Below are 224964 nucleotides of genomic sequence, written 5' to 3'. Positions count from 1 at the left end.
TGAGGTCGACGCGCGCGGTGCGGGCTTCCTCGTCGACCTTGCCCGCCTTGGCGAGGATCTGGAGGTCGGCGCCGGTCTCGGGGTCGACGACGACCGGTCGAGTGAACCGCACCTGGTATTCGAGCACCCGTCCGGGGTCGCCGATCCAGTCGACGACCGGCTGGGCCGCGATCCCCATCGTCAGCATGCCGTGGGCGAGCACGCCCGGCAGCCCGACGGACGCGGCGACGTCGTCGCGGTAGTGGATGGGGTTGAAGTCTCCGGAGGCTCCGGCGTACCGCACGAGGGCGTCGCGCGTCAGGTGGACGGTCCGCTCCGCGACGACGTCTCCGACGGCCGGCATGGTCGGGGTCTGCTGCACGTCGCTCATCCTTCGTCTCCTCGCACCACGAGCGTCGAGGTCGCGGTGACCACGGGCTCGCCGGCGGCATCGGTCATGACCGAGTCGCACGTCACCATCGAGTGTCCGCCCAGGGACTTCACCGCGGTGACGGTGAGCTGCGCGGTGAGCTCGTCACCGGCGACGATCGGTCGGTGGTGCACGAAGCGCTGGTCGCCGTGGACCACCCGGCTGAAGTCGATACCCGCGTCGGGTGCGGCGAGCAGTTGCTGGAGCGTGTGCTCCTGGACGACGACGGGGAAGGTGGGCGGCGCCACGACGTCGGCGTATCCTGCGGCGCGGGCCGCCTCCGGGTCGAGGTTGATCGGGTTCGTCGCGAAGACGGCCCGCGAGAATTCGCGGATCTTCTCGCGTCCGACCAGGTACGGGGCGACGGGCGGGAAGACCCGACCGGCGAGCTCTGGGTTCACTGACACGCCCTCCAGCCTACCCGCTGCCCCGGCCGGGAGGCCGGGCACGGACGGACCGGCAGCCGGTCAGGAGCGTTTGAGCGCCTGGAACACCATGCGGATGGCGATGACCACGAGGAACGCCGCGAAGAGCAGGTTGCCGACGAACGGCGGGACGACCGACGCGACGATGGCGCCGAGGGCGGTGGTCGTGCACGCGGCGATGCCGATGATGGCTGCGGCCGTGAGGTCGACGTTGCCTCGCCGGACGTTGCCGATGGTGCCGGAGATCGCGGTCGGCACCATCATGAGCAGCGAGGTGCCCTTGGCGATGAGGTCGCTCGCGCCGAACAGGAGGATGAGCATCGGCACGACGACGACCCCGCCGCCGATGCCGAGCAGCCCCGACAGGACGCCGGTCAGGAAGCCGAGCACGATGAGGCCGATGATCGATCCGACGTGCAGATCGATCTCGGCCGTGCGGGACGGGACGATCAGGAACAGCGAGACCACCACGACGAGCAGGAAGCCGATGAAGCCCCACTGCAGCGCCCTCTTGGGGAGCTTGGAGAGGAGGTAGCTGCCGAGTTGCGCCCCGCCGATCGCACCGATCGCCAGGAGGATCGCCGCCACCCAGTCGACGGTCCCGTTCACCGCGTACGACACGACGCCCACGAGCGAGGTCGGGACGATCGCCGCGAGTGAGGTCCCCGCCGCGAGCCGCTGGCCGAAGCCGAGCAGGAAGACGACGGCGGGGACGATGAGGATGCCGCCGCCGACCCCGAACAGCCCGGAGAGGAACCCGGCGGTCAGTCCGATGCCGATGAGCCAGGCGATGCCCGACGGGGAGCGGACCGGACGGCCGGTCGAGTCGTTCCCGCTCACTGCGCGCTGGAGCCGGACAGCGCCGTCTCGAGCGAGGGCGTCGTGCGAGCGGTACCGGCGTCCAGGAGTGACCAACCGGTGTCGGTCGCCTCGATGACCGACACGGAGCAGTTCTCCAGCGGTGGGACCGTCGTGCCGGAGAGGTGGCTGAGGGTGAGTCGGATGAGCGTGCCGTGGCTCACGACGAGGACGTTCTGCCCGGGGAAGTCGCGTGCGATGGCGTCGATGCCGCGGAGTCCGCGCTCGATGACCGACTCCTCGGTCTCGAGGTTCGGGTACTGGTGGTCGGGCCAGTTCTCGAGGACCATCTGGGCCGTCGCGCCCTCGGCGTCGCCGTAGTGGCGCTCGACCACGTCCGGGTAGGTGGGGCCGAGCTCGAGACCCAGTGCGTCCGCGACGATCTGCGCGGTCTCGCGTGCGCGCCCCAGAGGGGAGCTGACGACGACGTCCCAGGTGCCGGTGAGCCGAGGGGCGACCGTGGCCGCCTGCTCCCGCCCGGTGTCGTTCAGGGGGATGTCCGTCGTGCCCTGCAGCCGTCGTTCGAAGTTCCAGGCGGTCTGTCCGTGACGGATGAGGGCGATGGTCATGTCTCCAGCCTAACCGGCGTCGGACCGAGCTCCTCCGGTCTCAGGACGACAGGGAGCGCACTCCTCGGCGTCGGCGTCCTCGGCCCATCGGATCCGGATGGGGCCGCGGACCGTCGCGCGGTCGACCGCCTCGTCACCCTGCGTGATCCGCACCCGGCCCTCGTCGACCAAGCGCCAGGCGACCCGGCGGGTGTCGTCCATCAGCGCTCGCCAGTCGTCCCCGCCGACGGCTCGGGCCACGTCGGACGGACATATGGACGACGTCGCGGCCCGCTTCCCCAGCAGGTCGAGCATCGTCGACTCCAGGACGTCGTCGTCCACGGCCGCCGCAGACTGCGGGTCCGGTGCGGCTTCGTCGGTCATGGTCCCAGTATGCGCGCGCCGCTACGCGAGATCTGCGTGCTGGGACAGATCCGCGTGCTGCGCGACGAATGCCCGCGCCAAGCGCTTCGTGACGCCGAGTTCCGCGACGAGATGCTCGAGGTCCGGAGCCCAACGCGCGATGGCCCGGAACTCGTCGAGGTCGATGAGGTTCGACGCGGCGAAGCGGTCGGCCTGCACCTCGTGCTTCGGTCGGTCGTCCTCGTGGCCGAGCACGCAGTGCGCGATGCCGTGGGCGAGCGCGTTCCGCCGGTGGACGGACCGGAGCGACTCCTGGATGACGATCGTGTGCGCGGACGGCAGCCAGCGCTCGTGGGACACCCGCAGCGGCCGGAAGATCACGGCGAGACCGAGCTCCTCCGCATGCGCATACGGGTCGTAGGCGCGCCCACGCTCACGGGGCTTCCGGCTCGGGTTGCTCCAGTTCTCCATCGGTGATTGCCGCCCCACGTTCCCCCTCCAACTGCTCCGTCGTCCACGACGCAGCTTCCCGCTGCCGGCGTCTGCGATCCAGCTCGTCATTCGTAGCAGTGGTGTCCGACACCGGAGCCACGCGCTCGTCGTCGCTCGCCTGCAGTTCGGCCTCGATCCGACTCATCCCCCCGACCGCTTGCAGCGCGTCCGCCAGGAGGCGCACCGGATCGGCGCCGGTCGCCGCGCAGAGCGTGACGAAGGTCGGGCCACTGATCTCGCTGCGACCGGCGAGGACACGTTGCAGCGTCGTCGGACTCATCCCCGTCGCCTCAGCCAGGGCGCGCTGATTCATGCGTCGCCGCTTGTAGGCGGCGACGAGTTCGTCCGCCAACGCCTGATTGACCATCGCCTCTGCTGCGTTCACGCTTCGATCGTAGCCAGAAACCCTGTCGTGAGCGGCAGAAAACCTGTCCTATGCACTCTATAGTGTCACCTCCGACCTGAATGATGCCAGATGAGACAACTTCTGGAAGCCATCCAGGTTGTCCATCACCACCCACGACGCCTGAGGAGGCACCATGACCGAACGCCGGACCACTCCGGACCAACCACCCACATCACCGACTCCACCACCCGTCCCGTTTCCGGCACAGCGGATCATCCGCACGGTGATCCAGACGACCGCGGCCGTGATCTTGAGCTCGGTGGCCTGCATCACCACCGCGAGCATCATCGCGCCACAGCTCCTGGAGGCGATCCGGGAACTCCTCCCGGACGACGTCTACGCCTGGGCGGCGGCAGCAGTGGCCACGACGGCCGCGATCGCCGCAGCACTGGCCCGGATCATGGCGATCCCCGGCGTGAACGGCTTCCTGACGAGACTGAGAGCGGGAACCACACCGCGCCATGCGCGACTCGATTCAGGCGTCAAATCTGCCACTGAAGAAAGAATTTCATGATAAATCGGCAAAATAAACTGGACAAGACGACGAGATGGCCATAGAGTCTCTCTCGAACACACGTTCGAATGTCGGAGGACACTTCCTCCACGAAACAACAGATTGGAGGCAGAGTGGCGCTCAACAACTACGTGCTGAACGGCCCGTCCACGGTGATCGCGGACGACAACCGCGATCCCTACGTGTCCTGGCAGCACCACCTCGACCGGAGCGGCCGCGGTGGGGTCGACCTCGTCGCCGCTGTGGGCACCCCGGTGCTCGCACCGACGCCAGGAACGATGAACTGGGTTCCGAACGACGGATCAGCAGGCAACTCGTGCCGCTTCAACCACGACCAGAACCCCGGATGGGCCGATGTGTTCTCGCACCTCGACCGGTACGTCGGGAGCAACGGTCAGCATTTCAACCAGGGCGACATCATCGCCTACTCGGGCGACACCGGACCGGTGGATCAGCACCTCCACCGTCACCTGCTCGACCCCTCTGGCAGCCGCCAGAACCCGTGGAGCTACTTCGGCTCCGCGAACCCATCCACAAACACAGGAGAACAACTCGTGAAGATCATCCGTCAGGGACAGTCCGGCTACGTCTGGCAGGGCAAGCAGACCTTCGGCGCCATCGCGCTCGTCGGCCCCGGCTACGTCCGCTACATCGCAGCACCCGTCGTCTACGACGCGTTGGTGCCGACCTACGGGCCGTACGTGAACCTCACGGGCGACCAGTTCTACACCACCATCCGGGAGCTCACGTCGAACCAGGCGTAGCGCACCGGTGACCGCGAGTCACCACTGACCGGCAACGGAGAACGGCCTCCGAGCAGACCGTAACTGCTCGGGGGCCCACCCTCCGCGCCACGAAAGGAGCCACATGGTCCTCCGCTATCAACACCCGTTCCCGCAGATGGATCTGGCCGACGGCTGGGGATCGATGGCCGGCGGGCGGACCCAACCGCACCGCGGGCTGGACTACCAACCGGGCGCCGGGGCCGCGATCCCGGCGGTCGCAGCCGGCATCGTCTCCGCCAACCGCTGGAGCGACGCGCTCGGCAACGTCCTCGTCATCGCCCACCCCGACGGCATGTACTCGGGCTACTCGCACCTGGCGGGCGCCTCACCTCATCAGGTCGGCATGGCGATCGCCCGCGGTGAACCCGTCGGTGTCGTCGGGAACACCGGATCCGCTTCACGCGGAGCCCATCTGCATCTCACCATCACCTTCACCGCGGACGGCACGTGGAACAACGCCGACCTCGGCGTCACCACGGATCCGTATCCGTTCATCAACGCTCGCCTGGACGGCGACGACCCGGGACACCCGCTCAAGGAGTCAGACATGCCCAAGATCATCAGCGTGCCGGCCGGCACCATCGCGCTCGTCACCGAGACGTTCGGAACGATGTACACCTCACCCGGCGGCTCGCAGGGGTTCTCCATCGCCGCCAACACGAAGGCCTACGGCCAGGTCACCGGCCTGACCGAAGACCAGGTGAAGACCCTCGTTGCCGAGGCGAACGCCCGAGGCCAGCGCATCGCCGACCTCGTCGCCGCCGCGCGGTAGTCCACGCCGGCACGAGGAAGCCCCCGAGCAGACCGTAACTGTTCGGGGGCTTCCTCCATTCTGCACCGTCCACGCCCGGAGTACGGCGTGCGGCCTCGATGCTCAGGCGAACTGCGCGTAGAACGCGTCCGGGCCGTGAGCGAGCGAGGCCTTGACCATGGCACTCCACTCATCGACGACGACCTCGGAAGCGCCGGACGTGACGCCGTCGAGGCTGGCCCGTGCGACGTCCGCCGGGTCGACCATCGGGCCGTCGTAGCCGGCCATGATGTCAGTGTCGGCGGCCCCGAGGTGGAGCCCCTGCACCGTGACACCCTTCGGCGCGAGCTCCAGACGGACCGCGTTCGTCATGTTCCACTCCGCCGCCTTGGCCGCGGCGTATCCGCCGGAGCCGGGGTGGGCGAACCAGCTCAGGGCGGAGAGCACGTTGACGATCGTCCCTCCACCGTTCGCCTCGATCACCGGCGCGAACGCACGCACCATGGCGAGGTTGCCCCAGTAGTGCGTGTCCATCTCCCGCCGGGCGTCCGCGAGGTCGCCGGTCAGCATCGAGCCCTGCGTCGCGATCCCGGCGTTGTTGACGAGCAACGTGACGTCGGTCGCGATCTCGGCCGCCGCAGCGACGGACGCCTGATCGATGATGTCGAGCTGCAGCACCTCCACGCCCGGGATGTCGACGAGTTCCGGGCGCCGCGCGGTCGCGTACACCTTCGAGGCCCCGCGCTCGAGCAACTGCACGACGAACCTGCGTCCGATGCCCCGGTTCGAGCCGGTGACGAGTGCGACGGATCCTGCGATGTCCATGATTCCCTTCCGCGTGCGGGGCGATCCCGCAGCAGCCTGGTTAGGCTAAGACCTCACATCAATGTCAGGTGCAAGCCAGGAACGGAAGCTCGATGCGCATCGGAGATCTCGCGGCTCGGATCGGGGTGAGCGTCCGCTCGCTCCGCTACTACGAGGAGCAGGGGCTGCTCACCGCCACCCGCACGACGAGTGGCCAGCGGACCTATGAACAAGCGGCGGTGGAACGCGTCGAGCTCGTGCAGCAGCTCTTCGCCGCCGGGCTGCCGAGCCGCACGATCGTCCAGCTGCTCCCCTGCGTCGATGCGGGCGTCGCGACGGCTGAGTCGCTCGCGCTGCTCCAGACCGAACGCGACCGCATCACCGCGCAGATGGCCGACCTCGAAGCAGCGCGCGCCCGCTTGGAAACGGTCATCGACATCACCCTCCACCCGACGCCGGAGCACTGCCCCGCGCTGCGCGAGGCACGCCCGGCCGAGCTGGACGCCGCCTGACCGGCATCGGAGAGCGATGGGGAGCACTGCCCATACGACGATGATCGCGTACTCTCGCCGCGTTGCCATACTGAGTCCGTGAGCGGAACCGACGAGGCACCCACGGTCGCGCGCTGATGACGGCAGGCAAGCGCGCGACGGGCGACACACGAGGCTTCCTCCACAGCCGCGTGTTCCAGACGGTGGCGATCGTCCTGATGCTGTTGGCTGGCCCGGCGACCGTGGTCGTCGGTTCCTTCATGGTGGCAGCCGACAGTGACCTGGTGCGGAACGGGGAGCGGACGAGTGGGACGGTCACCGAGGTGGACGACGGAAGGAGGGCGTCGGACCACCGGTTCAGCATCGACTATCTGGCACCCGACGGTTCGCCACAGCGAGTCTGGGCGGACTGGCCCCTCGACGGCAAACCCGCCGTCGGCGACGTCGTCACGGTGATCTATCGAGCGGACGACCCCGGCACGGCGGTGCTCGAGGGCTACGACGGTCCGGGGACCTCGGTCGTCGGTGTCGGTGTGGTGCTGACCGGCGCGAGTCTCCTGATCGGCACCGCGATGCTCGTCGGCGTCCTGCTCCGTGCGGGCCGGGGGCCCGAGCCCAAGGGCGCCTGACACGGGTGAAGGCGCTGTGCCCGGCAGTGCGAAGGAACACAATCGCCCGGAAACGCAACAGGCCCGGTCTCCCGGGCCTTGCTGTAGCAGGAGAGAGATTCGAACTCTCGACCTCACGATTATGAGTCGTGCGCTCTCACCAACTGAGCTACCCTGCCACGTCTCTCCGTATGCCGGCGAGAGCAGTGACGGAGAGAACGAGCCCCGAGCGGGACTTGAACCCGCGACCTCTTCCTTACCAAGGAAGTGCTCTACCACTGAGCTATCGGAGCGCGAACCAAACCGCTCACGCGGAAATGGCACCAGTAGAGACTAGCATCCCGCGAGGGGTGCTTCGTACACCGGATCGGGATCAGTTCGCGGCGAAGGTGTCCGCGGCGTGGACGACCTTCTGCAGGTACGACGCGGCCCCGTTGTACGAGCCGATCGCCGCGACCCAGTCGGCCTCGATGCGGAGGTCCCGGCCGCCGTGACACAGGTAGTGCGCTGCGGCGAGCGCCGCGTCGTCGATCTGCTGTGGGTCCGCGACACCGTCGCCATTCCCGTCCGCTCCCCACCGCTGCCAGGTGGACGGGATGAACTGCATCGGGCCCACCGCGCGGTCCCATCTGACGTCACCGTCGAAGGCGCCGCGGTCCGTGTCGGTGACGGCGTCGAACTCGGTGCCGGTGAGCGCCGGGCCGACGATGGGCGGGACTGCCCGACCGGCGTCGTCGAGCGCACCGCCGAAGATCATGCCGTGGCCGGACTCGACACTGCCGAGCGCGGCCAGCGTGTTCCAGGCGATCCCGCAGCCCGGCTGCGTCTCCGCGACGGCGAGCGCCGCACCGGCGTAGGCGACCATCGCCCGCTCGGGGATGCCGAGGCGGAGCGCCGTGGCCGCCGACCAAGCACGGTCCACCCGGTCGGTGACGGCCGTCGGCGCTGTTCCGGCCGAGCCCGCTGCCGGGATGCCGGGGCCCTCGACGGCCGCGTGGGGCGCGGTTCCGAGGATCGAGTCCCGCGCTTCAGCTCGATTGACGAGTTCCGGCCCCCAGACGACGACGGCGATCACGACGGCGAGGCCGACGATCGCTCCCGCCCCGCCGGCGACGAGCCATCCCACGCGGACGCCCGATCGACGGTTCCGGCGTGCGGCTGCGGTCGGTCGCCGGGAGCCGCTGCGTGCACCGGCCGGTCGGGGGCGCGGCTTTTGGGTCGAGCGAGCTGCGCCGGCCGTGCGTCGTCCTGGCACGGCCGTCTTCCGTCGTGCGGGCCGGCGGGCACCACTCCCCTTCGCCGATGTTCCCACCGGTCCACCGTAGCCGGGCACTGGTCCCGGCGCGGTTCGCCCACGCGAGCCGGGTCAGCGGCACGCCGCAGGTTCAGTGCTCCCGGGCAGCCTTCGCAGCCTTCTTGGCCTGGCGCTTCGCCCGAAGGTCCTTCGCGACGGCGACGCCCTTCTTGGCGGCGGCGTTCGCCTTCGTGCTGGCCTGCTTCGCTCCCTCGAACTCCGACGCGAGGACGGCGAGCCCGCCGACGGCGATGAGAGCACCCGGTCCGGGGAGCGGGATCAGGGCCACGCCGAGCGCCACGGTGCCACCACCGACGACTCCGACACCCGCCCGGTACACCCGGTTCGCGGTCGGATTCCGACGGATGATGCCACGCGTCGTCCGGGCCGCTGATCCGGCGATGCCTCCCGCCTGCGCGGCGACGCGCTTCGCCGTGCTGCGGGCCGAGCCGTCCGATTCCGTCGTCATGTCCCCACTCTAAGCAGGGCGGGCGGGTCGATGGCCGGGAATCCGGTCCGAATCGACCGTCGCACACCCGCCGTGGCGACACCGCGCCGGCCAGTCCACGAGCGGCGACAGGCTCCGCAAATGGCCTAGGGTAGCGACATGGACTCCGCCCTCCCGACCACGTCGGCGACCGCAGCTCAGCATGCCTCCCCCGCAGGAGGCTCCACCCCCGGTTCGGAGTGGTGGCGCTCCGCCGTCATCTACCAGATCTACCCGCGATCCTTCGCGGACGCGAACGGCGACGGCCTCGGCGACCTGCCCGGGATCACCTCCCGCCTCGGCGCGCTGCAGGAGCTCGGCGTCGACGCCATCTGGCTGTCCCCCTTCATGACGAGCCCGCAGAAGGACGCCGGCTACGACGTCGCCGACTACTGCGACGTCGACCCCATCTTCGGGACGCTCGCCGACTTCGACGCGATGACCGCCGCTGCGCACGCCGCCGGCATCCGCGTCATCGTCGACCTCGTCCCCAACCACTCCTCGAGCGCCCACCGCTGGTTCCAGGAGGCCCTCGCGGCCGGACCCGGCTCGGCGGAGCGCGCCCGGTACATGTTCCGCGACGGCAAGGGCGAGCACGGCGAGATCGCCCCCAACAACTGGGAGTCCGTCTTCGGCGGCCCGGCCTGGACGCGCGTCACCGAGGCCGACGGCACGCCTGGCCAGTGGTACCTCCACATCTTCGACTCCTCGCAGCCTGACTTCGACTGGACGAACCCGTGGGTCCGCGAGCAGTTCCGCGACATCCTCCGGTTCTGGCTCGACCGCGGCGTCGACGGGTTCCGCGTCGACGTGGCGCACGGCATGATCAAGGCCGACGGCCTGCCCGACTACACCCCGCCCGCTGAGGGCGGCAGCATGGGTGGCGCCTCGGCGGGCGTCGCACTCGAACCCGGCATCAGCACGGGGCCCGCCTCGTGGCCGGAGACCGCGCCGTACTGGGGCCAGGACGGCGTGCACGAGATCTACCGCGACTGGCACGAGCTCCTCGCGACGTACGACGGCGACCGTGTGCTCTGCGCCGAGGCCTGGGTCGACCCGCTCGACAAGATGGCCCTCTGGGTGCGCCCCGACGAGATGCAACAGGCGTTCAACTTCCCGTACCTCGAGACCCCGTGGAACGCCGCGGACCTCAAGGCGGTCATCGGTGAGTCGCTGCGGGCGTTCGCGCAGGTCGGCGCTCCGAGCACGTGGGTGCTGTCCAACCACGACGTCGTCCGGCACGCGTCACGTCTCGCGCTCACGGAGGAGAACCCCCAGGGCTACGGCGTCGGTCCGAACACCCCCGGCCAGCCGGATCGGGCACTCGGGCTGCAGCGGGCCAGGGCGGCGACCGCCCTCATGCTGAGCCTGCCCGGCGGAGCGTACCTCTACCAGGGCGAGGAGCTCGGGCTCCCCGAGGTCATCGACCTGCCGGATGACGCCCGACAAGACCCGACGTGGTTCCGCACGAACCACGAGCGGTACGGTCGCGACGGTTGCCGCGTGCCGATCCCGTGGGAGGCCGGGCACCCCGCATACGGCTTCAACACCACCGGAGCGTCCTGGCTGCCGCAGCCCGACGACTGGAACGACTACTCGCGCGACGCACAGGCCGGCATCCCCGGTTCGACACTGGAGCTGTACCGTACGCTGCTCCGCCTGCGCCGGGAGCACACGCTGGGACTCGGCTCGATCGCCTGGATCGAAGGGGCACCCGACACCATCCTCGCGCTGACCAACGGCGCGGTGACGGTCGTCGCCAACACGGGCGCCGACGACATCGCCGTCCCCTCGTCGCTCGCGGACTCGGCCGTGCTCGTCGCGAGCGGGCCTTTCGACGGCAGGACCATCCACGGCGACACCACGGTCTGGTTCACGACGCCCTCGACCCTGCCGGTCGCCTGAGACCCTCTGTCGGCCAAGATGTCAGCGCGGTGCGCCGACGTGACCGCGGGCGTTTCGGCGTCGGCGCGGTGCGCTGACGTGAGCGCGCCGGAATCGGCCCCGCCGCGGGGCGTGCGCGTGAGCGCGCCCCTCCGGAGGGGCGCGCTCACGCCGTAGACCCGCGCTCGCGTCAGCGCACCGCGCTGGCCCAAGGGCAGGGCAGCAGGTCAGAGGTGGAGGATCGCGACCGCGTGGGGACCGAGCCGGAGTGATCCGTCCGTCGTGACGACCTCACCGAAGCTGTCGAGGAGTTCGCCGACCCGCAGTGCGAGCTCGACCGGCTCCGTCCCGAAGTTGACCGCCAGGGTCGCCGAGCCACGACGCAGCACGAACGAGCCGGTCGCCTCGTCGGCGTTCGCCGTCGTGTCGGCGAACGCCGGATCGGTGAACGCCGGGACCGTCCGTCGCAGCTCGATCACCCGTCGGTACCAGGTCAGCAGCGTCGCGTGCCGTCCACCGGAGCGCTCCGACCAGTCGAGCACCGATCGACGGTAGGTCTCGGGATCCTGCGGATCCGGCACGTCGGCCTCGTTCCACCCCATCCGGGCGAATTCGGCGATCCGGCCCTTCGCGGTCGCCTCACCGAGCTCGGGTTCCGGGTGCGAGGTGAAGAACTGCCAGGGCGTCGAGGCAGCCCACTCCTCCCCCATGAACAGCATCGGGGTGAACGGTCCGAGCAGCGTGACGGCGGCGGCGATGGCGAGCTGGCCGTCGTCGAGGGTGGCGGCCAGCCGGTCGCCGGTCGCCCGGTTCCCGATCTGGTCGTGGTTCTGGTCGGAGACGACGAGCCGCCAGCTCGGCGTCCGTTCGAGGTCGATGCGGCGGCCGTGGTGGCGCTTGCGGAAGCTCGACCAGGTGCCGTTGTGGAAGAACCCCTCCTCCATGACCTTCCCGAGTGCACCGAGCGGCGCGAAGTCGGCGTAGTAGCCGGTCACCTCGCCGGTGAGCGCGACATGGAGCGCGTGGTGGAAGTCGTCGCTCCACTGAGCGTCGAGACCGTACCCGCCGGCACCGCCGGGGCCCCGGGGCGTGATGAGCTTCGGGTCGTTCAGATCCGACTCGGCGATCAGCGTGAACGGCCGGTCGAGGTCGGCGCTGAGCGCATCCACCGCGGCGTCGAGTTCCTCGAGGAGATGGATGGCCCGGGTGTCGTGCAGGGCGTGCACGGCGTCGAGGCGCAGGCCGTCGACGCCGTACTCCTCGAACCACAGCAGCGCGCTGTCGATGATGTACCGACGCACCTCGTCCGAGTCCGGCCCGTCGAGGTTGAGGCCGTCGCCCCAGGTGTTCCCGGCGCCGTCCGCGAGGTAGGGGCCGAAGCGCGGCAGAACGTTCCCGGAGGGACCGAGGTGGTTGTACACGACGTCCTGGATGACGGCGAGCCCGCGCTCGTGACACGCGGCGACGAAGCGACGGTAGCCGTCCGGTCCGCCGTAGGCCTCGTGGACCGCCGACCAGAAGACGCCGTCGTAGCCCCAGTTCCAGACGCCGTTGAACGCGTTGACCGGCAGGACCTCGACGGCGTCGACGCCCAGCTCAACCAGGTCGTCGAGGCGTTCGATCGCCCCGTCGAAGGTGGCCGCCTCGGTGAAGGTGCCGATGTGGAGCTCGTAGAGCACGGCACCGATGAGCGAGCGACCCCGCCAGCCGGTCCCGTCGCACGGCACGGGGTCGGACGCGACGACGCGTGACGGCCCGTGGACGCCCTCCGGCTGCCGACGCGAGCGGGGATCCGCGAACGGGCCCTCGCCGTCGACGAGGTAACGGTAGTCACTGTCGACGACCGCCGCACGTGGCTCGGCACCGTCGAGCGCGATCCACCACCCGTCGGAGACGTCGCGGTCCATCGGGTGCTGCTCGCCGTCCAGGACGAGGTCGACGCGCTGGGCCTCGGGTGCCCAGACGCGGAACCCGTCAGCCGGACTCGTGGTGCTGGTCGTCATCGTGCTCATTCCTCGCTCGCGGCCTCGGCCGCATCGTCGGGCCGCGTGAGGACGGCGACGGGATACTGCTCCAGCAGTGCTGCGAGACGGATTTCGCCGCCCTGCAACTCACGGCCGGTGAGGACGTCGACGAGCCGGCCTTCCGGCAGCGTGACCGTGGTCGACGTCCAGCCACCGCGCTCAGCGAGCCGGAGCGAGAGCCGGGTCGCCACCGTGGTCACGCCACCACGAGAGAACGCGACGACGTGGTCGGCGGCCGGTCCGTCCGCCCCGATGGGGGTGTACTCGGTGAACCGGGACGGGTGTTCCCGTCGTAGGCGGAGGAGCCGGCTGGTCACGAGGAGCTTCGCCGCTCCGTCCGCGTCGACCGGCGGCAACCAACCCTCGTCGAGACGGGCGAGCACCGCGCGACGCTCGGCGTAGTCGACCGGTCGACGGTTGTCGGGGTCCACGAGCGATCGGTCCCAGAGCTCGCTGCCCTGGTACACGTCCGGCACGCCCGGCATCGTCAGCTGGATCGCCTTGGCGACCAGACTGTTCGACCATCCGGCCGCCTCGACGTCCGCGACGGCGTCGAGCAGCGCGGCGTTCGGACGACGGCTGTCGTACAGTCCGTCGACCGCCGCATGCAGGGCGGCCTCGAACGTCTCGTCCGGTGCGGTCCAGGTGGTCGAGTCGCCGGCCTCACGGGCGGCCTTCTCGACGTAGGCGTGCAGTCGCTCGCGCTCGATCGGCCACGCACCGACGGCCGCCTGCCAGACCAGCTGCTCGAGCTGCCGGTCAGGGAAGCCGTTCGAGGTGTGGAGGGCGACGGCGTGCTCCGCCCACCGGTCCGCGACCTCACTCAGCGCGTCGATGCGGGCACGGACGTCCTCGCTGCGCTTCGTGTCGTGCGTGCTGAGTGTCGTCATCGAGGACGGCCACTCCGCCTGCCGCCGCGCCTGTCGGTGGTGGAACTCGGCGACGCTGATGTCGGTCTCGGCGGGGTCTCCGCCGACCTCGGTCAGCGAGGTGAGCGCCGTGTAGCGGTAGAACGCGGTGTCCTCGACGCCCTTCGCCATCACCATGCCCGAGGTCTGCTGGAACCGCGCGGCGAGCGGATCGGTCGCGCTGCGGAGGCGGGGCGCCAGCGCAGCGAAGGCGTCGGCGAGCTCCGGGCGGCGGGTCTCCGCCTCGTCGAGGGCGGCGTCAAGGTACTCGTCACCGAGCGGCAGGTAGGAACGGTAGACGGGGAACGCGGTCAGGATCTCGGCGAGCGCGTCGACGGCGTCCGGTACCTCGGGGACGAGCCTCGCGAGGCGGCGGACCTCGGACCCGAGGATCCCGTCGGCGATGCCCCGCTTGGTGGTGTGCAAGAGGTCGTCCCAGGCGTCGCGCGTCAGCTCGACCCCCGCGAGCTGACCGAGCGTCGGCAGACCGGTCGGGTCGACGAGCACCCGATCGACGTCGCCCAGGGCGTCGTAGCCGGTGGTGCCGAGCGTGGCCCACTCGGCCGGGAGGTCCTCTTCGCCCTCGAGGATCTTCTCCACCCAGACGGGTGCGCCGCCGATGCGCTCGGACAGTCGCTCGAGGTAGGCACCGGGGTCGAGGAGCCCGTCCGGGTGGTCCACGCGGATCCCGTCGGCGAGGCCGTCGTCGAACCAGCGGCCGATCTCGACGTGCGAGCCGTCGAAGACCGCCGGGTCCTCGACCCGGATGGCGGCGAGCGTGTTGACGGCGAAGAACCGTCGGTAGTTCAGCTCGCTGTCGGCGCGACGCCAGTTCACCAGTTCGTAGTGCTGCCGGTCGTGCACCTCGCGCGGGCTCGCGTCGTCGTCGGCCGTCCCGGGGGCGATGGGCAGTCGGTGGTCGAAGTAGCGCAGCTCACCCCCCTCGAGGCGGAGGTCGTCGAGCGCACTGCGGCCGTCCTCGTCGTCGCCGAGGATCGGCACCCGGATGCGACCGTCGCCGGCCTCCCAGTCGACGTCGAACGCGGCCGCGTGCTCTGCCTCCCGACCATGCTGGAGCAGGTCCCACCACCAGGCGTTCTCCACCGGCGTCGCGACGCCCATGTGGTTGGGGACGGTGTCGATGAGGACGCCGAGGCCCGCAGCATGGGCCGCTTCGGCGAGTGCCTTGAGCCCGTCGGCACCCCCGCGTTCCGGGTCGACCTCGGTGTGGTCGACGACGTCGTAGCCGTGGGTGGATCCGGGTTCCGCGCGGAGGATCGGCGACAGGTAGACCCAGTCGGCGCCGAGGGCCTGGAGGTAGTCGACGAGCGCCGCGGCGTCCTGCAGCCGGAAGTCGGCGGTCAGCTGGAGGCGGTAGGTCGAGACGGGCACGGCGGAACGCTGTGGCCCGTCGCCGGACACGTCGGTCATGATGCGACCCCCGATCGCAGGAGGGTGAAGGAGGTCCCCTGCACGATCACCGTCGTCGACCCCTCGGCGAGCATCTGCTCCGGGTCACTCGACTCGACGAGCGTCCACGGCAGGCCGGGAGCCTTCGGCAGGTTGAACTCCACGCCGTTCTCGGCCGCGTTGAGCAGGAGAGCGAACGAGGCCGATCCGGCGTGACGGAACACGAAGGTGATCGAGCGGGCGTCGGGGTTGTCCCAGTCCTCGTCGGCGAAGGGCTCGTCGTCGGACCGGGTGATGAAGACCCGGTCGTCGGACTTGGAGCCCGGCCCCTGGCGGAACCAGTCGGGTCGCAGGGCCGGCTCGGCGAGGCGCAGGGCGATCAGGCGCTTCGTGAACCCCAGGAGGTCGTGGTCGGCGTGCTCCCAGTCGAACCACGACACCTCGTTGTCCTGGCAGTACGCGTTGTTGTTGCCGCCCTGGGTACGGGCGATCTCGTCGCCGCCGAGGATCATCGGGACACCGGCCGACAGCAGGACCGTCGCGAGGAAGTTGCGCCGCTGGCGGTCGCGGCGCGCGTTCACGGCGGGGTCGTCCGTCGGGCCCTCCGCGCCGTTGTTGCTGGAGCGGTTGTCGCTCTCGCCGTCGTTGTTGTCCTCGCCGTTCGCCGCGTTGTGCTTCCTCGAGTACGCCGTGAGGTCGGCCAGGGTGAAGCCGTCGTGCGCGGTGACGAAGTTGACGCTGGACAGCGGCGAGCGGCGGGACGCCTCGTAGACGTCTGGGCTGCCGAGGACGCGCTGCGACATGGTGCCGAGCACGCTGTCGGCGCCGTTCCAGAAGTCGCGGACGTCGTCGCGGAACTTCCCGTTCCACTCCGACCAGCTCGCGGGGAAGCCACCGACCTGGTAGCCGGCGGTGTCCCACGGCTCCGCGATCATCTTGATGGGTGCGAGCACCGGGTCCTGCTCGATGAGCGAGAGGAACGCGCTGTGGATCTCGGCGGAGCCGTCCTGGCGGGTGAGCGTCGTCGCGAGGTCGAAGCGGAAGCCGTCGACGTGCATCTCGGTCACCCAGTAGCGCAGGGAGTCCATGATGAGCCCGAGCGCCGCGGGGTGGCCGACGTTGACGCTGTTGCCGGTGCCCGTGGTGTCGAAGTAGTGCTCGCGGTCCTCGTCGACGAGGCGGTAGTAGGCCGCGTTGTCGATGCCCTTGAACGACAGGGTCGGGCCCATGTGGTTGCCCTCGGCCGTGTGGTTGTAGACGACGTCGAGGATGACCTCGAGGCCGGCCGCGTGCATCGCCTTGACCATGGCCTTGAACTCGTCGACCTGCCCACCGGCGTCTCCCGCGGCCGCGTACTCGCCGTGCGGGGCGAAGAAGCCGATGGAGTTGTAGCCCCAGTAGTTGCGGAGGCCCTTCTCCTCGAGGTGGCTGTCCTGCACGAACTGGTGCACGGGGAGGAGTTCGACCGCCGTCACACCGAGGTCGGTGAGGTGGCGGATGGCCGCCGGGTGGGCGAGGCCGGCGTAGGTGCCGCGGATCTCCTCGGGCACCTCGGCGAGCTGCTTGGTGAAGCCCTTCACATGGACCTCGTACACGATCGTCTCGGCGAGCGGGATGCGCGGAGCGACGTCCTGGCCGTCGGCGTCCCAGTCGAACGAGGACGGGTCGGTGACGACGCCGAGCGCGACATGGCCGGCGGAGTCGCTGTCGTCCATCGACTCCGGCGCGTCGAGCCGGTGGCTGAACTGTGCCTGGCCGAGGTCGTAGCGCCCGGTGATCGCCGTCGCGTGCGGATCGAGGAGCACCTTGGCCGGGTTGTGGCGGAGCCCGTTCGCCGGGTCCCATGGGCCGTCGACACGGATGCCGTACCGGGTCCCGGGGACGAGACCATCGACCAGTCCGTGGAACACGTGGCCGGTTCGCTGTTCGAGGCGCGTCTGCTGCTCCTCCCCGCCCTCGGGGAAGATGCACACGGTGACGGCGTCGGCGGTCTCCGAGTAGATGGCGACGTTCGCACCATCGCCCCGAAGGGTGACGCCGAGCGGATAGGGGGTCGAGAGCGTCATGGCGCCCTTTCACTCGAAGGGATCGATCGTTGTTGAGACGGTACACCGGCCGGGTGACTTCCCCGGATCCGGACGAAACGTGGTAATGGGCCGATCAGAACGCGAAGATGCCGATGGCCACGCCGATCGCGAGGCCCGCGGCGGCCGTGGCGGCGGCGAGGAGCATGGCGATCCGCGGGTCGACGCCCTGGTCGACGACGAGTCCGAGCCGGGCACGCACCCGACGGACGCGGCGGACGCGCGATTCCGACCAGATCTCGCGCAGGCTGGATGCGACCTCGTGGGCGGCCGGGCGGTCCTCCGGCTTGCGAGCGGTCATCGACCGGAGCAGCGGGTGCCAGGCGGCGGGCAGCTCAGGCGGGATCACCGGGTCGCGGTGCAGTCGGGCCACCGCGGCTTCGACGACCCCGCCGTCGAACTCCCGACGCCCCGTGATGGCTTCGAGCAGGACCAGCCCGAGCGAGTAGATGTCCGTCTCGGTGCTGACCGTCTCGCCGAGCGCCTGCTCGGGCGACAGGTAGGACGCGGTACCCGAGATGGCCTCGGTGTTCGTCAGCCGGGACCCGCCGACGAAGTGGGCGATGCCGAAGTCGGAGAGCTTGACGAGGTTCGCGTGCCCGAAGGCGGCGATGTCACTGAAGAGCATGTTGTCGGGCTTGATGTCGCGGTGCACGATCGACCGGTTGTGGATGAAGGACAGCGCGTCGGCGACCTGCGCGCCGAGCGCGGCGACGTCACGAGGGAGCATCGGGCCGGCCTGCAGCTTGTCCGTGAGCGTGGCACCCGGGATGTACTCCATGACGAGGAACCGGTGCTCGACCCCGCGGTGGACGACGGAGCCGGAGTCGTAGAGCTCGACGAGGCCCGGGTGACGGAGTTCGCCGAGGAGGCGGATCTCCCGCTCCTGGCGCAGCCGGTCGTTCGCAGTCGCGGCCTCGTCGCGGAAGAGTTTGACGGCGACGGGACGGGAGAGCAGTTCGTCGCGTGCCCGGTAGACGTTGGCGGACCCGCCGGAGCCGAGCTGCTCGCCGATGCTGTACCGCCCGTTCGACAGGCTGACACCGGTGACGACCGTCTCGGTGTGCTCGGTGAACATCACCGATGGATCGGTGATCGACCCGGCGTGTGCCGGGGGTCGGTGCAGGGAGTCGCTCACGGCCGCCCCCTTCACGGTGCAGTCGATGTTGGCCGCGCCACCGCGTTCTCGGCAGGCTGTTCCAGCGACCACGTTACAAGGCGTTCGTCGTTCAGCCGGATTCGTGTCGGAGTGTTGAGAACGGCTAGCGCACCTGGTAGGCGTCTGCAAGACCACGATGCTCCCTTGCGGGCCCCGAACCGCGACGAGGACCATGGAAGGGGCCGGGGAACCCGGGCCGAGTCGTCTGCTGCGAGGAGCACCCATGTCCACTGTCGCTGAAACCGTCGTCGCAACCCTCCAGGCCAGCGGTGTGCAACGCGTCTACGGCCTCCCGGGCGACTCCCTGAACGGCTTCACCGACGCCCTCCGCTCCTCGGGCGGCATCGACTGGGTGCACGTGCGCCACGAGGAGGCCGCCGCCTTCGCCGCAGCTGCGGAGGCGGAGCTGACCGGCGAGCTGGCGGTCGTCGCGGCGAGCTGCGGCCCCGGGAACCTCCACCTCATCAACGGCCTCTTCGACGCGAACCGCTCACGGGTGCCGGTGCTCGCGATCGCCGCGCACATCCCGAGCTCGGAGATCGGCAGCACCTACTTCCAGGAGACCCACCCCCAGGAACTGTTCCGCGAGTGCAGCGTCTACGTCGAGCTCGTGTCCGTCCCGGAGCAGCTGCCGCGGGTGCTCGAGATCGCGATGCGCACCGCCGTGGAGCGCCGCGGCGTGGCCGTCGTGGTCGTGCCGGGCGATGTCATGCTCCAACGGGCCGTGAGCGAGCACGTCTCCGCCATCCTTGCCACGCAGCCTCGGATCCTGCCGTCGGAGCACGAGCTCGACGAGGCCGCACGCCTCCTCAACGCCGGCAAGCGCGTCACGATCCTCGCCGGTGCGGGTGTCGCGGGGGCTCACGCTCAGCTCATCGACACGGCCGACGCCCTCGCCGCGCCGATCGTGCACGCCCTCCGCGGCAAGGAGCACGTCGAATACGACAACCCCTTCGACGTCGGCATGACCGGCCTCCTCGGATTCGCGAGCGGCTACCACGCGATGCTGTCGTGCGACGTCCTCCTCATGCTCGGCACCGACTTCCCCTACCCGCAGTTCTTCCCCGAGGACGCGACCGTCATCCAGGTCGACATCCGGGGTGAACAGATCGGCCGGCGGCACCCGGTGGACCTCCCACTCGTCGGCACTGTCCGCGACACCCTCGACGCGCTGCTGCCGAAGCTCGAGCGCAAGACCCATCGCAAGCACCTCGAGGAGTCGCTCAAGCACTACCGCAGTTCGCGGAAGGGGCTCGACGATCTGGCGACGGCCGACCACGACGGTCAGGCGATCCACCCGCAGTACCTCGCGAAGGTCGTCGACGAGCTGGCGACGGACGACGCCGTGTTCATCCCCGACGTCGGCTCCCCCGTCGTCTGGGCCTCGCGCTACCTCACCATGAACGGGCGGCGTCGACTCATCGGATCGTTCAGCCACGGCAGCATGGCGAACGCCGTTTCGCACGGGCTCGGGGCGCAAGCGTCCCACCCGGGTCGTCAGGTCGTCGCACTCGCGGGCGACGGTGGACTCACCATGCTGCTCGGCGAGCTCATCTCACTCACCCAGAACAAGCTGCCCGTGAAGATCATCGTGATCAACAACTCCTCGCTCAACTTCGTCGAGCTGGAGATGAAGGCGGCCGGGTTCGTCAACTACGGCACCGACCTCGAGAACCCCGACTTCGCCCGCGTGGCCGAGGGCATGGGTATCCACGGCGAACGCGTCGAGCGGGCGAGCGAGCTGGAGGGTGCCATCCGTCGGGCCTTCGACCACGACGGTCCGGCGCTCGTCGACGTCGTGACCGCCAGGCAGGAGCTGTCGATCCCGCCGACGATCACCGCCGAGCAGATGAAGGGGTTCACCCTGTACGCGCTCCGGACGGTCATGTCGGGCAGGGGCGACGAACTGCTCGACCTCGCGAACACGAACCTGCTGCGCCGCATCCTGCCCGGTCACTGAACGACAGCCGGATTCCCCCGCGGTATCCGGAGACCGCCGGGTAGACTCGTCTACCGTGTCCAGACTTCTCGTTACCGGCGGCGCCGGATTCATCGGCTCGAACTTCGTCCACTACGTCCTGAACAACACCGATCACTCGGTGACCGTCCTCGACAAGATGACCTATGCGGGCAACCGCGCCTCACTCGACGGCCTCCCGGCCGATCGTTTCGAGCTGGTCGTGGGCGACATCCAGGACGCGACGCTCGTCGACGAGCTCTTCGCCCGTCACGACGCCGTCGTGCACTACGCGGCGGAGTCGCACAACGACAACTCCCTGCACGACCCGCGCCCGTTCCTCGACACGAACATCATCGGCACGTACACGCTGCTCGAGGCGGCTCGCAAGCACGGCACGCGGTTCCACCACATCTCGACCGACGAGGTCTACGGCGACCTCGAACTCGACGACCCGGAGCGCTTCACCGAGCAGACGCCGTACAACCCGTCGAGCCCGTACTCCTCGACGAAGGCCGGCAGCGACCTCCTCGTCCGCGCGTGGGTGCGTTCCTTCGGCGTCAAGGCGACCATCTCGAACTGCTCCAACAACTACGGTCCGTACCAGCACGTGGAGAAGTTCATCCCGCGCCAGATCACGAACGTGCTCGGCGGTGAGCGCCCGAAGCTGTACGGCACGGGCGAGAACGTCCGCGACTGGATTCACGCGAACGACCACTCGTCCGCCGTCCTCACGATCCTCGACAAGGGGGTCATCGGCGAGACGTACCTCATCGGTGCCGACGGTGAGAAGAACAACAAGGACGTCGTCGAGCTCATCCTCACCCAGCTCGGTCAGCCGGCGGACGCCTACGACCACGTGAACGACCGTCCCGGCCACGACCTCCGTTACGCGATCGACTCGTCGAAGCTGCGCACGGAGCTCGGCTGGACCCCGGCGTTCAGTGACTTCGAGGCCGGCCTTGCCGACACGATCGCCTGGTACCGCGACAACGAGTCGTGGTGGAAGCCGCAGAAGGCAGCCACCGAAGCGAAGTACCAGGAGCAGGGTCAGTAGCCCTCCAGCATCTCAGTGAAGGCCCGTCCGGTGTCAGCCGGGCGGGCCTTTGTCGTTCCGTACCCGGTCCCTGCGCTTGAAGGCCCGGTCCCGGAGACCGGGCAGCGGTACCTGGGCCCCGACCCCGCTCCCTCAGCCCCAACACCGGTCCCTGAGCCTGTCGAAGGGCGACGCACCCCGTGGGCACGTCGACAAGCTCAGTGACCGGAGGAAGTCCCCGGGGCGAAACACGACTGCCCCGCCCGGAGTCGGGCGAGGCAGTCGAAGCGTCAGGTTCCGCGGCGTCAGTTGACGTTCGCGTAGAGCCATTCGAGCGGATCGACCCAGGTGACGCCGTCGAGTCGGATCTCGAAGTGGAGGTGCGGGCCGGTTGACATACCGGTGCTACCGGTGAGTCCGAGGATCGTGCCGACCTTGATCGCCTGACCTTCGGTCACTCGGACCGAACCATGCTGCATGTGCGCGTAGACGCTCGAGACGAGGCGGCCGTTGATGGTGTGGTCGACGATGACGTTGACGCCGAGCGAGCCTTCGCCGTCTTCGACGTGGCGGACGACACCGTCGGCGATGACCTGGATGGGTGCGCCGTTGCCGGGGTTGAAGTCCTGGCCGTGGTGGTCGCTGGAGCACCCGGCGCAGTCGCGGGCACCGAAGCGGTCACCGATGGTGACACCGACCGCGAACGGCCATTGGATGGTCCCGTTCGGGTTGTTCGTGAAGGTGTTCGCCGGGCGGATGCCCATGGCGGCGGCGGCTTCCTCGACGGTGCTCGTCGTGTAGTCGTCGCGGGTGAAGGTCAGCTCGGCCGAACCCTCGCTGTCGAGCGACTGCGACGCCTGGTTGCTCAGCCCGTTGCCGTCGCCGAGCTCTGCCTGCGAGGCCTCGGCCACCGAGGTCGCGACGTCTTCAGCGGTGAGCAGCGCGTTGGCGGGCACGGAGGTGGCCACGGCCATGAGGGCGACGAAGCCCATCGCGGCACCCGCGAAGATCTTGGTGGTGATGCGGCGCTTGCGCGCGATGCTCGTCGGGCGGGGCGACGCCGGTGCGGCGGCCTGGCGGGACGATGCGCGGGGCTTCGGGGCCGGCTTCGATACAGCTGCGCGGCGCACACGGGGGGCGTCGACCGTGGAGGCGTCGACCGTCACCGTGATGGACTCGGTGGCCGGGGTGGAGTCTGAAGCCACGGCCGGTTCGGTGATGAGCGGTTCTGCCTCGACCGGCGCGATGTCGGCGACGTCGGTGGTGTGCACGGCGTCGATCGCCTCGGCGATCATCTGGTCGACCGGGTCGACAGCCGCGGCCGTCTCCTCCTGGTCGGCGCTGGCCTCGTGCGTCGGGTCCTGCAGCACGGACTCCTGGTGCTCCAGGGCCGCCGCCGCCTGACGCTCACGTTCGCGGAGTTCACGGCGGCTGAGCGGCGGCGTCTGCACGGGTGCAGCGTCGTTCTCGACAGACGTGTTCTGCGGGTCCTGAGGGTCGGGAAGCACAGGGGTGTCCTCAGGGCTGGCATGGCGTGACAAGGGGGCGGGGGCCTTTCAATGGGCTTGCAGGAAGGTCTCGACGTCCATCCGCGCGGGGGAACGCGAAGGTAACGAATGCATAAATGCTAGCAACGGGAGGCTGAAAAAGCCATGGCAGTGCTCGGTTTTATCCGAAAAAGACCTGATCAGAGGCCATATGAGAGTTCTCTTATGAACGAGTCGCCACCGGAGCGCCACCGAGAGCGGCGGCGGCGGGCATGGGGCGTCACCCGATCGGCGTCGCGAAGCCCTGCTCGACGAGGAGCCGTTCGAGGACCGCGAGCAGCGGCGCATCGGCGGCCATGATGAGCTGCGTGGTGGCCGGAGCTCCGTCGAAGCCGGAGACCGTCGCGCCCGCCTCGGATGCGATGAGCGCGCCCGCGACCTGGTCCCACGGCTTCAGCCCGCTCTCGTAGTAGGCGTCGAGGCGGCCGGAAGCGACACTGCAGAGGTCGAGTGCGGCGGAACCGATACGACGGACGTCGCGGAAGGTCCCGAGGAGGGCGCCGAGCACGGCCGCCTGCTCCATGCGCCGCGAGGCGGTGTACGAGAAGCCGGTGCCGAGCAGCGCCACGTTCGGTGCCACGCCTCGGTTGACCTCGAGGGTGCGGCCGTTCAGTCGTGCGCCACCGCCGCGGGAGGCGGTGTAGTGCTCACCCAGGACCGGGTTCACCACGGCTCCGGCGAGGGCGGTCCAGGTGGCCGGGTCTGGTTCGCCCTCGACGACACCGATGCTGACGGCGTACGCAGGGATGTCGTAGAGGTAGTTGACGGTGCCGTCGATGGGGTCGACGACCCAGGTCAGGCCGGAGGTTCCCGTCGCTCCGCCCTCCGTGCCGGTCTCCTCGCCGAGGAATCCGTCGTCCGGTCGTGCTGCGAGGAGGCGGTCGCGGATGAATTGCTCGGACTCGCGGTCGGCTCGGGTCACGACGTCCTCGACCGACGACTTGCTCGCGGCGATCTCGACGCCCTCGCGGCGTCGGCGCAGGATCAGCTCGCCGGCCTCTGCGGCGATGTCGGTGGCGATCTGGAGGAGTTCTTCGTGTCCGGTCACCCCACCACCCTATGGCGGCACGACCTGAGTGCCCTTCGACAGGCTCAGGGACCGAACCGGTTCGGGCACGCCTCTCCCGGTCACTGAGCTTGTCGAAGTGCCCACGAAGGAGCCTTCGTCGGCGGGGTCAGAACGGGGCGGGGTCTGGTTCCGTCCGGTGGTGCTTGCCGTCGGGTGTCGTCCACTCGAGGACTCCGCCGGGGCCGTGGTCGAGATTCCATCCGGGGAGGTGTTTCATGCGGTGATGATGTCGACAGAGACACGCGAGGTTTCCGACATCCGTGGTGCCGCCGTCTTCCCAGGCGACCGAGTGGTCGAGGTCACACGCTCTGGCGCGTCTGCCGCAGCCAGGTGCCCGACACGTGCCGTCCCGGAGACGCACCGCGCGCTGCAGATCGGCCGGAACCCGGTACTGATTCCGGCCGACGGAGAGGACCGCACCGGTTTCCGGCTGAACGAGGATCCGGGTGAAGCTCGGTGCGTTCACCGCGATGCGCGCGGCGGTCTCCGGGTCGATGGGACCGTACCCGTCGAGCGTGGCCGGGGCATCGCTCACGCCGGCCATGCTGAGCGCAGGGACGGTGATCTGGACGGTGGGGACGATGTGTTCCTGCACTTCGATCGGGTGTGGCAGGACCGGGCTCGACATGACATCCTCCGGCGTCACACCGGTCAGGGCGAGCGCTACGAGGGCGTCGGCCTGCAGCTGTGCGCAGGTGCGGGTGTCACCGGCATTGCGCGATTCGGCGGCGGCTGTCTCGATCCGTTCGACGATGCCCTGCGCGATCGGTGCCGTGGTGAACAGATGCACCCACGCCATCCCGTCCGCTGCGGGTTCGAACTCGACCCGGCGGTCGGCCTCGGAGCGGACCGCGCGGGCGGTGATGGACTCGGGGTGCAGGCGCTCGCGCAAGACGCGGGCGCGGTTTTTGAGTCCTGCTGCGGTCATGCGCTCCGCTTCGGGCAGGACCTGGTCCAGAAACGCCGCCCGCCCAGCGGCCGGGACGTCGCAGAGCTGGTCCGTGATCACCTGCGCATGCCTCGCCGAGATACGCCCTACCTCGAGTGACTCGAGCACGGCCGGCGCTTCGTTCACGAGGCGCTCGGCGTCGTTGGTCGCACGCTGCACAGTCCGCTCCGGTATCCGGGTCGCCATCGCAAGAGCCGCACAGGTCGAACGACGGGACAGTGCCTGGCGCTCGGCCGGCGGGAAGATCGCCGGGACCGTGGCGTCCGCGAAGGCGTCCGCGTAGGCGGCGGAACTGGCGAGGAGGCGCGCCTTTCGTGCGTCCAGGACGGCCTGCTGTCGGTGGAGATCCGCCCACTCCTCCGAGAACTCCGCGAGCCGCGCGGCGTACTCGTCGCCGACGCGGGTCGCGGTGAGGGTGGTCTCGATCATGGGACAAGTCCACCATGGACCACTGACATTCCAGATGACGAGTCGGTCGGTTGTGGACGTCTCCTCGGGTGCCCTTCGACAGGCTCAGGGACCGGAGGAAGGGCACCGGATTCGCGAGGTTCTCCGCGTGCCCTTCGACAGGCTCAGGGACCGGCGGGGGTTCCCCCGGCTCGCCAGCACCACGAAAAATCGCCCCATCCGGAGGATGAGGCGATTTGTCCGTGGCGAGTGAGGGATTCGAACCCCCGAAGGCTGAGCCGTCTGATTTACAGTCAGATCCCTTTGGCCGCTAGGGTAACTCGCCAAGCGCGCCCGACCGACTTTCGAACAGCCAACCGAAAGCGCTTGACCAATATAGCCGTCAGACCGCCGGACGCGAAATCAGCATCGGCATCCGTCACCGAGCCGCTCAGCGCTCGTCGGACGGCGCCGCTTCGGCGTACTCGTTCGCCGCGGCGGCGACCCGCCGAAGGTACTCGGGTGACGAGTTGTACGCCCGGATCCCACTCAGCCAGCCGTCCTCCGTCCGCATGTCGTAGTCGCTCGCCCGGCAGAGGTAGTTCCCGGCCGCCATCGCCGCGTCGTCGAGGTTCTGCGGGTCGAGCACGCCGTCACCGCTCGCATCGGTCCCCCAGTTCTCCCACGACTGCGGGATGAACTGGAACGGGCCGACGGCACGGTCGTGGACCGGGTCGCCGTCGATGACCCCCTGGTCGGTGTCGGTGATCTCCTCGGTCTCACCACCCGTGAGCGGCACACCGAAGATCGGCGGCGTCACGACGCCGTCCTCGCCGAGCTTCGAGCCGTCGTGGCGTCCGTGGTCGCTCTCGGCGAACCCGACGGCCGCGATCGTCGTCCAACCGATGCCGCACTCCGGCGTCAGCTCGGCCTTGCGGATGGCGGCACCGGCATAGGACCGCAGGGCGCGCTCGGGGATGCCACTCGCCTCGGCGACCTCGGTGATCCACCGGGGATCGGCGAGGTCGACGTTCGCGACACCGCCGTCGGGAGCGTCGCTCTTCGGCGGGAGCTCGACGGGAACCGCATACGGGACGGGGGCCGGCTCGGGAGCACAACTGCTCAAGACGAGCACACCGATCACCAGGGTCGCTCCGGCGAGCGCCCCTCGTCGTCCGACGATGGTCCGCTGGTCCTGCTTCACCGGGCTGCGCATCGCACCCACCCAACCACACCTGCCTGAGCGACACCGGCGCTACCATGGTCCACATGGCAGATTCATCGTTTGACGTCGTGAGCAAGGTCGACAAGATGGAGGCGGACAACGCCCTCAACCAGGCGCACAAGGAGGTCGAGCAGCGGTACGACTTCAAGAACGTCGGTGCCTCGATCGCCTGGAGCGGCGAGAAGATCCTCATGAAGGCCAACACCGAGGAGCGCGTGAAGGCGATCCTCGACGTCTTCGAGTCGAAGCTCATCAAGCGCGGCATCTCGCTCAAGAGCCTCGAGGTCGGCGACCCGTTCGCGAGCGGCAAGGAGTACCGGATCGAGGCGACCCTCAAGGAGGGCATCAGCCAGGAGATCGCGAAGAAGGCCAACAAGCTCATCCGCGACGAGGGCCCGAAGTCGGTCAAGTCGCAGATCCAGGGCGACGAGCTCCGTGTCTCGTCGAAGAGCCGTGACGATCTCCAGGCCACCATGGCGCTGCTGAAGGGCGCCGACCTCGACATCGACCTCCAGTTCGTCAACTACCGCTAGCGGGTCGGACGCGGTCGATCACCTCGATCGCGTCATGATCGACCTCGGCACCACTCTCTTCACCGGAGCACCCGATCCGGCGGGCTCCCGTCCGGCACGGTGCCGGACGAACCGTACCCGTGCGAGCGGGCTCGATGGTTGGAGTGGAGCAGTGGATCACCAGAGACCCGCGGACGGGTCGCATCTCGAACTCTTCCGGACCTCGCGCGCCGGCCAGGAGGTCGGTGTCCCGTGCTGGTGCGCGATCGGCGCGAACCACAGCTACGCCGACTGGCTCGCCGCCGGGCGACCGGATCCTCGGCGTCCGATGGGCTCGCGGCGGCACCTGCCGCCCGCTGAACGCTAGCGATCGGCTGTCGGCGGCTTCGTGAGGTAGCCGCGTCCCCACGCGACGATCTGCTCGAACGCGCGCTGTCGGACGGGCTCCTCGGACAGGAAGACGTCGTGCAAGGCGCCGTCGAGCCGCACGATCGTGACGGTCTCGCCAAGGTCGAGCGCGCGTTCCGCGACCGCGTCGACGTCGAGCGCCGTGTCACTCCGCATCATCGCGTCGTTCCACCGCGGCAACAGGACACTCCGTGCCGACAGCAGCGTGAGCGCCGGCACGCGCAGCTGCAGGCCCGCGTCGACGAGCCGATGCCCTCGCAGGATCGCGTTCAACCACCCGGGATGCAGCGGGAACCCGTGGAGCGGCCGCCAGGCGAGGTCGTAGTCCCAGGCCCCGTCCATCGTGCTCGACACGGAGCGGGTGTAGAACCCGAGGTCGACGACGGGGAGCTGGGCACGCGGATCGATCCGCGATCCGGCTTGGACGAGCGGGGCGATCGCGAGCCGCCCGAGCTGCCTCGCCTGGAATTCGAGCCACGGACTGTTCAGGACGAGACCGGCGACGCGATCCTGGTTCCGGGCCGTCCAGAGGCTCAGGGTGAGCCCGCCGGTCGAGTGGCCGAGGAGGACGAGTCGGCGCCGGGTCCGCCGCCCGGCGGCGTGCTCGTCGGAGCCGTGCCCCATCACCGAGAGCGCTGCCTCGATGTCCTCGTCGTAGGTGCGGAGGTCGTCGACGTATCCCGGCGTCTGGTGCGGGCGGAGGCTCCGGCCGTACTTGCGCAGGTCGAGTGCGTAGAACCGCGCTCCGAGCCTGGCCCAGAATCGCGCGAGGTGGCGTTGGAAGAAGTAATCGGACCAGCCGTGGACGTACAGGACGTCGATGCCGTCCGCGACGTCGGGCAGCAGGAACTCGCCGAGCTGCTCGAGGGGCGGCATCCGGTAGCGGACGAGGGTCGCGACGACGTCACCTTCATCGTCCGGTTCGAGGGTCAGCGTGCGCTGCTGGAAGCCCTCGCCGAGGATGTCGGCGGTCCACCCGCGAGATCCGGCCATACCGCCACGTTACCGCGCCCCGTGATCGGTGGTCGGATGGTCGGGCTCGACCGCCGACCATCCGACGTTCCGACTACTGCTGGTACGGGTTGTGCTGCTGCGGGGCCTGCGGCTGCTGTCCGTAGGGCTGCTGCGCCTGACCGTGCTGCTGCGAGCCGTGGTCGTGCTGACCCTGCTGGTGCTGGCCCTGCTGCTCGTGCTGACCCTGCAGGAACTGCTGACCGTGCTGCTGACCATTGTGCTGCTCGTGCGGAGCGTCGGCGAGGCCCTCGGGTGCGACCAACCGCGTCGCGAGCACGGCACCGATCGTGAGGAAGCCCGCGAGGGTGACCCCGTAGAGGATCGGCGACAGGAAGCCCTGGTTGACGAAGAACGCCGGGGTGCCGTACTGCTCGACGACACCGCGCACGATGGTGACGATGAGCACCACGAGCAGCAGGACGCCGGTGCCGACGGCCGCGGCGATGCCCACCGACTGGATCAGGTCGCGGGCGGTCCGGACCCGTGTGAGCGGACGGACCATGATGAGGATGAGTGCCGCCCCTGCGCCCCAGAGGGCGATGTTGACGAGGTTCGCGCCGAAGCCCAGCAGGACGTCACCGACGGGGAAGTACTCCGAGATGCTGAAGAAGGACCCGATGATGCCCACCAGTGCGACGGCCGCAGCGATACCCGCTGCGATGCCGACCGACACGAGCGCGAGACGCGTCTCGCGTGCACGAGGGTTCGGCGCCTTCTGCGGAGCCTGCACGTACTGCTGCGGCTGACCGTACTGACCCTGCTGCGGCTGACCGTACTGACCCTGGGGGGCTCCGTACTGACCGGTCTGCTGCGGCTGGCCGTACTGCCCCGTGTCCTGACCGTACTGGCCGGTGTGCTGCGGCTGGCCCGGGTGCTGCGGCTGGCCGTACTGGCCCTGCTGCGGCTGACCCCACTGGCCCGCTTGCTCACCGGTCTGCGGCTGGCCCCACTGGCCACCCTGCTGCGGAGCCGGAGTCTGCTGGCCGGTCTGGTCCCACTGCTGCTGCACGGGATCCGGGTGCATCTCGCCGTACCGCGGCTGCTGCTGGTGCTGCTGCCGGCCGTCGGCGACGAATGCCGGCGGCTCGGACGGCGGTACGGACGTCGGCTGCTCCGACGGGACGTTCTGGGGCGCGTTGGGGTCGGTCATCCGTCCAGCATAGTGACCGACACCCGTCGGAACCGGGTTCCGTCGAGCGGCTTGACGCGGGGCGATCGGCGGGATCGCGGGCGGCTCAGGCGGACGGTGTCCCGATGCCCGACGGCTGCGCACGCGAGATCGCCACCATCTCCTCACGCGGCACCACCTTGATGCGGGCGCGACCCTGCGGTTCACCGAGCGCGATCTCATGCTGGTCGAGGAGGTGCCAGCCCTCGAGGTCCGTGTAGGCCACGCCGCGCGACTCGAGCAGCGCGACGACGGCCTTCTCCTCGGGTTCGGCCGGCGCCCACCAGTCCGCCTGATCGTTGATGACGTGGCTGATGGTCTCCATCGCGTCCGACTTCGTGTGGCCGATGAGGCCGACCGGACCACGTTTGATCCACCCGGTCGCGTAGACGCCCGGGACGCGCTCGTTGCTCTCGGGGTGGAGGACCTTGCCCTCGTGGTTGGGGATGACGCCGTGCCGAGAGTCGAAGGGCACGCCGGGCAGCGGGCTTCCGAAGTACCCCACCGCGCGGTAGAGCGCCTGGATCGGCACCTCGCGGATCTCACCCGTGCCCTCGACCCCGCCCTGACCGTCTGGTCTCGTCCGCTCGTACCGGAAGGCGGCGACCTTGCCGGAACCGTCGTCGACGACTTCGACCGGCTTCGCGTAGAAGTGCAGGTGCAGTCGGCGCGAGGCCTGACCGGTCTCCCGCTTGCGCCACTGCTGCAGGACGCGGTCGATGACCATGACCTGCTTGTTGCTCGCCACCGCCGCCTTCGACGCGTCGTCGTAGTCGAAGTCCTCGTCGGCGAGGATCATGTCGACGTCGTTGAGTTCCCCGAGTTCGCGGAGCTCCAGCGGCGTGAACTTCACCTGTGCGGGCCCGCGACGCCCGAAGACGTGCACGTCGGTCACGGGCGACTGCTGCAGCCCCTCGTGGACGTTGGCCGGGATCTCGGTCGGGAGCAGATCCTCCGGGTGCTTCGCGAGCATGCGAGCGACGTCGAGCGCGACGTTCCCGTTGCCGATCACGGCGATCGACTCCGCTTCGAGCGGCCAGGTGCGTGGGACGTCGGGGTGTCCGTCGAACCAGCTCACGAACTCGGCGGCACCGTACGACCCGTCGAGGTCGATCCCCGGGATGTCGAGCGGGGCGTCCTCGACGGCACCCGTGGAGAAGATCACGGCGTTGTAGTGGTGCTTGAGGTCGTCCAGCGTGATGTCGACGCCGAAGCGGACGTTGCCGAAGATCCGGATGTCGCCTCGGTCGAGGACGTCGCGGAGCGCGTTGATGATCCCCTTGATACGCGGGTGGTCGGGCGCGACACCGTAGCGGACCAGGCCGTACGGGGCCGGAAGCTGCTCGAAGAGGTCGATGGAGACGTCGAACTTCCGTTCCGCCTTGAGGAGGATGTCTGCCGCGTAGATGCCTGCGGGTCCTGCGCCGACGATGGCCAGCCTGAGCTTGGTCACGGTGGTTCCTTTCGTGTCCCCGTGCGGGGTTCCGGGTGCAGCCGGTGGAGCGCTCCGGCCGTCATGCATGCGCATCTGGGATGCCGTGCCGCCCCGGTGGAGCGGCGCCGCCATCAACTCCTTCGGTCGACGATCGCCTTCGCGAAGTGCACGAGCGCCTTCTTGACCGAGCCGTCGGGCAGTGGAGCGAGTGCAGCGATCGCCTCGTCGGCCCACTGCCGGGCCTCGGTGAAGGTCCGCGCGGTCACGGCGTGGTCGCGCAGGGTGGCCACGAGCGCGGCGAACCGGACGGGGTCGTGGTCCGTCTCCGTGACCTCGGCGTCGAGACGGGCGACGAGCGCTGCCGCCTCGGGGTCGGCGACGGCCTCGCGGCGCAGGTAGAGCATGGGGAGGGTGACGACGCCGGCCCGGAGGTCGGTGCCGGGGACCTTGCCGGTCTCCTCCGGTTGCGGCGACAGGTCGATGACGTCGTCGATGAGCTGGAAGGCGATGCCGACCTTCTCGCCGAACTCGACGACCGCACTCTCGTACGCCTCGGGGGCGTTGGAGAAGATGACGCCGCTCCGGGCCGCGGCGGCGATGAGCGACCCTGTCTTGTCGGCGAGGACCTGGATGTAGTGCTCGACCTCGTCCTGGCCCTCGCGAGGACCGGTGGTCTCGTGCAACTGCCCCAGCACGAGGCGCTCGAACGTGGCGGCCTGGATCCGGATCGCCCGCTCACCGAGGTCGGCCATGATCTGGCTGGCACGGGCGAACAAGAGGTCGCCGGTGAGGATGGCGGTGTTGTTGCCGAACACCTGGTGGGCGCTGGGCACGCCTCGACGCTTGTCGGCGTCGTCCATGACGTCGTCGTGGTAGAGCGACCCGAGGTGGGTGATCTCGATCGCCTCGGCCGCCCGCAGGACGTTGTCGGTGATGCCGTCGCCGAGCTGGGCGATGAGCATGGTGAGCAGGGGGCGAACCCGCTTGCCGCCGGCCTCGAGCAGATAGCGCGCGGTGACGTCCACGAGGTCGTCGGTGAACCCGAGCTGCTCCTCCAGACCGATCTCGAGGCGGGCCACGCCGTCGTCGATGGTCTTGGCGAGCTTGCGGTCTGCACCGGTCGCGAACATGCGTTCGGCAAGCCCGGCCTGGCTGGCCAGGTTGCTGACACGGCGGGTCGCGCTGGGATTCACAGCTCTAGCCTAGCCGGGGCAGCCCGTCACCGGTGCCGGAGGACCGGAATCCACGGGCGCGGTCAGGCGATTGGCAGCTGTGGTCGGACCACACGGCGCGATTCAGCGGAGCTGCACACCCTCGGCGTCGTAGAACGCCAGGTGCGGGAACTCGTGCGCGAGGTCGAGCAGCATCGAGTACCCGTCGGTGTTGAGGGGCGGCCACGTCCAGGCGTCGACGCCCTGAGCGGTCGGCAGTGCGGCGCGGAAGAGGCCGGCCTCGACGCCGGTCCCGAGGTGTTTCGGCGGCACGACGACGAGGGCGATCCTGGCCGACGGTCCCGACGCCACGAACTGGAGCCGCGCACCGGTCGCGTCGTCTCGCACGATGAACTCTCGGGTGCCCGGGGTGTCCGGCGGGATCTCCGTGGTGTCGTAGCGCTCGTACGGCTTCGCGAACGCGGACTTCGCCCGCCTGGCGTTCATGAGGATGACGACGAGCACGAGACCGACGATCGCGATGCCCCAGATCCACGGGCCGCCTGGCAGGGTGTCCAACATCCCTCCAGTATGCCCGGCCCGCCTGGACGACCCCGGGAGATGCCCTTCGACAAGCTCAGGGACCGGAGGAAGGCTCAGGGACCGGAGGTCAGGTGAGACCACCGTCGACGGAGCGGCCGTACTCGATCGGCTCGTCCGGCACGAGGACCTCGGTGTCGCGGTTGAGGCTCTCCCCGCGGAAGAAGGGCCGCGAGGCCTTGCGGCCGTACCAGAGCAGCATGAGCACGAACCCGAAGGCCAGCGAACCGACCCCGATGACGAACGTGCCGCCGACACCGAACAGGACCGTGTAGCCGTAGTCCACGTCGAACATGTCGATGCAGCTCTGCACGAAGGCGTAGGTGAGCATCAGCGCACCCAGCAGCGGGAACAGCCCCTTGAAGAAGAAGTCCTGTGCGGAACGGAAGAGCACCTTGCGGAAGTACCAGACGCACGCGTACCCGGTGATGCCGTAGTAGAAGGCGATCGCGAGTCCGAGCGACAGGATCGAGTCGGCGAGGATGTTCTCGCTCACGAGCGTCATGCCGACGTAGTAGACGATCGCCACGATGCCCATGACGAGTGTGGAGAACGACGGGGTCTTGAACGTCGGGTGGACGGTCGCGAACCGCTTCGGGAGCGCCTTGTAGGCGGCCATCGAGAGCGTTCCACGAGCTGTCGGCAGGATCGTCGTCTGCGTCGAGGACACGGCCGAGATCAGGACGGCCACGACGAGGATCCAGGCCCAGGGGCCGAGCACGAGGTCCTTGAGTGCGAGGAAGATGTCGTTCGCGTTGTCCTCGTTACCGAGCCCGGTGCCCGTGTCGCCGAGCCCGGCGTAGGCCATGGCGGCGACCGTCACCGTGACGTAGGTGACGAGGAGGACGACGGTCGAGATGAGCGCTGCGCGACCCGGGATCTTCTGCGGGTCCTTCGTCTCCTCGTTCAGGGCCAGGCAGGTGTCCCACCCCCAGTAGATGAACAACGCGAGCAGCACGGCCTCGATGAACCCGTGATAGTCGCCGAAGGCGAACGGATTGAACCAGTCAAGCGAGACCGGCGTGGCGTTCGGAGCCGTGCCGTTCGCGACGCCGATGAAGGCGAACACGGCGAACAGCACGAGCGCGAGGTACTGGATCGCGAGGAGGATGTTCTGGATCCGCTCCCCCAGCTCGATGCCGCGGTACGAGACCCACGTCATGAGGGCGATGAACACGACACCGGTGGCGGTGACGAGTGGGACGTTCGAGGCGAGGGAACCGTCGCCGATGAGCAGCCACAGGTACTGCCCCGCGATCTGTGCGAGGTTCGCGAGCACCACGATGCCGGCGAGCGCGACGCCCCACCCGCCGATCCAGCCGGTGACCGGGCCGAAGGCCTTCGTCGCCCAGGTGAAGGTGGTGCCGCAGTCCGGCACGTCGCGGTTCAGCTCGCGATAGGCGAACGCGATGAACAGCATCGGGATGAAGGCGACGATGAAGGCGATCGGCGCCTGGGCGCCCACGGCGAGCACGACGAACCCGAGCGTCGCGACGAGCGAGTACACCGGCGCGGTCGACGCCAGGCCGATGATCACGGAGCCGAAGAGGCCGAGGGTGCCGGTGGCGAGACCCTTGCCGCCGGTGGGTGATGCCGGCTGCGGCCCGCGGGCCGTGTCCTGTGCTGTCATGACGGAACGGTAGGGCCGGGTGCACCCGTGTGTCAATGCTCCCGTTCGGGACCGGGCTACGGAATCAGTCGCGCCGCCTCATCGGAAGTGACGGGATCAACCGGTTCCACCCCTCGAGAATGCCGAGACGAACCCCGATGGTGACGCGACTCAGGCCGGCTTGAGTCCCCGGTGCAGGGCGACGATCCCGCCGGTGAGGTTGCGGTACGCGACGTGCTCGTAGCCCGCTTCGCGCAGCCAGGCGGCCAGCTCCGGCTGGCTCGGCCAGGCGCGGATCGAGTCGTTCAGGTAGGTGTACGCCTCGGCGTTCGACGACGCGACGCCCGCGACGAGCGGCATGACCCGCTCGAGGTAGAGGTTGTACGCGGCGCGCATGGGCCCGAACGTCGGCGTGGAGAACTCGCAGATGACGATCCGGCCGCCGGGCTTCGTGACCCGGAGCATCTCGGCGAGGGCGTCCTTCGGACGGACGACGTTGCGGAGACCGAAGGAGATCGTCGTGGCGTCGAACTCCTCGTCGGCGAAGGGGAGGTCGGTCGCGTCGGCCTCGACGAACTGGATGTCGGAGCGGTCGGCGTACTTGTCGCGACCCACGGCGATCATGCCGGGCGAGAAGTCGGCGGCCACGACCTGCGCCCCGTTGCGGGCCAGCGCCGCGGAGGACGTTCCCGTGCCGGCGGCGAGGTCGAGGATGCGCTCACCGGCGGCCAGACCGACCGCACGAGTGGTCGCGATGCGCCACAGGGCGTCGTTCCCGACGGAGAGGACCGCGTTCATGCGGTCGTACTTCGTCGAGACGTCGTCGAACATGGCCGAGACCTGCTCGGGCTGCTTGGAGAGGTCGGCGCGGTTCACCCCTCCATCCTACGTCCGCGCCGCTGGGAGCCGGCCGTCCGAGCACGGCTCCCAGGCTCACGCTCAGTAGTCGATGCGTCCGTGCCGGTTGTGAAACTCGCCGGTGGGACCGTCCGGACCGAGCAGGGCGAGCGCGACGGTCGCGTCCGTCCCCTCGGTCACCGTCTGGTGGCCGCCGTGCCCGTTGAAGTCGGTCGCCGTGTAGCCCGGGTCGCTCACGTTCACCCGGAACCCGGGCAGGTTCTTCGCGTACTGCACGGTGAGCGCGATGACGGCCGCCTTCGACGCGGCGTACGGGATCGTCGGCACCGCGAACTCGTCGGCCCCCTCGGTGGTGAGGAAGCGCGGCCACCCGACCCCGGAGGCGACGTTCACGATGACGGGTCGGGACGAACGACGCAGGAGGGGCAACGCCGCCTGGGTGACGCGGACGAGACCCACGACGTTCGTGTCGAGGACGTCCTGCATCGACTCCGGCGCGAGGTCGTTGACGCCGAAGGACGTGCCGAGCACGCCGGCGTTGTTGACGAGCACGTCGAGCTCCGGGAGCGCCGCGAGGGCCGCATCGACGCTCGCCTGGTCGGTGACGTCGAGCTGGACGGGGTGGGCGCCGAGTGCGGCGACGGCATCGCCACGGCCCAGGTCGCGCATGCCGGCGTAGACGGTGTGGCCGGCGTCGATCAGTCGGCGTGCGGTTTCGAGTCCGAGGCTCTTGTTGGCCCCGGTGATGAGTGTGGTGGTCATGGGTCCATGCTCCGCCCGGCAGGGTCGGCCCGCCAGGCCCCGGTCGACAGGAGGACCGGCAGTACCAGGGTGCGGACCGCCGCCGGGGGCACAATGGCCGGATGGACGAATTCGCCGGTGTGCTCCGGGCCTGGCGCGAACGGGTCTCCCCTGCCGAAGTCGGTCTCCCCGCCGGCCCAGGACGACGGACTGCCGGCCTGCGCCGCGAGGAGCTCTCCGCCCTCGCCGGCATCAGCGTGGACTACATCGTCAGGCTCGAGCAGGGTCGCGCCAAGAACCCTTCGCCGCAACTCCTCCGGGCGCTTGCGGTCGCCCTCCGACTGACGGATCAGGAGCGCGACCACCTCTACCGGGTCGCCGGAGCCGCTCCACCACCGCCCGGGGTCGTCCCCCGGCACATCGGTCCTGGCGTCCAGCGCATCGTCGACCGGCTCGGCGACGTGCCGCTGGCGGTCTTCTCCGCCGCCCACGACATCCTGCTCTGGAACCCGCTGTGGGCCGCGGTGAACGGCGATCCGTCCGCCCTCGTCGGCGACGATCGCAACCTGGTGTGGCGGCACTTCACCGCGGGGCACGAGAGCACCGACTTCGACGAGCAGCACGAGGAGGAGTTCGCGAGCGACCTCGCCGCAGACCTCCGGGCCGCGGTCGGGCGCTACCCGCGGGACGACGAGCTCGCACGACTCGTGGCCCGGCTGCGATCGGTGTCGCCCGAGTTCGAGCGACGCTGGGCGGAAGCCAGGGTCGCGGAGCACCGGGCGAGCCGGAAGACGGTCACGCGGACGCCGGTCGGACCGATCACCGTCGACTGCGACGTCCTGTCCACGCCGGGCGGCGACCTGCGCATCGTCGTCTACACGGCGGCACCGGGCACCGAGGACGCGGCGAAACTCGCACTGCTCGGGGTCACCGGGTTGCAGACGATCGGCACGCCCGGCCGGTGAACGCCCCGCCGACCAGGCCGTGAGCACCCCGCCACCGGTCGGGCTGCGGCGGGGAGTGACCCCTCCTGCGCGGGCGTAGGGTTGAACGGTGACCATTCCCCTGACCTCGTCACTGGTCGCCCAGACCGTCGCCATCGACGACCCGCGCCAGCTCCTCCCGTTCGCCGACCAGACCTCGCCGCTCCTCTGGGTGCGGAAGGGTCACGGGCTGGTCGGACTGGGTGAGGCGCTCCGCCTGGAGTTCTCTGGCCCCGACCGGTTCACGCGTGCCGCGGCGGCCTGGCGGGACGTCTGCGCCGCAGCCGTGGTGACGGACGAGGTGCGACGCCCCGGGACCGGCCTGGTCGCGTTCGGCACGTTCGCCTTCGACGACGAGTCCTCCGCGACGAGCGTCCTCATCGTGCCGCGCACGATCATCGGCCGGTACCCCGACGCGAGCTTCATCACGCGGGTCTCCCTCGGCGACGGCGCCGAGGACGTCGATCCCGTGACCACGGCGTACGGGCCGGAGTACCGCATCCAGCTGACCCCCGGTGTGCAGAGCCGCGAGGGCTACCTCGAATCGGCCGAGCGCGCCATCGCCCGCATCAAGGCCGGCGGCCTCAGCAAGGTCGTGCTCGCTCGCGACCTGACCGGGCACCTCCCCGAGGAAGCGGACCGCCGCCGGGTGCTCCACGACCTCGCCCTCGCCTACCCCGACTGCTGGACCTACGCGGTCGACGGCTTCATCGGCTCGAGCCCGGAGACGCTCGTCCGAGTGGATCGGGGTGCCGTCTCGGCGCGCGTCCTCGCCGGCACGATCTCGCGTGGTCCCGACGCCGAGAGCGACCACGACCAGGCCGTCGCACTCATGACGAGCGCGAAGGACCAGGGTGAACACCAGTTCGCCGTGCAGTCCGTGCTGACCGCTCTGCAATCTCACAGTCCGCAGTTGCGCCGCAGCGAGGTCCCGTTCACCCTCAAGCTGCCGAACCTCTGGCACCTCGCGACCGACATCGAGGGACGACTCTCGGACGGCTCGTCCTCGCTCGACCTCATGGACGGCCTGCACCCGACGGCCGCCGTCGCCGGAACCCCGACCCGCGACGCCGTCACCCTCATCCGCGAGTTGGAACCGTTCGACCGCGGTCGCTACGCCGGTCCGGTCGGGTGGGTGGACGCCTCGGGCGACGGCGAGTGGGCGGTGGCCCTCCGCTGTGCGCAGATCGCACCCGACGGCGACATCACGGCCTACGCCGGCTGCGGCATCGTGGCCGACTCGGATGCCGCGACGGAGCTCGTCGAGACGAAGATGAAGTTCCGTCCGATCGTGGAGGCCTTCGGCTGAGCCGAGGCCCCACCGGTTCAGCTCGCCGCGAGTCGCGCCTGCTCGACGGCGATGTCGTAGTCAGCCGGCGGCCACTGCGGATCGATGTCCTCGAGGGCGTCGAGCAGCAGACGTTGGACCGCGATGCGCGCGTACCACTTGCGGTCCGCCGGCACGACGAACCACGGGGCTGCCTCGGTGCTCGTGCGCTCGAACGCCACCTGGTACGCGTCCTGATACGCCGGCCACAGCTCCCGTTCGTCCACATCGCCGGGGTTGTACTTCCAATGCTTGTCCGGACGCGCGAGCCGATCGGCGAGCCGTTCCTTCTGCTCGTCGGCGCTGATCTGCAGCATCACCTTGACGATGCGGGTCCCGCTCGCGACGATCCCCGCCTCGAAGTCGTTGATCGCTCCGTACCGACGCTCGATCTCGTCCGGCTCCGCGAGCCGACGCACCCGGCCGATGAGGACGTCCTCGTAGTGCGAACGGTCGAAGACGCCGATCTGACCGGGCTTCGGCAGGTGCGGCTCCACCCGCCAGAGGAAGTCGTGGGAGCGCTCCTCCTCCGTGGGCTTCTTGAAGGCGTAGTGGTGCACGCCCTGCGGGTCGACGGAGCCGACGACGTGCTTGACGATGCCGCCCTTGCCCGCCGTGTCCATCGCCTGCAGGACGAGGAGCACCGCTTCCGGGGCTCCCTGCGTGCTCGCCGCGAAGAGTCGCTCCTGCAGTTCGGACAGGGCGGGCACCCCCGCGTCGAGCTCGAGCCTGCCCTGCTGCTTGTCGCCGTCGAAGCCCGGCGTCGACCGGGGATCGACGTCGGCGAGGCTGAACCCCTCACCCACGCGCAGGGTGTCTCGAGGAGGCGCGGTCCAGGTCGATGCGTGCTTCGATGCCGTCATCCGCCCATTGTGGCCGGATCCCGGGTCGGAAGTCGACCCCGGGAGGACCCACGGATCAGGCGCGCGGCAGCGGGACCTCGATGAGGACGGGACCGGTCACCGGGGCGGTGAACGCCTGGTCGAGTTCCGTGCGGGTGCGGGCCGAGCGGTACTCCCAGCCGTAGGCCGTCGCGAGCGACTCGAGCCGGACGTGCTGCGGCGTGTACTGGACGCGGTCGAAGAGCGCTCCGGGTGCACTCTGGGCGACCTCGAGCGCGTCGAAGATGGTGCCACCGCCGTCGTTGCCGACGATCACCTGGAGACGCGGCGCGACGCCGTCGTCCAGGAGGAGCGCGCCGACGTCGTGGAGGAAGGCCAGGTCGCCGAGGAGCACCCGCGTCACTCCGGGACCGCCGTCGGCCTGGCTCGCCAGCGCGATCCCCGTGGCGGTGGCGATGGTGCCGTCGATGCCCGCGAGTCCGCGGTTGGCGTGCACGCTGATCTTGCGGCCGGGGACGAGGCCGTCGGCCACGCGGATGAGCCTCGACGCGCCGACGACGAGACGGTCGTGCGGCCAGGTGGCACGCCAGACCGCGTCGACGAGGACCTCGCGGGTGACCGGGAGCCGGACGGCCTCGAGCTCGGCCCGGACGGAGGCCAGTCGCTCGGCGGGTGTCGTCGAGTGCAGCCCGTCGAGATCGGGGGCTGCGGGCGAGGGGTCGATCACCCGTTCGCGGGATCCGACGACCCAGGCGCCGAGCCAGGCGCGATCCGCGGGGCCCGCCTCGACGGCGACCGAGGACACGATCTGGTCGGCCCGTCGTCCGGGGTTGTAGACCTCGGCTCCGGCCGGGGCCACGACGATCGTCTCGACCTGCGGCTGCTGGAGCAGGAGCGGGACCTCGCGGCTGAGTGTCGGGTGGCCGAACACGACGACGCGCTCGACGGCCTCGCGGTAGTCGACCTCGCGCAGCAGCTCCCGGTAGGCGGCGATGACGTTCCGCCCGAACCGCGATCCGCTCGACACCTCCGCGATGAGCGGCCACCCGCCGTCCGCCGCGAGCTGCTCGGCGGCCGGGCCGGAGTCGTGCCCGGCGACGACGAGGGTCCTGGGTCCACGCTCGAGCACGAGATGCGGTCGCCCCGGGTAAAGCGGTGCCTCCGTGACGGCGTCCGTCGCGACCGGGACATCGGGGGCCGTCTCGGTCACCTCCGGCTCGAAGCTGCCCGAGAGCGGCTCCCGGAACGCGAGGTTCAGGTGCACCGGGCCCGGGTCGAGGACGTCCGTCGCGGCTCGGTACGCCCGCCGGGCGAGATCGCGGGCGGCGTCCTGCTCACCCGATTCACCGGTCGGGGCCTCGACGACCACGGCGAGGCGCGCGGCGAACCCGTAGAGGTCGTCCTGCTTCGTCGTCTGGTTCGCCCGGATGCCGTGCGCCTCGGCCGGCCGGTCGGCCGTGAGGACGATGACCGGCACGCGCGAGTGATGCGCCTCGAGGACCGCCGGATGCAGGTTCGCGGTCGCCGTCCCCGAGGTCGTGATCACGACGGCCGGACGGTCGGTCTCGACGCCGAGGCCCAGGGCGAGGAAGCCGGCGACCCGCTCGTCGATGCGCACGTGCAGGGTGATCCGTCCGGAGGCCGCGAGCTCGGCGGCGGCGAGCGCGAGCGCCTGGGACCGGGAGCCGGGACAGACGACGACGTCGGAGACACCCGCGGCGACGAGCGCGTCGAGGAGCGACCATGCCGACGCGCTGGCCGGGCTCGACGAGGGAGCCGAGCCGACGGGCTCGGGAGCGGCGGACGGGTTCACGAGGCGCTCGGGGCGCCAGGCGGTCTGCGGCCGGAGCCGTCGTCGGGCGTGTCTGATCCTGGCGCGGGGTCGTCGTGCGTCGTCGCATCCGGGCTCTCACCCGACTCGTCGTCGAAGCGGTTGAGCTCGTCCTCGAGGTCGCGGATGCGCTTCGTCTGCGCGCGGTCGGCGTCGAGCTTCTTGAGGAAGTCCGGGTCGTCGTCCGGGGCTGAGCCGCGGGGCACGGCCTTCGGAGCGCGGACCCGGCCGATGATCCACCAGAGGACTCCGCCGATGACCGGCAGGAGGAGGATGGCGATGATCCACGAGGTCTTGCTGATCCCTCTGACCCGGTCGCGCGGCATCGTGGCACAGTCGACCACCGAGTACACGATGAAGACGACTGCCGCGACGGCGAGGCCGATCCAGAGACGAACCATGTCTCCATCGTAAACGCCAGGTGACGTGATTACCTGGGGTTGCCTTCAGGCGGGACGCCTAGACTTATGTGGTGAAACGCGTTCCCGCCGCCGTCCGGTACACCATCCTCCGCCTCCTGGCGTTCGTGGTGCCGCTCCTGCTCCTCGTCTTCCTCACGGGTCTGCAGCCCTGGGTCGCCGCGATCATCGCCGCGATCATCGGGCTCTGCGTGTCCTACATCTTCCTGCGCACTCCGCGGGAGACCGTCGCGCAGGAGCTGTACGCCCGTCGACACGGCGACAAGCCGACGCCGCACGACGACGAGGACTCCGAGGACGCGGCGCTCGATGCGAGCGCGGCGACGCCGGAAGCGTCGTCAGCCGGCGATGCCGGGCGTGTAGAAGAACGCCAGACCGAGGATCACCCCGAACGCTAGCTGCACGAGCCCCGTCAGCTTGAGCGCCAGGATCTGCTCTTTGGCCGTCGTGGAGAACAGCACGATCACGCACGCCGGGATGGCGGCGAGCAGCGCGAACATCGTGAACCAGGCGATCGGGTAGAACAGCGCGAGGAACGCGGCGATGCCGAACGGCACGAGCAGCAGGACGCAGTAGAGCACCTTCGACGCGATCCGGCCGATGAAGGTCGACAGGGTGCGCTTCCCGACCGCCTTGTCCTGTTCGAGGTCGCGGAGGTTGTTGACGACGAGCGCGGCACAGGCGATGAGGCCCGCGCCGATCGCACCGAACCATGCCTCCTGGTTCACGGTCCCGACCTGGACGAAGGTGGTGCCGAGTGTGGCGACGAGGCCGAAGAACACGAAGACGAAGACCTCGCCGAGCGCGAAGTACCCGTAGGGACGCTTCCCGCCCGTGTAGAACCAGGCGGCGACGATCGCGACCGCCCCGACGAGGAGCAGCCACCAGAACTGGGTGAGGATCGTGAGGACGATGCCGGCCACGGCCGCGATCCCGAAGAACACCAGCGCGACGGTGAGGACCGTCTTGGGCTTCGCCGCGCCGGAACCGGTCAATCGGCTCGGGCCGACCCGCAGGTCGTCCGTTCCGCGGATGCCGTCGGAGTAGTCGTTGGCGTAGTTGACGCCGATCTGCAGCGCGAGCGCGACGACGAGGCAGAGCAGTGCACGGACCGGGTGGTAGACCCCGGGGCCCGCGATGATCGTCGCGGCGCCGGTGCCGATGAGCACGGGGGCGACGGCCATCGGCAGCGTGCGGATCCGGGCCGCACCGACCCAGTCGCCGAAGGTCGCCGGCTTCGCGAGGGGGACCTTGCGACCGCCACCGCGTGCGGGGTTGCCCGATCGTCCACCGTTCGCGCCACGACCCGCCGTGGGGCGCTGTGCGGACGTCTTCTGCTGTTTCGGCGCTGCCGGCCGTGCTCCATGTGCCACGACGGCGAGTCTACCCGCGGAGCCTCGGGGCGGACGGCGTCACAGGGCCCCGGCGGCGTGGAGCGTCTGGAGGATCGCTGGAGCGATGTGCTCGGCGAACGCCGGGGTGAGGTGCACGCTGTCGTACTTCGTCGGCGTGGTCCCGGCGAAGGCCGGGCAGACGCCGTCGACACAGCTGAACGGGAGCGACGAGACGAACCGCTCCCCGGCGGCCGTCGCGGCCGACTCGGTCGCCGCGGCGAAGTCGTTCCAGGCCGCGTCGACGCCGACGGCGCAGTCCTGCGGACTGGACACCCTCGAGTAGCAGGACCCGAGATCCGCGCCGAGGGGCGGCGGCGCGAGGAACACGACGCGGCCGGGGACCTGATAGCCCGCAGTCTCGGCGAGCGCCGACTCGACCATCGACGTCGTGTCGAGCGATCGGCCGTCGGTGGTGCGACCTGCGGCGAACGCGTTCGAGACGATCACGAGGTCGGGCTGGTCCGCGGCGATGCGTTCGGCGATGTCGTGCTTCCGGGTCGGGCAGTCGTCCATCACCCCCGCGCCGCTGTTCTGGATGAGATCCTGCGTGAAGCGGCACCCGTACAGACCGATGGTGGTGATCCGTACGGCCCCGCCGCTCTGATCGGCGATGGCCCGGAACGCCGGCGCGTAGGCGAGCGCGGTCGAGTCGCCGACGAGGTAGACGTGCTTCGGCGCGGACGCATCGCCCCAGGTGCACGAGCCGTCGTCGGGCGTCGAACCCAGGTCGAAACAGGCCCGGGCGGGGTTGGTGCTCGAGGTCGCGCGGATCGCGTCGTCGAGGCTCGGCGAGAGGTTGTCGGGCCATGCGGAGGCCTGGCTCGCGAGTTGCAGCTCGGCGGCGATGCCCTGGAGCGGGTCTCCCGCCGGTGCCGCGACGGCCGCCGGTCCTCCGGTGGCCACCGGCATGCGGAGCGCGGGGCCGATGGCGATCACCGCGAGCCCGGCGACGATCACGAGCCCGACCACCGAGTAGAGGAACTGGGAGGCGAACCGCTCGCGCCAGGCGGCCCAGGCGGCGTCCCTGGCGTCACGGTCGCCGTGGAAGGAACCCACGTGCGGCGTGCGGTGCAACGGCTGTTCGATGAGCAGGAAGGAGAGCACCGAGACCCCGAGGATGAGCCCGAGCATCCCCGGGACCGTGCTGAGGGCGGTGTCGGGGACGAGCATCGGTACGAACACGAGGATCGGAAGGTGCCAGAGGTAGAGCGAGTAGGAGATCGCTCCGACGCCACGGCTCAGCGGGTTCGTGAGCGGGAACATCCAGCGCGGGTACGCGGGACCGGCTCCGGTCCCGGCGGCGATGACCAGCATCGCGGCGGCGACGGGGGCGACCGCCCAGGGACCGGGGAACCCGATCGACCCGGTGATGAGCAGTGCGGATGCGACGATGCCGACGAGCCCCGCCCATCCGGCGACCACCCGGAGCGCCAGCGGTACCCGGGCGAGGAGCGGAGCGAACACGGCCAGGAGTGCGCCGGCCCCCAGCTCCCAGACCCGCGCGCCGGTCGCGAAGTATGCGGCCTGCGGAGCCGCCCCGGACTGCCACACGGCGACGGCGAACGAGGCCGCGATCAGGACGACGAGGACGCCACCGACGACGAGGCGCGAGCGCAGCACGGGTCGGGCTCCGCGGGCCGCGACGGCGAGGAGGACGAGGAGCAGCACCGGCCACACGAGGTAGAACTGCTCCTCGATCGAGAGGGACCAGAAGTGCTGCAGCGGTGATGCGGCGTCCGTCGCGTGGAAGTAGTCGGTGCCCGACGCCTCGAAGCGCCAGTTCGAGACGAGCAGCGCGGCCGACACCGCGTCCCACCAGGTCGCGAGCGCCCGCGGCGCGTTGAAGAGCCACGACGCCAGCGCGACGGTCGCGGCCAGGACGACGATCGACGCGGGCAGGATCCGCTTGATCCGCCGACCGAAGAAGGCCGGCAGGGAGATGCGCCCGGAACGCTCGTGTTCGCGCAGGAGCAACCCGGTGATGAGGAAGCCGGAGATCACGAAGAACACGTCCACGCCCACGAAGCCGCCGGCCGGCCGGCCGGTCGCGTGGGCGAGGATCACCGCGGTCACGGCGAGCGCCCGCATCCCCTGGATGTCGGCGCGGAACGCCGTGGTCGGCCTCGTGGGCGCAGCGCCCGTGTCGGTCCCCGTTGTCACCTGTCGTCGTCCCCCGGCTGCGGTCGCTCGTCGACACGCATGGGAGAGCATGCCCTATGCGACAACCGCCTGCAAACCGGCCCTCGGTGGCACGCTGAGGGCGGGGTCAGCCCAGTCGTGAGCGGAGTGCGACGAGGTCGGGTTTGCCGCTCGCGAGCAGCGGCAGCTCGGCCAGACGGACCAGTCGGGCGGGGCGGGCCGGGCGGCCGAGCGCCTCCGCGACCGTGTCCCGCGCGGCCTGGAGCAGTGCGTCGTCCGCCAGATGATCGGCGGGGGTCGCGGCGTCCGTCACGATCGCAGACGCCTGACCGAACCGCTCGTCGGGCACGGCGACGACGACGGCCTCGGCCAGCCCCGGCACCGAGCGGACGACCGCCTGCACGCGGTCGAGGGAGATGTTCACCCCGCCGCTGATGATCACGTTGTCGGCCCGCCCGGTCACGCGGACGACGCCGTCGACGAGCTCGGCGGTGTCGCCGGTGCGGTACCACCGGCGGCCGCCGTCGTCCGGGAAGGCGGTCGCCGTGCGGTCCGGTTCGCCGAGGTAGCCTTCGGCGAGCACCGGCCCGGCGATGAGGAGCTCCCCGTCCACCAGCCGGGGTTCGACACCGGGGAACGGCACGCCGTCGTACAGACAACCGCCGGAGGTCTCGCTCGAGCCGTAACTCCGCACCACGCGGATGCCGAGCGCTGCGGACCGCTCGAGCAGCGGAGCGGGGGTGGCCTGTCCCCCGACGAGCAGCCCGGCGAGTCCGGCGAGCGCGTCGCGCACGGAGGTGCTCGTCTCGGCGGCGTCGACGAGCAGGCGCAGCTGCGCCGGCACGAGGGCGGCGAAGCCGGCATCGGCGTCGAGCCGCTCGACGAGTCCGCAGAACACCCGGGCGTCGAACGACCCTGTCGGCGCCTCGATCGGCCTGGTCCCGGTGACGATCGACCGGAGCAGCACGTTGACGCCGGCGATGTAGTGCGTCGGGAGCGCCAGGATCCACTGCGAGGAACGGCGGTGGGCCTCAGGGCCGCCCAGGGCCACCGCAGAACCCGCCGCACTCGCGAGGAGGGCGTCAGCCGCGAGGGCGACCCGCTTCGGCACGCCCGTCGAGCCGGACGTCTCGATCACGAGGGCCACCCGGTCATCGACCACGGCCGGTGCCGCTGACGATCCGGGTTGCATCGGGAGGACCGCGGGTCCAGAGCCGTCGAGCGCCGTCTCCAGGGCTGCGAGCATCGCCGAGGCGGACGCGTCGACGGGGAGCAGCTGACGGGTCATGGATTCAGCGTACGCCGGGTGCGTCGGTGCTCCGCCGACCCCTCGAGGTCACGGAGCTCAGAACTGCCAGGGGAACGGGGCCCAGTCCGGCTTGCGCTTCTCCAGGAAGGCGTCGCGCCCCTCCACGGCCTCGTCGGTGCCGTACGCGAGACGGGTGGCCTCGCCCGCGAAGACCTGCTGGCCGACGAGACCGTCATCGACGGCGTTGAAGGCGAACTTCAGCATGCGGATGGCGGTCGGCGACTTGCCGAGGATGGTGCGGGCCCAGGCGACCCCCGTCTGCTCGAGCTCGGCGTGCGGGACGACCGCGTTGATCGCGCCCGCCTGCAGCGCGCGCTCCGCGTCGTACTCCTGGGCGAGGAAGAACACCTCGCGGGCGAACTTCTGGCCCACCTGCTTGGCGAAGTACGCGCTCCCGTACCCCGCGTCGAAGGAACCGACGTCGGCATCGGTCTGTTTGAACCGCGCGTGTTCCCGACTCGCGATCGACAGGTCGCACACCACACCGAGGGAGTGCCCACCGCCCGCGGACCACCCGGGAACGAGGTTGATGACGACCTTCGGCATGAAGCGGATGAGGCGCTGGACCTCGAGGATGTGCAGGCGACCGTTGCGCGCGGCGTCGATGCCGCTCGCCGTCTCGTCGTCTGCGGCGTCGTCGCTCGCGTACCGGTAGCCGTCGCGACCACGGATGCGCTGGTCGCCGCCCGAGCAGAACGCCCAGCCGCCGTCCTTCGCGCTCGGACCGTTCCCGGTGAGGAGCACCACCCCGACCGTCGGGCTCTGGCGCGCGTGGTCGAGCGCGCGGTACAGCTCGTCGACGGTGTGCGGACGGAAGGCGTTGCGCACCTCGGGGCGGTCGAACGCGATGCGCACGAAGCCGCCCTCGCGCGCGACGTGGTACGTCAGATCGGTGAGGTCCTCGAACCCCGGTACGACGTCCCAGATCTCCGGGTCGAACAGTTCGGACACTCGATCGCTCATGCGTCCAGCCTAGGCACTACTTCGGCTTGTCGAGGTCCGCGTAGGGTTTGAGCGCCTCGAGGTAGTCGGCGCGGTCCGCCTCCTTGAGGAGCGCGTAGGAGTCGAGGTGCAGCTCGACACCCTCCGCCGCCATGTCGGAGTAGTCGACGTCGAACTCGCGGTCCTTCGCGACCGTGCCGGCCGAGTCGAGCGTGAGATCGACGATGCTCGTCCGGAAGTCCCCGGCCCCCGTGATGGCGTTGTAGGTGTGCAGGTCCCACAGCGCCTGGGTGTCGAGGGTCTCGCCGCCGTACCGCTCGGTGAGCTCGCCCGGCTCGCGCCAGGAGGACGGTGCGTTCTGCATGTCGAGGTTCGCGATGCCGTAGCGGAGCAGCACCTGCCGGATGAGCTCGACCACCCGCGACTTCTCCTCGAAGGTGCGCACGGTCGTCGTCGTCTGCCACACCGGTGCCGTGTACTCGAAGAGCATGGAGTCCCCGCCGTACCCGTTCTGATCGGCCTCCGTCTCGGCGGGCTGTCGCTCCACCCAGTCGAACCCGAACTCGGCGGTCAACGCCGTCCGGATCTCCGCGAGCATCTCGTCGGACGTCCCGACGAAGTCCTCGTAGCTCGGCCCGTCGAGGGTCTCCTTCGCGTCGACGTAGGCGGACCCCGGGTAGGTGTCCCAGATCGGGTCGTGCTCCTCGTCGCCGCCGCCACCGGCGGAGGCACCATTCCCGGCCCGATCCGTGGCGAGACCTCCGAACGCCATCGCCGTGACGGGGTTGACGACGAGGATGAGCACCAGCGCCAGCACGCCCCAGCGGCGCCGCACCTTCCGGCGGATGACGACGACACTCCCGATGAGCAGCACGATCTGCACCACGACGACGAGGGCGAACGCCACGAGGATGGCCCATGCCCCCTCGCCGGGCCGGTAGCTCACGGCCAGCAGGACGGTGAAGAGGGTGACGGCCACGACCGCGCCGAGCAGGGCGAGCGGGGAGAAGGAGGCGACGACACCCCGACTCCGCGCGCCGAGTTCGTCCCGACCCGTCGGGGATGCACCGGCGGCAGGCGGGTGGGCCGCCGGACTCCGCTCGCCGTCGTCGGCCGGGATCGCCGCAGATTTGGGTTGCGAGGCAGCCGCGCGCTCCGCCGCCTTCCGTTGACGACGCGACGACGGCTTCCGTGATGCTGGCTGCCGCGGCGTCCGTCGTCCCCGGGACCCCGGACGACGGAACCGGGCGGTCTCCGCCTCCAGCTCCTCGGGCGTGCGCTCCGGGGCGGCAGGCGCTTGCGCGGTCGAGGACGCGGCTGCCTGCGGCGCTCCGGGGATCGGCGGGGCGTTCGGATCGCGCGGCTCGCCTGAGGATCCGCCGGGCGCTTCCTCGATCATCGGGGGCACCTCGGCCTCGGGGCTCGGCTCGAAGATCGGCTCGGGCACCGAGAAGGCGGTGGGTTCGTCCGCGGGCACGCTTCGCCGCTCGCCGGGCATCGGCTTGCGTCGGGAGAACAGCGGCACGGGATCGATTGTGTCACGGGCGTCCCGCGACGGCTTCCGACGTCCGGGTGCAGGATGGGGACATGCAAGCGAACCTCGACGACGTCCTCGCCACCGCCCGCGTGGTCTCCATCCCCCTCCGCGTCCGGTTCCGGGGCATCGACACCCGCGAGGCCGTGCTCTTCCGCGGGCCCGCCGGGTGGACGGAGTTCTCCCCCTTCGTCGAGTACGACGACCAGGAGTCGGCCGCGTGGCTCCGGGCCGCCATCGACTTCGGCTGGTCGGGCCTCCCACCCCTCCACCGGGATCGCATCCTCGTGAACGCGACGGTTCCAGCCGTGGATGCGGCGGACGTCCCGTCGATCCTCTCCCGCTTCCCGGGCTGCCGCACTGCGAAGGTGAAGGTCGCCGAGCGCGGGCAGGTGCTCGCTGACGATGTCGCGCGCGTCGCCGCCGTCCGGCGGGCCATCGGACCCGAGGGTCGACTCCGTGTGGACGCCAACACCAACTGGAACGTCGACGAGGCCGAACACGCCATCCGCGCCCTCGAACCCTTCGACCTCGAGTACGTCGAGCAGCCGTGCGCGACCGTCGCGGAACTCGCCGAGGTCCGGGAACGGGTCTCCTCCCTGGACGTCGCCATCGCGGCGGACGAGAGCGTCCGCAAAGCCGAGGACCCCCTGGCCGTGGCTCGCGCCGGCGCCGCAGACCTGCTCGTCGTCAAGGCGCAGCCCCTCGGCGGCGTGCACGCCGCGCTCCGCATCGCGGGCGAGGCCGGCCTGCCGATCGTCGTCTCGAGCGCGCTGGACACCTCCGTCGGCATCTCCATGGGTGCCCACCTCGCGGCGGCCCTGCCGGAACTCGACTACGACTGCGGGCTCGCCACCACCGCGCTCCTCGGCGGCGACGTGACGACCGCCCCGCTCGATCCCGTGGACGGCGGCATCGCCGTCCGGCGCGTCGAGGTGGACGCCGATCTCCTCGAGCGTTTCACGGCGTCACCGGAGCGCACGGCGTGGTGGCTCGACCGACTCCGCCGCACCCACGCGTTGCTCGGCTAGCCCTTCGACAGGCTCAGGGACCGGAGAAGGAGGGTCGCGGACCGGAAAGAGGCTCAGGGACCGGTGCGTCGGAGACCTACAGGCCGCTGTAGGCGTGCAGACCCTTGAAGAACACGTTCACGACGACGAAGTTGAACATCACGGCGCTGAAGCCGATGATCGCGAGCGTGGCCGCCCGTGATCCGCGCCAGCCGCGCGTCGCCCTGGCGTGGATGTACCCGGCGAAGATCACCCAGATGATGAAGGTCCACACCTCTTTGGTGTCCCAGCCCCAGTACCGACCCCAAGCGCGCTCCGCCCAGATGGCACCGGCCATGAGCGTGAACGTCCAGAAGATGAAGCCGATGATGTTGACGCGGTAGGCGAGGTTCTCGAGGCGCTCCGCGTTCGGGAGGGTGAGCAGGAAGCGGAGACGCCCGGAGCCCTGGGTGGGCTGCACGAGCCCGAGCCGACGCTCACGACGCCCCTGCAGGAGCTGCACGACGCTCAACGCGAAGCCGATGGCGAAGAACGCCGTACCGAGGCTCGCGACGAACACGTGGATGACGAGCCACGCCGACTGCAGCGCCGGCGGCAGCGGGACGACCTCGACGTAGAAGTTCGCGGTCGCAAGGCCGAGGAGCACGGTCACGAGGCCGATCACGAAGCTGCCGAGGAACCGGAGGTCCACGCGCGCGATGACCACGAGGAACACCGCGACGATGAGCAGCGTGCCCGTCATCGCGAACTCGTACATGTTCGCCCACGGGACACGACCGGCGGCGATACCGCGCGTTACGTCCGCGACAAGGTGGAGCAGGAAGGCGATGACCGTGAGCGAGACCCCGACCCGCAGACTCGGCGACTTGCGCGACGCCTGCTGCTCGGGCTCGTCCGCGGGACGGCGGGTCTTGCGCGGGACACCGTCGCTCGTGACGATCGGTGCGGCGGTCCGCGCCGCGGCGGAGGCGAGTGCGCCGACGCGTTCCTCGGCGGCTGCCGACCGTTCCAGCTCGGCCCGCTCGGCCGCGTCGATCGCCGCGGTGACCTCGGCGCTGCGGCGCGCGAGGTCGAACGTGAAGGCGATGAACGCCAGCGCGTAGACGGCGACGGCCGACCAGAGGCAGAGGTTCGAGATTTCGACGAGGGTCACGGGGTGATTCTACCTTCGGGTTCGGACGGGACAGGCGTTGGACTGTGCGCTTCGGCGATCGCCGCGACGGCCGCTTCGAGGCCGGGGTCCTCGCCGCGGGCGAGCCCGGCGTATTCGAGGGAGACGGTGCCGTCGCTCCCGGTCACGGCCTTCACCCAGACGCGGCGTCTGGCGACGAAGAGCGAGGTGATGAGGCCGGACAGGGCGAGGATGGCGAATGCGAGCACCCAGAGCTGGGTCGGGTCGTGGTGCACGTCGAACGAGGCGAACCGCTTGACGGAGCCGGCGTAGTTCTCGGTCGACGGGTTGGCGGCGACGTTGTCGAAGGACACCGTGCCGAGGCCGTTGGGGAGGTCCGTGATCTGGCCAGGCGTGAGTTCGATCGACTCGACGCCGGTGTCGCCGCCCGTGAGCTGCTTCATGTCGTCGACGTCGAGCGCGTAGACCGACTTCGGAGCACCGGCGTTGATACCGAGGTCGCCGGAGTAGACGTTGAGCGTCAGCACCGGGTAGGCGAGGTCGGGGTAGGACGAGAAGAACGGCGGCTTGGACGCGGCCTGCGTCGGATAGAAGAACCCGATCATGCCGAGCTGCTCAGCCAGACCGTCCGGGACCTTGACGATGCCGAGCGAGGTGAGCTGGGCGTCCTGCGGCAGGAACGGGATGGAGTCGCTGAACACGACCTTGCCCTCGGGATCACGGACGGTGATCGTCGGCGCGTAGCCGTTGCCGAGCAGGTAGACGTCGGTGCCCTCGAACCGCAGCGGATCGTTGACCTTGATCGTCGCGTCCTGCGGCTTCCCGCCGGGCGAGGTCGTCGTGACCTTCGCGCGGTAGTCGATCGCCTGACCGTACGCGTCGAGGTTCTCGGTCTCGTAGGTGACGCCGAACTCGTCGAGCGTCAACTTGTAGGGGGCCAGCTCCGACTCGTTGAAGAAGCGGCCGGGGTTGAAGGAGTCGTAGTCGAGCAGGGTGTTGACGAAGGTCTGTCCCTCGACGAGCACGCGCTGACCGGAGAAGCCGAAGCCGCCGCCGAAACCGACCGTCACGAGGATGCCGACGAGGGCCGAGTGGAACACGAGGTTGCCGGTCTCGCGGAGGAAGCCGCGCTCGGCGGACACCGATGCGGACCCCTCGGCGTCGTAACGCTCGACACGGTAGCCCTGGCGCTTCAACTGCTTCGTCGCGTCGTCGATGAGCTCGGCGGCGGTCGCGCCGCTGTCGTCGCTGCGACGCTCGAACGCGGAGAGCCGAGACAGGCGCGCGGGCGTCCGCGGCGGGCGGGAGCGCAGGGCGAGCCAGTGGTGCTTCGTCCGCGGGATCACACAGCCGATGAGCGAGATGAACAGCAGCAGGTAGATCGCGGAGAACCAGGCCGAACTGTAGACGTCGAACGCCTGCACCTTGTCGAGGATGGGCGCGAGGTCCGGGTTGTCGGTGAAGTACTGGGTGACGCCGTTCGGGTCGCTCGACCGTTGCGGGACGAGCGATCCGGGCACCGCGGCGATGGCGAGCAGCAGCAGCAGGAAGAGCGCCGTGCGCATGCTCGTGAGCTGACGCCAGAAGAAGCGGAGCCAACCGACGAACCCGAGCTTCGGCTGGTTGATGCCGTCGGCCGGAGCCGGTGCGGCAGAGTCGATGTGATCAGAGGGGCGTGACAAGGCCGCTCATCACCCCCTGCAACGAGTACATCCAAGCGGACCAGAGACCAGACACCATCAACACACCGATCACGATGAGGAGCACGCCGCCGATGATGTTGATCGTGCGGATGTGCCGTTTGAGGAACGCCAACGACCCCGTGACCCAACCGAGTCCGAGTGCGACGAGCAGGAATGGGATGCCGAGACCGAGGCAGTAGAACAGCCCGAGGAGCGCTCCGCGCCACGCGGAGCCGCCCGAGAGGGAGAGCGCGCTGATCGCGGTGAGCGTCGGGCCGAGGCAGGGCGTCCAGCCGATGGCGAAGACGAAGCCGAGCAGCGGCGCGCCGGCGAGGCCGGTGGCGGGTGCCCAGCTGGTGCGCACCGTGCGCTGCAGCCGGGAGAACTGGCCGATGAAGATGAGCCCCATGAGGATGACGACCGCACCGAGGACGCGGGTGATGACGCCCTCCCACTCGACGAACCAGGCGCCGATCGTCCCGACGAACGCCGCGATCGCCACGAACACGACGGTGAAGCCGAGGATGAAGAGACTGACGCCGAGCAACACGCGCCGGCGACCCGCACCGGAGCGCCCTTCCTCGACCGTCGTCATGCCGCCGACGTATCCGAGGTAGCCGGGGACGAGCGGCAGGACGCACGGCGAGAGGAAGGACAGCAGACCGGCCGCGATGGCGATCGGGATCGCCACGAGGAGCTGGCCGCCGTAGACGAGCTCGCCGGGGGTCACTCTGGGGCGCTCTCGGCGATCGTGTCGCGGATGAGGGTGTCGAGGATGGTGCGGTCCTGCAGCTGCCCGAGGATGCGTGCGGCGACCCGACCTTGGGCGTCGAGGACGATGGTGGTCGGCACCGCGTTCGGCGGGACGCTGCCCGTGAAGGCGAGCTTCGCCTCCCCGCTGTCGACGTCGAGGATGGAGGGGTAGGTGATGCCGAAGGTGCCGTTGAACGCCTTCGCGGTGTCTGCGGTGTCGCGGACGTTGACCCCGATGAAGGTGGCGCCCTGGTCGGTGTACGCCTCGTTGAGCGCCTGCAGATCCTTCGCCTCCGCGCGGCAGGGTGCGCAGGCGGCGTACCAGAAGTTCACGACCATGACCTGGCCCGCGTGGTCCGCGGAGGAGATCTGCTCGCCGTCCTCGCCGACGCCCGAGAAGCTGATCGACTCGCCACGGTCGTCGAGCGCGACCTCGGTCACGCTGCCGTCGCCCGCGACGTACCCCTTGCTGCTGCCCTCGCGATACTGCTCGGCGAGCGGATCGCTCCCGCACGCCGTGAGCAGGAGCGCCCCGACGGCCAGCACGGCGGCGACGGCCAACGTCCTCGATCGGCGGGCCATCAGACGGCCCCGACATCGGTCGCACCGGACGAGAGACGAGCCGCCGGATCGACGTAGCCGACCTCGACGAAGCCCTGCTCGGTCCGCTCGAAGCTGGTGATGCTCGACAGGGCGCACCGTCGCTTCCGCGGGTCGTGCCGATAGGGCGCCCCGACCACAGAGCTGTGCAGCATCCAGATGGGCAGCTGGTGGCTGACGATGACCACGTCGCCGGACGGCGTCGCGCGCCAGGCGTCCTCGACGGCCGCGGTCATGCGGTTGACGATCGACGCGTACGGCTCACCCCAGCTCGGGCGGGACGGGTTGCGGAGCTTGGGCCAGTTGAGCGGGTTCTTCAGGGCGCGGCTCATGCGCTTGCCCTCGAACTCGTTGAACGGTTCGATCACGCGCGGCTCGGCGACGACGGCGAGCCCGAACGCGGCGGCGACCGGCGCGGCGGACTCCTGGGTGCGCTGCAGCGGGGACGCGTAGAGCGCGCCCACCGTGCGATCACGGCTCACGAGGTCGTCTGCGGCGGCCTGTGCCATGCGCTCACCGAGCTCGGACAGTCGGAATGCGGGGAGTCGACCGTAGAGCACACGAGAAGGATTGTGCACCTCGCCGTGACGCACGAGATGGATCTGGTCGGCTACCACCCTCCAAGTGTACGTTTCCCCAAGCTGCGGATTCACCGTGACCTCCGTCCAGGTCCGAGCCACGAGCGACGGCTAAGCTGTCGGGGTGAGTGAACGCGTCGTTGTGAAGAACCTGGCCGCCCTGTCCGACGGTCCCGTCACCGTCTCCGGATGGGTCGAGACCGTCCGCGACCAGAAGAAGGTGCAGTTCGTCGTCCTCCGCGACGAGAGCGGCGCCGTCCAGCTGGTGAACCCGGCCGTCCGCGAGGTCGACCCGGAGGTCGAGGGCTCCGCCGACCGCCTCGCCACCACCGAGGCGATCTCCGCCCTCGCGCACGGCTCCTTCATCACCGTCACCGGCGAGCTCAAGCACGACGAGCGCGTCAAGCTCGGCGGCATCGAGGTCAAGGTCGCCACGCTCGAGGTCGTCACCGCCGCCAACCCCGAGACGCCGATCGCTGCGGACTCCTCGCTCGACAAGCGGCTCGACTGGCGCTTCCTCGACCTGCGCCAGCCGAAGCAGGCACTGATCTTCCGCATCCAGACGACGTTCGAGCACGCACTGCGTCAGTACTGGATCGACAACGACTTCATCGAGATCCACACCCCGAAGCTCATGGCGAGCGCGAGCGAGTCGCGCGCCGAGCTCTTCGAGGTCGACTACTTCGAGGGCAAGGCGTACCTCGCGCAGTCCCCGCAGTTCTTCAAGCAGATGGCGCAGTCCGCCGGCTTCGGCAAGGTGTTCGAGGTCGGACCCGCATTCCGCGCCGACCCGTCGTTCACCAGCCGACACGCGACCGAGTTCACGAGCGTCGACGCCGAGATCAGCTGGATCGAGTCCCACGAGGACGTCATGCAGCTGCACGAGGAGCTCCTCGTCGCCGGCTTCACGGCGGTCAAGGACAAGCACGGCGAGCAGATCTCGGAGCTCTTCGGCATCGAGCTCGAGGTCCCGTCGCGTCCGTTCCCGCGCATCCCGCTGGCCGAGGCCAAGCGCATCGTCGCCGAGCGCGGCTACGAGATCCCCCGCGCCGACGACGACATGGACCCCGAGGGCGAGCGTCAGATCGCGGCCTACGTCAAGGAGACGTTCGGTCACGACTTCGTCTTCCTGACCGACTACGCGTCGAGCATCCGGCCGTTCTACCACATGCGCAACGCCGAGGACGGCTCGCTCACGAACAGCTACGACCTCATCTACAACGGCGTCGAGATCTCCACGGGCGCGCAGCGCGAGCACCGCGTCGACGTCCTCGTCGAGCAGGCCAAGGAGAAGGGTCTGGAGCCCGAGGAGCTCGAGTTCTACCTCGACTTCTTCCGCTACGGCGTCCCGGCGCACGGCGGCTTCGGCATGGGCCTCGCCCGCGTGCTCATGCTCATGCTGCACGAGACCTCCATCCGTGAGGTCACCTACCTGTTCCGCGGCCCGACCCGCCTCGCCCCGTAACCCCGCAAGAAGGACGCCATGCAGATCGTCATCCTGTACGGGACCGAATCCGGCAACGCCGAACGCCTCGCCGGCGACCTCGGTAAGGCCATCGGCTCACAGCACCAGTGGCGCGTCGTCGACCTCGGCGACGTCGACCCCGCGGAGCTGTCGGCCGACGAGATCCACATCTTCATCACGTCGACGTACGGCGACGGCCTCCTCGGTGAGACCGGCCAGATCTTCTACGAGGCGCTCGAGGAGTCCGACGTGGAACTCGACGGGCTCCGGTACGCCATCTTCGGGCTGGGCGACAGCAGCTACGAGGACACGTACAACCAGGGCAGCTCGCTGCTCGACGCCCTGCTCACCGAGCACGGCGCGACCCGGTTCGGTGAGTTCGGTCTGCACGACGACGGCGGGTTCGAGCGCAAGAAGGACGTCGCGCTCGCCTGGCTGCCCGGCGTGCTCGCCGCAGCAGAACAGCTCTGACCACCGCTCTGGTGCGAGCCCGGACGCGACGGTAGCGTGACTCGCACCGACCGTGCGGCGTCCGTCGCAGGTGGGCGAGGGGTGTAGGCCAGATGAACGCGACCGCCGAATCCGTGGTCCTGCGCCTTCGTGCGGCGGGGTGCGTCTTCGCCGAGGACGAGGCGGCTCTCCTCCTCGCCGAATCGGATGATCCGGATCGACTCGAACGGATGGTCGCGGCACGGGTCGCCGGCCGGCCGCTCGAGCATGTCCTCGGCTGGGTCGCGTTCCGGGGCCGCCGGGTTGTCGTCGAGGACGGGGTCTTCGTGCCGAGGCGACGCACCGAGCTCCTGGTCGACGTCGCCCTCCCGCGCCTCCGGAAGGATTCGGTGGTCGTCGAGCTCTGCTGCGGTGCCGCGGCCGTCGGGAGTGCGCTCCTCACCGAGGCGCCCGGCCCCATCGATGTCTGGGCGTCGGACATCGACCTCGCCGCGGTGGACTGCGCACGGCGCAACGTCGAGCCGCTCGGTGGGCACGCCCTGCTCGGAGACCTGTTCGACGGGCTACCCCGAGCGCTCGCGGGGCGCGTCGATGTCCTGCTCGCGAACGCCCCCTACGTCCCGACGGCGTCGATGGCGACGATGCCGCCCGAGGCTCGGGAGCACGAGGCCGTGATCGCGCTCGACGGCGGTGCCGACGGGCTCGACGTCCAGCGTCGGATCATCGCGCAGGCCCCGGACTGGCTCGCTCCGACCGGCGCCATCCTGATCGAGACGAGCGAACGTCAGGCTCCCGAGACCGCAACGCTCATGCGGGCGGCGGGCCTCACGGCGTCGATCGTCCGCGACGACGAGCTCGACGGCACCGTGGCCGTCGGCGTCATGGCCTGAGTCCTGCGGGCGCCGGGCTCAGTCGAGCTGGAAGTCGACCGCGGAGCGCTCGACCACGAGCTGGCGGACGATCTGCACCACGCGGACATGCTCCGGGTGGACCTGGTAGCGCTCCAAGGCTTCGAGGCTCGGGTAGTCGCCGACCAGCACGACGTCCCAGTTGCTCTCCGGGTAGGCGATGTTGCGTCCGACCTGGAGGCGCTCGATGTCGTCCGGCATGAACCCGGCGAGTGCCTCGAGTTCGGACTGCATCGTGGCGAACGCCGCGTCGCGCTCGGCCTCGTCCGTTGCTGCCAGCTTCCAGCTGACGATGTGGCGGATGGTCACTGGGCCCCCAAGGGTCGATGTGGATGGATGGTCGTGCGGATCAGTCGGCGAGCAGCGCGGACCGCAGGCGGTCGGGGTCGATGCGCCAGTAGTTGTGGACCCTGCCGTCGATGAGGACGACGGGGATCTCCTCCCAGTGGCGGTCGTGGAGCGCCGGATCGTCGAGGATCGAGAGCTCCTCGCGTTCGATCGTGGGGCCGTCGGACGGGAGGCCTGCGACCACCTCGTCGATCACGGCTCGCGCGTCGTCGCAGAGGTGACAGCCGGGCTTGCCGATGAGCGTGACGTGCAGAGTGGACACCTCCTCAACTGTACGGGGTGCTCGAGGCCGCAGCACGTCCAGAGATCCGACACGTGTGGTGTTTCTTCACGACATCTGGCACGATGCCGGAGTGATGATGCCGTTGAACCCAGGAACGAGAACCATAGGTGGCGTATCCACCCGACACAGACGCTCTGGCATGCGCCGGTCGAGGTCCGTTGTCATTGAGTGATGCCTACACATTCGGAAGCCGCGACCATCCTCGGCGAGCGGTTGCGGGCCGCCCGCAACGAGCGACAGCTGACCCTCGAGGACCTGGGCGTGTTGGCGGGGATGCACTGGACGAACATCGGCAAGATCGAGCGAGGGCAGGTGCACCCGAGCGTGGAGACGCTCGTCCGACTGAGTACCGCGCTCGACCTCGACCCGGCCCCGTTCATCACGGGCCTCAACGCGGACATGTACCCGGGCCGGGCGCACAAGCTGACGGCCCGCGACCTGCTGGCCGCTCGCCGCGACCAGGAACGCTGATCCGCGCATCGGAGACCACTCCCCTCCACCGGATGGCGTCCGTCAGAAGGTGACCCGCCAGAGGTACTGGTGACCGCCGGGACGGAACCAGGACACCTGCACACTGGTCGCGCGGGCCAACTCGGTGCCCAACACCTCGAACTCCAGAGCGCTGCCAGGCGTCAGGCGACACGGTTCCAGTGGGGCGAGGAGTCCGGGCCCGTTCAGGCGCAGCACGACCCAGTGCACGGCTTCGTCACCGACGTTCCGGAGTCGATAGCGAGGCGCGTCGTCTCGTTCGACGACGAACGGCACCCGGTAGGCGAGCTCGCGTCGGTTGCGGCGGGCGGTTGGAGGAAGATCGCGGGTCATGCGAACACCGTACGAAGGACCGCCGACGATCTCGGGCCGACGGATCGCGTGCCGCGACGCGCTGTGGATCAGTCCCCTCCGGCCTCGCCTGTGGAGGAACCTCGACGCCGCTCGACCCGCGGGGATCCCACGCCACGACCGGCGACGAGACGATCACCTCGACAACGCCAGAAAGCGCCGTACCCCATTGGGCAGGCGCTTCCGGTGGACGAAGAGTCGTCAGGCGCTCCGAACGGAGCAGCCGGCTACTTCTTGTTGCGGCGCTGGTGACGGGTCTTGCGAAGCAGCTTGCGGTGCTTCTTCTTCGCCATACGCTTGCGGCGCTTCTTGATAACAGAACCCACGGATTTACCTCACAGAATTGGGGGGCTTGGCCGCAGGGATCGCGACCGAAGAGAACAAGTCTTGTTGCCAGTCTAGCCGATTGCAGCGCGCGTCGTTCACACGCCGTACGCCTGCAGGCTGCTAGGAGCGGGGAACGCCTCAGCCGGCGTCGGCGACCGGGCGCTGCCGGACGGCGTCGACGGCGGTCTCCGGCACTCGGAACGACTTCCCGAACCGGATGGCCGGGAGCTCCCCCGAATGCACCAGGCGATACACGGTCATCTTGGACACCCGCATCATCTCGGCGACTTCGGCCACGGTGAGGAAGCGGACGTCGGCAGTGTCCTGCGTCATCGAACCCCTCCTACGCCTCTGGAAACCTGCTTGAACGGCGCCCCGAGGACCGGAACGCCGCATGGCAACTCTAGAGGTCCGACGCCCGCCCTGTACATCCCCTGTGTGAACGGTATGCGAGGCCGGCCTAGGGGCGGAGCTTCTTCGTGACCGACTGCACCGCGTGGGTCACGTCCGCCGCGACCTTGCCGACCGATCCGGCGACCGCCTTGGCCTGGTCCGGCAGCGACAACGCCGCGAAATCGACACCGTCGTCCTGGTAGTCGACGCTGAGGAACGGGATGAGCCAGTCCTCCACGTCCTCGAGCGGCGCCGAGTCCAGGCTGTAGTAGCGGTGCTGGCCCTCCTCGCGCACCTCCACGAGCTCTGCTTCGCGCAGGACCTTGAGGTGCTTCGACACCGTCGGTTGGCTGAGGCCGAGCTGCGCGACGATCTCGGAGACGCTCGTCCCGGTGCCACCGTGCCGTTCGAGCAGCAGCGCGAGGATGTCCCGCCTGGTGGTGTCAGCGATCACGTCGAAAATGTCGGCCATGGTCCAACGATAGTGATGGAGCGCACGGAGTACCATTGCCTCCGGCGCAGTCCTGAGGTGTTGAGGGGTCAGATGAGCGGCAATGCCATGGGTCGTCGTCCCGAGATCATCGTGCGCCACGGCCTCGCGAGGGTCCGGGAGGCCGTCAGCGACTTCGCGGCGAAGTCGACCTCCCGGTTCGCCATCCTCGTGTTCAGCTTCCTGATCTTCGTCTTCACGATGCTGTTCTCACTCCCCATCGCGAGCGCCGACCGCCAGGTGACCCCGATCGCCGACGCGCTCTTCACCGCCGTCTCCGTCATCTGCGTCACCGGGCTCTCGACCGTCGACATGGCCACGCACTGGTCCCTCTTCGGTCACGTGCTCGTGTTCATCGGCGTCCAGATCGGCGCGCTCGGCGTCCTGACCCTGGCCTCGATCCTCGGGTTCGTGATCGCCCGACGACTCGGGCTCCGCCAGAAGCTCATGGCGGCGAGCGACACGAACCCCCTGCGGTCGCACCACGGCCCCGTCGCCGAGGGTCAGGCCGTCCGCCTCGGGGAGATCGGCAACCTGCTCGTCACCGTCGCCGTCAGCGCGCTCGTGATCGAGGCGGCACTGGCGGTCCTGCTCTTCCCGCGCATGCTGCTCGACGGCATCAACCCGTGGGACGCCGCCTGGAACAGCGTCTACTACGCGGCCATGGCCTTCACGAACACCGGTTTCACGCCGAACGCCGAGGGCCTCGCGGCGTTCGAGAACGACTACTGGTTCCTCAGCATCCTCATGCTCGGGGTCTTCCTCGGCAGCATCGGCTTCCCGGTCATCTACGCGCTGAGCCGCAACTTCCGTCGGCCGAGCCGCTGGTCGCTGCACGTCAAGCTCACGCTCGTCACGACCATCATCCTGTTCTTCGCCGGAGCGCTCGCCTTCATCCTGCTCGAGTTCAACAACCCCGAGACCTGGAACAAGTGGAACCTCTGGGACACGATCTTCCAGGGGTTCTTCCTGTCGGCCATGACCCGGTCGGGCGGCTTCTCCACCGTGGACATCGGCGACCTCAACGGCTCGACCCTGCTCGTCGCCGACATGCTCATGTTCATCGGCGGCGGCTCTGCCTCGACCGCCGGCGGGATCAAGGTCACGACGCTCGCCGTCCTGTTCCTGGCGGCGTTCGCCGAGGCCCGCGGCCGCGAGGGTGTGGAGGTCTTCCGCCGGCGCATCCCGCAGGACGTGCTTCGCGTCGCCGTGAGCGTCGTCCTCTGGGGCGCGACGATCGTGGCCCTGTCCACGATCGTCATCCTGCAGATCACCAAGGCTCCGCTCGACCACGTGCTGTTCGACGTCATCTCCGCCTTCGCGACCGTCGGGCTGAGCACCGGCCTCGTCGCGGACCTGCCCGACGCCGGGGTGTACGTCCTCGCCGTCACCATGTTCCTGGGCCGCGTTGGTACAGTGACACTCGCTGCAGCCGTGGCCGCGAGTCAGAGCGGCCAGCTGTTCAAACGTCCCGAAGAGAGGCCCATCGTTGGTTGACCGCATCAAGCACGACGCCCCGGTCCTCGTCATCGGACTCGGTCGGTTCGGTGCGGCCTGCGCCGGCGAACTCGACCGGCTCGACCGCGAGGTGCTCGCGATCGACGACAACTCCGACCTCGTGCAGAAGTGGTCCGACCGGGTCACGCACACCGTGCAGGCCGACGCGAAGAACATCGAGGCGCTCCGGCAGATCGGCGCGCAGGACTTCTCGGTCGCGGTCGTCGCGGTCGGCTCCTCGATCGAGGCGAGCGTGCTCATCACCGCCAACCTCGTCGACCTCAAGATCCCGCAGATCTGGGCCAAGGCCGTCTCGCAGTCGCACGGCAAGATCCTCGCCCGGGTGGGGGCGAGCCACGTCATCTACCCCGAGCGCGAGGCCGGCGAACGCGTCGCCCACCTCGTGTCGGGCCGCATGCTCGACTTCATCCAGTTCGACGACGACTTCGCGCTCGTCAAGATGTACCCGCCGAAGCCCATCCGCGGGCTGAACCTGACGGAGTCGGGTGTCCGGACGAAGTACCGGATCACCGTCGTCGGGGTGAAGTCACCGGGGAAGCCCTTCACCTACGCGACCGCCGACACCGTCGTGTCGAACCACGACCTCATCATCGTCTCCGGCACGTCGGCCGACATCGAGCGCTTCGCCTCGCTCGAGGGCTGAAGCCCCCTCAGCTCAGGCTGCGCGCGTAACAGCGTGACTGCGGCTCGTCGACGTACGGCCCGAACGCCTCGATCAGGTGGTATCCCTCGCGCTCGTAGAACCGCATCGCGTCCGGCTGTTCCGTGCCGGTCTCGAGGAGGAGCTCACCGAGACCCAGCGACCGCGCTTCGTCCTCCAGTGCCCGCAGGAGCGCAGTGGCGACGCCGGTCCCCCGGGCCTGCTGCACGACGAACATGCGTTTGATCTCCGCCCGGTCCTCACCGAGCATCCGCAGGCCGCCGCAGCCCAGCGGGGTGTCGTCGACGTCGCTGGCGAGTAGGAAGAGCGTGATGTCGGCTGCGGTCGGCGGTGTGCCGGGTTCGTGATCGTCGCTCCCGTAGCGGGCGTCGAGTTCGCGGCGCTGGGCGGCCCGCAGCGCGGTGCCCGCCTCGTCATCCCAGGCCACCCGGCTGATCCTGATCGTCATTCGCGTTCTCCAGTCATTCCGTAACAAGCATTACGGTAACATCGGTTCCGAGGTGATCACGACATGGCAAGAACCAAGGACCCAGCGGCCCAGGCGCGGATCTCGCGCGCGGTCTGGGAGGTGCTGGGCGAACGCGGGCCGCACGGGTTGACCCTCCGCGCGGTCGCGGAGCGGGCCGGGTGCACGACCGGCCTCGTCCTGCATCGCTTCCCCGACAAGCGCGCGCTGCTGCTGCACGCTCGCGATCTGCTCCACGAGCGGACGGCCGCGCGGACCGAGGCGCTCGAAGCCGCGGCCGCGACCCCGCGTGACGCCCTGCGCGCCGTCCTCCGGCAGGCCCTGTCCCTCACGGACGAGACGCGCCAGGAGGCACGGGTCTGGCTCGGTTACCTCGCGGCGGCACTCGACGACGCGGTGCTCGCCGAACGGCACCGTGCGGGTCACGGCGTGTTCGTCGCGCGCACCCGCCGCCTCGTGTCCGAGATCCGCCCCGAGCTCACCGAGGCCGAGGTCGCCGCGACGGCCACCGCCGTCGTCGGATTCATCGAGGGCGTCAGCACTTTGAGCACAGCCGACGACGACCACTACGACGCCGCTGCCCAGGTCGCCGCGCTCGACCGGCTGCTGCTCGTCCTCGGGCTCGACGAGACGAGCGGCGAATGATCGTCGTGGAACGCCGGGCCGATGCTCCGGCCCATCGGCGAGATCGCTTCGCCGAGCTGCTCGAGGAGTACCACCGTCGGACCGAGCACGAGAAACTCCTCGGCCGAGAGCCGCGTCCGGACGAGCCCGCTCCGACGACCACCCTCCCCGACCGCTACCGGGCCGAGATCACCGACCCGGGCACGGCCTTCGCCTCCGAGGAGGTCCTCCTGGCCGTCGAGGACGACCGGGTGCTCGGCTGCGTCGTCCTGACGGAGGGCCCGTCGCCGGAGCTCAAGCGACTCTGGGTCGACCCGCGCGCCCGTCGCCGGGGCGTGGCCGCAGCCCTGCTCGAGGCTGCGACGACCGTCTCCCGGCAGCGGGGCGACGTCGCCGTCCGTCTCTCCGTGTGGCACTGGCGCTCCGCCGCGATCGCGCTCTACCGGCGGTCCGGCTTCGTCGCGGTCGCGTCCTGGGACGGCAGACCCGGCCTCGACTGCTTCGTGCGGTCCTTCGACTGATCGGATCGCCGCCGTCAGGACGCCGACAGCTCCTCGGCGCGTGCGATGGCGGCTGCCGCAGCACGGTCGAACGTCTCGCTGAAACCCGCCTCGGCGAGCACGGCGAGCGCCCGCTCCGTCGTCCCCTTGGGGCTCGTGACGTTGATCCGCAGCTGCTCGGCGCTCTCCCCCGTCGTCGCGAGGAGTTCCGTCGCGCCGCGGAAGGTTCCGTCGACCATCACGGACGCCTGCTCGGGGGTGAATCCGAGGCCGATCGCCGTGCGGGTCAGTTCCTCGATGAGGTAGTAGACGTACGCCGGACCGGAACCGGAGATGGCGCTGAGGGCGTCGATCTTCGATTCGGGGATGACGACCACCTGGCCGACGGTCTCGAAGAGCGCGGTGACGACGGCGAGGTCGTCCTCGCTCGACCGGGTACCCGGCGCGAGCCCGGTGACGCCGAGCCCCACGTAGGACGGGGTGTTCGGCATTGAACGCAACACCGAGACCGAGGTCGGCAGGGCGGCCTCGAAGGCCGCACCGCGGATGCCGGCGGCGAGGCTCACGACGATCGTGCCCGGCTGCAACGCGTCGGCGATCTCGGCGAGGAGGTCGGCGACCAGGTAGGGCTTCACGCCGATCAGGACGATCTTCGCCGCGGCTGCCGCCCGTCGGTTGCCGTCGGCGTCCTGCTCGAGGGCGATCGAGGTGACGCCCGGCAGCTCGGCGAGAGCCTCCGCCTTGGCGATGGTCCGGTTCGTCACCGTGATGCCACCGTCGACCTCGACACCCGGCTGGACGAGACCGCGGAGGATGGCCCCTCCCATCGAACCGGCTCCGAGGATGGCGATGCTGGGCAGGCTGATCGTTTCACTCACCCTGCGAGTCTAGGCACCTGCATGCTCGGCGGCACGTGCGCGGCCGACTCAGTCGGCGAGGCAGGCGCCCGACGGGACCGCGGACTGCAGTGACCCGGCGAGCGCGACGACGGGCAGGACCTCGTCCATCGCCAGCGCGTAGCCGACCGGCGCGGAGTTCGCATCGCGGGCGAAGATCACGCCCGCCACCTCACCGGACTCGGTGAGCAGCGGGCCACCGGAGTTGCCCGGCTGCACCGTCCCGGACAGCGTCACGACCTGACGGCTCGTCGGGTTGTTCCCGCTGATGTCGGCGACGAGGCTCGGCCCCACCACGATGACCTGCGCGCCACCGGCCGTGTACGGGCCGCCGAACGGATACCCGGCGACGACGGCGTTCGATCCGGGCGCCGGATTCGGTGCGAGCGGCAGCGATCGGGCGCCGAGGTCGTCGACGCGGATGACGGCGAGGTCGTCGACCGGGTCGAAGTAGACGATCCGCCCTTCCCGAGGCATGGACCCCGGGACCTCGACGACCGGGTTCGTCACGCCGGCGAGGACGTGCGCGTTCGTCATGACCAGGTCGTCGGCGAAGACGAAGCCGCTTCCGGTGAGGCTCCGCGAGCAGGACTCGGCGGTGCCGCTGATGCGCACCACGGACGCGGAGGCCGTCTGCAGCGCCGGCGTCGAGGTGTCGAGCTGCGGGGCGGCGGGTACGTCCGCGGTTCCGCCGAACGCCTCGATGACGCGTTGGGCCCCACCGTCGACCACCGTGGAGCGGAGCTGCGCGAGCGTGCTCTTCACCTCCACGGGCGTGACGCGGTCGATCGTGCCGATCACCGCGGACGACCCGACCGCCTGGGCGAGTAGCGGGATGCCGAGGGAGCCGACACCGAGTGCCGCGGTCACGAGGACGAGCGCGGTGACGACGAGGTTGAGGGCGGCGCCGAGCAGCCGTTCCAGACCGCGCAGCGGGGTCTTGCGGACGACGGAGCCGATGGCCCCGCCGATGAACGCACCGATCGTGTAGCCGACGGCGAGGACGACCACCGCCGCCGCGACCGCCGCCCAGCCACGCCAGGCCGCGTCCGGCACCCACGAGGCGACGAGCGGGATCGCGAAGAACGCGCCGACCCCGCCGGCCGCCAGCCCGACGAGCCCGCCGAGGCTCCCGAGGAGCCCCGCACGCCACCCGCGGATCAGGAAGCCGATCAGGACGACGACGAGGATGATGTCGAGGATCACGCCGGGTTGCATCCTGCGATCCTGCCATCACCCGCCGACAACGGGCTCCGGAAGTGCTGGGAGCAGCCGCATCCGGTCAGCGATCCTGTCGACGCATGGAGATCTCCGGGGCCGCCTGCGCCCTCAGGAGGCTCCGACGCCGTCCGCGCCCCGGAAGAAGTCGGTGAGGAGCGTCGAGCAGCGCTCGGCCTCCACGCCCGCGTAGACCTCGACGCGGTGCTGCAGTCGCCGGTCGCGCAGGACGTCGTAGACGGATCCGACCGCACCGGCCTTCTCGTCCCAGGCCCCGAAGACGACCCTTGGGATCCGGGCGGCGAGGATGGCGCCGGCGCACATCACGCAGGGCTCGAGCGTGACGACGAGCGTCAGCTCCGTGAGGTGCCAGTCGTCGAGCGCGGCCGCGGCAGCCCGGATGGCGACCACCTCGGCGTGGGCGGTCGGGTCGGTGTGCAGCTCGCGCTCGTTGCGCCCGACGGAGACGACCGTGCCGTCCGGGGCGACGAGGACCGCGCCCACCGGGACGTCGTCGCTGGCGAGGGCCGCCTCGGCCTCGGCGACGGCGAGGTCCATCCACACGGCGAACTCGGCCGGTGCGTGCATCCGTCATCTCCCCGAAATCCTGGTCGCCGCGCGAGCGACTAGATTGATCGTATGCGAGTGCACGTAGCCGACCACCCACTCATCACCCACAAGCTCACGGTGCTGCGCGACAAGACGACACCCTCACCGGTGTTCCGTGCCCTCACCGAGGAGCTCGTCACGTTGCTCGCCTACGAGGCGACGCGCGGCGTCACGGTCGAGGAGATCACGATCCAGACGCCCGTCACCGAGACGGTCGGCGTCAAGATCAGCGAGCCGCGTCCGCTCGTGGTCCCGATCCTGCGGGCCGGCCTCGGCATGCTCGAGGGCATGGTGAAGCTGCTCCCCACCGCCGAGGTGGGCTTCCTCGGCATGGTGCGCAACGAGGAGACCCTCGAACCCACCACCTACGCGGAACGCCTCCCCGACGACCTGTCCGACCGCCAGTGCTTCGTGCTCGACCCGATGCTCGCGACCGGTGGCTCGCTCGCGGCTGCCATCGACTTCCTCTTCCAGCGCGGTGCGATGCACGTCACCGCCATCTGCCTGCTCGCCGCCCCCGAAGGGCTCGAGCGCCTCGAGGCCGAGACGGCCGGCAAGGACGTCACGATCGTCCTGGGCGCCCTCGACGAGAAGCTCGACGAGAACGGGTACATCGTCCCCGGGCTCGGCGACGCCGGCGACCGCCTCTACGGCGTCGTCTGACCCCTGCTCCCGCCGACATGAGGCGGATCGTCGTCCATCCCCGTGCTGGACGACGATCCGCCTCATCTCAGTTGTGCCGCCAGCTGGCAATCCCCGAGTAACAGAACGTCATCTTCCGCTCGCACTTGACAGGATCCGGGGGATTCCTGTTGTATTGCGGACTATGACGACCAACGCGCCCACCCTGACCTCCTTCGAGGCCCCTGGGAACGCCGGCATGATGATGCCCGGCCGCGCTGTCATGTGCTGTCGAATGTGTCGCTGATCCGACTCCTCCAGCACCGGTAGCGATCCATATGGATCCGCTCCACTGCTCCCAGCACCTCCGAGTCCGCCGCTCCCCCACCAGGTGAGCCGACTCCCGGACGCACCCCGTCCGCACCCGGCCGACGCGCCACTTCCCGGATCGCGGGACCGCAACTGCCCACCGGCAAGCGGGATCACCCCGAGCGCACCGCGCACGATCCGTCGCAGCATCATCACTCCCGAGGACTTCGCACCCATGTCTCTTGCAGCCGTTCAGACCACCCGCCCCGCCCGCCAGCTCGCCGCCGTCGAGGACGCACCTCGGGCCGCGACCCCGCACGTCCGTGCCGTTCCGGCCGGCCCCGAAGCCCGAGGCTTCGTCCTCTACGTCGGCCTCGACGAGGCGAAGGCGGCGGCCGCCGGCACGAGCCTCGGTGAGATCGTCGAGGCCATCAAGGCCCTGACCGCCCAGTTCGCCCCGGAGGCCGAGACGCACGCAGCCGTCGCACTGGCCCCGCGCGGTGCCGGCGGCCGCGACCTCGACGTCGTCCGGCTCGCCCTGCAGGACCCCTCGGCACTCGCGGCCCACCGTGACGAGGTCGACGAGGAGGAGCAGGACCGTGCCCACGCGGGTGTCGTCGTCGACATCTCCCGGAAGCGCCTCGTCCTCGACAACGAGGCCGCGCCGCTCACGTACAAGGAGTTCGAGCTCCTCCAGTACCTCGTCCTCCGCGAGGGACGCACGATCGAGCGCGCGGAGCTCATCTCCTCGCTGTGGCGCGCCGGCGACGACGAAGAGGTTCCGAACGAGCGGACCATCGACGTCCACGTTCGTCGCCTCCGCGCCAAGCTCGGCCGCTACGAGGACATCGTCCGCACCGTGCGCGGTGTCGGCTACCGCTTCGACCGCCACGCGGACGTCTCGATCCGCTACGCCAGCACCCCGTCGCCCGACCTGTTCTGAGCCGGTTCGGCGGCCCCACCGACGAGACGACGGGCCCGGTGCGTGGGTGTTCCACTCATCGGGCCCGTCGAAGGTTCTGCGTCAGATGACGCGGGGCTTCTTCGGCTTGTCGCCGGGAGCCGGGACCGGTCGCATCGCGAGCTTCCAGACGCCGAACACGGCCACCGCTCCGGCGACGACGAACAGCACGAGGGCGTACCAAGGGGCGCTCGAAGCCTCGCCCAGCACCACGATGCCGATGCCGACCGCGACGAGCGGGTCGACGACGGTGAGTCCGGCGACCACGAGGTCCGGCTGCCCGCTCTGGTGCGCCTTCTGGACGAAGAAGCCACCGAGCCCGGCGGCCACGAGCAGGCCGATGATGCCGACGACGGTGAGCCCCTCGAAGTTCTGCGTGATCACCCGGTTGATGACCACCTTCGCGAGCGTGACGACGAAGCCGTACAGCACACCGGCCGCGACCACGTAGAAGACGGTGTGCAGCTTCCGTCGCCACAGGGCGTACGCCGCCGCGAGTGCAGCGGTCACGACCGCGAGCATGATGAGGATGATGATGAGCTGCGGCTGACGGATCGGCTCCTCCACCGCGTACAGCGCCGCGACGATCACGAAGAGACCGATACCGGCGACGCAGAGCACCATCGCGCGGGTCTGCTCCTTCGTGATCTTGACCCGGGTGACCCTGGCGTTCAGGAGCGCCGTGATCACGAGGGCGATCGCCCCCAGGGGCTGCACGACGATGAGCGGAGCGAAACCGAGCGCGACGAGCTGGAACACGATCGCCAGGCCGAGGAGCAGCGTCCCGATGAGCCAGGACGGACGCCCGAGGAGCTGCGGCAGCTGCTTCAGACCGAAGGCCGAGGACGCCGCCTCCACCTTGCCGACACCGCGGGACTGCAACTGCGTCCCGACCGCGAGGAAGAACGCTCCGACGAGCGCGATCGGGATGCCGATCGCCTGGTACGGCGTGACACTGATCGTGGGGATGTCGATGTCGACCGCAGTGCGGGCGGACTGCGCGACGACACCGGCTGTACCCGACAGCAGCAGGGCGCCGGCCGCAAGGGCCGGGAACGACGTGGCCGCCATCACTTCGCCGCCGCACTCGTGCCGACGGCCGCCGTCTCGGCGTCACCGAGTTTGTTCTCCGGTACCACTTTGGAGTCCTGGCTCGGGAAGACGACCTTCTGCACGATGATGATGATCGACGCGGCGACCGGGATCGCGACGAGGGCTCCGAGGATGCCGCCGAGGGCGCCGCCACCGAACGCCGCGATCACGACGAGGGCTCCTGGGACGGCGACCGCCTTGTTCATGATGCGCGGGCTGAGGAAGTACGCCTCGATCTGCATGTAGATCAGGTAGTAGATGATCGCGATGAGTGCCGTCACCGGCGAGACGAAGAGGCAGAGCGCACTGTTCACGATCGAGGCGCTGAGTGTGCCGACGAGCGGGATCATCGATCCGATGAACGCCAGCAGGGCGAGCAGCGGCGGGAACGGCGCTCCGATGATGCTCAGGAAGATGAAGCTCAACACACCGTTGACCAGGGCGAGTCCGACCTGTCCGACCACGTATCGCCCGACGGCCTGGGTGATCTCCTCGAGCACCTGAGCGAAGCCCTCGCGGCGGTAGGCGGGGAGGAATCGGTACGTGACGGCCTTCATCGACCGCAGGGAGGCGAGGAAGTAGAGGGTCAGGATGAGGACGATGATCGAGCCGGTGATGCCCGACGCGACCCCCGCTCCGACCGCGACGATGCCGCCACCGATGTTCAGCAGGTTGTTGGGGTCCTTGAGGAACGAGAACGCGTCGTTGAGCGCCGAGTCGATGTCGAGCGTGTTCCCGATCGTGTTCTGCACCCACGCGACGAAGTCACTGTTGAGGAACTGCTGGGAGATCCGGGGGTAGTCGCTCACGAAGTTCGAGATCTGCGTCACGAGCAACGGCACGATGGCGAAGATGATCCCGACGAACGCGCCGATCACGGCGAGGAAGACGACGGCGATGGCGAGGCCGCGCGGCAGCTTCTGCTCGAGCCATGACACGAGCGGGTCGAGGCCGAGCGCGATGAAGAGCGCGACGCCGACGTAGATCAGCGTGGTGCTGAGCTGCGAGACGATGCTCCCGATCACGAGCGCGACGAGGACGCCGATGCCACCCACGAGTCCGATCCGGAACGCGTTGATACGGACGCTCGGAGCCGACGGCTGGAGGGCGGCGACCACGGCGGCCGACGGCGGGGAGGATGCGGCGGCCTTCGCCGCACGCTCCTGCTTGGCTTCCTGGTGCTTGGCGCGCCTGGCTTCGCGTTCCTCCGGGGTGGAGGAGAACCCGGGCAACCGGAGTTTGGGGGTCTTCATGGTGCGGTCTCCTCGGTGATGATGCCGTCGTGGTGCTGGGGGCGTTCACATGGACCGCCGCTCTGTGCCTACAGTAGTGAGACGGAGCCCGACCCGCTGATGTCACGGTCCGGTACGACGAAATCGGCGGAAGTCGTCTCGGGCCGGAACAGAGAGGTGGTGCGACGGTGGGAGCTGATCCAGTGCGCACATCGGCCGGCCTCCTCGACCAGGCGACCGACCGCACCCTCGTCGAACGGTGCGTCGACGGCGACACCCGCGCGTTCCAGGTGCTCATCACGCGCTACGGCCGGATGATGAAGGCGTACGCCGTGCGACTCACGCGTTCCTCGGCGGACGGCGACGACGTCGTCCAGGAGGCGCTCATCTCGGCCTGGAAGCGGATCGACACGCTCGAGGACGGCGCGATGGTCAAGAGCTGGCTGATGCGCATCGTCAGCCGTCGGGCGATCGACCTCATGCGGCAGCGCAAGGACACCGAGTCGACCGACGACGCCATCATCGAGGCCCCGGAGCGCGACGGACCCGAACGGAAGGCCGAGGCATCGTCGCAGCTGGGAGCACTGTCAGCAGCACTCGACAGACTGCCGCACGGACAGCACCAGGCTTGGGTGCTCCGAGAGATCGGCGGATACTCGTACGAGGAGATCGCCGAACAACTGGGGCAGAGCGTCGCCAGCGTCCGAGGGAGTCTCGCACGGGCTCGGGCGACACTGGTCAAGGAGATGGAGGGGTGGCGATGAACACCGATATTCCGGGCCCCGGACCGGGTGAGCCGGGCGGCTGCGCGCACGGCATCGACGCCCTCACGGATTACCTCGAACGCGACATGCTGCCGGCCGACCCGTCGATCGACGACTCACCGGAATGCCAGCGGATCCTCCGGTCGCTTCGACGTGTCCGCGCGCTGGCCACGCCCTTGCGGGAGGCGGACGAGGCGGCGGTCACCGCGCTCGACCAGGACTGGATCCGCGGGATCATGGAGAACATCGGCCGCGAGGCGAAGGCCGGGCGCGACATCCCGTTCGCCGCATCCGACGACGACGCGGCGCTCGTCATCACGGAGGGCACGGTCCGCGGGCTGGTCCGCGGTGCCGGCGACCGCACCCCCGGCGTGCTCGTGGGTCGCTGCGTGCTCGAGGGCGACGTCACCGTGATCGGCGAACCGATCATGCTCCATGTCACCGTGAGCATCGGTTGGGGCAAGTCGGTCGCCGAGACGGTCTCGCTGTTCCGCGAGGAGGTCGCAGCCAGCCTCCAGCAGCACACGGACCTCGTCGTGGCTGGACTCGACATCGTCGTCGACGACCTGCACTTCGAGGCCGACGAGATCGGAGAGGCGGGGGACGATGCATGACCTGACGGAGACGGACGACGATCTCGGAGCGCTCGCGAGCTCACTCGACGACGTGGTGCTGGCGGTACCGGGCGTCGACGGGTTGACCGCCGTCGAGCCCACACTGCTCCGGGCCGCCAAGGAGGGCGTCGGTGCGCTGCTCGGCTCGCCCGACCAGCAGGCACGGGTGAGCGTCAGGCGCGTCAGAGGTGTCCTGACCGTCCACACCAACATCTCCGTGGCAGCTGAGGCGACCTCCCCTGCCGTCGCGCAGGCGGTCCACCGCGCCATCGCGGACCGGCTCCCCTCGTCCCCCGGCGAGGGCGCTCCGTCCATCACCGTCCGCGTGATCGACGTCGTCCCGAGCGGCTCCCAGGACTGACCCGACGGCAGGGTCCCCGCTGCGACAGGAACGCGGATCGGCTTGCGTCCGGCTTCCAGGGGTTCGTCCTGCGTTCGCGCTCCGCGCTGGTAGCGCACTCGGACAACTCCCAGTAAAAATAACGTTCTGATAACTACCGCTCGTTACCGATCCGTTATATGGTTTTGGAACGTTGGTTGTTTTGCTGTGGCAGCTGACGGAATGTGATTGCAGGACACTCTTGGTGCAAGGGAAAGAGAGCCGGTCGTAGCCTCTGCGACCGGCTCTCGTCATGTCCGGAGACGATACGGATCGCAACCACCTCGTCCCGACGCGCGGCTCGACGTCCGTCCAGGATAGATTCAGGTGGTGGATCGTCGGACGGCAGCGGGAGCAGGTATGGACGAGAGGCGACTCGCGATCGCCGCGTGGGAGTCACTCTTCCGCGCGCAGGTCGACGTGATGCGCCACATCTCGCACGACTTCCCGAGCCACGGCATCTCACTCAACGAGTACGACGTCCTGCACACGATGTCGCGGGAGCCCGATCGTCGCATCCGTCTGCGCGACCTCAACTCGAGTGTGCTGCTCTCGCAGCCGAGCATCAGCCGTCTGGTCGATCGGCTCGTCGCGCGCGGGCTGGTCGGCAAGTGCCCCGACCCGGACGACGGCCGCGGCACCCTCGTCCGCATGACCGACGCGGGATACGAGGTCTACCGTGCGGTCGCCATCGCCCACGGTGCGACGATCGCCGAACGCGTGACCACCTCGCTCAGCCCGCAGGAGATGGCGACCCTCGCGGCGCTCAGCGACAAGCTCCGCGGAGCGTGAGCCGCGCCGACTGACCCGACGCGGACGGCCCCCACTGTCGTGTCCGATTTCCGCTCGTCCGACCCGGTGGCGCGTGTCAGACTCGGATCATGGACGACACCCGGAGCATGGACTTCGCCGAACGCTACCGCGCGATCCAAGCCCGCGACCAGCGCTTCGACGGGCAGTTCATCACGGCCGTGAGCTCCACGGGGATCTACTGCCGGCCGTCATGCCCGGCTCGGACCCCGAAGCCGGAGAACGTCACCTTCTACGCGACGAGCGCTGCAGCGCACGAGGCCGGTTTCCGCGCGTGCAAACGGTGCCTGCCCGAGGCCGTCCCGGGCACGCCCGCCTGGAACCTCGGTAACGACGTCGCCGCGCGCACCATGCGCCTCATCGCCGACGGCGTCGTCGAACGCGAGGGTGTCCCCGGGCTCGCCTCGCGTCTCGGGTACTCGAGCCGCCATCTGACAAGGATCCTCAGCGCCGAGCTGGGCGCGGGTCCACTCGCGCTGGCACGTGCCCACCGTGCGCAGGGTGCTCGACAGCTGCTGACCGGCACCGACCTCCCCTTCGGCGACATCGCCTTCGCCGCCGGGTTCTCGAGCATCCGGCAGTTCAACGACACGATGCGGGAGGTGTTCGAGCTCACCCCCGGTGAGCTACGCGCGAAACACCGGACGGTCGGCGAACACGCCCCCGGCTCGATCACCCTGACCCTGCCGTTCCGCCGCCCGTTCGACGCAGCGGGCGTCTTCGCGTGGCTCGCCCCACGGGCGGTGGACGGCGTCGAGCTCGCGGGCCCCGACCACTACGCCCGGCTCCTCGCCCTCCCCGGTGGCACGGCGTGGTTCGAAGTCCGGCAGGTCGGCGACGACCTCCGACTCACCGCCGAGGTGACGGACCTCGCCGACCTGCCGGTGCTCGTCTCGCGGGTCCGCCGGCTCTTCGACCTCGACGCCGACCCCACGTCCGCCGACGCCGTCCTCGCGACGGACCCGCGTCTCGCCGCCTCGGTCGCGGCCACACCGGGCATCCGACTCCCCGGGGCGGTCGACCCGGAGGAGATGCTGGTCCGGGCGATGGTCGGGCAGCAGATCACCGTGGCCGCGGCGCGCACCCAGCTCCGTCGTGTCGCGGACGAGGTGAGCACGACGGTCCCCGAACGACACGGACTGCACCGGCTCTTCCCGACGGCGACGCAGATCGCGAACGGCGGGGAGGCCGCACTCGTCGGGCCCCGAGCGCGGATCGACAGCCTGCTCGGCGTCGCGCGGGCACTCGTGTCCGGTGAACTCACGATCGGCTTCGGTGACGACCGTGACGAGCTCCGAGCCCGCCTGCTCGCCATGAAGGGGATCGGCCCGTGGACGGCCGACTACGTCAGCATGCGGGTGCTCGGCAACCCCGACGCCTTCCTGCCCGGCGACGTCGCCGTCCGCACGGGTGCGGGCCGGCTCGGTCTGCCCTCCGACGCGCGCACGCTCACCTCGAAAGCGGACGCCTTCGCCCCATGGCGCTCCTATCTCTGCCTCCACCTGTGGAAGGCGGCCTCCACACCGGCACCGTCCTCCGCACCATCAGCCCTCGAGAAAGGTCCAGCAGCATGACCACCATCATCTCCAGCACGAGGATCCGCCGCGGTGACGGTCACGCGTCCGGCGCACTGCTCACCGCGACCAGCCAGACCGTCGACACCCCGGACGGCCCCTTCACGATCCTCGCGCGCGAGGACGGGGCGGTGCTCTCCTCAGGGTGGTCCGACGACATCGGCGTCATGCTCGAACGGATCCGACCCGCCGACCGCCCCGCCGAGACGGTGGCGGGGACGATCGGGGCGATGGACGCCGTCCGCGCGTACTACGACGGCGACCTGACGGCGATCGACGTGGTGCCGGTCGCCCAGTTCGGCGGCCCGTTCCGCACGCACGCCTGGACGGTGCTGCGGACGATCGCCGCGGGACGCCCGGTGACCTACACGGAGTTCGCCGCGGCGAGCGGGCGGCCGTCGGCGGTCCGCGCTGCGGCGAGCGCCTGCGCGACGAACGCGCCCGCCCTGTTCGTCCCGTGCCACCGGGTCCTCCGGACCGACGGGACGCTCGGCGGGTTCGCCTGGGGACTCGACGTCAAGCGGTCGCTGCTCGACCGCGAGGCCGCGCTGAGCTGAGCGCACCGGGGAAGAGGGGTCACGGTCCCTGAGTACCCGTCCACGGTCCCTAGGTACTCGTGCTCGGTCCCTGAGCCTGTCGAAGGGCGGCGTCAGCCCGTGGGCACTTCGACAAGCTCAGTGACCGGAGAGGGCACAGCGACCGGAGGAGGGCGCCGCGACCAGGCGGCCGATGACCGGAATGGGCGGGTCCGGTCAACCCCACGGCTCGGACGGATCGTCCGCGTAGGCTGACGGCATGGCTGCCGCACCGACGATCGTATGGTTCCGTGACGACCTCCGCCTGGCGGACAATCCCGCACTGCACGCGGCGGTCGAGCTCGGTTCCCCGATCCTCTGCCTGTTCGTCCTCGACGACAGCGAGGAGCTGCGACCGCTCGGCGGCGCGTCCCGGTGGTGGCTCCACCACAGCCTCGAAGCCCTCGGAGACGACATCCGTGGGCTCGGCGGCACGCTGCTCCTCCGATCCGGAAGTGCGGTGACCATCGTGCCTGAACTCGCCCACTCGATCGGCGCCGGCGCCGTCCTGTGGAACCGTCGCTATGGCGCGGCCGAGCGGGAGATCGACGCCGGGATCAAGTCGGAGCTGAAGGATGCCGGCCTCGACGCGCGCAGCTTCGCCGCGAACCTCCTCGCCGAGCCGTGGGAGATCGTCACCGGCCAGGGCCAGCCGTACTCCGTCTTCACCCCGTTCTGGAAGGCGTCGCTCCAGCGACACGCGGCGAACCCGCCGAGGCACCCGCTCCCCGCACCCACCACGTTGACGTCGATGTCGGAGCCGCCCGCCGGCGACGAGCTCGAGTCCTGGGACCTGCTCCCGACGAAGCCCGACTGGACTGCGGGACTGCGCGAGCAGTGGACGCCGGGCGAGGCAGGCGCCGACGCGCGGCTCGCCGACTTCCTCGGCGGTGGCGTCTCCGGCTACACCGAGGATCGCGACTACCCGGCCCAGCCGTCGACCTCCGGGCTCTCCCCGCACCTCCGCTTCGGCGAGATCAGCTCGCCGCAGATCTGGTACGCCGCCCGCGACGGACGCAGACACCTCGGCGACGACGGCGCCACCTTCCTCAAGGAGCTCGGCTGGCGCGAGTTCGCCTACCACTGCCTCTTCGCCTTCCCCGACCTCGCGACGCGCAACTGGCGTCAGGCCTTCGACCGGTTCCCCTGGCCGGACGTCGACCACGACGCCTTCGACGCCTGGACCGCCGGGAAGACCGGGATCCCGCTCGTCGACGCCGGCATGCGGGAGTTGTGGGCGACGGGCACCATGCACAACCGGATCCGGATGGTCACGGCGTCGTTCCTCACCAAGAACCTGCTCATCCACTGGAAGCTCGGCGAGGACTGGTTCTGGGACACGCTCGTCGACGCCGACCCGGCGTCCAACCCCTTCAACTGGCAGTGGGTGGCCGGCAGCGGCTTCGACGCCTCGCCCTACTTCCGGATCTTCAACCCCGAGCGACAGCGCGAACGCTTCGACGCCGACGACGCGTACATCAAGCGGTGGGTGCCCGAGTTCGGGACGCCCGACTACCCCGAGCCGATCGTCGACCTCGGCGAGACGAGGCAGGCTGCGCTCGCGGCGTACGAGCAGGTCAAGGGGGCGTAGCTCCGGGCCGTCGTCCTGCGACACTTCGACAAGCTCAGTGACCGGGGTGGGGCTCAGGGACCGGGGTGGGGGTCAGCGGGAGCGGAAGAGACCGGCACGCTGGGCCGCGGCGATCGCCGCCGAGCGGTTCGACACGTCGAGCTTCGTGTAGATGTGCGCGAGATGCGACTTCACCGTCGTCTCCCCGACATGCAGTCGCCCGGCGATCTCGAGGTTGGTGAGCCCCTCGGCCGCCCGCGCGAGCACCTCGATCTCCCGCGCGCTCAGCGCCTGTTGCGGTGCGCTCACCCGAGCGACCAGCCGGGTCGCCACCGCCGGCCCGAGCACCGAGTTCCCGCCGGCCGCCGAGCGGATGCCGTCGATGAGGTCCTCCGGGGCGGCGTCCTTCAACAGGTACCCCGCGGCTCCGGCTTCGATCGCGCCGAGGATGTCGGCGTCGGAGTCGTAGTTCGTCAGCACGAGGACCGACGGGCCGTCCGGCAGCGACGCGATCTCCCTCGTCGCATCGATCCCCGTCGGACCGTCGCCGAAGCTCAGGTCCATGAGGACGAGGTCGGCGCCGGGTGCGGCGGCCACAGCCTCGGCTGCGGTCGATGCGGTCCCGACCACCTCGATGTCGGCGATCGGCGCGAGCACCGCGATGAGTCCGGCTCGGACGATCGGGTGGTCGTCCGCCACCACGACCCGGATGACCGGCGGCTCGCCGGCATCGGTCGCATCGTCACGCATGGGCGTCCCCTTCCGCTCCTGGTGCCGCGAACCGCACGGTGATGGTCGTGCCGGCGCCCGGCGCACTGCGCACCTCGACCTCGCCACCCAGTTCGGTGATGCGACGGCGCATGGACATCATGCCGAACGGACCGCCCGCAGTGCGCTCGGCGACCCTTGCCGGATCGAACCCCACCCCGTCGTCGTCGATGTCGAGGATGACCTCCTCGTCGAGGTAGGTGAGGGTGACGTCCGCCCGGCTCGCTCCGGCATGCCGGACGACGTTCGCGAGACTGCTCTGCGCAGCCCGGAGGAGCGCGGTCGTCACCGGCGTGCCGAGGACGAACGCATCGCCGGTGACCGTCGTGGAGACCGGCGTGCCGCTCTGGGCGGTCGTCGTCTCGGCGAGGCGACCGAGCGCGTCCGCGATCGTCGCACCCACCAAAGCCGGCGGGCTCAGCTCGTCGATGAGGCTGCGCGTCTCGGCGAGGGCCGTCGCCGCGGCGTCCCGGGCCAGCCCGATGTGCGAACGCAGCTGCTCCGTGCCCGGCCGCTCGGCGGCGGAGCGTTCGGCCGCGTGCAGGAGCAGTTGGATGCTCGACAGGGCCTGGGCGACCGTGTCGTGGAGGTCTGCGGCGAGGCGCTCACGCTCCGCCAGCTTGCCCGCCTGCCGCCCCCGCTCGGCGAGTTCCTCGCGTGCCGCGACGAGCTCGGCGATGAGTCGTTCCCGCTCCGCCGCCTCCCGGGCCAGCGCCTCGTAACCGAGTCCGATCGCGACGGCCACGGCCGCACCGACGAGCGGGCCGACGACTCCCCCGACGCTGAAGCCGGCGTGCAGGCCGATCGCGACGACCGCGGCGACGGTGGCGATCACCACGGCGGGCACCGCGACGGCCCTGGGCAGGAGGTGCAGATAGAGGAAGAACAACGGGAAGACGAGGTAGGCGGCATCCGGGCTGAGGAGGACGAGGACCACCCACTCGACGCTGAGCAGCACCAGCCAGGCGAGGACGGACACCCGACCTCGACGCACACCGACAGGAGCAGCGTCGCGATCGGTGGTGCCGCTGGCGGCCACCGCACGGCGGACACGACCGCCGAGGATCGCGCCCGCGGCGTAGGTGAGCAGCATGACGACGGCGAGGACGATCGCCGTGAGCGCCGCCTGGCCACCGACCGAGACGGATCGCGCGATCACGAGCACGATGAGTGCGGTGACGAGGCCGTGGAGGCCGAGCTGCAGGCCGGTGAACACGGGGCTGAGTGCCGAGTGCTTCATCCGCCCAGCGTACGGCGAGGATCGTCTTCGCGAATCATCAGAAAGGTGGAACGTCGCCTCCACCCGACAGCGCCGGAGGACCGTCCCGTCCGACGATGCCCTGGCTCGGCGACGCGACGAGGCTGGAACCACGCCGCACCACGGAGACGCCGTCGGGCGGCTGACAAGGAGTCCCCATGTTCGTCGCCTGGCGCGACATGCGCTTCGCCACCGGTCGCTTCGTGCTGATCGGGGCGGTCGTCGCCCTCATCACCCTGCTCGTCGGATTCCTCAGCGGCCTCACCGCGGGACTGGCGAACCAGAACATCTCGGCGATCACCGGGCTGGGTGCGTCGAGCATCGTCCTTACGGCCCCGTCCGACGGCGAGCAGGCGACGTTCGCGGACTCCGCGATCGACGCGGACGCGGCCATGACGTGGGCTGCGGTCCCCGGGGTGGACGGTGTCCAGGAGCTCGGCATCAGCCAGACGCGGATGACCACGGACGATGCGCGCACCTCCGTGGCGCTGTTCGGGATCAGTGGTGACGCCGTCGCGGGTCGCACCGTCGACGTGCCCGCCGACGGGACCGCCCGCCTGAGTCGGACCGCCGCGGAGGCCCTCCACGTCTCCCGAGGCGACACCGTCTCGATCGGTGGCAGCGAACTCGAGGTCGGTTCGGTCGTCGACGACCAGTGGTACAGCCACACGCCGGTCGTCTGGACGAGCCTGGCCGAGTGGCGGTCGCTGCAGGCTGCGCAAGGGTCCCCCGGCGACGGAGCGACCGCGCTCGCCATCACCGGGAACCCGAGCGCCGAAGCGGTGACGGGCGTGGAGCAGGCCACCGGCACGGTGTCGAAGGACGTCCTGTCGTCCTTGCTCGCGATCGGCTCGTTCCGCTCCGAGATCGGATCGCTCCTCCTCATGGTCGCCATGCTGTTCGGGATCTCCGCGCTCGTCATCGGAGCCTTCTTCACGGTGTGGACCATGCAGCGCGCGGGTGACGTGGCGATCCTCAAAGCGCTCGGCGCGACGACCCGTCGGCTGTCGCTCGATGCGCTCGGCCAGGCGCTCGTCCTCCTCGTCATCGGTGTCGGGCTCGGCATCGGCATCACCGCCGCACTCGGTTCCGCGGCGGGCACGGCACTGCCCTTCGTGCTCAGCCCATTGACGACGCTCGTGCCCGGGGTGATCATGATCGTCCTCGGTCTGATCGGAGCGGCGTTCGCCCTGCGGTCCATCCTCTCGGCCGACCCGCTGACCGCGCTCGGCGGCAACCGGTGAACGCGCCCGACCTCCCTGTCTCCTTCCTCGCACCCACCCTCGTCACCATCGGAGTCTCCGCATGATCTCGCTCACCGACGTCACCCTCACCTTCCCCGACGGCGACCACCGCGTCACCGCCGTCGACCACGCGACCCTCACCGTCCCGGCCGGGACCGTCACCGCGCTCACCGGGCCGTCGGGCTCCGGGAAGTCGAGTGTGCTCGCCGTCGCAGCCGGCCTCATCCGGCCCGACAGCGGCCTGGTGGAGGTGGCGGGGGTCGACGTCACCTCCCTCGACCGCCGTGCGGCCACCGACTTCCGCCGCACGAGGCTCGGCGTCGTGTTCCAGCAGGCCAACCTGCTGCCGTCGCTCACGTCCCTCGAGCAGTTGTGCGTCCTCGGGACGCTCGGCGGCCGCACGTCGCGGACCGACCGGACGCGCACCCGCGAGCGGGCCGCGATGCTGCTCGCCGCCGTCGGGCTCGGCGACCAGGCAGGCAAGCGGCCGCATCAGCTCTCGGGTGGTCAGCGGCAGCGGGTCAACATCGCGCGCGCCCTCATGAACGAGCCCGACGCCCTCGTCGTGGATGAGCCGACCAGTGCGCTCGACCACGAGCGGGGATCCGCGATCATCGAGCTCATCCTCGAACTCACCGCGACCTCGGGCGCCGCGACGCTGCTGGTCACCCACGATCGGAGTCACCTCGACCGCATGGACCAGGTGCTCGTCATGGAGGACGGTCGGCTCAGCGCCGCCGCCGACGCGCTGGCCCTGCGGTCCTGAGGTCCTCCGTCGCCCGGCGGTAGGGTGAGGTCACGTCGAGAGAGGACCGCCATGCGCCGTGCCACCCGTGGGCTGACCGTGATCGCGATCGTCGGAGCGGTGCTCGGCACGAGTGCCTGCACCGGTGGCGCGGACTCACCCTCCGGTCAGAGCTCCGCGAGCGAGGCCGGCGTGATCGCACCCGTCATCGTGCAGCTCGTCGATCAGGACGGCCGCACCGTCACCGTCGGCCTCGACAACGTGGTGGACCTCGTCGCCGTCGATCCGACCGTGTGGTCCGCGGAGATCGAGGATCCGTCGATCGCGGAGTACGTGCCGGGCGGCTCCCGCGGCGGCGCGTCCTTCAACCCCGGTCTGCAGCCGCTCGAGGTCGGGAGCACGACGGTGACACTGACGAACAGCTCGGACGATTCGACCGTCGTCCTCACGCTCGAGGTCGTCGACCGATCCTGAGCCGGGCACTCGGACGAACCGAACCGGCCCCTGAGCCGTTCGGAGGGCGCACCCCAACCGGTCCCTGAGCTGCGCCGCACTGAGCCTGTCGAAGTGTCGAAGGGCGTTCAGATGTTGAGGTAACGGCAGAGGTACGCCGTGGTGACCTCGACCTCGACCTGGAAGCTGCTGCTCCCCGGGACGCTGAACTGCGCGTCGGGCCCGAAGTCCTGCCACGCACTCGTGTTCGGCAGCAGCACGCGGAGCTTGCCGGAGATCACGGACATCTCCTCGGCCTTGCCCGTGGTGAAGGTGTACTCCCCCGGCTCCATCACTCCGACGCTGGCCGACTCCGCACCGGGCTCGTTCGTGGTGAAGCCGATCGACTTCACGTTGCCGTCGAAGTACTCGTTGCTCGTCAGCATCAGGGGCCTCTCGTCGTGGTCCGGGACCGCGGCGGCGGATCCGGCCTTCATCGTATCGGCTCGGCGAAGAAGGCCTCCTCGTGAGCGGCCGAGGCGAGGAACGCCCGTCGCATCGTGTCGCGGCCGGTCTCGTCCGCGCGAGCTGCCGCCCCGGCGACGATCTCGATCGCCCGGGTGTTCGCGGTCGCGAAGGCGGGGTCGGCGTAGGTGTCGAGCCACGCGGCGAACGGGTGCTCCGCGTGTGATGCGCCCACGAGCCGTTCACCGAGATCCTGGTAGATCCAGTAGCAGGGCAACACGGCGGCGACCACCCGCCCGTAGTCGCCGTCGGCCGTCGCCGCGTGCAGGTGGTCGAGGTACGCCGTGGTCGTCGCCGACGGTTCCACCTCCATACCGCTGACGGCATACGCGCTGAGCCAGGTGCGGTGCAGCTCCATCTCGGCCTCGATCGAGCCCGCCGCGCCGGTCGCCCAGAACACCTGCTCCTCGGCCGTCGGTGCCAAGGCACTCGCTCGTGCGAGGACCCGCGAGTAGGCCCGCAGGTAGATCGCGTCCTGCTGCAGGTACCAGGCGAACCGGGCTGGATCGAGGGTCCCGTCGGCGAGCGTCGTCACGAACGGCAGGTGGTCGATCCGGTCCCGCAGCTCGGCGATGTCCTCCCACCAGTCGGCGACGATGTCGGCACCGTCCTGCCGCCGTGAGGTCGTCCCACCCGCTGCCCACAGCTCGGCGAAGTGGCTGATCGGGCCGTTGCCCGAGCCGACCTCGAGCGCGTCCGCGTGCCGGAGGCTCGTCGTGAGCCACGCCTTCGCCTCGCCGAGCGCCTCGGTCCAGGACCCCGACCGGGCGACGAGGGTGGCCATCGCGCTCGACAGGGAGCACCCGGTCCCATGGGTGTTCCGTGTGTCGACTCGGAGACCGTCGAACTCGACGAGTGATCGGTCGTCGCCCAGACCACCGGTGGCGTCGACGAGCGCATCCGGGCACGCGGTCGTCCCCGTCAGGTGCCCGCCCTTCACGAGCACGATCACGCCCGCCTGCACCGAGACCCGCTCCGCCTGCGCGAGTGCGTCGGCCCAACTCGTCGCCACCGGTTCGTCCGCGAGGACGGCGAGCTCCGGCAGGTTCGGGGTCACGAGGTCGACGTGCGGCAGGAGCGCGCGCATGGCCGCTTCGGCGTCGCGGTGGAGGAGACGGTCGCCGCTCGTCGCCACCATCACCGGGTCGAGGACGACGGGTCCGGTCTCGGTCTCCTGCAGCCAGGTCGACACGGTGTCGATGATCGCGACATCGCCCAGCATCCCGATCTTGACCGCGTCGATCACCACGTCGTCCGCGACCGCGTCCAACTGCTCGCGGAGGAACCCGACGGGCGGAGTGTGCACGGACCGGACGCCCCGGGTGTTCTGCGCGACGAGCGCGGTGACGACCGCCATGCCGTATCCGCCGTTCGCGGCGATGCTCTTGAGGTCGGCCTGGATCCCGGCACCACCGGTCGGGTCGGTCCCGGCGATGCTCAGCACCCGGGGTGTCTCGCGGACCACGACAAGACGTCTGCCGTGCACCCGGTTCGAGGTCACGGACACCGCCGTCGTCGACGGTTCCACGGCGCTCATGCCGAGACCTCGGTCCACGCCGCGCGGAACGCCCGTGCGGCATCGGCCGGATCGTCGGCGGCGCAGATGGCGGAGACGACGGCGAGACCAGCGGCACCGGCGGCGTGGAGCTCGACCGTGTCGTCCAGTGACACCCCACCGATGGCGACGCACGGGAGCGGGGTCGCGGCGGCGATCGCGGCGAACCCCTCCACGCCCAGCGGCTGCGGGTGGTCCGGCTTCGTCGTCGTCGGGCGGATGACGCCGACGCCCAGGTAGTCGACGGTCCCCGGTGACAGCGCTGCGACCGCGTCGAGGTGCGCCGGGGTGTTCGCCGTCAGTCCCACGACGGCGGCCTGTCCCACGATGCGACGCACGGCGTCGACCGGGAGATCGCTCTGACCCACGTGGACGCCGTGGACGACGGCACCGGCGGAACGGGCTGCGAGGAAGACGTCCACCCGGTCGTCGACGAGGAGCAGCGCCCGCCCGGCGACGACCTCCGCCGCACGCACGGTCAGGTCGAACAGCGCTCGCGCCGACGCGGTCTTCTCCCGCAGCTGGACCGCGGTCACCCCGCCGTCGACGGCTCGGCGCACGACGTCGAGGACACCGCGATCCCCGCTGGCCGAGGCGTCCGTGACGAGGTAGGTGGCGATGCCGCGGCGCACGAGCTCGGCGTGCGAACGGGCCGCGAGGACCCGGTCCGCGGTGGTCGAGGCGCTCACGCGATCACCGCCAGGCTGCGGACGGTGTCGGCCTCGAGGAGGTGGAGGTGGTCGAGGAAGGCTGGAGCGAAGGAGCCGGGGCCGCGGCTCTCCGCAGCCGCAAGCTGCGCGGCGACCGTGTACGCGGTGGTCGCCGCGACCGTCGTCAGCAACCGGTCGTCGTCGAGTGAGGCGAAGGCGGCGAGTACGGCACCGAGGGCACAGCCACCGCCCGTCACGAGGGTGAGCCAGGCGTGCCCGTTCGAGCAGCGGACGATGCGCTCACCGTCGGTGATGACGTCCGTCGGGCCGGAGATCGCGACGACGGCGCCCGAGGTGCGGGCGATCGCGGTGGCCGCCTCGATCGCGCTGTCGACCGAGTCGGTGCTGTCGACCCCGCGACCGCCGGCGCCCAGTCCGGCGAGGGCGATGATCTCGCTGGCGTTGCCGCGGACGACCGTCGGCCGGAGCGCGAGGAGGTCGGCGGCGAGCGCCGTGCGCACCGGCAGGAAGCCGACGGCCACGGGGTCGAGCACCCACGGTGTGCCGGCGTCGTTCGCCGCGGAGGCGGCCTCGACCATCGCCTCGCGCTGCTCCGCCTGCGGCGTCCCGAGATTGAGGAGCACCCCGGAGGCGATGCGGGCGAACGGACCGGCCTCGGTGGGGATGTCGGTCATCGCCGGGGCGGCGCCGATGGCGAGCAGGACGTTCGCGGTGAAGTTCGTCACCACGGCGTTCGTGATCGATTGAACGAGCGGCGCGTGCTCGCGCAGGCGCTCGAGGAGGTCCCCGGACGCGCTCGCGAACTCGCCGACGGACGAGTCGTCGGTGGACGGGTGGGCGGACTGCTGCGGTGTGCGAACGCTCATTCGCGACATCCCTTCGCTCGGACTAACGAGATCAGGTTCGACGGGTGTGTTCTCAGCCGATCGTCGTGGGATCGGCACCCCGTGTCACTCGCGACCACCCTAGCGGGTCGGCCCGGCTTCCCGTCCAGCGGGCGGGCGAGGATGATGGAGGGATGGACTTCTTCGAGCTGGTCACCATCGTCTTCGAGGTCGCCGGTGTCGGGGCGATGGTCGTGGGCTTCGTGATCGCCGTCACCCTCTCGGCCCGCCTGTGGTGGAGCACGCGCGACGGCGCTCGGGCCTTCCGGATGCTGCGGGAGACGATCGGCTCGGTCATCCTGCTCGGGCTGGAGATCCTCGTGGCCGCAGACCTCGTGAAGACGGTCACGTCGACGCCGTCGCTGACCGACGCGCTCGTCCTCGCGATCATCGTCGTCATCCGCACCCTGCTGAGCTTCTCCCTGCAGATCGAGATCGAGGGCACCCTCCCCTGGAGGCGCCTGGCGACGACCGGCCCGCAGTTGTTCGACCGCGCGGTCAAGCGCGGCGGCGAACGCACCCGACGTCGCGCCGAGGAGCAGGACGCCTCGGCCCAGGATCTCGAACCGTCCGATGCGACGCCGGCACCGACGGTCGCGGCGCAGCCGATCCCCGACGACGAGGACGGCTTCCCGGAGCTCCGCAGTCGCAGCTAGCGCGGCACAGCTAGCGTGCCGCGGAGGCCGCCCAGGTGTCGCGGATGAGGTCGGGCAGCAGGCGCATGTCGTCGAAGACGTGGGTGCCGTCGCCGATGAGCCGCTCGGCGGGCGTCATGCCGCCGGCGTAGGCGTAGACCGTCATGCCGGCCGCACGGGCAGCCAGGACGCCGACGACGCTGTCCTCGACGACCGCGCACCGCTCGGGGGCCGTGTCGAAGTCGGCGGCGGCGTGCAGGAAGAGGTCGGGTGCGGGCTTGCCGACGGCGACGTCGGTCGCGCTGAAGATGCGCCCGTCGAAGCGGTCGTGGATGCCCACCTGCCCGAGGTTGCGGACGACGTCGTGCAGCATCCCGTTCGAGGCGACGCACAGCGGCACCCCGGTCGCAGCGATACCGTCGAGGGCGTCGACGACCCCGTCGACGGCCTCGAGCTCACGTTCGCAGATGCCGCGGAACATGTCGCTCCAGCGCTGGATCCAGTCGGCCTCGAGCGGCTTCCCGAGGCGCTGCTCGACCAGCGTCGCGTACGTCTCGAGTGAGGCGCCGACGAAGAGCTCCCGCACCTCCGCCTCGGTGTAGTCGCCGCCGACCTCGTTGAGGAGCTGCAGGTTCACCCGGACGGAGATGCGTTCCGTGTCGACGAGCGTGCCGTCGCAGTCGAAGATGACGAGGTCCGGATAGTCGACTGGCATGCTCCGAGCCTAAACGACGCCGCCTGCGCTGTGGCCGTGTGCCATCCGGTGGGGGCCTCCGACGATGGTCGGCGCGGCGCTCAGCGGGCCGCGCGGACGCCCTGTCGCTGCCAGGTGACGACCATGCGTCGCGCATACTGGGTCGCCGCGACGAAGTGGCCGAGGAGTCCGAGGAGGATCGCCACGAAGCCGACCCCGCCGAAGACCCGGTGGAGCGCCGACGCCGGATCCCCGCCGCCGAGCGCGAGGCCCGTGAGCAGCGCGAAGAAGCCGACGAAGAGGAACACCGTCCGGATCTTGCCGGCGATGCTCACCGGCACCTCCGGCGTCCCGCGGAACGCGACGACGGCGACGAACGCGAGCAGGAGGTCGGGGACGATCATGACCACGAACACCTGCCATGGGATGATCTGCGCGATGGCGAACGACGCGGCGACCACGACCACGGTCAGGCGGTCGGCGACCCCGTCGAGCCAGGTGCCGAGCGCGGAGACCGTGCCCATGCGGCGCGCGATCTGTCCGTCGGCGACGTCGCTCAGGAACACCACCGCACCGACGACGAGCGCGGCCCAGTAGGAGCCGGTGATCACGAGGGCGGCGAAGACCGGTAGGAGGACGATACGTCCCGCCGTGATCGCGTTCGGCAGGTTCTTCCAGTCGTCGTCGGAGAACAGCTGCGTCCGGAGGCGCGCGAGCGGCGTCTTCTCGTGCAGCGTCACCGGGATCATCGCCTCGTCGCCGGGGATCGCGGCACCGCGGCGGAATCGGGCGATCGCGACGATCGTCACCACGACGACGAGCGCGAACAGCAGCACCCATCCGGTGGCGCCGAGGTACTGGCGGACCGTGTCGAGCGTGGCACGGACGAGGGAGCCGACCCCGACGTAGACGGCGGACCAGAGGAGGGAGCCCAGCAGCGATGCCGCGAGGAACGACCGGTAGGGCACGCGGGCGACCCCCGCGGCGGTCGGTGTCAGGCATCGGAGCACGGGCACGAGCCGGGTGAGGAAGACGGCCTGGGCCCCGCGTCGCTCGAGCGCCTCGACCGCGCGGTCGAGGCCGTCGACACCGAGGCGCCGGATGACGGCCGAGTCGCGGAGGCGGCCACCGGAACGACGACCGACGAGGTAGCCGATCTGATCCCCGAGCGACCCGCCGAGGGCGACCACGAGGAACAGCACGAGGGCACCGGGGGCGGAGTCGAGCATGGCCGCGAGGAGGAGCACCACCGGTTCACCGGGGACGACGAGGCCGAGCCAGAGGCCGGACTCGGCGGTCGTGAACAGGAGCCCGAGGAGCCAGATCAGCGGATCGGGCAGCGCCGTCGCGGCGTCGTTCACCCACCCGATGATGTCCACGGATCCCCGTTCAGCAGTGCGACCCGCACTCCTGGGTGGGGCGCGGCTCGCCCAAGTCTACGGACGAGCCGAGCCTTCCCATCCCCGAGGGGTCGTTCAAACGGTCATTCGCCGGACAGCTCGTCCCGATTCGAGCGTCGACGACGCAGGACGGCCGCGGTGACGACACCGGCGGCGCCGAGGACGAAGAGCGCTCCGGCAGCGACGATCCACGGCATCGCGTCCGCACCGGTCGAGGGCAGGCGACCCGAGTTGCCCGGAACGGCGGGGTCGCTCGGATTCGCCGACGGCACGGGCACGACGGCGTCGGGAACGAGGACGAAGGCCGGCACCGAGACCACGGAACCGTCTGCGGCGACGACCGCGGTCGCCGTGGTGGCCCCCTCGGCGGTGTAGCCCGCCGGGACCGCCACGGACACCTCGTAGGAACCGGGCGCGAGTCCGTCGAGGCCGTAGGCGCCGTCGGCGTCAGTCGTGATGTCGACCGGGCCGGCCGAGGTCTCGACGGTCAGGGTCACGTCCGCGATCGGAGCACCGGCGTCCGTCTCGACCGTTCCAGCGAGGCCGCCGAGCACGGCGTCGGCGACGAGCACGAAGGTGGGCACCGTCTGGACAGCGCCGTCGGTGCCGACGACGACGGTGGCGGTCGTGGCGCCACCCGCGGGCACGGAGTACCCGACCGGGACGGTCAGCGTGACCTCGTAGCTGCCCGGCGCCAGGTCGGCGAGCCCGTAGGACCCCTCGGCCGTCGTCGTCAGGGCGACCGGGCCGCCCGGCGTCGTCACCGTGACCGTCGCGGCGGGCACCGGGGCGTCGGTGTCCGTCCGGACGTCGCCGATGACGGTGCCGAGCCGAGCGAGCTCGAAGTCGACCGCGTCCAGATCGGCGCCGGCGAGCTCCTCCGCCCGGCTTGCGGTTCCGGAGACGACGTACCCCTCGGGGGCGACGACCGAGACCTCGTAGGACCCCGCGGGCAGGAGCGGGAAGCGGTAGGAACCGTCGGCGGCCGTGACGGCGCGCTCGACACCGTTCGGACCGTCGACGCTCACGGTGACGCCGGCCACACCGACCCCGCCGGAGCTGACCACGCCGCCGAGGCTGGGGTTCGCGACGAGCACGAAGTCCTGCTCGGTGATGGGCGTCCCGCTGCCGACCGGCACGGTGAACGACGCCGGTGCGGTCTGGATCGCGTACCCGGACGGTGGCGTGATGACCACCGAGTGGTCGCCGACCGGCACGGTGTCGAAGAGGTAGTTCCCGTCGGTGAGGGTGGTGACGCTGCCGACACCGTCGATGGTGACGGTGGCACCGACGATCGGGACGCCGTCCGTGTCGAGTGCGGTCCCCGACACGGCGACGGGCACGATGTCGCGGACGGTGAAGTCCGCGACGGCGTCGGTGTCCGTGAGGTCAACTGCGGCACGTGCAGGACCGACGGCGATCTTGCCGGTCGGCGGGACGAGCTGCACCGTGTCGCCGTCGGTCGCGAAGTAGCCGGCGAAGGTGTACGTGCCGCCACCCGCGGTCGTGGTCGACGCCACCACCCGGCCGTCGCGGTCGATGAGCCGGACGCCGACGCCGTCCAGCGGGCCCGCGGTCTGGTCGGTCACGGTGCCGGTCACGTCACGCGCGATCGACGCGAACCACGCCTGGTAGACGGGCGCGCCCGACCGCTGCCGGAACGAGAAGGTGAGGCTGGAGATCGGGGCGGAGGGTTCGAACCACCCTGCCGCGCCGGCGGTGTCCGCAGCGGCGTCGTTGCCGTGGAGTACCTGCGTCGTCGGGTCCCAGGTGGGGACGTCCGTTGCGGATCCGGTGCAGGACGGCTTGCCGACCAGGCCGGGAGCGCAGTAGTTGAAGCCGCCGTTGAACCCGAGCTCGTCAGGGGTGAGCGCCGCGCCGTCGGGACCGATCGCCGTCACGGTGACCTGGTCGGCGTCGATGTCGCCGAGGACGAAGGTCCAGCCGGACGGCGGCGTCGGCGTCGCGAAGGAGTAGGTCGTGGTCGAGGGCGACGCCGCGTTGTTCGCCTTCGGGCGGAGGTTGAGGTAGGGCTGATCCCGGCTGCTGCCGTACTTGGCACCGACAGGGGTCGAGGCCGCCAGCCAGGTCGAGGCGCCGGAGATGACGCCGACGCCACCGCCACCGGCCGAGTCGCTCGTCAACGCCGCGGTGAGGGCGGGCTGACCGGCCAGGGTCATGGTGCCCTGGTACGACCCCGATGCACCGGAGAACGTGGGCCACGTCGCCCAGCTCGACGTGGTCGCGGCGGAGGCCGCCGGGACGGCTGCGGTGAGGGCGAGCGCGGAGGCTCCGAGCAAGGCGAGCACAGCGGCTCCGATGCGGCGGGTCATGGGCGCCAGGATAAACGGACACCCGTCGCCTGCGAAACCCCTCTGTCCCGTTTACGGGGGTCGGCTCGAGCCGTGGTAGTCGCCGTATGTGGCACCACCGGCCCACAGGCGGGCCGCGCAGGATACCTCCGCAGGAGGACGGGGGATCAGGCGCGCGGGCGATTCGGAACGGAGGCGGTCCGAGCAGGCTGGAACCATCAACCGATCAGCTCCGCACACCGCGGAGACAGCTCCGCACACCGCGGAGGAAGGAACCAGTTCATGTCCGCCTCAGCCACAACCGAGTCCACCACGATCTCGCCCGCCGAGGACGTGACCCTGGCAGACGCCCCGACCGAAGCGTTCGGCCCCGAGCCCCTCACCCAGGCCACGCCCGTGCAGGAGGTCGCGCCGACCCAGCCGACGACGCCCGTGCCCCTCGCACCCGTACCCGCCCCGACGGCCGTCGACCGCGAGAGCTCGACCCAGACACTGTCGATCATCGCGTTCGCCCTGTCGATCGCCGCGGTCGTCGCGCCGTCGTTCGTGCTCCTGCCGATCGCCTCGCTCGTGCTCGGCATCATCGCGCTCGCCCGCAAGCCGAAGTCGAAGGGCTTCGCCCTCACCGCCGTCATCATCTCCGGCACCATGCTGGCGCTCGCCCTGATCGTCGCCGCCGGCGCAGCCCTCCTGCTCGGGGTGTCGGTGATCAGCGGCGGTTACGCCGGCTGACCCGGTCTCCCTCCCGACGCCCGTCCGCTCCTCGAGCGGGTGGGCGTCGTGGCGTATGTACCGGACACCTCATGCAGCCGTTGATTGTTACACAATCTTGCGGCAAGCTGTCCTCATGACCCGTTCGCCGATGGCGACCCCGACGACCGGCGACAGCACCGCTGCGGGGCGCCTGCCCGTTGCCGCCGCGATCCTCGCCGCCGTGTGCTTCGGGACGACGGGGACGGCTCACGCGCTCCTGCCGATCGAGGTGGGCTCGGTCGCCTTCGGCGCCGCACGCATCGTCTTCGGCGGAGCGTTCCTCGTCCTCGTGTGGGCGACGTTCGCCCATCGCTCCGGGTCCACGAGACCACCTCGCCCCCGCGCCGTGGAACTCGGGAGGCCCGTCCTGATCATCGCCGTCATCGTCGGCACGGTCGGTGTCACCGCGTACCAGCCGTTCTTCTTCCTCGGAGTGGAACGCAACGGTGTCGCGATCGGGACCCTCACGGCGCTCGGCTCCGCACCCGCCATCACCGGCCTGCTCGAATGGGCGATCCATCGCCGGCGCCCGAGCAGTCGCTGGTTCCTGGCCACGATCGTCGCCGCGACCGGTGTCGCCGTCCTGTCCGGAGTGACGGGCGGCGGGATCGGGACCGTCTCGGTGGACGGGCTGCTCGCGTCCGTCGGCGCCGGAGCCTCCTACGCCCTGTACACGCTCTGCAGCAAGGCGCTCATCGAGCACGGGTGGACACCGCTCGGCACCATGGCGGCGCTCTTCGGCGGAGCGGCGCTCGTCTCGGTGCCGATCCTCCTCGCCACCGAGACCGCCTGGATCCTCACCGTGCCCGGCGCACTCGCGGTCGCATGGCTCGCGCTCGTGAACACGGTGGCGGGGTACCTGCTGTTCGGCTACGCGCTCGGCGGGTTGCCCGCGTCACGGGTCGCGACGCTCACGCTCTTCGAACCGTTGACGGCGACGCTCCTCGGCCTCCTGCTCCTCGGAGAGTCCTTCGGGCCGTCGACCGTCTTCGGCGGCGCGCTGCTCGTGATCGGACTCGCGATCCTCGTCGTGCCCACGCGCACCGATCGTCGCGAGGTCGCCCGATGACCGCGGTCGACGCCGTCGCAGATGCACTGCGGGAGGACATCCTCGACGGACGACTCGGCGCGGACGAGCCGTTACGGGAGACCGCCCTCACCGCCCGGTTCGGCGTCAACCGGCACACCGTCCGGGCGGCGCTGCGGGCGCTCGCGGCGGAGCGCCTCGTCACGTTCGAGGCCTACCGCGGCGCACGGGTGCGGTCGTTCAGCGACGCCGATGTGCTCGCCCTCATGGAGTACCGGATGGCGATCGAGGCCGAGGCGGTCCGGCTGCTGCGAACACGCGCGGAGCCGTCGTCGCGCCCACCGGCCTCGATCATCGCGGCGAACGACAACCTCCGACGCATCTGCATCGACCGGTCCGGTGATCACCGCGCCATCGAGGTCGCGCACGCCGAACTGCACCACGCGATCGTCGCCGCGGCCCGCAGCCCTCGACTGAGCGAGGCCCACGCTGGCCTGCTCGCCGAGCTCGGCCTGTTCATGGTGCAGCTCCGGAGCGTCCTCCCGCCGGGGGAACTCATCGACCAGCACGTCCGACTCGTCGACGCCCTCAGCGGCGACCACGGCGAGGAGGAGCTCCGCGCGCACCTCGCGCACTCGGCGGAACAGCTCATCGCGCTCCGCCGATCGGCCCCCGAGAGCATCCGGTCCGGCCCCTGAGCCACCCCGTCCGCTCCGGCTCCTGCTCCACCCCTCCCGGTCCGGTCCCTGAGCCACCCCTCCCGGTCCGGTCCCTGAGCCACCCCTTCCGGTCCCTGAGCCTGTCGAAGGGCGCCTCGACAAGCTCCGTGACCGTGACCGTGAGCGGCTCGGTGACCGGATGGAACTCGACGACCGCGGTCGTGCGATCAGCCTCGCGTCGAGGTGACCGTCTCCGGCAGCGAGCCGGTGGCGTCGGCCGCCGGGCGGACCGCGGGGTGCTCCTCGGACGGACCCGACCACGGCAGCGTCACCGTGAACGTCGTGCCGGCGGAGGACGAGGCGACCTCGATCGAGCCCTCGTGGCCCTCGGCGATCGACAGGGCGATCGCCAGCCCGAGGCCCGTGCTGCCGGCCGCACGCGAGCGCGACGAGTCGGCCCGGGCGAACCGGTCGAAGAGTTCGGGGAGGAAGGCCTCGTCGATGCCGGGTCCGTCGTCGGCGATCGTCAGCGAGGCGCACTGCGGCTCGTCGGGACTCTTCGGTGCGCTGATGCGGGTGACCACGGAGGTGCCGGCCGGGGTGTGCACGGCGGCGTTCGACAGCAGGTTCACGACGAGCTGATGCAGGCGCTCGCGGTCGCCGCGCACGACGATCGCGCGCTCCGGCACGTCGACCGACCAGTGGTGCGCCGGCGCCGAGACCGCCGCGTCGCTCACGGCGGCGGCGACGAGGTCGCTCAGGTCGACGTCGTCGAGGTGCAGATCCTGGCCCTCGTCGAGACGCGCCAACAGGAGCAACTCGCTGACGAGCGAACTCATCCGGGTCGCCTCCGACTCGATGCGGGCGAGCGCGTGCTCCGTCATGGGCGGGAGACTCTCACTGTCCTGACGGGTGAGCTCGGCGTAGCCCTGGATCGCGGCGAGCGGCGTCCGGAGTTCGTGGCTCGCGTCGGTGACGAACCGACGCATGCGCTTGTCGGTCGCGGCTCGGACGGCGAGTGCGCGGTCGACGTGGTCGATGAGGCCGTTGAGCGCCTCGCCGACCTTGCCGATCTCCGTCCGAGGGTCGGTGTCGGCCTGATCGACCCGCACGTCGATCCCGGTGTCACCGCGCTCGAGTTGCAGCGTGGACACCTCCTCGGCGGCGGCGGCCACGCGGGACAACGGTCGGAGCCCGAGGCGTACCACGATGATCGCCCCGATGATGGTGACCGCGAGCGCGAGCACGGCGAGGATCGCGATGACGATCGCCTCCTGCTGCACGGCCGCTCGCGGGGTGGCGAGCGAGACGCCGGCCACGAGGGTCTCGCCGTCGCCGTGGTCGAGGAACTCGAGCCGGTACCCGCCGAGCGATCCCAACTCGATGTTCTGTCGCTCGGAGCCGTCGGCCGCGACGGCCTCCTCGATGAGCGCCTTCGTCCGCACGTCGAGCGCCGTAGCGTTGGACTGGGTGAAGCGCGCGGAGTCGACGATCGCACCGTCAGCGACGAGCGCGATGAGCGTGCCGGGACCATGGCCGACGTAGTCCACGAACGGCTTGACGTAACCGGGCTCGCCGCGGGTGGCATCGGGGTCGACTACGGCTCCCCCACCGGCCTGCTGATCGTGGAACTTCACCACGGAGTGTTCGAAGGCCTCCATCGATCCCGTGAGCTGGGTGTCGACGACGGCGGTGACCGACGCTTCGACCGTGACGATCGTGAGGATGCCCGACACCGCGAGGACCGCGGCGATGACCGCGGCGATGCCCGTCACCAGCCGTCGCTGGAGCGTCCACGGGTGCCGCCGGTCCGCCCGAGGCGTCGGCACGCCCGCAGTCGGAACCGAAGCGGTGCTCATTCGACCGGCCGCAGCACGTATCCGACACCGCGGACGGTGTGGATCATCGGCGCCCGGTCGGCGTCGATCTTCTTGCGGAGATAGGAGACGTAGAGGTCGACGATGCTCGCCTTGCCGGCGAAGTCGTAGTTCCACACGCGGTCGAGGATCTGGGCGCGACTCAGCACGCGCTTCGGGTTGCGCATGAAGTAGCGGAGCAGCTCGAACTCCGTCGTCGTGAGCGCCACCGGCTCGCCGTCGCGGCTGACCTCGTAGCTGCGCTCGTCGAGGAAGAGCCCGCCGATCGTGATGCGGGAGTCGTCGTCGGACACGACGTGCGCGGTGCGGCGGAGGAGACCACGGAGGCGGGCCACGAGCTCCTCGAGCGAGAACGGCTTCGTCATGTAGTCGTCGCCGCCCGCGGTGAGTCCCATGATGCGGTCGTCCACCGAGTCGCGTGCGGTGAGGAACAGGGTCGGGGTGCCCGATTCCGGCTCCCCCTGCGAGAAGCTGCGGAGCTGGCGGAGGACGCTCAGCCCGTCCATGTCGGGCAGCATGATGTCGAGGACGACGACGTCCGGACGTTCCGTGCGGTAGCGCTGGACAGCCTCGCGACCGTTGGTGGCGACGTCCACGACCCACCCCTCATAGCCGAGGGCCAGGCTCACGAGGTCGGTCAGGACCGCTTCGTCGTCGACGAGGAGGACGCGGATGGGTGAACCGTCGGCCCGGTACATCCGCGGTAGCTTGGCGAGGACCGCCCGGCGGCGCCCCGAGTCGACGATCTGCGTTGGCAGGTCGGAGGGCATGGGTCGATTATCCGTCGTCGAGCTGCGAGGCGCGGGAGCGACGGGCGATTCATAGAGGCCTCATATCTTTTCAGGCCGAGCCCATGGGTGCGGTGCCTACCGTGGAGGGCATGACCCGAGCAGAGCCCCTGGGCACGTCGTTCGCCCCCCGCCGTCGCCGGACGGCCGGAGCGACGGCCGAGCCCGCGGACCGGATCCGGAGCGGCCTCGCCGCCGCGGTCCGGGCTCTGCGTCCCCTGTTCCCGGCAGGCGTCTCACGTCCTCGCTTCCTCCGCGGGCCGCGGATCGAGGCTCCGGTCGACGCGCACCCGATCAGCACCGACCGCCTCGTCCTGCGTCGCCACCGGTTGGAGGACGCCGAGGCCTGGTACCGCATCCAGTCCACGCCCGAGGTCGTCGAGCACCTGCCGTGGCCCGTCCGCGACCGGGAGGCGTCCCGCGAGCACCTGCGCCACCGCGTCCGGCACAGCCGCCTCTGGCAGTCGGGCGACTTCCTCGCCCTGGCCGTCGAGCACGACGGACGGCTCGTCGGCGACGTCTCCCTGCACCTCCGCGACGTCCAGCCCGCCGAGCGCTCGGTCGAGATCGGATGGGTCCTCGACCCCGCCGTCGGCGGACGCGGTCTCGCGAGCGAGGCCTCGGCCGCCATGATCGACCTGGCGTTCCGCGAGGTCGGGGCGAAGACCGTGACGGCGGTCATCGAGCCGGAGAACACCAGGTCCATCGCCCTGGCCGAGCGGCTCGGCTTCCTGCGGGCGACCGCTCCGCGCCGCTCATCGAGCATCACCTTCGCGATCACGCCCTCGCTCCTCGCGGCACGCCGAGCGGAACGCGTCGAATCCGCGCAGACGGAGTCGACCGCCACGCGTCCCTGATCGCCGGCGTCCCGATCGCCGAACCTGCCGGGGCCGAGTCTCCCCCACTCGAGCCTCGGCAGGTTCAGCCGTCGGGACGCCGTCGACGTGTGCCCCTCGAGTCACACGCTCACAACTCAGGTGCTCCCCGGCGCGTCGTCTCCGGCTGCTGCCCGACGGTGCCGACCCGCCGGCGGTCTCCTGAGTTCTGCGCAGCTCAGGGTTCCGGTCGGTTCCAATATCCTATAGGATTATCGCGATGTGCCGGCTTGCGCCGGATCGACGGACTCGATGACGAGGAGATGCAGATGACCAGGCTCTGGAACCGACCGGCCGACTTCGCGGATGAGATGGTGGACGGCTTCGTCCGCGCCAACGGACGCTGGGTACGCAAGGTCTCCGGCGGGGTGTCGCGCTCCACGAAGTCCGCGGAACCGGAGGTCGCCCTCGTGATCGGTGGCGGATCCGGCCACTACCCCGCCTTCGCCGGCCTCGTCGGCCCAGGACTCGCCCACGGCGCGGCCATGGGCAACCTCTTCGCCTCGCCGTCCGCGCACCAGGTGGAGAGCGTCGTCCGCGCGAGCGAGCAGGGACGGGGTGTCCTCCTCAGCTACGGCAACTACGCCGGCGACGTCCTGCACTTCACCGCCGCCCAGGACGCCGTGCGTGCCGACGGCATCGACTGCCGCACCGTCACCGTGACCGACGACATCTTCAGCGCACCGCCCACCGAACTCGAGAAGCGACGCGGGATCGCGGGCGACCTCACCGTCTTCAAGGTCGCGGGCGGCGCTGCCGCTGATGGGTACTCCATCGACGACGTCGAGCGCGTGGCGGTCCTGGCCAACGCCCGGACCCGTTCGATGGGTGTCGCGTTCTCCGGGTGCACGCTGCCCGGTGCCGACGAACCGCTGTTCTCCGTGCCGGAGGGACGCATGGCCGTCGGGCTCGGCATCCACGGCGAGCCCGGCATCGACGAGACCGACATCCCTTCCGCGGACGGACTGGCGGAGTTGTTCGTGCACCACCTCTTGGCCGAGGCCGAGATCCCGGAGGGCGTCACGCCGAAGGGAGCGCGCGTCGTCCCGATCCTCAACGGCCTCGGCTCCGTGAAGTCCGAAGAGCTGTTCGTCGTCTACGACCGCATCGCCTCCCTGCTGGAAGACGCCGGGATCACCCTCGTCGACCCGCAGGTCGGGGAGTTCTGCACGAGCTTCGACATGGCCGGCGTCTCGCTCACCCTGCTCTGGGTGGACGAGGAGCTGGAGCGACTGTGGAGTGCCGCTGCGGACACGCCCGCGTTCCGCACGGGTGCCGTCGACACCGGCGCGCTCGAGACCGTGGCCGCCGACGACACCGAGGACGTCGCCTTCCAGGTCCCGGACGCCTCGCTCGAGTCGCAGGAGTCGGCGGCCGTCGTGGCCGACGCGATCTCCGCGATCCACGAACTCCTCGCGGAGCACGCGGACGAGCTGGGACGACTCGACGCCATCGTCGGAGACGGCGACCACGGCATCGGCATGGACCGCGGGGCGACCGCCGCCGCCGCCGAGGCCGAGCGCCTGCGCGAGACCGGAGCCGGCGTGGCGACCGTCCTCGACCGCGCGGGCGACGCCTGGTCCGACCGCGCCGGTGGCACCTCGGGTGCCCTGTGGGGCGTCATGCTCCGCACCCTCGGCGAGCGCCTCGGTGACGACGAGCGCCCGACCGCCACCGCTGTGAGCGAGGGCGTGACCGCCGCCAAGGACGCCGTCATGCGCTACGGCAAGGCCTCCGTCGGCGACAAGACGCTCGTCGACGCGCTGGTCCCGTTCGCCGACACGCTGGCCGAGCGCGTCGCCGCCGGCGACGACCTCTCCACCGCCTGGACCACGGCGGCGGCAGCGGCCACCACCGCGGCCCACGACACGGCCGGTCTCATGCCCGGCATGGGCCGCGCCCGCTCGCACGGCTCGAAGGCAGTCGGTGTCGAGGACCCCGGAGCCGTCTCGCTCGCTCTCATCGTCGAGCGTGTCGGCACCCTCCTCGCCGAGCGCTGACGCCCGATCCACCGACACACAACCCGCTCCCTGAAGCTACCCCTGCACCGGTCCCGGAGCCTGTCGACGGGCCCCGCTCCAACAACGAAAGGCACACCATGACCCGCACCTGGCGAATCGTCATCGGCTCCGATGACGCCGGTTACGACTACAAGGAGATCCTCAAGCGCGACCTCGAGGCGAGCGATCTGGTCGCCTCCGTGGTCGACGTCGGGGTCGACGCCGACGGCCACACCAACTACCCGACCGTCGCGGTGACTGCGGCCGAGATCGTCGCCCGCGGCGAGGCCGACCGCGCGCTGCTCATCTGCGGCACGGGCCTCGGTGTCGCGATCGCGGCGAACAAGGTCCAGGGCATCCGAGCCGTCACCGCGCACGACGGATTCTCCGTCGAACGCGGGGTGCTGTCGAACGACGCCCAGGTGCTCTGCATGGGCCAGCGCGTCGTCGGCATCGAACTCGCCCGCCGCAACGTGCGCGAGTGGCTCACCTACGAGTTCGACGCCTCGAGCGCGTCGAACGACAAGGTGCAGGAGATCAGCGCGTACGAAGCGTCCTGATGTCAGGACGTCCCAGACTCGTCGGCGTGAGCCTGAAGATGTACTTCGGGCACGCGCAGACGCTCGACTGGTGCTCGGTCGTCGCGGGGGTGTCGGCCGAGCACCACGCACTCCGATCCGGCGCGGCTGAGCTGTTCGTCATCCCCGGGTACCTCTCGGTGACCGGCGCGGTCGAGCGGCTCCACGGCGTCGCGTCCGTGGGGGCTCAGGACCTCGCGACCGAGGACACCGGGGCGTTCACCGGCGAGGTGAGCGGTGCGGAGCTCCGCGAGGTCGGCTGCGAGGTCGTCGAGGTCGGACACGCGGAGCGACGCCGACTGTTCGGCGAGACGCCCGACGTCGTCCGCGCGAAGACGACCGCCGCGCTCCGCAACGGGCTCGCGCCGGTGCTGTGCATCGGAGAGACCGAACGCGGAGACGCCGAGACGGCGGCTGAGGAATGCGTCGCACAGTTCGATGACGCCCTGGCGGGGGCGGTCGCCGCCGGGATCGTGGGCCGCGTCATCGTCGCCTACGAACCGCACTGGGCCATCGGTGCCTCCGAGGCCGCGAGTCCAGCCCACATCCGCGCGGTGTGCCTCCGGCTGCGTGGTCACCTCGACGTCCTCGACACGAGGGGTGTGGTCGACACCTCCTCGGCCGTCATCTACGGCGGGAGCGCCGGACCCGGCCTGCTCACCACGATCGGCGACGCGGTCGACGGGGTCTTCCTCGGCCGCTTCGCCCACGATCCGGCAGCCCTCGCGCTGGTGCTCGACGAGGTGGCCGGCCTCGACCGCGCGGGCTCCGACCTGCCGCGATGACAGCCGGAGGCCCCGTAAACTGGTCATCGACGATCATCGCGGCAGATCGACCGGAGGTCCCCCTCCGTGACGACGCCTCGAGCACACCCTTCGGAGCCTGCCGTGGTTGATGCCGTGTTCCCGCTCGGCGCCTCCTCCTCGCTCGAGCGCCGTGGTCTGCGCGACCGCGTCTACGAGCTGGTGCTCGACATGCTGCTCAGCTCCGGCATCGAACCGGGCGCCCGGCTGTCCATCGACGCCATCGCCCGCGACCTCGACGTCTCACCCACGCCCGTCCGTGAGGCACTCGTCCAGTTGGAACGCACCGGGCTCGTCACCCGCGTCACCCACAAGGGCTACCGGGTGGCACCGCCGCTCGCCGACGATCAGCTCGAGTCGCTGTTCGACGCCCGCATCGTGCTCGAGAGCGGCGCCACCGCGCTGGCCGCCGCCCACGCCGACGAGCTCGTCCCGGCCCTCGAGGTCGCCCTCGCGCAGCACGTCGAGATGACCGCCAGGGTGCGCGCCGCGGCATCGGCCGGCGAGATCCCCGTCGCACTCCTCCGCGAGTACTTCGCGGTGGACTGGAACTTCCACCACCTCATCTTCGAGGGCACCCGCAACCCCTTCCTCCTCGACATGTCCGAGGGCATCTCCACCCGCGTGCACCGCATGCGCCAGACGGTCGAGACGGGTGTCACCGACGCCGACCAGGCCGTCGTCGAGCACCGAGCCATCCTCGACGCGTTCTCCGACGGCCCCGAGGCCGCCGCGGCGGCCATGCGCTCGCACATCGAGCTCGTGCGCACCCGCGCCCGCACCGACGCCGAGCACTGAGCCGCCTTCCTCCGGTCCCTGAGCCTGTCGAAGGGCGCAGAACGGGGCCGACCGCCTGAGCGATCGACCCCGTCCGGGAGTTGCGTCGTGACTAGTGCGCCGTGCGGGTCGCCGTCGTCTCGAGCAGCTCGTCCGCCTTCGCCCCACGGAAGAACCGGGTGCAGTAGAGCATCGCGGCCGCGAGGAAGGCGAACACGCCGAGCGAGACCACACCCCAGACACCGCTGTCGGTCGGCACGCTCTCGTTGATCCCGGTGCGCATGATCGGGGCGACGAAGCCGCCGAGGTTACCGAGCGAGTTGATGAGGCCGATGCCCGCCGCCGCAGCCGTTCCGGTGAGGAACGCCGTCGGGTAGGCCCACGTGATCGGCCCGACCGAGAGGAAGCTCGCCACCGCGATGGTGATGAACAGGATGCCGAGGATCGGCTGGTTGTTCGCGCCCGCCCAGGCCGAGGCCAGGATGAACACGCCGGTGGAGATGTAGAACCACGTGCCCCAGGTGCGGCGCCGGACGACCGTGTTCGCGTTCCGTCCCACGTAGTAGCAGGCGAACAGACCCACGAGCCACGGGATGGCCGCCACGAGACCGACCTGCCAGCCGACGTCCTGACCGATGAGGTTCGACACCTGCTGCGGGAGGTAGAACGTCGTGCCGTACACCGCGATCTGCAGGCAGAAGTAGATGATGGTGAAGTACCACACCTTCCAACTCGTCATCGCCTTCGCGATACCGGTCGGGCCGTCCGACTGCCGGACGGTGTCCTCGCGTTCCATCGCGGCCGTCAACGAGTCCTTCTCCTGTTGGTCCAGCCACTTCGCCTGTTGCGGCGAGTTGGTGAGGAAGTAGAGCGCGGCGAAACCGGCGAGGACCGCGAGCATGCCCTCGGCGAAGAACATCACCTGCCAGCCGTGCCACGGGGTCAGGGCGTCACCGAAGCTGATGAGGCCACCGCTCAGCGGGGCGCCGAGCATCTGCGAGAAGGGCTGTGCCAGGTAGAAGATCGAGAACATCTGGACGCGGACCTTGTTCGGGAACCACTCCGACAGGAACATGATGACGCCGGGGAAGAGCCCGGCCTCGGTCACGCCGAGCAGGAACCGCAGGACGATGAACATCGTGTCGTTCGTCGTGAAGGCGAACAGGGCGGCGACGATGCCCCAGGTCACTGCGATGCGGGCGAGCCAGAACCGGGCGCCGAACTTCTTCAGCAGCAGGTTGCTCGGGATCTCGAAGATCGCGTAGCCGATGAAGAAGATGCCGGCACCGAGGGCGAAGGCACCGTTCGAGATGCCGCGGTCGACGCTGAGCGCCTCCTCGGCGAAGCCGACGTTCGTGCGATCCAGGAACGCGACGAAGTACAGGATGACGAGCATCGGCATGAGGTGCTTCGACGCCTTGCGGATCGCCGACTTCAGCGCCGGATCGTTGGTCGATCCGATCGCCGGCGGATTGGGTGTGGACAAGACACTCTCCTTTGAGATGACTGGTGCGGGTGGGTGCTACTGGCGTTACTGCTGCTGCTGCTGGCGGTGGTCAGGAGACCATCGAGGGGATGATCATCCAGAGGCCGATGCCGACGAAGACGACGCCGAGACCGAGGAAGATCAACCGGGATTTGGTCCACTGACCGGTGAGGTGCTGCATGGTGCTGCTCCGTTCGCTCGTGGTGCGTGTGGTGGATCAGTGCATGTAGAGGCCGCCGTCGACGTTCAGCGTCTGACCGGTGACGAAGCCGGCGTCCTCACTGATGAGGTAGGCGATGGCGGCCGCGATGTCGCGCGGGGTGCCGATGCGCGGCAGGACGCCGTCGGCGGCCATGGCCGTCTTGCGCTCCTCGGTGAGGGTGCCGCCCATGATGTCGGTGTCGATGGGGCCGGGCGAGATGGCGTTGACCGTGACGCCGTCGTGGCCGAGCTCGCGGGCGACGCTGCGGGTGAAGCCGATCACGCCGGCCTTCGCCGCCGAGTAGGCCGTCTTGCTGAAGGTGCCGCCGCCGCGCTGGGCGGAGACGGACGACAGGCTGACGACACGACCGACGCCGTTCGACACCATCGACTCGACCGCACGGCGGGTCGTGTAGTGGACGCCGTTGAGGTTGATGTCGATGACGCGCTGCCACTCGTCGGCGCTCACCTCGAGGTAGGGCACCGGTGAGGCGACGCCCGCGAGGTTCACGAGGGCGACGAGCTGTGGGAGGGCGGCCTCGAGCGCGTCGAACGCGGCACGCACCTGCGCCTCGTCGGCGACGTTCGCGCCGGCGCCGGCCGCCTGCACTCCGTGCTGCTCCGCGATCTCGGCGGCGACCGCCTGCGCCGCAGCCTCGTCGAGGTCGATGATCCCGATGTTCCAGCCGAGTTCGGCGAGGTGATGGGCTGAGGCGCGACCGATGCCGCGCGGGGAGGCTGCGCCGGTGAGGACGACGGTCTTGGATTCGGGGAAGGTGGTGGCGGTCATGGCCGGCCTTTCTGCGTGGGAGTGGTGAAGTCGGTGTCCGATCGAGTCGGACGTTGCGTTCGGTCGGCGCCGCGCTCAGTTGATGGGTGCGGGGCCGAGCTCGTCCATGAGCCGCTTGATCGCGACGTACGCCTTGTTGCGGTAGGCGATCAGCTCGGGGGTGCGGTCGGCCGGGACGTCGAGGTAGCCGGCACCCGACTTGGTGCCGAACTTGCCGGCGTCGACGAGTTCCTTGAGGGAGTCCGGTGTGGCGAACCGCTCGGGCCACCGGGTCTGGAGCGAGGCGTAGCAGAACGAGTACACGTCGAGTCCGGCCATGTCGGCGATCGCGAAGGGACCGAAGACGGGGAGCCGGAAGCCGAAGGTGGTGCGGACGATCGTGTCGATGTCCTCGGGCGTCGCGACGCCCTCCTCGACGAGCTGCGTCGCCTCGTGGAACAGCGCGTACTGCAGGCGGTTGAGCACGAAGCCGGTGGCGTCCTTGACGCGGGCGGTCTCCTTGCCGGTCGCCGCGACGATCTCCTCGACGGTGGCGATTGCCGCATCGGCTGTGGTCTCGTGCGGGATGAGTTCGACGCCGGGGATGAACGGGGCAGGGTTCGAGAAGTGGACGCCGAGGAACCGCTCCGGGTTCGTGACGGCCTCGGCGAGTGAACCGATGAGGATGGTCGAGGTGTTCGAGCCGATGATGGCGTCGGGTGAGGCTGCGGCGCTGATGCGACGGAGGGTCTCGTGCTTGATCTCGATCTTCTCGGGGACGGCCTCCTCGATGAAGTCGGCTCCGGTGACCGCCTCCTCGATGGACGCGGCGGGCGAGACGTTGGCGCGGATCCGCTCCACGGCATCGGCCGGGAAGAGTCCGTCGGCGACGAACTGCTCGGCCTCGGCGATGAGGCGGTCGTAGTTCTTGCGCGCGATCTCCTCGGAGATGTCGGCGATGCGGACGGTGGCGCCGGACAGCGCGAGCACCTGGGCGATGCCGCCGCCCATGTACCCCGATCCGACGACGGCGATGGTGTGTGTGGTCATGATGAGGCTCTCCTGTGGTCGTCTGGATCAGGCCTGCGGCAGCAGGGTCCTGATGTACTTCTGGTTGGTGGAGCACATGCCGAGGCTGTCGCCGCCGTAGTGCTCGGCCAGGATGATGCCGTTGAAGCCGAGCTCGACGGCGTCGCGGAAGACCTGGCGGTAGTTGATGAGCCCGGCCTCCATGGTGGAGGGCACGGACGTCGCCCAGCTGCCGTCGGCCGCCTCGTCGCGGGTGTAGTTCTTCACGTGCATGTAGTTGGCGTAGGGCAGGGTCTTGGCGAACAGCTCGCGCCAGTCCTCCACCGGGCGGTGCAGGCGGATGAGGTTCGCGACGTCGGGGTTCAGGCCGACGTTGTCGAGCCCGACCTCCTCCACGAACCGGACCGCGCTGTCGGCGGTGCCGAGGTAGGTGTCCTCGTAGAGCTCGAGTGCGAGCGGCAGGCCCACGTCGGCCGCGTGCTTGCCGAGCTCGCGGATGCGGCTGACGGCGGCGTTCCAGACCTCGGGGTCGTCGGGGTCCTTCGGGCCCTGCGCGGTCCAGAACCACAGCGCCTTGCGCTGCGCGTCGTTGAACGGTTGGTGCAGGCCGGTGGAGAAGACCTGCATCCCCCACTCCGCCGCGGCGTCGATCGTGCGGTGCGCGTACTCGAGGTTGCGCTCCTCGTGGCCCGGCATGATCACGCTCTGCCGCTGCAGGTGGACGGACGGGACGCCGACGCCGTGCGACTTCGCGATGGCGAGGAACTCGTCGCGACGGGACGGTTCGAGGTCGGCGGGCCGGACATGGCTGTCGGGCAGTTCGGCGAGGGTGAACCCGACGCCGGCGACCTGCGCGAAGAGGTCGTCCCACGCTTCGGGTTCCGCGTCGTGCAGGGAGACGCCGTTGCGGTCGACGGGTGGGATGCCGTGCAGGCAGGTGGCGATGGGCCAGGTGTCGGCGGTCCATCGGGGGGTCGACGCGGTCGCGGTCGTATCCGTCATGATGCTCCATTGCGCTCAGGGACTGCTCGGGGCTGGTGCTCCCGGTCAAAAAGATCCTATAGGAAATAGTAAAGCGTTTCCACGAATGCGCAAGGGCACTTCGACAGGCTCAGTGACCGGCGGAAGGGAAGCTCAGTGACCGGCGGAGGGGAGGGTTGGTGAATGGTGGAGCGGGAGGCGAGCTTCCGGGGACCGAATCCAACCGGTCACCGAGTGCACCCGGTCACGACCACTCCGGTCACCGAGCCTGTCGAGGCGCGGCGTCGGGGCTCAGTCGCCGAGGATGTCCCAGTCCTCGTCGTCCGCGTCGGCGATGCCACCCGCGATGAAGGCCTCGCCGGCCTCGGTGGCGCGATCGCGCACGCCGACCAGCAGCTCTTCGAGCGAACCGGCCGACAGGAACCGCATCTGGTCGATCTCGCTCACCGGCGCGATGCCCGCCAGCTGCCAGGACGACTCCAGCGGGTCGTCGGCGAGCTCCACGACCGAGGCCCACTGCTGCTCACTGAACTCGCTGGCCACCGCGAGCGAACGCCGCACCGCCGCCTCGGTCTCATCCCGCAGCGGCTCCCAGCGCGCGTCCCACTCCAGGTCGTCGAGCGTTCGGATCTCAGCGCGTGGATACGGGTCGTCCGGCAGCCAGTCGGTCACCTCGAAGCGCTGACCGCCCTCGGCGATCACCGCGACGAAGCCCTCGCCGCCGTCGACCTCGACGATCTCCGCCACGGTCCCGGTGCGGAAGCGGTGCTCACCGCCTCCCGTCTCACGGCCACGCTCGATGAGCACGACGCCGAACGCCGGGTCCTCGGCCTCGAGCAGGTGCGCCAACATGGTGAGGTAGCGCTCCTCGAAGAGCCGCAGGGCGAGCGGCATGTGTGGGAACAGCACGGAGCCGAGTGGGAACATCGGCAGCTCGAGGACCGGGAGGCCGGATGCCCACGGCTCGGCACTGAAGGAGTCGGTCATGCCAGTCCCCCTCCGCCTCGCGGGCCCGAACGACTATCGTCCACCCGAATCGTGCTGCGATCATAGCCGCCGGACACCGGAGGCCACTCAGGCGGCGAGGACGGCACGCAGCGCCTGATCGAACCGGATCGCGCGATCGACCTCGACCGCCGTCTCGTAGTCGGTTCCGCGCAGGGCCACGTGCAGTGGCCAGTCCACGTCGATGAACCCGACGCGCCGGTCGCCCACGAAGACGCCGAAGCGGTCTGCCGTGAGCTGCTCCACCCACGCACGGCGGAGTTCAGACGTCTCGCTACCGGTGGAGCCCATGGAACGACCTCTCTCGGCGGGTGCGACGACCGGGTCCGGACAACCGTCGAAGTATCTCGACTGTCTAGCTATCACCGCCGTGCTTCATCATGACAGCACGGCCGCGGGATGGACAACTCCCCTATCCGTCCGACGAAACGAGCACGAGGCGATGGCATCGTTGCGAGATCGTGCCGTGATGGTCCGCGGATCCTCAGGAACCGTCCGTAGGATGCTGATCGTGGGGTGGAAGTGGCCGTGGGGACGCAAGCGCATCGTCGATGCGCCGGTCGATGCCGGGTCCGACCCCTACCTCCAGTACCTCGAGTGGGTTCGCCTCGGCAAACCGTCGCTCGCGTCACCCGACGATCCACCGCTGCAGTTCGACCCGCGATTCGCGCCACGACTGGCCTCGGACGCCGTCAACTCCTCGCGCGCCGACGGCGTCTGAGTCTGCCGGTCTGAGCCCGCCGGTCCACGCACAGCACAGCGCCCGACACCGAGGTGACGGGCGCTGCGAAGGTACTTACGCGGTGGCCTGCTCCGCGACCTCGGCGCGGCGCGGGAGCTTCCAGCCCGGGCGCACGAAGTGGCAGGTGTAGCCCCACGGGATGCGCTCCAGGTAGTCCTGGTGCTCCGGCTCGGCCTCCCAGAACTCGGAGACCGGCTCGACCTCGGTGACGACCTTGCCGGGCCAGAGCCCTGAGGCGTCGACGTCGGCGATCGTGTCGCGCGCGACGCGCTCCTGCTCGGGCGAGGTGAAGAAGATCGCCGAGCGGTAGCTCAGGCCGACGTCGTTGCCCTGGCGGTTCTTGGTCGACGGGTCGTGGATCTGGAAGAAGAACTCCAACAGCTCGCGGAAGGACAGCTTGCTCGGGTCGAAGACGACCTCGAGGGCCTCCGCGTGGGTGCCGTGGTTGCGGTAGGTCGCGTTGGCGACATCGCCACCGCTGTAGCCCACGCGCGTCGACTTCACGCCCGGCATCTTCCGGACGAGGTCCTCCATGCCCCAGAAGCATCCGCCGGCCAGCACCGCGCGCTCGGTCGTCGTGCTCTGCTCGTCTGCTGCACTCATCGTGACTCCTCCTTCGTGCCGAGCACCGTGCGGGGTCCCCGCGTGCTCCGGTCTTCGGCTCCATGGTATGCAACAGCGTCCGCTTCCGGACTGTTCCGGGCGGGGCTTGCACTCAGCGGTCGCACAGGTGCGAGGACGCGACGGCGAAGCTCAGACGGTCGGCTTGCGGCGGAGCTGCTTGATCGACTCATGGATCTCGGGGGCCAGCACCACGGCGCCGGACCGCTCCGACTGCTCGAGGGTGACGGCCTGCGCCTCGTCCGCCGCGGCGAACCAGGAGGCGATGGTCACGCCGTGGCCGGGCTGTCGGACGATCTCGATCGGGTCGCCCGCCTGCACCGTCCCGCTCTTGACCACCTTGAGGTAGGCGCCGGGCCGTGCGGCGTCGGCGAAGCGCTTCACCCACCGTGGCTCGCCCAGGCGCCGCTGGAAGGTGCCGCACGGGGTGCGCGGACAGGTCACCTCGACGACGAGGGTGTCGCCGATCCGCCAGCGTTCACCGATCTCGGCACCGTTCACGTCGAGCCCCTGCGTACGGAGGTTCTCCCCGAACAGCCCCGGCGTGATCTCCCGACCGAGCTCGCCCTCCCAGAACCGCGCGTCCTCCTCGGCGTAGGCGTAGAGCGCCTTCGTCAGGCCGCCGTGGTGTTTGCGATCGGCCTGCACGTCGCCGTAGAGCCCCATCGGCCGCACGTGCAGCGGCTCGTCGACCGGGCGCTTGTCGATCGCGGTGACACCGATCGACCCGTCGTCCACCCGGAGGGCTTCGACGCGACAGAGGGCGAGGAGTTCAGACATGTGACCAGTCTGCCGTGTCGTCCGCGACCGTCCGGACGACGGGGCCGGTGCGGCTGAGGCGGAGTGGCTCAGTGGATCAGCTCAGGCGGACTCGCGGACGACGAGCGAGACACCCACCGAGCGTCGGACGGACGGCCCCGAAAGCGGGAGCGTGCCGGACATCATGCCGTCGAGCAACTCCAGGCTGTGCCGTGCGATGTCACCCTTGTCGACGGCGACGCTCGTCAGCTCAGGGGTGACGAAGCGACCGAGGTCGAGTCCGTCGATGCCGATGACGGCGACGTCCTCCGGCACGCCGACCCCGGCACGGGCGAGGCCCTTGAGCACGCCGACCGCCATGACGTCGTTGAAGACGAGTACGGCGTCGACGTCGGGCATCGCGGCGCGGCACCGCAGGGCGGCCGAGACCCCGCCCTGGTGGGTGTCCTCCGCCCAGGTCTCCGACGCCTCCGACCACGGCAGGCCGTGTTCCTTGAGGAACGCGCGGTACGCGAGACGACGTCCGGACGGTTCCGCCGAGGCGTCGATCATGGCGATCGACCGGCGCCCGGTCGCGACGAAGTGGGCGAGCGCCTGTCGGATGCCGTCCTCGAAGTCGATGTCGACGCCCGCCACCTGCAGCGCGGGCTGGGCGTCGGACGGGTCCGCTCCGGCCTCGGACTCCTCTGGCCGATGGTCGCCGAGGGAGACGAACGGGATGGTGGCGAAGGCGCCCTGGAGTGCTCCGTGGTCGGCGCCGTTGCGCCCGACGACCGCATCGACCTGCCGCGCGAGTTCGGCGAGCTGCGCACGTTCCGCGTCGGGGAGGTCCGGTCCGCGATCCGCTGCGGCGGGTCGGTCGCCCGATGCGTTCGCCGCTCCCCCGACCTCGGCGACCAACACGGTCCATCCGCGCTCTGCGGCCTGCTGCACGAGGGCGGCCGCGAGCTCCGGGTAGTAGGGGTTCCGCAGGTCGTCGACGACCAGTCCGAGCGTCGTCGTCCGGCCGCTCACCAGGTGCTGCGCAGCGCGGTTCGGTCGGTAGTTGAGCGAGGCTGCGACCTCGACGACCCGTTGCCTGGTGGCGTCGCTGACGTCGCGCATCCCGTTGAGCGCTCGGGTCACGGTCTGGCGGGAGACACCGGCGACCCGGGCGACGTCGATGATCGTCGCTCGCGCTGGAGCGTGATCGTCGCGGGGCCTGGTCATGGTCACATCGTACTGATACGCTCACACCGTGAACGTTCACGGTGACGTTCACCACAGACCATCGCACCGCCGATCAACGTTGAGGAGCACCACCATATGGAACACGTCGCCTGGGGCATCATCGGACCCGGAACGATCGCCGAACGGTTCGCGACCGAGCTGCACGCGAGTCGCACCGGTCGACTCGCCGCCGTCGCCAGTCGCGACGCGTCGCGTGCCGAGGAGTTCGGCGAGCGCTTCGGGGACGGCACGGCTCCCGTCCGCGGGTACGGCTCCGTCGCCGAGTTGCTGGCCGACCCCGGCGTCGACGCGGTCTACATCGCGACCCCGCACACGGAACACGTCCGGCTGGTGATCGAAGCGGCGGAAGCGGGCAAGCACATCGTCAGCGAGAAGCCGCTCTCGGTCAACCGCGCCGGTGCGATGCTCGCGATCGAGGCCGCCCGTCGTGCCGGCGTGTACCTCGCCGAGGCGTTCATGTACCGCTTCCACCCGCAGACCGCCAAGCTCGTCGAACTCGTGTCGTCCGGCGCCATCGGCGAGGTCGAGCACATCGAGGCGTCGTTCGCGTTCGCCGCGAACCTCCCGGCCGAGCACCGACTCATGAACCCGGAGCTGGCGGGCGGCGGGATCCTCGACGTCGGTGGCTACCCGGTCTCCATCGCGAGGCTCGTCGCCGGTGCCGCCGTGGGTGCACCGTTCGCCGACCCGACGGAGGTCACCGGGAACGGCACCATCGGCTCGACCGGCGTCGACGAGTGGGCCAGCGCGTCGCTCGTGTTCCCGTCAGGCATCACGGCGCACGTCACGAGCGGCGTGCGCGTGCAGGACGACAACCGCGTCGTCGTCACGGGTTCGACGGGCCAGATCATCGTGTCCGACCCGTGGTTGCCGTCGGTCGAGGACGGGTCGACGATCGAGGTCCGCACCGTCTCGGGCACGGAGTCGATCCACATCCCCGGGGCGCCGCAGTACGCGATCCAGGCCGACGCGGTCGCTGCGTTCGCCGACGCCGGTCAGGCACCGCAGATGCGCTGGGCGGACTCGCTCGGCAACGCGGCGACCCTCGACCGCTGGCGCGAAGCGGTCGGCCTCGAGTACCCGTTCGAGTCGATCGACACCGACATCCCGACCGGTTCCGGCCGGCCGCTCACTGTGCGCGCCGAACTCCCGATGCCGACCGGCTGCATCGCGGGCATCGACCACGACATCTCCCGCCTCGTGATGGGTGTCGACAACCAGCAGACCCTGTCGCACGCGTCGGCGATGTTCGACGACTTCTTCGAGCGCGGCGGCAACGCCTTCGACACGGCCTGGCTGTACGGCGACGGCCTGCAGGAGCAGCTGCTCGGACGCTGGCTCGCCAACCGTGGCCTCCGGGACGACGTCGTGGTGATCGGCAAGGGTGCGCACACGCCGTTCTGCGACCCGGAGTCGATCTCGCGTCAGCTGTTCGAGAGCCTCGACCGGCTCGGCACCGACCACCTCGACCTGTACCTGATGCACCGCGACAACGTCGAGGTCCCGGTGGGCGAGTTCGTCGACGTGCTGAACGAGCACGCCGAGGCCGGTCGCATCCGTGCGTTCGGTGGCTCCAACTGGTCGATCGAGCGGTTCGAGGAGGCGAACGCCTATGCGGCGGCGAACGGGAAGCGGGGCTTCGCGGCGCTGAGCAACCACTTCGGTCTCGCCCGCGCACTCGACGTACCGTGGGCCGGGTGCGTGGAGGTGACGGATCCGACGAGCCGCGCGTGGCTCGAGGAGACGAAGACGCCGCTGCTGCCGTGGTCGTCGCAGGCACGCGGCTTCTTCACCGGGCGTGCCGAACCCGAGGACCTGTCGGACCCGGATCTCGTGCGCTGCTACTACAGCGACGACAACTTCGAGCGCTTGGCCCGTGCCCGTCAGCTCGCCACCGAGCTGGGTGTCGCGCCGACCGCGATCGCCCTGGCCTACGTGCTGGCGCAGGACTTCCCGACCTTCGCCCTCATCGGGCCGCGGTCCATCGAGGAGACGCGTTCGTCGACCGACGCCCTGTCCCTGAAGCTGACCCCGGAGCAGGTCGCCTGGCTCGACCTCCGAGTCTGATCCGTCCCTTCGGGTGATGCCAGCGCGGTGCGCTGACGTCACCGCGGGGCATGGACGTGAGCGCGGGTCTCCAGAGACCCGCGCTCACGCGTGCGGGGCGCGCCCACGCCGAGTCGTTCCTCCTCGCGTCAGCGCACCGCGCTGGTCCGAGCGCGGGGTGAGGCCCGCTCAGGGGGACCCGATGCCAGCGCGGTGCGCTGGGCCCCGCCGCGGGTCACACGCGTGAGCGCGGGTCTCCAGAGACCCGCGCTCACGTGTGTGGGGCGCGCTCGCGTCAGCACACCGCGCTGGCGCAACCACACCACTACAGCGAGGGTCGGGTGGGCGTCAGGTGAGGGGTTTGCGGGACCGGTCGCTCGCCAGGAGGACGCCGAGGAGCAGGATCAGGATCAGGACGACGCCGCGGGCGAGACCCTGCCAGTAGAAGGACAGCCCGACGAGGTTCATCCCGTTCGTCAGCAGCGCGAAGATGAGCACACCGACGAGCGTTCCGACGAGGTTCGGCCGCCCGGTCCGACTCAGCGTCGTCCCGATGAACACCGCACCGATGGAGTCGAGCACGTAGAGCTGGCCGCTGTTGGCGACGAAGCCCTGGCTCCGCGAGGCCAGGATCAGCCCGGCGATGGCCGCGATCCCGGCGGCGAAGATGAACGCCGTCGCCATCGACGTCCCAGCCAACCGCCCGGAGATCCGGGTCGCCGTCGGCTGCTCCCCCGCCGCGGTCAGCACCCGACCCCAGCGACTCCGTTCGAGCGCAGCCCAGACGATGATCAGCACGAGCACGGCGACGACGATCGGTGCGGCGACGCCGAGCACGGTGCCGGCACCCAACCACGCGAACTCGTCCGGCACGCTGCTCCGCGACAGATAGATGGGCGACCCGCCGTCGGTCGCGACCTGCTGCACGCCACCACCGATGAACCAGACGCTCAGCGTCGCGAGGAACGGTCGGATGCGCAGCACCACGATGAGGAACGCGTTCACGGCCCCGACGAGCAGACCGACGACCAGACCGCCGACGATCGCCACCCAGGCCACGTAGTCGTCGGCCAGGAGCGCCGACGCGGTGAGCGCCGCGAGGTCGATGGCGACACCGATCGAGAGGTCGATGCCACCGGCGCGGACGACGACCGTCATCGCGACGGCCGCGAGGAGGAGCAGCGCGTTCTGGTTGAGCACCCCGAGCAGGTTGTCGGCGGTGAGGAACGACGGCGACAGCACTGCGAACACGATGAGCAGCACGGCCAGCACGGCGGGGGCGAGCGCTTGCGGGACCGCGGCACCGAGGCCTCGGACCGTCAGACTCGCGAGCGGGCCACCGGGACGCTTGCCGCCGCCGCCTCCTCCCGGACCAGCCGACCCGGCGTTCGGGACGGAGAGGCCACTGGTGGCGGAGGACTGTGCGCGTGTGTCGACACTCATCGCTTGACGCTCCGTTCGCGGATCGCGGCGACCGCGAGGACCAGCAGGATCAGCACACCCTTGGTGATGCCGATCCACTGGCTCGGGACGCCGAGCTGACTGAAGCCGTTGGTGAGGATCGCGACGAACACGGCACTGAACAGGGTCCCCGTGATCGTGACGACGAGCCGACGGGAGAACGCGATGGACAGGAATGTCGCGAGGAGGATGTCGATGAGCGACTGCTCGCCGATCCCCGGCAGGGCAGCGGACAACCGACTGGTCATGAGGACGCCAGCGATCCCGGCGAGGACCGCCGCGAGGACGTAGCTGACGACGATGTGGCGGTTGACGTCGATCCCGGCCACCCGCGCGGCCGTCGGGTTCTGCCCGACCGCGGCGTTCTTCACGCCCCAGCTGGTCCGCCCGGTGGCGAAGGCGGCGACCGCGAAGACGACGAGCAGCACGACGACCGCGGCAGGGACACCGACGACATGTCCGCTCCGCAGCCAGACCAGCCCGGCGTCGGAGACGGGCACCTTGACGTTGTTCGTGATGACGATCGTGAGACTCGTGACGATGCTCATCATCGCGAGGGTGACGAGGAGCGGGCGGATCCCGGCGACGACGACGAGACCGTTCACGAGCCCGATGACCGCCGTGGCTCCGAGCCCGATGAGCAGCGCGAGCGGCAGACCGAGCTCGGCCTGCAGGAGCACCGCGACGAGCGCGCCGGAGAAGCCGAGGACGGCGCCGATGGAGAGGTCGATGCCGCCGCGGACGACGTCCTCACCACCCGTGACGACGACGATGGACAGGCCGAAGGCCGCGATCGCGTAGACCGCGGACTGGGTGAGGATCGTCGCGAGGTTGGCCGGGTCGAGGAAGCCGGGCGAGGCGACCGCGAAGACGACGACCTCGATGACGACGATCGCGTAGCCGATGAGTCCCAACCGGGAGACCGGACGACGCTTCGTCGTGGACTCCGCCGCAGCCGAGGGCGCAGCGGGTGGAGCGGAGAGCGCGGTCATGCGGAGGCTCCTCGGGTGGGTGACGGCTCGGTCTCGGAGCCGGTCGAGGCGTCGGCGGACGACGAGGCGGCGCCCGTCGACCAGGCGAGGATCGTGTCGGCGGTCGCCTGCGATCGGGGCAGCTCCGTCCGGATCGTCCCGCGGTACAGCACGAGGACGCGGTCGGCGAGCCCGATCAGTTCCTCGAGGTCGACGCTCACGAGCAGGACGCCGGCGCCTTGCGCGACGAGCGCGTCGATCTCCGCGTAGATCTGCTGACGCGACCCGATGTCGACGCCGGAGGTCGGCTGGTCGAGCACGAACACCGTCGACCCGGCCGCGAGCCACCGACCGAGCACGACCTTCTGCTGGTTGCCGCCGGAGAGGCTCCCGGCCACCGCGGTGTCGTTCGCGGGCCGGACGTCGAGTCTCGTGACGAGGTCTGCGGTGATCTCCCGCTCGCGTCGACCCCGTAGGATCCCGCCGAGCCCGGTGATGCGGTCGAGCGCTGCGAGCGTGAGGTTCTCGCGGACGGACTGACGGTTCAGGATGCCGTCGCGGTGACGGTTCGCCGGGACGTACGCCCCACCCGCCCGGACGAAGGCGCGCGGCGAGCGGATCGACGCCCGGCCGAGCCGCACGGTTCCGCCGTGCGCACGCAAGCCGGTGACCGCGTCGGCCAGTTCTTCGAGGCCCGAGCCGACGAGGCCCGTGACGCCCACGATCTCGCCCGGACGGACGGCGATCGAGACGCCGTGCAGGCGTTCGGGGACCGTCAGTCCGTCGATCGCGAGCACCGGTTCGGCGCCGGCGTCGGCGACGATCCGTTCGCGGTCGCCGAACTCCTCGACGCTCCGCCCCACCATGAGCTGGACGATGGCGTCGAGGGTCGCGTCGGGATCGGCGAGGTCGAGGGCGCCGACGCGTTCACCGTTGCGGAGGACCACGACGCGGGACGCGATGTCGCGCACCTCCTGCAGGTAGTGGGAGATGTAGATGACGGCGACGCCCTGGCTCTGCAGTGTCCGGACGGTGCGGAACAGCCGCTCGACGTCGCCGGCGGCGAGCGGTGCGGTGGGTTCGTCGAGCACGAGCACCCGCGGGCGCGTGATCGTCGCGATCGCGAGCTGCAGGAGTTGCTGCTCGGCGACGCTCAGCTCGTCGACGAGGGTTTTGCCCGGTACGTCCAGCCCGACGAGGTCGAGCAGCTCGCGCTCGGCGCGGCGGTCGAGCTGCCGGCCGGTGAGGAACGCGGTGCGCGAGCCGAGGAAGAGCTGCTCCGCGACCGTGAGTCGACCGGCCAGGTGGCGGTCCTGGTGGATGACGCGGACACCGAGGCGTTCGGCGTCACCCGGGTTGCGGATGACGACCGGTTCGCCGTCGATCTCGATGGCGCCCTCGCTCGCCGTGTAGAGGCCGGTCAGGATCTTGATGAGCGTCGACTTGCCCGCGCCGTTCTCGCCGACGAGCGCGACGACCTCGCCGGAGTGCACCTCGAGGTCGACGTCGTCCAGCACCCGGACGCCGCCGAAGTCCTTCGCGATGCCACGCATGCTCACGGCGGGAGCCGAGGCTTCGGTCGTGGCGGCACCGGGCCGACCGCCCAGCGAGCGCTGGGCGGCCTGACCGTCGATCGAGGTGTCGTGCGTCATTCCAGGCCGAGTCGCTTGCGCTCGTCGGCGACGTTCGCCTTGTCGATGAACACGGCGTCGAGGTAGGTGCTCAGCGGCACCTCGTCCTGCTTGCCACCGAGGTACAGGGCGACGTTGTTCGCGCTCGTCGTCCCGAACAGGGTCGGCTGCTGTGCGACCGTGAACTGGTACACCGAGTCGGGGTCCTGGATCAGGTCGAGCGCTCCGGGCTCGGCGTCGACGCCGTAGACCTTGATCTCATCGCGGCCCGCCGCGTCGATGGCCTGCGAGGCACCGATCGCGGGGAGGTCCCAGCACGACCACACGGCCGAGATCTCGCCCTTGGGGTAGCGGGTGAGCGCGTCGTTCGTCTTCTGCTTGGCGTCCTCGATGGTGCCCTCGTAGATGTCCTGCAGCTCGGGCTCGATGATCTCGATGTTCGGGTAGTTCTTCAGCACGAGCTTGAACTCGTCGTAGCGGATCTGGCAGGGGGTGACGTCGTAGAAGCCGTTGAAGACGAGCACCTTGCCCTTCCCGCCGATGTCCTCGGCGAGGGTGCGGGCGAGGGTGGAGCCGATCTGCCAGTTGTCGGAACCGATGTTGTTCACCGAGTTCTCGCTGGCGTGGTCGATCGTGAAGACCGGGATGCCGGCGTCCTTCGCCTGCTGCAGGGCCGGGGCGAGCGTGGTCGCGTCACCGAGGATGACGACGATCGCGTCGACCTTCTGCGAGACGAGGTTCTCGACGTTGGCCAGGTGCTTGTCGTCCTGTGCGTCGGCCTGGGTGGCGACGACCTTGGCGCCGAGCTCCTCCAGGCGGTCCTGCACACCCTGGTAGGTGAGGCGGCCGAAGTCGCGGACGACGTCCTTGGCGGCGACGCCGACGGTCTTGCCCTCGAGCGAGGGGACGTCGACGTCGGAGGCGGCGGAGCTGGCAGCGGCGCCGCTCGTCGACTCGCTGGACGAGGACTGCTTCAGGGAACAGCCGGTGGCGAGGCCGGCCACGACGGCCAGGGTGACAAGAGACAGCGCGAGGCGCGATCGACGACGCATGGGGACTCCAGATGACGGTGGGGTGCGGGACGGTGCAGGGGGTGGTGGAGCGTGCCGGCGTCCGCTGTCGGTGCGGTCGGGGCGCACCGGGACGTCGGGTTGCAGCAACAGTAGGGAGTGATCGGACGGGCCGCGAGAGGGCGCTCAACCTGACGTAACACAAGGTGCCAGGTGTCGGCGGTGCGTGGAGGCAGGTCGGGGCGCGGCCCGCGGAAACGTCGGATGTATCATGGCGCGAGGCGGTGTTCCACGTGACCGTCTCGCTCGAGCAGGGGGTCGCATGGCAGTCACGGACGAGGCGATCGCGCGGATCCAGGCGATGATCGTCGCCGGCGACCTCACCCCCGGTCAGCGCCTCCCTCCGGAGAAGGAGCTCAGCGAGACCCTGGGACTCTCCCGCAGCTCCCTCCGCGAGGCGGTGAAGGCGTTGGAGCTCATCCGCGTGCTCGACGTCCGCCGCGGCGACGGCACCTACGTCACGACGCTGGAGCCGAGTCTGTTGCACGAGGCGATGTCGTTCGTCATCGACATGCACGCCGACGCCTCCCTCATCGAGATGTTCGAGGTGCGCCGCATCCTCGAACCCTCCGCGTCGGTGATGGCCATCCAGCACCTCGACGACGAGCGGATCGCGGAGCTGCGCAGCATGGTCGACGAGGTCGACGAGTCCACGACGGTCGAGGACCTCGTCGCGCACGACCTGCAGTTCCACGCCCGCGTGATCGAGCTGAGTGGCAACGCCTACCTCGCGAGTCTGCTCGCCGCGCTCGGCAGCAAGACGGTCCGGGCCCGCATCTGGCGCGGCCTCACCGAGGAGAAGGCCGTCGCCCGCACCCTGCAGGAGCACCACGCGATCGTCGACGCCCTCGAGAAGCGCGACACCGAACTCACCCGTGCTCTTGTGACGGTCCATGTCTCCGGCGTCGAAAGCTGGCTCCGCCGCTCGATGTAGTCCCCTCCCCCTGCCCGCGAACTGTCACGTGCTGCTCGTCCGGGCCGCTCGGACTGGCCGTTGGTGACCGTTCGCGGGCAGGTAGCGTGAGGGGATGGACGGCACGATCGACACCCGCGCGCTCATCGACCCCATCGACCGTGACGCCATGGCGAAAGCGCCCTCGTTCCATCGCGCGCCGTCCGCCCGGCTGTTCATCGGCCTGCTCGCGGCGATCGTCGTGGTCACCGTCGCCGGGTTCGTCCTGTTGGGAACGCTGCCCTCGCCCTCACGAGGCGGCTCCGGCCCGACGCCGCTGCTCGGGATCGGGCTCCTCGCGGCCGCCGCCGTCGCGGTGTTCGCAGTCCTCTCCTGGCGTACGAGGCGCATCAAGCGCTTCCGCCTCTCCCGATTCGCCGCGGCCAACGGGATGACCTACACCGCAGACCTCAGCTACCCTCCGTTCCCCGGCATGATCTTCGGGATCGGATCGTCGCGGCAGTCGACCGACGTGCTGCGGGGTGGTCGTCCCCGCGCCGTGGAGTTCGGGAACTACCGCTACACCGTCCGCCACGGCAAGAGTTCGACCACGCACCACTGGGGATACGTCGCGATGAAGCTCGACGTCCCCCTGCCGAACATCGTGCTCGATGCGATCGGCAACAACGGGTTCGGCTCGAACCTCCCGGCAGCGTTCCAACGGGCCCAGCGACTCTCCCTGGAAGGCGACTTCGACCGGCACTTCACGCTCTACTGCCCCGCTGGTTACGAACGGGACGCGCTGTACCTGTTCACGCCGGACATCATGGCGAGGTTCATCGACCACGCCGCCGAGCTCGACGTGGAGATCATCGACGACTGGCTGTTCCTGTACACGAAACGGGAGGTGTCGACCCTCGATCCCGACACCTGGGCCTGGCTGTTCGGCATCGTCGACGCGCTGATGACGAAGTTGGACCAGTGGGCTCGGTGGCGGGACGACCGCTTGCAACCGCAGACGTCCGGAGCTCCGGAGCACCCGCTTGCACCCGGCGCTCAGGCCGGCCCACCCGCGATCGGGCTGCTCACCCCGCCGCCGGGTGTCGCTTCATCCGGCCGCAGGTTGCGACGATCCGGGAGGTGGATCCCCATCGCCTTCGTCCTCGGAACGCTGATCGTCTGGATCGTCACACGCATGAACTGACCCTCCCCTGCCCGCGAACTGTCACGTGCTGCCAGTCCGGGGCGCCCCGACGAGCCGTTGGTGACAGTTCGCGGGCAGGGGCGGGGTGTTGGGGACGTCTGGTGATCGGGAGACGAGGACGGAACAGGCCGGTTGATGGGATGGCCAGGTGACCGACACCGGTCGCCCGTCAGAAAGGACCACCCATGCGCCGACCCACAGCCATCGGCTTCGCCGTCCCCGTCCTCGCCCTCATGCTCGGGCTCACCGCCTGCTCCGGATCCGCGGAGGCCCCGTCGAGCGGTGCATCGCCCTCGACCGCCGATTCGTACGCCGAGGCGTTCGACGACTACACGATCTCCCTCGCGGGCTGCCTGCGCGACCAGGGGTTCGACGTCCCGGACCCGGAACCCGGTACCGCGATCACCCTCGACGGTGGCGAGGCGATGAACACGGCCTACGACGCCTGCGCCGACGAACTCGGCCCGCCGCCGGTGAACCCCGACCAGCCCAGCAAGGCCGAGATCTCCGACGAGCTCCGGCTCCGCGCCCAGTGCCTGCGTGACCAGGGGTTCGACGTCCCGGACCCCGATGCGAACGGAGCGTGGGACCTGCCGGAGGACCTGTTCGATGAGGCCAGGGCCTGCGCCGTGCAGTGACCGGCACACCAGCCTGAGCGGCCGACCGATCCCGTGATCGGTCGGCCGTTCCATCGTTCCGGGTTCCCTCGTTCCGCGGTCAGGCTCCGGCCTGGTCGGCGTCGTGAGCCGGCAACAGCACCGTCGCCTCGAGCCCGCCCGCCGGCAGCGGTGCGAGCCGCAGCGACCCACCGTGCAGCTCGACGATGCGGGCACCCAGGGTCAGCCCGAGACCGTTCCCCCGATCGCGACCGGCAGCCCGCGCCATCCGCGCGTCCCGCCGGTCGAACGGCTCCAAGAACCGCGCCACCTCCACCTCGTCGAGCAGCGGCCCCGAGTTGCTGACCACGACGACGGCGCGTCCCGGCGATCGCGGGTCGGGTCCGACCCACACCGAGACCCACCCGTCCGGGCCGCTGTTGTATCGCACGGCGTTCGACAGCAGGTTCGTCAACAGCTGTTGGAGGAGCACGCGGTTACCGCGCACGGATGTGCTCCGGACGGTCGACGAGATCGTGACCCCGGCGTCCGCGGCCTCCGGCGAGATGAGCTGCGACGCGTCGCGGGCCACCGCCGCCAAGTCGACGGGCGAGGTGACGAGTGGTCGGCGGTCGAGCTGGTTCAGCTGCAGGAGCGCCTCGACGATCGCGATCCCCCGCTCGTTCGTCTCGTGCAGCCGCCGCAACGCTCGGTCGACGTCACGGCCCTCCGGGTCGGCCTGGGCGACCTCGATGAGCATCTTCATCGTCGCGAGCGGTGTCCGCAGTTCGTGCGAGGCGTTGGCCGCGAACCGTTTCTGCGTCAGGAACGACTGCTCGAGGCGTGCGAGCATGTCGTCGAAGCGGTCGGCGAGCTCGCGGAACTCGTCGCGGCGACCCGTCATCGCGATGCGGTGGTCGAGCGAGCCCTCCGCCGCCGCGCGAACGGCCGCGTTGAGGTCCCGCAGCGGCCGCAGCACCCGTCCGGCCACGATCCAGCCGACGCCGGTGCCGATCACGGCCATCGCGAGGAGCGCGAGCATCGAGTAGTTGATGAGCGAATCGCGGATCTCACCGCGCGTGATGCCGGACAACTGCCTCGGATCGCTCGCCAGTGCGAGCGGGTAGTCGGGGAACCGCCAGATGATCACGTTGATGACGATGAGCGCGATGAGTCCCGTCACGACGGTGAAGGCCGCATAGGTCGCGGTGAGTTTGACGCGAGCGGTCATCCACGTCGGCCGGGCGTCGTCACCGACGGCCGGAGCGGCGGTCATGCGCCCACCTCGTCGTCGATGTCCGCACCGCTCGCTTCGGCGGGAGCCTCACCCGGCGGCAGGACCCGGTAGCCGACGGCCGGCACGGTGTGGATGATCCACGGCTCGCCGAGCACCTTCCGGAGCGTCGACATCGTCACCCGCACCGCGTTCGTGAACGGGTCGGCGTGCTCGTCCCAGGCGCGCTCGAGGAGCTCTTCGGCACTCACGACGCCGCCCTTGGCCGCAAGCAGGATCTCCAGCACCGCGAACTGCTTCTTCGCCAGGCGCACGTACCGGCCGTTGCGGTACACCTCGCGGCGGAACGGGTCGAGCCGCACACCGGCGTATTCGAGGACGGGCGGGAGCGACGCCTTGGGTCGACGCGCCAGCGACCGGAGCCGGAGGACGAGCTCACGCAGCTCGAACGGCTTGGTCAGGTAGTCGTCGGCGCCGATCTCGAAGCCGCTCTCCTTGTCGTCGAGGTCGGCGGCCGCGGTGAGCATGAGCACCCGGCAGGGCAGCTCCTGGGCGATGATCCAGCGGCACACGTCGTCGCCGTGCGTGCCAGGGAGGTCACGGTCGAGCACCACGACGTCGTAGGCGTTGACGGCGAGTCGCTCGAGCGCGGTGTCGCCGTCGAACACGAGGTCCGCGGCAAGCCCCTCGTGCTGCAGGCCCTCGAGGATGCTCTCGGCGAGGTACTGCTCGTCCTCGGCGATCAGGACACGCATGGGACCTCCGGTGTTCGTGACGGACGACGCGTCGATGGCGTCACTCCGGCGCCCGCGATGGGCGTCGTGTCGATCGTAGGCGGCACCGTGTTTCAGAACCGTCTGGTGATCATCCGACGCCCGCGCAACCGCGGTCGAGCTGGACTGGGGGCCTGGTCGTCGCGTGCCGAACACCGACGACCGACCGAGGAGGAACCATGCAGCACGACATCCAGCACCAGCAGCAGCCGCACCGGCGCCCGGGCCGACGGAGCACCGTCGCCCGCAGAGGCTCCGACCGAGCCGTCGTCATCCTCGCCGCCACGGCCGTCGCCCTCACCGCCGCGATCGCCCTGGTCGCGTGCACGGGCGTCGCGCCGACCATCACCCGCGGGATCACCGCACTGGCCGAGCACCCGTCCGGAGACGCGCATGCTGGAACCACGACCACGACGGATGGCGCGTTCGGGGCCGACGACGGCGTGCTGGACGAGAACCGCTACTCGGCCTACGACACCGATCTCCCGGCCATCGCGAACCTCGATGCGGACCTCCTGGAGGCCGTCCAGCAGGCGACCGACGCAGCAGCGCAGGACGACATCGCGCTGTACGTGAGCTCCGGCTGGCGGAGCATGGCGTACCAGCAGCACCTGCTCGACGAGGCGATCCTCCAGTACGGCAGCGAGTCGGCCGCCCGGCAGTACGTCGCCACGCCGGACGGCTCCTCGCACACGCGCGGGGCGGCCGTCGACATCGGCGCGACGGACGCGGACTACTGGCTCATCGAGCACGGCGCCGACTACGGCCTCTGCCAGACCTACGCGAACGAGATCTGGCACTTCGAGTTGGCGACCGTCCCCGGCGGCGAGTGCCCGGAACTCCTGCCCGACGCCGGGTGAGGTCGGTGCCGCGACCAGCTGCCACCGCAGGGCGTCCCGCTCCTACCCGGCGGCCGGCGCCAGCCGACTGACGAACTCGTCGACGCGCAGGCGGATGTCCCGGAACGCTTCGTCGAAGGCCTCGTCCGTCGCGGGCGCGGCAGGGTCGGGGATCGACCAGTGCAGGTCGTCCCTCCCCTCGAGTTCCTCGTGCGCCCGGTTGCACACGGTGATGACGAAGTCGCTGTGCCGGAGGACCTCCGAGGTCGCGCGTGGGACCCTCGGACGGATCCGGACGCCGTGGCGCGCCGCGGCCCGGACCGCGCCCGGGTTGACCTCGCTCGCTGGGCGACTACCCGCGGAGGCCACGGGGACGGCGCAGCGGTCCTGCCAGAGCGCCTCCGCCATCTGCGACCGCGCGGAGTTCGCCGTGCAGACGAAGACGACCCGCGCCGGGGCGGGGATCGGCTCCGGCGCGAGCCGGTCGAACGCCCCGGGCACGAGCCGCACGTAGTTGCGGCGACCGTCGGACTCCGACCGCGACCGCGACAGGATCCCGGCCCGCTGCAGGACGTTCAGATGATGGGCGACGAGGTTCGAGCCCATCCCGAGGGCGAGCTGGATCTCGGTCGGCGAGAGGTCGCCGAGCGCCAGGAGATCGACGATGCGCAGCCGCGCAGGCTCCGAAAGCGCGGCGAACTTCGACGCCCTTACCGCCAGCGACTCCACCGACACAACCCCCGACGACTCAACCGTGATTGACTCAATAATAGATGCAGGCGTCCGTGGAACGCGCTCGAGCACGCCCGCCCGAGGTCCCGGTCACCTGAAGGAGGAGCTTGTCATGGGTATCGGAACCGGAATCGCCTTGATCGTCATCGGCGCCATTCTCGCCTTCGCCGTGAACGTCGACGTCCCCGCGGTCGACCTCACACTCATCGGATACATCCTCATGGCGGCCGGTGCTGTCGTCTTCCTCATCTCCCTCGTGCTCGTGCTGCGCCACCGACAGGTGTCGTCGACGACTCGCTCCGCCGTGGACCCCAGCAGTGGCGAGCGTGTGACCCGCCGAAGCACGACCGACAACGACGGCCCCGTCCTCTGACGACCGGACCGACCGCGCCACCCATGACCGACCCGGCTACCGCGCCGCCTCGCACCGGCGAGCTCCTCGATGGTCGGTACCGACTCGAACGACCGATCGGTGCCGGCGGGATGGCGACCGTCCATCTGGCGACCGACGAGGTGCTCGGGCGCAAGGTGGCGGTCAAGCTGTTCCGCCCGGGCACGACCGATGCGACCGACGGCGCCAGGACCACTTCGGAGACGCGCCTGCTGGCGTCGCTGAACCACCCCGCCCTCGTCACCCTGTTCGATGCCAGGGTCGTCGCCGGCGACGGTTCGTACCTCGTCATGGAGCACGTCGACGGTCCGACGCTGTCCCAACGCATCGCCCGGTCGCCGCTTCCGTCGTCCGAGGTCGCCGCGATGGCCGTCGACCTCGCAGAGGCGCTCCACACCGTGCACGCGGCGCGGGTCGTCCACCGCGACATCAAGCCGTCGAACGTGTTGCTGCGACCGACGATCCTGCCCCACCAGGAGTATCGCGCGAAGCTTGCTGACTTCGGCATCGCGTACCTCATCGACAGCACCCGGATGACCGCGCCTGGCTCGTTGATGGGCACGGTCGCCTATCTCAGCCCAGAGCTGGTCCGTGGTGCGGACCCGGCGACGCCAGCCGACGTGTACGCGCTGGGACTCGTACTCCTCGAAGCGCTGACCGGTCGCCGCGCCTACCCGCAGACCACCACGCACGATTCCCTCATGGCGCGACTGAACGCGCCGCCGACGATCCCCGGCGAGCTCGGGTACCAGTGGAAGTCGCTCCTCACCGCGATGACCGCGTCCGACCCGGCCCAGCGCCCCACCGCCCTCGAGGTGGCGGTGGCCGTCCGTGGCATGGATCCCGCGCTGGACCCGGCGGATGCGACCGTCGCGACCTCGACACCGCTGGTGACCGCAGACCCGGAACCCACGGCTGCGACCGAACGGCTCGACTCGGCGACACCGCTCGCCACCGCACCGGAGGGATCGACGGGGCTCCTGACGGCGACGACACCGCTCGCGCCGACGGCGGACACGCCCGCCGAGACCGGCCCGACCGCGGTGCTCGACGGCGCTCGCCGCTCGGAGCGACGTCTCGACGGCGGTGCACGGCGCCAGGCCGCAGTGCGCCAGCCGCGGCGCCTTCGACGCTGGCTGATCCTCGCGGCCGTGCTGCTGGTGATCACCGTCGCGGTCGTCTGGTTCCTCGTGTCCCGGGCGCAGCCGCCCGCCCCGACGCTGCCCACCCTGCCCGAGCCGCTGTCGACGCACCTGCGGGAACTCATGCGGGAGGTGACGCCATGAGGCACCGACGGAGGTCTGGACTCGGGTTGATCGCCACACCCCTCATCGTCGTCGCACTGCTGAGCGGTTGCGCCGGGGCGCCAGCCGACCTCGAGCGCGCGACCGGTCAGCAGTTGCAGAGCAGCGTGCTCGGGGTGGCGAACGCGGCCGCCGCCGGCGACACGACGGGTGCACTGAGCGCTCTCGACGCACTCGAAGCGAAGCTGGCTGAGGCGGAGGCGTCCGGGGCTGTCTCGGCGGCCCGCGCGACGACCATCCGAGCCGCCATCTCGGCGGTGCGAGCCGATCTCACACCGGCCACCCCCACCCCGACCCCGACCCCGACCGCCGAGCCCAGCTCGGTCGATCCCGCCACCCCCGTCGAACCGGTGACGCCGACGGATGACGGGAACGGGGACGACTCCGGGAAGAATGGGGACAAGGGGAAGAACGGCGACAACGGCGGCAACGGCAACGGCAACGGCAACGGCAACGGCAACGGCAACGGCAAGAAGGATAAATGAAGCGACGAGGAAGCACCGCGGCCGGGCCCGACGACGGATCGAACGAGCCCCAGACCGACGAGACGACGAAGCGGACCCGGGCGGCGGAGGACGGCGTCTCGACCGTGCAGCACAGCATCGTCGTCGACCTGCCTATCGCGGCCGTCTACAAGCAGTGGGTCGACTTCGAGTCGTACCCGGAGTTCTTGCCGGCTGTGCGCGAGGTGAAGGTGACCGGTGAGGTCTACAGTCGCTGGACCGTCGCGATCAGCAAGCTCTCGCGTCAGTTCCTGGCCGAGATCCTGGAGCAACTCCCGGAGGAACGCCTGGTCTGGCGCACCATCGAGGGCGACGTCTGGTTCAGCGGCGACGCCGCGTTCGAGGCGATCGACAAGCAGCAGACCCGCGTGGACGTCACGGTGCACTGGAAGCCGGTCAACGCGATGGAACGCACCGCGGCCGCGCTCGGCCTCGCCGGGCGGGTCGTGCGTGGCACCCTCCAGGCGTTCAAGACCTACATCGAGTCCACCGGAGGGCCCTCGGGTCACTCCCGCGTCAAGGTCGTCTCCCCGAGCGGGTAGGCGACGACCGCGAGCGTGACCGATCAGCTCATGAACGGCCGCAGGTCCGGATAGCCGGTGGTCTGCCAGGCCCCGTCCACGACGAGGTTGTCGCCCGAGATGTACGAGGCGTCGTCGCTCGCGAGGAACAGCGCGGCAGCGGCGATCTCCTCGGGGGCGGCGGCACGACGGAGCGGGATGCGCTCGTCGTACGCGGCCTGCACACCGGGGATGTCGGTCAGCGACTTCGTCAACGGCGTCGCGACGAGGCCAGGTGACACCGCGTTCACGCGGATCCCGTGCTCGCCGAGTTCGAGTGCCGCCTGCTTCGTGAGCATCACCGCGCCGGCCTTCGCCGCCGTGTATCCGACGCCGAAGTGCATCGGAACGAGCGAGTTGAGGGAGGCGATGTTGACGATCGCGCCGGCCTTGCCCTCGGCGAGGAACTGGCGGGCGGCGAGACGCGTGCCGTTGAAGGCGCTGTAGAGGTTCAGCCGGACCGTGAAGTCCCAGTCCTCGAAGGAGATGTCGGTGATCGTCCCGGCACGTGATCCACCGGCGACGTTGAAGAGCGTGTCGAGCGTGCCGAAACGTTCGACGGTCTCGGCGACCAGCGCGGAGAAGTCCGCCTCGTCGGTGACGTCGGTGCGCCGACCCCACACGCGCTCACCGAAGGTCTCGGTGGCGCTCGCGATCAGCTCGGCGTTGATGTCCGCGACGACCACCGAGGCGCCCTCCGCGACCAGCCGCTCGGTGATCGTCGCCCCGATGCCGGACACGCCCCCGGTGACGATCGCGACCTTGCCGGCGAACCGGCCCTGGATTGATGCATTCGACATGATGCCACTCCGTTCTGCTCACCGGCTCTGGCGAGCGTCTCCAGCATACGCATCTATCATTCACGTGTCAGATAGTTCCAGGTGGCCCTCAGCATGACGACGCCGGCCCCGGGACGAAGTGTCCCAGGGCCGGCGTCAGGTGGCGCTGAGGCCTACCGCGGCGACTGCTCGCGATCGGCGTCCGCCCCGACGCCGTCGCCACCCGAAGCCCGGTCGAGCGAGGGCGCCCCGCTGGTCGACGCAGGCACCTTGCCGCGCGCTGCAGCCTCGAGCGACTCGGCCTCGTCTCCACCGACGGCCTCACCGCGGGCGACCAGCCCGGCGACGTCGGACAGCGGGATCTGCTTGAGGAACAGCGACAGCAGGAAGGCCGCACCGATGAACGGCAGGAGGTACCAGAACACCGGGGCCAGAGCATCGGCGTAAGCGGTGACCACACCGTCGCGGATGCCTGGCGGGAGCTGGCTGAGCGTCTGCGGGTCGATCGTCGCCGCCGCGTTGGAGGCGTCCCCAGCACTGGCTCCCGAACTCGCGAAGACGTCCTTGAGGTTCGCGGTGAGCCGCGTGGTGAAGATCGTGCCGAACACGGCGACACCGAGCGACGCACCGACCTCGCGGAAGTAGTTGTTCGTGCTGGTCGCGGTTCCGACCATCGACGCGTCCACCGAGTTCTGGGCGACGAGCACGACGACCTGCATGATCAGGCCGAGACCGGCGCCGAAGAAGAACAGGAAGACGCAGATCAGCCAGATCGGGGTGTCCGCCGTGAGCGTCGTGAACGCGACCATGGAGGCGGCGGTGATGAGCGTGCCGATGACCGGGAACATCCGGTAGCGACCGGTCCTGGTGATCAGGTTCCCCGAGACGATCGAGGTACCGATGAGGCCGACCATCATCGGGATCATGAGGAGGCCCGATGCGGCTGCCGAGGTGCCGGACGACATCTGGAGGAAGGTCGGCACGAAGCCGATCGCCGAGAACATGCCGAGGCCGAGCGTGAGGCCGATCGCGGTCGCGTTGATGAACGTCGGGTTCTTGAACAGCGACAGCGGGATGATCGGGTCCTTGGCGCGAGCCTCGGTGATGACGAAGAGCAGCGCGGCGAGCAGCATGCCGATGCCGAACATCCACGTCTCGATGGCACCCCAACCGTGGGCGGCGTCGCCACCGAAGTCGGTGAAGAAGATGAGGCAGGTGGTGAACGCCGAAAGGAAGATGACGCCGAGGAGGTCGATCGGCGCGGTCGCCTTCTTGTTCGGCAGCTTCAGCGTGAAGAACGCGATCGCGAAGGCCGCGATGCCGACCGGGATGTTGATGTAGAACGCCCACTGCCAGGTCAGGTGGTCGACGAAGAAGCCACCGAGAAGCGGTCCACCGACGGCGGAGAGACCGAACACCGCGCCGAGCGGGCCGAGGTACTTGCCGCGCTCGGAGGCGGGCACGATGTCGGCGATGATCGCCTGTGACAGGATCATGAGGCCACCGCCACCGAGGCCCTGGACGGCACGCCAGACGATGAGCTGCGTGAAGTCGCCCGCGAACGCACAGCCGACGGAGGCGATCGTGAACAGGGCGATCGCGACGAGGAAGAGCCGACGACGGCCGAGGACGTCGCCGAACTTGCCGTACACGGGCATGACGATGGTGGTCGCCAGGAGGTAGGCGGTGGTGAGCCAGACCTGGTGGTCCACGCCGCCCAGCTGTCCGACGATCGTCGGCATGGCGGTGGAGACGATCGTCTGGTCGAGGCTGGAGAGCAGCATGCCCGCGATGAGGGCGGCGAAGATGATCCAGATGCGGCGCTTGGTGAGCAGCATCGGGCCCTCGGTGGGTGCGGCGGTGGCGGCGGTCACTGGAGGTCCTTTCGGGGAGTGGGGTTCGTGTGGGGGTTCTGGGGCGCGGCGGCGGGAGGTCCGACGTCGGGGTCGTCGGGCTCGAGGATGGTGCGATAGGTCGCCAGGCAGTCGCGGATGGAGCCGACGATGTCGAACTCGCCGATCTGGCCGAGGTCGGCGACGCCGCTGCCGAAGACGCGCGTCATCGTGGTCTTGATCGCCATCCCGAAGAGGTCGGCGCAGGCGCGGGCACGCGGGTCGTCTGCCGGGACGCCTTCCCGCGTGGCGATGAGCTCGACGAGCAGTTGCTCGCGCTCACGGTTGAGGCCCATGAAGCGGACCAGCAGCTTGGGTTCGCGCTCGAGGGCGGCGTGGAAGTCGACGTGCTCGGCCAGACCGAACCCGGATCGCTCCGCATGACCGGCCGCGATGAGCATGAAGTCGTCGAGCACGGCGCGCCACCCCCGCGAGCCGAGGGCGAGGAACTCGGTGGCGAACCGCTCGGTCTCCTCGGTCTCGTCGACGCCGAGGACGGCGTCCTCCTTGCTCGGGAAGTAGTTGAAGAAGGTGCGACGCGAGACGCCGACCTCCTCGCAGAGTTCCTCGATCGTGAAGCCGTTGAGCCCGTGGGTGGCCGTGAGCCGACGCGACACGGTCGTCAGCCGCGCAGCGGTGGCGGCCATCCGGTCGGACAGCCGATTCGTCGAAGTTGCACTCTGCATCACGAAGTGCAGTATTGCACTCTCTGAGCCGGGGTGCAACTTGCGGCACGAGTCGCCCAGTCGGGCCTCACTAGAGTGAACGCATGGACCCTCGTCAGGCACGAACCCGCAGTGCCCTCCGCGACGCGATCCACACCCTCGCGGCGGCGAAGCGCATCGATCAGGTGACCGTGGCGGAGGTGTCCCGGGTGGCGGGTATCACGCGCGACACCTTCTACCGTCACGCCGCGACGCCCGTCCACCTGCTCGCTGACGTGCTCGGCGAGGAACTGGATGAGACGCTCCGGGCGCACGCCGATCTGCCGGCGCACAGCGACTCGACGCTGAGCGTCTTCGACGAGTCCGAGCGCGACCTCCTGCGTCACGTCGCCGAGCACGCGACGATCTACCGCAACGCCATGCACCCCCGGCTCATCGGACCCCTGCGCGATGCCCTCACCGAGCGGATCGAGCAGGCGCTCGCGCACCACCTCGACCGACACCCGCACATCGCCCCACCCCGCGAGGACGGCATCACGCCCGAGCGACACGTTCGGATGCTCGTGGCCTACGCCGGTGCCGGCACGGTCGCGGCGATCGAGGAGTGGCTGCGATCCGGCGACCTCGACGACATCGACGCGGCGGCCCGTACGGTCATCGCCGCCTCCCCCGCCTGGTGGCTCGGCCGCGCCTGACCCTGGGTCCGACGCCAGCGCGGTGCGCGGACGCGAGCGCGGGTCACCGACGTGGGCGCGCCCCTCCGGAGACCCGCGCTCACGTCCCCCGGGGTGCGCTCACATCAGCGCACCGCGCTGATGTGAGGGCCTCCTTCGCGACATATGTCGGTGTAGGCATATCTGCTCTGTGGATAACCCGAGGGGCCTCCTCGACCGGCCGTAGCGTCGAGGGATGTCAACGACCTCCCTGCCTCGAATCGCCCCCGCTCTCGCTCTCACGATGGGACTCCTCGCCCTCACCGCGTGCACTAAAGCCGAGCCGGCACCCCCTCCGAAGAGCACTCCGCCGGTCTTCGAGAACGAGGAACAGGCCCTGGCCGCGGTGACGGAGACGGTCGGTTCATTTGTCACCGTCGTGAACACTATTGGCGCCAAAGGCGGACAGGAACCAGAACGGCTCGACCACCTTCTCGCGCCCGAATTGAGAGATGCAGAGACTGCAGGATTCGCTGACATGGCGGCGAAGGGCTGGAGAACTACCGGCGAAGCCACCCTTCAGCGCGTCGAGCTCGTCCAGTGGTGGCCTCGGCCCGACGCTATCGGCGTGATCGCAGTTGCTCAAGCGTGCATCGACTACGCCGGCGTCGACGTTCTGGACTCCAGCGGAACCTCAGTTGTCAATCCAGAGCGGGATCAGCTCCGCTCAACGGAGCTACAGCTCACCGCAGCGGACGGGGAACTGCTGATATCAACGAAGAAGCCTGTTCCGGAAAGCGAGATCTGCTCATGATCAGAAGAGGCGCTCTAGTGCTCGCTCTGATCGCCGTTGTATCGCTCACTACTCCTGTCACGTCGGCATCTGCAAACAACTGCACCGAGGTCGACTACATGAATGGCGCTTGTATCGGAAGTGGCTCCGTCGACATCGGGGCAGTGTCGAGCAGCCTGGTTCGGGCGGCGGCGGTGGCTCCGGCGGCGGAACGGGCGGAGACAGCGGTGGTGGCGGGTCGGCCGAGTTGCCTCCCGGGGTGACCGACGGGCCCAACGGTGAGCGGACGGTCTGCAGCCTCATGCGCCCCGACGAGTGCTACACCTTCACTCCCGGCGACCTCGGCACCGACCTGGGGGCAGCACCCGCCGCGCAGCCCGTGACGATCCGCGACGTCGCCAGCTTCGCCCCCGCCGCACCCACCCTCACTACCGAACCCGCCGCCTGGGGTGTCCGTGGGCTCCACACGAACGTCATCGCCGGCGCCTCCGGACACACCCGAACCGGCACCCTCCTCGGCCAGGTCGCCGAGGTGCACTTCATCCCCGTCGGATTCACCCTCGACTACGGCGACGGCGACACGACCACCACCCGAACCGGCGGATCCAGCTGGGCCGCCCTCGGGCTCGCGGAGTTCTCCAAGACCCCGACCAGTCACCGCTACACGACGGTCGGAACCAAGACCATCACCGTCGACGTCGAGTACGCCGCCGAGTACCGCATCGGCGACAGCGGCTGGCTCCCCGTCATCGGAACCCTGCCGATCCCGACCGAAGAACCCCACACGGTCCAGATCGTCCGCAACTCCACCGTCGGCGTCGACAAACCCTGCCGACCCGGCACACCCGCCATCGGCTGCTGACCGCGTGACCGAGAACGTGCTCGAGCTTGGTCCCGATCAGATGAGCCCCTCGCGGCCGCCCGACACCCAGTTCGGGTCGGCGGCCCGTGGACCGCTCACCTGGTCGGCGTAGGTGTCGATCTCGGACCGGATCTCGTCCGTCAGCTCCACCTGGAACGCCTCGAGGTTCGCGTGCAGGTGCGCGACGCTCCGGGTGCCGGGGATCGAGACGACCCGTGCGCCGAGCTGCTGCCCGCGGTCGTGCACCCAGGCGAGCGCGAGCGCCTCCGCGGTCGTCCCGATGCGGCGGGCGAGGCTCCGGAAGCGTGCCGCGAGTTCGAGGTTCGCCGCGAGGTGCTCGGGCTGGAAGCGCGGGAAGTTCGCTCGCGTCCCACCGAGCGGCACCGTCTCGGCTGTGAAGTCTTCGGTGAAGAGTCCGCGCGACAGCGGCGAGAACGCGACGACCGTCACGCCGAGCTCCGCCGCCGTCGGGACCACGTAGGTCTCGATGTCACGGCTGACGATGCTCCATTCCGACTGGATCGCGGCGATCGGGTGCACGGCGTGCGCGCGGCGGAGTTCGTCGCCCGTCGCTTCGGACAGACCGATGCGGAGGACCTTACCGGCGGTCACGAGTTCGGCGAGCGCCCCCACCGTCTCCTCGATCGGTACGTTCGGGTCGACGCGGTGCTGGTAGTAGAGGTCGAGGTGGTCCGTGCCGAGGCGGGTGAGCGTCCCGTCGATCTGCTCGTGGAGGTGAGCACGGTCGCCGCGGATCCCTCGCTTGCCGATGCCGCCGCCGGTGACGATGCCGACCTTGGACGCCAGGAAGACGTCGTCACGGCGCCCGGTCAGGTACCGGCCGAGGAGCTCCTCGCTCCGGCCCTCGCCGTAGACGTTCGCGGTGTCGATGAGGTTCACGCCGCTCGCCAGGGTGGCGTCGAGGATGGTGGTGACCTCGGCGTCGGCGATCGCCCCGTAGGTACCGGCGATGGACATCGCACCGTACCCGATGGCGCCGACCTCCGCGGCGGTGTCGCCCGTGCCGATCGTGGTCGAGGGCAGTGCGGTCGTGGTCGGCTCCGTGGCCAGGGGCGCTTCGCTCATGGATTCACCGTACGGCTTCACGACAGGTTCGACGTCCGGTCCGTCACGCGGTGCAACGTCAGGCGCGCGATCCGGCTCGGGCGACGAGCGTCTGCAGGAGTGCGGCGGGTTCCTCAGGGTCGTCGATCGTGATCGCGAACTGCTTGCCGGAGGTGCTCGTGACGACGAGTCCGGGCCCGGAGCGCAGCACGACGGCCGAGCGACCGGGCATGATCCGGTAACCCCAGCCGCCCCAGTCCATCGGGCGGATGTCGGTGGCCTCGACGACGTCGACCTGGTCGAGGGGGATGCGCTTCATGGGGATGCCGAAGAGCGAGACGACGCGGAGGCCGCGCCAGTCGACGCTGATCCGCAGGCGGATGAACGAAGCACACAGGAGGGTCGCGACGGCGAGGATCGACAGACCGAACATCGCGACGCCCGACTCGCCGCCCAACAGGATCGGTGTGTAGGCGACGGCGCCGATCGCGACGAGTGCGAGGGTGAGCCAGAGGAACAGCAGGGCCGTGACGCTCCGACTCCAGGCACCGACCTCGGTCTCACCGAGGTCCATCGGCGCCGGTCGGGCGGCTGCCCCGGCGAGCAGCGGCTGAGCCGGCAGGATCACGGCGGGGATCACACCCCAGAGCGAGCACAGGGCGAGGGGGACGATCCACCACCCGAGGACGGCACCGTCGACCGATCCCGCTTGGATGGTGAGCCACGTCGGGATGACCCAGACGGAGGCGGCCGACCCGGCGGCGATACCGATGAAGAAGATGATCATGCGCTTGGTCCGCATGCCGGGCCGCGGGAGGGCGAGCAGGATGGCGGCTGTGACAGCAGCGACGGACGCGATGATCAGCGTCACGAGGAAGACGCGCGCGGCGGGCATGGAGTCGTCCGGTGCACCGGTGCCCGACCAGTGCGAGGCGACGTCGGCCGGGATCGCATCGCCCCAGACGAGCCGGGTGAGTGCGATCGCGATCGCCGGGACGGCCATGGCGAGGCCGGCCAGGACGATTCGTCCGCGCGCTGGTGCTGCCGGTGGCGGTGTGGTGGTGTCGTGCATGTGCTCCCCCTGAGCTGCTGAGGTGGTCTGATCGCCGGCGTCCTCGGCCGACGTGGTCGTGCGGTGGCGTCGGCGATCGTCAGGTGCGTTCGATCATCCGGCTGAGGTCGTTCGGGGTGATCCCGAACTTGCGTGCCTCGGTGACGAGTTGGGCGACGAGTTCGTTGACCCGGACGAGGCCCGGGGCTGCGTCCTCGTTCACCCACGCGCCGCGGCCCTGTCGCATCCCGATGAGTCCGTCGTCGCGGAGCTCTCCGTAGGCGCGGAGGACCGTGTGCATGTTGATCTGCAGTGCTCGGGCGAGGTCGCGGGCAGGCGGGAGGCGCTCCCCCGGCGCCAGCGCGCCCGTCGCGATACCGGAGCGCACCTGCACCGCGATCTGCTCGGCGAGCGAGACCGCGGAGGTGGGATCGACGCGGAACAACATGTTTGCAATGGTACTAGAACAATACCGCCTGTGCCCGCGACATCCGTGGGGTTGAGGTCGGCGCGGTGCGCTGACGCGAGTGTGCGCCACTCGGCGCGGGCGCACCCCGCAACCGTGAGCGCGCCCCTCCGGAGACCCGCGCTCACGTCAGCGCACCGCGCTGGCACCAGCCACAGCGGAGGGAGGGACCGGTCAGAGGGCGACGACGTGGACCGCGACGTCCGCGGCCGTGAGGCGCTCGAGCTCGTCGGGGTCGGCGGAGGAGTCGGTCACGAGGTCGTGGATCTGCCCCAACTCGGCCATGCGCGCGAGTGTGACCCGCCCGACCTTCGAGCCGTCGGCGACCACGATGACCCGCTGCGCGTGCCGCACCATCGCCAGGTTCGTCCGAGCCTCACGCTCGTCGTGCGTCGTCGCACCGCCCTGCGCACTGATGCCGTCGGTCCCGAGGATCGCGGTACCCACGTTGATCGCACTGAAGGTGTTCTCGGCGAGCGCCCCCACCGCCTCGAACGACGTCGACCGCACCAGCCCGCCGGTCATGATCACCTGCAGGTTCGGCCGGGAGGCGATCTCGGTCGCCGTCGTGAGCGAGTTCGTCACGATCGTCAGCTCCGACCGGTTCGACAGCTCCTTCGCGACCGCCGCGGTCGTCGTGCCACCGCTCAGAGCGATGGCGTACGGCCCCGCGGGGATCATCTCCGCCACGCGCATCGCGATCCGCCGCTTCGCCTCACGGAACTGCGTGTCACGGAACCGGACCGGCACCTCGTCGCGTGCCTCGATCGCGCGAGCGCCACCGTGGGTGCGGAGGACGAGTCCGAGGTCGTCGAGGTCGGCCAGGTCGCGCCGGATCGTCGGCGCCGAGACCTGGAGCCGCTCGGTGAGCTCGTCGATCGAGACCACGACGTCGTCGACGGCGAGCAGCGCGAGGATGTCGCGCATCCGCTGGCTGCGCTTGCCCGACGGCGCATGTCGAGACAGTTCCGCCGCTGTGGGTGCTCGCATCACTGCCTCCGTCCTCGGGTGCTTCGTCGACCGACTCGCCAGAGCTCGACCGCCGCACCCGCCGCATCCCGCACCAGATGCTCAGCGAAAGTGAGCATTTGAGTCGATTTCCGATCAAGTTCTTGCTCGGTTCGATCACTGTAGTCGATGATCGCTCCATGACACGAGTGACTTTCATCGGGGCGGGCAGCGTCGTCTTCACCCGCCAACTCATCGCCGACCTCCTTCGCTACCGCGACCTCGCCGGCCTCGAGATCGTCCTGCACGACATCGACCCCGAACGCCTCGCGGTGGCCGAGGGCACCGCTCGCCACGTCGACGAACGCCTCGACGGCCGGGCGACGATCTCGGCGGAGTCCGACCGTCGTCGTGCCCTCGCCGGAGCGGACTTCGTGATCAACATGGTCCAGGTCGGCGGCATCCGCGCGACCGTCTCCGACCTCGAGATCCCGGCAGCGCGCGGTCTCCTGCAGACCATCGGTGACACCACCGGCGTCGGCGGCGTCTTCCGCGCCCTCCGCACCTTCCCGCTGCTCTCTGCCCTGACCGCCGATATGCGCGAGATCTGCCCCGACGCCCACCTGCTGAACTACACCAACCCGATGGCGATGAACATCTGGTGGGCGTCGGTCGTCGCCCCCGACATCAGCGCGATCGGCCTCTGTCACAGCGTGTTCTGGACGGTGAACGACCTCTGCGAGCTCGTCGGCGTGCCGATCGAGGGCACGAGCTACCGCGCCGCCGGCGTCAACCACCAGTCGTGGTTGCTCGAGTGGACCCACGAGGGCCGCGACCTCTACCCGGCCCTGCGCGACCGCATCCGCGAGGACCCGGAGCTCAGCCGCCGCGTGCGCGTCGAGATGTTCCGCCGCATCGGCTACTACCCCACCGAGACGAGCGAGCACTCCTCCGAGTACCTGTCGTGGTTCCTCCGCTCCCCCGAGCAGGTCGAGCGCTTCCGCCTCCAGCCGCTCGAGTACCTCGGCATCAGCGAGGAGAACGTCGCGGAGTTCGGGGCGACGAAGGCCGCTCTCTCGGCCGGGACCCCGTTGACGCTCGAGGACGAGGCGAGCGAGTACGCCCCGCAGCTCATCCACTCGCTGGTGACCGACACCCCGCGACTCATCCACGGCAACGTCGTCAACCGCGGCCTCATCGACAACCTGCCGCAGGGCGCCGTCGTCGAGGTCCCCGTCCAGGTCGACGGGAACGGCATCGCCCCGCAGCCCATGGGCGCCCTGCCCGTGCAGTGCGCCGCGCTCAACCGCCCCTACGTCTCGGTCGCCGAACTCACGATCGAGGCCGCTCGCACCGGTGACCCGACCCTCATCCGGCAGGCGGTCCTCATGGACCCGAACGCCTCGTCCACCCTCACGCCCGAGCAGATCTGGGAGCTGTGCAACGACCTCGTCGCCGCGCACGGCGAGCTGCTGCCGGAGCCGCTGCGGGAGATCATCCCCGCCGACCGCATCTGACCGACCCGAAGCACCGCAGCCCCGCACCGTTCCCGAACGATCGACACAGGAGACGACCACCGATGTTCCCACCCCGTTCCACGATCCACGCTTCCAACTCCCCGCACGCCCGCCGCGCACGTCGCCTCATCACCGCGACCGCCGTCCTCGCCGTCGGAGCGCTCGCGCTCTCCGGGTGCGCCGGCGGATCGTCCGGTGCCACGACGCTCGACAAGGACGCGAAGGTGAAGCTCACCTTCTGGACCGGGCAGGCCGACGCGGCCCAGCAGATCCTCACCGGTCTCGTCGACGACTTCGAGAAGCTGCACCCCAACGTGACCATCGACGTGTCCTCGGGCGCGCCGTCCACGGAGGACCTCCTGCAGAAGCTCTCCGCGAGCTTCGCGGGCGGCAACTACCCCGACGTCTCGTACGCCTTCGGTTCCTGGGCGAGCCGACTCGAGGCGTCCGGCCGCACCCTCGACATCACCGACCAGGTGGCGGAGCCCGACGTGAAGTGGGACGAGTTCTCCGAGGCGGCCCGGAAGACGGTGCAGCCGACCGGCGAGAAGACGATCGGCTTCCCCGCTGTGGTCGACAACATCTCGCTCCTGTACAACACGACCGTGTTCGACGCGGCCGGCGTCGACTACCCCACGGCCGACTGGACCTGGGACGACTTCCGCGAGGCGTCGAAGCAGCTCACCGACCCGTCGACGAACACCTACGGCTACGCATACTCGGTGTCGGGCAGCGAGGAGACGACCTGGCAGTTCTGGCCGCACCTGTGGCAGAACGGCGGGTCGATCATCTCCGACGACGCCAAGACGGCCGAGTTCGCCTCGGACGCGGGCGTCGACGCACTGACCTTCCTCCGCGACATGGCGGTCGACGACAAGAGCGTCTACCTCGACCAGACCGACACGAAGTTCGGCGACCTGTTCGCCAGCGACCGCATCGGCATGATCACCTCCGGTCCGTGGCAGCTGTCGACGCTGCAGACGAAGGGCACCAAGTACGGCGTCACCGTCCTCCCCGGCACCGACGGCGACCACCAGACCGTCTCCGGCCCCGACGTGTGGGCGCTGTTCGACCACAAGGACAAGAACCGCGAGTACTGGGCGTACGAGTTCACGAAGTGGCTCACCGACTCGGAGCAGGACCTCAAGTGGAACGTCGCCTACGGCAACCTCCCGCTGCGGTCGAGCGAGATCGACACCCCCGAGTTCCAGGCGCAGGTGGCTCAGCTGCCCGGCCTCGACGTGATGGCCGAGAACGGCGTGAACGCGAAGCAGGCCCGCCCGACCGTGCCCGGCTACGTCGGCCTGTCGGAGGCCATCGGCAAGGCGATCTCCTCGGTGCTGCAGGGCCAGGGCGACCCGAAGCAAGCACTCGAGGATGCCGCGAAGGCCGCCGACGACGCCCTGGCGGAGGACTGATGTCCACGGTCACCGGACGCGACACGACCCCCAGGACGGAGCCGGAGCGACCCGAACGTCTCCCGGCTCCGTCTCGGCGAGGCAAGAACCGACTTCGCGACAACCTCACCGGGTGGGGCTTCGTCGCCCCGGCGATGCTCATCGTGCTGGGCCTGTCGATCTTCCCCGCGATCTGGGCGTTCTTCCTGTCACTTCAGAAGTGGGACGGGTTCAGCGAGCCGGAGCAGGTCGGGCTGGAGAACTACGCCAGCATGATCGGCAACGACGAGCTGCAGGCGGCCGTCGTCCACACGGTCGTCTACACGCTCCTGTTCGTCCCGGCGTCGCTCGGACTCGGCTTGTTCCTCGCCGTGGCCCTCAACCGCCGGATCCGCTTCATCGGCGTCTACCGCACGGCGATCTTCGTCCCCTTCGTCGCCTCCGCGGCCGCGACCGGCATCCTCACGACCTTCCTCTTCAACCCGCAGTTCGGGCTCCTCAACACCGTGTTCCGGTTCCTCGGACTCCCGGCGCAGGGCTGGCTCGAGGACCAGGGGCAGGCGATGGTCGTCATCACGATCATGTCGCTCTGGGGGCAGGCGGCGTTCACGACCGTCATCTACCTGGCTGCCCTGCAGGACATCCCCTCCGAGTTGCTGGAGGCGGCGCGGATCGACGGCGCGAACGCCTGGCAGTCGTTCTGGCGCATCACCTTCCCGCAGCTCGGGCCGGTCACCGTGTTCGTCGCCATCTGGCAGTTCATCCAGGCGATCCAGCTGTTCGACCTCGTGTACACCACCACGAGAGGCGGCCCGCTCGGCGCCACCCAGACGATCGTGTTCTACCTCTGGGACGCGGCGTTCAAGCAGTTGCAGTTCGGGTACGGTTCCGCGGTCGCCTACGGGCTCTTCGTGGTGACGCTCATCGCCACGATCGGTGTCGTCCTGTACTCCCGCCGCTCCAACGTGGAGGCATTCTGATGACCGTCCTGACCACCCCAGCACGCGGTGACGCCGCCACCGGCAAGCCGTCCGTGACCGCCACGCCCGCTGAACGACGCACCCGTCGGCGCTTCAGCCCCTGGCACCTCGTGCTCGCGCCGATCGCGATCATCTTCGCGATCCCGTTCGTGCAGATGTTCATCACCTCGGTGACGCCGGAGTCGGAGATCAACACCTATCCGCCCCGCATCCTCCCCTCGCACATCACCTTCGACGGGTTCGCGAAGCTCTTCTCCGAGTCGAACATCCTGCTCTGGCTGGGCAACACGGTCATCGTGTCGACGGTCGCGGTCCTGTCCCACCTCGTGCTCTGCTCGCTCGCCGGCTACGGGTTCGCGCGCCTGAAGTTCCGCGGCAAGACGATGGGCTTCCTCATGATCGTCGCGACGATCATGATCCCGACGCAGCTGCTCATGATCCCGACCTACATCCTGTTCTCCCGGATCGGGCTCATCGACAGCCTCGGGGCAGCGATCGTGCCGTGGCTGGCGTCGGCGTTCGGCATCTTCCTCATGCGGCAGTTCTTCCTGTCGCTGCCGGCGGAGCTCGAGGAGGCGGCACTCATCGACGGCTGCACCCGACTGCAGGTGTTCTTCCGGGTGATCCTGCCGCTCGCGAAACCGGCCCTGGCGACGCTCGCGATCTTCACCCTGCTGGGTTCGTGGAACGACCTCGTCTGGCCGCTCATCGCGATCAACAACGACCAGGCCTTCACGCTGCAGCTCGGCATCACGAACTTCCAGGGCGCGCGCCGCACCGACTGGGCGCTCCTCATGGCCGGCAACGTCGTCGCCACGCTCCCGCTGATCGTGTTCTTCCTCTTCGCCCAGAAGCAGTTCGTGGCGACCATGACCTTCTCAGGCCTCAAGGGGTAGGCACCGATCCCGGCGTGGCAGGATCGCCTCCATCGCCGCGACAGCGCGTCACACGCTGAACCAACTCCGATACCTCGCAACTTCCCCTCATCACCTCGACCCACCCCAGGAGCAACCGTGTCCATCACCACCATCGTCGGTTCGGAAGCCACCGTCCGCGAGATCACCCAGCAGCCCGACGTCTGGCTCGAGGCGTCGACGGGGATCGCCGCCCGCCGCGAGGAGATCGACGCGTTCCTCGCACCGCTCCTGGCCCGACCCGAACTGCGCATCGTCCTGACCGGGGCGGGGACCTCTGCCTTCATCGGCGAGATCGCGGCACCGGCCCTGACCCGGACGCTCCGTCGCCGGATCGACGCCGTCGCGACCACCGACATCGTCTCCAACCCGCAGGAGTCGTTCGCCGAGGACGTCCCGCTGCTCCTCGTGTCGTTCGCCCGCTCCGGCAACAGCCCCGAGAGCGTGGCCGCGACGGAACTCGCCGACCAGTCGCTCGCCGAGGTGCGCCACCTGGTGATCACGTGCGACGAGACCGGCGAGCTGTACCGACGCCACCACGACCGCGCCTCGTCGCTCACCGTCCTCATGCCCCTGCGGTCGAACGACGAGGGCTTCGCGATGACGTCGAGCTTCAGCTCGATGCTGCTCTCGGTGCTCCTCATCCTCGGCGGCGCGGACCACGACGCGGTGCAGGCGCTCGCGGCCGGCGCGACGACGATCCTCGACCACCGCGAGGTGGACATCCGCGCGCTCGCCAACGAGGGCTGCGAACGCGTCGTCTACATCGGCAGCGGCCCGCTCACCGGTCTGGCCCGGGAGTCGGCGCTCAAGCTGCTCGAGCTGACCGCCGGACGGATCGTCACCTACTACGACTCGGCGCTCGGGTTCCGTCACGGACCGAAGGCGGTCGTCGACGACAGCACGCTCGTCGTCGTCTACCTGTCGTCCGACCCGTACACGCGGCGCTACGATCTCGACATCGTCGCCGAACTGCGCGAGACGCTCTCGCCGGAGCGCGTGATCGCGATCTCCTCCGAGCCCGTCGCCGACGCGACGGCGTACGACTGGGTGCTGCCCGAGCTCGCCGGCCTCGATGACGCGCAGCTCGCGATCGGCTACGTGCTCGTCGCGCAGCTGCTCGGCCTGTCCTACTCGCTGCAGCTCGGTGCGACCCCGGACAACCCGTTCCCGAGCGGCACGGTGAACCGCGTCGTGCAAGGGGTCCGGATCCACGAGTTCGACGGCGTCGACGACGCTCGGAGTGTCGCCGCTCAGCTGCAGGAGCAGTAGTCGTGGCGCGGTACCTCGGCGTCGACGGTGGCGGGTCGAAGACGGCCTTCGTGCTGCTCGACGACGCCGGACGGGTGCTCGCGAAAGCGAGGACGGCCAGCTGCTACTACTTCGACGAGGGGATCGAGCTGGTCGGTCGCATCCTCACCGAGGGTGTCTCGGAGGTGTGCCGGCAGGCGGATGTCACGACCGCCGACATCGATCAGGCCTTCTTCGGCCTTCCCGGGTACGGCGAGGTGAGTTCCGACATCGCACATCTCGATGCGCTGCCGCGCGACGTGCTCGGTCACGACCGGTTCTCCTGCGACAACGACATGGTGTGCGGCTGGGCCGGATCGCTCGGCGCCGTCGACGGCATCAACGTCATCAGCGGCACGGGCTCGATGACGTACGGCGAGCGCCGTGGCCGGGGGCACCGGGTCGGCGGCTGGAGCGAGCTGTTCGGTGACGAGGGGTCGGCGTACTGGATCGCGATCCGCGGGCTGAACGCCTTCACGCGGATGAGCGACGGCCGCCTGCCACGCGGTCCGCTCGCCGAGCTGGTGCGGGCGCGGGTCGGGATCACGAGCGACCTCGATGTGATCGACGTCGTCATGAACCGGTGGAAGGGTCAGCGGGGCCGCATCGCGGACCTCGCGAAGACGGTCGTCGCGGCCGCGGACCAGGGTGACGAGGTCGCCGTGCGCATCCTGGCCGACGCGAGCGGGGAGCTGGCGGAGATCGTCGAGGCGACGCGCGTGGAGCTCGGTTTCAGCGGCGACGAGGTCGTTCCGGTGTCGTACTCGGGCGGGGTGTTCTCGGCCGAGCCGGTGCGGTCGGGTTTCGAGCAGGCCATCGCGGCGCTGCCCGCCCGGTACGAACTCCGGACCCCGCTGTTCGGTCCGGCGATCGGCGCCGCGCTGTACGCCGCGAAGCGCGCCGGGTCACCGCTCTCGCCCCAGGCGCTCGAGGTGTTGCGCTCACGGTAGCCCGCTCCTCCGCCCGCCGTCGCCTTGGGCCAGCGCGGTGCGCTGACGCGACCGCGGGCCTGACGCGCGAGCGCGGGTCTCCGGAGGGGCGCGCTCACGCGCGCGGGGCGCGGTCACGCCGGTTGCGCAGCGGCCACGCCGGTTGCGCAGCGGCAACGACGGTTGTGCAGCGGCCACGCCGGGCACGCCATCCTCGCGTCAGCGCACCGCGCTGGCGCGAGGATGGGCTACTTGGAAGCTTGACCCTCACGCGGCGTGAGGCTTTAGCGTCGGCATCATGACGATCACGATCCTCGACACCGCCAGCGGCATGCGTTCCGTCCTCGATGCACCGGAAGCCGATCGACCCGCGCGACTCCGCGCCATGCTCGAGCCCGTCGCCGACATGTACCGGTACTTCCCGGGCGAGGTCGACCTGCTCGCCATGCACTCGATGGGCTCGGGATTCCCGATCGATCGGAGCCGGGATCGGGTCGTCGACGCCCTAGACCGGCTCGTCGCGGCGGACGCGTGGGGACGGATCTCACGGGCGCTCGACGCGGCGGTCACCACCCAGCTCGCGGCGGTGCCGACCCTCGTGGTCCCCGACATCACCGTCCTGCTCGTCCTCGGCGACCCGGACGACACCTACTTCATGGAGTCGATCCGCGGATTCATCGGCAACGGCAGCGCGACCGGGTTCATCTCCCTCATCCTCTGGCCGACGGAGGAGAACCTCGCCCGCCTCGAGGCGGCCGCCGTCCACGAGCTCAACCACAATTTGCGGTACGCGCCGGGTGGGGTGGTGTGGGATCCGGCGACCGTCGTGGTCGGAGAGCAGGTGGTGTCGGAGGGGCTCGCGGACGCGTTCGCCCGGCAGCTGCACGGGCCGTCCGGCTACACGCCGATCGGTGTCGCGCACCTCGACGACGACGCGGTGTTCGACCGGGTCGTCGAGGGTCTCGACGTCGGAGGGATGCAGCACTTCGTCTCGTGGGTGCACGGTGACGAGGCCGCGCTGCGATACGGGGGCGAGCCGGTCGGTCTGCCGATGGGTGCCGGGTATGCAGCGGGCAACCGTCTCGTGGACGCGTATCTTGCGGCGACCGGGTCGACCGCGGCCGAAGCGTTACACGTCCCGAGCGCGACGATCATCGAGGCGGCACTCCGCGAGCTGGGCTGAGGCGGTTCGCCCTCACTCCCAGACGGCGGTCTCGGGGTCCACGCCGTGGCTACGCGCGTTCGCGTCGATGACGTGTGAGAGCCACGCGGCGAGGCCGGTCTCGATCCGGTCGTAGGTGTCGGCCATGCCGGGCTCGGTGAGCGCGAGACGACCGATGATCACGTGCATGGACGGCGTGCAGTGGAAGTACTCGCCGAGGGCGACGCGATGCCGTTCGGCGAGGGTGTTCGCCGTCTCGCTCCCGGCGACGACACCGGCGCGCTTGGCCTCGGCGAGTTCGTCGACCAGGTCGCGCATGGGTCCGACCAGCGCACGCCAGTCGTCCGACGTACGAGTCGCGGACCGCTCGGCGTACTCGGCCCACTGTGCGGAGTCGCCCCAGCGGGCGCGGGCCGTCTCAGCCATCGTGGGGTTCCAGTCGTCGCCGAACACCGCCTGGCGCTCATCCTCGGGGACGAGCACGCCGACCTCGTCGGCTTCGAGCAGGCAGTCGACGGACCGGGCGACGGCTTCGAGTCGGTTGATGGTGTCGCCGAGTTCGCGCCGACGCCGTGTGAGCTCCGCCCGTCGTTCGGCGGCCGGAGCGTTGAGGAGGGTGGGGATGCGAGCGAGCGGGACACCGAGGTCGCGGAGGAGCACGACGCGTCGGAGGCGGGCGATGTCGACGGGCAGGTACGAGCGGTAGCCGCTCCGGTTCCTTCCGGACGGCTGCGCGACGCCGATCTCGTCCCAGTGGTGCAGCGTCCGCACGCTGACGCCGATCTCGGCCGCCGCCCGACCGACGGTCACACCACCCTCGGCCCTCCCGTGCTCGTCCATCCCCCCAGCATCGCACCCGGGTCCGACCTGCGTCCTCTGCCCTCTGCCAGCGCGGTGCGCTGACGCGAATGCACCCGACCCGGCCCGAGCGCGCCCCACACCCGCGAGCGCGCCCCTCCGGAGACCCGCGCCCACGCGCCAGACCCGCGCTCGGCCCCAGCGCACCGCGCTGACACCGGTACCGAACTCGCCAGCGCGGTGCGCTGGCGTGAGTGTGCCCCCTCGGCGCGAGTGTGCATCTCCCGGCGTGGGCGCGCCCCACACCCGCGAGCGCGCTCCTCCGGAGACCCTCGCCCACGCGCCAGACCCGCGCTCACGTCAGCGCACCGCGCTGGCAACACCACCACACACCGGGCTGGAGCGACGGGTGACGCGAACGGCCCCGGGAGCTGTGTGCTCCCGGGGCCGTCGAACGTTCAGACGATCAGGCCGCCCGGCGACGCGCACGCATCGCGACGAGGACACCACCGAGGAGGACCAGCAGGACCCCAGCGCCGATCGTGCCGAACGGCAGCTCCGTCCCGGTCGTCGCGAGCGCCCCACCCGACGCCGCACCGTCGACGGTCGTCCCGTCGGCCGCGACGATCCGCACCTCGGTCCAACCGATGAGCGAGCCGTCCGCCGCGTAGACCGCGACCCGGTGGTCGCCCAGCGTCGCGTCGGCGGGGATCGTCGCCAGCAGGTCACCGGCGGCGTTCGTCGTGCCGGTGGCGACCCGCGCCGGCGTCGAGTACAGCCACACCTCGACGGCCGTCGCGGCGAAGCGGTCCTCGAGGCCGACCGTCACGGTCTCGCCCCGCCGCACCGTGTCCGCCAGCGTGATGGCACCACGGTTGGCCTCGGTGAGGCTCGTCCCGGGAAGCGGCGTGATCCCACCGGTCGGCGGCGTCACGGGCGGCGTGGTCGTTCCGGGCAGCGACCCGAGACGCAGGGCCTCGGAGGCGTAGCCGTCGGCGAACCAGTACACGGGACGCTCACCGTCGACCGACAGGGATGCCGGTGCGGTCGCGAAGCCCTCGTTGTTGAGGTTGGGCAGGCCCGCCGGACGCTCGACCTGAGCGATCCCGGGCTGCTCGGTCCCGTTCAGCGTGATCTGCGCACCGGTGCCCGCGCAGCCGTCGTCGCACACGGCCCACAGCACGCCGAGCGTCGTGTCGTAGTCGAGCGCCATGACCGCCGGGAGGCCCGGGTCGATCGTCGAGATCAGCGTGGCCGAGCCGTCGGCGTTCAGTGCGAACGCGTAGACGTCGCCGGTGTCCTCGACGCCGACGAAGAACAGTCCGTCACCGTGGCCCGCGTAGTTCGCCGGGTCGTAGGTCGCCTTCGTGTTGTCGTCGAAGAGCTTGCCGGCGAGGTCGCCGTCAGCCACCCACTCGACGGCCTCGACACCGAGGTTCGCGCCGACCGTCGGCAGCAGGGCCGTGAGGTCCCACTCCTCGGAGGCGACGACGTCGGGGCCGGGTGCGTTCGGGTCGACCTTGAGCACGGCGTTGAGCGTCGTGCCCTTCACGCTGTTGTCGCGCTCGACGCCGACATAGACGGAACCTGCGCCGTCGACGGTGATGCCTTCGGTGTCGGGGCCGGCAGCGGCGGGGTTCGACGCGTCCTTCTGGAAGCGGGCGCGCTTGCCGTTCTCCCAACCGTCGACGAACGAGACCGAACCGTCGGCGGCGATCGCGAGCTTCCAGAACGAGCCGGTGCCGTTGTCGACCGCCCAGAGGAACGCGCCGTCGGCGGTGACCTGGGTGTCGAGTCCGGAGCTGTCCTCGAGGAACATCGGCTTGGTGTCGAGCACCGTCACGTCGGGCGAACCGGGCCACGGGCCGACCGGGATCTCACCGGCGCAGACGTTGGCCGTGCCCTTGGTGGCCTCGGCCGTCGCAGCGAAGGCGCCGGTCGCGTCGGGGCAGCGTCCCCAGGTGTTCGCCGGGTGGCCCTCGCCCCAGGTGGTCGAGTCGAGCAGTGCGTCGCCCTCGAACAGGCGGACCGTGTCGCCGCCGCCGAGCCCGAAGCCGAGGGCTGCGCGCTCGATGACGAGGTAGCCGCCGGCCGCGATGCTCGTGCCGGTGGGGATGGCGTAGGCGTGGGTGTCGTCGTCGTCCTTCACGACGATGCCGGAGACGTCGAGCGCCGCGGTCGTCGGGTTGACGAGCTCGATCCAGTCGTCGGGCGATCCGCCATCGGACTCGACCTCGTTGATGCGCACCGGGTTACCGCAGGCGTTGCGCAGGCCCTTGGTGGAGACGGCGGTGTCGACGAACTCGCCGGTGCCGTCGGGGCAGCGCGCGAAGACGCCGTCCGCGTGAGCCGCGTAGCTGTACTCGGCGACCGTCGCGCCGGCGGCGTTCCGCACGGTGGTGGTGTCGCCGTTGCCGAGCCCGAACGCGAAGTCCACGTTCTGGTCGAAGACGAAGTACGCGCCGGGCTCGAGGATCGTGCCCGCGGGCAGCGGGGTCGTGTCGGCGGCGTGGCCCACCGGGTCGTTGTCCATGAGCGTCCAGCCGGAGATGTCCAGCGCGGTCGCCTCGAGGTTGACGATCTCGACCCAGTCGGTCGCGTCGTTGTTCGATTCGACCTCGTTGATCGCGACCTTCGGGAGGACGCAGTCGTTCGCGGCTCCCTTCGTGATGCGTGCGAGCGTGAAGTCGCCTTCACCGTCGGGGCAGCGGGCGAGCGTCGCGGCGATGAAGTCACCGTCGATGGCCGCGTGGCCGCTCCACGTTCCCGAGCGGTCGATGAGCGTGCCGGTCGCGTCGAACAGGCGGATCTCGTCGGCGCTGCCGATGCCGATCGGGTCACGGAACGCGCCCTGCGTCTCGGTGCCGCCGACCAGGCCGATCGTCGCCTCGTCGACCACGAGGAACTCGCCGGGGGCGATCGACGTGCCGGGCAGGAACTGCCAGCGGTGGTCGTCGGAGTTGTCGCGGATCTCGTAGCGCGAGATGTCGAGGGCAGTGGTGCCGGGGTTGAAGAACTCGACCCAGTCGGACGGCTGGGAGTCGATCTCGTTGATGCGGATCGCACCGTCGGTCTCCGGGACCTCGGGTGTGGTGAAGACGTTCGCGGCGCCCTTCGTCGACTCGGTGGTCTCGGCCCAGCCGGCGCGGTCGGCGGTGACGCCGTAGGTGACCGGCGCGTGTGCGGTCCACGAGTATTCGTCGGCGATCGCGGCGGTCGGGTCGAACAGCCGGACCGAGTCGTCCTTGCCGAGACCGAAGCCGAACTGCGTGTCGTCGATGACGAGGAACGCGCCGGGCTCGACGACGGTGCCGGCCGGGAAGGCGTAGGGCTTGTCGTCCTTGTTGTCCTTCACGACCCAGCCGTCGAGCGTGACGGCGGTCGTCGCGGTGTTGGTGAATTCGATCCAGTCTGATGCTTGGCCGTCGGAGGACTCGATCTCGTTGATCTGGAGCCCCGGCGCTGGGGCGGCGATGGCGGCGGCTGGCGTCGCGATGAGGGCGGTCGCACCGATGGCGCACGCGGCGGTCATCGTCAACACGCGGTTGAGGCGGGGCATGGGTCTCCAGGGCACGAAGGGACGGGGATCGTGTCCCATCCCATCGGCGTGGGGTGGCCGGGTGGAGGAGCGGCGGTGACCGGGAGGTGAACGACAGGTGGCTTCCCAGGCGGGACGTGCCACGATCCAGCAGATCTGACGCAGCGACCAGGACTACGCTCACCCCATGACCGACGACGCGACCACCGACACCGCTCCACGCGCAGACCTCACCGGCTGGGTGCGAACCCCGTTCACCGGCGGCGGCGTCACGCACGACCGCTTCGAGAAGGGGTCCGGGCCGGGTGTCGTCCTCATCCCCGAGCTGCCCGGACTCACGCCCGAGGTCCTGGGGCTCGCAGAGCATCTCGTCGCGGAGGGCTTCACCGTCGCGATCCCATCGCCGTTCGGAACCCCTGGCCACGAAGGGACCATCGGCTACACGCTTGCCAGCGTCAGCAAGGTCTGCGTCTCCGCCGAGTTCAAGGCGTTCGCGACCGGCGCCCACCGGCCCGTCGCCGACCACGTCCGGGCACTGGCCGCCGACCTTGCGGCCCGCACGCCTGGTCCTGGCGTCGGCGTCATCGGCATGTGCTTCACCGGCGGTTTCGCGCTCGCGGCGGCCGTCGACGAGCACGTCCTCGCCTCCGTCATGAGCCAACCGTCCACGCCGTTCCCCGTGAGCCGCGCCCGCCGCGTCGACCCTGGGATGTCCGCCGCCGAGTTCGACGCCGTCGCAGCCCGTGCGGCTCAGGGCTCGGTCTGCGCACTCGGCCTCCGCTTCAGCGAGGATCGAGCCGTCCCACGAGAGCGCTTCGCCACCATCGCGGCCAAGCTCGGCGACGCGTTCGAGGTCATCGAACTCGACTCCTCCCCCGGCAACACCGCCGGCTTCGCGAAGACCGCCCACTCGGTCCTCACCGGCGAGGTCCGCGAGCGCGACGGCCACCCGGCGTTCGAAGCCCGCAAGCGCGTGGTCGCCTTCCTCCACGAACGACTCGCGACACCGACCACGTCGGCCTGACCTTCCCAGCCGTCCGACGCGCTGCGATCATCGACTCCATGACCTCGACCCGACACGACCGCGCGACACCGAACCTGCCGTCCCGCAGCTTCGACGCGACGGAGACGTTCTACTCGGCGTTCGGGTTCGAGCGCACGTTCCGAGACGAGGGCTGGCTGATCCTCGTCCGCGGTGGTCTGCAGCTCGAGTTCTTCCCGGCACCCGACCTCGACCCGGCGTCGAGCAGCTTCATGTGCTGCCTGCGCGTGGCCGACGTCGACGAGCTCTACGACGCCATCCAACGATCGGGAGTCGTCGAGGCGACCGTCGGGGCGCCTCGCCTGCACCCGGTCCGGATGCAGGATTGGGGACTCCGCGCCGGATTCCTCATCGACCCCGACGGCACGCAACTCACCCTCATCGAGCAGCGCGGCTGATCGGCGACGGCACGACGTCCGCCGATCGCCGTTCGCTGTTCGGAAAGGCCTAGAAGAAGGTGATTCCGTGCGGCGCGCGCGGCGTCTGGAGCATCGATCGCAGCAGGAGCGGCGCTGCTGGGTCGGCCGCCTGCAGCACCCCGGCTGCGGCGAGCGACACCGGGGAGACCGCGCCGAGCAGGAGCGAACCGAGGTCGGCCACGTCGAGCGCGAGGTCGGCGCCGGCAGCGTCGGTCTCGTCGCTCAGCTTCGTAGCCGTGCCGCGGCCACCGGTCACCTCGAGGCGGAAGGTGCCCGCCGCGTAGCCGAGCGCGTCGGTGACGGCGATCGTCAACGTGCCGTCGACCGCGAACGGACGCGAGGCGAAGACGGCCGGGAGGTCGAGGACGCGCAGCCACACGTGGTCCTCTTCGTGCTCGATGTCGTACGCGCGGTTGTCGCCGAGGGCCGAGACGATCGGGTCGTCGAGCCTGGCACGGTTGTACTTCACGACGTCGTTGAGGTCGATGGAGAGCAGGAACTCCCACAGGGAGAGGTAGGCCGCGTCGGTCGCGTAGACGAGGTCGATGATCTCGATGCCGGTCTGACCGCCGGGCTGCTCGACCATGCGCCACGTGACATAGCCGTCGACCTCCTCGCCGTCAGCGGGACGGTGCACGGCGGCGCGGGTGTCCTTCGCCGGTTCACCGTCGCGACCCAGCGTGCCGAGGACCAACGGCCAGGATCCGGTGTTGCGGACCATGGACCCGATCGAGCGCTCGTCGAAGCGGTCGAACACCTGACGCGCGACGCCGTCGACCAGGTACTCGGGCGTGACGACGGACACGATGCCGCTCGTCGGCGCGAGGAACGGCAGCGCCTTCGCGCGCTTCACGACGACGTTGCGCTCACGGATCGCGGAGCCGAACCCGAAGCGACGGTAGATCGTGCCCTCGCTGGCGGTGAGGGCCGCGATCGCATAGCCGTCGGCGACGCCGCGCTCCAGAGCCTGCGTCATCATGCGGCGCAGGATGCCGCGGCGGCGTTCGGTCGGGCGGACCGTGACGTCGGAGATCGCCTGCGTGTCGATGCTGGTGCCGTCGCCCCAGCTGAGCGCCTTCGGGAACCAGGAGAAGGTGCCGGCGGGCCAGGTCTCGTCGACCGAACCGGGCTGCGGCTTGCGGACGTAGGCGCCGAGCAGCACCGCTTCGTCGGCGATGAGGTCGTTCACCTTGCGCTTGCGCGCCTCCGGCTTCGGGGTGGGCTCGTGGAAGCCGAACCCGATGGCGTCGAGCGCCGCGAGGCTCTCGGGCGTCGGTTCGCCGTCGGCCCCGTTCGCGAACGGGAACTCACGGAGCTCGTAACGGGCGTCGAAATCTTTGCTGTTGGCCACGAGTCCACCCTAACGACCCGGCCTGACACGTCTCCGGGAAGCGCGTTGGGACCGCGACCTCACGGCAGGGTGATCGACACCTCGACCGTGTACTCGTCGGCGGTCTGGCCCAGCACCCGCTGCCGGAGCTCGGTAGTCGGCATCGTGATCCCCCGCTCCGCGATCGCATCGAACAGGGCGACCACCGCGGGGTGCGTCGATCCCTCCGGAAGCTCGACGCCCGGTTCGGGTCGCCAGACCGCAGCGAGTTCGGTCCGCTCGGGCAGCACGCCGACCGTGGTCTCGTCACCACCCCACGTCGGTTCGAGCTGCGACGAGGTCGGCCAGCAGCAGACGATCTCGACCGCTCCCTGCTCACCCGGTCGGAGCGCGGTCCAGAACGGCCCCGTCGGCCCGACGCCGGCCTCCTGCACGGCGACGTAGAGCTGCGAGAACTGCTCGTTCGCGTCGTCATCGGTCACCGAGTCCTCGTCGCCGCGCGGCACGGTGAGCACCCGGCCGACGTAGGGCTGGGGAGGGAGCGAGCGTTCGACGATCTCGACCGGTGCCGCGAGCGACGCGACGACCGCGCGGGCCTGCGCGAAGGCGTGGTCCTCCTGCTCCCGCTGCTCCAGGACGAGGCGGTGGTGCACGTCGATCGCGGTCGACGGATCCGCGCCGGCGACGGTCACACCCACCGCGGCGAGGGGCACGCCGGCGTCGCGGAGTGCCTTCACGATCACGCCGGAACGCACCTGCTCCTCGCCGTAGCGGCGGTAGCCGGAGTCGGAATCGACCTCGGCTGGAACCAGCACGCCCTTCTCGTCGTAGTGGCGGAGCGCCTTCACGCTCAACCCGGTCATGCCTGCGAACTCTCCGATGTGCAACATGCTTCAAGCATCCCGTCTCCCCCTACGGGAGGGTCAACTCCGGTCCGAGCGGCCTTGAAGTTGCGCCTAACAGGTTCCTTAGTGAAGGATAAGCGCCTAAACTTCACTAAGAGCCCTCGTGACTGCAACTTGGGCCGATTCAGGAGGGGATGATGACGACAGCCGTCGCGTATGAGCAGCGGCCCTGGCAGTCGCGCATCGCCCCCGACGCGTTGCCGAAGCGCCAGCGACTACTCCTCGCACAGCCATACGACGCCGCGGTCCCGCCACAGATCGCCGATCTCGACATCCGTCTGTCGGACGATCTCGTGGAGCTGCTGGGCGAAGCGCAGGAGCGGATCATCCGTTTCGACAGCGAGGTCGGTCACATCACCGCACCTTTCTCGTCGATCCTGCTGCGGAGCGAATCGGCGTCGAGCTCGCAGATCGAGAACCTGACGAGCAGCGCGAAGGCGATCGCCGAGGCCGAGTTGGATGAGCGCGACACCGGGAACGCGCCGCTCATCGTCGCCAATGTCCGAGCGCTGGAGGCGGCACTCGCGGCATCGGACGAGCTCTCCAACACGACGATCATCGCCATGCAGGAGCAGCTTCTCGGCACATCGGCACCGGAGATCCCCGGCCGGTATCGCGACGAACAGATCTGGATCGGGGGCGGCAACTACAGCCCGCATGAAGCAGACTTCGTTCCGCCGCACCATGACCGTGTCGCAGCGGCGATGGACGACTTCATCACCTACTCCCTCCGACCGGCACCCCTCCCGCTCGCTGCGATCGCCGTCGCTCACGCGCAATTCGAGACCATCCACCCGTTCCCCGACGGCAATGGGCGCACCGGTCGAGCGCTGGTGCAGGCCGCTCTCCGGCGAGTCGGGCTGACCAGCGGGGTCACTGTGCCCATCTCAGCCGGCATCCTGCAGCAGCGTGACGACTACTTCGCTGCACTCACCAACTATCGGCAGGGCGACGTCGAGCCGATCGTCCGCGTGTTCGCCGATGGTGCGTTCCTCGCGATCGCCAACGGCCGGACGCTGGTGGAGGAGATCGAGACCATCCGGACGGCATGGCAGGAGGCCTTGCGCGACGTCCGCGCCGATTCGGCCGCGCATCGCATCACGGCACTGGCAATGGAACATCCGGTGATGAACAGTCGGCTCGTGCGCGAACATCTCGACGCCTCAGATCGCACGGTCTTCAACACCCTCGACACCCTCGTCGACCGTGGCATCCTCACGGTCGGCTCGTCGCGACAGCGGAACCGTCTCTGGACTGCGCCTCCGGTGCTCGCCGCCCTCGACGGGTTCGCTGCGCGCAGCATGCGGCGCGGTTGACGCCCTGGGCGGACATCGATCTCAGGATCGGACGGGCCTGAGCGGAAATGTGAATCCAGGCTCCATCAGCTGCACCTCGTCGCCTGGAACCGGCGCGACACCGCAACCCACAGCAGACCGCCGGTCATCGCGTACGCACCTCCGAGGATCAGCCATCCGACCGCGGTCTCTCCGACCGATGGCCGGATGACGATCGCGGTGAGAACAACCGGCGCGACCATGACCCCGAGCGACGTTCCGAAGCCGAAGACGCCCTGGTAGGCGCCGATCCGATGCGGCGGCGCGTAGGCGTAGCTCAGGGTCCACCCGGCAGCCGACGTCAACAGCTCGGCCAGGGTGAGGACGACGACAGCCCCGCAGAACAGTGCGGCGCCCGGCAGGTCAGGGAGCAGCGTCGAGGCTGCGAACAACGCTGTCGAGCCGAACAGCAGTCCGCCCGCGAGAGCGAGCGCACGACCCGACCGTGAGGGTGTGTCGGCGAGGCAAGAGATCGGGACCTGCAGCAGGACGACCAGGACGGTGTTGACGATGATTGCGACGGGGATGAGCACGTAGCGATCCTCAGTTCCGGCCGACACCCACAGCGGCAGCAGGAAGTCCAGGATCAGGTAGAACGAAGACAGCGCGGCGATCCCGAGGACGAAGACCGTGAATCCTTGGTTGGCGAACACTGACAGCGGCGATCCTTCCCCGACCTGTCGGACGTCGACCGGCTTCGGCCGAGGGGCGCGCAGCAGCAGCAGGATGCCTCCCACCTCAGCTACCGCCATCGCAAGGAACGCTGCGGCATATGGAATCGGCGCGGGAAGTACGAGGACCACCGCAGCGAGCGCGGCTCCGATCGCGATGCCGAGATTGCCGACCGCACGCATCAGAGCGCGACACCTCGTCGCGGCCGCGGTCGGCAGTCGCTGACCGATCCAGGTCGCGAGGGTCGCCGCGGAACTCCGGTCGAATGCAGCCACCACGCTGAACGCGATGACAGCCACCAGCCCGTCGCCACAGAACACGAGCGCGCCGTACCCGACTGCGACACCGCACGACGAACCGACGGTGACCGCCTTCGGGCTGAGGTGGTCGGCGACGAACCCACCAACGAGCGACCCGGCAAGCCCGAAGGCCCCTGCGATGAAGACCGCGACCGCGACCGTCTGCTCATCGATGCGCAGCCCACTCGTCAGGTAGATGACCGACAGCGCCACGAATCCTCCGCGTGCCAGGGCTTTCGTAAGTCCGTTGGACAGCATGGCGACGACCGTCCGCCGATCCCCGTCACTGAGATCGTTCGGAAGACGCCAGCCGGCGCGCAGCCCGTGCAGCAGCGAGGTCATCCCGCACCTGGCCCGGCATCAAGACCGAACGTCGCCTCCGATGGCATCGCGTCGGAGAAGTGCGCTCGCTGCCAGGCCCGAAGCCCGGCGGCATCGGACGCTGGTGGTGCCACGTCGACCTGCTCAGCGAACCAAGCCTGGAGCAGGCGGACCCGCTCGTCGAACTGGGCGAGATCCGGCGCGGTGATGAGTGCCTCAGCGGTACGGATGTGCGTTCCGTGGGCGACTCCGTGCCGCAGGACCGATCCGGGGGCGAGGAAGTACCGGGCGAACTCGACGCCGCTCTGGCGGTGGACCTCGTCGAGCGTCGGAACCGTCAGGATCGTGCCCTCCGGCGTCAGCAACTGCGTCGTGCCGACGATGCCGGAACGCGTCGCGGTCGGCTGCTGCGCTTGTCGCCCGAGCGCGCAGCGGATAGCTGCCTCGACGATCGAGAAGCCGTACTTCAGGAGCAGCTGCTCGAAGGTGAAGGCACCTCCACGCCGGAGGGCGCACTCACCGAAGACGTAGCCATCGGTCGGCGACCAGAAAATCTCCATGTGGAATGCCCCGCGCCATGCGCCGAGGGCGGACAACACCGACTCAGCCATCGGCGACACGTCCCTGTACACGTCAGGCGCTTGTGCCGGGTCGAGCTTCACCATCGTCATCGGCGCACCGGCGCTAAGCGATTGCAGCGGCGGAGCACCGTAGTGACTCATCGAGAGGAACTCGATGCGACCGTCGAAGACGATCCCGTCGACCACCCACTCCTTCGCGACGTCGACGCACGATTCGAGGAGGAAGTCCTTGTCGCCGGCGTCGGACTCGCCGAGGGCGATCAATGCCGCACGGAGCTCGGGCTCATTCCGGACGATCGCGGTGTGCATCGTCCCTGCGCGCGATGCCGGCTTCAACACGTACGAGCCAGGCCAGGGTACTGAACCGGCGTCGAACGTCCGCACATCTGGAATCGGCCAATGGGCGGCGGTCGGGATCCCCACTGCCTGGACCGCGCTCTTCTGCACGCGCTTGTCCCGGAAGACCGAGACATCACCCGAGCGGGTGAGCCGCGACGTGTCGGCAAGCGCGGCGAGCGCGTTGCAGGCGCCGAGCGCGAACTCGTCCGTCGTGTATACACCGTCGAACTGCTCGGGACGCGAGCCGGCGAGCATCAGAGCGGCGAGACAATCGTCGAGTCGACTGTGGTCCTCGACCAGCAGGACTGGCAAGTCTCCAAGCTCACGAAGCCCAGCTCGCGCACTGGCTCGTGAGCAGATGACCACCGTCTCGACGCCGAGGGCCGCTGCAGTATCGACCGCCGGCCAGTCGAGCCCGATCATCAAGAGCCGTGAACCGGCGACGTCGCGGGTGCGGTCGTTCGAGCTATCGGCCATGAACCGTCTCCAAGTACCACTGCTGCACAGTCCGTCCTATGTCTGTCTTCGGCAGCACGCGCCAATCCACGCTCCGGACCGGGACGACCTCGTACGCAGTGCCACAGACGAAAGCCTCATCCGCCTCGAACACCTCACTCGGCCGGACATGGCGTTCTTCCGTTCGCAGACTCAAGGACTCAGCACCGTTCAGGATCGTGCGTCTCGTGATACCTCCGAGAAACGTGTCTGCGATTGGCGTCACCAACGTGGAGCCGAAGACCAGGAAGACGTTCGCTCCCGTGACATCCGCAAGCCGGCCGTCATGCGTCGTGAACAGCGCGTCGTCGGCACCCGCCTGGCGCGCTTCCTGTGCGGCAAGTGTGCCGATCGTGTAGACCGTCGAGCACTTGGCCAGAACCGGAACAGTGTCCGGAGCTGGCCTCCGCCACTGCGACCAGCTGAGGTCGATGCCGTCTCGGGTGGCGAACGGAGCGGGCCACACCGCCGCAGCGAATGCGAGATGGACGGGCGCCCCCTCTCCGCCGAGCCCCAGCGCCTCTCCGCGCCAAGCGATGATCCGGAGGTAGCAGTCGCTCACGTCGAGCACTGCGAGATAGCTCTCGATCTCGAGGCAGATCCGTCGCCCGTCGAGCGGCAAGCCGAATCCGAGGTGCTCAGCGGAAGCGACGAGACGCGAGACGTGACGGTCAAGCTCGAAGGCCCGGCCGCCGTAGACGCGAATGCCCTCATAGACCGCCCCCGCGTAATGGAGGGCGTGGGACATCACCGAAGCCGTGGCATGCTCCGCGGGGAGAATCCGGCCATCCACCCACAATTGCTTCCGAGCCATCATGCGTACACGACCGAGATGTCTGCGTCGAGCTGATGGTGGAAGTCCCGCAGCTCACCGAGATCCGCGTGTGCAGAAAGAACGAAGGCCGGGTACCCACTGAAGGCAGGGTAGGGGAGGATGACTTCGCCGGGCCACATCATTTGGACGATGTCGAGAACGGCTGATCGCTGGCTCACCATATCGAGTCCTCGAATCTCCTGGATCACGCCGCTGCCGCGACAGGGCACGATGTAGTTACCGGCTGCTTGCACCACCGAGGTCGTCTCGTGATCGAACACGCTCGGGCGCCGCCCGGTAGCGGCAGCGAGTACCTCCGCGAAGAAGTCGATCCCGGTCGCGGCGCTCACGAGGGCGGCAGAGACACCTGAACCGCCGATGCGGGCGCCGATCTCCAAGATGTGAGGGGTGCCGTCCGCATCGAGACGGAGCTCGGTGTGCGTCGGACCACTGTCAATATCAAGCGCTCGGTGTGCCTCCAGAACGACTCGGCGGATGTCGTTCTCGCGTTTCAGGTCCAGGCCTGACGGGATCTGGTAGATCGACTCCTCGAAGAACGGACCCTGGGGCTGTCCTTTGTATCCGATGGACAGGATGCGGCTTGCTCCGGCGAAGGTCATGGCTTCGACCGCGAACTCCGGCCCTGCGATGAACTCCTCGACGACCACCTCGGTCGACGGACCGAGATCGGTCATCGCGGCGGCCGACCGGACAATCGCATGAGCAAGCTCATCGTGATCGACCACAAGCTCGACCCCTGTACTCGAGAACCCGTTCGATGGTTTGACGACCACCGGCAGGTCGAGTGACTTGGCTTCGGCGAGCAACGCTTCACCTACGGGCCCCGAACAGTATCTCGGGCTTGGTAGTCCACTACGCACCAAAGCCGACCGCATAGCCCCTTTGTCTCGCAGGCGTGAGATGACACGAACCGACAGTCCGGGCAGCTGATGCATCGCTGCTGCAAGACTCACCGCCGGTAGCGAGGCCTCATGCATGCCGAAAATGCCGGATGCGCGAAACCGACCGATGACATCACTCAAGAACTCGACGAACTCTGTTCCTCCGATCGGGCCCGACCAGTGCGCGATCACGACATTCGTCCTCTGTTCTGCGAGATCCCAATCGGAGGACTCGTCTTCGCGAGGAATCACGACCACGCGGCATCCGAGCTTCTGCGCACTCGAGATGAATCCGTCGAAGCGTCGTCGTGGATGAACGACGACGGCCACTTCCGGTTGATGCTCCCCGGTCACGCGGAGGGTGTTCTGCTGAAGTCCAACGGGGGTACGGCATCGAAATGTTCGACGTGACGGCGAAGAATGCGCTGTTCGTCGGTCAGCGCATACTTGTCACCCGCGACAGTACTTTCGACGAGGTACCGGCGCACCATCTGGGTCGCGTTCCAGCGGTACTCGTCAGGCGTCAATGAGTCACGTTCCAGGGCTTCAATGTCCACGACCAACGCACGCAATGCCTCGACCGCGCCGCCTTGGTCGATACCGATCACCCCACCGCGGATCTCCAGAGCTCCGCGATCCTGGAGGTATGAGAACAGGAAGATGCCAGTGCCCGCATCGAAGTTTCGCTCGGGGTGAGGCTCCAGTGGATAGCGGAACACCCGTTCAAGCAAGATCATGCTGAAGAGCTCGTCGAAGTACGGAACGTCACCTTCACGCGCCATCAGGAGCAGCTTGACGTCAACCTTGATCTCTTCAATCACCCCGATGAACCAGTGCATCTTCAGCACCGCGTTATCGGCCATGGACCACGGGCCCGAGAAGTGTGCACGGTCGTGCAGATACCCCCACAGACTTCGCACTTGAAAGCAGAGGTACTCGTCGAGTCGGGCTGAGCTCGAGAAGCGGTTGGGATCGTCCAGCAGGAGGCCGGCATTTGCGGCCGCGATCGTGCGGTGGATGTCGAAGAACTTGCTGAAGAAGAAGACCGCGTAGGACTGACGCTCGATCGGTCGGTGCGCGGCGACACTCTCTGGAAAGAAGACGAGGCAGTTACCGAGCGTGAACCCCTCGGAACCAGCGAGCAGGATCACGTCCATGTGCACGTCGTGGTCGTGCGGGTAGGTCGATTCCACCTCAGCCAGCAGCCTGGACTGATGGCGCTGGATGAAGAACAGCTCAAGTCGGACACCGGAGGGTGTCGTGCTGTTCGTTGCGCGAGTGACGCCGACGAAGAGGGCAGCTTCGCCGTCGCCGACACGGGAGAAGGCATCACGCGATCGGTCGAAATATGGCTTTTCGTCGAGTCCTCTATCGAGCCAATCGGCAATGTCGTCCGCGAAGGCTTGCGCCTGAACGTCCCGACCAATGTCCCCGAACACTGCAACGACTTGATCTCGGATACGAGTCAGTAGCTCTCGGTCCGAATCGGTCGGATCAGGGATGACCCCCAGGGCAGTTTGACGCAGTCGAAACGCATCGATGAGGGGCACCACCTGGTCGCGAAGAACGTCCGCTGTGGCCGCGTTGGCAGGCCGGATCAAGTTCTCCATATTGGTTTCGAGCATGTTGGTCCTCTTCTTTGGTCGGCCGTCAGCGCGTGCGGATAGACGGGTGAGCGTGCAAGGTGAAAGCCATGTCGACAGGGCCATGGTCGATGAGTGTCGTCAGCCCGAAGCGGTCAGCCGCCGCTTGTGTGGTGATACACGAGTCGGCGAGTCCGGCCGCGCAATCGGCTGCTGCTTGCGAGTTGCTGCTGCTCGAGATCCACCTGACCGCACCTGGAACGAGTGCTCGCGGTGCGGGGTGAGCCGCGCAGGTGGAAATGACCGCACCTTCAGTCGCATCGGTGCGCGCGAGGACCATCGAGTGCGTCGGCATGAGAAACGTGTCGATGATCGTCAGCTCCCCAAGGTTGCTGAACACGAGGTCATGGAGAGCCGGGTAGGCAGCGCAAGCCATGACCGCTTGCGACGCATCTTCGAGCGCCTGGACCGCTCGCTCCACACTGCTGTGAAGCTCCACTCGGCCCGTCACCTGATGATCGCTCAGCCATCTCCGCGCAGCCGCCTCGAGATTCGAGCCCTCCGGGCCCAAGGTATGAATGCGACTGATCGTGCCGAGATACTGCGGATCCACGTACTTCCCCCGTTGTTGGACTCGTGCATTGGGGTGTCTGCTCTACGGAGGCTCCCCGGCACGATGCGAGATGGCATCCAGAGTGCTCGGAGCCAGCAAGATCGAGCATAAGGTGGGCGAATAACATATATCAAGTATCAGAGGGTTAACAGGCGACTGTTGCCGTTTCACCTCCACCTCGGGGTGAGGCCCGAAGACGGCGACACTTGCGCGAGGTCCCGGGCAAGGCCGTCGGTGAGTGACCTCAGCACCGCTCAGCGGACCTCGCGGTCTTCGGCCAACCGGTAGCCTTCACGCGTGAACATCGATCCCACCGCATTCACCATCTTCTCCGTCACTGCCTGGCTCCTCGGCTTCATCCTGTTCGTGCTGCTGTGGATCTTCATCATCCGGACCGCGGTCCTCTCCGCGCTCCGGAAGCACCACGCGGAGACACAGGCCGAGCGCCGAGCCGCCGCAGGACGCGGCCTGCCGCAGTAGAGGTCGCGCAACCGATGCCACTTCCCCACGGCACAGAGCACCTGCGGTTCCGGCGCATGACGCCGGCGGACCTCGACAACATGGCGAAGCTCCTCGGCGATCCTGCGGTCATGGGGATCTACCCGTCACCGAAGAACCGCGAGCAGGCCGCAGCGTGGATCGCCTGGAACGAGGACAACGACGCCCAGTACGGCCTCGGGCTCTGGATCATCGAGACCCACGACGGGGACTTCGTCGGTGACTGCGGCCTGACGTGGCAGCGGGTCAACTGCGAGCTGAAGCTTGAGGTCGGGTACCACGTGAGCGCCGCCTGGCAGGGTCGAGGGTTCGCGACCGAGGCCGCCGCCGCCAGTCGGGACTTCGCCCAGGAGCACACGGACTCGTCAGAGCTCGTCGCGATCGTCCACCCCGACAACCGGGCGTCGTCGCGCGTGGCGGACAAGATCGGCATGCGGCGCGTGGACGACGACCTCGGCGCAGACGGGTCGGTGCGGCACGTGCTGAGCATGCGACTTCGATCGACGGCCGCCCTCAGCGACGCCGATCACCCCGCCGAGTAGCCGCCGCACCTACCCCCGCGCCGCCACGAACGCGGCGACGCAGTCCTCGATGTCCTGCTCGCTGTGCGCGGCACTGATCTGCACGCGGATGCGAGCCTCACCGCGGGGCACCACCGGGAAGCTGAACGGGATCACGTAGATGCCCTGCTCCAGCATCCGCGCCGCGACCTGGGCCGCCTGCTGCTCGTCGTCGAACATCACCGGGATGATCGGGTGCGAGCCGTCCAGCAGCCGAAAGCCCTCCTCGGTCATGCGAGCACGGAACAGGTCCGCCTTGCGGAACAGTCCCTCGCGCAACTCGTCACCCTCCGCCGCGAGCTCCACGGCTCGACGTGCCCCGGCGACGAGCGACGGCGCCAGGCTGTTCGAGAACAGGTACGGCCGGCCCGACTGCCGCAGCACGTCGACGATCTCCTGCTTCGCGCTCACATACCCGCCCGACGCACCACCGAGCGCCTTGCCGAGGGTGCCGGTGAGGATGTCGACCCGGTCCTGCACGCCGAACAGCTCGGGCGTCCCGCGACCGCCCGGGCCGACGAAGCCGACGGCGTGCGAGTCGTCGACGAGGACGAGCGCGCCGTAGCGGTCGGCGAGGTCGCAGATCTCGTCGAGCGGGGCGTAGAAGCCGTCCATCGAGAACACGCCGTCGGTGACGATCACGGTGCGGCGCGCGTCGGCGGCGTTCATGAGCTGCTGCTCGAGGTCCGCCATGTTGCGGTTGCGATAGCGCAGGCGACGGGCCTTGCTCAGGCGGATGCCGTCGATGAGCGACGCGTGGTTGAGCGCGTCGGAGATGATCGCGTCGTGCTCCCCGAACAGCGCACCGAAGACGGCCCCGTTCGCGTCGAAGCAGGAGGAGAACAGGATGGTGTCCTCCGTGCCGAGGAAGGCGCTCAGCTCCTGCTCGAGGTCGCGGTGGATCTGCTGCGTGCCGCAGATGAAGCGGACGCTCGCGAGCCCGTAGCCCCACTCGTCGAGCGCCAGCTTGGCCGCATCGACGATCGAGGGCTCGTTGGCGAGGCCGAGGTAGTTGTTGGCGCAGAAGTTCCGCACCTCCCGACCGTCGATCGTCACGTGGCTGCCCTGGCGGGACGTGATCGCGAACTCGCGCTTGGTGAGGTCGTCCGCTTCGATGGCGTCGAGCTGGTCGCGCAGTTGGTTCTTGATGATGCCGTACATGTCGTCTCCTCGGGATCGAGTGGGCGGTTGAGCTGGGGGTGGTGGTCGCTCAGGCGGCGGTCGCGGCGTGGGCGGCGACCGGCGCCTGTTCGTCGACGAGGCCGGTGATGACGACGTCGCGGATGTCGGTCCAGTCGATGAGCACCTTGCCGGCCGCTCCCCCGCGCGCGGTGTCGAACGCGTCCTGCCAGGAGGCGAGCGGGAAGCGGGCGGTGACGAGTGACTCGAGGGCGTTGCGGAGCTCTGGGCTGTGGTCGACCATGGCGCTCGCGTGGTGCCAGGTGTCGAACATCTCGCGGCCGTAGATGCCCTTGATGGTGATCATGCGGGTGATGACCTTGGTCCAATCGATCTCGATGTTGGTCGAGGGGAGACCGAGGAGGGCGACCTTGCCGCCGGTGTTGAGGTTCTCGATGAGCTCGCTCGCGGCGGCGGCCTGTCCGGACATCTCGAGGCCGATGTCGAAGCCCTCGAGCATGCCGAGCTCGGCCTGGGCGTCGGCGACCCGCTCCTTCGAGACGTCGACCACGCGGTCGGCGCCCACGGCGAGCGCCTTCTCGAGGCGGTCGGCGACGACGTCGGTCGCGACGATGTTGCGCGCCCCGGCGACCCGGCAGACGGCGATGGCCATGAGACCGATGGGGCCGCAGCCGGTGATGAGGACGTCCTCACCGAGGATCGGGAAGCTGAGGGCCGTGTGGACGGCGTTGCCGAGGGGGTCGAACAGGGCACCGAGGTCGGGGGTGACCTGGTCGCCGTGAACCCAGACGTTGGTGGCCGGCAGGACGACGTACTCGGCGAAGGCGCCGTCGAGGTTGACGCCGAGGCCGCGGGTGTGACGGCAGAGGTGACGGCGGCCCGAGCGGCAGTTGCGGCACGTTCCGCAGACGAGGTGCCCCTCGCCGGAGACCGCTGCGCCGACCGGGATCCCCTCGACGCGGCTGCCGACCTCGACGACTTCGCCGGAGAACTCGTGGCCGGGGACGAGCGGGGCGTCCACCGCGCCGGCCGCCCAAGGGTCCCACGACTCGATGTGGAGGTCGGTGCCGCAGATGCCGGTGCGGTGGACGCGGATGAGAACGTCGTCGGAGCCCATGGCCGGCATAGCACGCTCGATGAGTTCGAAACCGGCGGTGTCGGGTCGTTTCCAGAGGGCGAGCAACGGCGTTCCTTCCTGCGGGAGCGGCGGCGGCCGGTGGTATCGGCTGACGCGGACGGGCGTCTTTGCGCTGTCCTGGTGACCAACGTAGTCAGATCGATCCGTCATGAATATTGAGGGTTTCCACGTGACCAGTTAGCTTGAGCTGATGAATCTCTCTCAGATGCGGATCATGCGCGAACTGGCCGAGCGCGGCACGATCGCGGCCGTCGCACGGCACCTGCATGTGACGGCGCCGGCGATCTCGCAGCAGCTGGCCGCGCTGCATCGTGAGCTTGGCGTCGCGCTGACGTATCGGGTGGGGCGCGAGATCCGCCTGACCGAGGCCGGGATGGCGCTGGCCGAGATGGCGGGGACGGTGCACACGCTGATCGACCGCGCGGCCGAGACGGTGCGTGAGTACGGTGACGACGCGGGCGCGCGGGTGCGGGTGGCGGCGTTCCAGAGTGCCGGACAGGCGTTGCTGCCCGGGTTGCTGGAGGACACCGATGGCGGACCGGCATTGGTGTTCGGCGAGCACGATGTCGCGCAACCCGAGTTCGCCGAGCTCGTCGACCAGTACGACCTCGTCGTCGCGCACCGGATGGACCACGACGAGCCGTGGGCTTCGGAGCAACTGTCGGTGACGACGCTGTTGAGCGAGCCGTTCGACGTGGCGATGTCGGTGGACCATCCGCTCGCGGGTCGGCCGTCGGTGTCTGCTGTCGAGCTCGCGGACGAGTCGTGGATCGCAGCGCACGCGGGCTTCGCGCCGGATGTCGCGCTCGGGGTGGTCGAGGCGACGGCGGGCGTGCGGTTCCATCGCGCGCATCGGGTGAACGACTACCACCTGGCGGCGTCGCTCATCGTGGGCGGGCAGCTGCTGGCGTTGTTCCCGAGGTACACGGCGCCGCGGGCCGACCCGCGGCTGGTGCTGGTGCCGCTCGCGGACGTGCGGATCGCGCGCAACATCGACGTGCTCGCGCGACCGCATGCGCTCGCGCGGGTCGCGGTGGCGAGGACGCTGGAGCGATTGCAGGACGGAGCTGATGCGCTGCAGCGGGCGCGTCCGTCGGCACCGGTCGGCCCCGGGCTGCACCACGTCGAGGTGTGGCTCGCGGACGTGGAGGCGGAACGTGCGGGCTGGGCCTGGCTGCTGTCCCGTGTCGGGTTCGTCGCGGAGAGCGAGTGGCCGGGCGGCGAGTCCTGGGAGGCCGGCGACACCTACGTCACGCTGACGGCGTCGCCGAACCTCAGTGCGGAGTCGCACGATCGGCGACGGCCGGGCGTGAATCATCTCGCGTTCCGCGGCGGCACGCGGGAGGCTGTCGACGCGATCATGGCGGCCGGTCCTGAGCATGGCTGGCGGCCGTTGTATCAGGATCGCTATCCGCACGCCGGTGGCGAGCAGCACTACGCGGGCTGGCTCGAGAACGAGGCGGGGTTCAAGGTGGAGGTGGTTGCGGGTCCTGGTCTCAACGCTCTGCACAGCCTCAACGCCGCCGCCCCACCGTCAGCGCCTGAATGCTAGCCTTCACCCACCACATCCCCCACGCCTCTCGTTGAAGCGCACTTGGGGGATTTTTTGTTCACTCGGGAGGACCATCGTTGCCTCCCGTCACCTCTTGCCGAGATAGATCTCACTGGCACAGAGCGCAGCGACCTCTGGAAAGGTGAGGCCCGATTCGGAGGAAGCGAGCTCTGGCACGCACAACATGACATCCATCGGCTCGATACCGAGCTTGTCGGTGACAGCGAGGACCGAACTCCAGGCTCTAGAGAAGTTGTCGGTCGTTACCGGCGTACCGGTTGCGACAAGCGCCGCGGCAGTCGCCTGCTGCACTCGTTCGTAGGAGTACGAGCCGCCAACCACCTCGCGTGCTTGTTCTATCGGATCATCTGCAGCCTGCATCGAAGGAGCGTCGGCTGGCGGCGACGGCACCGACGATTGGCTCTCCAATTGCACGGCTGCTGGAGGATGCGATCCGCCGACAACAACGCTGACGACGACGATCGCGCCGATCGCCGCGATGATCGAGCACGCGATCAGAAACCGTCCCGCCGTCGTTTGCGTGAACTTCAGCGGCGCGGGTGGGTCTCCCCCGGAATCCGTTTCAGGTGACGGTTCAGACATGCGGAGGTCACTCTCCATCGGTCAAGTCGGAATGGTCGATGCTGGCCGCGGATACCGGGCTCGTCGATCCACCTTGCGCTACCCTCCCACAACTCGGGCGCGTGACCCATTCTGGGACTGATGACCCCCGCCCCTCCCCCGCCAGACTGTGCTTGGCCCGGTTCGCGGGTCCGTCACCTGCCGTCGATGATCCGATGCCGCTGCGGGTCGCGTTGACCCGATGCAAGGACCGTTCCCATGAGCTCGACCACCCCGCCCTCTGCCACGCCCGCCGGCTGGTACCCCGACTACTCGGACCCGACACAGCAGCGCTACTGGGACGGTGCCGCATGGACCACCCACACCGCGCCCGCCGCAGTCATGCCTCCGCAGCAGGCGGCGACCACTCCGCTCGTCAGCCAGCCGCTCCAGCTGCAGAAGACCGCACCGCCCGCGTTCGCCGCCGCCGCACCGGTTCCGTCGCCATACGCGTCACAGCCACGCACCACGTCCGGCATGAGCGGCAAGGCGAAGGGTTGGATCATCGCTGGCGCTGTCGTCGGTTCGCTCCTGCTCGTCGGTGGCGTCTCGAACGCGATCAACGGCGGACGGACCGAGTCGGTCGCCGTCGCGCAGACTGCAACGCAGACGCCGACAGCAACTCCGACACCGGTTCCGACCGCGACGGTCGAGCCCATTGCCGAGCCCGCTGCACCGGCCGTGGTCGATGTCGCCGCGTTCCAGGCGGGCGCGAGCAAGCACACCGCGGACATCGACAAGGACCTCGACGACATGGTCACCACGCTGGCCGAGGGCGGCACGTGGCGGTTGATCTCGAACACGGCCGAGATCAGCTTCAACCTCGGTCAGCTGGAATCGCTCGACGCGCCGCCGTCGATCGCCGCTGAATGGACGCCCGCCCTCGTCGGCCTGCAGACCAACCTCGACACGCTGACGACCGCGGTCTCGGGCGGCGACCCGGCCACAATCCAGGGCGCGATGGACGGCGTCCGCGCGTCAGCCGCAGTGCTGCGCGACATCGGTACTCGGGCGGTCTGAGTCGACATGTCTGCCGAAGACACCAAATACGAACAGAGAACTGTCCGCGCGATCCGCGGTTCCGAGATAAGAACTATCCAGAAATGGGAGTCAGACGGCTGGGAAACACTCGATCGGCGTCAGGGGCCACTGCAAACACAGCTGACATTCCGTCGCCCGAAGCCGAGGCTGCAGCGACGCACCATCCTCATCGCCGGAGCACTGACCCTCGCGCTCGGAGGGATCATCGCCGTGGGCGCGACTTTGGAAGGCAGTGATTCGAAACAGGCAGAGGCGCCAGCGCGAGCGGCTGAGACGACCGAACCTGTCCCAACGGCAACACCCACAGGTGCCGCCGACACGGAATGGCCTCTCACTGCGGAAGCGAACGAGGAGCTCGCCCTGCTACTGAGTGGCTCAGACCAAGGACAATCGGTCGAGGCGTTTGCAGCCAACCACAGGGGTCAACTGATCGAGTTCGACGGGAGCATCGCGGCCATAAGTGCCCATGGCGACTACACGACCCGCTACGACATCCTCGTCGCGTACGGCGACTACAGCGAAACTCACTCCTACGGCGGACCGAACTTCCAGCTTCGGGACGTGAGCGCCGCAGACCTTCATCTTCAGGATAAGACTCGAGATTCCGTACGCGTCGGTGACAACATTCGCATAACTGCGCGCGTTGGCGCATTCGAAGCGGAGAGTCTCCTGTTCACCCTCGATCCGACATCCGTTCGTATCCGACAGGAGGTGGGACCGTCCAATAGCGGGCAGCTCCCGCCGCTATCTCGGCCTCCGAACAAAGAAGGACTGTTCCAGGAAGCTCTCTCACGTTGCCGAAGTGACGATCGCCTCGCCACTCCGTGCCAGGCGCCCGGACACCAGCCCGAACTCGAGGGCCTCATCGAGGCGGGCTCCGATCGCGGCGGTGACGCGCTTGCCACCGAAGATGGTGAGGGTCTCGCGACGGAGTTCGTCGGGCGAGAGGCCGGCGGACTCCTCCGCTGCGATCGCCATCGCGTTCGCGATCTCCACCAGGGAGATGTGCTCGATCGCACGAGCCGCTTCGGCCGACGACTGACGCGCACCGCGCCACGTGAGTAGGTCGATCGACGTCGGCCAGGCGAACGGCTCGTCGGAGCGACCCAGCAACTCGGCCGGGACCTTGTCGAGGATCGACTTCGCCCGCGAACCCGCCACCCGGTCGAGACCGAACGCACCCGCGACCAGCTTCGCCAGACGCGTCACATGGATCGGCCCCTCGGCCTCAACCGCAGCACGGATCGCACCCTGCACCGCGACGACCGACTGACGCCCCGGCAAGCGATCGAGCACCTCGATCCCGCCCAGCGTGGGTGCATCCCAGGGCTGATACTCGGACAACTCCGGGTGGCGCGCGGAGGGGTCCGCCACCGGCACCGCCTCGAGGGACTGCGCCGAACCGACCTTGCGGTCGCGGAACTCCGACAGGGTCTCCAGTGACGCCAGCCGCTCCGACCACTCCCGCACTCGGGCGCTGCGAGCGGCCGCGGGCGCATCCGAATCCTCGCCAGTGACGTCCGCATCATCGGTAGCCGACGCATCGGCCGCATCCGACTCCGCACCAGCCGACGCTTCCGCCGCTGCACTCCCCGCAGCCACCCGCTCGGCAGCAGCCTCCACCGCCGCGACCAGCCGGTCCAGCACCTCCTCGCGGTGGTGCAACCACTCCGGCAACCACACGCGCTCGACGCCCGGCCACCGCATCAGGCCGCTCAGCACCTCGACCGGCAGTCCGTCGCGGTCTGCGACCGTCCGACGCTCACGCCACGACGCCCCGTCGAGCAGCACCGCCACCAGCGGTCGGTCCGGCTCCGCCTCCGTCGCGATGCCGATGTCGACGCGGAAGTCCGACAGCCCGACATCCGTCCGCACCGCGTGCCCGGCGTACCGGAGTTCGTCGGCGATCTCGTCGCGGTGGCGGTCGATGATCGCCTGACGACGACCATCCTCACCCGCGGCCTCGCTCCCGCGCTGCGCCAGCTCGAGATACGCCTTCAGGTGCTTGATGCCGATCGACGAGGTCTGCTCGGCCCGCAGCTCCGAGGGGTCGAAGCTCGCGAACAACACCACCTGTCGCCGCGCCCTCGTCACCGCGACGTTCAACCGTCGCTCTCCGCCAGCGCGCGTGAGCGGCCCGAAGTTCAACGGGATCACGCCCTTCTCGTTCGCACTGAACGCGATCGAGAACAGGATCGTGTCGCGCTCGTCGCCCTGCACGTTCTCCAGGTTCTTGACGAACAGCCCGTCCTGCTCGTCGAGCGCCAGCGCGATCCGCGGGTCGGCGCTGTCGCGCAGCAGATCCTCGATCAGCGTCCGCTGCTGCGCGTTGAAGGTGATGACCCCGAGCGACGGCGTCTCCTCCGGCGATGCTTCGAAGCGGCGCGAGATCTCCTCGACGATCGCCTGCGCCTCCACCGGGTTGGTCCGCAACGACTTGCCGCGGCCGCCCCGCTCGAACTGCCCGTCGAGTCGCACGAACGCCAGCCCGTGACCCGCGACCCCACCGTCGCCCGCACCCGCGAACGGCGCCGGGAACGACGACAACTGGCTGTCGTAGTAGTGGTGGTTCGAGAACGCGATGAGCGACTCGTCCTGGCTGCGGTAGTGCCACGACAGCCACTTGCTCGGCACCCGCGCCTGCACGCACTCGGAGAGGATCGACTCCTCGTCCTGTAGCACCTCGCTCGTGTAGTCGGCGTCGTCGTCGATCGTCGCGCCGGCCTCGGCGAACGTCGTCGGCGGCATCTGCTTGCTGTCGCCCACGACCACGACCGAGCGAGAACGCCCCATCGCCCCGATCGCGTCGGCGACGCGGATCTGCGACGCCTCGTCGAACACGACGATGTCGAACAGCTCGGCAGCCGCCGGGAAGAACCGCGCGACCGACTCCGGGCTCGCGAGCGTGCACGGCATGATCTGCGTGATGAGCTCGCCGAAGTTCTCGAGCAGCGCGCGGACGCTCATGCCGCCGCGCTGGCGGTCGATCTGGCGACGCAGCCCGCCGACCTGACCGCTCTCCGACTGGGAGCTGAAGGTCCGCAGCCCGAGCACCGACGCCGGGATCGCCCGCGGCAGCTCCTCGCGCACGGCCTTCACGCTCGTGGTGAAGCGGGTGACGCTGCGGTTGTGGGCGGTGGCGTCGAAGGCGTCGAGCGTGGTGGTGCGCTCGCGCTCGTCGATCGACGCCTGCGCGAGGCCCTTCTCGAAGGCGAGTGTCGCGTCCTCGGTCTCGATGCGACCGGCGAGGATCGCGGCGCGGACGTCGTCGAGTCCGTGGGTGCGGAGTGGTTCGATGACCCGCACGAGGTCGAGCCAGCGTTCCAGGACGACGGGCTCGGCCGCATCGAGACGGCGTGCATCGCGCGTCGACCACCAGGCCTGCAGGAAGCCCTCGCCACCCGACCACGCCGACAGGCGCTCGGTGCTGACGGCCGCGGTGCGCAGGAAGTCGCTCCAGGTGCTCGCGAGCGTCGTCAGCGCCTGGGCCGCCTGCTGCGACGGCTGGGTCGTGGCGTAGTGGTCGCGGACCGCGGTGATGAACGCGTCATCGGGCGTGCCGGGGAGCCGGAAGCCCTCCGACAGCCAGCGGTACCAGCCGAGCAGTTCGCGGACGGGCTGGGTCGGCTCGACGAGCGGGTTCCAACGGTCGCCGACGAGCGGCAGAGCGGTCGAGCGGAGCGTGCCGCGGAGCTGGACGAGACGATCCTGCGCCGCCTTCGCCTCGGTGAGCTGCGGGACAAGCTGCTTGACCTTGAACGAGGTCGCGTCGACGGCGAGGACGTCACTCAGCTGGGCGAGCGCTGCCCGGAGCCGCTTCTTGCGACCGAAGAAGCTCGACGCCGCGGCCTGCTCAGCGGCGTGGAGGGGGCCGGCGATGTCGCGATCGAGGATGGTGGGCGTGAAGGTCGAGCGCCACTCGGCCTGGGCGTCGCGGAGCTGTTCGGCGGCGGCGAGGGCGTCGTCGAGCCGGACGAAGTCCTGAGGCCGAGTCCCGGCCATGAGCGCGCCGATCGGCAGGCGTGGTGCGGCGACCGCGGTCGACCAGAGGCCGAGGAGGTCGGGGCGCGTCGCGAGACGCAGGGCGTCCATCGGGAGGCCGGCGTCGAGCGTCGTCGCCAGAGCTGCGTCCAGCGCTCGGCCAGCATGCTGCACGGTCGCGGCGTCGAGCCCGGGAGCCGACGGACCGTCGAGGAACGCCCACGGGTGGGTCGTGCTCGGGCGGGCGAGGTCGGAACGCTCGGGGAGGTCGCGGAACACCTGCCGCAGCTCCTCGAAGGCCTCGGGCGTGCCGGCGGCGACGAGCTGCTCGGGGATCGCCATCGGGACGAGGTCGTGGTCCATCGCGAGCAGGCGACTCCGTGCGGAGTACAGGGAGAAGCCGGCGGCGTTGACCTCGTGGAGGCGGTCGGCGTAGCGGGTGAGGGTGCGGAGGCCGGACTCGGACAGCTCGCGGTTGGTGCTCAGCGCGTCGACGTCGGCCTTGGTGCGGAGGTCGAGGCCGGTCTTGATCTGCGCGCGGACGACGTTTGGCCGCGCACCCTTGTCGTGGAGGTCGAGCGAGAACGCGCCGAGTCCGACGTCTTCGAGTCGCTGCTTGACGACGTTGAGCGCCGCACGCTTCTCGGCGACGAAGAGGACCTTCTTGCCCTCGGCGAGCGAGCGGGCGAGGAGGTTGGTGATGGTCTGCGACTTGCCGGTGCCGGGAGGGCCTTCGAGCACGAAGGTGCGGCCGGCGACCGCCTCGGCGACGGCGTCGAGCTGCGAGGAGTCGGCGGCGACCGGGCAGTCGAGGCCGAGGCGGTCGAGGTCGGTGTCGGTCTGTGCGGGCGTCGGGTCGGCGTAGGCCTCGAGCGGCGAGTTGATGAGGTGGTCGACGAGGCTGTTGCTGGCGAGGGTCTCCCAGTTCTCGTCGAGGTCCTTCCACAGCCGGTACTTCGCGAACTGGAGGATCGACAGCGACGCCGTCTCCTCCACGCGGAACGGGAGGCCGGCATCGAGGATCGCCTGACGCACCGCGGTGAACGCGGCCGGGAGGTCGATGCCGGAGCCGTCCTCGACGGGGTTGGCGAGCCCCGGGATCTCGAGGCCGAAGCTCAGCCGCAGCTTCTCGAGCAGGCAGTAGTTGGGGGTGGAGGAGCCCGACTCGTCGAGGGTGAGGCGGTAGGAGGAGCCGCGGCTCGTGGTCGTGAGCGTGACGGGCACGAGCACGAGGGGCGAGCGGAGGTCGCGGTCGCCGAAGCGCCAGCTCAGCATGCCGAACGCGAGGTAGAGGTTGTTGGCGCCGGTCTCCTCGACGATCGTCTTCGCCTTGTAGGCGAGGGCGCGGAGCTTCGTCGGGTAGGCGGCTTCGGTGACGTCGATGAAGGCGCTTTTCTTGTCCTCGAGGAAGGTGATGCGGTCGCTTTCGTCAAGGTCGCGGCCGAAGCGGATGCCGCGCTGCTGGTCGATCGTCGCGACGCTGTCGGAGGCGACGAGGGTGAGCGGGGTGCCGTGGTTGATGCTGTCCTCGAGGCGGCCGAGGGCCGGGCCGGGGACGGCGAGCTCGAAGCCGGAACGGTCGGTGTAGTTGATGAGCTTGTTGCGGAGGCTGAGGTCGAGGAGGGCGTTCTTCCAGGTGGAGACGCGTTTCGGGACGTCGGGGCCGTGGCCCGCGGCGGCGGATTCGGCGGTGGCCGGGGCGTCCTGCGTGAGGGCGCGGGCTTCGGGTGCCTGGTAGAGGGTGACGATGGGTTCGCCCTCGGCGCCTACGCGGCGGCTCGGCAGTGGGTAGATCTTGCGGAGGCGGGCCTGGACGACGTCGGTGATGCCGATGAAGTCGTCGAGTGAGCCGGCGAGGTGGTCGGTGTGGGGCCGGCGGGAAGCCTCGGCGAAGGTGGCGGAGGTGCCGGTGAGCATGGTGGTCTCGACGACGCCGATGCGGCCGAGTTCGAGGGAGTTGACGGCTTCCGAGACGTCGGTGCTGGCGACGACGTCGAGGGTGGTCTGGACACGCCAGTAGCCGAGGAAGATGTGGTCCTTGAGGAGCCAGAGCAGGGGGTGGATGCCGATGGCTTCGAGGACGGACGCGAGCAGGATGGTGGTGTCGAGGCAGGTGCCGAGGTGGCTGGTGAGGACTTCCTCGGGGGTGCGGACCTTCTGGCCGCTCTGACCCCAGCTGGCGGGCGGTTCGGCGTAGCGGATGTCGCGGGCGCGGGCGGCGTCCCACACGGCGGCGACGATGGCGTCGATGCGGGCGGGGTCGTCGAGTTGGTAGGTGGCGAGGGAGCTGTTGCCGGTCTGTTTCTCGAGGAGGTCGGAGACTTCGAGCATGAGCTCACTGACGACGAGGGCGTTGGGCTGCACGTGGGCGGCGAGGAGTTCGAGGCCGAGCTGCACGGGTGCGGCGATCCACTGGTTGGACGCGAGCACGGTGACGGAGCTCTCGACGGTGCCGAGCTGGGTGCCGGCGGCGTCGCGGACAGTGACGCGGATGACGCCGGGGCGCTGTTCTTCGACAAGGAGCATGCGGCGTGGGTCGAGGAGGACCTCGGGGCTGCGGAGGAGGGTGGTGCGGTCTTCGCCGAGGTCGGCGAGGAGCACCTTGGTGTCGGCGAGGGCGCCGTCGGCGGTGAAGACGTCGATCTCGACGGACGCCGCCCGGCGTTCCCCGCCGTGGTTCTCGAGGACGACCTCGTCGATCACCGCGATGCTGCAGTGCGCCATCGCGTAGCTGAGCGTCGGCGTCGCGCTGACGCGGATGGAGACGGGGGCTTCGGACAATGAACCTTCGGTGCTCTGCTGAGGGTCCGCTTCGCGATCGTCGGCCAACCCTGTCGACGCAATCGCTCCGGTCCCTGAGCCTGTCGAAGGGCCCATTTCGCCACCGTCAGCCATCCCGCCCCACGCATCCGGCTCGATCCTTGAGCCCACCCCACCGGTCCCTGAGCCTGTCGAAGGGCCCAACACCTGCCCCTTCAACTCCCCCACAACCGCAGCCTGCTCCGCAGCCCCAACGCTCTCCAACAGCAACTGCATCGAGTCCAACGCCCGGTACGCCGACTGCTCCGTGAATCCCGCGTTGTGAGCCCATGCGTTCCGAACCTCCCGAAGCTCACTCGCATACCCACGAGCACTCCGCGACAGCAGGCGGTCGAACAGGTACCCCAGCTCACCGACCCGCTCAGTCATCGCCCGAAGCATCAGTGAAACGTCGGTCGCCGAGTACCGCCCGTGCCCGATCCCGGCCGCGCGGTCCTTTTCCTCGATGATCCGAGTCCACTCGACACCGGGCACCGCATCGGCGAACGCACCCTGGACGACGGGGCGGAGCCCCAACCCAAGCTGCTCGAGCCCCTGGCCGACGGAGGAGTTGAGTTCAGAAGCGTCCACGTGTGGGCCTTTCATCGGGGTGATACCTGGCGGTCGGGCTGGTCCGACAGACGGCTGCAACTGAACTGTTCCATCGCGCGTTGAAGGCCAGCGCGGTGCTACCAAAACAGCCCTGAGGAAGTCTGCCGCGCGCGCCTGTACGAACCCTAACGACGGGCAACGACACAGAAGGATGCCAGAGGAACGTCAAACAGACTGTCATGCCGGTCGATGGGCGCATCGCGCTCACCGTCGATCTGGCATCACAAGCCGAACATGCCCCGCACCTGCGGACTGTGACGGTCGCCCCAGGGAGGCGGACTAGCGATCACTCAACAACGAAATCAACAACGTCATGAGCCTTCGGCGTAGCGAGCAGGATGCCATGCGCGCGAAGGAGAGCCACCAGGTCAGGGGTGGGACGTCTAGGCAGAAGAATGACAGGTGTGGCTTCGATCTTGTGCGTCTTCGCTAGCGCAACGTAGTCGAGCACTTGCCCGATGGCCAACCGAACGTATGGGCGAGCCTCAGATTTTTTCGCCTCCACGATCCACTTACGACTCTTCACGTAGTGGTCCGGCTTGATAGCCGTCGCGCCTGTCCGGAGCGTCAAGTCGGTCGGCGGTGTTTCGTTTGCTTCCAACCAATGCGAGAAGGCCACTTGCAAACGAAACTCTTCGCGCGTCACGATCTGCTCGGTGTCGTAGGCAAGCTCGCCCCGGGGTCGACTCGAGGAAAGTATCAAATCGTCAGTCGACGGGGCAGTCCAGGCGTGTTCGCTATACGGAGGCCGAGAGCCCTTCGTATCGCTACCCGTTCTCTTGACGAAGCTCGTGGCTTTTTCCGATGCTTGGCGCCAATCTGGGCCGGGCGCTGTGCGTTCAAGTAGGTCGAGCAGCGCCGCACCCGCGACATCAGAAAGACGAAACAGGTAGCCCTGGTTGACCCGGCCAGATTTTTGGAACGGCGAGTTTGGATGGCGCTCGGCCTGGCGAGTGAGCAAGTCAATCTCGTCCAGCCGAACGGGTGTCTCCGAGGCTTCGAAGGAAACAGGGATCTTCCGGCCCGCATCAGGCCAAGAATCGGTCTCGAAAGGCCGCTGTGCTTCGATTGCCGCTGTGCGAACTCGACTAACTCCTTGGATGCGCTGCTTCGCGTAGTGGAAGACAACATCGCCGGCACTAACGTCCGCCAGCGACTCCCAGTGGGAAACGCGACGCCCGTCTCCTCGTCTCAAGGGCGCCCACAAGAGCCCCAGGTCTCGCTCTGCTTCAAACGTATGCGTTTGGTTCACCCACCAATACCGACTAACCACTGCGTCCCCCGTCCACACATGACTAAAGCACATGAAGACGTCAGTCGTATCAAGGAGCCGCTCGACGAAACGAATGGGTCACGCCGAAAGGCGGATCTGAGGCACAGCGAGGTGTCTCAGCAAAGACGGCGAAATGATGGACTGATCGATCGCGGCCCGGCGTCGAATGGCACCTTGCTCAGCCAGGCCAGCGGCTAGCGCGTCTCTTGAATCCCGTCAGGACGAAGCAAATCTTCACCTGACGACAGGGCACGCCTCAAGTGCGACCTCAGTGCAGTATCACTCACGTACACGTACGTCCCCCGGATGCCGCGCGTGAGCAACACCGTGTAGATGTTCGTGACGTAGCGCAGAAGATCGTCGTCCGAGTAGGTCAGGCCGAGAGCCGGGTTGTTCTCCTTGCCCTTCTTGTCGAAGTAGGACTCTCGGTGGAAGACGATGCGGTTCGTCGCAGCGTCGTACCGCAGGTCTGGTCCGATGATCACTCCTGCGTAGTTCAGGTCGTATCCCTGAACGGTGTGGATCGAGCCGACCTCCTCGAGCGCCTTCGGCGACGCGATCCAGTCGGTCTGTGTGCCGTTCCATCGCATGGAGACATCGTCGATCACGATGTCGTAGGCATCTTTGTCGTTCTTCGTCTTCCACTCCCAGGCGTAGCCCGCGACCATTCGCGCGAGCCCGAACTCGGCGTCCCGCTTGCGGATCTCCTCCCGCATCTCAGCGAGGTCGTCGAACAACCTGAGGTCGTACTCGCCGAAGTCCGGTGCCAGCTCGATCTCTACCTGGTTTCCAAGGATGTTCCGGACGTAGTCCACGTAACCCGACCCCGCGCGCACGCGCATCTGCGAGGCGAGGCCGGCGTATCGATCAGCAGACTGCGCTCTGGCGACCAGCTGGTGCAGGTGCTCAGCGGGGACATCCGCGGGACGGACACTCTGTCCGGCGTCGAGCAGGAAGATCTGGTGCGCGCTCTTCGCTATGATCCAGTCGAGCTGCGTCTTCGACTTGTCGTCCGCGCCGAACAACTTGGTCGTGATCTCGCGGAACTGCTTGTTCTGTGCCGCGGATGGTTGGTTCGCACGCCGATTGAGGCGGTGCGCCTCGTCGACGACGAGGAGATCGAATTCTTCGTCGGATGCCCCGACATCGAACGCGGTCATCACCATGTCCGGGTGCAGGCCAGGCGTCTTGCGGAACACCTGCTTGATCGAAGCGCGCAATGACTGCTGTGGGACGACGATTCCGACCTTGAAACCCTGCAGCAGCTCACGGTGACCCTCGGTGAAGAACGACGAGAAGAGCGTGTCATCGTCAGGTTCGTCGAGGGCAGCTGAGCCTCGGATGTCAGCGATCAGTTTCAGGAGGTAGATCGCGACGACCGTCTTGCCGGTTCCGGGATCGCCCTGAACGACGGTCGTGCTTCGTTGCGACCGGGTGAGGTCTTCGAAGAGCCCCTCGAGGACGCCTTCGACAGCGATGGTCTGATCAGGTGTGAGCGCTTTGAACGGCGACAGCTTGAAGAGGTCGCTGTTCTCGATCTCGGGAAGGGATCGAGTGAAGACACCATCCGCCCTGAGTCGATCGAAGACGTCCTCGAAGGACTCGCGGTAACGGTCGCGATCGAAATAGTTGGCGTCGACGATGCCGTCATTTCGATTGAGCACCTGGTAGGCGCCGTCCCCGGCGAGCATGCGGATCAGGAAGGATTCGAGATCGAGACAGACCGACTTGTTGAAGGTCTCATCCACGATCACACGAAGACCGGTGAGATGTTCCTTCGCTGTGGACTCGAAGTGCTGACGCATGCGCGCAGCGACGTTGAGGGACTCACCAACGTAGACATCACGCTCGGCGGCGACTCCGGCCCGCTTCCGTCGCGGGGCCGAAGGAACGTTGGACGATCCGACCGGCCCATCCAACAGATACACGACCGGCCAATCGCTGAATCGGCGATCACCCGCCGCCCAGAGCTTTACCTCGGTCGATGTGAAGTCGAGACTCGTGATCTCAAAGTTCGTCATACTTCACAGACCGCCCCCGCGCCTTCTCCACCGGGTATTTCTCCCGCGTCCGTGCGAGCTTGTCGCGGACGATCGTCTCCGCATCGAGACCGAGCCGATCCGTCAACAACAGGCAATAGGTGAGGACATCGGCCAATTCATCGCGCACGCGACCGGTGTCGGCATCCGGTCCCCACTGGAAGCACTCGAGGAGCTCGGCCGCCTCGATGGAGATGCTCTTCGCAAGGTTCTCCGGCGTATGAAACTGTGCCCAATCACGTTCGGCTACGAAATCGGCGAGCTCGTCGCGCAGTGAGGGGTCCGCCATTCGGTCAATCTACCAGCGGCGATCAATGCGAGCGGTTGGCTATTGCGCGCCCGAATCGTCGAACGGCTCCGCTCGCTCCACATCCAACAGCGCATCCACCGACCCGACCTCGGCAACGAGCGCATCCCACCCACGCTCGCCCGCAACCGCGGCCTCGCCGTCCGTGAGTAGCCGCAGCGTCCGCACATGTCCGACCACTTGGCCGGCCTCGTTCCGGACCTCGTCGAACGACGCTCCCCAGCGCGACGGCGTCACCAGGAGCGCGGAGATCGCCGTCCCGGTGAGGAACGGCGTCCCGTTGCGCCACGGCGCGAGCACCGGTGGCACCCTGCGGTTGGTCGCGATCTCGTTGATGACGATGCGCAGCGCGACCATCGCCGCACCCTGCTGACCGTCGACGACCTCGACAGCGAGCTCGATCCGTTTGCCGGAGTCGGTCGCAAGCCGTGACACCCCTGAGGTGAGGATCGTCACCGGCCCGTCCTCCGGGCGCTTCTCGATCACCATCACCGACCCGCCGATGCGGTCCTTGAACACCACCGGGTCCAAGCCGAGGGCGTCGAAGATGTGGAGCGGGAAGGCGTCTTCGCCCGGAATGAGTGGGACATCGCTGCTCATGGGCCGAGCCTAACGAAGCGTGCGGACGTCCGGCAGACCGTCGCGAAGCAGAGCCCTCGCCGAGCTTCACCGGCACGACACCGCCGTCACCGGCGTTCCGTCCACCCCTGCCCCTGAACGCCTGCCCTCGGTACGGTGGAACCAACGCAGCAGAGAGGCACCACGCGCATGTCGTATTCGAATCAGCCGCCCGCCCAGAACCAGCCCTACCCGCTGCCGGTGCCCGGCCCGGCTCCGGTGAAGACCGGCAAGCGCGGCAACGGACTCGGCATCGCCGCCCTCATCGTCGGTGGGTTCGCGCTCATCGGTGCGTTCATCCCGATCCTGAACTACGTCGCCGGGTTCGTCGGACTCGTCGGCCTCGTGCTCGGCATCATCGCGCTGTGCCTCAAGAACCGCACGAAGGGCTTCGCCGTCGCCGGAACGATCATCTCGGCCATCGCGATCGTCCTGAGCGTCATCCTCGCGATCACCTACACGGCCGGGTTCGCCGGACTCATCAGCGACGCGGTCAAGACCGCCGAAGCGAAGTCATCCGAAGCCGCGAACAAGGAGATCTCGATCGTCTACGAGGTCAACGGCACCGCGACCGACGCCTCCATCACCTACTCCACCTACTCGGCCGGCAGCAGCAGCACCGAGCAGTCCTCCGGTCAGGCGCTCCCCTTCATCAAGGAGCTGACCGTGAAGGCCGGCCAGCAGTACGACTTCGCCTCCTACTCGCTCCAGGCGCAGAACGGAGCCGAGGACACCGGTTCGGTCAGCTGCAAGATCACCGTCGACGGCGACGTGGTCGCCGAGCAGACGTCGACGGGCGCGTATGCGACGGTGTCGTGCTCCGCATCGGGTGCCGATGGGGTGTCGGAAAACAAGTAGGGACATCGGGGTCTCGCAGCACGGTCCGGCTGCGATGTTGGCCGCGACCCCTGGAAACTGAGCAACCGAACCCACCGCGCGTCCGTGACTGCAAACGGGTCGCTACGCAGCGGTGACGGTCACGCAATTCGACGCGACGTCAGCCGATGTCGCGATCACCGTGTGGGAGTAGCCGCCAATAGCGAACGGTTCGGCGCATCACTGCACAGAGTCAGAATCCGTGCATCACGAAGCTGATGAAGAGCGCGACCAGCTGTGGCGCAAGATCAATCGTCAGGCGCGCCAGCACGGTACGGCTGACGATGTCGATGACACCTGCACCGATCAACAGGAGGATCTCGCGCTTTCTGAGCCGCAATCGACGCACAGGGGTACTGACGTGAGGCGTCGAATGCTCCGTGACAGCGTGGGGCATGGTTCTCCAATCGGTCATGACGATCGGGCCAGTGTGCCGCGACGAGAGCGTTCTTCCAAACCTTCTCTCACCTAGTCAAAATGACCCTGTCGGCTCAGTGAATCGCTCTGGCCGCGACGAACGCCGAGCGATGTCAAACGACGGCCCGGGAGGGTGCGGCGGAGAGCACCATCAGTACCGCAGCGGCCGGGCGATGGGCCCGGACCGAGCGCATCTCGAGTCCCGGTCAGCCCTTCGACAGGCTCAGGGACCGAAGGGTCAAGGACCGGCAGAGGGTGTGAGCGGGCCGCCCTTGGACAAGCTCAGGGACCGGTACCGGCTTCCGGAGACGCTCGCCGGCCTCGTCTCGGAGCTCGGCGAGCACGCCACCGCCGGCACCGCCCTCGACTCGGCCGAGCGCGGCGACATCGTGATCGTGACCATCCCGCTGTACGCGATCGACACCGTCCCCGTCGAGCCACTCGCGAGCAGGGGCGTCATCGACGCGAACAACCACTTCCCCGAACGCGACGGCCACATCGCCGAGCTCGACGAGGAGACCACCACTACGGCCGAGATGCTGCAAGCGCACCTCCCCGCGTAGGAATCGGTCGCGGACGATGGGAAGGCCTTCGTCGGTAGCCCGTAGCCGCACTCATGACAATGACGAGTATATTCGCCATAAAACGCTATACTGGCGACATCAGTCGTCTTTATTGGAGTCTCTCGTGCCACAGGACCATCCCGCCGCGGTACTGCGCGCCGCTCGCGAGGTCGGGCTGGACTTCGCGGGCTGGCGAAAGATCCTCGGGCTCACTGCCGCGCAGGTCGCAGACCGCGCCGACATCACTCGAGACACACTCCGCAAGCTTGAACACGGAGACCCTGGAGTCAGCTTCCATGTCGTGCTGCGCGTCGCACGCGCCCTCGGCGTGCTCGACACACTGACCCACTCGCTCGACCCCCTCGATACCGATCTCGGCCGCGCTCGCGCGAGCCAGCTCGAGCGGAAGCGCGTTCGATGACGCTCTACGACTCCGTAGAAGTGCATGTCGATATCTCAGGAACGACCCTCCTGGCAGGACGTGCCCAGTTCCATCGAAGCCGCGGCACGCTCACATCGACCACATTCCAGTACGACACGACCTACCTCGAGAACCCGACCGCATACGAGCTCGACCCCGCACTGCGGATGGTGTCAGGAACACAACAAACGCGCGGGTTGCCGGGAGCGTTCGCGGACGCGGCACCCGACCGCTGGGGCCGCAATCTCATCAAGAAGCGCGAACGGGCGCGTGCACGCGTGGAGAATCGCAGACCACGCGAGTTCGACGATGCCGACTTCCTCACAGAGGTGAGCGACCAGACTCGGCAGGGCGCTCTGCGGTTCCGGGCGACCACTGGAGACCGCCCTGAGTTCCTCAGCGCCGGACACGAGGTGCCGCGTCTCATCCGCCTGCCTGAGCTGCTTCGTGCCGCCGATGCGGCCGCGAACACGACCGAGGCCGACGATTTCGAAGCCGTGAAAGCGCTGCTCGCGGCAGGAACCGGGTCCCTGGGCGGAGCTCGACCGAAGTCAGCGGTGCTCGACGACACCGGCCGGCAGATGATCGCGAAGTTCCCCCACCAGCATGACGAATGGGACGTCATGGCGTGGGAGGCGACCGCTCTGGACCTCGCAGAGGCAGCCGGAGTGCGTGTTCCACGACGCCGTCTCATCCGCGTGGAGGGCCGCCATGTGCTCCTTCTCGACCGATTCGACCGCGATCCCGCGCGCATCGGCTACATGAGCGCGATGACGGTGCTGGAATTGCATGACGGAGACCAATCGGACTACTCGGACATCGCGGATCGCCTCGCGGAGGTCAGCGCGCAGGCCTCCGCAGACGCGCGCGAGCTGTTCCGCCGCGTCGCAATCAGCGTCGGACTGAACAACACGGACGATCACCTGCGCAATCACGGCTTCCTGCATGGCCGTGGCGGATGGTCACTCAGCCCCGCATTCGACGTGAACCCGAACCCGAATCCAGAAATGCGGCAGACGGCGATAGCCGGCGCGGACCTCCCCGCCGACCAAGCCGAGGGGCTCAAGGAACTCGCCCGGTTGTGCCGACTCTCTCCGGACGAAGCACGCACCATACGCAACGAGGTGGCTGAGGCGATCGCGGATTGGCGCGACGCGGCGCGGCGGAACGACATCACCACGGCCGAGTTCGGTCGATTCGAGGACTCGTTCTCGACCGGCCTGCAGTCGCTTCGGTCTGTGTGATGTGACTCAGCCTCCCACCTTCGTGACCACGACCTCCACGGGCGTCGGGTTCTGGAACAGGTCGAGGACGGGGCAGTGCGCGTCGACCGCTGCACGGAGCTCCTGGTAGCGATCGTCGGTCTCGGGGCCGGTGAGACGGATGTCGAGCCGGATCGTCGAGAAGCCGGGACGGACCTCGTCGGTGATGCCGAAGAGGTTGCGCACATCGAGGTCACCCTCGGCGTCGATGCTGATGTCGTCGAGCTGGATGCCGAGCGCGTTCGCATACAGGCGGTACACCACGATCTGGCATGAGATGAGCGCACCGAGCGCGAACTCCACCGGGCTGGCAGCGACATCGTCTCCGGCGAGCGCCGCGGGCTCATCCACGATGAAGCGGTGCTTGCCGGCGGCGATCGCGCTCGCGACGGAGCCCTCGCCGGAACCGGACACCCGGTAGGTGAGCGCGGCACTCGACGGCGCGGACGCGATGCGCTCGGACCATGAGGCGCCGGCGGCGTTGAGTCGGTCCGCTCGCTCGGCGGCCGAGGCGGCCGGGACGGCGGGGGCTGTGGGGGCGTTGTCGGTGAGGAGAGTCATGCGGACAGCTCAGCCCATCGGCGGCGACCACGCCAGCGGTACGCGTCACAAGTCGTCATCGGGCGGCTCGGGGAGGTCTTGCAGCACGGGTCTCAATGCCAGCACCGGCCCGAACGGCGGCGCGTTCAGCTGCTCTGCGCGCAGCTTCAGCGTGAGCGACAGCCTCAACGAGTTCCGTCCGCTGTCGGACGACGTCGCGGACACCGAGCTCGACCCCGCCGACGGCTGGATCCGTCTCAGCGAGAACGTGTTCACCCGCCCGTTCGACAACGGCCCCGAGGACACGCAGTAGTCAATCCGTCGGACGCACGAGAACCGTCCGTGGTCTGATGCGGTCTGCCGCCGTCAGCGCGGGGTGTCGCGCAAGAAGGCCTCGAGGGAGCGCGGCGGCGTGCCCGCGATCGCCTCGACATCGCGACTGACGGCGGCCATGTCGCCACTCGCGATCGCGGTGTAGGTGCTCACCCAGGCGTCCACCTGCCAGCCAGGCGCGCCATAGTCGGCCCGCGACGCATAGGCCTCGTCGAGGGTCTCGTCCACGAAGGAGACCTGCGTACCACGGACGGCCGTGATGATCGCCGCGACCTCGGTGAGGCTGAGCGCCTCCGGTCCCGTGAGTTCGTAGGTGCGACCGGCATGCTCGGCCGGTGCGGCGAGGATGGTCGCGGCGGTTCTGGCGACGTCGACTCGCGCCACGACCGCGACACGCCCGTCGCCGGCAGGACCACGGATCGCGCCGTCCTCCCCCACGAGCGCCTCCATGAAGTCGATGTAGAAGCTGTCGCGCAGGAACGTCCACCGCATACCGGAGGCTCTGAGGTGCTCCTCCGTCGCGAAGTGGTCGCGCGCGAGCGTGAACACCGCGTCGGGAGCCGCAGCGACGAACGAGGTGTAGACGACGTGCTCCACACCTGCCTCGGCTGCAGCGTCGATGAAGGTGCGGTGCTGGTCGAGGCGATCCGCATTCTCCGCCGCGGACACCATGAACAGCGTCTCCACCCCCTCGAGGGCGGCACGGGCCGCATCGCGGTCGCCGTACTCGACCGGGTGCACCGTCGACCCGGCGAGCTGCGGCGCCTTGGTCGGCGTGCGGACGAGCAGTCGCTGCGGAATTCCGCGTGCGGCCAGGTCGGCAGCGACGAGGCCGCCGACGACACCGGTCGCTCCCGTGACGGCGAGGGTGGAGGAAGCGGTCATGTCGGCGTCCTTTCGAGGGTCGGCGCTCCGGAGACGACGCCGCTCTCGCAGGCTACCGCCCCGTCGGCTGGCCCGGTGACCCGACTGGGCGGGGTCCGGCAGAGACGCCTCGACCACTGCGTCCGCGGGCGGCTCGCCGATCGTGAGCCCCGTCGACGCTCTGGGGCGATCCATGATGCTGGTGGTCGTCACCCTGGGCCACCGGAGGGATGTGTGCAGCCCCTGAACCTTGGCGACTCGTGATCAGCACTCGACGGCCGCATTTACATCGAGAGGCGGCGCACGAGCTCCTCGACGGTCGAGAACTTGATCGACTCGACGCCCTCTTCGTCGTCCTCGTCGGGCTCGACCTCGACGGCCTCGAACGCGAGATCGGCGTCGAGCTGCACGAGCACCGAGCTGTCGGGGAACTGCTTCGGCGCGTCGAACGAGAGCAGCACCGCGTCGATGAAGACGATCACCGAGCGCAGCACGAGGTCGTCACGCAGGTCGGCGGTCTCGATGACCTCGTCCGACTCGACGGCTTCCTCGATCTCTGACGCCACCCGGTCGAGCAGCACCTTCCACTCCGCCACAGGCGTCGACAGGACCCGCTGCGCCAAGTCGGCGAGCGCCGCCGGCTCCGGCTCGCCCTCCTGCTCCTCGGGCTCGGGGTCGACGTTGAGCATGACCTCGGCGTCGATCGCGTCGAAGCGGGCGAGCCCGTAGACGAAGGTGTCCTCGATCTCCGGCGAGACGACGAGGCCCCGACGCGTGAGTTCTTCGGCCAGGGCAGTCAGCGATGCAGTCATGCGCGCCAGGCTATCGCGACAGGGTGAACGGAGGCGGAACGCCCCGTCGCGCTGAGTTGCCCGGATGTGTCGGAAAACGGGCGATATCGGAACAGTTCCGGGCAACTCAGCACAGCCCAGACTGACTCCAGGGGCGGCACACCCAGTCACCTTGAGTTGCCTGCATCTGTCCCGAATCGGGCGAGTTTCGAACACATTCGGGCGACTCAGCGCAGGTGGCGACGCCCAAGCGCCTTGAGTCGCCCAGATCTGTCGCAGATAGCGCGAAATCGGAACATTTCCGGGCGACTCAACCCAGCCTCGGCACCCCACCTGTCAGCGGCACACGCCATGATCGCCATATGCCCTTCGCAGACGAGCTCCTCGGCACCGCCGTCGCCCGCACCCTCACCCGCTCGCTCCAGGAGACCGCGCCGGGCAACCCGTTCGACGCCACGGCCCACGCTGCCGAGCGACTCGACGGCCTCGCCCTCCGCGAACGCGCGGACCTCCTGCGCGACGCCCTGCTCGAGGACGTCCCGGGCGACTACGCGACGCTCGCCGGCATCATCCGCACCGCCCACGCATCGAACCCCGCGTTCACCGGCTGGCTGATCTGGCCGGTGACGAGCGCCGTCGCAGCCCGCGCGGTCGACGAGGGCACCGCCGACGCCTTCGACGACGCGATGCGACTCCTCGCCGAACTCACCGAGCGCCTCAGCGCCGAGTTCGCCATCCGCACCCTCCTGCGCCACGATCTCGACCGCGCGCTCGCCATCATCCTCGACTGGACCGCCTCCGACAACGAGCACATCCGCCGCCTCGCCAGCGAAGGAACCCGCCCCTATCTGCCGTGGGCGGTGCGCGTGCGGGAGATCGTCGCGAACCCGGGCGTCACCGTCCCGATCCTCGACGCCCTCTACAGCGACCCGAGCGAATACGTACGCCGCTCCGTCGCCAACCACCTCAACGACCTCAGTCGCGACGACCCCGACCTCGTCGTCGCAACTGCCGACCGTTGGCTCACCGACCCCGACGCCAACACCCCGGCGCTCGTCCGCCACGCACTGCGCACCCTCGTGAAGCGCGGCAACCCGGGTGCCCTCGCGGCCCTCGGCTTCGGCGCGGCGACGACGGAGGTCGAGGGCTTCGCGGTCGACAGCGCCCACATCCCGTTCGGCGGAACGGTCCGATTCGTCGCGACCGTCCGCAACACCGGTACCGACACGGCCCGCTTGGCGATCGACTACGTCGTCCACCACCAGAAGGCGAACGGCTCGCAGACGACGAAGACGTTCAAGCTGACGACGACCGAGCTGGCCCCCGGCGAGCACATCCTCCTCACGCGGGAGCACTCGTTCCGCGCGATCACCACCCGCCGCTACCACCCGGGTGCGCACGGGATCGCGCTGCAGGTGAACGGGGTCGCGACCGAACCGCTGGCGTTCGAGCTGCTGCCGCCGGTGGAGTGAGGCGAGCGGCACCACGGCCAAGCCCCGGTCCCTGAGCCGGTCGAAGGGCGCACTTCGACAAGCTCAGTGACCGAGGAGGGTGCTCAGAGACCGAGGAGGGCGCTCGGTGACGGCCTGGGCGGGCCGCTCCGTACTTGACCGCATCCGGCGGTCACACCGCTCGGAATACACATGTATTCTTTGGGGCATGCCTTCTCTCCCCGTCCCTGCCGCGGCACCGACCCCCTCCCCCGAGCAAGGACCGCCTTGGGATCACCCCGCCGCGAGCTGGCGCGTGCGCGCGCCGTGGCTCGCCGCCATCGCCCTCGCGCTCGTCCCCGTGGTGTTCACGGCCGGCGCGTCAGCAGCAGCGCAACTCTCCGGGGCGAGCGAGGCCGGAGCAGCCCTCACGCTCGCCGACGGGGCCGCCGTCTCCGCGATCCTCGGCCTGGTCGTCATGCGCCTGTCGCCGCCTCGAGTCCGCGACTACGGCTTCCGGCGTCCGCGGCGAGCGCGCGCCGCACTCTGGTTCGTCCCGGCGGCAGCCACCGTCCTGATCATCCTCGGCGCCCAAGGCATCCGGGTCGACGCACCGACCATCGCGGCGTATGGGGTCCTCGTCGCCGCCGTCGCGCTGAACGAGGAGACCTGGTTCCGCGGCATCGTGTTCGCGATCCTCCACGCACGCAGCACCCGCACTGCTGTCGTCGGCAGTTCCGTCCTCTTCGGTGTCCTGCACCTGGCGAACCTCGCGGGAGGTGCGGACGTCGGATCCTCCATTCTGCAGGTGGCGTTCGCAGCCCTATTCGGCCTCGTCGCCGCCCAACTCCTCGTGCTCACCGGCAGCCTCTGGCCCGCGATCGCCTGGCACGCCGCTTGGAACTTCGTCAGCTTCATCGGCGGCGACGCGACCGACAGCCGGTCACTCATCGGACTCGGCGCGGCCTGCGTCGTCATGGTCGGCTACGCGGCGCTCCTCGGGCGCCGAACGCCCTCGCGGCCGGACGGCGCAGCGACGACCGACGCCCCAGCCCTACCCTGAGAACGTGGACCTGACCGAGCGCCAAACCCAACTCGCCGATGCGGCGCTGCGGATCGTCGCGCGGTCCGGCCTGGGCGCACTGTCGTTCCGCGCCGTCGCGAGTGAGGACGACTGCTCGCTCGGTTCCGTGCAGAAGGCGTTCCCGAGCAAGCAGCGGATGGTGGCGGCGGCGTTCACCCGACTCCGCGACACCTCGGCACCCCTGCCACCCGGCGAACCGGGCCGCCCGAACCTGCGCGGGTGGCTCGTCGACCTGTTCATCGGCGTCCTCCCCCTCGACGGACCACGCCGAGCCGCACACCGCCAGGGCGAGGTGTTCGCGCAGGTCGCGCTGGTCGACCAGGACATCGCTGACGCCATCGCCGAGAGCGACGCCCGACTCCGCGGGCTCATCGCCTCGCTCGTGGCACGCGGGCGTGCTGAGGGCGAGATCCCCGCGTGGGTCGATCCCGACACCGCCGCCTGGGCCGTCTGGGCGCTCGCGGGCGGCGTCGCCTCCCAGCTCACCTACGCCCCCGAGCCGGAGGACGAGGTCCGCGCCCGACTCGACGTGGCGATCGGCGCTCTCCTCGGCGTCGCGGCTCCGGACTGACCAGACGCACGGCACGGTACTGGGACGCAGCTCGGGAATCGCGGTTGAACGTCCGCTGAGAATCGCCAGGAGCAGGAATGCCCGACCCCACACGCGCCGTTCCCCTGAACATGACAACCATCGGAATCATCGGTTCAGGAAACATCGGCTCTCAGCTCGCACGCCTCACGGTGGCGCAGGGTCACGACGTCATCGTGTCCAACTCGCGCGGACCGGAGACGCTCACCGACCTCGTCTCGGAGCTCGGCGAGCACGCCACCGCCGGCACCGCCCTCGACGCGGCCGAGCGCGGCGACATCGTCATCGTCACCATCCCGCTGCACGCGATCGACACCGTCCCCGTCGCACCGCTCACGGGCAAGGTCGTCATCGACACGAACAACTACTACCCCGAGCGCGACGGCCACATCGCCGAGCTCGACGAGGAGACCACCACCACGGCCGAGATGCTGCAGGCGCACCTGCCGGAGTCGAAGGTCGTGAAGGCGTTCAACCACATCTACGCCGCCGACCTCACCACCAAGGGCAAGCCGTCCGGCACCCCGAACCGCCGGGCCCTCGTCATCGCCGGTGACGACGCCGACGCGAAGGCCACCGTCGCCGCACTCATCGACTCCTTCGGGTTCGAGCCCCTCGACATCGGCGCGCTCTCCGAGGGATGGCGCATCCAGCGCGACACCCCCGGCTACGGCCCGGACGTCGACGCCGACAAGCTGCGCGAACTCGTCGCCGAGGCCAAGCGCTACCGCGACATGTAGGTCACGCCGCATCGCGAATCGCCCTGGACCGCACCGAGCCACCGCTCGGCTCGCGGATCAGGGCGATTCGTCGTTCTCGGGGAGTGGGCGAACGACCGTCGAGTGAGCGCGTCCCGTCAGATGAGCGCGTCGACCGCCGCCCAGCCGGCCCCGAAGAGCACGGCGATCCAGCCGGACAGGGCGAGAGCGTCGCGTTCCCTGACGCCGAGCTTGCGAGCGTCCTCGGTCGCATGGACGACCTGGAGCAGAGCCCCGACGAACAGCAGGAGCGGAGCGATTGCAGGGAGGATCGGCCACTGCTCGACGACCGCGAGTGCACCGACCACGAGGAGTCCGAGGGTCGGCAGGTTCGTCAGGACGAGGACGGCGAACGCCCGGCCCGACCAGGCCGGCTTGCGGAGGTATTTCATCCATCCGGCGAGGACCACCACGACCGCGAGCGCCAGCAGGGTCAACCAGATCAGTTCTTGAGCCACCGTTGGAGGTTAGCGGGATCCGTCCGACTCGGCCCGCCACTCGAGGAGCAGTGGTGCCCGCTCGAACCCGGCACGGAGGTAGCCCGGCGCGGCGCCCTCGTTCGCGCTGACGGAGACCCGGCCGATGTCGCGAGCGCGTGCGGCATCGAGCAGTCCGTCGATCAGGCGACCGGCGATGCCGCGACCCCGGAACTCCGGGCGGACGAACACGCTCTGCACGTCGCCGGTCAGCCGACGGAGGGCCCCGATGTTGGGGGCGCGGGAGAACACGACCAGCCATGCCATCCCGACGAGCTGATCGTCGACCTCGGCGACCAGGCACACCCGGGAATCGGGGTCGACCGCGATCCATGAGACGAGGTCGTGGGCGAAGAGCGCTCGTTCCCAGTCGGCGAGCGGGGCGGCGGGAGGCGACATCAGCAGCTTCAGCTCGGCGAGCCCGGCGGCGTCGGCCGGCGTGGCGACGCGGATCACGACCTCGGGTTCCATGGGTCGAGTGTGCCACGGGCCGGCGGGTCCTGCGTAGGCTGCCCGCATGTACCCGCGAAGCTCTCCAACCCCTGCGGTTCGACGCGCGCTGGGGGTCGCGATCGCTGTTGCGGCGATCGCGGCGCTCAGCTCGTGTGCGCAGACCAACGCCTCGGTTGACGTCGGTGGACCGGCCACCCGCGCCATCTGGAAGCACAAGGATCCGCTGATGAGAGCCCTGGCCGACGCGCGTGCGACCGATCGTGGCCGGTTCCTCGCTGAGCTCCGCAGCACTGACGGCAGCTTCCCCAGCGTCTACTGGAATGGCGACGATGACCCGGCGTCGCTCGGGCTGGAGGACGGAGGAGCGGTCGTCTACAACCTGGTCGACGCCGGAGACGAGGCCAGTTTCCAGGGGATCATCGTCACCGGCACCGAAGTCGACCCGGCCGTGTACACCTGCTTCCAGGCGACAGTGCGGTTCGAGCGAGGAGTGGTCGTCGGCTGGAGTTCCGACCACGAGGCGGGGCAACCCGACGAACACTGCGCGACGGAGATCGTCGATGTCCTCAGCGAGGATGCGCAGGTGGCGCCGTTCTCGGCATTTGACGGCTGATTGTCGGCCGCACAATGGGGCCGACCGTTCGACAGGCTCAGGGAGCGAGCGCCGCGAAGCGGTCCAGGGCCGCACGCAGCACGGCGCTCTCCTCGGCGCCGCCGTGGCCCTCGGTCTCGACGATCGTCAGCTCACTCGCCGGCCACAGCTGATGGAGGCGCCAGGCGGTCACGGCCGGTCCGCTGATGTCCCGGCGGCCATGGATAAGCGCGCCGGGGATGTGCGCGATGCGGTCCATCCGCGACAGCACCGCCCGGTCGCCCGTGAGAAAGCCGTCGTGACTCCAGTAGTGGGTGACGAGCGTCGCGAACGCTTCCCGCTCGGTCGCATCGGCGAACAGCTGGCCGACACGTTCCGGGTGGTCGAGCGACACGTGCGCACTCTCCCAGCGGTCCCAGGCGGTCGCGGCGTGTGTGCGGTCCGTCGCGTCGCCCTCGCGGAGACGGCGCGCGTAGGCCTCGACGACCCGTTCACCCTCCCGCCGACCGCTGTCACCCTCGAATCGCGCCCACTCTTCGGGGAACACGCGGCCGACGCCCTCGGTGATCCAGTCGACCTCGTCGCGGCTCGTGGTCGTCACCGCGACGAGCGCCAGTGCAATCACCCGGTCGGGATGCTCCTGCGCGTAAGCCAGGGCAAGGGTAGTTCCCCACGAGACTCCGGCGACCACCCAGCGCTCTACCCCCAGCGCCTCACGCACCTGCTCGATGTCGGCGATCAGGCGCTGGGTGGTGTGCTCGTCGAGCTGCTCGCGCGCGTCCACGATGTTCGGGACGCTTCGCCCACTTCCGCGCTGGTCGATACCGATGAGGCGGTACCGCGACAGGTCGAAGTGCGAGCGGTACCAGCCGGAGCCGAGCGACCCGCCGGGGCCGCCGTGTAGCCAGAGCGCGGGGACGCCGACGGGGGTGCCGGACTCCTCGACGAAAATCGACGCGCCGTCCACGTCGACGAAACGAGTGGTGTGTGGGTGGGGGTACTCCTCGGTCATCCGTGCCACGCTACACAGCTCGGGTCCTGCGTGCAGGCCCTTCGACAGGCTCAGGGACCGGTGGCAGGTGAACCCAGGGACCGGGGAGAGGGCCACCGCCCTTCGACAAGCTCAGGGACCGGAGAATTGGCCCGTCCGTAGACTGGGCGCCCATGGGGGAGACGAACGCAGTCACGTCAGGGTCCAAGCAGGTGTGGATCGTCGCCGGAGCACTGATGATCGGGTCGGTCCTGCTCGGCCCGGTCCTGCAGGTGGGTTCCTACCTGGGGCCGACCGGAAGCCTGCTCTCGACCCTGCTCATGGTCGTGTCGACGATCATGTTCGCGATCGGCGCGGACCGTTCCACGAGCGTGACTGCGAGGCGACCGTTCGGCACCTCGGCGCTGATCGGACTCGCCGTATGGACCGCGGTCGGCACACCCGTGCTCAACGCCCTGGACACCATGCCCGGCCGCGGCTCCATGATCGGCTTCGGATACGTCGACCTGATTGTCACCTTCGTACTGGGCGCGATCGGCACCACGCAGATCGCCCGCGCCGGGACCGTGCCCCGCCCGTGGAACCTCGCGCCACTCTGGGTGCTCGTCGCCGCGGCTGCTGTGAGGGTCGTGCAGCTGGTGGTCATCGTCGCAGCAGGGCCCGACGCGTCGCAATTCGCGCCATTCCTCTCAATCCTCGACAGACTGGGCGGGGTCGTCGCCCCGGTCTTCCTTGGGATCGTCGCGATCGTGCTCGCGAGCCGAGACGCGGGCGTCGCAGCGGCCCGCAGGGAGCAGGAGTCGTAGGCTGTCGGGAATCGACCTCGGGGACGTCACATGCATCGACGCATCGCAGCAGGACTCATCGCACTCACACTCGCCGCCGGACTGAGCGCCTGCAGCGGCGGAGTGACGAGCTACGCCGACCTCGAGCGCGACCAGGCCGATAAGGATCGTCTCCCGGCGAGCACCGTCGGAGCCGGGAGCGACGACCCGTTCACGATCGACGCCGACTCCACCCGACTCGTCGCCGTCCAGGGCGACACGGAGATCTTCCTCGCGTCGGCGACGGAGCAGGGTCAGTCCCGGATCTGCATCATCGTCTTCGCGGAGACCCAGCCGTTCCGAGCCTGCGGTAGCGGCGACCGCGTCGGCATGAGCGACAGCGTCAACGAGTACACGGTGCTCTCCGACGCCGTCGTCGACACCGCGCTCGACCCCGCTGAGGACTGGACGAAGATCAGCGAGAACGTCTTCACCCGCCCGGTCCAGCCGACGACGAGCGATACGCAGTAGCGAGCGCACATAGACCCTTCGACAAGCTCAGGGACCGGAGCGATCGGGGAGCTAGGAGACGAGTCGCTCGCGCAGGCGTTCGCCGGACGGGGCGGCGGCACGCCGGGTCGGGCTGATCGTGGCCCAGACCTCGTCGAGGGAGAGGCCGAGCACCTCGGCGATCGCGGCGATGGTGGAGAACGCCGGCGTCGCGACCCGGCCCGACTCGATCTTCCGCAGCGTCTCCGGCGAGAGGCCGGCATCGAGGGCGATGTCGAGCATCGAACGCTCACCACGAGCCTCGCGGAGGAGCGCACCGAGGCGCTGACCGCGTTCGACATCGGTGGGCGTGAGCGGGAGGCGGACCATGCGCCCAGTGTAGTACGGGATAGTTTGACCGGTATAGTTATTGGTCGAGCGCCGTTCGCGGCACGAACACCACCGCACCACGAACGCAGCACGCCGATGGAAGGGCCCCGCATGATCGAGATCTTCACCCCCACCGAGGTCGCGAAGGCGCGTCGCACCGGCGAGCTCGTCGCGAACATCCTCCACACGCTCAAGCACCGCGTGACGGTCGGCACCAACCTCCTCGAGATCGACCGCTGGGCGAAGGCGATGATCCTCGAGGCCGGCGCCGTCTCCTGCTACGTCGACTACGCCCCCTCATTCGGTCGCGGTCCCTTCGGCCACTACATCTGCACCGCCGTCAACGACGCCGTCCTCCACGGCCTCCCCCGCGACTACACGCTGGCCGACGGCGACCTCCTCACCCTCGACCTCGCCGTCCTCCTCGACGGGATCGCCGCAGACTCGGCCATCAGCTTCGTCGTCGGCACGGCGACCCCCGAGGACCTCGCGCTCATCGAGACCACCCAGGAGGCCCTCGCCGCCGGCATCGCCGCCGCCAAGCCGGGTGCGAAGATCGGCGACATCTCATTCGCGATCGGCACCGTGCTGCGCGGCGCCGGCTACCCGGTCAACATGGAGTTCGGTGGCCACGGCATCGGCACGACCATGCACCAGGACCCGCACGTCTCGAACGACGGTCGCGCCGGCCGCGGCTACAAGCTGCGCCCGGGCCTCCTCCTCGCGATCGAGCCGTGGGTCATGGCCGACACCGACAAGCTCGTCACCGACGCCGACGGCTGGACCCTCCGCAGCGTGACCGGCAGCCGCACGGCCCACAGCGAGCACACCATCGCGATCACCGAGGACGGCGCCGAGATCATGACGCTGCCGACCGTCTCGTTCTGAGCACCTGAAGGCCCGTCGAGCCCGCTCGACCGACGCGACAGACGCGACAGACGCGACAGACCGTGTCTAGGCTGGTGACATGACCGACGATCGCCGCACGGTCCTCCGGGGCCGGTACCTGAGCCTCGGACTCGGCGAGCTGTTCGCCGCCGTCGTGTTCATCTGGGTCGCGTCCGTGTCGATGCTGCCGTTGCTCGAACGGCCGAGCGATGCGCTCGCGTTCTGGTCGGCCCTCGTACCGCTGCTGGTGATCCTCGTGCAGGCCGGCGTCTACTGGCTGCTCGCCCGGCGATGGGTCAGGCAGGGCACGATGCCTCGCGGACTCGCTGCCATCTATCGCGGCTTCCGCGTGCTCGACGCGGTACTGCTGCTCGCCGGACTCATCGGCATCATCGTCTGGTTCCCCGCCCACCCCTTCGCGGTCATCGGCATCCCGTTCGTCTGGCTGCTGGGCGTCATCGAGTACGTGAACTACTTCGTCGTCCGGCTCGCCTATCCGCCGTCCGTATGGTTCAAGCGGATCGGCGAGTGGCGCACGCCTCGACTCATGCAGGACGTCCGGGCCGCCGCCTGACCGACCAGGCTGGCGGAGCGGGGACGCCCTCAGCGGCGGTCGCGCCAGGCCTCGAGGCAGCGGCGGGTGACGTCCCGCATCTGCTCGTCGTAGGCCGCCGGTTCCCGGTCGCGCGACGGGGTCACGACCAGTTCGGAGGTCGACAGCCGCTCGTGCCAGAGCTCGGCCACCCAGAGCGGGTGCACCGGATCCGCCTCAGCCCCGACCACCACGATCGGGTAGGGCGCGGTCCATCGCCCGTCCCATGTGATCGACGGGTTCGCCGGAACCTGCTCGAGGCGCACGACCCGCTCGACGGCTCCCGGCTTGGTGAACTGGGCCAGCAGGCTCTCGGCACCGGCGGGCGACACCTCGACGATCGACCGGTAGGCCTCGGAGGCCGCGAAGGCATCGACCCCGGCAGCCTCCTCCGACCGGAGGAGCGCCGCAACCTCCCGGAAGACCCGCAGGTGCTCCGGCCAGGGCGTCTCGGCGAACGCGGGCCGGACGAGCAGCCCACCCCGGATCCGGAGCCCGCCGCGCTGCAGCAACCGCAACGCGACCGCCGCTCCCATCGATATCCCCACCACGATGAGCGGACGGGCGATGAGCCCTCGACGCCGCAGCAGGGTGACGGCGTCGTCGGCCAGGCGGTCGACCGTGAAGTCCTCCGGCTCGCCGATCACGACCGTCTCCCCGTGAGCACGTTGGTCGGGCGCGATCACCGTGATCCCCTCGACGAGCGGTTCGCTCAGGAGACCCATGGGCTGGTTCCGGTCACCGCCGAGCCCGTGCAGCATGAGCACGACGGTCTCGCCGGAACCGATGATCGTGGCCGCGGCGGTCTCCGCGTACGCCGAGGACGGGTCGGCTGCGCTCATGCGTCGCCGAGCACGAGCGCACGGACCGCGGCGAGGTTCGCGGGGTCCGCGTCCTGGACGACGACCGGAACCGGGTGCGGCAGGGCGGCGTGCAGCGCTCGCACCAGGTCGAAGTCGAGCCCAGCGGCGCCCGCGATCCGTTCGTCCCACGTGACGACGTCCTTCGCGTGGACGCAGATGGCCCGCGACCCGAGTCGGTCGAACGCGTCGCGCAGCACCGTCTCGTACTCGTCGGGTCCCGTCTCGCCGACGAGGTTCGCGGGGTCGAGGATGAAGCCGATGCGCGAGGCGCGCTCCCCCAGCTCGTCGAGGAGCCGGACGGCCGCATCGGTGCCCGAGATGACGTTGCCCGGCTCCGGTTCGACCGCCAGGAACACGTCGGCCTCCTCGGCGGCGTCGAACAGGGGACCGAGGTTGCGCAGGAGGTCCGCCCAGGCCTCCGCCGTGTCGTTGTCCGGGTGCGCCCGCCACATGTCGTCGGGATTCCGACTCCCCGTGCACAGCGTGACGGCGACGACCCCGAGCTCCGGTGCACGACGGATCAGCCGGGCGGCGTCCTCGGTCTGCTCCCGCGCACGCTCCTGGTCGGGATGGGCCAGGTTGTAGGAGCCGGAGAGCCCCCAAATGCGCAGCCCCGGAGCCTCGAGATCGCGACGGACGGCGACCAGGTCGATGTCCGCGAGCGCCTGCGCGTCCGGGATCGTCGGGAGCCCGATGGCCGAGAGGTTGAGCTGCACGGAGGAGAATCCCGCGTCCGCGATCGCCCGGCCAAGCGGTTCCGGCGCCTGCGCTGGAAAACACCGGGCGAAGACGCCGAGGTCGACGCCGCTCATCGGAGGGCCGGCTCGGTGAGGGCGACGAGTTCGCCGTCGGCCGCCGCGCTCGCGATCGCCGCGTCGATGAGACGCACGACGGAGACCCCGTCCTGCGGGCTCGGGCTCTCCCCGCCACCGGCTGCGACGGCGGCCGCGAAGGCTTCCAGCTGGAGCTTGAACGCGTTCGTGTCTGTCGGGTGCGGGCGACGCGAGAAGCCCTCGGACTCGACGAACACCTCGACGTCGGAGGCGCGCTTCCAGAACGGCTGGTGCGTCCTCGTCCGGATCGTGCCCTTCTCGGCTGACAGCTCGATGCCCTCAGACCAGTCGCCGTGGACGTCGACGGTCATCTCGAAGGACCCGACGCCACCCTCGGCCAGGCCGACGACGCCGTGCCAGGTGTAGTCCTCGCCCACCTGGTTCCCGTGCACGCGGATCCAGCGAGGCAGACCCGTGAAGTGGACGAGCGTGTCGAACACGTGGGCCCCGTGGGTGGCGAGGAGGTACCCCGTGCGGTTCCCGCTCGACTTGAAGGTGTTCTCGACGGCACGGACCGCGTCGTCAACGATCATGTCGGGGAACAGCGTGGCCTCGATGGGCGCGCGGCGGGCCGGCACCCGGTAGACCGAGTGGTACGACACGGCCCGGCCGAGCTCCGGCAGGGCGTCGTGGGCAAAGGCGACACCAGGGTCGTGCCGCTTCATGGCGCCGGTCTGCAGCCGGAGCCCGCGTTCCGCGGCGAGCGCCACGAGTTCCTCCGCCTCCTCGACCGTCGCCGCGAGCGGCTTCTCCACGAGGACGTGCTTGCCGGCCTGCAGGGCCGCCATGCCGAGCTGGTGGTGGAAGCGGTCGGGGGTCGCGATGACGACGGCGTCGATGTCCGCGGCGAGGAGGTCGTCGAGCGTCACCGAGGTGGTGACGCCGTAGCGCGCCGCGACCTGGGACGACAGGAGCTCGCTCGGGTCGTAGACGGAGACGAGCGTCAGCTGATCGGTCTTCGCGAGGGCGGGGAGGTGCGCGGCCTGCGCGATCCGTCCGCAGCCGATCATGCCGATGCGCAGAGGGGTGGTCATAGCGGTTACCTTCCAGAGGGTGGTGCGGAACAGGTGGGTGGAGCGGAGACAGGGGTCAGACGAGGAGGGTCGCCGTCGCGGGTGCTGGGCTGAGGTGGTCGCCGGCGAGGAGGGCGGCTCCGATGGCCGCCGCGAACGGGCCGATCGCGTCGAGGCGGACCGGTGGGGGCGTCGTGAGGCCCGCGAACGACCAGCGCCGGTGAAGGTGGTGCTCGATGCGCGCAGGGAGCAGCTCGGCGGCTCCGTGCGCGATGCTCCCGCCCAGGAACACGACGGCGGGTTCGATCGTGACGCAGATGGCACGGATGGCCTGCGCGCAGGCGACAGCCGCCTGGTCGAGCAGGCCGGTGGCGACGGGATCGCCCCGCAGCGCAGCCTCGACGACGTCCTTCGCGGACGGGTTCGCTGCGACCCCGTGCCCGGGAGCCCATCCGGTCTCGACGGCCTGCGCCGCGAGGACGCCGATGCCCTTCCCTCCCGCCACCTGCTCGAGGCAGCCTGAGCTGCCGCACACGCAGCGCGCGTCGGTCGGCGGCAGGACGGGCAGGTGCCCGAGTTCTCCGGCGAGGCCGGTGACGCCGTCGACGACGCGACCGTCGGCGACCATCGCACCGCCGACCCCGGTCCCGAGCGTGAGCAGGACGGCGTCGCGCACCCGTTCGCCGGTCTCGGTCTCGTGCCGGTCGAGGACGGACCGCAGGGTCGCGTCACCGTCGTTGATCACCCGGACGGTGGTGCCGAGTGACGTGGCGAGGTCCGATCCGAGGTCGCCGACGATACGGAGCGAGGCGCCGCTCGTGATCGTGCCGTCGCGCCGCACCAGTCCGGACACGGAGACGCCCACGGAGTCGATCGGATCACTGCCGGCGAGGCGTGCCGCCGCCGCGACCAGCTCGGCCGCGACCGCGGCGTTGCCCTGGGCGTGGTGTGCCTGCCAGTCCTCGGCGACGACGCGGCCGGCCGCGTCGACGGCGACCGCCGCGACCTTGCTGCCGCCGATGTCCAGTCCGATGTGCATCACTGCCTCACTTTCGAAATGGATCGTATCAGGTTTGCTTTATTTTGGTTTCTTGCCATTTTCGGGCCGCCAAGCGAACATGGGACCGGCAGATGCTGCAGAACACGCAAATCACGGAACAAGGGAGTCACACATGGTGTCGTTTTCGCTCGAGGGCAAGGCCGCCTTCGTCACAGGGGCCGCGCAGGGGATCGGCTACGGTGTCGCGGACGCCCTGATCGGCGCCGGGGCGAAGCTCGCCGTCGTCGACCTCGCGGCAGCGGACCCCGCGGCGGCCGCAGCGCGACTCTCCGAGACGCACGGCCGCGAGGTGGAGCACTTCACCTGCGACGTCACCGACTCCGCGGCCGTCGCCGACCTCATCCCCGCCGTCGCCGACCGGCTCGGCGGTCTCGACATCGCCGTCAACAACGCGGGTGTCGGCAACGCGGGCGCCGCCACGGAGACGACCGACGAGGAATGGCGCCGCGTCTACGGCGTCAACGTCGACGGCATGTTCTACTGCTGCCGCGAGGAGGGCCGCTGGTTCATCGAGAACGGCGTCCGCGGCTCGATCATCAACACGGTGTCGATCTCCTCGTTCTTCTCCGTGCCGCAGTACCAGGCGCCCTACAACTCGTCGAAGTCCGCAGCCTGGGGCCTTACCCGCACCCTGGCGTACGAGTGGGGACCACACGGCGTCCGCGTCAACTCGGTGAGCCCCGGGTTCACCATCACCCCGATGGTCGAGACGCCGCGGATGAAGCCGCAGCAGGAGGGCTGGAAGCAGATCACCCCCATGGGCAAGCTCGCGACGATCGAGGACCTCGCGGGGGCCTACGTGTTCCTGGCGAGCGACGCGTCCGGCCACATGACGGGCGCCGACCTCATCATCGACGGCGGCCTGACCCTGCGCTGATCGCGGCGCGGCGGCCGCTCGAACGGCCGGCACCCGGACATCGGGTGCCGGCCGTTCTTCGTGGGATCGACGACGTCGGCGTCAGATCGAGGAGGTCCGCGTCAGATCGACGATGTGAAGGCGCCTTCCACCGGCAGCACGATGCCGTGCACGTACTCCGACTCGTCGCTCATGAGCCAGCAGGCGGCGCTCGCGATCTCGTCGATCTCGGCGTATCGGCCGGCCGGGATGTTCGCGAGGACCTTGCGGCGGTAGCGCATCGGGTCGTCCGGCGTCTGCATCCGCTCGTTCGCGTGCATCATCGGCGCATTCACCGGGCCGGGGGCCAGCGTGTTGACCCGGACCCCCTTGCCGGCCACCTCGGCGGCCGCCACGCGGGTGAGGCCGACGACGGCGTGCTTCGTCGCGGCGTACGCGGAGTGGTCGGCGTGCCCGATGATCCCCGCCACCGAGGCGGTGTTCACGATGTTGCCGGAGCCCTGCTCGATCATGTGCGGCAGGGTGAAGTGGAGGCCGTAGAACACCCCGTCCAGGTTGATCGCGACCACCTTGCGGTAGACGTCGAGCGGGTAGTCGACGATCGGCACCATCTGTCCGTTGATCGCCGCGTTGTTGAAGAGGATGTCGATCCGCTCGAACTGCTCGAGCGTGTAGTCCACATAGCCGCGGACCTGTTCCGGGTCGCTCACGTCGGCGACGCGGACCCGAGCGGAGCCGCCGTCGGCGGTGATGGCGTCGACGGTCGCCTGGGCGGTCGTCTCGTCGAAGTCGACGACGACGACGTTCGCCCCCTGCGCCGCCAGCCGGCGGGCGGTCGCGGAACCGATGGCACCACCGGCCCCGGTCACGATGGCGGTCTTCCCGGCGAAGCGCTCGGGATGGATGATGGTGCTCATGTTTCTCCTTCGAAATGGATGAGTCGATCCACACGGATCGTTCCGGTCGCGGAACCGCTCCGCGCCCGTGCTGGTGCGACCGCCGGAGCGGTCGGGGTGCCGCCGGTTCAGTCCTCCGGGTACACCAGGGAGACGTCGTGCGCGCCGGCCCACTCGGTGAGCTGCCCGTCGGGACGATCCGTGACGATCGTGTCGACGGCCGAGAGCGGGCACACCTCCACGAAGTCGGTCAGCCCGACCTTGGAGTGGTCCATCGGGATGATGACGCGGGTGGCCCGTCTGGCGACGGCACCCTTCACCTCGGCCTCGCCGATGTCCGCCGCGAACGCGCCGTCGCCGTTCACGCCCGTGACGCCGATGAACGCCACGTCGACCCGGAACTGCTCGAGGCTCCGCATGGTCAGCGGGCCGACGAAGCACCTCCCCTGCGGTCGGTAGCGACCACCGAGGACGACCGGGTGCTCGTCCAGCCGGTTGCCGAGGACCTCGCCGACCGCGAACGAGTTCGTGATGACCTTCACGTCGCGCGGCACGCCTGCGCCGCGATCTGCGAGGAGCATCGCGAGCTGGATCGTCGTCGTCCCGCCGTCGAGGAAGATCGCGTCGCCGTCCTGGATGAACTGCAGGCACGTCTCGGCGATGCGCTGCTTCTCCGCGACGAACTTCCGCTCGCGCTCACCGACGGGCACCTCGGTCATCGGGCGGCGCGCGACGGCACCGCCGTGGGTGCGTCGCAGCAGATCACGCGACTCCAGCTCGGCGATGTCCTTCCGGATCGTCGGCTCGGTCACGTCGAACGACCGGGCGAGCTCCGAGGTCCGCACGCGTCCCCGCTCGGTGACGAGGCGCCAGATACGCTCCCGGCGCTCGGTTGCGAACGCGTCCCGTGAGCTCGAAGGCTCGCTCATGGCGGCCTCCCTTCCTGGTCGTGCTCGGCGCCTCGACGACACCGATCCGGACGCCCGTCGGACGGGCTGGTTCTTGACAAGCTCGACGATACCTGTTTCTGTGCACTCGAAGCAAAGCAAACACAAGCCGAATCGGTAGCGTTCGAAACCGGTGAGACCGTCCACCCGTGTCGCACCCCCGCTCCACACCTCGCCGGGGCACCCGTTTGCGGGTAACGATGTTCACAGTGCGAATAAAAACCCCGCCGGCATCGATCTGTGACCACAGAAGTGTTGACCTGCTTTAGGAAATCTGTTTATCGTGTAAATAACAATGGTGTTAACCAGGAGGCCCCCATGTCCCAGAAGCGTTTGCGGAGACTCGCCGTCCCCGCAGCTGTCGTCACCCTCGCCGTCGCTCTGACCGGCTGCCAGGGAGCAAACCCCTCGGGCGGAGGTGACGGGAAGAAGATCGTCATCGCCTCCGTGAACAACGGCCCGATGATGACGATGCAGGAACTCGCCCCGGAGTTCACGAAGGAGACCGGCATCGAGGTCGAGTTCGTCATGCTCACCGAGAACGACATCCGTTCCAAGATCCAGCAGGACGTCGCCGTCAACGGCGGCCAGTTCGACGTCGTCACCCTCGGGACGTCCGACGCCGGCACCTACCTCGACTCCGGCTGGACCGTCCCGCTCGACCCGATGTTCGAGAAGATGGACGCCGACGAGAAGGCCGCGTACGACGAGGACGACCTCATCGCCGGCACCGTCTCGGCCTTCTCCTCCGAGAAGCAGGGTATGGCCGCGATCCCGCTCTACGGCGAGAGCACGATGACCATGTACCGCAAGGACCTGTTCGACGCAGCCGGGCTCACCATGCCGGCCCAGCCGACGTGGGACGAGATCTACGACTTCGCCACCCAGCTGAACGACCCGGCCACCGGCCAGGTCGGCATCGCGATCCGCGGCAAGGCTGGCTACGGCGAGAACATGTACATCCACAACACCATCCAGTACGCCTTCGGTGCGCAGATCGCCGACGACGACTGGAACGCCGGCTACGACTCGCCTGAGATGGCCGAGGCGTGGGAGTTCTACCGCAAGCTGCAGAAGGACGCGGGCGCGCCCGAGGCCTCGTCGAACGGTTACACCGAGACGCTCAACCTGATGTCGAGCGGCAAGGCCGCCATCTACTACGACGCGACCGTCTCGGCCGACGTCTTCGAGGGCGCCGACTCCGCCGTCGCCGGGAAGATGGGCTACGCCCTGTCTCCCGCTGGCCCCGGCAAGGGCAACACGCAGACCGTCGGCGGCTGGGGCATCGGCCTTACCTCCTCGTCGAAGAACCAGGACGCCGCGTTCAAGTTCATGACCTGGGTCACCTCGAAGGACTACGTCAAGCTCGTCGCCGAGAAGAAGGGGTGGCTGAACGTCCTCACCGGCGCCCGTGCGTCCACGTACCAGGCGCCCGAGTACCAGGCCGTCGCCCCCTACGCGAGCCTCGTGCTCGAGTCACTCGAGAACGTCGACTTCACCCACCCCGCCGTCGGTGACACCCCGTACGTCGGCAACTCACTGCCGAGCATCCCCGAGTGGTCCGGCATGGGCGAGAAGATCGGCCAGATCCTCGCGGAGTACATCTCCGGCTCCGGGTCGACGAAGGACGCGCTCGCGAACGCTCAGAAGGTCGCGACCGACGCGTTCGTCGACGGCGGCCGCACCAAGTAGCACCCCGGGCGGGCGGGCCAGGCTCATCAGCCGGCCCGTCCGCCCACCGCTGTCCCCCACCTCCCGAAGAGAATGGCCATGACCCTCGTCCGCAATCGTGTGAACCTGCTCCAGGTTCCCGGCTTGATCGTCGTCCTCGTCGTGACCCAGGTCCCCTTCCTGGTCACGATCGTGCTGTCGTTCGTCAGCTGGAACATCCGCCGCCCAGACCTGCCCGTGACCTTCACCGGCATCGACAACTTCCTCTACCTGTTCCAGGACGGCGACTTCTACGTCGTCCTGCGCAACACGCTCCTGATCACGGGAGCCTCACTGGTCATCTCCCTCGTGCTCGCGTTCGTCCTCGCGCTCGCCTTCAACCGGCGGTTCCCCGGCGTGGCCATCGCCCGATCGCTGCTGATCATCCCCTACTTCGTGATGGAGCCGGTCATCGGCATCGTCTGGAAGACCCTCATCCTCAGCCCCTCCTTCGGGATCAACGACGTCGTCTCGCGCGCCCTCGGCGGTCAGGCCGTGTCCTTCTTCAGCGCCGATACCGCACTGCCGACGATCATCATGCTGTGCGTCTGGCAGTGGACGCCGTTCCTCTTCCTCATCCTGCTGTCCGGGCTCCAGAGCCTGCCAGAGGACGTCCTCGAAGCCGCCCACGTCGACGGCGCTGGCTTCCTGCGTCAGATCTGGTACTTCAAGATCCCGCTCATGAAGCCCTTCTTCAAGGTCGCCGCGACGTTCGGGCTCATCAACCTCATGAAGGTCTTCGGCATCATCTTCGTCACCACCCAGGGCGGACCCGGCGTCGCCTCGGCGAACCTGCCGTACTACGTGTACCGCACCGCCTTCTACGACTGGCAGGTCGGCCGCTCCGCCGCCATCTCGGTGGTGATGGTCGTCCTCACCCTCATCATCATCAATGTCTTCTTCCGGACGCAGAAGGATGTGACCGAGCGATGAACCGCACGCAGAAAGCACGAGTGAGGAAGGTCACCGGCGCACTGGCGGCCGTGGCGCTGTTCGCCGTGGCGATCGTGTACTCCTTCCCGATCCTCTACATGGTGTACTCCTCCTTCAAGTCGGAGCAGGACATCGCGCCGCCGTCGTGGAACTTCGCGCCGACGCTCGAGAACTACCAGGCGGTCATCACACCGGACCTCGTGCACCACCTCGTGAACTCGATCGTCATCACGGTGATCACGGTGATCCTCACCCTGATCCTCGGGGTGCCGATCGCGTACACGATTGTCTTCGGGCGACTCAAGCGGCCGACGGTGCACTTCAACTGGTACATCACGACGACGCTGCTCCCCGCGGTCGCGGTGATCATCCCGATCTACCTGATCGTGAACTGGCTGGGTCTGCTGGACTCGCCCGTCGTCCTCATCCTGCTGTACACCTCGATCGGCATCCCGCTCATGGTGTGGATGTGCACCACCTACATGACCGACATCCCGGTGTCGATCCTCGAGGCCGCACAGATCGACGGCGCCACCCGCTGGCAGTCGTTCCTGAGCGTCATGCTGCCGATCATCCGCGGTGGGCTCATCTCCACCGCGCTGCTCGTCTTCGTGCTCACCTGGAACGAGTTCCTCCTCGCGGTGTCGTTCACCTTCACCGAGTCGGGCACGCTCCCCGTGTACATGAACCGGTTCATGACCCAGCAGGGGCTGTTCTGGGGGAAGATGTCCGCCGTCGCGACGATCGCGGTGATCGTGCCGATCATCCTCGGCTTCGTCGCCCAGAAGAGTCTGATCAAGGGTCTGCTGAGCGGAGCCGTGAAGGAATGAGCACCACCATGCGCGCAGCGGTCCTGACCGAACCCGGCGTCCTCGAGCTGCAGGAGCGACCGATCCCGGAGATCGCGCCGGACGAGGCGCTCGTCCGGGTGTCCTACGTCGGCATCTGCGGCTCCGACATGGCGCTGTTCCAGAACGGCTACATCGGTGAGAGCGTCGTGACCGAGCCGATGGTGCTCGGCCACGAGGCCTCCGGTGTGGTGGTCGCCACAGGCTCCGCCGTGACCGACCTCGCCCCCGGCACCAGGGTCGCACTCGAACCGGGCGTGCCCTGCGGCGAGTGCGAGTTCTGCCGGGGCGGACGCTACAACCTCTGCCCGGACGTGTACTTCTGGGCCTCGTTGCCCGTGGTGGAGGGGACCTTCCAGGAGTACGTGCGTCACCGCGCGAGTTTCTGCCACCCGCTGCCGGACTCCGTGGGACTCCTCGAGGGCGCGATGATCGAACCGCTCTCCGTCGCCTTCCACGCCGTTGACCGCTCGGGTGTGGGGCTCGGTGCGAGCGCCGTGGTCCTCGGTGCCGGCTGCATCGGCCTCCTCACCCTGCTGACCCTCCGGGCCGCCGGCGTGCGGGACGTCGTGGTCGTCGACGTCGTCGACAACCGCTTGGACCTCGCCCGTCGACTCGGAGCCGAGGTTGTGAACGCGTCGACGTCACCCGACCTCTTCGCCGAACTCACCGCCCGCTTCGGGTACGGGCCGGACGCCGTCTTCGAGACCGCGGGCAACCGCGTGACCATGGACCAGTCCATCCGGATCGCGAAGCGGGGCGGGTCGGTCACCTTCGTCGGCTACACGAAGGACGGCCGCGCCGACCTCAACGTCAACCTCCTGATCGACAAGGAGCTCACGCTGACGACGGTCTTCCGCTACCGCAACACCTACCCGAAGGCCATCGCGGCCGTCGCCGCCGGCACCATCCCCGTGCAGGACGTCGTCTCCGCCGTCTACGGACTCGACGACGTCCAGCAGGGCATGGACCACGCGGTGCACCACAAGGCCGAGGTCACCAAGTGCGTGATCCGGATCGACCCGACGGCATGAGCGGCGACCAGCCGGACCTCGTCGCGGGAGTCGACTACGGCAGCGATTCGGTCCGCGTCGCGGTCGTCGACGCGTCCTCCGGCGAGGGGGTGTTGACGGTCAGTCGCAGCTACCCGCGCTGGGCCACCGGCGCCTACTGCGACCCGCTTGAACACCGCTTCCGCCAGCACCCGCTCGACCACCTCGAGACCTTGGAGGCCTGCTTCGCCGAGATCGCCGATCGCCTCGGTGACGAGGCCGTCGGTGCGATCGCGATCGACGCGACGGGATCCACGCCGGCGCCCGTCGACCGCAACGGCGTCCCGCTCGCCCTCCTCCCCGAGTTCGCCGACGAGCCCGACGCGATGTTCTGGCTCTGGAAAGACCGGACCTCGGCCGCCGAAGCCGAGGAGGTCGACCGTGCCCTCCGCGAGTCGGAACCGGACCACACCTCCTACCAGGGCGTCTACAGTTCGGAGTGGTGGTGGGCGAAGATGCTGCGCGCCGTCCGCACGAACGGACGGATCCTCGAACACGCCCACTCCTGGGTGGAGCACGCCGACTGGCTGCCGAACCTCCTCACCGGCGCCGACGACGTGGAGCGTTTCGCCCGCAACGCCTGCGCGGCCGGCCACAAGGCGCTCTACAACACACGACTCGGCGGCATGGTGCCGCGCGCGGTGCTGTCGGCCGTCCACCCCCATCTGGCGGCGGTGGCCGACACCTTCGCGACCCCACCCGTCCCGGCGGGCGCACGGGTCGGCATCCTGAGCCCCGAGTGGGCCGCCCGGTTGCGGCTCTCGACCGAGACCGTCGTCGGCATGGGCTCGCTGGACGCCCACGCCGGCGGGGTCGGTGCGGGCATCGACGACCGCAGCATGGTCACCGTCATGGGCACCTCCACCGTCGACCTCTTCCTCACCGACGACGACGCGATCAGTGGTCGTGACCTCCGCCGCCTGTGCGGCATCGCGGAGGATTCGATCATCCCGGGTCGCCTCGGCGGCGAGACCAGCCAGGCCGCGTTCGGCGACCTCTTCGCCTGGTACGGGCGCGTGCTGCTCTGGCCCGTCCGCACGGTGCTCGCACCGGAGTTGCGCGCCGTCCTACCGGAGGACCAGGTCGCCGAGATCGTCGAACGCACCGCCGACCGGCTGCTCGGCGACCTCGAACAGCACCTGGTCGAGCGCCCTCCGACCACGATCGTCGCCCACGACTGGATCAACGGGCGCCGCTACCCCGACGTCGACGAGGACGCGAGCGCCGCCCTCCTGGGCCTCCGGATCGGACACGACGCCGTCGACGTCTACCGCGCCCTCGTCGAAGCCGCCGTCCTCGGCACGAAGGCGATCGTCGACGGGCTCGCCGCCAACGGCCTCCGCTTCGAACGGGTCATCCTCGTCGGCGGGATCGCCCGGAAGTCGCCGTTCATCTGCCAGAGCATGGCGGACGCCCTCGGCGTCGAGGTCCTCGTCAGCGAGGAACGCGAGGCGAGCGCGACGGGCGCCGCGATGTACGCCGCCACGGCGGCCGGCCACTACGAGACCCTCCCGGCGGCACAGCGGGCGCTCGGACGCGGCTTCGTCGCGCGCTACGCCCCGCAGCCCGCGGGTGTCGCCCACCTCGACGCCGCATTCTCGCGCTATCGGGCCGCCGGTAGACTCCTCGCAAGTGGGGGCGACCCGGTCGACCCCGCCGAGATCGTGAAAGGACGCTGATGGGTGGTCCGCAACGTGTGAACCCGGACGAGGTCCTCGGGCTCATCCTCCAACAGGCTCCCATCTCCCGCTCCGACCTGGCCCGAGAGGCCGGGCTCAGCCGCGCCGCCGTCACCCTGCTGGTGCAGGACCTCATCGGCCTCGGCATCGTCGAGGACAACATCCCGACGTTCTCCGCCGGCGGCCGACGCGCCACCGGGATCCGGCTCGACCTCGCCGAGTACTTCATGGTGGCGGTCCGGATCAACCGCTACGAACTCACCTTCCGCATCTTCGACGGTTCCGGGATCGAGGTCGAGACGACCGAGGTCCCCATCGCCTCGGACATCAAGATCGAACCGCTCCTGGCGCTCATCGAACAGACCTTGCGCGGCATCCTGGAACGTCGGGACCAACGGTGCTTCCTCGGCGTCGCGATCTCGAGCCTCGGTTGGCTCTTCGAGACCGACGGCGAGGTCATCCTCCACACCGACGGCTTCTCGGAACTCGGCAAGCGGGACATCCGGGCGTCCGTGCAGGCGATGTTCCCCGAGGTCCCCGTCCTCCTCGAACACGATGCGAAGACCAGTGCGCTCGCGGAGTACCAGGACCACGTCCGCGAGACCGGACGGAAGCCGGCCTGCCTGCTCAACATCGTCGGGGGCATCGGCTTCGGCGGGGGCATCATCATCGACGGCAAGATCTTCCGCGGTGCCCGGGGCGTGGCCGGCGAGGTGGGCCACCTCGGCATCAACTTCAACTCCGGCATCCACACCCGCAACGTCGACACCCACGAGTTCAACGGACTCTTCGAGGACTACGCGTCGCCGCGGGCGCTCCGGCAGCATGTGACGAGCCGGCTGCTCGACTTCCCGGAGTCGTCGCTCACCGAGCAGTCCACGCCGGAAGAGATCTTCGCCGCCTTCGAGGTGGACGATCCGCTGGCCGTCTGGGCCGTCGAACGCGTCTGCCAGCTCCTCGCCTACGGTCTCGCCGGACTCACCTTCGTCCTCGACCCGGACGTGATCGTCGTCGGCGACGCGTTCCCGGCCTCGGAGACGATCCTCGAGCGCATCCGCGGTTGCCTGGCGACGTACCTCCCCGCGGTCCGGATGGAGCACCTGGAGCTGAAGTTCTCCCAGCGCGGCACCTCCGGGGTCCTCTACGGCTCCTACCTCCTGCTCATCCAGTGGTACCTCACCAACGGCGAGCTCTTCGCCCGGATCCAGCAGTCCCAGGCCGCGTCCGCGTCCTGATCACACCCCCAGGGGTGTCGGCGGCGTGCCGACACCCCACCCTCCCGTCCCCGAAGGAGACACCATGCAGACCCTCGAACCCGGCACCGTCGCCGTCGTCACCGGAGCCGCCGGCGGTATCGGTTCCGCGATCGTCGCCGCGATCGCCGCGGAAGGCGTTGCGGTGGCCTGCCTCGACCGGGCCGGAGCCGACTTCACGAACACCCTGCGCCGGTGCGCCGACGCCGGCGTCGAGGCGAGAGCGATCGAGGTCGACGTGCGCGACCGGGACGCCATGCGCGAGGCGGTCGCGTCGGCCGCCGAACTCGGTCCGGTCCGCTACGCGGTCAACTGCGCCGGCATCGACCACCTGGAGCCGACCGTCGAGATGTCGACGGCGGACTGGGACCGCGTGCTCGACGTCAACCTGAGCGGGGTGCTCTTCAGCTGCCTCGCGGAGTTCGAGGTGATGCGCGAGGTCGGCGGCTCGATCGTCAACATCGCCTCGGCGAGCGGCACCATCTACAACCGCGGGGCGGAGCCGCACATCGGGTACGCCTCGTCGAAGGCCGCGGTCATCCATCTCTCCCGGTCGCTCGCCGTGGAGTGGGTCCCGCAGGGCATCCGGGTGAACGCCGTCAGCCCCGGGTACACGAGGACGGAGATGACGGACCTCAACCCGCCGGAGCGCAACCGCTTCCTCGCCGACCAGACGCCGATGGGTCGCATGGCCGAGGTGACGGAGATCGCCGCGCCGGTGGTGTTCCTGCTCGGCGCGGGAGCAAGCTACGTCAACGGCGTCAACCTCCCCATCGACGGCGCGCTCACCGCCTGGTAGCGGCGAGCGCGCCGGTCGGCCCGGGTCGGTGTCGACCCGGGCCGTCGTGCGATCAGCGGGCGTCGGCGACCTCGCGGATCGCGTCCAGCAACCGCTCCACGGTCATCCCACGCTCGCGGAGGGCGTCTTCGGCCGGGGCGGACAGGCCGAACTCGTCGATGCCGACGATGCGGCCGGCGGGCCCGGCGACGTCGTGCCAGCCGAAGCCCGTCGCGGCCTCGACGACCACCCGGGCTGTGACGTGCTCGGGCAGCAGGGCGGCCCGGTCCTCGGCCGGTTGCTCGGCGAACCACTCCCGGCACGGCATAGAGACCACGCGGACGGCGAGCCCGTCCCGGCCCGCGTGTTCCGCCGCCTCGAGGGCGAGCGCGACCTCGGAGCCGGTCGCGACGACGATCACGTCGGGCTCCTCGCAGTCGAGCACGGCGTACGCGCCGCGACGCACCCCGTCCAGGACGACGTCGCGGTCCGTACCCGCGACGGGGAGGGGCTGTCGTGCGAGCACGAGGCCGGCCGGCCGACGCCGCTCGAGGATCGCGAGCCAGGCGGCGGCCGTCTCAGCGGCGTCGGCGGGGCGGACCACGTCGAAGCCGGGGATGGCCCGCAGGCTCGCGAGGTGTTCGATCGGCTGGTGGGTGGGACCGTCGGCCCCGAGTGCGACCGAGTCGTGGCTCCACAGGTAGGTGACCGGCAGCTGCATGAGGGCTGCCAGGCGGATGGCCGGGCGCTGGTAGTCGCTGAACACGAGGAAGGTGCCGGCGAAGAACCGGGACCCGCCGACGAGCGCGATCCCGTTCATCGCCGCGGCCATCGCGTGCTCGCGGACCCCCCAGTGCACGTTGCGTCCGGTCCGCCCGGTCCCCTCCGTCTCCTCGGGCAGGAACGACCGGCCGCCGGCGATCGCGGTGCGGTTGGGCTCGGCGAGGTCGGCCGACCCGCCCCACAGTTCAGGGAGTCGGGCGGCGAGCGCCTGGATCGTCTGGCCCGAGGCGTCGCGGGTCGCCAAAGTCTGTCCGGGCTCGTAGACGGGGAGGGCGTCGCGGAGGTCCTGGGGCAGGAGTCCGCTCCTCGCGCGGTCGGACTCGGCCGCGCGGTCGGGGTGGTCGGCCCGCCAGCGCGTGAACTCCCCCTGCCAGTCCTCCTGCATCGCCACGCCGCGGTCGGTCGCCTGTCGCGTGTGAGCGAGGACGTCGTCGTCGATCTCGAACGGTGCGGTGTCCACTCCGAGCACCTCGCGCAGGAGCGCTGCCTCCGTCGAACCGAGCGGAGCCCCGTGCGCTGCCGAGGTGTTCGTCGCGTTCGGCGCCGGCCAGGCGATCTGCGACTTGAGGACGACGAGCCGCGGACGGCCGTCCGCCGCCGCACGGTCTGCGAGCACGGCGTCGAGTCGATCGAGGTCGACGTCGCCGTCCGCGGCCAGCTCGATCCGATCGACGTGCCACCCCTGCGCGGTGAAGCGGGTGACGACGTCCTCGGAGCTCGTCAGCGAGGTGTCGCCCTCGATCTGGATGTCGTTGTCGTCGTACACGACGACGAGGTTGTCGAGGCGATGACGCCCCGCGAGTGCACCGGCCTCGGCGGACACCCCCTCCTGGAGGTCCCCGTCGGAGGCCAGGACCCAGACGGTGCGGTCGAACACGGACGTCCAGGGTGCGGCGTCAGGGTCGAGCAGTGCGCGCTCGTGCTGCATCGCCATCGCCATGCCGACGGCGGTGGCGAGGCCCTGCCCCAGCGGACCGGTCGTCGTCTCGACACCCGCGGTGTGCCCGAACTCCGGGTGTCCGGGGGTCTTCGCGCCGAGGCTCCGGAAGGCACGGAGGTCGTCGATCTCGAGTCCGTACCCGGTGAGGAAGAGCTGCGTGTAGAGCAGGATGCTGGCGTGCCCGCACGACAGGATGAACCGGTCCCGGCCGATCCAGGCGGGGTCGGCCGGGTTGTGGCGGACGTGTTGCTGGAAGAGCAGGTGGGCGACCGGGGCGAGCGCGATGGCCGTCCCCGGATGCCCGGATCCGGCCGACTCGACGGCGTCGAGGGCGAGGAGACGGGCGGTGGTGATCGCGCGGTCGTCGAGTGAGGGCATCGGTTCTCCTGAGGTCGTGGTCCGTCGAACGCTACGCAAGACGTCATGACGTCATAATGAATCGAGACGAATCCCGGGTGTCGGCTCACGACTCCGGAGACAGGCGGGCAGGACTCCGATGCGGACGAGCGGCAGCAAGTACCTCACGGTCCGGGCACTCCTCCTGGCGCGGGTCCGCGTGCTCCCGGCCGGCGCTCGACTGCCGGCCGAGCCGGCGCTCTGCGCCGAGTACGGGGTGAGCCGGATCACCCTGCGTCACGCCGTCGACGGCTTGATCGACGAAGGGTTTCTCGTCCGCGAACAGGGGCGCGGCACCTTCGTCACGGAGCCGCAGCACCGCATGCGCTACCGCGAGCGGTTCGCCGGGGCGGTCACCGGCTTCCATGCGCAGCAGACGGCGCAGGGCTTCACGGTGTCGAGCCGCGTGGTGGACCTGGCCGACCGTGCCGTCCGCGAGCCGGCCGCCGGTCGGTTGGACCTCGTCCCCGGCGATCGGGTCGCCAGACTGACCCGGCTGCGTTCCGTCGACGGTTCCGTCCATCACCTCGCGATCACCGAGTTGTCACTGGACCGGTTCCCCGGGATCCTCGATAGCGACCTCACCGATGCGTCCCTGTTCGCGACCCTCCGCGACCGCCACGGTGTGGACCTCGCTCGGAACGACCTCCTCGTCTCGATCCGCGGAGCGGAGGCGGAGGTCGCCGAGTACCTGCTTGTCGAGCCGGGCGAGCGTCTGCTGACCGTCGAGTCGACGGTGTTCGACGCGGACGATCGTCCCGTCGCGTCCGGCGTCTCCTGGCTCACCCCGCGGAACAGCGAGGTGGCGTTCAGCCTGCGGCCGTGAGCGGCGGCTCAGCGGAGCTGACGCTCAGCGAGCGGCGCTGAGCCCGTCGATCCACTGCGCGAAGGTCTGCACACCGCGCTGCGCATCTGGCCCGGAGAGGGTGGTGCCGTCGCGCATCGCCTTGCCGAAGCCGCCGGGCAACGGGATCTGCACGACCGGGCCACGGATGCCCTTGGCCGCGGTGTAGGCCTTGACCATCGCGGTCATCCGGAGCTCCTCGGGCCCTGCGAGGTCGGCCGGGCGCCCCTGCGGTTCGCCCTCCGCCAGCTCCACCAGGCGCTCCGCGACTTCGCGCGCGGCGACCGGCTGCGAGGTCATCGTCGGCACCATCGTGACCGGCCCGAAGCGGAACCGCTCGACCATCTGCTGCGCGAACTCGTGGAACTGCGTCGCGCGGAGGATCGTCCACGGGATCCGTCCGGTACTGACGAGCTCCTCCTGTAGCGCCTTGCCCGCGTAGTAGCCGAAGGGCGCCTTGTCGCTTCCGACGATCGACAGCGCGACGTGGTGGGGCACGCCGGCGGCGCCCTCGGCCTCGAGCAGGTTGCGGGTGACCGCCCCGAAGAACTGGCGCGACTGCTGGGCGGACTGGGTGGCCGTCGAGGTCACATCGATGACGACGTCCGCGGCTTCCAACTGCTGGGCAAGCCCGGCTCCGGTGGCGAGGTCGACGCCGGCGGCACGCGACAGCGCGACCACCCGGTGTCCGCGCTCCTCGGCCACCGCGACGACGTGTCGCCCGACCATCCCGCTGCCTCCTGCGACGACGATCCTCATCCGACACTCCCCTTTGCTCGACGGATGTCACTCTATCGGCGAGGCGCGGCGCCGCTTGAGTTGCACGCGGTCACACCACGGTGTATAACAAATCTGCACTCCGAGATACAGATCTCAACCCAACCGATCAGGCGTTCCCGGAGCGCACCTCCCGACCGAACCCGACCAGGAACCACCCGAACCCGACCAGGAACCACCCGAACCCGATGACGACCCTGCAGCACCCCGCCACCACCGGCTCCATCCGCACGTCACGCCCGCAGCTCGCGGCACTCCCCCGCACCCTGCGCCGCAGCATCCCGGCCGAGCAACGCCAGCTGCTCCGCACCCTCGCCGCCACCATCGGCGGTTTCATCCTCGCGACCGGCCTGGTCGGCGCGTTCGTCACCGGCTGGTTCGTCCTGCTCGGACTCCCCGCCGCGGCGATCTTCCTCAGCGCGACCGCGCCCTGAGCGATCCCGCCCTGAGTGATCGCGCCCTGAGCGACCAGAGGAGTCGGCGCGGGGATCTCCCTAGAAGTGCGTCCGCAGGAAGGGCGCCTGCTCCGTCGCGAAGGCGAGGTCGAGCGCTCGCACCGCCTCCGACGACCCGGTGATGAGCCCCGCTTCGGCGAGCGCCGACACGCGCGGGCCGCCGAGGAGGACGGCCGACAGCTCGTTGATGGTCAGGCGCACAGCGTCGTCGTCGGCCGACTCCGGCACGTCACCGAGGCGTTCCGCGACCGCGGCACCGTGCTCGTCGATGCGGAGCGCGAACCGACCGCCGGCGAGGCCGAGGGTGTCATCGACGTCGAGCAGGTGCTCGCGAGGTTCGGACGCCCCGGGGACGGTGAACCGGCGCGCTCCGAGGGCGGTCGGCACGTCGACGATGCGGAGCCAGAGCGAGTCGGCTCGCGCGGTGGTCTTGACGGCGCGACGGTCGACGAGTCGCCACTGGATGGCTTCGACCGTCGGAGCCTGGTGGAAGGTGACCTTCGTGGTGAGGCTGATCCCGGTGAGGTGCCGCCAGAGCGCGTAGCGGGCCTCCGGGGTGGTGGCGACGAGGTCGTCGACGACGATCGTGCCCCACTCCTCGCCGACGCGGTAGAGCGCGTAGCCCTGAGGTTCGCCGTCGGCGTCGTCGTAGCGGAGGGCGAGCGTGTCACCCTCACCGTGGCTGAAGTGCCGGATGGTCACCTCACGGAGGGCCTGCTTCCACCAGGCGACACCGCGGTCGATGTCGCCGGTGCCGCGCGAGCGCTCGAACAGCCCTGGTGCGATGGTGGCGAGCGAGCGCGGGTCGAGCGTGTGGACGCGGCCGGCGGGCGGCGCACCCCGCCAGGCGACGCGCTTGGGGTCGACCTCGTGCGTGAACTCCCAGGTCGCCGGGGCGAAGCCATAGCGACCGTAGATGGTCGCCTCGCTCGCGGTGAGCGCGACGACCGCGGCTCCGGTGGCCTGCGCGTGGTGGAGTCGGTTCTCCATGAGCGATCGCGCGATGCCTCGACGCTCATGGGACGTCGAGACGGTCACCTCGGTGATGGCCAGGGCACGGACGGAGCCACCCGGGATCGACAGGGCGGTCGGGAAGGAACCGAGCGTGCCGACGGGGACGAGCGGTTCGGCCGCGGTGTCGTCGTAGACCCCGAGGATGGAGCTGCCGACGAGGAGCTGACGCCGCTCGGCACGCACCGCCACGTCGGTGTCGGGCTTCGAGAGGAAGCCGCGGGACGCTGCACCCCACCAGAGGTCGAGGGCGGCGTGGTCCGTGTGGTCGAGCTCGACGGTGCGCAGGTTCATGCGACAAGCCTATTGGGGTGCTCGGAACGCAGGAGATCGGCGCGAGAGCAGGACGGACGGGCACGAAGCGTCCTGCTGTCGGGCGGATGTCCTGCTGTCGCGCCGGCGGGTCAGGCGACGTAGACCTTGCGGAGGGTCTCGCGGACCGTCCAGGTGGTGCGGGCGCCGGCGGCGAGTCGGCCAATGGAGCCCGCACGGAGCTCGAGCGACGGAGTGCCGTCGGCGAAGTCGACGGTCGCCTCACCCGAGAGGACCACGAACACCTCGTCGATCTCGGTGTCCTGCACGATGCCGACACCCAACTCCCAGACGCCGACCTCGGTGTCACCGACGGCCGCGAGCGTCACGATCCCGCTCCGCGGCGACCCCGAGACGACGTCCTCGGGCGCGAGCGGGTTGTCCGCGAGCGACACATCGGAGCCCTGGAGCACCGCGTTGGGGGCGAGCAAGTGATCGGTCATGAGGTACCTCTCTGAGCAGGACGGAGGCGGGCGGTGTCGGCGCAGGCCGACGGCCTACCCGACGCCCCAGCCGTAGGCGAGCTTGTGGGCTTCGAGCACGAAGAACGTCTCGGTCGATCGCACGCCGGGCGTCGGCTGCAGGGTGTCGAGGAGGAACGTCTTGTAGTGGTCCATGTCGCGGCACACGGCCTCGACCATCACGTCGAAGCCGCCGCTCGTGAGCACCACGTAGCTCGTCTCCGCGTGCTTCGACAGCTCCTGGCACACCCCGCGCGCCATCCCCGGCTCGCAGCGGATGCCGATGAGCGCCAGGTGGTCGAAGCCGATCGACAGCGGGTTCGCGATGCCGACGATCTGCAGGATCCCGGTGTCCTCGAGTCGCTGGATCCGATAGCGGACGGACGAGGCCGGCAGCCCGGTCTCGGTGGCGATCTCGGAGAACGCCTTCCGTCCGTCCTGCTGCAGGATCGCGATCAGCCGACGGTCGATGTCGTCAAGGTCGTTCATGTGGCTCCTCCGGCAGCGGGCGGATGGTCATCTGGCAAGCGTAGCGAGGGAAGCCGTGCGGCTCGGGTGCGGTGTCCGCCCCACCCGAGCCACGAGCCCCGGCCGACCGACCGACCCGAGCGCGGGCGGTCGACCGAGGCGGCGCCGGTCGAGCTGACCGAGGGAGGTCGCCGATCGGCGGATCGGTCCGACTAGCGGACGTGGATCGCGCCGGTGCGGAGGTCGGTCATGTCGTGCAGCGTGTACATGCCGCCGATCCGACCCCAGCCGGTGCCCTTGCCGCCCGCTCCACCGAACGGCATGTTGATGTCCCACCAGCCGTTGGAGTCGTTGACGATGACCTGGCCGGTCTCCAGCTCCTCCATGAAGCGGTAGGCCTTCGACAGGCTCTCGGTGAACACCGCGGACTGCAGGCCGAGCGCGTCGGCGTTGGCGATGCGGAGGATGTCGTCGTCGTCCTTGGCCGTGAGGATGGGGAGGACCGGGCCGAACGACTCCTCGCGCGACAGCAGGCTGTCCTCGGAGACGCCGTCGACGATCGTGAAGTCGTAGTAGAGGTCCGTCGGATGGCCGGTGGCACGACCGCCGCCGAACAGGATGTCGAAGCCGAGCGAGCGGGCCTCGTCGAGGTGGCGGTCCATCTTCGCGGCGACGCCCTCGTTGTTGAGCGGTCCGAGGTTGATCCCCTCGTCGAACGGGTTGCCGAGTCGTACGGTGGCTTTCGCGTAGGTGAGGGCCGCCTCGACGAAGGCGTCGTGGACGTTGTGGTGGACGATGAGCCGCTCGGTCGCGCAGCAGACCTGCCCGCCGCTGTAGAACGCGGAGTCGACGGCGGCCTTCGCGGCGCGTTCGATGTTCGCGTCCTCGAGGACGACGATCGGGCCGTTGCCGGAGCACTCCATGAGCGAGCGCTTGAGGCCCGCGGTGCGGACGATCTTCGCCCCGGTGGCGGACGAGCCGATGAAGCCGATGGCGTCGATGCCGTCGTGGGACACGAGCTCGGAACCGAACGCGCCGTCGCCGGGGAGGACGCTGACGAGCCCGGCCGGGACGCCCGCTTCGACGAGGCAGTCCATCGCCGCGAGGACCGCGAGGGGCGTGTTGCTCGGCGGCTTGACGATGCAGGCGTTGCCGGTCGCGAGGCCCGGGGCGACGAACTCGCTGAACATGAGGAGCGGGAAGTTCCAGGGCGTGATGATGCCCCAGACGCCGACCGGTGCGCGCCAGGTGAACATGCGCTTGTCGATGTCGCTCGACGGCAGCGTCTCGCCGTACAGACGGAGGGCGTCCTCGGCGTGGAGGTGGAAGAGCTGTGCGGCCTCGGCGATGTCGGCGATCGACTCGGCGAGCGGTTTGCCCTGCTCCAGCGTCTGCAGGCGGGCGAGCTCTTCCACCCGGGCGTTGATCGCGTCGCCGACCCGGTGACAGATCTCCGCGCGCTTGAACACGCCGAGCTTCCGCCACTCCCGCTGCGCCTCGTGCGCACGTCGCACCGCCTCGTCGAGTTCGGCGGTGCCGGCCACGGGGATCGACGCGATGACGTCACCGGTGACGGGGCTGATCACCTCCGAGCGCTCCGAGCTGGATCCGTCGGTGAACTCGCCGGCGATGAAGAGCTGGGTGCGAGTGGGTGTCGGCAACGTGGTCATTCCGGACCTCCTGGTGTCGTGGCTGGGCCGACGACGCCGAACAGCGTCGTGCGGATGTCGTCGGGAGAATGTGGGATCAGCCTAGGACCTTGCGATTCCTCGAACAAGCAGTATTGTTTCGTCAAAGTTACGATTACAACAACGAGACCGACACAATCTTGTCGTCACAACAATTCTTCGGCACATTGAGTGCACCAGCAGCGAGACAGCGACGTCCCGTCCCCCACGAATCGAGAAGAGCCCATGTCGACCGAACACGTCACCAGCACCGACGAGACCACGCACCTGCCCAAACGGATGCGCTGGTTCGACGGCTTCGCCATGGCGATGACCATGCCAGCCGCGCTCATCGCCACCCTCGGCGCCTCCATCACCGGCCTCGGCGGCTGGGGGGCCGCCGTCCTGTGGGCGATCTCCATGATCCTCGCCATGGGCGTCAACTGGATCTACACCGAGCTCGCCACCATGTTCCCGAACTCCTCCGGCGGCATCGCGCACTACGCGGCCGAAGCGTGGAAGTCGCGCGCACCCTGGGTCGCACCGATCACGGGCGTCGGTTACTGGCTCCCCTGGGGCACCAACCTCGCCACCTACGGCGCGGTCACCGGTGCACTCATCCAGGCGCAGTGGTTCCCGAACGAGGACTGGGTGATCCAGCTCGGCCCGATCTCCATCACCTTCCCGATCCTCATCGGGCTCGGCGTCATCGGCGTGATGTACCTCATCAACGTCATCGGCGTCCGCGTCACGATGGCGTTCGTCTACATCACGGCGGGCATCCTGCTCATCCCGCTGTTCGTGTTCATCGTCTTCCCGCTGTTCAGCGCCGACTGGGCACCGCTCGACCTCACCTGGAAGCTCGAGGGCATCGAGGGCCTGCACACCGCGATCGTCTGGCTGTACATCATGGCGTGGACCACCTTCGGCATCGAGGTCTGCGCGACCTTCGCCCCGGAGTACCGCGACTCGGTGAAGGACACGACCAAGGCGATCAAGGCCTCCGTCCTCTTCTGCCTCGGCGTCTTCTTCGTCATCCCGCTGACCCTCGGCGGCTACGCGGGTGAAGCGGCGATCGCCGACAACCCGGCGACCTTCTTCGTCGCGAGCTTCGCCTCGCTCGTCGGCGGCGCTGCGGACGTCATGGTGCTCTGCCTCATCGCCTCGCTGCTGCTCATCATGACCACCTCGGTGGCCGACGCCTCACGCGTGCTGTTCAACATGGGCAAGGAGCGCGTCACCGTCCCGTCACTCGGCGTGCTCAACCGCCGCGGTGTGCCGTTCCGCTCGCTCAACGTGATGCTCGTCATGAACGTCGTCATCCTCGTCGTGCTGCAGAACCCGCTCGCGATCATCGTGACCGGCAACCTCGGCTACATCCTCACGCACTTCTTCGCCGTCTCCGGCTTCTTCCTGCTGCGCAAGGACCGCCCCGACGCCGTCCGCCCGATCCGCTTGCCGCGCTTCTTCGTGCCGCTGTCGGTCGTGCTCTCGGTGCTCCTCGCGATCATCCTCGTCGTCGGCGCCACCGGGTTCTCCACCACGGGCTACGGCGGGTTCCTCGAGCTCGGCATCGCGCTCGGGCTGCTCGCACTGGGCGTCGTGATCTGGCTGTTCGTGCAGCGGAGCACCAAGCGCGACGCGGGACTCGGGAGCGGCGGGGCATCCGCCGGCACCCCGCGTGCCGAGGCCGAACGCACCGACGCCGCCCGCACCGACTGACCGCGCACCACGCGACCGCACCGAACCACGCACCACAGGGGACCCATCATGAGAACCACCTACGAACTGGCCGAAGACCTCGCCGACACCGCACGCCTGCGGGAACAGCTGGCCTCGGCCGAACCGGAGCCGTACTGGCTCGACGACCCGGCACGGCCCGCTCCGCTCCCCCGCCTCGAGGCGGACGTCGAGACGGACCTGGCGATCGTCGGTGGTGGGTACTCGGGCCTGTGGACGGCGCTGCTCGCGAAGGAGCGCGACCCGGACCGCCGGGTCGTGCTCCTCGAGGGCCGCCGCATCGCGTGGGCGGCGTCCGGTCGCAACGGCGGGTTCTGCGAGCCGAGCCTCACCCACGGATCCTCGAACGGCAAGAGCCGCCTGCCGCACGAGTTCGACCGCCTGGAGGAGCTGGGACGCGAGAACCTGCGCGAGATCGGCGAGACCATCGCCCGGTACGGCATGGACTGCGACTGGGAGGAGACGGGCCTGTTGCAGGCGGCGACGGCTCCGCACCACGTCGACTGGTTGCGCGAGAGCGCCGAGGAGCACGGTGCCCGGTTCCTCGACCGCGAGGCGATGCAGGCGGAGGTCCACTCGCCGATCTTCCAGGCCGGCCTGTTCGAGCCCACCGGTGCGGCGCTCGTCAACCCGGCGAAGCTGGCGTGGGAGCTGCGACGCGTCTGCCTCGACCTGGGTGTGGAGATCCACGAGTACACGCACGTCCGTTCGATCCGGTCGGACGCGACGTCGGTCACCCTGACGACGACGCACGGGTCGGTCGTCGCGAAGCACGTCGCCCTCGGCACCAACGTCTTCAAGGCCCTCATCCCGAGCGCTCGGAAGTACACGGTGCCGGTCTACGACTACGCGCTCATGACGAACCCGCTCTCCGCAGAGCAGCTCGAGAGCCTGGGTTGGAAGGGGCGGCAGGGCATCTCCGACCTCGACAACCGCTTCCACTACTCGCGGCTCACGACCGACGCGAATGGGTCGACCCGCATCCTCTACGGCGGCTACGACGCGGTCTACAACTACGGCGGCCGAGTGGAGCCGCGCTTCGACCAGCGCGAGGAGTCCTTCCTCAAGCTCGCCGCCCACTTCGCCCACACCTATCCGCAGCTCGCCGACCTCGGGTTCTCCCATAAGTGGGGCGGGGCGATCGACACCTGCGGGCGGTTCTTCTCCTTCTTCGAGACCGCGCACGGCGGCAGGGTGACGCACGCCGCCGGGTTCACCGGCCTCGGCGTCGGAGCCACCCGGTACGGGGCAAACGTCATGCTCGACCTCCTCGCCGGCACGCCGACCGAGCGCACGACGATGGACTTCGTCCAGAAGAAGCCGACGCCGTTCCCGCCCGACCCGCTCGCGTTCATCGGTGCGCGCATCTCACTGTCGGAGATGGCCCGGGCCGACCGCAACGAGGGCAAGCGCGGGCTCTGGCTCCGCACGATGGACGCCGTCGGGCTGGGCTTCGACTCCTGAGCCGGGTTTCGACGCAGGAGCCGCCGTCCAACCCATGACAGGCGGAGCGTGGTTCGATACGGTGCAGGTGGTGGTCCCGCTCACGTCGAACCCGCACAGCTCGCATCGGCCGGCAACGGACACCGCACCGCACCGCACCAGCAGCACCTCAGACAAAGGAGCACACCAGTGAGCGACTACGCCGTCGTCAACCCCGCGACCGGAGAGACTCTCCGCGACTACCCGACGATCACGGACGGGGAGCTGCAGCAGGCGATCACCGCCGCGTCCGCCGCCCACGAGGAGTGGTCGCGTCGCGCTCCCGTCGCCGACCGCGCCGCACTCATCGCCCGCGTCGCCGCCCTCCACACGGAGCGCCGTGAGCAGCTGGCCGAGATCGCCGTCCGCGAGATGGGCAAGACGTACGAGCAGGCGCTCGGCGAGGTCGACTTCGCCGCCGCGATCTACCAGTACTACGCCGACAACGGTGAGGCCTTCTCCGCCGACGAGCCGATCGAGCTGTCCGACGGCACCGGTTCGGCGTTCATCCGTCGTGCGTCGCTCGGCGTGCTGCTCGGCATCATGCCGTGGAACTTCCCGTACTACCAGGTGGCGCGGTTCGTCGGCCCGAATGTGGTCAACGGCAACACCATCCTCCTCAAGCACGCCCCGCAGTGCCCCGAGTCGGCGCTGGCGATCGCGCAGATCTTCGACGGCGCCGAAGCCGAGCTGGGCGCCCACGATTCCGTGTACGTGAACATCTTCGCGACGAACGACCAGATCGCGACGGTCATCGCCGACCCGCGCGTGCAGGGCGTCTCGGTCACCGGTTCGGAGCGCGCCGGTTCCGCGGTCGCCGAGCTGGCCGGCAAGCACCTCAAGAAGGTCGTGCTCGAGCTCGGCGGGTCCGACCCGTTCATCCTGCTGTCGACCGACGACCTCGACGCCACCGTCCAGGACGCCGTCAACGCCCGCATCGACAACAACGGTCAGTCCTGCAACGCCGCCAAGCGGTTCATCATCATCGACGAGCTGTTCGACGACTTCGCCGCGAAGTTCACCGAGGTCTTCACGGCGAACGCACCGGCCGACCCGATGGCGGAGAGCACCCAGCTCGGCCCGCTGTCGTCGGCCGCCGCGACGGAGCGACTCGGCGAGCAGCTGGGACGCGCGAAGGCACAGGGTGCGACGATCCTCGCTTCGGGCGAACCGGATGGGAACTTCTTCCCGCCGGCCGTGCTCACCGACGTCACGCCCGAGATGGACGCGTTCCACGAGGAGTTCTTCGGCCCCGTCGCGGCGCTCTACCGGGTCGCGTCCGAGGAGGAGGCCGTGCGCCTCGCGAACGATACCCCGTTCGGCCTCGGCTCCTACGTGTACACGACCGACCAGGAACAGGCGCTGCGGGTCGCGGACGGGATCGACGCCGGCATGGTGTGGATCAACCTCGTGCTCGGCGACGCGGCGGAGCTGCCCTTCGGCGGCGTGAAGCGCTCCGGCACCGGCCGCGAGATGGGCAAGCCCGCGATGGACGAGTTCGTCAACAAGAAGCTCATCCGCATCGCGTAGGTGCTTCGGCCCCGGCCACCGACGCCCCCGTCCGGTCTCTGAGCCTGTCGAAGTGCGGTCCCGCCCCATGTCGACCGCCCTTCGACAAGCTCAGGGACCGGGATGGGGTGCGCGCGAGGACCGGGACACGGTGCACCCGCTCACCGCGCTCCTCACCCGCGGAACGCTTTCCGGCCACTGAGCTTGTCGAAGTGCCTCGTACGCACCTCGACAAACTCGATGGCCGAGCTGCGCTCGGTGGCCGAACGTCCCCCACAGGGCGTGCATCACTCCCGTTGTCCACAGGGCGCGCGCACCCGACCAGGTGCGATGACGTCGCGAGCTAGCCTTTCGAGGAGGGCGAGGCTCGTCAGTCTGGGGCACGGTCGAGTTGCGTCAGCGGCTTCAAATATCTAGCCCCCTCTTCATCTTGAAATCAATGGGGGGCTTGAGTAGAATTGTGCTGAGGCCACAGAAGTACCGCGATGTGGTGAGGTTCCTCAGCTCGAAAGGCTGGGTGCTGCTCCGGCAGCAGAAGGGTTCCCACGAGAAATGGGGCAATCCGGAGAACGGGCGCGAGTATCTGACGATTCCACACCACGAGGTGTCGACCGGAATCGTGAAGCAGCTCATCGAGATGTTCCCGGATGCGCCGAGCGGGTGGAAGTAGCGCACCGCACCGCTCGACCGCGCCGACAGACAATCAGGAGGCCCGCGAATGACCGCAGCAACCGTGACCCAGACGCTCGACGTCGTGACCTACCTCGACGGCAAGTGGTGGACGTTCGAGATCCCCTCGCTCACCACCGACTCCCCCCGAGGCGCGGGACACCGGATCGTCGCCATGGGCTCGGCGAAGAGGTTCAAGGACATCGCTGCAGCTGCCCGCGACGTCGCGGCCCTGTGGCTCGATCTCGATGACTACGACGGGGACGTCGTTGTGACGGTCCGGGATGAGGCGGTCGGCCTCTGGGGCGAATCCAACACCCTTGAAGAGCAGGCACGCCAGCAGGTGCGCGAGGCAGCGCGCAAGCGCCGCGAGGCCGTCCTGAGCCTCATCGCCAAGGGAGCCAGCCAGAGCGACGCCGCGGCCGTCTTCGGGGTCTCGGTGCAACGTGTGAGCCAGCTCGTGCACTGACGCTCGTCGATCGGCAGTCCCCACCGAGAACCTCCCCGGTCGCTGAGCCCCATCCGGTCACTGAGCCTGTCGAAGTGCAGTCCCGCCCCGATGACCACCGCCCTTCGACAGCCTCAGGGACCGAAGGGGTGAATCTGGGAACGAGGGTGCACGACGCGCGAATCCGTCAGCCGTCGGCGAGCTGGAGGGCGCTCCACAGCTCGGCTCGGTCGCCGAAGCGGGAGAGGTCGAGGTCGAGCAGCGACTCCAGCGTGCCGATGCGCGCTCGGAGGGTCTGCCGGTGGATCCCGAGGCGGCCAGCCGCCTGATCGGTGACGCAGTTGGCCTCCAACCACACCCGAGCCGTGGTCATGTGGACCGCACGAGCCTCGGCTCCGAGCCCGCCCAGCGGCTCCAGCAGCCGGTTCGCCAGCACCTCTCCACCCGACGCACTCAGCAACCCGAGCAACCCCTGCTCGGCGAGCGCCTCGTACCGCACGAGTCGCGGCGTCTCCCCCGCCGATGCGCGCGCCCGCTCGGCCTCGGCCAGCCCGTCCCGCAACCCCTCCCAGCTCGTCCTCGCCGACACCCCGCCCGACAGCCCGTGGCGGCCGACGACGGCGTCCCAGAGTCCGGTGTCCGCGTCGCTCGACACGATGACGATCCGTTCGTCCTGCTCGGCGAAGAACAACGTGCCGCCATGCGCCGCGGCCTGCACGTCGAGCTCGGAGAGGAAGCCCAGCTCACCCACGGGGATGTCGACCACGGCGACGCGGATCGGGTCGGGCGGCAGCGGCCCCCAGAGCCGCTGGGCGGTGCGCTCGGCGACGGCGCGGTCCCCGGAGAGCAGCAGCTCGAGGAGCCCGGAGCGCAGCTGCCGGCGTGCGAGGTCGAGGGCGCTGTGCTGTTCGAGGGCGATGCTCGCGAGGCCGATGACGCTGGAGACGAGGTCGTGCTCGGCATGGTCGAGCGGCACGCTGGAACCGACCGCGAGGATGCCCCGCAGCTCGCCTCGGCGGCCGAGCGTCAGCAGCGTCGCGCCCTCCGCTCCGTCCGCGAGGTGCAGTCCGGCCCGCGACCCGCGCCGCAGCACCTCGGCGACGGCGGCCTCCACGCCCTCCGGCACCGGCTCGCGCGTCCTCGTGGTGACCCGGTTGCCGAGCGCGTCGTACAGCGCGACCCAGCAGCCGAGCTGCTGCCCCAGCTCCGCGAGGATCGCGGTCAGGCCGTCGGGTCGGAGCGCCGCCCTCGCGACCGCACGCTGGGCGGCGAGCGACCACTCCAGCGATGCCACGCGGGCGGCGGCGACCGCGTCGGCGACGAACCGGATGATGCCGATGAACGGCGTCCGCTCCCCCACCTCGAGCAGGGTGAACCCGTGACGCTCGCAGGCGTCGACGAGCCGCTGGGGGATGTCGGCGTGGATGATCCCGGTGGCGAACCCGAGCGCGAGCACGCCCCGGGCGGAGAGGCGGCGGACGTACTCGTCGGCGCGGCGGTCGGCGAGCTCGTCGCTCATCTCGCCGGTGAACTGCATGCCGTCGGTGAGGAGCAACTGGCCGGGCTCCAGCCAGGGTGTCGGGTCGCCGAGGTCCGAGCTGTGCACCCAGGCGATGTCGCGGTCGAGGACGTCGGCGTCACCCGCGACGACGAGGCCGAGCTTGAACACCGGCTCGGCCATGAGCGTGCGCAGGGACACGTTCGACGACGCACGGCCGGCCTCGCCAGCGATCACTGAAGTGGTGGACATGTGCCGAAGCTACCACTGATCCCGCCATGTACATCGGCCGCGTCGATTGCCAGGCTGCAGGAGTGATCAATGACTTCCTCTCCGGCCTCGACAACGCCGGCGTCCGCGACGCCGACACCCAGCGCGTCCTGCACTCCTGGTCCGCCCAGAGCACGCTCAAGCCGCTCCCCATCGCGGGCGGCCTCGGCAGCACCGTGTGGGACCACGACGGACGCCACTACCTCGACTTCTCCAGCCAGCTCGTCAACGTGAACCTCGGGTACCAGCACCCGAAGGTCGTCGCGGCGATCCAGGAGCAGGCGGCGCAGCTCACCACGATCGCGCCCGCCGCGGCGAACGCGACCCGTGCCGAGGCGGCTCGTCTCATCCTCGAGCGTGCGCCCGAGGGCTTCGAGAAGGTCTTCTTCACCAACGGCGGCGCCGACGCGAACGAGAACGCGATCCGCATGGCACGCATCGCCACCGGCCGCGACAAGGTCATCTCGACCTACCGCTCGTACCACGGCAACACGGGCGCGGCCATCGTCGCGACGGGCGACTGGCGCCGCATCCCCAACGAATACGCGCGCGGTCACGTGCACGTGTTCGGCCCCTACCTCTACCGCACCGAGTTCTGGGCCACGACGCCGGAGGAGGAGTCGGAGCGCGCCCTCAGTCATCTCGAGCGCACCGTCCAGGCCGAGGGTCCCGGCTCGATCGCCGCGATCCTCCTCGAGACCGTCCCCGGCACCGCCGGCATCCTGACGCCGCCGCCCGGCTACCTCGCGGGGGTCCGCGCGATCGCGGACCGCTACGGCATCATGCTCATCCTCGACGAGGTCATGGCCGGCTTCGCCCGCACCGGTGAGTGGTTCGCGTTCGACGCGTTCGACGTGCGACCCGACCTCATCACCTTCGCGAAGGGCGTCAACTCCGGCTACGTGCCGCTCGGTGGCGTCATCGTCTCCGAGCACATCGCCCGCGTCTTCGACGAGCAGGTGTTCCCTGGCGGACTCACATACTCCGGCCACCCGCTCGCCGCCGCGAGTGTCGTCGCCACGCTCACCGCCATGGCCGAGGAAGGCGTCGTCGAACATGCCAAGGCGATCGGCGCCGACCACATCGGGCCCGCGCTCCGCTCCCTCGCCGAGCGCCACGAGCTCATCGGCGAGGTCCGCGGCAGCGGCGTGTTCTGGGCGGTCGAGCTCGTCGAGGACCGCGACACCCGCGCACCACTCGATGCGGCGGCGATGGGTCGGTTCAAGACGTCCCTGCTCGAGGCCGGCCTCCTGCCGTTCATCAGCGAGAACCGCATCCACGTCGTCCCGCCCGCCGTCGTGACCGCCGACGAGGTCGCCTCGGGTGTCGCCATCATCGACGCCGCCCTCGGGGAGCTGCGCGCATGAGCGGCGAGCCGGACCCGTTCTGGGACTCGGTGTCGGGACTCCCGACCCCGGACCCGTCCGCCGCGGCACGACCAGCACCCAGCACCCCTGCACCCCACGACGCCCAGGAGCCATCCGCATGACCACCACCGCCACGAGCACCACCACCGACGCCGGCACGCTGCCGGTCGTCCCGCACTGGATCGACGGAGCCGAGGCCCCGTCCACCTCCGGCCGCACCGCCCCGGTCTACGACCCGGCACTCGGTGTCGCGACGAAGCACGTTTCGCTCGCGAACCAGGACGAGATCGCAGCGGCCGTCGCATCCGCCGCAGCCGCCTTCCCCGCCTGGCGCGACCTGCCGCTCGCGAAGCGTCAGCAGATCGTCTTCAAGTTCCGTGAGCTGCTCGACGCGAAGAAGGGCGAGCTGGCGGAGATCATCACC

The 224964-nt window shown here is 69.4% G+C and carries 225 protein-coding genes, 3 tRNA genes, 3 pseudogenes and 1 riboswitch (1 of these 232 only partly in view); of the genes and pseudogenes, 103 read left to right on the top strand and 128 right to left on the bottom strand.

Annotated features, from left to right (window positions below; translation table 11 throughout):
• The 7 genes in view from BIU99_RS01135 to BIU99_RS01105 are tightly spaced (at most 60 nt apart) and all read right to left on the bottom strand, a layout consistent with a single transcriptional unit that may run on beyond the window.
• Positions 1 to 370 carry the 5' portion of a MaoC family dehydratase gene (locus tag BIU99_RS01135; protein WP_254773542.1) on the bottom strand. 62 nt of this gene lie to the left of the window's left edge, so the window shows 370 of its 432 coding nt (coding positions 1-370); its start codon is at positions 368 to 370; its stop codon lies beyond the left edge, outside the window.
• The gene (locus BIU99_RS01130; protein ID WP_083397112.1) at positions 367 to 816 is read right to left on the bottom strand and encodes a MaoC family dehydratase N-terminal domain-containing protein; all 450 of its coding nucleotides are present in this window, start codon (positions 814 to 816) and stop codon (positions 367 to 369) included. The genes BIU99_RS01135 and BIU99_RS01130 overlap by 4 nt, the downstream gene beginning before the upstream one ends.
• 60 nt (positions 817 to 876) lie before the next feature.
• A complete protein-coding gene (locus tag BIU99_RS01125) occupies positions 877 to 1674 on the bottom strand; it encodes a sulfite exporter TauE/SafE family protein (protein ID WP_083397111.1) in 798 nt (265 codons plus the stop codon).
• Positions 1671 to 2261, bottom strand: a complete 591-nt coding sequence (locus tag BIU99_RS01120) for a histidine phosphatase family protein (RefSeq protein WP_071258736.1) — start codon at positions 2259 to 2261, stop codon at positions 1671 to 1673. Before BIU99_RS01120 ends, BIU99_RS01125 begins: the two co-directional genes overlap by 4 nt.
• Positions 2262 to 2270: 9 nt before the next feature.
• Positions 2271 to 2624 (bottom strand): DUF3253 domain-containing protein, encoded by a 354-nt coding sequence (locus BIU99_RS01115; protein ID WP_071258731.1) that lies wholly within the window; start codon positions 2622 to 2624, stop codon positions 2271 to 2273.
• Between the two features lie 21 nt (positions 2625 to 2645).
• Complete coding sequence (locus BIU99_RS01110) at positions 2646 to 3092, bottom strand: ImmA/IrrE family metallo-endopeptidase (RefSeq protein ID WP_167374555.1); 447 nt, start codon at positions 3090 to 3092, stop codon at positions 2646 to 2648.
• Complete coding sequence (locus BIU99_RS01105) at positions 3037 to 3480, bottom strand: helix-turn-helix domain-containing protein (RefSeq protein ID WP_085512825.1); 444 nt, start codon at positions 3478 to 3480, stop codon at positions 3037 to 3039. The genes BIU99_RS01110 and BIU99_RS01105 overlap by 56 nt, the downstream gene beginning before the upstream one ends.
• Before the next feature lie 244 nt (positions 3481 to 3724).
• Between BIU99_RS01105 and BIU99_RS19595 the strand changes: the two genes are divergently transcribed.
• The 3 genes from BIU99_RS19595 to BIU99_RS01090 all read left to right on the top strand — a co-directional run bounded on the left by BIU99_RS19595 (position 3725) and on the right by BIU99_RS01090 (position 5572).
• Entirely contained in the window at positions 3725 to 4015 is a 291-nt protein-coding gene (locus tag BIU99_RS19595) for a hypothetical protein (protein WP_175484326.1), read from the top strand.
• A gap of 113 nt (positions 4016 to 4128) precedes the next feature.
• Entirely contained in the window at positions 4129 to 4779 is a 651-nt protein-coding gene (locus tag BIU99_RS01095; protein ID WP_064294564.1) for a M23 family metallopeptidase, read from the top strand.
• Positions 4780 to 4882: 103 nt separating this feature from the next.
• Complete coding sequence (locus BIU99_RS01090; RefSeq protein ID WP_064294565.1) at positions 4883 to 5572, top strand: M23 family metallopeptidase; 690 nt, start codon at positions 4883 to 4885, stop codon at positions 5570 to 5572.
• 102 nt (positions 5573 to 5674) lie between these two features.
• Here BIU99_RS01090 and BIU99_RS01085 read toward each other — a convergent pair whose 3' ends face one another.
• Positions 5675 to 6376: an SDR family oxidoreductase gene (locus BIU99_RS01085; RefSeq protein ID WP_071258719.1), complete on the bottom strand. Its 702-nt coding sequence runs from the start codon at positions 6374 to 6376 to the stop codon at positions 5675 to 5677.
• Between the two features lie 92 nt (positions 6377 to 6468).
• On the opposite strand from BIU99_RS01085, the gene BIU99_RS01080 reads away from it, so the two are divergent.
• Positions 6469 to 6867 carry a MerR family transcriptional regulator gene (locus BIU99_RS01080; protein ID WP_071258716.1) on the top strand — a complete coding sequence of 133 codons (399 nt, stop codon included), beginning with the start codon at positions 6469 to 6471 and terminating at the stop codon, positions 6865 to 6867.
• 116 nt (positions 6868 to 6983) lie between these two features.
• Positions 6984 to 7475, top strand: a complete 492-nt coding sequence (locus BIU99_RS01075; RefSeq protein WP_071258715.1) for a DUF3592 domain-containing protein — start codon at positions 6984 to 6986, stop codon at positions 7473 to 7475.
• Between the two features lie 84 nt (positions 7476 to 7559).
• Here the strand turns inward: BIU99_RS01075 and BIU99_RS01070 are convergent.
• The 4 genes from BIU99_RS01070 to BIU99_RS01055 form a co-directional block, all read right to left on the bottom strand.
• A tRNA-Met gene (locus BIU99_RS01070) sits at positions 7560 to 7633 on the bottom strand.
• A 42-nt stretch (positions 7634 to 7675) separates the two neighbouring features.
• Positions 7676 to 7747 (bottom strand) — tRNA-Thr (locus BIU99_RS01065).
• Positions 7748 to 7827: 80 nt separating this feature from the next.
• The gene (locus BIU99_RS01060; RefSeq protein ID WP_071258712.1) at positions 7828 to 8580 is read right to left on the bottom strand and encodes a lytic transglycosylase domain-containing protein; all 753 of its coding nucleotides are present in this window, start codon (positions 8578 to 8580) and stop codon (positions 7828 to 7830) included.
• A gap of 259 nt (positions 8581 to 8839) precedes the next feature.
• Entirely contained in the window at positions 8840 to 9217 is a 378-nt protein-coding gene (locus BIU99_RS01055; RefSeq protein WP_079003267.1) for a PGPGW domain-containing protein, read from the bottom strand.
• 138 nt (positions 9218 to 9355) lie between these two features.
• Between BIU99_RS01055 and BIU99_RS01050 the strand changes: the two genes are divergently transcribed.
• A complete protein-coding gene (locus BIU99_RS01050) occupies positions 9356 to 11140 on the top strand; it encodes a glycoside hydrolase family 13 protein (RefSeq protein WP_071258710.1) in 1785 nt (594 codons plus the stop codon).
• Positions 11141 to 11346: 206 nt separating this feature from the next.
• Here the strand turns inward: BIU99_RS01050 and treZ are convergent, their stop codons facing one another.
• The 4 genes from treZ to BIU99_RS01030 form a co-directional block, all read right to left on the bottom strand.
• The gene (gene treZ / locus BIU99_RS01045) at positions 11347 to 13122 is read right to left on the bottom strand and encodes a malto-oligosyltrehalose trehalohydrolase (RefSeq protein ID WP_083397162.1); all 1776 of its coding nucleotides are present in this window, start codon (positions 13120 to 13122) and stop codon (positions 11347 to 11349) included.
• Positions 13123 to 13127: 5 nt separating this feature from the next.
• Positions 13128 to 15482, bottom strand: a complete 2355-nt coding sequence (gene treY, locus BIU99_RS01040; protein ID WP_071258705.1) for a malto-oligosyltrehalose synthase — start codon at positions 15480 to 15482, stop codon at positions 13128 to 13130.
• The gene (gene glgX, locus BIU99_RS01035; RefSeq protein WP_071258702.1) at positions 15479 to 17527 is read right to left on the bottom strand and encodes a glycogen debranching protein GlgX; all 2049 of its coding nucleotides are present in this window, start codon (positions 17525 to 17527) and stop codon (positions 15479 to 15481) included. The genes treY and glgX overlap by 4 nt, the downstream gene beginning before the upstream one ends.
• 94 nt (positions 17528 to 17621) lie before the next feature.
• Positions 17622 to 18683: a serine/threonine-protein kinase gene (locus BIU99_RS01030; RefSeq protein ID WP_175484325.1), complete on the bottom strand. Its 1062-nt coding sequence runs from the start codon at positions 18681 to 18683 to the stop codon at positions 17622 to 17624.
• A 244-nt stretch (positions 18684 to 18927) separates the two neighbouring features.
• Between BIU99_RS01030 and poxB the strand changes: the two genes are divergently transcribed.
• Positions 18928 to 20664: a ubiquinone-dependent pyruvate dehydrogenase gene (gene poxB / locus BIU99_RS01025; protein ID WP_064294579.1), complete on the top strand. Its 1737-nt coding sequence runs from the start codon at positions 18928 to 18930 to the stop codon at positions 20662 to 20664.
• A 55-nt stretch (positions 20665 to 20719) separates the two neighbouring features.
• Positions 20720 to 21718: a dTDP-glucose 4,6-dehydratase gene (gene rfbB, locus BIU99_RS01020; protein ID WP_071258697.1), complete on the top strand. Its 999-nt coding sequence runs from the start codon at positions 20720 to 20722 to the stop codon at positions 21716 to 21718.
• A 284-nt stretch (positions 21719 to 22002) separates the two neighbouring features.
• Here the strand turns inward: rfbB and BIU99_RS01015 are convergent, their stop codons facing one another.
• The 5 genes from BIU99_RS01015 to BIU99_RS00995 all read right to left on the bottom strand — a co-directional run bounded on the left by BIU99_RS01015 (position 22003) and on the right by BIU99_RS00995 (position 26865).
• A complete protein-coding gene (locus BIU99_RS01015) occupies positions 22003 to 23148 on the bottom strand; it encodes a M23 family metallopeptidase (RefSeq protein ID WP_071259277.1) in 1146 nt (381 codons plus the stop codon).
• Positions 23149 to 23464: 316 nt separating this feature from the next.
• Positions 23465 to 24292 carry an inositol monophosphatase family protein gene (locus tag BIU99_RS01010; RefSeq protein ID WP_071258694.1) on the bottom strand — a complete coding sequence of 276 codons (828 nt, stop codon included), beginning with the start codon at positions 24290 to 24292 and terminating at the stop codon, positions 23465 to 23467.
• A gap of 127 nt (positions 24293 to 24419) precedes the next feature.
• Positions 24420 to 25691 (bottom strand): HNH endonuclease signature motif containing protein, encoded by a 1272-nt coding sequence (locus tag BIU99_RS01005; RefSeq protein ID WP_071258692.1) that lies wholly within the window; start codon positions 25689 to 25691, stop codon positions 24420 to 24422.
• A gap of 222 nt (positions 25692 to 25913) precedes the next feature.
• Positions 25914 to 25995, bottom strand: a tRNA-Tyr gene (locus BIU99_RS01000).
• A 105-nt stretch (positions 25996 to 26100) separates the two neighbouring features.
• Complete coding sequence (locus BIU99_RS00995) at positions 26101 to 26865, bottom strand: lytic murein transglycosylase (protein WP_071258690.1); 765 nt, start codon at positions 26863 to 26865, stop codon at positions 26101 to 26103.
• A gap of 53 nt (positions 26866 to 26918) precedes the next feature.
• On the opposite strand from BIU99_RS00995, the gene BIU99_RS00990 reads away from it, so the two are divergent.
• Positions 26919 to 27407 (top strand): YajQ family cyclic di-GMP-binding protein, encoded by a 489-nt coding sequence (locus BIU99_RS00990; RefSeq protein WP_056014685.1) that lies wholly within the window; start codon positions 26919 to 26921, stop codon positions 27405 to 27407.
• A gap of 151 nt (positions 27408 to 27558) precedes the next feature.
• Entirely contained in the window at positions 27559 to 27753 is a 195-nt protein-coding gene (locus BIU99_RS19590) for a hypothetical protein (RefSeq protein WP_086474884.1), read from the top strand.
• Here the strand turns inward: BIU99_RS19590 and BIU99_RS00980 are convergent.
• The 8 genes from BIU99_RS00980 to BIU99_RS00945 form a co-directional block, all read right to left on the bottom strand.
• On the bottom strand, positions 27750 to 28787 hold the full coding sequence (locus BIU99_RS00980; protein WP_071258686.1) for an alpha/beta hydrolase: 1038 nt from the start codon (positions 28785 to 28787) through the stop codon (positions 27750 to 27752). The two genes, BIU99_RS19590 and BIU99_RS00980, sit on opposite strands and share 4 nt — an antisense overlap.
• A 73-nt stretch (positions 28788 to 28860) precedes the next feature.
• Positions 28861 to 29958 (bottom strand): hypothetical protein, encoded by a 1098-nt coding sequence (locus BIU99_RS20115; RefSeq protein WP_071258685.1) that lies wholly within the window; start codon positions 29956 to 29958, stop codon positions 28861 to 28863.
• A gap of 85 nt (positions 29959 to 30043) precedes the next feature.
• Positions 30044 to 31429, bottom strand: coding sequence for an FAD-dependent oxidoreductase (locus BIU99_RS00970; protein WP_071258681.1), 1386 nt, complete (start codon positions 31427 to 31429; stop codon positions 30044 to 30046).
• A gap of 113 nt (positions 31430 to 31542) precedes the next feature.
• Complete coding sequence (locus BIU99_RS00965) at positions 31543 to 32604, bottom strand: polyprenyl synthetase family protein (protein WP_071258678.1); 1062 nt, start codon at positions 32602 to 32604, stop codon at positions 31543 to 31545.
• Between the two features lie 102 nt (positions 32605 to 32706).
• Positions 32707 to 33144 carry a hypothetical protein gene (locus tag BIU99_RS00960; RefSeq protein WP_071258675.1) on the bottom strand — a complete coding sequence of 146 codons (438 nt, stop codon included), beginning with the start codon at positions 33142 to 33144 and terminating at the stop codon, positions 32707 to 32709.
• Between the two features lie 88 nt (positions 33145 to 33232).
• Positions 33233 to 34792 (bottom strand): APC family permease, encoded by a 1560-nt coding sequence (locus BIU99_RS00955; RefSeq protein ID WP_071258673.1) that lies wholly within the window; start codon positions 34790 to 34792, stop codon positions 33233 to 33235.
• Positions 34793 to 34942: 150 nt separating this feature from the next.
• Positions 34943 to 35647, bottom strand: a complete 705-nt coding sequence (locus BIU99_RS00950) for a demethylmenaquinone methyltransferase (protein WP_064294590.1) — start codon at positions 35645 to 35647, stop codon at positions 34943 to 34945.
• Between the two features lie 63 nt (positions 35648 to 35710).
• Positions 35711 to 36391 carry an SDR family NAD(P)-dependent oxidoreductase gene (locus BIU99_RS00945; RefSeq protein ID WP_071258671.1) on the bottom strand — a complete coding sequence of 227 codons (681 nt, stop codon included), beginning with the start codon at positions 36389 to 36391 and terminating at the stop codon, positions 35711 to 35713.
• A 101-nt stretch (positions 36392 to 36492) separates the two neighbouring features.
• On the opposite strand from BIU99_RS00945, the gene BIU99_RS00940 reads away from it, so the two are divergent.
• Positions 36493 to 37335 (top strand): helix-turn-helix transcriptional regulator, encoded by an 843-nt coding sequence (locus BIU99_RS00940; protein WP_071258669.1) that lies wholly within the window; start codon positions 36493 to 36495, stop codon positions 37333 to 37335.
• A gap of 88 nt (positions 37336 to 37423) precedes the next feature.
• Complete coding sequence (locus BIU99_RS00935; RefSeq protein ID WP_071258666.1) at positions 37424 to 38662, top strand: isochorismate synthase MenF; 1239 nt, start codon at positions 37424 to 37426, stop codon at positions 38660 to 38662.
• Between the two features lie 17 nt (positions 38663 to 38679).
• Here the strand turns inward: BIU99_RS00935 and BIU99_RS00930 are convergent, their stop codons facing one another.
• Genes BIU99_RS00930 through BIU99_RS00920 form a run of 3 tightly spaced genes read right to left on the bottom strand, consistent with a single transcriptional unit; the run spans position 38680 to position 41754 of the window.
• On the bottom strand, positions 38680 to 39543 hold the full coding sequence (locus BIU99_RS00930; RefSeq protein WP_071258665.1) for a polyphosphate kinase 2 family protein: 864 nt from the start codon (positions 39541 to 39543) through the stop codon (positions 38680 to 38682).
• Positions 39544 to 39598: 55 nt separating this feature from the next.
• A complete protein-coding gene (gene menD / locus BIU99_RS00925; protein ID WP_071258664.1) occupies positions 39599 to 41335 on the bottom strand; it encodes a 2-succinyl-5-enolpyruvyl-6-hydroxy-3-cyclohexene-1-carboxylic-acid synthase in 1737 nt (578 codons plus the stop codon).
• Positions 41332 to 41754, bottom strand: coding sequence for a PLD nuclease N-terminal domain-containing protein (locus BIU99_RS00920; protein ID WP_064294595.1), 423 nt, complete (start codon positions 41752 to 41754; stop codon positions 41332 to 41334). Before BIU99_RS00920 ends, menD begins: the two co-directional genes overlap by 4 nt.
• Positions 41755 to 41825: 71 nt before the next feature.
• Here BIU99_RS00920 and BIU99_RS00915 point away from each other — a divergent pair, with 71 nt between their 5' ends.
• Positions 41826 to 42170, top strand: coding sequence for a DUF4229 domain-containing protein (locus tag BIU99_RS00915; protein ID WP_064294643.1), 345 nt, complete (start codon positions 41826 to 41828; stop codon positions 42168 to 42170).
• On the opposite strand, the gene BIU99_RS00910 is transcribed toward BIU99_RS00915, so the two are convergent.
• The 5 genes from BIU99_RS00910 to BIU99_RS00890 form a co-directional block, all read right to left on the bottom strand.
• Positions 42111 to 43145, bottom strand: a complete 1035-nt coding sequence (locus BIU99_RS00910; RefSeq protein WP_071258663.1) for a 1,4-dihydroxy-2-naphthoate polyprenyltransferase — start codon at positions 43143 to 43145, stop codon at positions 42111 to 42113. The genes BIU99_RS00915 and BIU99_RS00910 overlap by 60 nt on opposite strands.
• Before the next feature lie 39 nt (positions 43146 to 43184).
• A complete protein-coding gene (locus BIU99_RS00905; protein WP_254773541.1) occupies positions 43185 to 45326 on the bottom strand; it encodes an acyltransferase family protein in 2142 nt (713 codons plus the stop codon).
• A gap of 106 nt (positions 45327 to 45432) precedes the next feature.
• On the bottom strand, positions 45433 to 46593 hold the full coding sequence (locus tag BIU99_RS00900) for an AMP-binding protein (RefSeq protein WP_071258655.1): 1161 nt from the start codon (positions 46591 to 46593) through the stop codon (positions 45433 to 45435).
• A gap of 57 nt (positions 46594 to 46650) precedes the next feature.
• The gene (locus tag BIU99_RS00895; protein ID WP_064294597.1) at positions 46651 to 47577 is read right to left on the bottom strand and encodes a 1,4-dihydroxy-2-naphthoyl-CoA synthase; all 927 of its coding nucleotides are present in this window, start codon (positions 47575 to 47577) and stop codon (positions 46651 to 46653) included.
• A gap of 16 nt (positions 47578 to 47593) precedes the next feature.
• Entirely contained in the window at positions 47594 to 49081 is a 1488-nt protein-coding gene (locus BIU99_RS00890; protein ID WP_071258652.1) for a hypothetical protein, read from the bottom strand.
• A gap of 62 nt (positions 49082 to 49143) precedes the next feature.
• Here BIU99_RS00890 and BIU99_RS00885 point away from each other — a divergent pair, with 62 nt between their 5' ends.
• A complete protein-coding gene (locus BIU99_RS00885; protein ID WP_071258650.1) occupies positions 49144 to 50121 on the top strand; it encodes an o-succinylbenzoate synthase in 978 nt (325 codons plus the stop codon).
• Between the two features lie 76 nt (positions 50122 to 50197).
• On the opposite strand, the gene ccsB is transcribed toward BIU99_RS00885, so the two are convergent.
• The 5 genes from ccsB to BIU99_RS00860 are packed head-to-tail and all read right to left on the bottom strand — an operon-like array spanning position 50198 to position 54884.
• The gene (gene ccsB, locus BIU99_RS00880) at positions 50198 to 51253 is read right to left on the bottom strand and encodes a c-type cytochrome biogenesis protein CcsB (protein ID WP_071258648.1); all 1056 of its coding nucleotides are present in this window, start codon (positions 51251 to 51253) and stop codon (positions 50198 to 50200) included.
• Positions 51250 to 52914 carry a cytochrome c biogenesis protein ResB gene (locus BIU99_RS00875; protein ID WP_064294601.1) on the bottom strand — a complete coding sequence of 555 codons (1665 nt, stop codon included), beginning with the start codon at positions 52912 to 52914 and terminating at the stop codon, positions 51250 to 51252. The genes ccsB and BIU99_RS00875 overlap by 4 nt, the downstream gene beginning before the upstream one ends.
• The gene (locus tag BIU99_RS00870) at positions 52898 to 53644 is read right to left on the bottom strand and encodes a cytochrome c biogenesis CcdA family protein (protein ID WP_064294602.1); all 747 of its coding nucleotides are present in this window, start codon (positions 53642 to 53644) and stop codon (positions 52898 to 52900) included. Before BIU99_RS00870 ends, BIU99_RS00875 begins: the two co-directional genes overlap by 17 nt.
• Entirely contained in the window at positions 53641 to 54249 is a 609-nt protein-coding gene (locus BIU99_RS00865; RefSeq protein WP_064294603.1) for a TlpA disulfide reductase family protein, read from the bottom strand. The genes BIU99_RS00870 and BIU99_RS00865 overlap by 4 nt, the downstream gene beginning before the upstream one ends.
• A complete protein-coding gene (locus tag BIU99_RS00860) occupies positions 54249 to 54884 on the bottom strand; it encodes a histidine phosphatase family protein (protein ID WP_064294604.1) in 636 nt (211 codons plus the stop codon). Before BIU99_RS00860 ends, BIU99_RS00865 begins: the two co-directional genes overlap by 1 nt.
• Before the next feature lie 85 nt (positions 54885 to 54969).
• Between BIU99_RS00860 and aspS the strand changes: the two genes are divergently transcribed.
• The 3 genes from aspS to BIU99_RS00845 all read left to right on the top strand — a co-directional run bounded on the left by aspS (position 54970) and on the right by BIU99_RS00845 (position 57650).
• On the top strand, positions 54970 to 56310 hold the full coding sequence (aspS, locus tag BIU99_RS00855) for an aspartate--tRNA(Asn) ligase (protein WP_064294605.1): 1341 nt from the start codon (positions 54970 to 54972) through the stop codon (positions 56308 to 56310).
• An 18-nt stretch (positions 56311 to 56328) separates the two neighbouring features.
• Positions 56329 to 56781: a flavodoxin domain-containing protein gene (locus BIU99_RS00850; protein WP_064294606.1), complete on the top strand. Its 453-nt coding sequence runs from the start codon at positions 56329 to 56331 to the stop codon at positions 56779 to 56781.
• Positions 56782 to 56873: 92 nt separating this feature from the next.
• Positions 56874 to 57650, top strand: coding sequence for a putative protein N(5)-glutamine methyltransferase (locus BIU99_RS00845; RefSeq protein WP_064294607.1), 777 nt, complete (start codon positions 56874 to 56876; stop codon positions 57648 to 57650).
• Between the two features lie 18 nt (positions 57651 to 57668).
• Here the strand turns inward: BIU99_RS00845 and BIU99_RS00840 are convergent, their stop codons facing one another.
• Both BIU99_RS00840 and BIU99_RS00835 read right to left on the bottom strand, forming a co-directional pair.
• A complete protein-coding gene (locus BIU99_RS00840) occupies positions 57669 to 57977 on the bottom strand; it encodes a Dabb family protein (RefSeq protein ID WP_064294608.1) in 309 nt (102 codons plus the stop codon).
• Positions 57978 to 58017: 40 nt separating this feature from the next.
• Positions 58018 to 58278, bottom strand: a complete 261-nt coding sequence (locus tag BIU99_RS00835; RefSeq protein WP_064294609.1) for a glutaredoxin family protein — start codon at positions 58276 to 58278, stop codon at positions 58018 to 58020.
• Between the two features lie 192 nt (positions 58279 to 58470).
• Between BIU99_RS00835 and BIU99_RS00830 the strand changes: the two genes are divergently transcribed.
• Positions 58471 to 58770, top strand: coding sequence for a helix-turn-helix domain-containing protein (locus BIU99_RS00830; RefSeq protein ID WP_064294610.1), 300 nt, complete (start codon positions 58471 to 58473; stop codon positions 58768 to 58770).
• 42 nt (positions 58771 to 58812) lie between these two features.
• Here the strand turns inward: BIU99_RS00830 and BIU99_RS00825 are convergent, their stop codons facing one another.
• The 4 genes from BIU99_RS00825 to BIU99_RS00815 all read right to left on the bottom strand — a co-directional run bounded on the left by BIU99_RS00825 (position 58813) and on the right by BIU99_RS00815 (position 60331).
• Entirely contained in the window at positions 58813 to 59121 is a 309-nt protein-coding gene (locus BIU99_RS00825) for a hypothetical protein (protein ID WP_064294611.1), read from the bottom strand.
• Positions 59122 to 59366: 245 nt separating this feature from the next.
• Positions 59367 to 59465, bottom strand: coding sequence for a 30S ribosomal protein bS22 (locus BIU99_RS19235; RefSeq protein ID WP_003792170.1), 99 nt, complete (start codon positions 59463 to 59465; stop codon positions 59367 to 59369).
• A gap of 139 nt (positions 59466 to 59604) precedes the next feature.
• A complete protein-coding gene (locus BIU99_RS00820) occupies positions 59605 to 59799 on the bottom strand; it encodes a helix-turn-helix domain-containing protein (RefSeq protein WP_064294612.1) in 195 nt (64 codons plus the stop codon).
• Between the two features lie 127 nt (positions 59800 to 59926).
• Positions 59927 to 60331 carry a helix-turn-helix transcriptional regulator gene (locus BIU99_RS00815; RefSeq protein WP_064294613.1) on the bottom strand — a complete coding sequence of 135 codons (405 nt, stop codon included), beginning with the start codon at positions 60329 to 60331 and terminating at the stop codon, positions 59927 to 59929.
• Positions 60332 to 60403: 72 nt separating this feature from the next.
• On the opposite strand from BIU99_RS00815, the gene BIU99_RS00810 reads away from it, so the two are divergent.
• Both BIU99_RS00810 and BIU99_RS00805 read left to right on the top strand, forming a co-directional pair.
• Positions 60404 to 61846, top strand: a complete 1443-nt coding sequence (locus BIU99_RS00810) for a TrkH family potassium uptake protein (protein WP_064294614.1) — start codon at positions 60404 to 60406, stop codon at positions 61844 to 61846.
• Entirely contained in the window at positions 61839 to 62510 is a 672-nt protein-coding gene (locus BIU99_RS00805; RefSeq protein ID WP_056013885.1) for a TrkA family potassium uptake protein, read from the top strand. The genes BIU99_RS00810 and BIU99_RS00805 overlap by 8 nt, the downstream gene beginning before the upstream one ends.
• 7 nt (positions 62511 to 62517) lie before the next feature.
• On the opposite strand, the gene BIU99_RS00800 is transcribed toward BIU99_RS00805, so the two are convergent.
• On the bottom strand, positions 62518 to 62976 hold the full coding sequence (locus BIU99_RS00800) for a GNAT family N-acetyltransferase (RefSeq protein ID WP_064294615.1): 459 nt from the start codon (positions 62974 to 62976) through the stop codon (positions 62518 to 62520).
• Between the two features lie 63 nt (positions 62977 to 63039).
• Between BIU99_RS00800 and BIU99_RS00795 the strand changes: the two genes are divergently transcribed.
• Together BIU99_RS00795 and BIU99_RS00790 are read left to right on the top strand one after the other, a co-directional pair.
• The gene (locus BIU99_RS00795) at positions 63040 to 63639 is read left to right on the top strand and encodes a TetR/AcrR family transcriptional regulator (RefSeq protein WP_071258646.1); all 600 of its coding nucleotides are present in this window, start codon (positions 63040 to 63042) and stop codon (positions 63637 to 63639) included.
• Positions 63636 to 64139, top strand: coding sequence for a GNAT family N-acetyltransferase (locus tag BIU99_RS00790; RefSeq protein ID WP_071258644.1), 504 nt, complete (start codon positions 63636 to 63638; stop codon positions 64137 to 64139). Before BIU99_RS00795 ends, BIU99_RS00790 begins: the two co-directional genes overlap by 4 nt.
• A gap of 14 nt (positions 64140 to 64153) precedes the next feature.
• On the opposite strand, the gene proC is transcribed toward BIU99_RS00790, so the two are convergent.
• The 3 genes from proC to tadA form a co-directional block, all read right to left on the bottom strand.
• Positions 64154 to 64996, bottom strand: a complete 843-nt coding sequence (proC, locus tag BIU99_RS00785) for a pyrroline-5-carboxylate reductase (RefSeq protein ID WP_083397106.1) — start codon at positions 64994 to 64996, stop codon at positions 64154 to 64156.
• Between the two features lie 48 nt (positions 64997 to 65044).
• Positions 65045 to 66232: a MarP family serine protease gene (locus BIU99_RS00780; RefSeq protein ID WP_064294618.1), complete on the bottom strand. Its 1188-nt coding sequence runs from the start codon at positions 66230 to 66232 to the stop codon at positions 65045 to 65047.
• A 111-nt stretch (positions 66233 to 66343) separates the two neighbouring features.
• Positions 66344 to 66820, bottom strand: coding sequence for a tRNA adenosine(34) deaminase TadA (tadA, locus tag BIU99_RS00775; RefSeq protein WP_064294619.1), 477 nt, complete (start codon positions 66818 to 66820; stop codon positions 66344 to 66346).
• 51 nt (positions 66821 to 66871) lie between these two features.
• Between tadA and upp the strand changes: the two genes are divergently transcribed.
• A complete protein-coding gene (upp, locus tag BIU99_RS00770) occupies positions 66872 to 67504 on the top strand; it encodes a uracil phosphoribosyltransferase (RefSeq protein ID WP_064294620.1) in 633 nt (210 codons plus the stop codon).
• Between the two features lie 502 nt (positions 67505 to 68006).
• Positions 68007 to 68714 (top strand): winged helix-turn-helix domain-containing protein, encoded by a 708-nt coding sequence (locus tag BIU99_RS00765; protein ID WP_064294621.1) that lies wholly within the window; start codon positions 68007 to 68009, stop codon positions 68712 to 68714.
• A gap of 81 nt (positions 68715 to 68795) precedes the next feature.
• Here the strand turns inward: BIU99_RS00765 and BIU99_RS00760 are convergent, their stop codons facing one another.
• Together BIU99_RS00760 and BIU99_RS00755 are read right to left on the bottom strand one after the other, a co-directional pair.
• Complete coding sequence (locus BIU99_RS00760; RefSeq protein ID WP_083397105.1) at positions 68796 to 69803, bottom strand: DMT family transporter; 1008 nt, start codon at positions 69801 to 69803, stop codon at positions 68796 to 68798.
• A complete protein-coding gene (locus BIU99_RS00755) occupies positions 69803 to 71077 on the bottom strand; it encodes an AI-2E family transporter (protein WP_064294622.1) in 1275 nt (424 codons plus the stop codon). Before BIU99_RS00755 ends, BIU99_RS00760 begins: the two co-directional genes overlap by 1 nt.
• 182 nt (positions 71078 to 71259) lie before the next feature.
• Here BIU99_RS00755 and BIU99_RS00750 point away from each other — a divergent pair, with 182 nt between their 5' ends.
• From BIU99_RS00750 to BIU99_RS00720, 7 genes are all read left to right on the top strand, one after another.
• Entirely contained in the window at positions 71260 to 71820 is a 561-nt protein-coding gene (locus tag BIU99_RS00750; protein ID WP_064294623.1) for an RNA polymerase sigma factor, read from the top strand.
• Positions 71817 to 72434: a hypothetical protein gene (locus BIU99_RS00745; RefSeq protein WP_071259268.1), complete on the top strand. Its 618-nt coding sequence runs from the start codon at positions 71817 to 71819 to the stop codon at positions 72432 to 72434. Before BIU99_RS00750 ends, BIU99_RS00745 begins: the two co-directional genes overlap by 4 nt.
• Positions 72427 to 72795: a hypothetical protein gene (locus tag BIU99_RS00740; RefSeq protein WP_071258642.1), complete on the top strand. Its 369-nt coding sequence runs from the start codon at positions 72427 to 72429 to the stop codon at positions 72793 to 72795. Before BIU99_RS00745 ends, BIU99_RS00740 begins: the two co-directional genes overlap by 8 nt.
• A 378-nt stretch (positions 72796 to 73173) precedes the next feature.
• A complete protein-coding gene (locus BIU99_RS00735) occupies positions 73174 to 73605 on the top strand; it encodes a MarR family winged helix-turn-helix transcriptional regulator (RefSeq protein ID WP_064294625.1) in 432 nt (143 codons plus the stop codon).
• Between the two features lie 89 nt (positions 73606 to 73694).
• Positions 73695 to 75197: a DNA-3-methyladenine glycosylase 2 gene (locus tag BIU99_RS00730; protein WP_071258639.1), complete on the top strand. Its 1503-nt coding sequence runs from the start codon at positions 73695 to 73697 to the stop codon at positions 75195 to 75197.
• Positions 75194 to 75754 carry a methylated-DNA--[protein]-cysteine S-methyltransferase gene (locus tag BIU99_RS00725; protein ID WP_083397103.1) on the top strand — a complete coding sequence of 187 codons (561 nt, stop codon included), beginning with the start codon at positions 75194 to 75196 and terminating at the stop codon, positions 75752 to 75754. Before BIU99_RS00730 ends, BIU99_RS00725 begins: the two co-directional genes overlap by 4 nt.
• A 238-nt stretch (positions 75755 to 75992) precedes the next feature.
• Complete coding sequence (locus BIU99_RS00720) at positions 75993 to 77363, top strand: deoxyribodipyrimidine photo-lyase (RefSeq protein WP_071258637.1); 1371 nt, start codon at positions 75993 to 75995, stop codon at positions 77361 to 77363.
• 72 nt (positions 77364 to 77435) lie between these two features.
• Here BIU99_RS00720 and BIU99_RS00715 read toward each other — a convergent pair whose 3' ends face one another.
• The gene (locus BIU99_RS00715; RefSeq protein ID WP_064296138.1) at positions 77436 to 78092 is read right to left on the bottom strand and encodes a response regulator transcription factor; all 657 of its coding nucleotides are present in this window, start codon (positions 78090 to 78092) and stop codon (positions 77436 to 77438) included.
• Entirely contained in the window at positions 78085 to 79350 is a 1266-nt protein-coding gene (locus tag BIU99_RS00710; protein ID WP_071258635.1) for a sensor histidine kinase, read from the bottom strand. The genes BIU99_RS00715 and BIU99_RS00710 overlap by 8 nt, the downstream gene beginning before the upstream one ends.
• Before the next feature lie 176 nt (positions 79351 to 79526).
• On the opposite strand from BIU99_RS00710, the gene BIU99_RS00705 reads away from it, so the two are divergent.
• The 3 genes from BIU99_RS00705 to BIU99_RS00695 all read left to right on the top strand — a co-directional run bounded on the left by BIU99_RS00705 (position 79527) and on the right by BIU99_RS00695 (position 81831).
• The gene (locus BIU99_RS00705) at positions 79527 to 80612 is read left to right on the top strand and encodes an ABC transporter permease (RefSeq protein ID WP_071258633.1); all 1086 of its coding nucleotides are present in this window, start codon (positions 79527 to 79529) and stop codon (positions 80610 to 80612) included.
• 61 nt (positions 80613 to 80673) lie between these two features.
• Positions 80674 to 81378, top strand: coding sequence for an ABC transporter ATP-binding protein (locus tag BIU99_RS00700; RefSeq protein ID WP_071258630.1), 705 nt, complete (start codon positions 80674 to 80676; stop codon positions 81376 to 81378).
• Between the two features lie 51 nt (positions 81379 to 81429).
• The gene (locus BIU99_RS00695; protein WP_064296142.1) at positions 81430 to 81831 is read left to right on the top strand and encodes a hypothetical protein; all 402 of its coding nucleotides are present in this window, start codon (positions 81430 to 81432) and stop codon (positions 81829 to 81831) included.
• A 107-nt stretch (positions 81832 to 81938) separates the two neighbouring features.
• On the opposite strand, the gene BIU99_RS00690 is transcribed toward BIU99_RS00695, so the two are convergent.
• The 4 genes from BIU99_RS00690 to thiM all read right to left on the bottom strand — a co-directional run bounded on the left by BIU99_RS00690 (position 81939) and on the right by thiM (position 85406).
• Positions 81939 to 82235 carry a pyrimidine/purine nucleoside phosphorylase gene (locus BIU99_RS00690; protein WP_064296149.1) on the bottom strand — a complete coding sequence of 99 codons (297 nt, stop codon included), beginning with the start codon at positions 82233 to 82235 and terminating at the stop codon, positions 81939 to 81941.
• A 47-nt stretch (positions 82236 to 82282) separates the two neighbouring features.
• On the bottom strand, positions 82283 to 83851 hold the full coding sequence (locus BIU99_RS00685; protein ID WP_083397159.1) for a bifunctional hydroxymethylpyrimidine kinase/phosphomethylpyrimidine kinase: 1569 nt from the start codon (positions 83849 to 83851) through the stop codon (positions 82283 to 82285).
• Positions 83848 to 84558 carry a thiamine phosphate synthase gene (gene thiE / locus BIU99_RS00680; protein ID WP_254773540.1) on the bottom strand — a complete coding sequence of 237 codons (711 nt, stop codon included), beginning with the start codon at positions 84556 to 84558 and terminating at the stop codon, positions 83848 to 83850. The genes BIU99_RS00685 and thiE overlap by 4 nt, the downstream gene beginning before the upstream one ends.
• Positions 84555 to 85406 (bottom strand): hydroxyethylthiazole kinase, encoded by an 852-nt coding sequence (gene thiM / locus BIU99_RS00675; RefSeq protein ID WP_083397102.1) that lies wholly within the window; start codon positions 85404 to 85406, stop codon positions 84555 to 84557. Before thiM ends, thiE begins: the two co-directional genes overlap by 4 nt.
• Positions 85398 to 85498, bottom strand: a riboswitch (TPP riboswitch). Its footprint overlaps the gene before it by 9 nt.
• Positions 85499 to 85558: 60 nt before the next feature.
• On the opposite strand from thiM, the gene BIU99_RS00670 reads away from it, so the two are divergent.
• The gene (locus BIU99_RS00670) at positions 85559 to 86080 is read left to right on the top strand and encodes a DUF1622 domain-containing protein (protein WP_071258628.1); all 522 of its coding nucleotides are present in this window, start codon (positions 85559 to 85561) and stop codon (positions 86078 to 86080) included.
• A gap of 10 nt (positions 86081 to 86090) precedes the next feature.
• Here BIU99_RS00670 and BIU99_RS00665 read toward each other — a convergent pair whose 3' ends face one another.
• The 3 genes from BIU99_RS00665 to BIU99_RS00655 form a co-directional block, all read right to left on the bottom strand.
• Positions 86091 to 86774 carry an HAD family phosphatase gene (locus BIU99_RS00665; RefSeq protein ID WP_071258626.1) on the bottom strand — a complete coding sequence of 228 codons (684 nt, stop codon included), beginning with the start codon at positions 86772 to 86774 and terminating at the stop codon, positions 86091 to 86093.
• A gap of 80 nt (positions 86775 to 86854) precedes the next feature.
• Positions 86855 to 88132: a CDP-alcohol phosphatidyltransferase family protein gene (locus BIU99_RS00660; protein ID WP_071258624.1), complete on the bottom strand. Its 1278-nt coding sequence runs from the start codon at positions 88130 to 88132 to the stop codon at positions 86855 to 86857.
• Between the two features lie 104 nt (positions 88133 to 88236).
• Positions 88237 to 90486 (bottom strand): LPXTG cell wall anchor domain-containing protein, encoded by a 2250-nt coding sequence (locus tag BIU99_RS00655; RefSeq protein WP_083397101.1) that lies wholly within the window; start codon positions 90484 to 90486, stop codon positions 88237 to 88239.
• Between the two features lie 261 nt (positions 90487 to 90747).
• Between BIU99_RS00655 and BIU99_RS00650 the strand changes: the two genes are divergently transcribed.
• The 3 genes from BIU99_RS00650 to BIU99_RS00640 all read left to right on the top strand — a co-directional run bounded on the left by BIU99_RS00650 (position 90748) and on the right by BIU99_RS00640 (position 92943).
• On the top strand, positions 90748 to 91197 hold the full coding sequence (locus BIU99_RS00650; protein WP_071258622.1) for a hypothetical protein: 450 nt from the start codon (positions 90748 to 90750) through the stop codon (positions 91195 to 91197).
• A gap of 115 nt (positions 91198 to 91312) precedes the next feature.
• A complete protein-coding gene (locus BIU99_RS00645) occupies positions 91313 to 92287 on the top strand; it encodes a DMT family transporter (protein ID WP_254773539.1) in 975 nt (324 codons plus the stop codon).
• Entirely contained in the window at positions 92284 to 92943 is a 660-nt protein-coding gene (locus tag BIU99_RS00640; RefSeq protein ID WP_071258620.1) for a GntR family transcriptional regulator, read from the top strand. The genes BIU99_RS00645 and BIU99_RS00640 overlap by 4 nt, the downstream gene beginning before the upstream one ends.
• Positions 92944 to 93131: 188 nt before the next feature.
• On the opposite strand, the gene BIU99_RS00635 is transcribed toward BIU99_RS00640, so the two are convergent.
• Positions 93132 to 94679: a cell wall metabolism sensor histidine kinase WalK gene (locus tag BIU99_RS00635; protein WP_217634958.1), complete on the bottom strand. Its 1548-nt coding sequence runs from the start codon at positions 94677 to 94679 to the stop codon at positions 93132 to 93134.
• A gap of 80 nt (positions 94680 to 94759) precedes the next feature.
• Positions 94760 to 95551: a response regulator transcription factor gene (locus BIU99_RS00630; protein WP_064295688.1), complete on the bottom strand. Its 792-nt coding sequence runs from the start codon at positions 95549 to 95551 to the stop codon at positions 94760 to 94762.
• 110 nt (positions 95552 to 95661) lie between these two features.
• Here BIU99_RS00630 and BIU99_RS00625 point away from each other — a divergent pair, with 110 nt between their 5' ends.
• The 5 genes from BIU99_RS00625 (at position 95662) to BIU99_RS00605 (ending at position 100623) form a co-directional block, all read left to right on the top strand.
• Positions 95662 to 96426 carry a GNAT family N-acetyltransferase gene (locus BIU99_RS00625; protein WP_071258618.1) on the top strand — a complete coding sequence of 255 codons (765 nt, stop codon included), beginning with the start codon at positions 95662 to 95664 and terminating at the stop codon, positions 96424 to 96426.
• 287 nt (positions 96427 to 96713) lie between these two features.
• Complete coding sequence (locus BIU99_RS00620; RefSeq protein WP_071259252.1) at positions 96714 to 98444, top strand: dihydroxyacetone kinase family protein; 1731 nt, start codon at positions 96714 to 96716, stop codon at positions 98442 to 98444.
• A gap of 98 nt (positions 98445 to 98542) precedes the next feature.
• Complete coding sequence (locus BIU99_RS00615) at positions 98543 to 99004, top strand: ribose-5-phosphate isomerase (RefSeq protein ID WP_071258616.1); 462 nt, start codon at positions 98543 to 98545, stop codon at positions 99002 to 99004.
• Positions 99004 to 99807: a triose-phosphate isomerase family protein gene (locus BIU99_RS00610; protein ID WP_071258614.1), complete on the top strand. Its 804-nt coding sequence runs from the start codon at positions 99004 to 99006 to the stop codon at positions 99805 to 99807. Before BIU99_RS00615 ends, BIU99_RS00610 begins: the two co-directional genes overlap by 1 nt.
• Before the next feature lie 102 nt (positions 99808 to 99909).
• Positions 99910 to 100623 carry a GntR family transcriptional regulator gene (locus tag BIU99_RS00605; protein WP_240555556.1) on the top strand — a complete coding sequence of 238 codons (714 nt, stop codon included), beginning with the start codon at positions 99910 to 99912 and terminating at the stop codon, positions 100621 to 100623.
• 91 nt (positions 100624 to 100714) lie between these two features.
• Here the strand turns inward: BIU99_RS00605 and BIU99_RS00600 are convergent, their stop codons facing one another.
• The 6 genes from BIU99_RS00600 to BIU99_RS00575 all read right to left on the bottom strand — a co-directional run bounded on the left by BIU99_RS00600 (position 100715) and on the right by BIU99_RS00575 (position 106364).
• The gene (locus BIU99_RS00600) at positions 100715 to 102088 is read right to left on the bottom strand and encodes an MFS transporter (protein ID WP_064295683.1); all 1374 of its coding nucleotides are present in this window, start codon (positions 102086 to 102088) and stop codon (positions 100715 to 100717) included.
• Positions 102089 to 102305: 217 nt separating this feature from the next.
• Positions 102306 to 103079: an SDR family NAD(P)-dependent oxidoreductase gene (locus BIU99_RS00595; RefSeq protein ID WP_071258608.1), complete on the bottom strand. Its 774-nt coding sequence runs from the start codon at positions 103077 to 103079 to the stop codon at positions 102306 to 102308.
• A gap of 75 nt (positions 103080 to 103154) precedes the next feature.
• Positions 103155 to 104108: a 3-hydroxyacyl-CoA dehydrogenase family protein gene (locus BIU99_RS00590; RefSeq protein ID WP_064295681.1), complete on the bottom strand. Its 954-nt coding sequence runs from the start codon at positions 104106 to 104108 to the stop codon at positions 103155 to 103157.
• Between the two features lie 27 nt (positions 104109 to 104135).
• The gene (locus BIU99_RS00585; protein WP_064295680.1) at positions 104136 to 105089 is read right to left on the bottom strand and encodes a sugar phosphate isomerase/epimerase; all 954 of its coding nucleotides are present in this window, start codon (positions 105087 to 105089) and stop codon (positions 104136 to 104138) included.
• A 270-nt stretch (positions 105090 to 105359) separates the two neighbouring features.
• Complete coding sequence (locus BIU99_RS00580; RefSeq protein WP_231884359.1) at positions 105360 to 106055, bottom strand: LON peptidase substrate-binding domain-containing protein; 696 nt, start codon at positions 106053 to 106055, stop codon at positions 105360 to 105362.
• Positions 106056 to 106142: 87 nt separating this feature from the next.
• Entirely contained in the window at positions 106143 to 106364 is a 222-nt protein-coding gene (locus BIU99_RS00575; RefSeq protein ID WP_064295679.1) for a hypothetical protein, read from the bottom strand.
• Between the two features lie 211 nt (positions 106365 to 106575).
• Here BIU99_RS00575 and BIU99_RS00570 point away from each other — a divergent pair, with 211 nt between their 5' ends.
• A complete protein-coding gene (locus BIU99_RS00570) occupies positions 106576 to 106794 on the top strand; it encodes a hypothetical protein (RefSeq protein ID WP_064295678.1) in 219 nt (72 codons plus the stop codon).
• 75 nt (positions 106795 to 106869) lie between these two features.
• Here the strand turns inward: BIU99_RS00570 and msrA are convergent, their stop codons facing one another.
• The 3 genes from msrA to BIU99_RS00555 all read right to left on the bottom strand — a co-directional run bounded on the left by msrA (position 106870) and on the right by BIU99_RS00555 (position 109404).
• Positions 106870 to 107418, bottom strand: a complete 549-nt coding sequence (gene msrA, locus BIU99_RS00565) for a peptide-methionine (S)-S-oxide reductase MsrA (protein WP_064295677.1) — start codon at positions 107416 to 107418, stop codon at positions 106870 to 106872.
• Positions 107419 to 107568: 150 nt separating this feature from the next.
• Positions 107569 to 108216 (bottom strand): MOSC domain-containing protein, encoded by a 648-nt coding sequence (locus BIU99_RS00560; protein WP_064295676.1) that lies wholly within the window; start codon positions 108214 to 108216, stop codon positions 107569 to 107571.
• Positions 108217 to 108297: 81 nt separating this feature from the next.
• On the bottom strand, positions 108298 to 109404 hold the full coding sequence (locus BIU99_RS00555) for a LacI family DNA-binding transcriptional regulator (protein WP_064295675.1): 1107 nt from the start codon (positions 109402 to 109404) through the stop codon (positions 108298 to 108300).
• Positions 109405 to 109500: 96 nt separating this feature from the next.
• Here BIU99_RS00555 and BIU99_RS00550 point away from each other — a divergent pair, with 96 nt between their 5' ends.
• Complete coding sequence (locus tag BIU99_RS00550) at positions 109501 to 111492, top strand: aldo/keto reductase (protein WP_071258605.1); 1992 nt, start codon at positions 109501 to 109503, stop codon at positions 111490 to 111492.
• 327 nt (positions 111493 to 111819) lie between these two features.
• On the opposite strand, the gene BIU99_RS00545 is transcribed toward BIU99_RS00550, so the two are convergent.
• Genes BIU99_RS00545 through BIU99_RS00530 form a run of 4 tightly spaced genes read right to left on the bottom strand, consistent with a single transcriptional unit; the run spans position 111820 to position 116586 of the window.
• Positions 111820 to 112914: an ABC transporter permease gene (locus BIU99_RS00545; protein ID WP_082916101.1), complete on the bottom strand. Its 1095-nt coding sequence runs from the start codon at positions 112912 to 112914 to the stop codon at positions 111820 to 111822.
• Positions 112911 to 113924: an ABC transporter permease gene (locus tag BIU99_RS00540; RefSeq protein WP_082916100.1), complete on the bottom strand. Its 1014-nt coding sequence runs from the start codon at positions 113922 to 113924 to the stop codon at positions 112911 to 112913. The genes BIU99_RS00545 and BIU99_RS00540 overlap by 4 nt, the downstream gene beginning before the upstream one ends.
• Entirely contained in the window at positions 113921 to 115555 is a 1635-nt protein-coding gene (locus BIU99_RS00535) for a sugar ABC transporter ATP-binding protein (RefSeq protein WP_071258602.1), read from the bottom strand. The genes BIU99_RS00540 and BIU99_RS00535 overlap by 4 nt, the downstream gene beginning before the upstream one ends.
• Positions 115552 to 116586: a sugar ABC transporter substrate-binding protein gene (locus BIU99_RS00530; RefSeq protein WP_064295673.1), complete on the bottom strand. Its 1035-nt coding sequence runs from the start codon at positions 116584 to 116586 to the stop codon at positions 115552 to 115554. The genes BIU99_RS00535 and BIU99_RS00530 overlap by 4 nt, the downstream gene beginning before the upstream one ends.
• 280 nt (positions 116587 to 116866) lie before the next feature.
• On the opposite strand from BIU99_RS00530, the gene BIU99_RS00525 reads away from it, so the two are divergent.
• The 3 genes from BIU99_RS00525 (at position 116867) to BIU99_RS19580 (ending at position 119338) form a co-directional block, all read left to right on the top strand.
• Complete coding sequence (locus tag BIU99_RS00525) at positions 116867 to 117538, top strand: FadR/GntR family transcriptional regulator (protein ID WP_064295672.1); 672 nt, start codon at positions 116867 to 116869, stop codon at positions 117536 to 117538.
• Positions 117539 to 117632: 94 nt separating this feature from the next.
• Positions 117633 to 118700: a hypothetical protein gene (locus BIU99_RS00520; RefSeq protein WP_064295671.1), complete on the top strand. Its 1068-nt coding sequence runs from the start codon at positions 117633 to 117635 to the stop codon at positions 118698 to 118700.
• 185 nt (positions 118701 to 118885) lie between these two features.
• The gene (locus BIU99_RS19580; RefSeq protein WP_064295670.1) at positions 118886 to 119338 is read left to right on the top strand and encodes a hypothetical protein; all 453 of its coding nucleotides are present in this window, start codon (positions 118886 to 118888) and stop codon (positions 119336 to 119338) included.
• A 79-nt stretch (positions 119339 to 119417) separates the two neighbouring features.
• Here the strand turns inward: BIU99_RS19580 and BIU99_RS00510 are convergent, their stop codons facing one another.
• Both BIU99_RS00510 and BIU99_RS00505 read right to left on the bottom strand, forming a co-directional pair.
• Positions 119418 to 120572: a HAMP domain-containing sensor histidine kinase gene (locus BIU99_RS00510; RefSeq protein WP_071258599.1), complete on the bottom strand. Its 1155-nt coding sequence runs from the start codon at positions 120570 to 120572 to the stop codon at positions 119418 to 119420.
• Positions 120569 to 121285 (bottom strand): response regulator transcription factor, encoded by a 717-nt coding sequence (locus tag BIU99_RS00505; protein ID WP_071258597.1) that lies wholly within the window; start codon positions 121283 to 121285, stop codon positions 120569 to 120571. Before BIU99_RS00505 ends, BIU99_RS00510 begins: the two co-directional genes overlap by 4 nt.
• 197 nt (positions 121286 to 121482) lie before the next feature.
• Between BIU99_RS00505 and BIU99_RS00500 the strand changes: the two genes are divergently transcribed.
• Positions 121483 to 122163 carry a M15 family metallopeptidase gene (locus BIU99_RS00500; RefSeq protein ID WP_083397099.1) on the top strand — a complete coding sequence of 227 codons (681 nt, stop codon included), beginning with the start codon at positions 121483 to 121485 and terminating at the stop codon, positions 122161 to 122163.
• A 42-nt stretch (positions 122164 to 122205) separates the two neighbouring features.
• On the opposite strand, the gene BIU99_RS00495 is transcribed toward BIU99_RS00500, so the two are convergent.
• Positions 122206 to 122871 carry an ArsR family transcriptional regulator gene (locus tag BIU99_RS00495; protein ID WP_371263729.1) on the bottom strand — a complete coding sequence of 222 codons (666 nt, stop codon included), beginning with the start codon at positions 122869 to 122871 and terminating at the stop codon, positions 122206 to 122208.
• Positions 122872 to 122986: 115 nt separating this feature from the next.
• On the opposite strand from BIU99_RS00495, the gene BIU99_RS00490 reads away from it, so the two are divergent.
• Genes BIU99_RS00490 through BIU99_RS00475 form a run of 4 tightly spaced genes read left to right on the top strand, consistent with a single transcriptional unit; the run spans position 122987 to position 125614 of the window.
• Positions 122987 to 123247 carry a DUF6458 family protein gene (locus tag BIU99_RS00490; RefSeq protein WP_071258592.1) on the top strand — a complete coding sequence of 87 codons (261 nt, stop codon included), beginning with the start codon at positions 122987 to 122989 and terminating at the stop codon, positions 123245 to 123247.
• Positions 123248 to 123270: 23 nt separating this feature from the next.
• Positions 123271 to 124551, top strand: a complete 1281-nt coding sequence (locus BIU99_RS00485) for a serine/threonine-protein kinase (protein ID WP_071258589.1) — start codon at positions 123271 to 123273, stop codon at positions 124549 to 124551.
• 26 nt (positions 124552 to 124577) lie between these two features.
• Positions 124578 to 125054 carry a hypothetical protein gene (locus BIU99_RS00480; protein WP_071258588.1) on the top strand — a complete coding sequence of 159 codons (477 nt, stop codon included), beginning with the start codon at positions 124578 to 124580 and terminating at the stop codon, positions 125052 to 125054.
• Positions 125051 to 125614, top strand: coding sequence for an SRPBCC family protein (locus BIU99_RS00475; RefSeq protein ID WP_082916198.1), 564 nt, complete (start codon positions 125051 to 125053; stop codon positions 125612 to 125614). Before BIU99_RS00480 ends, BIU99_RS00475 begins: the two co-directional genes overlap by 4 nt.
• A gap of 23 nt (positions 125615 to 125637) precedes the next feature.
• Here the strand turns inward: BIU99_RS00475 and BIU99_RS00470 are convergent, their stop codons facing one another.
• From BIU99_RS00470 to BIU99_RS00460, 3 genes are all read right to left on the bottom strand, one after another.
• Positions 125638 to 126432, bottom strand: a complete 795-nt coding sequence (locus BIU99_RS00470) for an SDR family NAD(P)-dependent oxidoreductase (protein ID WP_064296401.1) — start codon at positions 126430 to 126432, stop codon at positions 125638 to 125640.
• A gap of 152 nt (positions 126433 to 126584) precedes the next feature.
• Positions 126585 to 128249, bottom strand: coding sequence for an MDR family MFS transporter (locus tag BIU99_RS00465; RefSeq protein WP_082916199.1), 1665 nt, complete (start codon positions 128247 to 128249; stop codon positions 126585 to 126587).
• Positions 128250 to 128281: 32 nt separating this feature from the next.
• The gene (locus BIU99_RS00460; protein WP_083397098.1) at positions 128282 to 128989 is read right to left on the bottom strand and encodes a TetR/AcrR family transcriptional regulator; all 708 of its coding nucleotides are present in this window, start codon (positions 128987 to 128989) and stop codon (positions 128282 to 128284) included.
• An 83-nt stretch (positions 128990 to 129072) separates the two neighbouring features.
• On the opposite strand from BIU99_RS00460, the gene BIU99_RS00455 reads away from it, so the two are divergent.
• From BIU99_RS00455 to BIU99_RS00445, 3 genes are all read left to right on the top strand, one after another.
• Positions 129073 to 129663, top strand: a complete 591-nt coding sequence (locus BIU99_RS00455) for a TetR/AcrR family transcriptional regulator (RefSeq protein ID WP_064296406.1) — start codon at positions 129073 to 129075, stop codon at positions 129661 to 129663.
• A gap of 214 nt (positions 129664 to 129877) precedes the next feature.
• Positions 129878 to 130435: a hypothetical protein gene (locus BIU99_RS00450; RefSeq protein ID WP_071258583.1), complete on the top strand. Its 558-nt coding sequence runs from the start codon at positions 129878 to 129880 to the stop codon at positions 130433 to 130435.
• Between the two features lie 238 nt (positions 130436 to 130673).
• Positions 130674 to 131276, top strand: coding sequence for a hypothetical protein (locus tag BIU99_RS00445; protein ID WP_071258579.1), 603 nt, complete (start codon positions 130674 to 130676; stop codon positions 131274 to 131276).
• Positions 131277 to 131312: 36 nt separating this feature from the next.
• Here BIU99_RS00445 and BIU99_RS00440 read toward each other — a convergent pair whose 3' ends face one another.
• The 4 genes from BIU99_RS00440 to BIU99_RS00425 all read right to left on the bottom strand — a co-directional run bounded on the left by BIU99_RS00440 (position 131313) and on the right by BIU99_RS00425 (position 134848).
• Complete coding sequence (locus tag BIU99_RS00440) at positions 131313 to 132362, bottom strand: aldo/keto reductase (protein WP_071259247.1); 1050 nt, start codon at positions 132360 to 132362, stop codon at positions 131313 to 131315.
• Positions 132363 to 132420: 58 nt separating this feature from the next.
• A complete protein-coding gene (locus BIU99_RS00435; protein ID WP_139205290.1) occupies positions 132421 to 133413 on the bottom strand; it encodes a hypothetical protein in 993 nt (330 codons plus the stop codon).
• Between the two features lie 79 nt (positions 133414 to 133492).
• On the bottom strand, positions 133493 to 133840 hold the full coding sequence (locus tag BIU99_RS00430; RefSeq protein ID WP_064296756.1) for a GntR family transcriptional regulator: 348 nt from the start codon (positions 133838 to 133840) through the stop codon (positions 133493 to 133495).
• A 192-nt stretch (positions 133841 to 134032) separates the two neighbouring features.
• On the bottom strand, positions 134033 to 134848 hold the full coding sequence (locus BIU99_RS00425; RefSeq protein ID WP_071258575.1) for a DeoR/GlpR family DNA-binding transcription regulator: 816 nt from the start codon (positions 134846 to 134848) through the stop codon (positions 134033 to 134035).
• A gap of 158 nt (positions 134849 to 135006) precedes the next feature.
• On the opposite strand from BIU99_RS00425, the gene BIU99_RS00420 reads away from it, so the two are divergent.
• From BIU99_RS00420 to BIU99_RS00390, 7 genes are all read left to right on the top strand, one after another.
• Positions 135007 to 136323, top strand: coding sequence for an alpha-glucosidase/alpha-galactosidase (locus BIU99_RS00420; RefSeq protein ID WP_071258573.1), 1317 nt, complete (start codon positions 135007 to 135009; stop codon positions 136321 to 136323).
• A gap of 62 nt (positions 136324 to 136385) precedes the next feature.
• On the top strand, positions 136386 to 137741 hold the full coding sequence (locus BIU99_RS00415; protein WP_082916241.1) for an ABC transporter substrate-binding protein: 1356 nt from the start codon (positions 136386 to 136388) through the stop codon (positions 137739 to 137741).
• Positions 137741 to 138700: a carbohydrate ABC transporter permease gene (locus tag BIU99_RS00410; RefSeq protein WP_071258571.1), complete on the top strand. Its 960-nt coding sequence runs from the start codon at positions 137741 to 137743 to the stop codon at positions 138698 to 138700. Before BIU99_RS00415 ends, BIU99_RS00410 begins: the two co-directional genes overlap by 1 nt.
• Positions 138700 to 139596 (top strand): carbohydrate ABC transporter permease, encoded by an 897-nt coding sequence (locus BIU99_RS00405; RefSeq protein ID WP_071258570.1) that lies wholly within the window; start codon positions 138700 to 138702, stop codon positions 139594 to 139596. The genes BIU99_RS00410 and BIU99_RS00405 overlap by 1 nt, the downstream gene beginning before the upstream one ends.
• Before the next feature lie 117 nt (positions 139597 to 139713).
• Complete coding sequence (locus BIU99_RS00400; protein ID WP_071258568.1) at positions 139714 to 140886, top strand: SIS domain-containing protein; 1173 nt, start codon at positions 139714 to 139716, stop codon at positions 140884 to 140886.
• Positions 140887 to 140888: 2 nt separating this feature from the next.
• On the top strand, positions 140889 to 141854 hold the full coding sequence (locus BIU99_RS00395; RefSeq protein WP_071258566.1) for an N-acetylglucosamine kinase: 966 nt from the start codon (positions 140889 to 140891) through the stop codon (positions 141852 to 141854).
• Between the two features lie 277 nt (positions 141855 to 142131).
• Positions 142132 to 143016: a DUF2268 domain-containing protein gene (locus tag BIU99_RS00390; protein WP_071258565.1), complete on the top strand. Its 885-nt coding sequence runs from the start codon at positions 142132 to 142134 to the stop codon at positions 143014 to 143016.
• Positions 143017 to 143028: 12 nt separating this feature from the next.
• Here BIU99_RS00390 and BIU99_RS00385 read toward each other — a convergent pair whose 3' ends face one another.
• A complete protein-coding gene (locus tag BIU99_RS00385; RefSeq protein WP_071258562.1) occupies positions 143029 to 143835 on the bottom strand; it encodes a MerR family transcriptional regulator in 807 nt (268 codons plus the stop codon).
• A gap of 424 nt (positions 143836 to 144259) precedes the next feature.
• On the bottom strand, positions 144260 to 147352 hold the full coding sequence (locus tag BIU99_RS00380; protein ID WP_071258560.1) for a lamin tail domain-containing protein: 3093 nt from the start codon (positions 147350 to 147352) through the stop codon (positions 144260 to 144262).
• A gap of 166 nt (positions 147353 to 147518) precedes the next feature.
• Here BIU99_RS00380 and BIU99_RS00375 point away from each other — a divergent pair, with 166 nt between their 5' ends.
• Positions 147519 to 148355, top strand: a complete 837-nt coding sequence (locus tag BIU99_RS00375) for a dienelactone hydrolase family protein (RefSeq protein WP_071258558.1) — start codon at positions 147519 to 147521, stop codon at positions 148353 to 148355.
• 38 nt (positions 148356 to 148393) lie between these two features.
• Entirely contained in the window at positions 148394 to 148771 is a 378-nt protein-coding gene (locus BIU99_RS00370; RefSeq protein WP_071258554.1) for a bleomycin resistance protein, read from the top strand.
• Between the two features lie 49 nt (positions 148772 to 148820).
• On the opposite strand, the gene BIU99_RS00365 is transcribed toward BIU99_RS00370, so the two are convergent.
• Together BIU99_RS00365 and BIU99_RS00360 are read right to left on the bottom strand one after the other, a co-directional pair.
• The gene (locus BIU99_RS00365; RefSeq protein ID WP_064296768.1) at positions 148821 to 150143 is read right to left on the bottom strand and encodes a GNAT family N-acetyltransferase; all 1323 of its coding nucleotides are present in this window, start codon (positions 150141 to 150143) and stop codon (positions 148821 to 148823) included.
• Positions 150144 to 150202: 59 nt separating this feature from the next.
• A complete protein-coding gene (locus tag BIU99_RS00360) occupies positions 150203 to 151012 on the bottom strand; it encodes a MerR family DNA-binding transcriptional regulator (RefSeq protein ID WP_071258549.1) in 810 nt (269 codons plus the stop codon).
• A gap of 152 nt (positions 151013 to 151164) precedes the next feature.
• On the opposite strand from BIU99_RS00360, the gene BIU99_RS00355 reads away from it, so the two are divergent.
• Positions 151165 to 152343 carry a Fic family protein gene (locus BIU99_RS00355; protein WP_254773538.1) on the top strand — a complete coding sequence of 393 codons (1179 nt, stop codon included), beginning with the start codon at positions 151165 to 151167 and terminating at the stop codon, positions 152341 to 152343.
• A gap of 65 nt (positions 152344 to 152408) precedes the next feature.
• On the opposite strand, the gene BIU99_RS00350 is transcribed toward BIU99_RS00355, so the two are convergent.
• The 6 genes from BIU99_RS00350 to BIU99_RS00325 form a co-directional block, all read right to left on the bottom strand.
• A complete protein-coding gene (locus BIU99_RS00350; protein ID WP_071258545.1) occupies positions 152409 to 153674 on the bottom strand; it encodes an MFS transporter in 1266 nt (421 codons plus the stop codon).
• Positions 153671 to 155050 (bottom strand): acetyl-CoA carboxylase biotin carboxylase subunit family protein, encoded by a 1380-nt coding sequence (locus tag BIU99_RS00345; protein ID WP_064296772.1) that lies wholly within the window; start codon positions 155048 to 155050, stop codon positions 153671 to 153673. Before BIU99_RS00345 ends, BIU99_RS00350 begins: the two co-directional genes overlap by 4 nt.
• Positions 155040 to 155816 carry an aminotransferase class IV gene (locus BIU99_RS00340; RefSeq protein ID WP_175484324.1) on the bottom strand — a complete coding sequence of 259 codons (777 nt, stop codon included), beginning with the start codon at positions 155814 to 155816 and terminating at the stop codon, positions 155040 to 155042. Before BIU99_RS00340 ends, BIU99_RS00345 begins: the two co-directional genes overlap by 11 nt.
• Before the next feature lie 65 nt (positions 155817 to 155881).
• Positions 155882 to 157138 (bottom strand): ATP-grasp domain-containing protein, encoded by a 1257-nt coding sequence (locus tag BIU99_RS19220; RefSeq protein ID WP_139205289.1) that lies wholly within the window; start codon positions 157136 to 157138, stop codon positions 155882 to 155884.
• Positions 157135 to 158409 (bottom strand): DUF6421 family protein, encoded by a 1275-nt coding sequence (locus BIU99_RS00330; RefSeq protein ID WP_083397097.1) that lies wholly within the window; start codon positions 158407 to 158409, stop codon positions 157135 to 157137. The genes BIU99_RS19220 and BIU99_RS00330 overlap by 4 nt, the downstream gene beginning before the upstream one ends.
• 25 nt (positions 158410 to 158434) lie before the next feature.
• Entirely contained in the window at positions 158435 to 158980 is a 546-nt protein-coding gene (locus tag BIU99_RS00325) for a hypothetical protein (protein ID WP_071258543.1), read from the bottom strand.
• A gap of 297 nt (positions 158981 to 159277) precedes the next feature.
• On the opposite strand from BIU99_RS00325, the gene BIU99_RS00320 reads away from it, so the two are divergent.
• On the top strand, positions 159278 to 159460 hold the full coding sequence (locus BIU99_RS00320; protein ID WP_064296776.1) for a hypothetical protein: 183 nt from the start codon (positions 159278 to 159280) through the stop codon (positions 159458 to 159460).
• A 14-nt stretch (positions 159461 to 159474) separates the two neighbouring features.
• Complete coding sequence (locus BIU99_RS00315) at positions 159475 to 160020, top strand: GNAT family N-acetyltransferase (RefSeq protein WP_071258541.1); 546 nt, start codon at positions 159475 to 159477, stop codon at positions 160018 to 160020.
• A gap of 9 nt (positions 160021 to 160029) precedes the next feature.
• Here the strand turns inward: BIU99_RS00315 and BIU99_RS00310 are convergent, their stop codons facing one another.
• Positions 160030 to 161199 carry a glycine C-acetyltransferase gene (locus BIU99_RS00310; RefSeq protein WP_071258538.1) on the bottom strand — a complete coding sequence of 390 codons (1170 nt, stop codon included), beginning with the start codon at positions 161197 to 161199 and terminating at the stop codon, positions 160030 to 160032.
• Between the two features lie 49 nt (positions 161200 to 161248).
• The gene (tdh, locus tag BIU99_RS00305; protein WP_071258536.1) at positions 161249 to 162361 is read right to left on the bottom strand and encodes an L-threonine 3-dehydrogenase; all 1113 of its coding nucleotides are present in this window, start codon (positions 162359 to 162361) and stop codon (positions 161249 to 161251) included.
• Between the two features lie 145 nt (positions 162362 to 162506).
• On the opposite strand from tdh, the pseudogene BIU99_RS20210 reads away from it, so the two are divergent.
• A pseudogene (locus BIU99_RS20210) lies at positions 162507 to 163370 on the top strand (LysR family transcriptional regulator); the annotation flags it as partial.
• A 21-nt stretch (positions 163371 to 163391) separates the two neighbouring features.
• Positions 163392 to 163868, top strand: a complete 477-nt coding sequence (locus tag BIU99_RS20205) for a VOC family protein (protein WP_254773553.1) — start codon at positions 163392 to 163394, stop codon at positions 163866 to 163868.
• Positions 163869 to 163955: 87 nt separating this feature from the next.
• On the opposite strand, the gene BIU99_RS19575 is transcribed toward BIU99_RS20205, so the two are convergent.
• Entirely contained in the window at positions 163956 to 164471 is a 516-nt protein-coding gene (locus BIU99_RS19575; protein ID WP_139205288.1) for a hypothetical protein, read from the bottom strand.
• A 237-nt stretch (positions 164472 to 164708) separates the two neighbouring features.
• On the opposite strand from BIU99_RS19575, the gene BIU99_RS00290 reads away from it, so the two are divergent.
• Both BIU99_RS00290 and BIU99_RS20380 read left to right on the top strand, forming a co-directional pair.
• Entirely contained in the window at positions 164709 to 165509 is an 801-nt protein-coding gene (locus tag BIU99_RS00290; protein WP_071258527.1) for a DUF2510 domain-containing protein, read from the top strand.
• 6 nt (positions 165510 to 165515) lie between these two features.
• A pseudogene (locus BIU99_RS20380) lies at positions 165516 to 166223 on the top strand (DUF4839 domain-containing protein); the annotation flags it as partial.
• Between the two features lie 96 nt (positions 166224 to 166319).
• Here BIU99_RS20380 and BIU99_RS00285 read toward each other — a convergent pair.
• From BIU99_RS00285 to BIU99_RS00265, 6 genes and pseudogenes are all read right to left on the bottom strand, one after another.
• Positions 166320 to 172292: a DUF4011 domain-containing protein gene (locus BIU99_RS00285; protein ID WP_254773537.1), complete on the bottom strand. Its 5973-nt coding sequence runs from the start codon at positions 172290 to 172292 to the stop codon at positions 166320 to 166322.
• Between the two features lie 240 nt (positions 172293 to 172532).
• Positions 172533 to 172916, bottom strand: a pseudogene (locus BIU99_RS20375) (Swt1 family HEPN domain-containing protein); the annotation flags it as partial.
• A gap of 292 nt (positions 172917 to 173208) precedes the next feature.
• Positions 173209 to 173883 (bottom strand): hypothetical protein, encoded by a 675-nt coding sequence (locus tag BIU99_RS19565; protein WP_139205286.1) that lies wholly within the window; start codon positions 173881 to 173883, stop codon positions 173209 to 173211.
• 506 nt (positions 173884 to 174389) lie between these two features.
• Entirely contained in the window at positions 174390 to 176216 is a 1827-nt protein-coding gene (locus BIU99_RS00275) for a DUF2075 domain-containing protein (RefSeq protein WP_071258519.1), read from the bottom strand.
• Positions 176203 to 176523 (bottom strand): nucleotide pyrophosphohydrolase, encoded by a 321-nt coding sequence (locus tag BIU99_RS00270; protein ID WP_071258516.1) that lies wholly within the window; start codon positions 176521 to 176523, stop codon positions 176203 to 176205. The genes BIU99_RS00275 and BIU99_RS00270 overlap by 14 nt, the downstream gene beginning before the upstream one ends.
• 39 nt (positions 176524 to 176562) lie before the next feature.
• Entirely contained in the window at positions 176563 to 177141 is a 579-nt protein-coding gene (locus BIU99_RS00265) for a suppressor of fused domain protein (RefSeq protein WP_071258513.1), read from the bottom strand.
• A gap of 168 nt (positions 177142 to 177309) precedes the next feature.
• On the opposite strand from BIU99_RS00265, the gene BIU99_RS00260 reads away from it, so the two are divergent.
• Positions 177310 to 178017: an MmpS family transport accessory protein gene (locus BIU99_RS00260; protein ID WP_083397095.1), complete on the top strand. Its 708-nt coding sequence runs from the start codon at positions 177310 to 177312 to the stop codon at positions 178015 to 178017.
• 211 nt (positions 178018 to 178228) lie between these two features.
• On the opposite strand, the gene BIU99_RS00255 is transcribed toward BIU99_RS00260, so the two are convergent.
• A complete protein-coding gene (locus BIU99_RS00255; RefSeq protein ID WP_139205285.1) occupies positions 178229 to 178432 on the bottom strand; it encodes a hypothetical protein in 204 nt (67 codons plus the stop codon).
• A gap of 292 nt (positions 178433 to 178724) precedes the next feature.
• Between BIU99_RS00255 and BIU99_RS00250 the strand changes: the two genes are divergently transcribed.
• From BIU99_RS00250 to BIU99_RS00240, 3 genes are all read left to right on the top strand, one after another.
• Positions 178725 to 179015 carry an NAD(P)-binding domain-containing protein gene (locus BIU99_RS00250; protein WP_071258507.1) on the top strand — a complete coding sequence of 97 codons (291 nt, stop codon included), beginning with the start codon at positions 178725 to 178727 and terminating at the stop codon, positions 179013 to 179015.
• Positions 179016 to 179139: 124 nt separating this feature from the next.
• Complete coding sequence (locus BIU99_RS19215; RefSeq protein ID WP_079003393.1) at positions 179140 to 179436, top strand: helix-turn-helix domain-containing protein; 297 nt, start codon at positions 179140 to 179142, stop codon at positions 179434 to 179436.
• Positions 179433 to 180680 carry a type II toxin-antitoxin system HipA family toxin gene (locus BIU99_RS00240; RefSeq protein ID WP_071258502.1) on the top strand — a complete coding sequence of 416 codons (1248 nt, stop codon included), beginning with the start codon at positions 179433 to 179435 and terminating at the stop codon, positions 180678 to 180680. Before BIU99_RS19215 ends, BIU99_RS00240 begins: the two co-directional genes overlap by 4 nt.
• Positions 180681 to 180686: 6 nt before the next feature.
• Here BIU99_RS00240 and BIU99_RS00235 read toward each other — a convergent pair whose 3' ends face one another.
• Positions 180687 to 181259, bottom strand: a complete 573-nt coding sequence (locus BIU99_RS00235; protein ID WP_083397093.1) for an OsmC family protein — start codon at positions 181257 to 181259, stop codon at positions 180687 to 180689.
• Between the two features lie 151 nt (positions 181260 to 181410).
• Between BIU99_RS00235 and BIU99_RS19835 the strand changes: the two genes are divergently transcribed.
• Positions 181411 to 181551: a hypothetical protein gene (locus BIU99_RS19835; protein WP_175484322.1), complete on the top strand. Its 141-nt coding sequence runs from the start codon at positions 181411 to 181413 to the stop codon at positions 181549 to 181551.
• Between the two features lie 53 nt (positions 181552 to 181604).
• On the opposite strand, the gene BIU99_RS00225 is transcribed toward BIU99_RS19835, so the two are convergent.
• A complete protein-coding gene (locus tag BIU99_RS00225) occupies positions 181605 to 182456 on the bottom strand; it encodes an SDR family oxidoreductase (RefSeq protein ID WP_071258498.1) in 852 nt (283 codons plus the stop codon).
• A 263-nt stretch (positions 182457 to 182719) separates the two neighbouring features.
• Positions 182720 to 183247: a hypothetical protein gene (locus tag BIU99_RS00220; RefSeq protein ID WP_071258496.1), complete on the bottom strand. Its 528-nt coding sequence runs from the start codon at positions 183245 to 183247 to the stop codon at positions 182720 to 182722.
• A 341-nt stretch (positions 183248 to 183588) separates the two neighbouring features.
• Between BIU99_RS00220 and BIU99_RS00215 the strand changes: the two genes are divergently transcribed.
• The 4 genes from BIU99_RS00215 to BIU99_RS00200 all read left to right on the top strand — a co-directional run bounded on the left by BIU99_RS00215 (position 183589) and on the right by BIU99_RS00200 (position 187069).
• Positions 183589 to 184698 carry a DNA alkylation repair protein gene (locus tag BIU99_RS00215; RefSeq protein ID WP_071258493.1) on the top strand — a complete coding sequence of 370 codons (1110 nt, stop codon included), beginning with the start codon at positions 183589 to 183591 and terminating at the stop codon, positions 184696 to 184698.
• Positions 184699 to 184885: 187 nt separating this feature from the next.
• Positions 184886 to 185719: a CPBP family intramembrane glutamic endopeptidase gene (locus BIU99_RS00210; RefSeq protein WP_083397092.1), complete on the top strand. Its 834-nt coding sequence runs from the start codon at positions 184886 to 184888 to the stop codon at positions 185717 to 185719.
• Positions 185720 to 185723: 4 nt separating this feature from the next.
• The gene (locus BIU99_RS00205) at positions 185724 to 186311 is read left to right on the top strand and encodes a TetR/AcrR family transcriptional regulator (RefSeq protein WP_071258487.1); all 588 of its coding nucleotides are present in this window, start codon (positions 185724 to 185726) and stop codon (positions 186309 to 186311) included.
• Positions 186312 to 186388: 77 nt separating this feature from the next.
• Entirely contained in the window at positions 186389 to 187069 is a 681-nt protein-coding gene (locus BIU99_RS00200) for an NADPH-dependent F420 reductase (protein ID WP_371263727.1), read from the top strand.
• 116 nt (positions 187070 to 187185) lie between these two features.
• Here BIU99_RS00200 and BIU99_RS00195 read toward each other — a convergent pair whose 3' ends face one another.
• Together BIU99_RS00195 and BIU99_RS00190 are read right to left on the bottom strand one after the other, a co-directional pair.
• On the bottom strand, positions 187186 to 187545 hold the full coding sequence (locus tag BIU99_RS00195) for a hypothetical protein (protein WP_071258480.1): 360 nt from the start codon (positions 187543 to 187545) through the stop codon (positions 187186 to 187188).
• A gap of 9 nt (positions 187546 to 187554) precedes the next feature.
• Complete coding sequence (locus tag BIU99_RS00190; RefSeq protein WP_071258478.1) at positions 187555 to 188034, bottom strand: GNAT family N-acetyltransferase; 480 nt, start codon at positions 188032 to 188034, stop codon at positions 187555 to 187557.
• 208 nt (positions 188035 to 188242) lie between these two features.
• Here BIU99_RS00190 and BIU99_RS00185 point away from each other — a divergent pair, with 208 nt between their 5' ends.
• Entirely contained in the window at positions 188243 to 188629 is a 387-nt protein-coding gene (locus BIU99_RS00185; protein ID WP_071258475.1) for a hypothetical protein, read from the top strand.
• A gap of 37 nt (positions 188630 to 188666) precedes the next feature.
• On the opposite strand, the gene BIU99_RS00180 is transcribed toward BIU99_RS00185, so the two are convergent.
• The gene (locus BIU99_RS00180) at positions 188667 to 189620 is read right to left on the bottom strand and encodes an alpha/beta fold hydrolase (RefSeq protein ID WP_071258472.1); all 954 of its coding nucleotides are present in this window, start codon (positions 189618 to 189620) and stop codon (positions 188667 to 188669) included.
• A gap of 152 nt (positions 189621 to 189772) precedes the next feature.
• On the opposite strand from BIU99_RS00180, the gene BIU99_RS00175 reads away from it, so the two are divergent.
• Together BIU99_RS00175 and BIU99_RS00170 are read left to right on the top strand one after the other, a co-directional pair.
• Positions 189773 to 190405 carry a hypothetical protein gene (locus tag BIU99_RS00175; protein WP_071258469.1) on the top strand — a complete coding sequence of 211 codons (633 nt, stop codon included), beginning with the start codon at positions 189773 to 189775 and terminating at the stop codon, positions 190403 to 190405.
• A 30-nt stretch (positions 190406 to 190435) separates the two neighbouring features.
• Entirely contained in the window at positions 190436 to 190894 is a 459-nt protein-coding gene (locus BIU99_RS00170) for a hypothetical protein (RefSeq protein ID WP_071258466.1), read from the top strand.
• Positions 190895 to 190945: 51 nt separating this feature from the next.
• Here BIU99_RS00170 and BIU99_RS00165 read toward each other — a convergent pair whose 3' ends face one another.
• Positions 190946 to 191242 (bottom strand): helix-turn-helix domain-containing protein, encoded by a 297-nt coding sequence (locus BIU99_RS00165; RefSeq protein WP_071258464.1) that lies wholly within the window; start codon positions 191240 to 191242, stop codon positions 190946 to 190948.
• A gap of 111 nt (positions 191243 to 191353) precedes the next feature.
• On the opposite strand from BIU99_RS00165, the gene map reads away from it, so the two are divergent.
• Complete coding sequence (gene map / locus BIU99_RS00160) at positions 191354 to 192130, top strand: type I methionyl aminopeptidase (RefSeq protein ID WP_071258461.1); 777 nt, start codon at positions 191354 to 191356, stop codon at positions 192128 to 192130.
• Positions 192131 to 192209: 79 nt separating this feature from the next.
• Positions 192210 to 192704 (top strand): hypothetical protein, encoded by a 495-nt coding sequence (locus tag BIU99_RS00155; RefSeq protein ID WP_071258459.1) that lies wholly within the window; start codon positions 192210 to 192212, stop codon positions 192702 to 192704.
• Between the two features lie 29 nt (positions 192705 to 192733).
• Here the strand turns inward: BIU99_RS00155 and BIU99_RS00150 are convergent, their stop codons facing one another.
• From BIU99_RS00150 to BIU99_RS00135, 4 genes are read right to left on the bottom strand one after another with little or no spacing between them, the layout of a single operon-like run.
• Positions 192734 to 193564: an alpha/beta fold hydrolase gene (locus tag BIU99_RS00150; RefSeq protein WP_071258456.1), complete on the bottom strand. Its 831-nt coding sequence runs from the start codon at positions 193562 to 193564 to the stop codon at positions 192734 to 192736.
• Entirely contained in the window at positions 193561 to 194397 is an 837-nt protein-coding gene (locus BIU99_RS00145) for a sugar phosphate isomerase/epimerase (protein WP_071258454.1), read from the bottom strand. Before BIU99_RS00145 ends, BIU99_RS00150 begins: the two co-directional genes overlap by 4 nt.
• Positions 194394 to 195452 carry a Gfo/Idh/MocA family protein gene (locus BIU99_RS00140; RefSeq protein ID WP_071258451.1) on the bottom strand — a complete coding sequence of 353 codons (1059 nt, stop codon included), beginning with the start codon at positions 195450 to 195452 and terminating at the stop codon, positions 194394 to 194396. The genes BIU99_RS00145 and BIU99_RS00140 overlap by 4 nt, the downstream gene beginning before the upstream one ends.
• 55 nt (positions 195453 to 195507) lie before the next feature.
• Entirely contained in the window at positions 195508 to 196470 is a 963-nt protein-coding gene (locus BIU99_RS00135) for an ROK family protein (RefSeq protein WP_071258449.1), read from the bottom strand.
• Between the two features lie 133 nt (positions 196471 to 196603).
• Here BIU99_RS00135 and BIU99_RS00130 point away from each other — a divergent pair, with 133 nt between their 5' ends.
• Positions 196604 to 197368, top strand: coding sequence for an SDR family NAD(P)-dependent oxidoreductase (locus BIU99_RS00130; protein WP_071258446.1), 765 nt, complete (start codon positions 196604 to 196606; stop codon positions 197366 to 197368).
• 101 nt (positions 197369 to 197469) lie between these two features.
• Here BIU99_RS00130 and BIU99_RS00125 read toward each other — a convergent pair whose 3' ends face one another.
• The gene (locus BIU99_RS00125) at positions 197470 to 198264 is read right to left on the bottom strand and encodes an SDR family NAD(P)-dependent oxidoreductase (protein ID WP_071258443.1); all 795 of its coding nucleotides are present in this window, start codon (positions 198262 to 198264) and stop codon (positions 197470 to 197472) included.
• Between the two features lie 107 nt (positions 198265 to 198371).
• Positions 198372 to 199172 (bottom strand): DeoR/GlpR family DNA-binding transcription regulator, encoded by an 801-nt coding sequence (locus BIU99_RS00120; protein ID WP_071258440.1) that lies wholly within the window; start codon positions 199170 to 199172, stop codon positions 198372 to 198374.
• Between the two features lie 336 nt (positions 199173 to 199508).
• Here BIU99_RS00120 and BIU99_RS00115 point away from each other — a divergent pair, with 336 nt between their 5' ends.
• The 7 genes from BIU99_RS00115 (at position 199509) to BIU99_RS00085 (ending at position 207464) form a co-directional block, all read left to right on the top strand.
• Entirely contained in the window at positions 199509 to 200882 is a 1374-nt protein-coding gene (locus BIU99_RS00115) for a sugar ABC transporter substrate-binding protein (RefSeq protein ID WP_071258437.1), read from the top strand.
• A 78-nt stretch (positions 200883 to 200960) separates the two neighbouring features.
• Complete coding sequence (locus BIU99_RS00110; RefSeq protein WP_158596622.1) at positions 200961 to 201833, top strand: carbohydrate ABC transporter permease; 873 nt, start codon at positions 200961 to 200963, stop codon at positions 201831 to 201833.
• Positions 201830 to 202663, top strand: coding sequence for a carbohydrate ABC transporter permease (locus tag BIU99_RS00105; protein ID WP_071258432.1), 834 nt, complete (start codon positions 201830 to 201832; stop codon positions 202661 to 202663). The genes BIU99_RS00110 and BIU99_RS00105 overlap by 4 nt, the downstream gene beginning before the upstream one ends.
• Complete coding sequence (locus BIU99_RS00100; protein WP_071258429.1) at positions 202660 to 203715, top strand: NAD(P)-dependent alcohol dehydrogenase; 1056 nt, start codon at positions 202660 to 202662, stop codon at positions 203713 to 203715. The genes BIU99_RS00105 and BIU99_RS00100 overlap by 4 nt, the downstream gene beginning before the upstream one ends.
• Positions 203712 to 205412, top strand: coding sequence for a ribulokinase (locus BIU99_RS00095; RefSeq protein WP_071258426.1), 1701 nt, complete (start codon positions 203712 to 203714; stop codon positions 205410 to 205412). The genes BIU99_RS00100 and BIU99_RS00095 overlap by 4 nt, the downstream gene beginning before the upstream one ends.
• Positions 205412 to 206647: an ROK family transcriptional regulator gene (locus BIU99_RS00090; protein WP_071258423.1), complete on the top strand. Its 1236-nt coding sequence runs from the start codon at positions 205412 to 205414 to the stop codon at positions 206645 to 206647. The genes BIU99_RS00095 and BIU99_RS00090 overlap by 1 nt, the downstream gene beginning before the upstream one ends.
• A 64-nt stretch (positions 206648 to 206711) precedes the next feature.
• Entirely contained in the window at positions 206712 to 207464 is a 753-nt protein-coding gene (locus tag BIU99_RS00085; RefSeq protein ID WP_071258421.1) for an SDR family oxidoreductase, read from the top strand.
• Positions 207465 to 207516: 52 nt separating this feature from the next.
• Here BIU99_RS00085 and tkt read toward each other — a convergent pair whose 3' ends face one another.
• Complete coding sequence (gene tkt, locus BIU99_RS00080; protein WP_071258418.1) at positions 207517 to 209544, bottom strand: transketolase; 2028 nt, start codon at positions 209542 to 209544, stop codon at positions 207517 to 207519.
• Between the two features lie 118 nt (positions 209545 to 209662).
• Between tkt and BIU99_RS00075 the strand changes: the two genes are divergently transcribed.
• Positions 209663 to 210388: a GntR family transcriptional regulator gene (locus BIU99_RS00075; RefSeq protein ID WP_071258416.1), complete on the top strand. Its 726-nt coding sequence runs from the start codon at positions 209663 to 209665 to the stop codon at positions 210386 to 210388.
• A gap of 24 nt (positions 210389 to 210412) precedes the next feature.
• Here the strand turns inward: BIU99_RS00075 and BIU99_RS00070 are convergent, their stop codons facing one another.
• On the bottom strand, positions 210413 to 211165 hold the full coding sequence (locus BIU99_RS00070; RefSeq protein WP_071258414.1) for an SDR family oxidoreductase: 753 nt from the start codon (positions 211163 to 211165) through the stop codon (positions 210413 to 210415).
• A 206-nt stretch (positions 211166 to 211371) separates the two neighbouring features.
• On the opposite strand from BIU99_RS00070, the gene BIU99_RS00065 reads away from it, so the two are divergent.
• A complete protein-coding gene (locus BIU99_RS00065; RefSeq protein ID WP_071258412.1) occupies positions 211372 to 211617 on the top strand; it encodes a hypothetical protein in 246 nt (81 codons plus the stop codon).
• Positions 211618 to 211677: 60 nt separating this feature from the next.
• On the opposite strand, the gene BIU99_RS00060 is transcribed toward BIU99_RS00065, so the two are convergent.
• The 4 genes from BIU99_RS00060 to BIU99_RS00045 form a co-directional block, all read right to left on the bottom strand.
• Positions 211678 to 212943 (bottom strand): GNAT family N-acetyltransferase, encoded by a 1266-nt coding sequence (locus tag BIU99_RS00060; protein WP_071258411.1) that lies wholly within the window; start codon positions 212941 to 212943, stop codon positions 211678 to 211680.
• A gap of 110 nt (positions 212944 to 213053) precedes the next feature.
• Positions 213054 to 213404, bottom strand: coding sequence for a cupin domain-containing protein (locus BIU99_RS00055; protein ID WP_071258409.1), 351 nt, complete (start codon positions 213402 to 213404; stop codon positions 213054 to 213056).
• Between the two features lie 54 nt (positions 213405 to 213458).
• On the bottom strand, positions 213459 to 213911 hold the full coding sequence (locus tag BIU99_RS00050; protein WP_056013555.1) for an Lrp/AsnC family transcriptional regulator: 453 nt from the start codon (positions 213909 to 213911) through the stop codon (positions 213459 to 213461).
• A 191-nt stretch (positions 213912 to 214102) separates the two neighbouring features.
• Positions 214103 to 215560 (bottom strand): aldehyde dehydrogenase, encoded by a 1458-nt coding sequence (locus tag BIU99_RS00045; protein ID WP_071258407.1) that lies wholly within the window; start codon positions 215558 to 215560, stop codon positions 214103 to 214105.
• A gap of 243 nt (positions 215561 to 215803) precedes the next feature.
• Here BIU99_RS00045 and BIU99_RS00040 point away from each other — a divergent pair, with 243 nt between their 5' ends.
• From BIU99_RS00040 to BIU99_RS00020, 5 genes are all read left to right on the top strand, one after another.
• Positions 215804 to 217279 carry an APC family permease gene (locus BIU99_RS00040; RefSeq protein WP_082916253.1) on the top strand — a complete coding sequence of 492 codons (1476 nt, stop codon included), beginning with the start codon at positions 215804 to 215806 and terminating at the stop codon, positions 217277 to 217279.
• A gap of 48 nt (positions 217280 to 217327) precedes the next feature.
• Positions 217328 to 218761 carry an FAD-binding oxidoreductase gene (locus tag BIU99_RS00035; RefSeq protein ID WP_071258405.1) on the top strand — a complete coding sequence of 478 codons (1434 nt, stop codon included), beginning with the start codon at positions 217328 to 217330 and terminating at the stop codon, positions 218759 to 218761.
• A gap of 168 nt (positions 218762 to 218929) precedes the next feature.
• On the top strand, positions 218930 to 220309 hold the full coding sequence (locus BIU99_RS00030; protein WP_071258403.1) for an NAD-dependent succinate-semialdehyde dehydrogenase: 1380 nt from the start codon (positions 218930 to 218932) through the stop codon (positions 220307 to 220309).
• Positions 220310 to 220778: 469 nt separating this feature from the next.
• Positions 220779 to 220958 (top strand): type II toxin-antitoxin system HicA family toxin, encoded by a 180-nt coding sequence (locus BIU99_RS00025; RefSeq protein ID WP_254773536.1) that lies wholly within the window; start codon positions 220779 to 220781, stop codon positions 220956 to 220958.
• A gap of 48 nt (positions 220959 to 221006) precedes the next feature.
• Complete coding sequence (locus BIU99_RS00020; protein WP_071258400.1) at positions 221007 to 221426, top strand: helix-turn-helix domain-containing protein; 420 nt, start codon at positions 221007 to 221009, stop codon at positions 221424 to 221426.
• Positions 221427 to 221592: 166 nt separating this feature from the next.
• Here BIU99_RS00020 and BIU99_RS00015 read toward each other — a convergent pair whose 3' ends face one another.
• Positions 221593 to 223155, bottom strand: coding sequence for a PucR family transcriptional regulator (locus BIU99_RS00015; protein WP_083397089.1), 1563 nt, complete (start codon positions 223153 to 223155; stop codon positions 221593 to 221595).
• A gap of 26 nt (positions 223156 to 223181) precedes the next feature.
• On the opposite strand from BIU99_RS00015, the gene BIU99_RS00010 reads away from it, so the two are divergent.
• Together BIU99_RS00010 and BIU99_RS00005 are read left to right on the top strand one after the other, a co-directional pair.
• On the top strand, positions 223182 to 224540 hold the full coding sequence (locus BIU99_RS00010; protein ID WP_083397088.1) for an aspartate aminotransferase family protein: 1359 nt from the start codon (positions 223182 to 223184) through the stop codon (positions 224538 to 224540).
• A 118-nt stretch (positions 224541 to 224658) separates the two neighbouring features.
• The coding region (locus tag BIU99_RS00005) for an aldehyde dehydrogenase family protein (protein WP_139205284.1) at positions 224659 to 224964 on the top strand (306 nt) is incomplete at its 3' end.

The organism is Plantibacter sp. MMLR14_011, from assembly GCF_001865025.1.
Classification (GTDB): domain Bacteria; phylum Actinomycetota; class Actinomycetes; order Actinomycetales; family Microbacteriaceae; genus Plantibacter; species Plantibacter flavus_A.
The sequence above is the reverse complement of the archived record's forward strand: the minus strand, read 5'-3'. Positions and strand labels throughout refer to the sequence as shown.

Bases quoted from the DNA above. Each gene is read 5' to 3' on its own strand.
- BIU99_RS01120 (WP_071258736.1), bottom strand. From the start codon at position 2,261: ATGACCATCGCCCTCATCCGTCACGGACAGACCGCCTGGAACTTCGAA.
- BIU99_RS01115 (WP_071258731.1), bottom strand. From the start codon at position 2,624: ATGACCGACGAAGCCGCACCGGACCCGCAGTCTGCGGCGGCCGTGGAC.
- BIU99_RS01090 (WP_064294565.1), top strand. From the start codon at position 4,883: ATGGTCCTCCGCTATCAACACCCGTTCCCGCAGATGGATCTGGCCGAC.
- BIU99_RS01085 (WP_071258719.1), bottom strand. From the start codon at position 6,376: ATGGACATCGCAGGATCCGTCGCACTCGTCACCGGCTCGAACCGGGGC.
- BIU99_RS01080 (WP_071258716.1), top strand. From the start codon at position 6,469: ATGCGCATCGGAGATCTCGCGGCTCGGATCGGGGTGAGCGTCCGCTCG.
- BIU99_RS01075 (WP_071258715.1), top strand. From the start codon at position 6,984: ATGACGGCAGGCAAGCGCGCGACGGGCGACACACGAGGCTTCCTCCAC.
- BIU99_RS01055 (WP_079003267.1), bottom strand. From the start codon at position 9,217: ATGACGACGGAATCGGACGGCTCGGCCCGCAGCACGGCGAAGCGCGTC.
- BIU99_RS01050 (WP_071258710.1), top strand. From the start codon at position 9,356: ATGGACTCCGCCCTCCCGACCACGTCGGCGACCGCAGCTCAGCATGCC.
- treZ (WP_083397162.1), bottom strand. From the start codon at position 13,122: ATGACGACCAGCACCACGAGTCCGGCTGACGGGTTCCGCGTCTGGGCA.
- treY (WP_071258705.1), bottom strand. From the start codon at position 15,482: ATGACCGACGTGTCCGGCGACGGGCCACAGCGTTCCGCCGTGCCCGTC.
- glgX (WP_071258702.1), bottom strand. From the start codon at position 17,527: ATGACGCTCTCGACCCCCTATCCGCTCGGCGTCACCCTTCGGGGCGAT.
- poxB (WP_064294579.1), top strand. From the start codon at position 18,928: ATGTCCACTGTCGCTGAAACCGTCGTCGCAACCCTCCAGGCCAGCGGT.
- BIU99_RS01005 (WP_071258692.1), bottom strand. From the start codon at position 25,691: ATGATCGAGACCACCCTCACCGCGACCCGCGTCGGCGACGAGTACGCC.
- BIU99_RS00995 (WP_071258690.1), bottom strand. From the start codon at position 26,865: ATGCGCAGCCCGGTGAAGCAGGACCAGCGGACCATCGTCGGACGACGA.
- BIU99_RS00990 (WP_056014685.1), top strand. From the start codon at position 26,919: ATGGCAGATTCATCGTTTGACGTCGTGAGCAAGGTCGACAAGATGGAG.
- BIU99_RS00980 (WP_071258686.1), bottom strand. From the start codon at position 28,787: ATGGCCGGATCTCGCGGGTGGACCGCCGACATCCTCGGCGAGGGCTTC.
- BIU99_RS20115 (WP_071258685.1), bottom strand. From the start codon at position 29,958: ATGACCGACCCCAACGCGCCCCAGAACGTCCCGTCGGAGCAGCCGACG.
- BIU99_RS00960 (WP_071258675.1), bottom strand. From the start codon at position 33,144: ATGTTGGACACCCTGCCAGGCGGCCCGTGGATCTGGGGCATCGCGATC.
- BIU99_RS00955 (WP_071258673.1), bottom strand. From the start codon at position 34,792: ATGACAGCACAGGACACGGCCCGCGGGCCGCAGCCGGCATCACCCACC.
- BIU99_RS00945 (WP_071258671.1), bottom strand. From the start codon at position 36,391: ATGACCACCACACTCATCACCGGGGCCAACAAGAGCCTCGGACTCGAA.
- BIU99_RS00940 (WP_071258669.1), top strand. From the start codon at position 36,493: ATGGACGAATTCGCCGGTGTGCTCCGGGCCTGGCGCGAACGGGTCTCC.
- BIU99_RS00930 (WP_071258665.1), bottom strand. From the start codon at position 39,543: ATGACGGCATCGAAGCACGCATCGACCTGGACCGCGCCTCCTCGAGAC.
- BIU99_RS00920 (WP_064294595.1), bottom strand. From the start codon at position 41,754: ATGGTTCGTCTCTGGATCGGCCTCGCCGTCGCGGCAGTCGTCTTCATC.
- BIU99_RS00900 (WP_071258655.1), bottom strand. From the start codon at position 46,593: ATGACCCGTCAGCTGCTCCCCGTCGACGCGTCCGCCTCGGCGATGCTC.
- BIU99_RS00895 (WP_064294597.1), bottom strand. From the start codon at position 47,577: ATGAGCGATCGAGTGTCCGAACTGTTCGACCCGGAGATCTGGGACGTC.
- BIU99_RS00885 (WP_071258650.1), top strand. From the start codon at position 49,144: ATGCAAGCGAACCTCGACGACGTCCTCGCCACCGCCCGCGTGGTCTCC.
- BIU99_RS00865 (WP_064294603.1), bottom strand. From the start codon at position 54,249: ATGGCCCGCCGATCGAGGACGTTGGCCGTCGCCGCCGTGCTGGCCGTC.
- BIU99_RS00850 (WP_064294606.1), top strand. From the start codon at position 56,329: ATGCAGATCGTCATCCTGTACGGGACCGAATCCGGCAACGCCGAACGC.
- BIU99_RS00845 (WP_064294607.1), top strand. From the start codon at position 56,874: ATGAACGCGACCGCCGAATCCGTGGTCCTGCGCCTTCGTGCGGCGGGG.
- BIU99_RS00830 (WP_064294610.1), top strand. From the start codon at position 58,471: ATGCCTACACATTCGGAAGCCGCGACCATCCTCGGCGAGCGGTTGCGG.
- BIU99_RS00825 (WP_064294611.1), bottom strand. From the start codon at position 59,121: ATGACCCGCGATCTTCCTCCAACCGCCCGCCGCAACCGACGCGAGCTC.
- BIU99_RS00820 (WP_064294612.1), bottom strand. From the start codon at position 59,799: ATGACGCAGGACACTGCCGACGTCCGCTTCCTCACCGTGGCCGAAGTC.
- BIU99_RS00815 (WP_064294613.1), bottom strand. From the start codon at position 60,331: ATGGCCGACATTTTCGACGTGATCGCTGACACCACCAGGCGGGACATC.
- BIU99_RS00810 (WP_064294614.1), top strand. From the start codon at position 60,404: ATGAGCGGCAATGCCATGGGTCGTCGTCCCGAGATCATCGTGCGCCAC.
- BIU99_RS00800 (WP_064294615.1), bottom strand. From the start codon at position 62,976: ATGACGATCAGGATCAGCCGGGTGGCCTGGGATGACGAGGCGGGCACC.
- BIU99_RS00795 (WP_071258646.1), top strand. From the start codon at position 63,040: ATGGCAAGAACCAAGGACCCAGCGGCCCAGGCGCGGATCTCGCGCGCG.
- BIU99_RS00790 (WP_071258644.1), top strand. From the start codon at position 63,636: ATGATCGTCGTGGAACGCCGGGCCGATGCTCCGGCCCATCGGCGAGAT.
- BIU99_RS00780 (WP_064294618.1), bottom strand. From the start codon at position 66,232: ATGCAACCCGGCGTGATCCTCGACATCATCCTCGTCGTCGTCCTGATC.
- tadA (WP_064294619.1), bottom strand. From the start codon at position 66,820: ATGCACGCACCGGCCGAGTTCGCCGTGTGGATGGACCTCGCCGTCGCC.
- upp (WP_064294620.1), top strand. From the start codon at position 66,872: ATGCGAGTGCACGTAGCCGACCACCCACTCATCACCCACAAGCTCACG.
- BIU99_RS00765 (WP_064294621.1), top strand. From the start codon at position 68,007: ATGTCTCTTGCAGCCGTTCAGACCACCCGCCCCGCCCGCCAGCTCGCC.
- BIU99_RS00760 (WP_083397105.1), bottom strand. From the start codon at position 69,803: ATGGCGGCCACGTCGTTCCCGGCCCTTGCGGCCGGCGCCCTGCTGCTG.
- BIU99_RS00755 (WP_064294622.1), bottom strand. From the start codon at position 71,077: ATGAAGACCCCCAAACTCCGGTTGCCCGGGTTCTCCTCCACCCCGGAG.
- BIU99_RS00745 (WP_071259268.1), top strand. From the start codon at position 71,817: ATGAACACCGATATTCCGGGCCCCGGACCGGGTGAGCCGGGCGGCTGC.
- BIU99_RS00740 (WP_071258642.1), top strand. From the start codon at position 72,427: ATGCATGACCTGACGGAGACGGACGACGATCTCGGAGCGCTCGCGAGC.
- BIU99_RS00735 (WP_064294625.1), top strand. From the start codon at position 73,174: ATGGACGAGAGGCGACTCGCGATCGCCGCGTGGGAGTCACTCTTCCGC.
- BIU99_RS00730 (WP_071258639.1), top strand. From the start codon at position 73,695: ATGGACGACACCCGGAGCATGGACTTCGCCGAACGCTACCGCGCGATC.
- BIU99_RS00725 (WP_083397103.1), top strand. From the start codon at position 75,194: ATGACCACCATCATCTCCAGCACGAGGATCCGCCGCGGTGACGGTCAC.
- BIU99_RS00720 (WP_071258637.1), top strand. From the start codon at position 75,993: ATGGCTGCCGCACCGACGATCGTATGGTTCCGTGACGACCTCCGCCTG.
- BIU99_RS00715 (WP_064296138.1), bottom strand. From the start codon at position 78,092: ATGCGTGACGATGCGACCGATGCCGGCGAGCCGCCGGTCATCCGGGTC.
- BIU99_RS00710 (WP_071258635.1), bottom strand. From the start codon at position 79,350: ATGAAGCACTCGGCACTCAGCCCCGTGTTCACCGGCCTGCAGCTCGGC.
- BIU99_RS00705 (WP_071258633.1), top strand. From the start codon at position 79,527: ATGTTCGTCGCCTGGCGCGACATGCGCTTCGCCACCGGTCGCTTCGTG.
- BIU99_RS00700 (WP_071258630.1), top strand. From the start codon at position 80,674: ATGATCTCGCTCACCGACGTCACCCTCACCTTCCCCGACGGCGACCAC.
- BIU99_RS00695 (WP_064296142.1), top strand. From the start codon at position 81,430: ATGCGCCGTGCCACCCGTGGGCTGACCGTGATCGCGATCGTCGGAGCG.
- BIU99_RS00690 (WP_064296149.1), bottom strand. From the start codon at position 82,235: ATGCTGACGAGCAACGAGTACTTCGACGGCAACGTGAAGTCGATCGGC.
- BIU99_RS00685 (WP_083397159.1), bottom strand. From the start codon at position 83,851: ATGAGCGCCGTGGAACCGTCGACGACGGCGGTGTCCGTGACCTCGAAC.
- thiM (WP_083397102.1), bottom strand. From the start codon at position 85,406: ATGAGCGTTCGCACACCGCAGCAGTCCGCCCACCCGTCCACCGACGAC.
- BIU99_RS00670 (WP_071258628.1), top strand. From the start codon at position 85,559: ATGGACTTCTTCGAGCTGGTCACCATCGTCTTCGAGGTCGCCGGTGTC.
- BIU99_RS00665 (WP_071258626.1), bottom strand. From the start codon at position 86,774: ATGCCAGTCGACTATCCGGACCTCGTCATCTTCGACTGCGACGGCACG.
- BIU99_RS00655 (WP_083397101.1), bottom strand. From the start codon at position 90,486: ATGACCCGCCGCATCGGAGCCGCTGTGCTCGCCTTGCTCGGAGCCTCC.
- BIU99_RS00650 (WP_071258622.1), top strand. From the start codon at position 90,748: ATGTCCGCCTCAGCCACAACCGAGTCCACCACGATCTCGCCCGCCGAG.
- BIU99_RS00645 (WP_254773539.1), top strand. From the start codon at position 91,313: ATGACCCGTTCGCCGATGGCGACCCCGACGACCGGCGACAGCACCGCT.
- BIU99_RS00640 (WP_071258620.1), top strand. From the start codon at position 92,284: ATGACCGCGGTCGACGCCGTCGCAGATGCACTGCGGGAGGACATCCTC.
- BIU99_RS00630 (WP_064295688.1), bottom strand. From the start codon at position 95,551: ATGCCCTCCGACCTGCCAACGCAGATCGTCGACTCGGGGCGCCGCCGG.
- BIU99_RS00625 (WP_071258618.1), top strand. From the start codon at position 95,662: ATGACCCGAGCAGAGCCCCTGGGCACGTCGTTCGCCCCCCGCCGTCGC.
- BIU99_RS00620 (WP_071259252.1), top strand. From the start codon at position 96,714: ATGACCAGGCTCTGGAACCGACCGGCCGACTTCGCGGATGAGATGGTG.
- BIU99_RS00615 (WP_071258616.1), top strand. From the start codon at position 98,543: ATGACCCGCACCTGGCGAATCGTCATCGGCTCCGATGACGCCGGTTAC.
- BIU99_RS00610 (WP_071258614.1), top strand. From the start codon at position 99,004: ATGTCAGGACGTCCCAGACTCGTCGGCGTGAGCCTGAAGATGTACTTC.
- BIU99_RS00595 (WP_071258608.1), bottom strand. From the start codon at position 103,079: ATGACCGCCACCACCTTCCCCGAATCCAAGACCGTCGTCCTCACCGGC.
- BIU99_RS00590 (WP_064295681.1), bottom strand. From the start codon at position 104,108: ATGACCACACACACCATCGCCGTCGTCGGATCGGGGTACATGGGCGGC.
- BIU99_RS00585 (WP_064295680.1), bottom strand. From the start codon at position 105,089: ATGACGGATACGACCGCGACCGCGTCGACCCCCCGATGGACCGCCGAC.
- BIU99_RS00580 (WP_231884359.1), bottom strand. From the start codon at position 106,055: ATGACCGACTCCTTCAGTGCCGAGCCGTGGGCATCCGGCCTCCCGGTC.
- BIU99_RS00575 (WP_064295679.1), bottom strand. From the start codon at position 106,364: ATGGGCTCCACCGGTAGCGAGACGTCTGAACTCCGCCGTGCGTGGGTG.
- BIU99_RS00570 (WP_064295678.1), top strand. From the start codon at position 106,576: ATGCTGATCGTGGGGTGGAAGTGGCCGTGGGGACGCAAGCGCATCGTC.
- msrA (WP_064295677.1), bottom strand. From the start codon at position 107,418: ATGAGTGCAGCAGACGAGCAGAGCACGACGACCGAGCGCGCGGTGCTG.
- BIU99_RS00560 (WP_064295676.1), bottom strand. From the start codon at position 108,216: ATGTCTGAACTCCTCGCCCTCTGTCGCGTCGAAGCCCTCCGGGTGGAC.
- BIU99_RS00555 (WP_064295675.1), bottom strand. From the start codon at position 109,404: ATGACCAGGCCCCGCGACGATCACGCTCCAGCGCGAGCGACGATCATC.
- BIU99_RS00550 (WP_071258605.1), top strand. From the start codon at position 109,501: ATGGAACACGTCGCCTGGGGCATCATCGGACCCGGAACGATCGCCGAA.
- BIU99_RS00545 (WP_082916101.1), bottom strand. From the start codon at position 112,914: ATGAGTGTCGACACACGCGCACAGTCCTCCGCCACCAGTGGCCTCTCC.
- BIU99_RS00540 (WP_082916100.1), bottom strand. From the start codon at position 113,924: ATGACCGCGCTCTCCGCTCCACCCGCTGCGCCCTCGGCTGCGGCGGAG.
- BIU99_RS00535 (WP_071258602.1), bottom strand. From the start codon at position 115,555: ATGACGCACGACACCTCGATCGACGGTCAGGCCGCCCAGCGCTCGCTG.
- BIU99_RS00530 (WP_064295673.1), bottom strand. From the start codon at position 116,586: ATGCGTCGTCGATCGCGCCTCGCGCTGTCTCTTGTCACCCTGGCCGTC.
- BIU99_RS00525 (WP_064295672.1), top strand. From the start codon at position 116,867: ATGGCAGTCACGGACGAGGCGATCGCGCGGATCCAGGCGATGATCGTC.
- BIU99_RS00520 (WP_064295671.1), top strand. From the start codon at position 117,633: ATGGACGGCACGATCGACACCCGCGCGCTCATCGACCCCATCGACCGT.
- BIU99_RS19580 (WP_064295670.1), top strand. From the start codon at position 118,886: ATGCGCCGACCCACAGCCATCGGCTTCGCCGTCCCCGTCCTCGCCCTC.
- BIU99_RS00510 (WP_071258599.1), bottom strand. From the start codon at position 120,572: ATGACCGCCGCTCCGGCCGTCGGTGACGACGCCCGGCCGACGTGGATG.
- BIU99_RS00505 (WP_071258597.1), bottom strand. From the start codon at position 121,285: ATGCGTGTCCTGATCGCCGAGGACGAGCAGTACCTCGCCGAGAGCATC.
- BIU99_RS00500 (WP_083397099.1), top strand. From the start codon at position 121,483: ATGCAGCACGACATCCAGCACCAGCAGCAGCCGCACCGGCGCCCGGGC.
- BIU99_RS00490 (WP_071258592.1), top strand. From the start codon at position 122,987: ATGGGTATCGGAACCGGAATCGCCTTGATCGTCATCGGCGCCATTCTC.
- BIU99_RS00485 (WP_071258589.1), top strand. From the start codon at position 123,271: ATGACCGACCCGGCTACCGCGCCGCCTCGCACCGGCGAGCTCCTCGAT.
- BIU99_RS00475 (WP_082916198.1), top strand. From the start codon at position 125,051: ATGAAGCGACGAGGAAGCACCGCGGCCGGGCCCGACGACGGATCGAAC.
- BIU99_RS00470 (WP_064296401.1), bottom strand. From the start codon at position 126,432: ATGTCGAATGCATCAATCCAGGGCCGGTTCGCCGGCAAGGTCGCGATC.
- BIU99_RS00465 (WP_082916199.1), bottom strand. From the start codon at position 128,249: ATGCTGCTCACCAAGCGCCGCATCTGGATCATCTTCGCCGCCCTCATC.
- BIU99_RS00460 (WP_083397098.1), bottom strand. From the start codon at position 128,989: ATGCAGAGTGCAACTTCGACGAATCGGCTGTCCGACCGGATGGCCGCC.
- BIU99_RS00455 (WP_064296406.1), top strand. From the start codon at position 129,073: ATGGACCCTCGTCAGGCACGAACCCGCAGTGCCCTCCGCGACGCGATC.
- BIU99_RS00450 (WP_071258583.1), top strand. From the start codon at position 129,878: ATGTCAACGACCTCCCTGCCTCGAATCGCCCCCGCTCTCGCTCTCACG.
- BIU99_RS00440 (WP_071259247.1), bottom strand. From the start codon at position 132,362: ATGAGCGAAGCGCCCCTGGCCACGGAGCCGACCACGACCGCACTGCCC.
- BIU99_RS00435 (WP_139205290.1), bottom strand. From the start codon at position 133,413: ATGCACGACACCACCACACCGCCACCGGCAGCACCAGCGCGCGGACGA.
- BIU99_RS00430 (WP_064296756.1), bottom strand. From the start codon at position 133,840: ATGTTGTTCCGCGTCGATCCCACCTCCGCGGTCTCGCTCGCCGAGCAG.
- BIU99_RS00425 (WP_071258575.1), bottom strand. From the start codon at position 134,848: ATGCGAGCACCCACAGCGGCGGAACTGTCTCGACATGCGCCGTCGGGC.
- BIU99_RS00420 (WP_071258573.1), top strand. From the start codon at position 135,007: ATGACACGAGTGACTTTCATCGGGGCGGGCAGCGTCGTCTTCACCCGC.
- BIU99_RS00415 (WP_082916241.1), top strand. From the start codon at position 136,386: ATGTTCCCACCCCGTTCCACGATCCACGCTTCCAACTCCCCGCACGCC.
- BIU99_RS00410 (WP_071258571.1), top strand. From the start codon at position 137,741: ATGTCCACGGTCACCGGACGCGACACGACCCCCAGGACGGAGCCGGAG.
- BIU99_RS00405 (WP_071258570.1), top strand. From the start codon at position 138,700: ATGACCGTCCTGACCACCCCAGCACGCGGTGACGCCGCCACCGGCAAG.
- BIU99_RS00390 (WP_071258565.1), top strand. From the start codon at position 142,132: ATGACGATCACGATCCTCGACACCGCCAGCGGCATGCGTTCCGTCCTC.
- BIU99_RS00385 (WP_071258562.1), bottom strand. From the start codon at position 143,835: ATGGACGAGCACGGGAGGGCCGAGGGTGGTGTGACCGTCGGTCGGGCG.
- BIU99_RS00380 (WP_071258560.1), bottom strand. From the start codon at position 147,352: ATGCCCCGCCTCAACCGCGTGTTGACGATGACCGCCGCGTGCGCCATC.
- BIU99_RS00375 (WP_071258558.1), top strand. From the start codon at position 147,519: ATGACCGACGACGCGACCACCGACACCGCTCCACGCGCAGACCTCACC.
- BIU99_RS00370 (WP_071258554.1), top strand. From the start codon at position 148,394: ATGACCTCGACCCGACACGACCGCGCGACACCGAACCTGCCGTCCCGC.
- BIU99_RS00360 (WP_071258549.1), bottom strand. From the start codon at position 151,012: ATGTTGCACATCGGAGAGTTCGCAGGCATGACCGGGTTGAGCGTGAAG.
- BIU99_RS00355 (WP_254773538.1), top strand. From the start codon at position 151,165: ATGACGACAGCCGTCGCGTATGAGCAGCGGCCCTGGCAGTCGCGCATC.
- BIU99_RS00350 (WP_071258545.1), bottom strand. From the start codon at position 153,674: ATGACCTCGCTGCTGCACGGGCTGCGCGCCGGCTGGCGTCTTCCGAAC.
- BIU99_RS00345 (WP_064296772.1), bottom strand. From the start codon at position 155,050: ATGGCCGATAGCTCGAACGACCGCACCCGCGACGTCGCCGGTTCACGG.
- BIU99_RS00340 (WP_175484324.1), bottom strand. From the start codon at position 155,816: ATGTCCCACGCCCTCCATTACGCGGGGGCGGTCTATGAGGGCATTCGC.
- BIU99_RS00330 (WP_083397097.1), bottom strand. From the start codon at position 158,409: ATGCTCGAAACCAATATGGAGAACTTGATCCGGCCTGCCAACGCGGCC.
- BIU99_RS00315 (WP_071258541.1), top strand. From the start codon at position 159,475: ATGCCACTTCCCCACGGCACAGAGCACCTGCGGTTCCGGCGCATGACG.
- BIU99_RS00310 (WP_071258538.1), bottom strand. From the start codon at position 161,199: ATGTACGGCATCATCAAGAACCAACTGCGCGACCAGCTCGACGCCATC.
- BIU99_RS19575 (WP_139205288.1), bottom strand. From the start codon at position 164,471: ATGTCTGAACCGTCACCTGAAACGGATTCCGGGGGAGACCCACCCGCG.
- BIU99_RS00290 (WP_071258527.1), top strand. From the start codon at position 164,709: ATGAGCTCGACCACCCCGCCCTCTGCCACGCCCGCCGGCTGGTACCCC.
- BIU99_RS00275 (WP_071258519.1), bottom strand. From the start codon at position 176,216: ATGACGAACTTTGAGATCACGAGTCTCGACTTCACATCGACCGAGGTA.
- BIU99_RS00270 (WP_071258516.1), bottom strand. From the start codon at position 176,523: ATGGCGGACCCCTCACTGCGCGACGAGCTCGCCGATTTCGTAGCCGAA.
- BIU99_RS00265 (WP_071258513.1), bottom strand. From the start codon at position 177,141: ATGAGCAGCGATGTCCCACTCATTCCGGGCGAAGACGCCTTCCCGCTC.
- BIU99_RS00260 (WP_083397095.1), top strand. From the start codon at position 177,310: ATGTCGTATTCGAATCAGCCGCCCGCCCAGAACCAGCCCTACCCGCTG.
- BIU99_RS00255 (WP_139205285.1), bottom strand. From the start codon at position 178,432: ATGCCCCACGCTGTCACGGAGCATTCGACGCCTCACGTCAGTACCCCT.
- BIU99_RS00240 (WP_071258502.1), top strand. From the start codon at position 179,433: ATGACGCTCTACGACTCCGTAGAAGTGCATGTCGATATCTCAGGAACG.
- BIU99_RS00235 (WP_083397093.1), bottom strand. From the start codon at position 181,259: ATGACTCTCCTCACCGACAACGCCCCCACAGCCCCCGCCGTCCCGGCC.
- BIU99_RS00225 (WP_071258498.1), bottom strand. From the start codon at position 182,456: ATGACCGCTTCCTCCACCCTCGCCGTCACGGGAGCGACCGGTGTCGTC.
- BIU99_RS00220 (WP_071258496.1), bottom strand. From the start codon at position 183,247: ATGACTGCATCGCTGACTGCCCTGGCCGAAGAACTCACGCGTCGGGGC.
- BIU99_RS00215 (WP_071258493.1), top strand. From the start codon at position 183,589: ATGCCCTTCGCAGACGAGCTCCTCGGCACCGCCGTCGCCCGCACCCTC.
- BIU99_RS00210 (WP_083397092.1), top strand. From the start codon at position 184,886: ATGCCTTCTCTCCCCGTCCCTGCCGCGGCACCGACCCCCTCCCCCGAG.
- BIU99_RS00200 (WP_371263727.1), top strand. From the start codon at position 186,389: ATGCCCGACCCCACACGCGCCGTTCCCCTGAACATGACAACCATCGGA.
- BIU99_RS00190 (WP_071258478.1), bottom strand. From the start codon at position 188,034: ATGGAACCCGAGGTCGTGATCCGCGTCGCCACGCCGGCCGACGCCGCC.
- BIU99_RS00185 (WP_071258475.1), top strand. From the start codon at position 188,243: ATGAGAGCCCTGGCCGACGCGCGTGCGACCGATCGTGGCCGGTTCCTC.
- BIU99_RS00180 (WP_071258472.1), bottom strand. From the start codon at position 189,620: ATGACCGAGGAGTACCCCCACCCACACACCACTCGTTTCGTCGACGTG.
- BIU99_RS00175 (WP_071258469.1), top strand. From the start codon at position 189,773: ATGGGGGAGACGAACGCAGTCACGTCAGGGTCCAAGCAGGTGTGGATC.
- BIU99_RS00170 (WP_071258466.1), top strand. From the start codon at position 190,436: ATGCATCGACGCATCGCAGCAGGACTCATCGCACTCACACTCGCCGCC.
- BIU99_RS00165 (WP_071258464.1), bottom strand. From the start codon at position 191,242: ATGGTCCGCCTCCCGCTCACGCCCACCGATGTCGAACGCGGTCAGCGC.
- map (WP_071258461.1), top strand. From the start codon at position 191,354: ATGATCGAGATCTTCACCCCCACCGAGGTCGCGAAGGCGCGTCGCACC.
- BIU99_RS00155 (WP_071258459.1), top strand. From the start codon at position 192,210: ATGACCGACGATCGCCGCACGGTCCTCCGGGGCCGGTACCTGAGCCTC.
- BIU99_RS00150 (WP_071258456.1), bottom strand. From the start codon at position 193,564: ATGAGCGCAGCCGACCCGTCCTCGGCGTACGCGGAGACCGCCGCGGCC.
- BIU99_RS00145 (WP_071258454.1), bottom strand. From the start codon at position 194,397: ATGAGCGGCGTCGACCTCGGCGTCTTCGCCCGGTGTTTTCCAGCGCAG.
- BIU99_RS00140 (WP_071258451.1), bottom strand. From the start codon at position 195,452: ATGACCACCCCTCTGCGCATCGGCATGATCGGCTGCGGACGGATCGCG.
- BIU99_RS00135 (WP_071258449.1), bottom strand. From the start codon at position 196,470: ATGCACATCGGACTGGACATCGGCGGCAGCAAGGTCGCGGCGGTCGCC.
- BIU99_RS00130 (WP_071258446.1), top strand. From the start codon at position 196,604: ATGGTGTCGTTTTCGCTCGAGGGCAAGGCCGCCTTCGTCACAGGGGCC.
- BIU99_RS00125 (WP_071258443.1), bottom strand. From the start codon at position 198,264: ATGAGCACCATCATCCATCCCGAGCGCTTCGCCGGGAAGACCGCCATC.
- BIU99_RS00120 (WP_071258440.1), bottom strand. From the start codon at position 199,172: ATGAGCGAGCCTTCGAGCTCACGGGACGCGTTCGCAACCGAGCGCCGG.
- BIU99_RS00115 (WP_071258437.1), top strand. From the start codon at position 199,509: ATGTCCCAGAAGCGTTTGCGGAGACTCGCCGTCCCCGCAGCTGTCGTC.
- BIU99_RS00110 (WP_158596622.1), top strand. From the start codon at position 200,961: ATGACCCTCGTCCGCAATCGTGTGAACCTGCTCCAGGTTCCCGGCTTG.
- BIU99_RS00105 (WP_071258432.1), top strand. From the start codon at position 201,830: ATGAACCGCACGCAGAAAGCACGAGTGAGGAAGGTCACCGGCGCACTG.
- BIU99_RS00100 (WP_071258429.1), top strand. From the start codon at position 202,660: ATGAGCACCACCATGCGCGCAGCGGTCCTGACCGAACCCGGCGTCCTC.
- BIU99_RS00095 (WP_071258426.1), top strand. From the start codon at position 203,712: ATGAGCGGCGACCAGCCGGACCTCGTCGCGGGAGTCGACTACGGCAGC.
- BIU99_RS00090 (WP_071258423.1), top strand. From the start codon at position 205,412: ATGGGTGGTCCGCAACGTGTGAACCCGGACGAGGTCCTCGGGCTCATC.
- BIU99_RS00085 (WP_071258421.1), top strand. From the start codon at position 206,712: ATGCAGACCCTCGAACCCGGCACCGTCGCCGTCGTCACCGGAGCCGCC.
- tkt (WP_071258418.1), bottom strand. From the start codon at position 209,544: ATGCCCTCACTCGACGACCGCGCGATCACCACCGCCCGTCTCCTCGCC.
- BIU99_RS00075 (WP_071258416.1), top strand. From the start codon at position 209,663: ATGCGGACGAGCGGCAGCAAGTACCTCACGGTCCGGGCACTCCTCCTG.
- BIU99_RS00070 (WP_071258414.1), bottom strand. From the start codon at position 211,165: ATGAGGATCGTCGTCGCAGGAGGCAGCGGGATGGTCGGGCGACACGTC.
- BIU99_RS00065 (WP_071258412.1), top strand. From the start codon at position 211,372: ATGACGACCCTGCAGCACCCCGCCACCACCGGCTCCATCCGCACGTCA.
- BIU99_RS00060 (WP_071258411.1), bottom strand. From the start codon at position 212,943: ATGAACCTGCGCACCGTCGAGCTCGACCACACGGACCACGCCGCCCTC.
- BIU99_RS00055 (WP_071258409.1), bottom strand. From the start codon at position 213,404: ATGACCGATCACTTGCTCGCCCCCAACGCGGTGCTCCAGGGCTCCGAT.
- BIU99_RS00050 (WP_056013555.1), bottom strand. From the start codon at position 213,911: ATGAACGACCTTGACGACATCGACCGTCGGCTGATCGCGATCCTGCAG.
- BIU99_RS00045 (WP_071258407.1), bottom strand. From the start codon at position 215,560: ATGACCACGTTGCCGACACCCACTCGCACCCAGCTCTTCATCGCCGGC.
- BIU99_RS00040 (WP_082916253.1), top strand. From the start codon at position 215,804: ATGTCGACCGAACACGTCACCAGCACCGACGAGACCACGCACCTGCCC.
- BIU99_RS00035 (WP_071258405.1), top strand. From the start codon at position 217,328: ATGAGAACCACCTACGAACTGGCCGAAGACCTCGCCGACACCGCACGC.
- BIU99_RS00020 (WP_071258400.1), top strand. From the start codon at position 221,007: ATGACCGCAGCAACCGTGACCCAGACGCTCGACGTCGTGACCTACCTC.
- BIU99_RS00015 (WP_083397089.1), bottom strand. From the start codon at position 223,155: ATGTCCACCACTTCAGTGATCGCTGGCGAGGCCGGCCGTGCGTCGTCG.
- BIU99_RS00010 (WP_083397088.1), top strand. From the start codon at position 223,182: ATGTACATCGGCCGCGTCGATTGCCAGGCTGCAGGAGTGATCAATGAC.